Here is a 176,706-nt window from a genome sequence, read left to right on the forward strand (position 1 = left end):
TACCTACCGCTATGTGACGGATAATGGAACTGTAAAAGAGGGACAAGGAAATATTAAACTGTTGACAGGAGAGTAGCAGTGAATGTGGAGTTGAACACTTCGCGTTAGGGATTGAAGCAATTGTTTGAGCTCTCCGTCTTAGACGGACGGAAGCGAGTGCGAAAAGCCCGCCACCCACAGTTGCAAACTGTTGGGGTGGAACGCCCAAAAAAATGAATATATTGTTAAAATTGAATGCAAAAATTACCCACTTTAAGGGATAAGCAAATTATTGACAAACCTGTTATTTGTTTTGATTCAGTCGATCGAATGATAAATTAAATTCAATGCGTTTAATCAATCACTAAATTACACCTCTGGCTTTGAGCTCTAAGTATTTATTAATTGTGTTTACGGTTAAATTTTCCGGTTTAGTTAAAACTGTTTGAATTCCATTTTTTCGTAGCTCTAGTGCTATCTTCTTTTTATCCATTCCATACTTCTCTGCAAAGGTTTTTTGATAGATGTCTTGGACATAAACAGTTTCCATTTGCGCGGCTTTGGCAACTTCCGTGTTTTCGAAAAACACCACAACCAAAACGTGGAGTTGATTGATTCGTTTTAACAAAGGCAAAATTCGCTTTAATGCATATTCAGACTCAATATTAGTGTAGAGCATCACTAAACTTCGACCTTTAATATGATTTCTAACACCTTGGTAGAGCGTTTCAAAATTACCTTCTAAAAACCTTGTTTTTTGCTTGTACAACAATTCTATTATGCGCTGCAGTTGCTTTGAAGACCGTTCGGCGGCTAATTTACTCCCTAATTTATCTGAAAAGGTCATTAAACCAGCTCTATCTCCTTTTCTAAGGCAAATGTTTGAAAACGCCAGAGTAGAATTTATGGCATAGTCCAATAATGTCAAGTCATTAAAAGGCATTCGCATACTTCTACTTTTATCGATAATAGAATATATATGTTGAGCGCGTTCATCCTGGTATTGATTCACCATTAATTCATTTCTACGACTAGTAGCTTTCCAATTAACAGTTCTGAAATCATCGCCTTGTACATAATTTTTGATTTGTTCAAATTCATTATTATGGCCTAAACGTCTTATTTTTTTAATCCCTGAAAGTGCAGTTTTAGCGAATACTTTCAACTCATATTGCTTCATTTGAAGTATTGAGGGATAAGTTGCGACACTTTCTTCTTGTTTGACAACAAGTTTACGTTGGACAAAGTGAGTAAACGTTGAGGCGTACACATACAAATCTCCAAATTGAAAAGCACCCCGTTCTGTAGGACGAATATTGTAGGTAAAGGAAACTGATTTATCAGGCTGTAAGGTTGATTTAAAATGTAGATCACGTAATTGTAATTGAACCGGTGGATTATCGAAAACGGTGATACTAACATTAAATGCATAATTATTTAAAACTTCTAACCGAACAGGATTATCATCTCCAAGAGATAAAGGGTTGGGTACTTTACGCTTGGCTTTAATCGGCTTTTTAGGCGCAAATAGAATCACTATTTCGAGAACGCAGATTGCAGTAAGTAGCATTAATAATACTTGACCAACTAGAAAAAAAACATTAATAGCAAATCCCACTACAAAAATCACAGCTATTAAAATTAATGCTGCAAAAAAGCGATACGATAGAAATAAGTCTCTTATATACCTCATTCGAATAAATTATCTCGGAACTTCTATTTCGTGGACAATTTCTTTTATCAATTCTTCGACTGACATTCCTTCCATTTCAGCTTCAGGTGTCATTATTAAACGATGATTCAAAACATGAGGCGCGACAAATTGCACATCATCTGGAATCACAAAATCGCGTCCACGTATTGCTGCAAAAGCCTTGGCTGTTTTTAACATAGACAATGAAGCTCTAGGAGACCCCCCTAGGTACAATTTTGCATGATTACGGGTAGCATTTGTGATGCTTGCAATATATTTTAAAATTTGATCCTCAATTTTTACTTGTTCAATCAAATCTTGAATTTGTTTCAAGTCTGTTGCTGTAAAAACATTCATCACTGTATTTAAATCAGGTGATTTTATATTGTTTTTATAGCGTTTTAATATTTCGTGTTCATCATTTAAATCAGGATAATCAATTTTGATTTTAAACAAAAATCGGTCGAGTTGAGCCTCTGGTAAATTGTAGGTTCCTTCCTGTTCTACGGGGTTTTGGGTAGCCAATACTAAGAAAGGAAAATCCATTTTATACACCTTAGAATCGTAGGATATTTGCCGCTCTTCCATTACCTCAAACAATGCTGCCTGCGTTTTTGCTGGTGCTCTGTTTATTTCATCAATTAAAACTATATTTGAAAAAACGGGTCCTTTTTGAAAGCTGAAACTCGCGTCTTTCATGTTGTACACTGATGTTCCAATAACATCTGAAGGCATCAAATCAGGCGTAAACTGTATTCTCGAAAAATCAACATCCAAGGTTTTTGAAAGAACTTTAGCGGTCAGTGTTTTTGCGACACCAGGAACACCTTCCAAAAGAACATGTCCATTTGCAAAAATGGCAATCAATAATAGATCAACCATCTCCGTTTGTCCAATCACAAAATTTCCTAATTCGCGGCGTGTCGCATTTACTTTGTCATGAATAAATCCGAGATTCAAAGTCGATTTAAAAATATCGTCTTGATTTGATTGAGGCTGCTCATTTACCGGTGTTTCCTGTGGATTTTCATCCGATTGATTCGTATCCTCGTTCGATTGATTTAAGTTGTTTTGATCTTCCATCATCTACAATTTTTATAAAATTTTTCGATTTTTTGGTGCAGATTAATCAATTCTTGATCTGTCACCGATGATGCATTTTCCAACGCATCAAAAGTTGAAAAAATATCCGTTATTTCTTCTTTTGAAATATGAGATTTAAAGGATAATTTTTCAATAAATTTTTCATCAGGTTGATTGCTGATGATAAAATAATGATTTGCAATAAAGTTTAAGAATGTACGCTCTTTTAACTTAACCAGCTTATTATGTTTTTTCTCTTGCAGATAAAGCGAAGAAAGCGAATTAATATATTGCAGTGACATATTTTCTTTTGACTCTGCTGCAGGAATTACATCTTGTTGTCGTTTACCTTTAAAAAGCGCGTATAAAATTGCTCCGATAAGCAAGATTAGCATTGCCCAATATAAAGGAGGGTTCTCCATAATAAATTGGAGCATACTTTGACGTTTTTCACCGCCCTTTTCACGGTCTTTATTCTCCGAATGATACTCCGTATAGAATTTATCCCATTGCATTCTGCCTGGAGGAATGTGTTTTAGGACGTTTTCTACATACTGAAAACCATCCCGTTTCATCATTGACACATTTGTAAATACATAAGGGTTAGAATGTAAATAAATTGTCCCAGATTCACAGATGATTTTCAAGAAGTTTATTTCATCTTTCGTATTGCCCCCTAACGATTCAATTGAATCTCTGATATCATACAATAAACCTTCATAATTAAAGTAAGCCCAGTCTACCTCAATTAACCTGTTTTCAAAGATATAATCAAATTGATAGCGCTTTGATGCTAAATTTTGATGATAAAATTTGAAATATTGCGTTGAATCTTTCACTTCTTTGTTTAAAACAGCAGTACGATTCTCAAAATAATTTTTTAAGAGATCCCAAGGAAAGGTTTCTGCAGCAATAAATGCAGTATTCCCTTCTGAAACGAAATTCATCAAATAAGTAACGGCAGAATCTTTCAAGAAGTTTCTACGACCTACAAAAAAATAAATATCATTCAGCGCTGGGTCATCAACTAACGTTTCTTCTAATGGTTTATCAATCTCTATGAAATTCCCAAAAAACCCAGTTGTATCCAGCAATTCTTTCATCATATAAGTTCCGTAAGGACCTTTATCCTCTGGCTCATAAGTTAACGTCCAACTATCTGTTACATAGTCATCGGTATTTACAGAACTGGCCCAATACATAACAAGTATCAGCAGCAAGACTACTCCCCCAACAATTCCTATTTTTGTGTACTTACTCAATTTTATTTAACTCCTAATTTGTTTAAAAAACGGGTGAATTTTGGTTGAATTAATTCAAATTTTTCCTTGTCAATTTCTCGTTTACCATACCAGATTATCTCAAAGTAATTTACAGAAGTATTGAAATCCTCAAATTCTTCGCGATTTGCCATTTCTCTTAAGTACTGAAAATTTGTTTTTTCCTTTTCCCAGCGAATCCAATTCTTTTGCGTTAAGTCTCTGACAATAAAAATAAAGTACACCCTTACTGCTCCTCTATAATCTTGTTTATCCAAGGCTTCTTTTAATAATCTTTGTAATTCAGTTAGGGGTATTTCAGTTGGATTTACTTCTTCAAACGTATTGACTAAAGGCTTAATTTTTTTTCCTTTAGACTGACTGTTGATAAAGAGATAATAAAGTAAAAATATGAGACCAAGAATAAATATACCGATAATGATGTATCCAAACACACCCATTCCACTAAAATTTGGCAAGGTAAAAGAAGGTGGAGCACTTTGATTAGGAGGGCTTTTCCGATAATTTGAACGTTCGATTCTTTTATTTTTTCCACTTCCCGAGCCTCCTGATCCACCTGACCCACCTGAACCCCCAGAACTTTTTTCATATTTTCGTTGCTCACGTTCAAACTCTTCGCGATTCTCATAAGTCCATTCGCGCCCAGGGCTATTCTCTCGCCCTTCATATCGAATACCATCCCTAATGTCTTGCCATTTATTTTGGTCTAAACCATGATCGTATAAATCATCCTGTCCAAAAAGAACAAGAGACCCTAAAAACAATATGGAAATAATCACTTTACTCAAAATCTAGATCTGTTTCAAAATGACGACTTCTTTTACCAAAACTTGTTAACCGATCAAACATACCTTTGGCTGTTTTTCTTTCTTGAACGCTATAATAGGACAAGCTAAAAGAAAATGAAGCAAGAGTAACTATAAGAAAAAGGAAAAAAATGTAGGCGACTGAATTTACGACAGCAATTACAACACGATATTCATCCAAAACAGTTATCAAGGTATCCTTGACAAAATCATTTATAATGGTTAGGATACCCAATTCAAATGGGTTATGCAATACGAAAAAGAAAATAATTGTAATTGCGATTAAGGAGATATTAGAGAGAAGAATATCTCCATAACCACCTTTACCTAAATCAAATGATCGACTTATAGCAGTAAAAAAATTAACATTTTCTAAGACAATTATAGAAGGAATAACAGTTAAGAATGGGGCAATTAAAATCAATAAAAACAACAATACCCCAGGAGAAAACAGAAATATTGAATATACCATCAACATGTACAAATACAACCATACAAAGTGTTTTAAAGCAAACTTAATGTAGAGCTGCATAAATTTTCCAGTCTTATTTTCCGACAATACAAAGAAGCCTGCAGCCATCAAAAATGTTAAGGGAACAGGCCACCCCAATAACTTGTAAAAATTAAAATCATTTCCAGTTCCAAACAGTGATCCAAACGTTTGATGCCAATCTAAATTATAATCAAATCGAAACCATTCTAGGGCAAAAACAAGAATCAACATTCCTGCAAATAAAGGAAAAACTAGATTAAAGAAGAGTTTAGACAATTTTGCTGAATGACTAATAAACAGTGTAAATGTATCTGTAAAAATTTCACCTGGTTTGCGAATTTTGTACCATACGATTTCCTTTTTTGGAATGAAACGAGGAATTTCTTGGACTTTAATTTTTTCCGGGAACTTTTTGGCTACCTGAACGGGATAATATACATAGTAAAAGAGAATGATTGCGAATGACCCAAAAATGATGAGCAATTTTAAAACAGTTGGTATAACTTGATAATGTCTGGTTACATAACTTTCTAAAGCTCCTGCCATTATAAATACAGGAACCAGACTTAACATAATTATCATTCCTCGTTTTGCCGAAAAAATCAATGACTGCATTCGACTATATGATTTTGGAAATATTAAACCATTTCCAACGGTTAAGCCGGCGGCACCAGCTATCACAATGGCTGAAATTTCGAAGGCTCCATGAATCCAAATTGTCAAGAAGGTAGTAAACAACAACCCTTTTGCTTTAAACCACCATTGGAAAGCGCCTAACATAATTCCGTTTTGCAACATTACCCAATACGTTCCTAAAGTAAATAAAATTCCACCGGTAAAAGCTAAAAAAGCAACACGAATATTATTGATGGTAATCGCAAAAAACATGGCCCCTTGTGAAGACTCTCCATAGACTCCCATTGGATTTCCGTTAGCAATACGTTCTTCCGTCGATTCGACGTAATAATCACCAAAAATCACGCGAACAAAGTCGACATCATAATGTTGAGATATAACACCTACAAGAATTGCCAAAACAAAAAAGCAAAAAGTTGCGACTAAATTTCTTCGTGCACGATACATTTCCAAAGGAACCACTTCCTTCCAAAACTTCATAAAATTACCGATAGGCTGTTTTCGTTGTTTATACAAGCTAGTAAATACACCTTGAGACAATTGATTAAGATAAACTCTAACGGATCGTCTTGGATAGAAAGTTTTGGCGTATGATAAGTCTTCGGTTATTTCCGTAAACAATTCAGAAACTTCATCTGGGTCGTTATTACTATTGTTGGACAATTTTTCAAAACGCGCCCACTTTTTTTTATTTTGTTTTATGAAATCGGTTTCTTTCATGTCATAAGTCGGATGCTAAAAATAACACTTTTTTCTTTTCACATCTTTTAAAAAAGTGTTAGTCTTTATTTAAAAAGTCAAATTCAAACGTTTCGTCGATTTGAATGGGTCACTTAACGATAATATAAAGCGAGTTATGACTTTAAAAATGTATTTTTGACGCTTAAACCTATAAAAAATTGAATATGTTAAAAGAGTTCAGAGATTTTATAATGACTGGTAATGTTTTAGAGTTATCAATTGCTGTAATCTTAGCCGGAGTTGTTAAGGAAGTTGTAACGGGCTTTACCAATTTAATTATGATGCCTTTTATTGGTCATTTCACAGGCGGAATGGATTTTTCAGACTTCAAAATTGTTCTTTCTGAAGCTATTATGGATGCAGAAGGAACAATTACTACTCCTGAAAACGCTATTTTATATGGACAATGGATCAATACAATTATTAACTTAATTATTGTTGGTTTTGTACTTTTTATGGTTGTAAAAGGATATAACAAACTTAAAAAGAAAAAAGAAGAAGCACCTGCCGCTCCTCCAGCACCTTCTAAAGAAGAGGTATTGTTAACTGAAATCAGAGACTTACTTAAAAAATAATAAGTAGCGTAAAAATTAAGAAAAAATGAAAAAAATATTTTTACTAAGCCTTGGACTTACAACTGTCTTATCATTTGCACAAGTTACTGAAGGTGAAAAAGAATTGACAACAGTTAACACCGATACAGTTGATGGCTGGAGCAAAGGCGGTTATTTTTCATTAAATGGTTCGCAAACCAGTTTAACTAACTGGGTAGCTGGTGGTCAAAACTCCGTGACTGTAAACGGTTTATTTGGTGTTTATGCTGATTTAAAAAGAGGTTCGATGACTTGGGAAAATTCATTGGACTTGGGTTATGGAATTTTGAAGCAGAGCAATGAACTATTTCAATCTACGGGTTCAAAATGGATTAAAACTGATGACCGAATAGATTTAACTTCTAAATTCGGTCAAAAAGCATCGGATAACTGGTACTATGCAGCCCTAACTAACTTTAGAACTCAATCTACTGCTGGTTATGCTTACCCGAATGACACCATCGAAATTTCTGGTTTTCTAGCACCTGCATATTGGTTAACAGCAATAGGTATGGATTATAAGCCAAATAAAAAGTTTAGTTTATTTGTTGCACCAATTACCTCTAAATTCACTTTTGTTAATGATCAAACTTTAGCAGATGCAGGATCATTTGGAGTGACTGCGGCCGAAGAAGATGCAAATGGAATGGCCATTGTTGGTACAGGTAAAAGAATGCGTACAGAATTTGGGGGTTACCTTAGAATGAAGTATAAAACAAATCTTGCTGAAAATATCACTTTCACCACCAAACTGGATTTATTCTCTAACTACTTAAACAATCCTTCTCGAGTAGATGTTAACTGGGAAAATTTAGTTGAAATTAAATTATGGAAGTTTTTATCTGCAACAATTTCAACTCATCTCATTTATGATGATGATGTAAACATCGCCATTGTTGATGCTGATGGTAATCAAACAGCTTTTGGTCCTCGTGTTCAATTCAAAGAGGTCTTAGGCGTTGGATTAGCATGGAAAATTGATCAAAAACCATAAACAACTAAAGATTTTATAACGAAAAAGGCGTCATTCTTTAAAGAAAAACGCCTTTTTTAATGGGAAAATGGGAAGGTTGAACTGTGCTGTCGTTAAATGGTATATGTTAGACTTAGTTTAGTTTTTAAGCTTCCCAATTTTTTCCGATGTTTTTTCGCTGAATCGGTCAACGTTATGACTCGGTTCAGTGAAGAAGTTGGTTCTAGCCCACCCTGAGCGTCGAGCGCAACTTTTTGCTTATATCACTTTATATATGTTTGTCGAAAAAAAAGGTAACCTACTATTCTAAAAAAAAAATCAACTATTCACTAACGAATAATTACAAACTACTGTTTTTACGGCAGTTAAAGGCGTAAACTCCAATTATAGCTTTTTTAAATTCTTTTCTTGAATTAAAACTAAACTCTTGTAATTCGGCACTTTTTACTTTTGGATTATCCACCCAGATTTTTACTGTTTCCCCGACAATATCAATTCTTTTAATAAGTACATAATGCTGCTCTAAGATTTTAAATTTGCCCCCAGGATTCCTCATTTGATTCCATGATGTCCATGCCAGCACTTTTACTCCAAGCCTTAAAACGTCGCTTAAATATTCTGGGGTAAAACTAAAATTACGAATCGGAACTTCTTCGATTTTAAAATAACGCGTTAAAAATTTTCTAATTTGATAAGGAAAGGTAATTCCTTGCCAATCATTGAATTTTGTACCAGGTTTATTATTATATCCGCTGATTGGATTCATAAAAGCTTTCAACGAAAGTTGAAGAACATGATCAGCTGGAGTTAGACCACCCGACGGTTCCATTTGTAATATATTTTTGTTAACCTTAACCCTTTTCAACAAAAAAGAAGGAGGTTGATAGCGCCCATTCACGATAAAATGAGCGCTCATCTTCACCAAAGTTATTGGATCTAAAGCTGCCGCTATTTTTACTAAGCAAGCAATACCACATAATGGATGAGCCCCTTGAGTAATCAGCAACGGATTATCAATGATGCTTTTTAAGGAATGCAAAAATTCTTTTAAATTAATGTTGCTGAAAGCAATCGAATACTTTAATTCATCACGATCTAATCGGTCAATTAGCATTAATGCTTTTGTCTGTTCATGTCTTATTAAATCTCCCATATTGAGCTAAGAACAAAAACAATGCTAAATTTTAAAATGGACTAGTTTTTTAATTTATTTAAGAAAAAAAGAAAAATTTTACCACGGCAAAAACAACTACGATTACCAAAATTCGGTGAGCTACAAGTGTTGCTTTAGGGTTTTGACTAGCGAACTTAGAACTTGTAATAGCCCCTAACATCTGACCCAGTGCTATTAATCCTCCGGCCCACCAATCAATCCATCCTTGCCAAACGAAAATCCCAAATACAGCTGCTGTATATGCACCAACGGAAACAATTTTAAGCGCGTTAGATTTAACCAAATCAATCTTTGCTACTAACACTGAAAAAGCGAGAAAAAGTACACCCATTCCCATCTGAATAAACCCTCCATAAATACCGAGTAAAAAATAACCAATCCATAAAAAAGGTGCTGGTATTCTACTTTTATTTTCAGGTGGATTAATCCACCTACTGGGCTTAAACAGAACGACGAAAAGCAGCAGTAACATCAAATAACCATAAACACTTCTAAAACTCTCATTATCCACAGTAAGCGCAAAATACAACCCAAGCATGGCTCCTAAGAAAACTGCCAGAATAATAGGGTAACCAATACGCCAATCAATTTTTTTATTTTTATGAAAAACACGCGTAGAGACTATAGATTGCGCTAAAATACCGACACGGTTAGAGGCATTTGCAACATTAGGTGGTAACCCCATAAATTCCATTAAAATTGTAAGGGTAATAGCCGACCCATTACCAGCCAATGTGTTAATAAATCCTGCAGCAAAACCGCCGAGAATTGCGATAGGATAAATCCAATACTCCATGCAATGGTCATTTTGATTCTGCAAAATTACAAAAGAATAAAGAGAGCAAATACATCTCAACCCAAGAATTCATTATTGTGAATTGAATCATTTAGAATAGAATTGAAGGACAGGTTAAGTCAACTCACTTTCAGTAATTTTCAAAAAATCTAAATTCCGCACATATCTAATTTATTTTAATTAGCTTCGCGGACTTTTTTTTAGAACGAATGTCATTTTACAAAGAAGATGTTTATGTTGACTGGATAGATCAACTCGCTTCAAAAGATTATGTTGTCATCGACAATTACTTAAGTAGTTCATTATTAAACGCTGTAGTCCATTTTTTTACCGATCGTTTAGCTGAAGATGATTTAAAAAAAGCCGGTATTGGCTCATTAGGCGATCACACGATTAATAAAAATGTCAGAGGTGATTACGTGTATTGGTTATCAAAGGAAAATGATGACAGTTTATCTGAATTTTTTGAGCAATCACAAGAATTTATTCAAAAAATTAAACGGTATTGCTTTCTCAGTATTTCTGATTTTGAATGTCATTTAGCCTATTACCCTATTGGAACGGGCTATAAAAAACACCTCGACCAATTTAAAGGTAGAGACAATCGAATTCTCTCTTTTGTTCTTTACCTCAACGAAAATTGGAAAATGGGTGATGGCGGTGAATTAATTATTCATGAAGCGCATAAAGAAATAAAGATAGCACCTTTAAACAACCGATTAATTCTGTTTAATAGTGCTACTGTTGTCCACGAAGTTGCCCAAACCAATCAACCTCGTAAAAGCATCACAGGTTGGATGCTAAACAATCCTGTTGGTTTAGGGTTTTTAGGATAAAAAAGCCTCAGATTTTGGAATCTGAGGCAGCCTTTCGATTTTAGGTTATTGTATGAATTGATAATCGAATTTTATTTAAACACCGGTTTTGCACAACCTTTACCATTCCAAGTCATAAAACCAACAGGCAAACCTTCGTCCAGCTCTAATTTATGCAAAAATATTTCTGCATTAGTTGATACCGAATTACCTTGTAAATTTAATCCAAGCATACTTCTAAGTTGGTTTGCTCCTGAATTACTTGCACTTACTGAAGCATCAACTTCCTCCCTAGACAAAATTTGACGTTCAGCATATAGGTTTGCCCAACGTTCTGCAATATTTAGTTGAATAAGCGCCGATTCATTTCCTTCACTATACTGACTTAAATGAACAGATTCGTCCAATATTTCGTCAACGTTCATCATCGTATTTCGCTCTTTGAAATCGTATTTAAGATTCCCTGTAAATAGGTTATTATTCATCACCATTGGAGTACTCTGGCTGTAAACCCCACCCATATGACCAAATCCAAACACATTCTTTTCTAAAGTCACTTTTAAGTTTTGATCCGTCTTTAGAGCATTTCCGCCATAACTTGCAATAGGATCATGTTTCCAATTGAAAAGACTCGTATTATTTTGAACATAAAATGTTGGTATTAAAGCATCATCTGATCCTACATATCCTGTTTTTAACTGGATACCATTACCCGTATTATTAATGCATAAATTATTAAATACAATGCCTTTCCCTCCTTGATAAACCATTACAGATAAAGCCCCTTGAGTTGGTGCGGTATTCATGACCACACAATTCTGAACAGTAATATTCGTGTATTTACTACCGGCTATCACAATACCTCCCGACTCGGGCGATGGATTATGATTTGAGGGGCCATGAGCAGTTCTTCGGATTGCTAACCCCTTATCTTCGTGATAACGGTTTCGCGGACCATTGTCAATGATTAAACCATCAACAATTATTTCGGAACCCGTTGCATACTGTCCATTTTCTTCGCGTTGTTTCGTGGTTGAGATATACAAACGAGGTTGAGTTGATTTCATATAATCATTAGTTCCCGTCAAGATTGTTTTATACTCTCCCCAAGGATCTCTTTTTGAAAAACTCTCATCAAAACCCCCGTAAATTTTTACCGGAACATTGATTTCATCCGAGCCCATCTCGCCCTTACTTAAATATGTACCTGCTGCAATATATATTACGTCATTCGGATTGAGCTTATGTATAATGTTTCCAAGGTCTTTTGCAGGTCTTTCTTTAGTGCCTAACTGACCTGAACCTCGACTTTTACTAATATACCATTCTCTCCCCTCATTCTTAAATTTAGGAGAAGTATTGGAAGTTACAGAAGCATCATTATAAGCCTCTTTCGTATAGTCAGATTTTGACGAACTAGATTCACTGTTTGTCAGTGAATTTTTAAACCTATTCAGGTTGATTTGACTCGCAGATATGAAACTAAAAAGAACTAATGCGGCGAATAAGAAAATTTGTTTTTTCATTCTTAATTGGTTTATTTGATTGAATGCTCAAACCTAATTTAAACCCCTAAAAAAACATTCACCCGTTTGGGTGAAATCAGCAATTTCACTCGTTTTTTTGAATTCTTAGAAGACTTCCCTTAACAGCCGCTTGCGTCCGATTATTAACATCTAACTTTGTATAAAGACTGAGAATATGCGTCTTAATTGTATTTACTGATAGAAATAATTTTTCCGCGATTTCTTTATTACTTAACCCTAAAACGAGTGCGTCAAGAATTTCCTCTTCTCTACTTGTCAACTTGTCCTGTAAAACAAGATTTAAATTTTCAAATGGTGACTGAACACTTTTCGTTTCTTCGAGTTGACTTTTCAGTTTTAATGTTTCATTCAACCTTAATTTCACTTCAGCACGCAAATTCTCCATTCGTACAGCCGAATTTTTCCGAATTGCGAGTAGGAGTATAATTAGCATAACGATTGATAAAACTGCAATTGTCAGCCATAGTCTCTGAACTGAAATTCGGCCTTCTTTTACTTTGTTTTCCTTATCCAGTAATTGATTTTCAATAATAATCTTATCTTTTTCTAAACTATCCAATATGTGTTTTTGATTATATTCAAATTGATATTTACTTCGTATTAGAGCCCGTTGATTTTCGATACTATTAATACTGTCATGCAATTCCGTATAAATTTCATGATAGAAAAGAGCCTGATCAAGCTTATTTTTCGCTTTGTATATGGCGTATAACACTTTAGCCGACTCCTTATTTTCGTACGTGTACTCCCATGTTTTAGCAATTTCATTTGACTCTTTTGCGAATTTTTCGGCAAGGTTCAATTGATTTTTAATCAAATAAATTTTGGCTATTTTAAATAAGGAAGCAGCGGTACCTCTGTGCAGATTTAAATCGCGTCTTATTTTTAATCCTTTTTGATAGTAATAAAGGGCGGTATCAATTTCATCCATGCGTTCAAAAACTGTTCCCATATTACTATAGGTATAAGATTGACCATATTTGTCATCGATTTTGGTTCGGATGGATAAAGATTTCCTAAAATATTCAAGTGCACGCTCGAAATTTCCTGCCTGACGATAGAACGAGCCAATATTATTATAATTTGTTGCTAGACTTTTTTCATTACCAAGCTCTTTATTGATCGTTACACATTCTAAGAAATACTGTAATGCTTGTTCGTCATTGTCTAAATCAACATGTAAATTAGCGAGGTTATTCAGAATGATAGGATATTCTGCCTTTAAATTTAGTTTTTGGGCAACTTCTAAGCTTTTTAAATTATAGGCCAAAGCTCCAGATATATCTCCCTTTTCAGCTTTTAGATACCCCATCCATCCATAAGCTTGTCCCATTCCATCTAGGTCATTGATCTTTTCAGAAATTTCCATGCCATCACTCACTAGAATTTCAGCGGAATCAGGATTACGATAAACCACTAAACCAGCAAGATGATAATAAGCATCCATTTTAATCGTATCCTCAATTCCTTGAAGATTTATCAATCGCAATAAAGAATCTTCTGCGGTTGTATTTGGATTTTGCGCAATCGAATAAGATAATTGAAAACAATATCCCAAAACGAATAAAACAGGAAATACGAGCCTAAGTCTATACATTTTACAAATCAATTGACCGTAAAAGTATAAGAATTAATAAATCAATCGATACACATATTAGATTGTGACTCAAGTTATATTTTGGCTAATGCAATAAAGGTATCACCTTCATCTAAGTCTGCAAGATAAGTCTCTTTTGTGTTCAAAGATTTAAAATCAATCCCTTCAGCTAAAACTTCTGTCTTGATGTAATCCTGATTAGATTCAATAGCTGCTTGAACAATTTCATTCGCATCAAAAGTTAAGGCTATTCGATCCATCACCTCTAAACCACTTTCTTTTCTTAGATTTTGAATTCTTGAGATGAGCTCACGAGCAATTCCTTCAGATTTTAATTCATCAGTAATTGTAACATCCAACGCAACAGTTATTCTTCCCTCTGAAGCAACCAACCATCCCGGAATATCATCAGTTACAATGTCAAAATCAGCACGATCTAATACAATTTCTTCCCCGTTCACTTCACCTTTCCAACCATCATTGACCTCAACCAACGTAATTTCAACACCCGACCAACCGGCTACCATTGCCGCAATCGCCTTCATGTGTTTTCCATACTTAGGTCCAATCGTTTTAAAATTAGGCTTTATTTTCTTTACCAACACACCTTCGGTATCCTCCAAAAGTTCAATTTCTTTAATATTTGTTTCAGAAAGGATAATGTCTTTTACGTCATTAATTCTTCTTGTAAAATCCTCATCTAAAACGGGAACCATAATTTTCTGTAATGGCTGTCTTACCTTAATTTGTGACCCCTGTCTTAAACTAAGCACCATCGAAGACACTTTTTGCGCAATGCTCATTTTCTCTTCTAAGTCCAAATCAATCTCTGATTGCTCAACCATCGGAAAATCAGCTAAATGCACAGAAATTGCATTATAACGATTACTGACCGAGTTTAAGTCTTTAAATAATTGATCCATAAAAAATGGTGCAATAGGTGCGCCTAGAATTGCAACCGCTTCTAAACATCTATATAAGGTTTGATAAGCCGAAATTTTATCTTTTGAGTAATCCCCTTTCCAAAATCGTCTTCTGCATAACCTTACATACCAATTTGATAGTTCATCATTTACAAAGGCTTGAATCAATCGCCCAGCTCGAGTTGGCTCATAACCATTATAAGCCTGATCAACTTCAGTAATTAGTGTATTTAATTTAGATAAGATCCAACGATCAATTTCCGGTCGTTCATCTTGTGATACTGGCTCTTCAGCGAAGCTAAATTTATCAATATTTGCGTAGAGTGCAAAGAATGAATAAGTATTGTATAGGGTGCCAAAAAACTTACGTTGAACTTCTGTAATACCTTCTTCGTCAAATTTTAAATTATCCCAAGGTTGGGCATTTGTAACCATATACCAACGCGTCGCATCTGGTCCATATTTGGATAATGTTTCAAATGGTTCAACAGCGTTGCCTTTGCTTTTAGACATCTTTTGACCATGCTTGTCCTGAACCAATCCATTAGACATTACATTTTTATAGGCAACCGAATCAAAAACTAAAGCTGCTATGACATGTTGTGTGTAAAACCACCCTCTTGTTTGATCAACACCTTCCGCGATAAAGTCAGAAGGAAACCCTTTGCGTTCATCAATTAAATCCTTATTTTCAAAAGGATAATGATGTTGTGCATAAGGAACAGAACCCGAATCAAACCAAACGTCAATCAAGTCTGCCTCTCGTTTCATCGGTTTACCCGTTGGAGAAACCAACGTAATCTGGTCAACATAATTTTTATGTAAATCTACTTTTTCGTAGTTTTCTTTTGACATATCTCCCACCACGAATTCGGACAGTGGATTAGCATCCATTAATCCTGCCGCCACTGCTTTATCTGCTTCCTCTTTTAATTCTTGGATAGACGAAATACAAATTTGTTCTGTTTTATCCTCTGATGTCCAAACAGGAATAGGTATTCCCCAATAACGGGAACGTGATAAATTCCAATCATTTGCCGTAGCTAACCAATTTCCAAAACGCCCTTCTCCTGTAGCAGCTGGATACCAATTAATGGTTTTATTTAGTGCAACTAATTGCTCTCTTTTTTCCGTTACTTTTATAAACCAAGAGTCCAAAGGATAATATAAAATAGGTTTATCAGTTCTCCAACAATGTGGATACGAGTGCTCATATTTCTCAATATGAAATGCCTTATTTTCGATCTTAAGTTTTAGTGTTAATCGTTCATCTACACTTAAATATGACTTTAAATCTGCAATGATATCTTTTAGGTTAGCTCGCTGTTTTTCTAATTCGACTTCCTTTTCTCCATCTTCTAAATACTCGGCTTTAACATACTCACCTGAAAAACCAAATACCGCATCCTTAACTTCTTTTCTGAATCGTCCTTGCAAGTCAACCAAAGGCACTGGATTTCCATTTTCATCCAAAATTAACATTCCTGGAACACCAGCTGCTTTCGCCACCAATGCGTCATCCGCTCCAAAAGTTGGTGCAGTATGAACAATTCCCGTTCCATCTTCTGTTGTTACAAAATCCCCAGAAATAACTCTAAAAGCCCGGTCTGCATTTTCATACGGTAAACAAAAATCCAACAATTGCTCATATTTGATGTCCACCAAATCTTGCCCCAAACAAGAACCTAATACATAATACGGAATTTTTTTAGCTCCCTTTTCATAAGTCAAGTCTTCCAATGAATCAACGCTCTTGTACTTTTTACCAAATTGTTTATTCACCAAATTCTTCGCGAGAATAACATCCATTTCTTCACCTGTATATTGATTCCACGTTCGAACAGCTACATATTCAATCTTTGGGCCAACCGTTAAGGCTGTATTCGATGGTAACGTCCATGGTGTAGTGGTCCATGCTAAGAAATAAGTATTTGGCAAATGAGCCAATTGAAACGGCAATTTTTCTAAATCTTTCACCTTAAATTGGGCCACACAGGTGGTATCTTTTACATCCCTGTAACAACCAGGTTGATTTATTTCGTGCGAACTCAACCCTGTTCCTGCTTTTGGAGAATACGGTTGAATAGTATACCCCTTGTACATCAGATCCTTTTTGTAAATCTGACCCAATAACCACCATACCGATTCCATGTATTTGCTCTCATAAGTGATATAAGGCTCGTCCATATTCACCCAATATCCCATTTCCTCGGTCAGTTTTGCCCATTCATCTGTGTATCGCATGACAGATTCACGACAAGCTTTATTATAATCTTCAATTGAGATTTTTATTCCAATATCTTCTTTAGTAATACCTAGTTCTTTCTCCACTTTTAATTCTACAGGCAAACCATGCGTATCCCACCCTGCCTTACGTTGAACTTGATATCCTTTTAGTGTTTTATAACGACAGAAAATATCTTTAATTGATCGCGCCATTACATGATGAATACCCGGCATTCCATTTGCTGATGGAGGACCTTCAGTAAAAATATAAGGAGTATGACCTTCCCTATTATCTATACTCTTTTGGAAAATTTGCTCTCTTTTCCAATTTTCCAACACCTGTTGAGCAACATTTGGTAGGTTTAAACCATTGTATTCAGCATATTTCTGACTCATAATTCTCTCTGTAATTTGAAGCTGTAAAATTAGACATTTTTTATGAGTTAAGAGAATAACCATTTATCGGATAAAATCATTTAACCATAGAATAATAACCTAAAACACAACCTTTATTTAGATATTTGCGTACTTACACTTAGAAAACTTAAAAATGAATACTGAAAATCAAAAACTTACGACTTTACACCTAGGTATAAGTGTTTAGTTTTCAGTAAAATAGAAAAAACAAAAAAATTGTTCTCTACGACATAACACTTAAGACCCATGAAAAAAAACACACTATTAACTCTAATAATCAGCTTAATAAGCTTTTATTCGCATGCAGCAGATCGCTATTGGATAGCGTCAACCTCAGCAAATTGGAATGATGTTTCAAACTGGTCTTCAACTAGTGGTGGCGCTGGCGGCGCTAGTGTACCAACAACTGGTGATTTTGTATTTTTTGATGCAAACGGTTTAGGGGACTGTAATTTGGATATTGATGTTGCTTTTGATGGAATAAATACTACGGGGTATACGGGAACAATTGATTTGTTAGGCTATAATTTCAATCCTACAATTTCAGGAACAGAGAATTGTCGCTTTCAAGATGGTGTAATCAATGATACACCAGGTACTGCTGAAATAGCTTTGACAACAATTGGATATATTTATTTCTATGGAACCGATTTTGGTGCAGCCATAGATATAGTTGCGTCAAGAATTTACCTAGATGCTGGAACATTTAATAGTACTGTAGAATTAGAACAAAACGGAGCTTCAAACACAGCCAGTGATGGTGGCTGTACTTTTAATAGTACTCTATCAATTACCAATTCAGGCGCTGGGCAATTGACTTTATCCAATATAAATCCAGATATTTATAATGGGGAGCTTACAATTAACAATACCGGTACTTCAAATATTCAAATTGCAAGAAACGGTATTGGAAATGAATTTAATGATAATGTTTTTCTTAACTCAACGAATGGAAGTGGAATTCGTATATCAAGTGGCACGGGTACCGCAAATTTAGCAATTGGTAAGACAATAAGTACAGGAGTTCTTGGTTTTACAAATGGCGAGTTAAGCTTCAACAAATTTACTCAGTTGGGAACAAGTGTTCAGTCAATTGTTTTAACAGGAGATGCAATTTTTAGATCCGAAAACAACACTATTTTTAATGCAGATTTAAATGTAGAGGCGCCACGCATTATTATAAGTGGGACAACTTTTAACGGCGTAACTACGATTGAAAAAACAGGAGCTCACACGGATTACTCTAATGGACTAAATGAATTTTCTGAAGATGTAACAATTATAAATTCGGGATCAGCACCAATCATATTTGGAAATTCTAATCCAGATAATTTCTATGCTGACTTAACACTTATAAATAATGGTACTGACGATATCCATATCGCTTACGCTAGTCTTGGAAACAACATTAATGGTGATTTAAATGTTACAAATACTGGTTTAGCTGAAAACATTTATCTAGCATCTCAAGCAACTAGTAGTTTAACAGTTTCAGGAAACTTAAACCTATTGAACGAAACAACTACTGATTATAGCAACATATTTATTGGAAATGCAGGAGATCTTTCCGTTCTTGGTCGATTGGATGTAGTACAGAACGGAACTGGTCTTAATAGTACAATCTATACAGCATATCATTCATCTTCTCAGGTTACAATCGGTGATGTTGCTCATTTTATAAACAATGGAACAGGTACTACAAAAAGGTTCTACATGGCCGTTTCTGGAGACATAGTATTTGACGATTCATTAATCATTGAGAACAATTCAACCGCTAACAATAACCACACCTATGCCAATCATTCCGCTGCAAGTTCAAACCTTTATAATGGATCAATTGTAGTTACAAGTACTACTGTAAATGGTGATGGGGTTCATTTTGGTAGAAACGGAGGACTTGGAGAATTAGCAAGTGGACAAACGATTTCAATTGGAGCAGCAGGATTTATTGCCGGGGAGCTCTATTTTAATAGCTTCATACAAACAGGTGCAACCGCTCAATCAATTACCTTAAATGATGACGCTCGCTTAAATCTAATAGATAGTGATTGGGGCGGAAATATATCTTTTACTGCTCCACGAATAACAACGAGAAATACGCATTATGCAGCTCCAGTTTATTTTGAAAAAACAGCCAATGGGGATGACAATTCTTATGGTGGAAATACTTTTGATGACAACGTCGAGATTAAAAGCACTGGTCTTAATAGCTTCACTTTTGCCAATAACGCTCCCGATACATTTGCATCCAATTTAACAATTAATAACGAAGGGAATGGAAGTATTACAATTGCTTCACAAACACCAGGGAACTACATTGGTGGCAATGTTGAAGTAAACAATTTAGGGACCGGAGCATACAATTGCTACGTTACTTTAGGAGAAAGTCCGAGTTCATCACTGACTATTGATGGAGATGTTAATGTTGATAACCTTGGCGATGCTAACAATGTTCGATTCTTGCTAGGATCAAGAGGAGAAGTTGTACTAAATGGAAACCTTACAATTGACCATAGTCCAACTGGAAATGCAGGCTATATATACATTGCAAATAGCGCTGATGCAGATGTAACAATTAACGGAGATACACACCTCAACTTATCACCGAGCGGTGGTTCAACTAAAAGGGTTTATATCGCACAATCAGGTGATATCACATTTAATGGAGACTTAACGATCAATAATGAATCTGATGCTCCCAATTCTGAAGTAGATATTTGTAGAAATAAAATAGCAAACACCATTGTAAACGGAAATATTGTACTAACAAACACGAGTTCTGATGGAATATTTTTTGGTAATAATCAAGGAACAACACTACTCGCTGATCCATATACAATTTCAATTGGAGCGGGTGGATATTCGGATGGAAAACTTTTCTTATATCAGTTCACCCAAGATGGTAGTACTCCTCAATCACTTCATTTAACAGGAACTGGATATTTGAGACAAGACAGCTGTAACTGGGGTGGTGACGTAAATTTCGTTGCTCCAAGACAGTACGTAAGAGATTCTCGTTTTCAAGGTACGGCATATATCGAAAAAACAGGGCTTTCTGAAGACCGTTCCTATGGCGGAAATATTTTTGAATTGAGCACAACCTTAAAGAACATCGGAGATGAAAACTTTATCATGGGATATAATGAACCTGATTCTTGTTTACTTGATTTAGAATTATACAATGAAGGGAGTGCCTCTTTACATTTTGCTACGCGAAGTATGGGTAATTATGTTGATGGAAATATAACGGCAGAAAACACTGCGATAGGTGCAGGAACATCTGCCTTAACTTTAGCAAATAATGAAGCATCTTCTTTAGTTGTGAATGGTAATATCACAATAGACAATATCGGGTCAGCTGACCGAGTTGATGCTAGACTCGCATACAGTGGTTTGCTTACAATTAACGGAGATTTAAATATAGACCATTCTCCAACCGGAAATGAAGGTTACATTTACATGGCTAATGGCAGCTTATCAAATGTTGAGATTAATGGTTCAACTGAGGTTAACATAGCAACAACTGGAGGAAATATTAGAAGAGCGTATTTTGGGTATGCTGGATCTATACAGTTTAATGGTGGTGTTACAGTGAATAATAATTCTAATGCAAATAATAATCAAGTGTATTTTAATCACCGAGCTACCAGTCATAACTCGTATAATGGCAATATTACACTTACCAATACTCATTCGGCTGGGGATGGTTTTTTATTTGGTAGCGATGGTGGTTCAGGAGAATTAGCAGCAACATATACTGTAAGCATAGGGCCAGGTGGTTTTGTTGCTGGTGATCTTTATTTTAGAAATTTCACCCAAATTGGTTCGACAGCGCAAACTTTAACAGGTACAGGAACTTCTTACTTTAGGAATTATGATAGTAATTGGGGGGGGAATGTGACTTTTACAGCTCCTCGTATGTATACCAATGGAACCCGCTATCAGGGAACGGCGACGCTAGAAAAAACGGGTGCTACAGATGACGCTTCACCCGGTGGTAATATTTTCGAACTGGATGCTACACTCATCAACTCTGGTTCTGGTTATTTTCTAATGGGTAATGGAAATTTTGATTTATGGCAAGCTGATTTAACTTTAGAAAGCCAAGGATCGGACCACATGTATATTGCTCACAATAGTGCGGGAAATATTATTGATGGAGACTTAACCATTAATGCTACGTCAACAGGTGCGACAAGCCAAAATATTTACGTTTCAACTTCATCGGCTTCCACGTTAGAAATTGGTGGTAACACTTCCATAAATAACACTGCAAATACAACTACAAGCAATATTTATTTTGGAGATGAGGGTGACATCGAATTAGCGGGTAACTTATCTATAATTAACAATGCTTATTCAACAAATTCTGATGTTTATATCGCAAGTGGAACAAACTCTCAAGTAACAATTAACGGTACCACTAACCTTCAAAATGAAAAAACCAGCGGAACCTCAAAACAAATTTTTGTTGGTTACAATGGAGATGTAGTTTTGAATGGAGAATTAATAATGCACAATTCGGCTGACGCAACTTATTCTGATATTAGTTTAAATGAAAGAGGAAACAGCTTAAATTTATACAACGAAAATATTGTCATAAATTCTGATGAAGCAGGGAATGAGGGTATTTATTTTGGACGTTACGACGGAGCCGGTACATTGGCTGCTGGTAAAACAATCAGTATAGGAGCAGATGATTTTATTGGACAAAATTTATTGTTCCGAAATTTCACTCAATTAGGTGGTACAGCACAAACTTTGGAACCAACTTCAGGTTTAACACGATTTGAAACGAGAGAGTCAATTTGGAATGGTGAAGTTACATTTTCTAGTCCACGAATTTACCTAAACAATACAACATTCAACGCGAATGCAACACTTGAAAAGACTGGAGCTCAAAATGACCACAGTGCTGGAGGTAATACTTTTAATGGCGTTGCAGATTTAATTACATCGGGTAGCAACAATTTTATTCCTTCTTACGGAACGCCTAATGATTTCAACGACGATGTTTATTACAGAGACTTGAACACAGGGGTTATTTTACCTACTTATAATTGTGAAAGCACATATGCTGGCTCTATATTTATTGAAGCAAATCAAGAAACAACGTTAGGTGGAGGTTCAATTGGACGTGTAATCTTTGATGGTGTTGGCCCACAATCTATTAATGTGATTGGTGCGACACCTTCTCCAAGAATTAGAGATGTACAAACTTTGAACGCGGTTGATGACATTACTGTAAACACTCCTTTTGAAATTATAAGTGTCCTTGACTTGGATCAAGGTAACCTTATTACCACCACAACAAATGTTATTAGCATGCGAGATAATTCCACAGTAAGCTCCGTTTCAGATAATGCCTATGTTGATGGCCCAATTATCAAAGTAGGTAATGATATTTTTACTTTCCCTGTTGGAAAAGCTGGTAAATACCGACCTATTGAATTAGTAACTGCACCTTCTAGTGGTTCTGCTCAATTTAGAGCTGAATATTTTCCAAATGACGTTGTTGACGACGGTATTTCCGACACACCAGTGGAGCCAACAATTCACCACATTAGTGATTGCGAATACTGGATGCTCGATCGTTTAGCATCGGCTAGTTCGGCAGTTGTTGGTATTTACTATGAAGATTTTGGAGCTGAAAATTGTAGTGGCGTAGAGGAACAAGCCGATCTTATCGTAAGTAGATGGACCGGTTCAATTTGGCAAGATTTAGGTAATGGAGGGTTTACCGGAACACCAGAAGATGGTTGGGTGCGCTCTTTAGGTGCGGTTACCGACTTCAGTCCTTTTACTTTAGGAACTATTTCTGCCCTTAACCCTCTCCCTGTTGAACTTGTGAATTTTGAAGCTAAAAAACAAGAAACTTCTACACTCGTACAATGGGAAACCGCCTCTGAGGTAAATAATGATTTCTTTTTTGTAGAGAGATCATCAAATGGTATCGACTTTGAGGTAATTGCTCAAGTTGATGGAGCTGGAAACAGTAATAAAACAATCTACTACGACTATATAGACGAAAATCCTCATTTAGGTATGAATTATTATCGATTGAAGCAAGTTGATTTTGATGGTGCTTTTGAATATAGCAAGACGAAATCGGTATTATTCGATGCAAATGTATCCATCAAGCTATTCCCAAATCCAATTCAGCAAGGGAATGAACTAATGGTTGAAGCTGACGCCAACATCTTAAACATTGAGATTTGGAATGAAGCCGGTAAGCAAATCAACGTAATGAATATTGATAAAAATCAGAATAGAATAAACTACGCTACATCTGAATTAGCTACAGGAATCTACTATATAAAAATAACAACAGAGAATGCTGTTGAGGTGAAAAAACTAATGGTACATTAAATTGAAATACACGGAGGTTTAAAGGTTATTGTTCAATAATCTTTAAACTTCCTTCATTTCCATAAGGGCCACGCTTTTGGCCATCAACTTTAGGTCTCCATAGTTCGCCTCCTTCTCCACCATAATTGAGTATAAAAACTTGATCAAAATAAGGTTTGGCACGTGGTGACAAATAAACGGTTACATCTCCTCCATCTCCACCTTTCCCTCCGCTTCTACTTATCCCTCCTTTTCCTCCAATACTTTCAATCTCTAATTGACCTATTTCAGGGATTAATGTTTTAGTAACTCTCCCACCAAATTCATCTATAATTTTTACTCGAATAAATGCCTTACTCATCGTGTCTATTACTGAAACAAACACCTCCAAATCTGGTCCTTTTCCACCAATTATTGCAGGATCACTGTTATTCGTTAACGTTTGTTCATTATCGATGAATTCAACATTTACTCTACCTGCTATAGGTATTTTCCGATATCCATTTTCTGTGGTCGAACGTGGATCAAATCCGTCTTCTCCTTGATAAACTACACGTTGCGTTAAATCATACCTAATTGGAATTCGTAAGAAATGTTTAATTTCTCCTTTACGTCGCAACTTAATTTTTAACTCTACAAAGGGGTTCAGATATGAGTTTTCTGAGACCCTTAAGCTCATCACTGTTCTGGACTTTTGAATCAACTCAACTCCATTCAACATCTCAAATTCATAATCCGAAAAATTAATGGTAAAATTCGAAGTTTGCGAATGAAGTTTAGTAGAATCACGTAAAGTTGTTGTAATGCCAACATTAAATTCTTGACCTGGTAAAAGTTCCTCTACTTCCAATGTAATCTTACCGTCAATTATTTTCTTTAATTGTCCCGGCTTAATTAACGAAAGTGCACTGAGCCCCACTATGCATGTGAAGAAAAGTTTTTTCAACATATTATTTTATAAGCGACGCACAGTTTTAATCAAAAATTATACCCAAATTACGCTGCGTTTTTATTTTTCTTTTCCTCCCTTTTTGATTTATAATATGGGCGAATGATCAAGCGTAATCCGTTATTATATTTAAAGTAGTTCCACATCCAATTCACAAAAACCACAACTCTATTTCTAAAGCCGACCAACAGCATTAAGTGCACGAACATCCAAACAAACCATGCAAATATTCCCTGAAATTTAAATCCTTTTGTTTCAACCACCGCTCTATTTTTTCCGACAGTTGCCATTGAGCCTTTATCATTATATTCAAATGGTTGAACGGACTTGTTTTTGAGTTTTCGATTAAAAAAATGCGCTAAATAAGCTCCTTGTTGCATGGCAACTGAACCCATCATTGGATGCCCATTTGGGTATGCTTCTGATTCAACTAAAGCTACATCTCCCACTACAAAAACAGATTCATCACCCGGTAATTGACAATAACCATTTACTTTTACCCGATTACCACGACCAATATTTGAAGCATCAATCCCTTTAGGAATTTGACCCTTAACACCAGCAGCCCAGATTAAGTTATCAGAATAGAAATCCTCGTTACTGGTATGCACCGTACCTTCAATGTAGTCCTCTACTTTTGTATTTTCCCAAATATGAACTCCTAAATTCTTCAAATAAGTCTTCGCCTTCGAAGACGACTTTTCATTCATTGCTGATAAAATTCTCGGAGCGGCCTCAATGAGATGAATTTTCATCATTCTCAAATCTAAATCAGGAAAATCCTTTGGTAATATTTTATTTTTCAACTCCGCCAATGCCCCAGCCAATTCAACTCCTGTAGGTCCAGCACCAACAATAACGAAATTTGTTAAGCGTTCACGCTCTTTTAAATCGTGCGTATTTAATGCGATCTCAAAATTCTGTAAAATCTTACTTCGTAAATCCAAGGCTTCAACCAATGATTTCATCGGCACCGCATTCTCCTCAATCGTCTTATTGCCAAAAAAATTATTCCCCGCACCAGTTGCAATAACCAAATAATCATATTTTATTTTCCCAATATTTGTATTGACAAGCTTTTGATTCAGTTCAACACCTTCAACCTCTGCCATTCGATAATAAGTATTGGGTTTCCGCCTAAGAATTTTTCGAATTGGATAAGCGATTGAATCGGGCTCCAAACCAGCTGAAGCAACTTGATACAATAAGGGTTGAAAAGTATGATAATTATTCTTGTCGACAAGAACGACTTGGTAATGGTTGGAATTGATTTGTCTGGCTAACTTTAGTCCGGCAAATCCCGCGCCAATTACCACTACTCGCGGTAAATCTATCGTTGGGATATTCATAAAAGCCTTTTTGTCAAAATTACAAAAAATAGTGTGACTTAAGGACTTAATTTTAGGAAAATCGCACCGTTATAGTAGAGGATAAAAAGCATCCTCCATATGGTCAATTTCACAGAGCTCATCCGTAAGTAATATAGAAACAATATCAAATCGAACCTCTTTATCGACCTCATGTTCTATAACATAGTGATTGGTCACTTTAATAATCGCTCGTTGTTTTTTTTTAGTAACAGTCTCTTCAGGTCCAGCCATAAATCGATTTGCACGCGTTTTCACTTCTACAACAACAAGCATATTTTCGTGCTCGCAAATTATATCCACCTCTTGATGTTTAAATCGAAAATTTCTTTCTTTTATTTGATAGCCTTTATTAACAAGATAATCTAATGCGATTGCCTCTCCTTTTTGGCCTAATTTATTATGCTCCGCCATTTTCTCGTTTTGGGTTTTCTCAAATTTACAATTTATTTTTTGTGATTTAAAATAGCATTCAAATGCTTACTTTTGGTAACCAATTTCATTAATTGAATTATTACAACACATGAATTTCAAGCTAACAATAGCCGTTTTAATCATAATTTTTGGCAATCAATTTTCTTTTGGACAAAATTATTCGTTCAAAAAAAAGTTCGGCACACAAAAAAATACAGTCTATTTTTATTGGGGATATAATAGAGGGATCTATTCGAAAAGCGACGTCCGTTTTTACAGTCCTGAATTCGACTTTACGGCTCACGACCTTAGCGCTTCTGATCGACCAGCACGAAATTTTTCTACTTATGTTGACCCATCCACACTAACCGTACCGCAATTCAATATTCGTTTAGGTTGGTACTATAAACACAGATGGGATATTTCTATCGGTTATGACCACATGAAATACGTTATGGATAAAAATCAAAGTCTTTATTTGGATGGAGATGCCGGAAACACTTCTACGAGTCAACTGAACGGAACATATAAAACCACTGACGGTTTAATTCCTATTCGTTATGAAGATTTACATTACGAGAATACCAATGGGCTGAACTACGTTTCTGTTCAATTAAACAATACAGTTCCCCTTTATAAAACGAAAAGAAGAAAGTTCGCCGTTCAAAGAAGAGTAGGTGTTGGTTTAGGACCAGTAATAACTCAAACCGATTTTAATTGGGACGGAGAAGAGTACCATTCGTTATACAAACAGTTTTTTTCAGGATATGGTATCTCATTGCACACCGGTTTAAGGTTTGATTTTTTTAATCATTTTTTCTTTCAATCGAATTGGTCTGGAGGTTTTATCCACTTACCAAAAAACCCAATTGCAACCAGTCAATCTGCCTATGCGCAGCACAAGTTTGTATATGGTCAATGGGAGTTGTTGGGTGGATTTTTATTCTATATAAAGACAAAAAATGGCTGTGATTCATGTCCTGATTGGAATTAAATTATCCTACAATTTCGACAAGGTTCATCGTTTTTTAACAAGATCTCAATTATCTTCGCTGCATGATATTTATAGATACACATACTCATCTTTATTCAGATCAATTTGACGAAGACCGTGATGAAGTTGTCAATCGTGCAATTGAAAGCGGTGTTCAAAAATTTTTCCTTCCCAATATCGATTCTAACTCCGTTCATGGAATGCATAAGTTGGTCGATGAATATCCTGAGAATTGTTTTCCCATGATGGGCTTACACCCCTGTTCTGTGAATGAAAACTGGAAGTCCCAATTAGACGAACTTAAACCATGGTTATCCAAACGAAAATACATTGCCATTGGAGAAATAGGCATCGATTTATATTGGGATAAGACGACCTTAAAATATCAAAAAGCCGCTTTTGCAGAGCAAATTAAATGGGCGAAAGAAATGAAACTACCCATTGCCATTCATGTAAGAGACGCTTTTAACGAAACTTTTGAAGTATTAGACGAATTAAATGATGACAATCTAAACGGTGTATTCCACTGCTTCACAGGAACTCTAGAGCAAGCTAAAAAAATTATTAATTATGGAGGCTTTAAGCTTGGTGTTGGCGGAGTTTTAACATTTAAGAATAGTGGATTAGATCAAACAATTAAAGAAATTGATTTATCCCATTTAATACTGGAAACTGACTCCCCCTACTTGGCTCCAACGCCCAAACGCGGGAAAAGAAACGAAAGCGACTACACCACATTGATAGCAAGTAAGTTAGCAGAAGTTAAATCGTGTAGTATTGAAGATATTGCAGATTCAACCACGAAAAACGCCTTGGAATTGTTTGATACGGTAAAATAAATAACTCGACCCGTTGACTCAATTTCCGAGCGACTATTAAAGTATAAATTGTTTATTTGTCAATAGCAACAGGCGAATGTGAGTTTCGAATTTTTTCGGCTTGCAAACGGTTCATCTGACAGATAAAAAAATTAAAGATAGATGAACAACCCTAAGGTTCTAATTATATACACTGGAGGCACAATTGGAATGATAAATGATTCCGAAACCGGCGCTCTAAAACCGTTTGATTTTGAGCATTTATATCAAAGCGTACCAGAATTAAAACAGTTTGACTATCAATTAGAAGCGTATTCAATGGGAGATCCGATTGATTCATCGGATATGAACCCAACGAATTGGGCAGAAATTGCTAAAACGGTCTTTGATAATTATGTTAACTACGACGGATTTGTAATTTTACACGGTTCGGACACTATGGCTTATACAGCATCTGCACTTAGTTTTATGCTACAAGGCCTTAAGAAACCAGTTATATTAACGGGTTCGCAACTTCCAATTGGACAAATACGAACTGATGGCAAAGAAAATATTATCACCGCCATCGAAATAGCTGGACTTAAAGATTATAGAGGAGAAGCAATAGTACAAGAAGTTGCACTATATTTCGAATATTCTTTATACCGAGGAAATAGAGCTCAAAAAATAAGTGCCGAAAATTTTGAAGCATTTAGCAGCTCAAATTACCCCAACCTGGCAGAAGCGGGAGTACATATTGATTTTAATGAAAATGCCTTATTCCGAACCCAGAAAAATGACTTGGAAATCAACACTAACTTTTTAACAGATATTGGATTGATTAAACTGTTTCCAGGAATGCCAATCAACACCATAAGCAGTTTCTTTAACCCTTCTGAAACAAAAGGAATTGTAATAGAAACTTTTGGTGCAGGAAATTCTTTTTCTAATGTTAAATTCGAGAATCTCATACGAAACTACATTGAAAATGGGGGGATTGTTTTAAACATTACGCAATGTGTTACCGGCGAAGTTGCTCATGGAAAATATCAAACCAGTGAACAATTTGCAAAAATGGGAGTAATAAGTGGAGGAGATATGACAACTGAAGCCGCTATCACTAAAATGATGTATGTTTTAGGTTCAAACTTATCTTTGGAGGAAAAAAAGAATAAACTCATGACCAATATCTGTGGTGAACGTTCTCCGGCCCGAATTCGAAGTTAACAAAATGTTAAGTTTAGTGGTGGAATTAATCCAAAGCTAAGCAACGATATTCTTCATTGCAACTTACAATGAATTTGAGCAATAGGACAATACAATGTGCTGGTCACAAATCATTGCGCGAAGAATACCGTGAAAAGGCTAAAAAAATATGGCTAGATTAAATTAAATTATAAATTTTTGTACTTTAGCACCTTGCTTTTGAAAACTAAAAAAAGAAGCAGAACTTTTAAATAATTTTTATTAAACAAAAAACAATGAAAAAAGTATTAGCATTAGTCGCTTTTGCAGGTTTTTTAACCTTTGGAATGTCTAATTCAGTTTTAGCTCAAGATGAAGTTACAGATTCAGCTGCAACTGAAACAACAGCAATGGAAACTGAGCAAGTTGAAGAAGCTGAAGGTGACGCATCTGAGCAACTTGCAAACGCAGGAGAAGAAGAAGAAGTTGGAACGTACTCACTTACAACTGAATTGAAAACAAGATTCATTGAAGGTGGTGCAGGTTTCATGGGAATTGTATTGTTATGTTTGATTCTAGGTTTAGCCTTAATCATCGAGCGTATCGTGTACCTTAACTTAGCTACGACAAATACAAAATCTTTACTTGAAAAAATTGAAAACGCATTAGCATCAGGTGGTGTTGAAGCTGCAAAAGAAGTTTGTAGAAATACAAGAGGTCCAGTTGCATCAATTTTCTACCAAGGATTAGATCGTTCAGATGAAGGAATTGAAATGGTTGAAAAATCAGTTGTTGCTTACGGTGGCGTTCAAATGGGACTAATGGAAAAAGGAATGTCTTGGATTGGATTATTTATTGCTTTGGCTCCGATGTTAGGATTCATGGGAACAGTAATCGGTATGATTCAAGCATTCGATGATATCGCAAATGCAGGTACAATTTCAGCAACGGTTGTTGCATCAGGTATTAAAGTTGCCTTATTGACAACTGTATTTGGATTGATTGTAGCAATTATCTTACAAATCTTTTACAACTATTTATTGGCGAAAATCGATAGCCTTGTAAATGACATGGAAGATGCTTCAATTTCAATGATTGATATTTTGATTAAGCACAAAGTAGCAGCGTAGTTAAAACCTACGATAAGACTTATTTTGTAACAATCAAAAAAATTAAAGAACTATGAATAATAAAGTAACATCACTTATTACTGGCGCAGTTGTCGTAATTCTAGCCGTAGTTGGTATCTTCTTAATTGTTTCGGCAATGGGGTACACGCACGAAATTGATGAAGTGACTGGTCAAGTTTTATCCGATCCTTCAGCAGTTTCAAATTCAGTGAGTTTTTCATTGTTTATTCTAGTCTTAGCTCTTGCAGCAATTGCAATCTTTACAATTATAGCCATCGCTATTAATCCTAAGAAATTTATTCCAACAGCCATTGGAATAATCGTATTTGGAGTTTTAGTTTTAGTTGGTTATTCAATGGTAAATATTGAAACAACAGGTCACATTGTGACATTAGAAGACGCTACAGAACAGAATTTACTTTGGGGTGGTATTGGAATTAAAACAACTTATGTATTGGTAACCGTTGCCATCGCCTTAATCATTGTGCAAAGTGTTCGAAACTTAATCGGATACTTCACTAAATAAAATTTAACTATGGCAAAAAGAGAAGTAGGAGAAATTAATGCAGGATCAATGGCGGATATCGCCTTCTTGCTCCTCATTTTCTTCTTGGTAACCACAACTATGGAGGTTGATGCGGGTATTGGTCGCCAATTGCCGCTGAAAATTGATTATGTTGGACCGCCTCCTCCACCAATTAATAAAAGAAATGTATTGGAAATTTTAGCCAATTCAAAAGATGAACTTTTAGTGGAAGGGAAACCAACGCAAGTTGATGAATTGTATGATATTGTCATGGACTTCTATACGGTGAATAAAAATCGTCCAGACGTTGATAAAAACATGCCGAACTATCAACAGGTAACCATCCCTAAATGTGAAACTGAAATCGCTGCTTTGCAAAAATTAGTTGAACAGTATCCGGACAACAAACAATATGCAAGTGAATTAGAAAAATGGAAAGAAAAGTTAAAGCTATGCCAAAGCTTTCCAACTAATTCATATAGCGAAATTCATAAATCAGCCGTTATTCAGCTTAAAAATCAAGCCGGTACGACCTACGGTTTATACATGGAAGTACAGAACATTTTGAAACAAGTTGTAAACGAATTACGAGTTGAAGCTTGTGAACAAATGGATTATCCTGATTACTTTGAATTAAGAGAAGACCGCGAAGAGGATCAATTGTATATTTCTAATTTGAGAATCTTGGTTCCAGAACGTATTATTGAATCTAAAATTGATCGTTAATTATGTCTAAGTTTAAAAAAGGAGGAAAAAAATCAATACCAGGGGTAAATACATCTGCCTTGCCAGATATTATCTTCATGCTCCTATTCTTTTTCATGGTTGCTACGACAATGAAAGAGGTTGATTTAAAAGTTGATATCACTAAACCAGTGGCAGATCAAGCTTTGCCAATTGAGAATAAAGATCAAGTAGACTTTATTTATATTGGTTATCCAATTGATGCTGAAGAAGGTACAGAACCACGTATTCAGCTTGATGACCGCTTGGCAACAGACGCTACTCAAGTTGGAGACTGGAAAGAATCAAAAGGACGTGAAGGCGTAAGTCCCTTAGACATCGTTACTTCACTAAAAGTTGATAAAGAAGTTGGTATGCGAATTGTTTCTGATGTAAAAGAAGAACTAAGAGATATTGATGCTTTAAAAATCAATTACTCTGCAGACCAAACTAAATAAATTTATTTAAAAGTTTTAAACCCATCGGTCGTTCGACTGATGGGTTTTTTTATACCTGTGAAATTTCATTTATTCATTATTAGTGCAGTATTTATTTTTGGATGCCAACCCAAATCTACTGAGGATGAAGAAAAAACACCTCCGTTTAATTCGTTCAAAAATTACCCGAAAAACTATTTTTTGGATTTAAACTTTAATAAAACGAACAAGGATTATGTAGCATTATGCAATAAATTGCCAAGCACACTTCTTCATTTCGATTATAACTATCATTATTTCTTAACGGATGATTCAACTGAAATTATATTTCCAAACGAAGCCCAACCTAACTGGTGTAAAATTTATCTTAAATCAAAAAAATATTTAAATAACCCTAGTAGACTTAAAGACTATCTTAAGAAATCTGCTGATATTATTCAAGAGCACCCCATCTTACCGATTTACATTTATAAAAAAGATTCAATAGCCTACAAACTATCATTTTTTGAACAAGAAACTTATCTTCGTTTAAAATTTACTAAACTTTAAAAATGGCCTTGATTAAATCTTGTCGTGGAAATACTCCACGAATTCCTAGCTCCTGTTGGTTAGCAGAAAATGCAACTCTTATTGGCTCAATTTCAATGGGGGAAAATTGCTCTGTATGGTTTAACGCCGTTGTTCGCGGAGATGTTAACGACATCATATTGGGTGATAATGTGAACATTCAAGATGGAGCTGTCATCCATTGTACCTATGAAAAAACCAAAACGGTTCTTGGTAACAACGTTTCTGTTGGTCATAATGCCTTAGTTCATGGATGCACAGTAGAGGACAATGTCCTCATTGGCATGGGTTCTATTGTCATGGACAATTGCCATATTGAATCGAACTCTATTGTTGCCGCTGGAGCTGTGCTTTTGGAAGGAACTAGAGTAGGAAAAGGAAGCGTATGGGCAGGAGTACCTGCTAAAAAAGTGAAAGATATATCTCCCGAACTTTTTAAAGGTGAAGTTCAAAGAATTGCGAAAAACTATCGCATGTATGCTAGTTGGTTTGAAGATAAATAATCAAAAAAAGAACGACATCATACAATAAATAGACTATTGATTCTGATTTATTAATACCTTTAAGGTGTACAAGGATTTTCACTATGAATATATTATTAACTACTGACTTTTCATACGGATCATTAAAAGCTGCCCGATATATTATTAACTTGTTTGGAACAGAAACAGTAGAATACACTCTTATAAATTCGGCTAATGTAAAATTCGCTGGTGCCACTTTTTATCAAGATTTTTTAGATGAAATTGACGCACACCATGAAAAAGAACTCATAAAAGTAGCACAAGAACTTCAGGCAGAATTCCCTTTAGTGAAAATCAAAACAAGTGCAGAAGAAGGAACGCTATTAGCAACCTTGGAGAAATATAAGGTGAATGAAAAAATGGATCTTATTGGACTTGGTGCTAACGGTTCCTCAAATCTCTATGAAAAACTCATTGGTAGCACTGCTTTAGATCTTATAGATTACGCTGAGATACCTGTATGCGTTGTTCCTGTCGTTGCCAAGATTGTAAATCCTAAACGCATTATGATTGCTATATCCAATCCTGAGCAAGGCCTAAAAGGGTTTGAAACACTAATTAAGGAAATGAAAGAGCAACCAAGCGAAATTCACCTCTATCATATTTCAACAAACGGGGAACAGTCTTTAGATCCCATTAAACAAAATCTCCAAACTTTATTTAACGCAACCATAGTTTTAACTCATCAAGCTGAAGATTCTGGTGCGGCTATTGAAAATCAAATATTAGAATTTGCAACTGCAAAAGGAGTGGATTTATTTGTGACGAGCCCTAAAAATCATAACCTCATCCAACGAATTTTTAAGCATAGCGTAACAAGACAATTGGTTGAACGAACTCATTTACCTATGATTGCTCTCAAAGACTGAGCTCAATAATATTATTCAGCCTTCCATAAGCTTCTACAAACCTCGTTTATCAAAAATACTTTTGTATAATTGGCTAGTTTCCACACTTATTCTTAACTTGTATACCATAAGCAACAAGTTTTAATATGGAAGAGTTAAATGTTTTTCTAGATACCAATAAATTCATATTCTTATATACTGTAATTCGTTTAATTTTAGGAATCTTGTTGTTCTTTCAAGCCTATGATAAAATTTTTAAGATTAAACTAAATCATGTTATAAGTGAAATTACCCATGGAGATAAATCCAGTCATGTCCACCCTACAATAACTAAGCTATCTGTTTATACCTCGTCCTACATAGAATTAATCGGGGGAATAGGTTTAATATTAGGAATATTTACAACACCCTTACTTTATCTTATTGGTTTACATTTAATGGTAGTTTGTTTCGCATTTTCCTTTTTAGATCCAGTATGGGATACCAAATTGGTTTTTTCACGATTAATCTTGCTCGCCTATCTCATTTTAAACCCAATACATTTTAATATCGTATCATTGGATTACCTAATTTTTTAACTGGAAATTTTTCCAATAGCACAACTCACAAAAGATTTTGCCTTCTTCCCAAAAGTGTTTTCTTCATTTATAGCTGGATATCCCAAATTTGATAACAGCCCAAGAAGGTCATTTTCTTTGTCCGAATTATCCATAGTAACCTGAACGGTGGACAAATCTTTGTCCACCGATACTGCTTTTACATACTGTAAATCTTGTAATCTTTGCTCTATCGTATGAGCGCAACCTCCGCATTTGAGGTTTTGTACTTGAATGGTTGTTTTAAACATCGTTTTAGATTAAATTAAAGAACGCCACGAACCTGCGTTATGCGCAATAAAACCAGAACGTGACAAAACCTGTTTCGCTTGCTCTGCTCTAGCACCAGAACGGCAAACTAAAATAATCTCCTTTCCTTTAAATGCTTTCTTTTTTTCATTTAATAAGTGTAAAGGAATGTTCTTACTTCCGGGCACATGTCCTGCATTAAATTCTTGTGCCGTGCGGACATCAATTACTAAGGCCCCTTTTTCTATTAATTCTTGATAATTATTTTGTGTACTTGTACCCGATTTAAACATACTAAATAGTCCCATTTTTATAAATTTTAAAGTGTTGTTGGACATACATAATCTGTTACAGGAACAGTTGTGCCTTTAATTGCACCAAATCCTCCTTGCACATCTATTATGTTATGAATTCCTCTTGATTTTAATATAGAAACAGCAATCATAGATCGATATCCGCCAGCACAATGAACAAAATTGTTTTGATCATCTGCAAATTCATTCAAATACGAATTTAGTTCACTTAGCGGGAAATTTTTTGCCCCTTCTACATGCTCTGAAAGAAATTCAGACGACTTTCTTACATCTACCACGCGATTATTTCCTTGCCCTATTTGTTGTGCAAATTCACTTGCTGAAATTGAAGTTACCTTTCCAATTTCTTTATTCGCCTTCTTCCATGCATCCATTCCCCCCTCTAAATAACCAATGACGTGATCGAATCCCACACGGGACAAACGCGTTATTGTCTCCTCTATGAATTCCTCCTCAACAATTAATAGAATGGGTTGTTTAACATCTGCAATTAATGCTCCCACCCAAGGGGCAAAATCACCATTTAAGCCAATAAAAATAGAATTTGGAACGTGTCCTTTCGCAAATTCTTCTTGTTGACGAACATCTAACATTACCGCTTCCGTTGCATTTGCAGCTTCCTCAAACGCTTGTGGACTTAATCCATTTTTTCCATTCTTAATAACTTCGTCGATATCCTCATATCCCAATTTATTCATCATTACATTCATCGGAAAATAGGCCGGTGGACTTGTTAAACCGTCTAGCACCTCAGAAACAAATTCTTTTTCCGTCATATCTTCACGCAGTGCGTAGTTATTTTTCTTCTCAAAACCGATACTTCCAACAGTTTCCTTACTCATGTTTTTACCACAAGCACTGCCTGCTCCATGTCCAGGATAAACAATTACATCATCCGGCAACGTCATAATCTTTGTCCGCAGACTTTCGTATAAAGTAGCGGCCAACTCTTCCTGCGTCATATTAGCTGCTTTTTGCGCCAAATCTGGCCGTCCAACATCACCAAGGAATAAGGTGTCACCGCTAAATATTGCATGTGCCTTTCCCGATTCATCCAACAATAAAAATGTAGCACTTTCCATGGTATGACCAGGCGTATGTAACACTCTAATTTTTACTTTTCCCAATTCAAATTCCTGGTTATCCTCCGCAATTATTGCATTGAAATCAGGTTTTGCCGTTGGGCCATAAATTATTGGAGCACCCGTCTGTTTTGATAAGGTCAAATGACCTGACACAAAATCGGCGTGGAAATGCGTTTCAAAAATGTATTTGATTTTTGCTCCTTCTTTCTTTGCCAACTCTAAATAGGGATTCACCTCCCTCAGTGGATCAATGATAGCCACTTCTCCCTCACTTTCTATATAATAAGCACCGTGTGCCAAACAACCCGTATAAATTTGTTCGATTTTCATAATTTCAATTTTTAATCAAAATTAAGTGAGATCAATATTTTTTACAGTAACATTTGTTACCTCTTAGGCTGATAAAAAGCAAGATTACATCACCATAACAACTTAAAAATCTAATAAATCAATTTTATTTCTTCCTAATTGCACGCGCCCTTCTTTCTCTAATTTTTTGAGTAAACGCGAAATTACAACACGAGAAGTATTCATCTCATAAGCTATTTCCTGATGACTTAGCTCCAGCTTGGTTGATTTGGTGATCATGACTTTATCCTTTAAATATTTATACAATCGTTCATTTAAGTCATTAAATGCCAAATTATCAATCGACTCAAGTAATTCATTAAAACGGTTGTTATAACTTTCAAAGACAAATGCCATCCATGAATCATATTTCTTTGTCCAAACTTTCATACGATCAGTAGGAACGAATAAAAACATGGTATCTCGTTCTGCAACCGCCTTTATTTCCGATTGTTTTTGTCCTAAACAACAGGTCATAGTCATCGTGCAAACATCACCACTTTCTAAATAGTATAAAACCAATTCATCACCATCCGGATCTTGACGCATAATTTTTATGGCACCATCCAACATCAGGGGCATTCCTTTTATATTTTGACCATAATCAATGATTATTTCGCCTTCCCTCACTTCTTTTAATATTGCCACTTCTGACATCTCGTCAATTAGTTCATCTTCGAATAAAAATCCGTATCGTTCTTCTAATAATGGTTTAATATGATGTTTCATAAACGAATTGTTAATTACTTACAAAAATAACACCCCTTTTTATAATTCTAAGTGACAATTATCACATCAAATATTTTAAGTTACCACTCCATAAAAACAAGGATTAATCGTAACTTGTAATCCATTTTATCCTTTAAAATTATGGCTGCATTAAAGACTAAGTACAGAGAACGAAAAGCGTATCGATTAGCCAATAAAATTGTGTTTTCTTATTTGTGGCTTTTTGCAAAAAAGTGGCTTTTTGGCCAAGCATACTTCGACAAAAGAATTGAGCAACTCAATTTAAAAAATGCACAACGTATAAAAAAGGCCATCATAGAATTAAAGGGCTTATTCACTAAAATAGGTCAATTACTTTCGGTGATGTCCAATATTTTACCTGAAGCTTATGCTACCGTATTAGAATCTTTGCAAGATAATGCTCCAGCAAGTTCCTTTGAATCGACACAAAAAACCATTCGTACCGAACTTGGTGAAGACCTGTCTACCATTTTTAACGAATTTGACCACAAACCACTTGCATCAGCTTCCATTGGGCAAGTTTATAGAGCGAGGCTTAAAACTGGGGAGGTAGTAGCCGTCAAAATTCAACATCCCGATATAGAACAATTAGCGCAAGTCGACCTCACCATCATACAAAATCTTATCCGTAGAATTTCGTTCGTGCTTAAAATCAAAGGAATAGATTATGTCTATCAACAGGTAAGGCAGATGATTGAGGCCGAACTGGATTACCAAAAAGAAGCGGAATCAATGATTCGTATTTCTGACAATATTGAGGAGTTTGAACGTATCATTGTACCTAAAGTTTACACGGCTTATTCATCTTCAAAAATTTTAGTGACAAACTTTCATCACGGTGTTAAAATCACCCAGTTAGAACAACTGAGAGAATGGAATATAAATACACAGGAATTGGCGGAGCAACTCATCACTGTTTTTTGCAAAATGGTCCTCGTGGACGGTTTCTATCATGCTGACCCTCATCCCGGAAATGTCCTTGTAAATAAAGAGGGTAAAATAATTCTTTTGGATTTTGGAGCAACAGCAGAGCTAAATGACGAGATGAGAAAAGAAATTCCTATTATCATTCAACATATTATTCGAAAAGATACGCCAAATATTATTCGATCACTGCAAAAAATGGGCTTTCTAGGGAATGATTATGAATCGCAAGAAGTAGCTGAGAAGTTGGTTGATGCCCTTACAACCTTCGTTCAAAACGAAATTAAAATTGATAATCTAAACATCAAAGATGTAAAATTTGATGATATAAAAGGAAGTAGTGTCGATCGCCTAAGAAAAGAAATAGGGATTCGAAACTTAACACACACCATTCAAGTACCAAAAGATTGGATTTTATTGGACCGCACAATGATTCTAATTCATGGAATAAGTGCAAGTATAGCGCCAAACTATAACCCACTGGAAACAATAAAACCTTATTTAAAGAAAATTGTCTTAAGCGATGGAGGCTTAAAGAACTTAATTCTTGACACCATTAAACAAGAATTCTCAGCACTAATCCAATTGCCATCCAGCTTAAATACATTTTTAGACAAAGCCAATACTGGAAAACTGGTGGTTGAAACCAGAAATAAAGATTTAAAACGATTGTATGCTCTGGGCCATCAAATGATGCTCTTCATAGCAATGATTGTCTTACTTATCTTATTTGAAAGCCCCTATTCTTTATGGTTAGACTTCTGGTTTTTCCCCCTTTTTATAGCGTTGGGCATATTCCTTTTTCTTTCTGTGCGCAGACAAAAGCGGAAAATGTAATTTTTAACAAGACCAAAACAAACGTGCATCAAAACAATTAATTCCCTATTTTCGCTCGTATGGAATTAGGTTATCTCGATTTAGGTATCATTTTTGGATTTTTTATTATCACTTTAGGGATTGGTGTTTTAGTTTCTAAAAAAGCGGGCAAAAATTCATCGGAGTTCTTTTTATCCGGTAGAAATATGCCTTGGTGGCTACTGGGTGTTTCAATGGTAGCTACAACTTTTGCGGCAGATACTCCAAATTTAGTTGCAGGTATTGTGCGGAAAGATGGAATTGCAGGAAATTGGGCTTGGTGGGCCTTTTTACTCACAGGAATGCTAACGGTGTTTATTTATGCCCGTTTATGGAGAAAGCTTGGAATAAGCACTGACTTAGAATTTTACGAAATTCGTTATAAAGGTAAGGCGGCCGCGTTTCTAAGAGGATTTAGAGCAATTTATTTAGGCGTATTTTTCAATATCGTAATCATGGCAACTGTTTGTTTAGCGGGAGTTAAAATTGGACATACGATGCTTGGATTATCGGCCTTTGAAACATTAGGTATTGCAAGTGTTGTCACCGTTTTATATTCATTATTGGGTGGATTAAAAGGCGTTATTCTAACTGATTTTTTTCAGTTTATAATTGCAATGGTGGGATCAATTTGGGCGGCCTATTTTATAATTGATCTGCCTGAAATTGGAGGGATGGAAGGATTGCTTAGCCACCCTCAAGTTCAAGAAAAATTAAATTTCGTTCCCCGTTCAAACGACAGCTCTGAAGTTTGGCTGAATCTTTTAATTATTCCTTTAGCTGTTCAATGGTGGAGTGTTTGGTATCCGGGAGCTGAACCTGGCGGTGGTGGATATATTGCACAAAGGATGTTGGCTGCAAAAGACGAAAAGCATGCTACTGCCGCAACTTTGTTTTTCAACTTTGCGCATTATGCTTTACGTCCTTGGCCGTGGATAATCATTGCTTTGGCTTCTTTAGTTCTTTTTCCTACCCTTGCCGATATAAAGGCACAATTTCCAGGATTGAATGAAGATTTATACCAACATGATTTAGCTTATCCCGCCATGTTAACCTATTTACCAGCAGGTTTATTAGGATTGGTTTTAGCATCCCTAATTTCGGCATTTATGTCAACCATATCAACTCACTTAAATTGGGGTTCGTCGTATGTGGTAAATGATTTCTACAAGCGATTCATCCAACCAAAGGCATCTGAAAAAACTTTAGTCCTTGTTGGGCGGATATCAACTGCTGTAATGATGGTTCTCGCTGCACTTCTTTCGGTCGTTTTGGAAGAAGCAAAATTTGCCTTCGATTTAATTTTGACAATTGGTGCAGGAACTGGTTTATTATTTATTTTGAGATGGTTTTGGAAAGCAATTAATCCCTACAGTGAAATTACCGCTATGTCCGTTTCTTTTCTTGTTGCCTTGTATTTTTTTATTGCAGATCGTGCATATCATATTACTTATTCAGAATCAACCAAACTATTAGCAGGCGTCACTATTACTACATTGTCTTGGGTTTTGGTTACTCTTCTAACCAAAAGTAATCGATTTATGAACCCAGAATTTCAAAATCGAGCTTTTAACCATACAAACAATAATTCACTTACCGATATTTCGAAAACTGACGGTCAAATTTCTACAGATGGACTTGAAACGAGATTTAAAAACATGGGAATTAAAGTTTTATGCATTTTCCTTGGTTCAATTGGGATTTATTCAGCCTTATTTTCCCTCGGCGAATATCTTGTAGGAGACCCTACCAAAAGTTTATACCTCGGGCTAGTATTTTTAATTTGTCTTGGGTTGATTGCTAAATTCTGGAAAAAACTATTCGATTAAATGTCGCTGAATGCGTTCGAGATTTTGAGGATATTTTTTTTCATATCCTTTGATTCCCTTCAACCATTCCATGGCAGCTCGGTAATTCCCTGTATTAAATGCTAATACGGATTGATTTAATAATGTTGGTTCGTAATTTGAATTGATACGATAAGCTTCATCTAAAACAAGCCTTGCCCGATTCATTTGGCCAAGACGAATTAATGAATACCCGTAATTACTCAAAACTTTATAATCAAATGGACTTAATTCAAAAGCTTTTGCATTGACCTCAACTAAGGCTTCTAAATCTGTTTTTTGATGATATCCCCATCCAATAAATGAATATATTGGTGTCCCTGAAGGGTCATTCGTATACCAAATACTTAGCGCTTTTTCTCCGTATTCAATGGACGCATTTGCTTGTAGGTTATTTTGGGCTTCAATCGCTAAATTTGTGTAATATTCCCCTTTTACGCGCTGTATTCCAATCCAAACATTAACACTTAGCAGAACGATATTTAAAGCAATAAAACCTCGGGGAAACCAATTAATTTTTTTCAAATCTACTTTCCATCCTTCGGTTAAGTAAGCTAAATAGGTTACACTTATGACAATGTGCAAAATCCGTTCTTTCGGAAAACTAAAAAACGCGATGATCATTAAGCCAATACTTGCCGCTAGAATAATTAATTTCGACTCGTTTTTATGTTGATAGATTTCCCTTAACGATTTTAAACCTACCCCGATCACAAGAACTAAAATGATAACTAAACCAATCCACCCGTTTTCCGACAATACCCATAAAAAATCATTATGTGGCCGTTTAAAAAAAGTGTTGTAATAACTAGCCTTTTCAATGTTGTTGACTGAAAATTTTGAATAATTATACTGCCAGTTTCCAGTGCCAACCCCAACTAAAGGATTCTCATGAATTAAGGCTTTGGTTTTATCCCAAAGTTGAAAGCGCTCTATTAATGAGGCTGTAAATTTATTTTGCTGAATTTTAGATGATCCGGATAAGAGTAATGAACCAATTGAAATCATCATTCCAAAAAAAACACTCATTACAGCTATTTTTTGCCACTTTTTCCAACCGAATGATCGTTTTACAATAAAATAAAAGGAGGTAAAAACAATTATCGCAACTATGACTTGACGAGTTTGAAGTAGGAAAATAATTGTCAAACCAATTGCTAAGATTAAACCATGAATTATTTTAAATCTTAACGATAAAGACTTAAAGCCGATTAAAGCGAACGGCAATCCCAAAAACAGAAAAGAACAAAACAAATTTTTATGACCAAACAACGTGTCAATTAAGTTTTGATTCATAACAAAACCTAGTCCAAAAATTAAATAGGTACAAATCAATATAAAAAGAACAATTTCTTGGAGAACGGTATGACCAAATTGTGTGCTTATATCTTTCAAACAAACTAGGGCTCCAATTGCAAGAATAATTTTTTGAGATTCATATATTAGATCTGCGCGATTAAAGGCCCAAAACCATCCACTCAAACTAATAAGGTAAAACAAGAAGAGTATTAAAATCAAAAATAAAGCAGGAAGAGAAACTTCTTTTTTGCGAAAAAAAATAACTAAAAGATACCACCCTATTATGAAATTTCCGAACGTAAATCGTGGTGTTTGAGAAGGCTCGATCAAGCTATCTTGGGCGACTAATGGGCATAAAAGGAAAGCTGCGAACAACCATCCTTTTTTTAAAATACTATTGGATTTCGTTTTTATAATTACTGTTTAATGTGATTAATTGTGCAGTCATATGTCATTCCTCCATCCATGGTCACATTCAAAATAAAATCGTTGTCAATGATTGTTCCTGAACCCGATACCGTATGATCTCCAATTTCTTGAGAAGGAATTATAATATCATTCCCACTAATTTTACCGATTACCGGCTCATCTTCAACCGTAAACAAAACTCGACGAATGATAATTTCATTGTTTTGAGTCAATGAAGTACGGATTGATGTGTGATATTGACCAGCCGTCATGGTACCGGTACAAGTTGGTGTTGCCTCATATGTCCCAATCATAAAGTCTGCGTCGTTAACAACGTTTACAAAACGTATAGCTGTTGCCGCTTGATTACCTTCCTGATCTTCAACATCGTAAAAAACACGGTATTCGCCAACTTTGTTTTTATTGACCACGCCCGAAATTAGAATATCATCCGAAATATCTCCGTCCCTATTATCCATTGCACTTGCTCCTGCTTCAACATATGATTCTCCCAAAGAAAGTGTTACCTCTTTGGCTCCATTTAACTTAATTACCGGCTGAATGTCTTTTTTTCGACAAGCCATCATTACCAATGCGATTACTGCAAATGCTAATCCTGTTTTCAATTTCATTTTAAAAATTTTAGGTCAATTATTAATTATTAAACGACAAAACTAAACTAAAAGTGTTTATCATCATCTATTTTCATTAAGACGAATGAATTATTTAAAAGGTTTGAATAAACCTGAAATTCCTTAAATACCCAATCTATATTTAAGCGGTGAAATGCTGCTTTTTATTTAAATTTGCCTTTTTTCAAATCAAACGGAATGAAACGAATAGAAATTAAACAATTATTAGCAGCCTCAAACTTTGGAGACAAAGTTCAAGTGAAGGGATGGGTAAAGGCATTTCGCCAAAATAGATTTATTCAGATCAATGATGGATCAACACTTAATAATATTCAAGCTGTTATTGATTTTGAAAATGAAGAAGAGGCATTAATTAAACGTATCACCACTGGCGCAGCGGTTGCTGTAACTGGTGTCTTAGAGGAGTCCCAAGGAAAGGGGCAAAAGTTTGATTTAATTGTATCAAAAATTGAAATACTTGGTGATGCTGATCCCGATGAAGTGAGTAAAACGGTCATGCAGCCCAAAAAACATAGTTTAGAGTTTTTGCGAGAGCAAGCTCATTTACGTTTTAGAACGAATTTGTTTGGAGCCATTTTCAGAATTAGACATGCGACATCTTTCGCTATTCATAATTATTTTAATGAAAGAGGATATTATCACATAGCAACCCCAATTATTACAGGTTCTGACGCTGAAGGGGCAGGTGAAATGTTTCGAGTTTCTACTTTAGATCCACAAAATCCACCATTAACAGAAGACCATAAAATTGATTGGTCCGAAGACTTTTTTGGTAAAGAAACGAACCTTACTGTTTCTGGTCAGCTAGAAGCAGAATTGGCGGCGATGGCATTAGGAAAGGTTTATACTTTTGGACCTACTTTTAGAGCTGAAAATTCGAACACCGCACGGCATTTAGCAGAGTTTTGGATGGTTGAACCAGAAGTTGCCTTTAATGATTTAACGGATAATATGGATTTAGCTGAAGATTTTTTAAGTTATATCTGTAAGTACGTGATGGAGAATTGTGCTGATGATATTCAATTCCTTAACGACAGAGAACTTAAAGAAGATCAGTCAAAACCGCAAGCTGAGAGAAATGAAATGAGCTTAATCGAACGATTAAACTTTGTAATTAACAACGATTTTGAGCGAATTACTTATACTGAAGCAATTGATCTACTACGAAACTCTAAACCGTATAAAAAGAAAAAATTCAAATACCCGGTTGAGTGGGGAACAGATTTACAAAGCGAACACGAACGATATTTAGTTGAAAAGCACTTTAAGAAACCTGTTATTATTTCTGATTACCCAGCTTCATTTAAGGCTTTTTATATGCGTTTGAATGACGACGGTAAAACAGTTGCAGCCATGGACATCCTATTCCCTGGTATTGGCGAAATTATTGGAGGTTCGCAACGTGAAGAAAGATATGATACCTTAGTTGAAAAATGCAAAGCATTTAACATTCCGGAAGAAGAGATGTGGTGGTATTTGGACACTCGTAAATTTGGAACAGCACCGCATGCCGGTTTTGGTTTAGGTTTTGAACGTATGGTGATGTTTACAACTGGAATGTCAAATATAAGAGACGTCATACCATTTCCAAGAACTCCAAAAAAAGCCGAATTTTAAGCCATGAAAAAAGTTTATTACCTCTCCACTTGCTCTACTTGTAGCCGAATTTTAAAAGAATGGGATTTGGATGAATCCTACACGTTGCAGGATATTAAAAAAGATCTAATAACAGCTGATCAAGTAGATCAAATGATTAAAATGGCTGGAAGTGCTTCGGCAATCTTTTCAAAAAGATCAATGAAATATCGGGCAATGGGGCTACACGAAAAAGAGCTAAGTGAAAACGAAATGCGCAATTTAATTCTTGAAGAATACACCTTTTTAAAACGTCCTGTTTTAATTATAGATGATGCAATTTTTGTTGGTAATTCGAAAAAAACGGTAGCTGCTGCAAAAGCAGAAATTGATGCAAAACGTTAACTTTAGTAGCCTAAATGCCAGTTAACTTTAAATCGCACTTAGCACTTTTGGTGCTCAACTTAATGTATGGCGCTAATTACGTTGTTGCTAAAGGCTTAATGCCAAACGTTATCGGTGCAAATGGTTTTATTTTGTTACGTGTTTTAGGTGCAACAATTTTATTCTGGATTATCTACGCTTTTCAGTATCAAAAAATCGCCCCTAAAGACTTCTTGAGACTAGCGGCCTGTGGTTTATTTGGGGTGGCAATTAATCAGTTGTTTTTCTTTAATGGAATTATGATTACCTCGCCAATAAACGCCCCGATAATCATGACTACAACACCGATTATTGTGCTGGTATTATCCATGCTAATTTTAAAAGAATCAACCACAAAACTTAAAGTAGTAGGAATAGTATTGGGTACTATCGGCTCTGTACTTTTTACTATCCTAAGTAAAAACGTTGGATTTAGCACTGGTTTAGGTGATGTATTTATATTAATTAATGCCATTTCCTATTCCTTATACCTCGTATTGGTTAAACCATTAATGGCAAAATACAAACCTTTTACAGTGATCACATGGGTGTTTACTTTTGGGCTGATTTATGTTAGCATTTGGCCTTTTAGTTGGCCTGAATTAAGTAGTGTACAATTTGATAACCTTAGCATTGATTCGGGTTTAAGATTAGTTTTTGTAGTGCTTGGTGTTACATTTATACCTTATCTACTTACCGTATTCGCTATGAAAAAACTCAGCCCTTCAACCAGTAGTACTTATATTTATTTTCAACCTATTTTTGCGGCTTCTTTCATCTACTTATTTTATTTGGTTGGATTAGAAGACTATACCCAAGACTTTACGATTGCCAAAGTTTTATGCGCTTTACTTATTTTTGCTGGAGTCTATTTAGTTATACGACCGGCCAATAAAAAGTCGAGATTAATTCCCCCTAAATAGCCGAATCGTACAAATAATTGTTTAGATTTGAATTAGAAATTTAGGACTATGTTGAATACGATAAATACCATTGAATTAGAAAAGAAAATTGCCGATTATAACATTAAGCAATTGAATGGGGATGTTTATCAAATAGAAAAACTCGGGGAAAAGGCAGAGATCATTGAAGTTTTAAATGTAGATATCGCTTTAAAAACAATGACCATTCGACACAATCATTCCGTTCACGATCTTGTTTTCAAAAACAACTTAGACTTCGTTCTTGACAAGATGGGAATTAAACGTGCAACCGATAATATCAGCACTTCCATAAATGCTCCAATGCCAGGTAAAGTTATTGGGATATTAGTTAAGGAGGGAGATCAAGTGGCTAAAGGTGATGGCATTTTAATATTGGAAGCCATGAAAATGGAAAATGTATTAAAAGCAGAGCACGATTGCAGCATTAAAAAGATTGTTGTTGAAGAAGCTGTTAGTGTTGAAAAGAATCAAGTTTTAATTGAACTTGCTTAATTTTTAATAAGTACTTTCTTTGATATCTAATATCCGACGCACACTTTTTACAAAATAAGTGAAAATTGGATGTGGAATGTCTTTACTGGAAATTATTTGAGGACAGAACATCGTGAACACAAAAAAATTATGTGTTTTCAACTTTAAAATTTCCGGATCAAAGTATTGATTTCGTGCACCAATTTCAAAATCTTCAGTTAATAACTCCGAATAATGTGGTAATATTGAATAGCGAGAAGAACTGTATTCGGTAACTCCTCTGTTCAAATAAATTTTACCAAATTCGGCTGAAAATCGATCAAGCGTAACACTCGTAAACTGATTACCTGTTACTAAATTATCCGAAATTATTTTTTCAGATTTAGGATCAAATCCTTTGTTCTCAAAGTGGGTCTGAACAAGGGTTTTAAAACAGTCACCCGTTCCTAACACCGGAATATCTTGCTGTATTAATTTAGAAATAATGGATTGAAAGAAAAAGGGATGTTGGTACGGACCGGGGGCAATAATTATTCCGTCAAAAGAGGTGTGAAAATTGTCTATTTCTTCAGAACATTCACGTTCGTTTAACCAATAATAATTTATGTCTTGATCTAAAACTTGTTGCGCATGCTGCAACGCTTGATTAGTTGCATTATGCGAATGATATGCGAAATTGTAATCACCTAATATAGCAATTCGAAGTATTCCATCCATAGTTTTGCTAATGCTTCCTGTTAAAATTAGAAAAAAAAAAGGGAGATTCAAAGAACCTCCCGTTTAATTAATATATTCTTAATACGTTTTATTCTAATTTAAATGCCGATCGAACATGCGCATTTTCGATACACTTTAAACTATCAATTACACCGTAATCTGAATTGAATAAGGAACAGTTGAATGTCGCATCAAATTGCATGTATGTACCTGTAGTATCTGATTCGTGAATCATGGTGTTGAAAACAAAATCTTTTACACAAATGGTTGATGTTGAATCACTTTCCCAAACTCTTCCATTTGGATCAGTCCATCTTACCACAACTCCGTTATGATCATATCCACCTGAATATACTGGTGTCGGATTATCTTCTAAAAATGCTTTCCAAGCATCTAAAGGCGGGTTATTTGATCCATCATCCACCCAATCAATTGATCGAACTTCAATTTCCAATCCACCGATAACCCCTGCGTCTTTGATAAACGTTCTGTATCTAGCGTTTGATGTACCATCACCAGTAGAAATTACTTTATCTGAGTAGTATTTACATGAATCTGAATAAGTCACCTTATTTACTGAATCAGCTACATCCATTTCGCATTCACAATTTAGGTCCACCAACGGAACTGGTGGTGGAATTACCTCATGATCGGTACACGAATGTGCAAGTGCAAGACCTGCAAACGCGAATAGAAAATATAGTTTTCTCATAACAATGCTTTTTGTAAAGATAAATCTTTTTTTCACAATACGCCCGTCGTTTGATTTTGGTTGCTTACAAAAATGAGAATTTAATACTGTTTAAGTTTTAACCAACAAAAACTGCAGGTTTAAACCAACGACTTCGAACATAACTCCTATAAACAAATCAAATTTACCCTGGTCAAATATTCTACAAAATCATTTCATACACCAGAAAACAAAATTACTGCACGAGATTAAGCCCTCAATTCTTGTACTTTTTGGTTAAAATAGAAGTCCTCCAATACAATACCTTCGCCAAATACATTTTCAAACGAATAGTCAATAATTTCAGAACCGTCCTCCATTGGAATGTGATTGACTTGATTCACTTGAAACTCTATTCCAAGTGCTGTTATTTTAGCTATTATACGATTGAGGTCAGATTGAGAAATCATCATTTCTGTTGCAAACTTGCGCCCTTTCACAATCACATCACAAAAAGCTTTCACAACGCTATCCCCTGATTCATAAGTAACTTGTTTAACTATCAGTTGCTCGTAAATTGAAATAATATTTTCCATAACATTTAATTTTGATACAATATTATTGGGGTAGATCGTAAAGTAATTACGTTCATCTTTTATCGTTTTAAAAAGACTTTTTTGTCACTTTTGAATGATGAAATACGTTAACCATAACGAAACCAACTATTTTATGTGATTTGTGAATTTATTTTCAAAAAATAATTGTCTAGTGTTTTTTTTAACGATAGAAAAATGTTAGATTTGAAATACCCAAGAAAGACTAAAACAAAGACAAACATGAAAAAAATATTGGTTATCGGTGCAGGGCTCTCCACATCATCTTTGCTTCGATATTTTACTCAAAATGCTGAAAAAGAAGGTTGGTTAATAAGGGTTGGTGATCAAGATGGAGCATTGGCTGCGTCCAAGGTTGCAAATTGTAAAAATGCTGAAGGATTTGAACTTGATGGTTTGGATGAAGAGCAACGTTCCCCGCTTATAGAATGGGCCGACTTGGTTATTTCCATGCTTCCTGCACGTTTTCACGTTGAAGTTGCAAAAGACTGCATTAAGCACAAAACCAATTTAATTACACCTTCTTATATTTCTGACGAAATGAAAGCACTTAACCAAGCGGCAATTGACGCTGGAATAGTCATTATGAACGAAATTGGTGTAGACCCAGGCATCGACCACATGAGTGCGAAAAAAATCTTGGATGAAATAGAAGAAGCTGGTGGTAAGATGCATATTTTTGAATCTTTTACAGGTGGTTTAGTCGCCCCAGAAAGTGATGACAACCCATGGAACTATAAATTTTCCTGGAATCCTAGAAACGTTGTTCTAGCTGGACAAGGAGGAGCTGCTAAGTTTATTCAAGAAGGGCAATACAAATACATTCCTTATCACCGATTATTCCGCCGGACTGAGTTTATTGAAATACCTGGTTACGGTAAATTTGAAGGGTATGCAAACAGAGATTCTTTGAAATATAGAGACGTTTATAACCTCCAAGATATCCCAACAATTTATAGGGGAACATTTAGACGAAAAGGGTTCTCCAAAGCTTGGGATTGTTTTGTACAATTAGGTGCAACCGATGATTCGTATATACTTGAAGGTAGTAAAAACATGACGCGTCGTGATTTTATAAATTCATTTCTACCGTATAATGTCAATGATTCTGTTGAATTAAAACTAAGGCATTATTTGAAAATTGATCAAGATGATCCGATGTTCATGAAACTTGAATGGTTAGGTATTTTTGACAAAGTAAAATATGATTTTGAGACGGACGTAACACCTGCACAATTTTTACAACGAATTTTAGCAGATAAATGGAAACTCGGCCCCGATGACAAAGATATGATTGTTATGTGGCATAAGTTCGTTTACAAAATCAATGGAGAATTTAAAGAAATTAATTCCCACATGGTGGTAAAAGGAGAAAAACAACCTTACACTGCCATGAGTACTACTGTTGGATTACCTGCAGGAATTTGTGCTAAAATGATACTAAACGATACTATTCAAATAAAAGGTGTACAACTTCCAATACACAAAGAAATATACGAACCTATTTTAGAAGAATTGGAAAAATTCGGTATCGTATTTCACGAGCAGGAAGTTGTGGAGCCAGTACTTTATATTTAATTACTGGCTCAACGCAACCACTTCTTTAACTTCTTTCAAGTTAGATTTTAGTAATTGTTCTATTCCTCCTTTTAACGTTGCAGTGGATGATGGGCATCCAGCACACGAACCTTTAAGTTCAACTGTAACAATACCATCTTCGTATCCCACATAATCAATCGCTCCACCATCATTTTCAACAGCTGGACGAACGTATTCATTAAGTAAATGCATAATTGGCTCATCAAATTCTGATGGCTCAAAAACTTTTCTTGGTGCCTTATCTTGTTCCTCTTCTCCGTTCGACTTAGGCTGGGTTGATGGCATCATAATTAAAACTTCTTTCCCATCCGCTAACCATTCACGAATAAAGTCTCTCAATTCCATCACTATAAAATCCCAATCAACGTTATCCGTTCGCGTGATCGTTACAAAGTTTCCTGAAATAAAAACACCATCAACAAAAGGAAAATTGAATAATGCTTCTGCTAATGGCGAATAACCTTTGGCTTCTGCCCCACTTTCAAACTGCACTGTTTGATCATTAATTAGTAAATATTTATTCGCCACAAACTTCATCGTAAGTGGATTAGGCGTCATTTCAGCATATAATGTAATCGGAACTCTTTTCTCCTCCATAATTCTTCATTTTATTGTACAAAGTTAAGGCTTATTTAGATGCATTCTATGCAAATAATAATTCGATTATTAAAAAAAACGGATAGCTCAGATAATCGGTCTTAAAAACTGTATATTTAGTATTAATGAAAAGAAAAGATTTTATTCGCGCCGCAACAGGAATTATGGCTGGTGTAAGTGGATTAGGATTGTCTAGTTTTAGTGAACTCAAGGAGTCTAATCCTCTTAAATTAGCACATAACCTGAAGCCGGGTTCAACAATTGCCTTAACTGCTCCAGCTGGCGCTATTTGGAATGCCAAACAGATTGATAAAATCAGAACAATTCTGAACGATGAAGGATTTAATATTGTTATTGGAGAAACAAATTACCAACAAGAAGGTTATCTCGCTGGAAGTGATAAAGAACGTGCACATGAGTTAATGTCATTTTTTGAAAACGATAAAATTGATGCTATTCTAACCATGCGTGGTGGTTGGGGATGTGCCAGAATTTTAGATTTATTGGATTACGATATCATCGCCAAACACCCCAAAATAATTATGGGATTTAGTGACATTACTTCATTAATCAACGCAATATATCTCAAAACAAACCTCGTCACTTTTCACGGACCAAGTGGTTATTCTTCGTGGGGAAAGTTCACATTGAACCACGTAAAAAAAGCTTTAGTAAGCACATTACCGTTTCAACTAAAAAATCCCCCAGAAAACAAGAAAGAACTTAAAACTTGGTCAACCGGAAAAGCAAAGGGACGACTTATTGGAGGTAATTTAACAGTTATTGTCTCCATGATTGGAACGGGCTATGAACCAAACTGGAAGGGTAAACTCCTTTTTTTAGAAGAAATTGGAGAGGAACCTTATCGAATAGATAGAATGCTTTGGCAATTAAAGCAAGCCGGTGTGTTTAAAAAAATAAATGGTTTAATTTTAGGCTCTTTTAAAAACTGTACCCCTGAAGAACCCGCCAAATCTTATGAATTAGCCGAAGTCTTTGAACAACACTTTCGTTCATCGCCAACACCAGTTTACCAGGGTGCATCTTTTGGACATATAGCACCTAAGTTTACAATACCAATTGGTGTTTTGGCTGAAATGGATGCCGATAAAAAAATCATTAATACCTTGGAAAAGGCGGTGAAAATTTAGTTTGCGAAAATCTAGTAAAAGCTTAATTTAGCGATTTAATTCATGCATACATGCACAAAATCAGTCGCGATAAGTTTATTTATCTAACATTTCTTGCAGCCTCAGCGGTTTTATTCTTTTTTTATTCGACCGTTCTTCTTGCGCCTAATGACTTTTTATTTGATGATGGCGGCGACGGCATAAAGAATTATTACACCTATCTCTATCATGCAAAATACGGTGAAAATTTTACCGAATTTACGGGGATGAATTATCCATATTTTGAACATATCGTATATACCGATGCTCACCCTTTTTTATCTTGGACAATTCATCTTTTAGGGTTAGAAAATTATGGGATTGGCATTATGAATATACTGATGCTTCTTTCTTATCCAATAGGTGCTATTTTTCTTTTTAAACTATTGCGTCATTTTGGTGTTTCAAATTGGTGGAGTTTAGGAGCTGCTGTGACCATTATATTTCTCAGCCCCCAAGTGTACAGAATGCTTGGACATTACTCAATGGCCTATGTGTTTGCGGTACCTATTATGTGGTGGCTATTGGTTAAATGTCAAACCATAAAAAAATTTAATTATTGGAATTTTATAATTGCGGGTTACATTCTCATCTTCTTTTTCACACACCCCTACCTTGGTATGATTTTAACCTCTTTTGGATTTGCATACTGGATTGTGCGTGCCATCATCAATCGAAATGAGATTAAATCCTCTCTATTAAAAATTTTAGCACAAGCAATTTTACCAATTGTTTTGTTTCAAGGTTTGGTATTTCTGACTGACACTCATGAAAATAGATTGTCAAATCCAGCTGGTTTTTTTGACTATTATGCCAGTTGGAAATCCTTATTAGTTGCTCATGATGGCCCTTTAGCTCATTTGGCTATACGTATGAAAATTAATATTGGGAACTGGGAATCTTGGTCATATATTGGTTTTTCTACTATTATTTTTCTGATAGTGATTGGTGTGTATCAATTTAAAAATCGAAAAGAGTTCAACCTAAAAGCTGTTATAGCGAACGAAATTATAATTTATTTAATTGCGGCTTATTTAATCTTAATGTTTGCTTTTTGTTTTCCATTAAAGTTTGATTGGATGAGATGGGTGACAGATTTGTTTGGCCCGTTGAAGCAGTTTCGCGTACTTGGCCGTTTTACATGGATTTTTTACTATGTCATTACGATTTCTGCTGTAGTTGGATTATATAGGCTCAGTCTTAAACACAAAAGAATAAACCTACTATTCATCCTTGGGTTAATTTTTACAACCTTAGAGTTTGCCCCAGTTCACTCAATGCTCTCTCGCGATATTATCCGCGGTAAAAATGCTTTCAAAACTGAATATGTAGCACCCGAATTAAAGGAGGTTATTGATTACGTCGAGGCGGCCAAATTTGATGCAATTATCTTTTTACCTTTTCAACACATGTCAAGTGAAAATATTATGTTATTGGGCGATGAAGAGGCCAATAAAGATGCATTTCTTTTAAGCTATCACACAGGTATTCCGCTTTTAAACTCTGTGTCTTCACGGATGTCTCTTACAGAATCCATTGATTTTAACAATTATTTTTCACCTGGTTTTATGGAAAAGATGTTGACCTATGACCTTCCAAAAGATGCAAAAATCGGTATTGTTAAACGCAATGGTGTACTCGATCCTCAAGAAATGAAAATGATCTGGGAAATGACCGATTTATACGAAAACGATCAATATCTCATCGTAGATTTTGACCAAAACCATTGGAATAGTCCACGCCGTTTTAATGAAATAGTAGAAAAAAATAAAAATGCAACAATACAGTTAAAAGAAGAATGGAGAAGTGACACATCGGACGTCTGGTTTTACACCGCCAACTATGACACCTGCAGTCCTCCGCCAAGTGAGTACCCATCATTCTATGGACAAAGTTCTTACTACGGTAAAAAGAATGGGTGGAACAGTATACTTACCTTAAACTCACATCAAATTCAACCCGGTAATTATGTGGTTCGTTTTTGGTATGACTTATTGGTCGATAGGCCTGATGTTTCGGCAGTTGTACAAGAAACACAAAATGACACCACCGTATGGCTGAATAATTTCCTGGTCTCGCAATCAACGGTTATTGTGGATAAATGGTGCATGGTTGAATTAGAATTTGAAGTTTCTGACAAAATGCAGACTTTGGATATTTTACTTACTGGTAATGGAAATATGCAGCCCTTTCATATTGATGAATTAATGATAAAAGAAAGTCCTGGTCCAGCTATTTTCAAAACAGTTAGGCGTGATAAAAGGGAGTTTATAGTTTACGACAACTACTGGATAGACGCCAATTCCTTCAAATCACAAGAATCAAGAGCGAAATAAAACGCGAAAAAAGTTAACCGATTCTCGTGCCAATATTTTCAGATTCACTTTACTAAATACCACACCAGGTTTCAATTCGACTTTCGCCGTTGCAATAGACACTTTTTGTTTAGCTGCTAATTTTATGAATTCAAGATCAAACAGAAAACGATCGATTTCAGTTTGCATGAAAATCTTTGCTCCTCGTTGGTTAAATCCTTTAATACCACATTGCGTATCATCAGTAGGCAGGTTTAAAAAAGACTTAAGTGTCCATCTCAAAAATTTGGAAATTACTTTCCTTAAAAAAGGTGTATTCTGATAATAACCTGCACCACGGTGTCCGGGCACAACATCATGACCTAACTGTAATTTCTGATAAACTTTAATAAAGCTATCTTGCGTGTATGGAAAATCAATGTCGGTATAGATTATATATGAATTTTCCGTAGACTTTACCCCTTCCCTTAATGCGAAACCCTTCCCTCTATTGTTTTCATATGTGATGATTTTAATCGTAGGTATTTCTTTATTGAGAATCATCAAGTCATCTTTCGTTACATTTTTGGTGGATCCGTCATTAACTAAAATAATTTCAATTTCGTGCGCTACAGAGCGTTGTAAATTACGATAAGAGTCAATAATGGTTCTTGTCCAATCACCTGTAGGATTATAACAGGGCAGTATTAATGCTATTTTATCTGTAGGATTGATGCTTAAAAAAATCGTTTTAAAAACAAAAGTGCAATTTAAGGTAAATTCTGTGAATTCAATCAAAAATACAATCAGATAAAACAAGCCGATTGAAAACAGTATTCATTTTAACTTCCAAAATATTTATTGCATTTTTGTGCTACTAAATTTACAATAAAACTATGGTTCGATATATTGTTGGTATCACTGGAGGAAGTGGTGTTGGTAAAACGACGTTAATCAATCAATTGTATGAAGAATTTGACGGGCGAGTATCTACTTTATCCCTCGACAATTATTATTTCCCAATTGAACAACAAGCAAAAGATGAAAATGGCATTGTTAATTTTGATCTGCCAACTGCTTTAGATGCCAAACAACTAGAACGTGATATTCACCATATAAAATCAGGTAAAACCTTACGCCAAAAAGTTTATGGTTTCAACAATCCTGCTAATGAACAAGAGTTTCAAGAGATTTATCCGAATGAATTATTAATCGTTGAAGGTTTGTATGTGATGTATTATCCTTTTATGCGAGAATTGCTGGATTATTCTGTTTATTTAACTGTTGATAAAAAGTTACAGTTAGAAAGAAGATTAAAAAGGGATATGGAAGAGCGAAACTATAAAAAAGAGGATATAATTTATCAATGGGAGAATCATGTAATACCATCTTATGCGAATCATGTTGAGCCTTTTAAAGATAAATCAGACTTGATTATTACTAACAACCAAAAATTTGACGATAATATTCATATCTTAATGGCTAAAATACATGAAAAATTAGACCTATAGAAAGGGTATAATTCTTGTTGAGAAAAGATAATGAATTTGAAAACAAAAAGGCGCTTTATTTGGACAGCTGGAATAGGATTTCTATTCTGGATTTTAGGCTCCTATTTGTTTCATTATCATCTTAACGTCAACATAGGAGAAGGTGGGATTTCAGATTTCGAAGCTGCTTATCAGGAGAAATCTACCGAATTATATAAAGAGTTGAATCAATTTTCATCTCGATTTCCTTCACAAAAAACTGTAGACGCTCGATTTGCACTTGCGCAAAAACTCGAAAAAGAGACGGGATTTTCATTTTACTCGTTCAATGGGGATACCCTCGATTTATGGTCCAGCAATCGAATAGCTGTTCCACACCCCAGTGACTCTTATTGGGAGCATAACGAGATCGTTCTCCTCCAAAATGGTTGGTATAAATTAGCCACTTACAGAGACGAAGAACGACTATTCGTTGCTGCTTTTTTGGTTAAAAATGAATATTACTATGAAAATGAAGATTTGGTAAATGAGTTCTCTCCAGAACTAGCACCAAACCTCAGTGGCGATATTTCATTTTCCGAAAAAGGATTTCCGGTTCACAACATAAACGGAGAACATATTTTTTCAATTATTCCAAGTGATGAAACAGAAAAAAATCTCACATTAGAATTAATCGTCTTTAGCTTGTATTTGGTTGGATTTCTTATTCTTCTTCAACTATTAATCAACGCTTTTCAACGTCTATTAATTACAAAACCAATTTTATTAATTCTATTTCCTCTTGGGATAGTCTTATTGCGCTATTTGTGGTTAACCTCCGAATTCACAGGCTTATTTTCTGATTTCGAATTATTTAACCCTGAGCTATTCGCCTCCTCCAACCTTGCACCTTCTTTGGGAGACTTGATTATCAATATTTCCATCTTTTATTTTATCGTTCATTTTTTACTAAAGCGCACAAGAAATTGGTTTGCTACTGGAAACCTTAAATTGAAACTCGTTGTATTTGTCGTTCCTCTTTTTCTCTCCAGTTTTTACATCGCTTTCCAAATCAATGAAATTATCCACTCCCTAGTCTACAACTCTAAAATTCCCTTTGATTTAGAGCGCCTTTTTGATCTGAACCAATACACTTTTGTGAGTATTGCATTAATAGGTGCGAGTTTCTATGCCTATTTTAAACTGGTTCAATACATTATTATTCAATTAAAAGCCAGCAAATTTGAATGGAATAAATTGGCCTTTATGTGGGTAATATCCTCGGGCGTTTATATTGTAACCGATCAATATTATTTCGATCAAAGTTTGCTCACCTCTCTTTGGCCAATATTTTTGAGTGGTTCGTTATTATGGTTTCATTTTACCGAGAGTGATTATAAATTTGCGCATGTAATCAGCATGCTTGCTTTTATTGCATTTTATGCCTCTTATATTTTGCAAGGTTACAGCGCCGATAAAGAAAGGGAAATTCGAAAATTTCAAGCCGACAAAATTGCTAAAGACCGGGATCCTTTGACTGAAATTGATTTTGCAGAATTAGCAAAAAAAATGGAAGCTGATGAATTTTTAGCTCCCTATTTTATTGGTAATTTTGACCACTCTATATTCAGTGAAACTATAGAAGAGCGGTATTTCGATCGGTTAAAGGATAAATTTCAATTTAAGTTTTTCCTATTCGATTCGAATGAAAAGTTGCTATATGACCCTCGTAATTATGACTTAAAATCTTTTGAGCGCTTTGAAGAAATCATCAAGACTTCAGGAATTTCAACGGCAGCTTCGCCCGATTTGTATTTTATAAACAACTACACTGATAAACTCAATTACCTATCAAAAATAGATATCATACATAAAGATTCATTGTATGGTCATTTATTCACAGAATTTCGTTCCACAAAATTTCCAGATGAAATAGGTTTACCATCCCTACTACTAGACGATAGAACCGCAAACATCAATCACTTAAAAAACTACTCCATTGCAAAATATGTGAACAATAACCTTGTCACGCGGCGTGGTGATTATAATTATCCAACTTCCGCATTTTATTGGGTGAACAAGGTTGGAACGTTTACTGAAAAAGGAAATTACAATCATTTTGTTTACTTGAGTGAGGAAGGTGATTACACGGTTGTATCGAAAGAATCTTCTACGGGAATAGCCTTGTTTACTTCTTTCTCCTACCTCCTTATAATATTTGGCGTATTGCTTTTAATCCCTTTAATTTACGTACAACTCCAACGAAAGGTCAATTTTAACAATATCAAACTTAATGTAAAAATTCAGGCTGTATTAATTAGTCTCATCTTTATAACACTTGTCGCATTTGCTGTTGGTGCTGGGGCCTATGTTGCAGATATCAACCTAGAAACCAATAAAGATTTATTAAAAGAGAAAATTGGCGCCGTAAAAATTGAAATTGAAGATCGATTAAAACAAGAAGAGGAGGTAGACGAAACCGAAGCAGAATATTTAGAATTCTTGCTAACAAAATTCTCCCGTGTGTTTGTAACGGACATCAACATCTTTGATCATAAGGGTGATCTTCTCGCTTCAAGTCAACCAAAAATATATTCTCAGGGCTTAGTATCAAAGAAAATGAATACGTCAGCATATCGCGGAATTTATTTAAATAATCAAAGTGAGTATATCCACAAAGAAAGAATCGGTAAACTGGAATATTTATCTGGATATCGTCCGATATATAATGACCAAGGGAACTTTTTGGCATTTTTAAATGTTCAATACATTTCTCGACAACAAGAAATGGAAAATCAAATCTCGGGGTTTCTTTTGGCTATTATTAATATAATGGTATTCATGTTGGCCTTTTCAACGATACTTTCTATTACAGTTTCCAATCGATTAATTCGACCTTTAAAATATATTCAAGAAAGCATTAAAAACGTACAAATTGGGTCTGGATCTCAGTCTATTGCTTATCATAGAACCGATGAAATTGGTGATTTAGTGAAAGAATATAATAAAAAAGTGGACGAACTACAGAAAAATGCAGAGATGTTAGCGAAAAGTGAACGTGAAAGCGCTTGGCGTGAGATGGCTAAACAAGTGGCGCATGAAATAAAAAATCCATTAACGCCGATGAAACTATCCATTCAACATTTATCGCGTTCGGTTCAATTAGCGAATGAAGAATCAGAAGAGAAATTACAGCGGGTCACAAAATCTTTAATCGAACAAATTGATGCATTAACCACGATTGCTAACGAATTTTCGAACTTCGCAAAAATGCCAAAGCCAAGTGAAACAGAAGTGGATTTGACCGAAATTCTACAGAGCACAATCTCCGTATTTGCTGAATATGATCAGCATCAAATTAACCTTCATATTGAGCCAAAAACGCCAACCTTAGTTTGGGCAGATAAAGATTTATTATTGCGTGTTTTTAATAACCTCACAAAAAACGCCATTCAAGCTATTCCTGTAGGTGAACAAGGCCTTATTTCGGTCACACTAACCGAATCCGAAAACTATTACAAAATTGAAGTTAAGGATAATGGAGTAGGAATTAAACAAACCGAAAAAGAACGTATTTTTGTTCCCTATTTCACGACTAAATCTAAAGGTACTGGTTTAGGGTTAGCAATGTCAAAACAAATTGTTGAAAGTATGCAGGGAAAAATTTGGTTTGAATCAGAAATAAACGTTGGAACATCATTTTTCATTAACTTCCCAAAATTAAATCATTAACATGGAAACGTACACCCTAATTATAGGCATATCACTGGTCATTATTATTTCTTTTTTCTTCAATATTTTTGCTAAAAAAACAAATATTCCTAGTGTTTTAATGCTCATAGGTTTGGGAATTTTGATTAAAGAATTTTTACCTGGAAAATACAATACTGAGGATGTAGCCTCATTAAGTACACTAGAAATCATTGGAAATGTAGGATTAGTGATGATTGTGTTAGAAGCAGCACTCGATCTGAAGCTTACGCGTGAAAAAAAGAGTTTAATTATTAATTCTTTTATTGTGGCTTTAACTGCTTTAGTCATTTCCTCATTGGCGATAGCCTCCATTATTTATTATTTTATTCCTGCTCCCGAAATGATCGATCCAAATGGTTGGAATTACTTTTACAAATGTATGATTTACGCCATTCCATTATCTATCATGAGTTCAGCGATAATCATTCCAAGCGTTGGCGGATTAACCGGAGTGAAGAAGGAGTTTATGGTTTATGAAAGTACTTTTTCAGATATTTTAGGTATTATGTTTTTCTACTTTATGTTAGGAGCCGACAAAGAAGCTAGTTTTCAAGCCGTCTCTTTAAATATTGGGATGAACATTGGTGTTACTCTCATCGTTTCAATTTTATTGGCTTACGCTTTAGTTTTTATTTTTCAACGTCTCACTTCACAAGTCAAACTATTTTTGGTGATTTCTGTTCTTATGCTGATGTATGCTTTAGGTAAAAAATTTCACTTATCTTCTTTATTAATCATTCTCGCTTTTGGTTTAGTTTTAAACAACACAGGCATTTTCTTTAGAGGAAAGGTGATGGGAAATTGGGTCAACGAAGAAAAAGTGAAGCCAATTTTACATGATTTTCATTTGTTAACATTAGAATCAGCTTTTGTTATTCGAACCTTCTTTTTTGTGATTTTCGGAATGTTTATCACACTAAATTCCATTTTTGACCCTAATGTTGCGCTGATTAGCTTGGGAGTAATATTAACACTTTATATTGTTCGATTTATTATTTTGAAAATTGTAGTTAGACGAGATATTACGCCTCAATTATATATTGCGCCTAGAGGCTTAATAACCATTTTATTATTTTTTGTAATTGGTGGACATCCAGAATTTGCAATTGAGGCTTTTGATGCTGGTATTTTATTATTTGTTATCCTAATTTCAAGTATCATTATGACCGTTGCGTTAATCACTTATCGCGGTGAAAATGTTCGGGAAGTTTTATTAGGGCAATTGCCAAAAATTAAAGTCGATAAAAACAATGATGGAAAAGATGATCATCAGGAAACCATTGACAACAATGTTGAAAAGCAAGATTTTAATCAGTTTTAGTATTTTTATCTGCCTTTTTCCCTGTTACTGATTTTGGGATAAATTGGTAAACTATTTTTGGTTGATGATGTTCTCCTAACGACTCTTCTTTATGGGGAGGTACAAAATCCTCTTTCCAATATTCTAGCTCTGGTTCAATTCCTAATTCCTCTTCAATTTCGTAGCGCATTTTTTTAGGTTGCGGTCCTTTTTGTTTAAAAATAACAGCCGCAATAATTCCGGCGAATAATCCAGACAAATGACCCTCCCAAGAAACACCTACTTTAATAGGGAAAATACCCCAAATCATACTCCCATAAATGAAAATCACAAATAAAGAGATTGCGGCAACACGCATGTTTTTTCGAAAAAAACCACTGATTACGAGAAAAGAAGTCAAACCATAAATTACACCACTCATACCAATGTGATAATTTGGATTGCCCAAAACCCAGGTACCTATACCTGATAAGAAAAAGATTAATAAGTAGGTTTTAGTAGCGATTTGACGATAATGATAGAATAATAACCATGTTAGAATAAACGCCGGAAGCGAATTATTCAAAATGTGTCCGAAATCACGTGTGCTGTGTAAAAATGGAGAAGTGAAAATTCCTATTAATCCAGACCATTCACCTGGCCTGACACCATACTTGTACCAATTGAGGTCAAACGTATAATCCATTATAAAAACGAGCCACATTAACAGCACGATAGTAAACGAAATTGCAAATGATATACGTGTTACTTTTCGATTCATTAAAATAGGAATATCAAATACACTGCCCAAACCTATCTTATGCCAAAAAGGCGTGAACGAATTAACTTTCACGCCAAATATGGTAAAATCAATTGGTTAAAACGTCAAAATTAACGTGTAGCCGTTTTTAATGTTTATTCTACAGTAACAGACTTAGCCAGATTACGAGGTTGATCAACATTACAACCTCTCATTACGGCAATATGGTAAGATATCAATTGAAGGGGAATTGTCGCTAAAATTGGAACAATAAATTCATCCGATTTAGGGATTTCAATAATGTGGTCCGCAATGTCCTTAACCGCAGTATCTCCTTTGCTTACAATTCCTATAATTTTACCTTTACGCGCTTTTACTTCTTGGATATTACTCACCACCTTCTCATAGTGCTCACCATGTGCAGCAACTACAAAAACTGGCATATTTTCATCGATCAAGGCTATTGGCCCATGTTTCATCTCAGCTGCAGGGTATCCTTCTGCATGAATATAACTGATTTCCTTCAACTTTAAGGCACCTTCTAAAGCAATTGGATAAGACGTTCCTCGACCTAAATAAAGTGCATTCTGCGCATCTTTATATATTTCAGCAACACCGCGTATATAATCATCACTTTTTAATAGTTCCTCAATTTTTTCCGGTAAAGACTCCAATTCATCTAATAACAACTGGAATTTTTTGTCGGCAATAGTTCCTTTTCGTTTTCCTATTGCCAATGCCATTAAAGCTAAGACCACTAATTGAGTGGTAAATGCTTTAGTTGAAGCAACACCAATCTCAGGGCCAGCGTGTGTGTAGGAACCAGCGTCAGTTACTCTAGAAATTGTCGATCCTACCACATTAACAATACCTAACAAAGTCGCTCCTTGTTCCTTCGCCATTTTTAAAGCCGCAAGTGTATCTGCTGTCTCACCAGATTGTGAGATTGCAATCACCACATCATTTTTATTGATAATCGGATTTCTATATCTAAACTCACTAGCATACTCAACTTCGACCGGAATACGCGCTAAATCTTCAAAATAATATTCTGCAACCAATGCAGCGTGCCATGATGTACCACAAGCAATTATAATAATTCGATCCGCTTTGGCTATCTGCTCTTCATAATCTTTAATCCCGCCTAAAGAAACACGTCCAGATTTGGCATCTAAACGCCCTCTAAAACTATCGTGAATTGCACGTGGCTGCTCATAAATTTCTTTTAGCATAAAATGCTCATACCCCCCCTTTTCTAATTCCTCCAGCTGCATCTCTAACTCCTGTACATAAGGAGAAATTTCTTTATTACTTATGCTAATTATTCTTAATCCATTTTTTCGATCAATAATTGCAATTTGCTCATCCTCCAAATAAACTACATTTTTTGTGTACTCAACAATTGGAGTCGCATCTGACGCTAAATAATATTCATCCTCGCCCATTCCAATTACCAATGGACTACTTTTTTTAGCGGCAATTATTTTATCAGGATCTTCAGTAGAAACGACTACAATAGCATAAGCCCCATGCACCTCGTTTAACGCGATTCGAACAGCTTCGACTAACGAAACTCCGCTTTTCTCTTTGATATCCTCAATAAGGTGAACAAGGACTTCAGTATCCGTCTCACTCTTAAATTCGTGCCCTCTTTTTATGAGTTCCTTCTTGAGAATATCATAATTCTCAATAATTCCATTATGCACTAGCGCTATAGAACCATCTCCAGAGCAATGGGGGTGAGCATTCACATCATTTGGCAAACCGTGAGTTGCCCAACGCGTATGACCAATGCCAACTGTCCCTTCAGTTGAATGTCCATCTACAAATTCAGTTAAGTCGATGACTTTACCTTGACGTTTGTAAACATTTAAATTCGTTCCATTTTCCAATAATGCGATGCCCGCACTATCATATCCTCTATATTCTAATCGACTTAGGCCTTTAATTAAAATAGGGTATGCCTTTTTATCCCCTATGTATCCAACAATTCCACACATATTGGTCTAATATTCTGTATAAGTAATTTCTAATCGCGGTTTATTTTTCAGAGTCGTTCTTTGGCCATTAAAAATAATGCGCTCTACCGTTGAAGCGAAAAAAGCGGGTGAGTACACTCGATAACCCACATTCTCAAAATCGCCATTTAACAATCCTTGAATTTCTTGTGTCATGATAAAACGGTATTCTTTCGCGTCTTCATCGTAAGTAACGGAATTGTCCGTTGTTGTCGATCCAAAACCATAATCTTCAGTAAAGGTAGATAATTTACTATCTACAATTCGTGCAATGAATAATCGTGCTGAAGGGTCAAATACATCCGAAGCATAATCTTGAATTGGTAGCACCAATACTGCTCGATTTATTATTCTTGGATTAGGATTTCCTAAACTATCTTTATAAAACTCCTCAATGTGCGGAAATTTTATCACTCCTCTAATTGCTCCCCCTTGCACATAAAAAGTTTCTTCACCCATTGAAGGATTGTCCTCTGCTAATTCCACTTGCGTTCCTGTGCGGTCATATTCTATTTTATTATAGCGTGCTGTAGAACTATTAATGTCAAAATCGAAGCTATCGTATTCATCCGAAACAGTATGATAGTAAAGGGTAACCTTTGATACGGCATCCTCGAGCGAGAAGTATAACACTGTTCCATCACCACTTGATAATCCAAACTTTGGTGCGTCTGGAACATTGACTTTTATGTACAATCCTTTAAACGTATTTGTTGCAAAATTTTCGTTCAATAAACCTGCATTGGCATCAGCTATAAAATCCATACCTAACTCCGTTTTAAGCGGAATTCGCAGGTGCGGCACGATTGTATCTTCTCCAACAATTTGATTAGCGACAAAATCTGGCGAAAATACAGCGGGATCATCAAAAGTTAAATTTGAGCCTATTGTTGTCGGCTCCTCAAAAGTATAGTAAACCTGACTCGTTCTTTCAAGGATATCATCTATTTCATAAACCTCAATTGAGATATCTTGAAAATTTGCGTAATAATTTATCGAAGTATATCGTAAAGAAAGTATAACCGAGTCCATAATCACTTCACCGGCATCTGGAAAATCATTGGTGATATTATCAGGAACAATTTGTGTTACAATTCCACAATTTACTGCTCCAAATATTGGGTCATGATAAGCTCCTAATAGACCCACAGAGGTCTCATCACTTTCCATACTATCAACAAATTCGGACTCTGTATAAACAGTAAATGTATCCGTTATTTGAAAATTCAAATTTTGATTATCCAAATTACTACCTACCGCGGACTCATCCTTTTTACACGCAGTGAATAAAATTACTAAGCCAAAAAAAGTGGCGGAAAGTGTTAAAACTTTCCGCCTTAAAATTATTTCTTTTCTGTTTGTCATCTGTGTACAATTCCTTTAAATTGTCTAATACGTTTGTTTGTCAACAGATGAAACGCAGTTATCAAATTTGATCCTACTTCGTTTCGCGCATTAAACTACGATCTCTTCTACTATTTGGTCGTAAAATTCATTTACCGGTTTAACGCAAGATTCTTCCGAATAGTATTCCAAGAATGGAGTGTCAGATTCTTTTATTGCTTTTACAACATCCGGATCAATTGATTCACTTCCCTGAATTACACCATCAGAAACCTGCATTGCTTTTTTCGTCAATGTTACAAAATCAACTTCTTTTAATTCGCTGATATCTGCTTCATCAAAGCCGTCAAATTTAAGCTTTTCGTAAAAGTTTGAATCCCAATTTTTGTTAAATCCATTGTCGTATACCGAATAAACCACTTTTGCATCAGCAAAATGTGGGTCGTTTTGATACAATTTCTTTATATAGAGTGGAGTTAAAGCAGTCATCCAACCATGACAGTGAATGATATCTGGTTTCCATCCTAATTTTTTTACAGTTTCCAATACTCCTCTTCCAAAGAACATTGCACGTTCGTCATTATCTTCAAAGTACTCCCCGTTTGAATCTGTAACAGTTGCTTTTCGTGTAAAAAAGTCTTCGTTATCAATAAAATAAACTTGAATTTTAGCTTGTGGTACAGAAGCCACTTTTATTATTAATGGATGATCAACATCGTTAATTATAAGGTTCATCCCAGACAAACGAATTACTTCGTGTAATTGATGCCTTCTTTCATTAATACAGCCGTAACGCGGCATAAATGCTCTAATCTCTTTTCCTCCCTCTTGAATTCCCTGTGGCAATTTTCTTGCTGCCGATGCAATATCTGATTGTGGTAAAAAAGGTGAAATTTCTTGCGAAATGTATAGTACTCTTTTCTTCTCCATAAAGTTAATAAGCTATAATTTGAGTACAAAATTACTAAAAAAAAGGCAGAAATTCAATTGTAAAGCATAGATTTGTAGGCTTGTTCAAGAATTTTGATGTGATAATTGCAAAGAATCAAAGTGAATTAAGTGCTGCAATTGCGGCATTAAAAAATGAAAATCCATCGGCAAAAGTTGGATTTGTTCCAACCATGGGTGCCCTGCATCCCGGTCATATGACCCTTATAGCAAACGCAAGGCAACAAACTGATATTGTTGTGTGTAGTATTTTCGTTAACCCCACCCAATTTAACAATCCCAAAGATCTTGAAACTTATCCTCGCACGATAGACGCCGACAAAGAGCTTCTATTAAGAAATGGCTGTAATATTTTACTTCTACCGGATTTTGATTCCGTTTACCCAAACGGTGTTTTAAATTATGAAATTGATTTAGGCGGAATTGATAAGCACATGGAGGGAGCGTTTAGACCCGGTCATTTTAAAGGCGTTTGCATGGTCGTGGAACGATTTTTTGAAATGGTTAAACCCGAAATTGCATTTTTCGGACTGAAAGACTTTCAGCAATTGGCTGTCATCAAAAAGATGGTTCAAGTTAAAAGATTACCTGTAACTATTGTTGGTGTTCCCATTGCAAGAGCAGAAAGCGGATTAGCATTGAGCTCGAGAAACGCTTTGCTATCAGACACTGAAAAAGAAGAAGCCGCATTAATTCACAAAGCACTCTTGAGTGGAATGAATCGCTATAAAGAAACGGTTGATGCTATGGCTATTCGATCTAAGATAGAATCAGAATTTCTAAACTCTAGTCTCACAGTAGAATATATCTCATTCGTTGACAATAACACCCTTCAAGAAGTGAACAAAGTAGACGCAAATACCACAGTTTGTATAGTTGTCTATTGTGGAAATGTAAGATTAATTGACAATATGCAGTTTTCTGAGGCGAAGTAAAATAAGTCTTTTTGTTCCGAATTACGCTTTTATTCAAATTAATGCTGACGGTATAGTCAAATTAACTATTTTTGCCCTTCATTTAAATCGTATTTAATACTATGTCATATCTATTTACATCTGAATCCGTTTCAGAAGGTCATCCAGATAAAGTGGCAGATCAAATATCTGATGCACTTATCGACCATTTTATGGCATTTGATCCTCAATCAAAAGTAGCGTGTGAAACGCTAGTTACAACCGGCTTGGTGACATTAGCAGGTGAGGTAAAATCAAATGCTTACCTAGACGTACAACAAATTGCTCGTGATACTATCGCGAAAATTGGTTATACAAAATCTGAATATCAATTTGACGCCAAATCGTGTGCTGTTATCTCTGCTATTCATGAACAATCCGATGATATCAATCGTGGTGTTGATCGTGAAGACCCGATGCAGCAAGGAGCTGGTGACCAAGGAATGATGTTTGGTTACGCGACTAAAGAAACTGCTAACTTCATGCCTTTGGCATTAGACTTATCGCATAAAATTTTGCAAGTTCTTGCTGAATTAAGACGAGAAAACGATTCTATTACATATTTACGTCCAGATGCAAAAGCACAAGTAACGATAGAATATTCTGACGATAATGTCCCTCAACGTATTGATTCAATAGTTGTTTCTACTCAACACGATGATTTTGATTCGAATGATGAGGTTATGCTTAAGAAGATTAAAGAAGATATCGTTTCTATTTTAATTCCTCGAGTAAAAGAGCAATTGGCGCCAAATCTTCAAGCATTATTTACCGAAGATATTACTTATCACATCAATCCTACTGGTAAATTCGTAATTGGTGGTCCGCATGGTGATGCTGGTCTAACTGGACGAAAAATCATTGTAGACACCTATGGTGGAAAAGGAGCACATGGAGGAGGAGCATTTTCAGGAAAAGATCCATCTAAAGTTGATCGTTCTGGTGCATATGCTACTAGACATATTGCTAAAAACCTTGTTGCTGCGGGTGTAGCAGATGAAATTCTTGTACAAGTATCATACGCCATTGGTGTAGTCGAACCTACTGGAATTTTCGTTGATACCTATGGAACAGCAAAAGTTGATAAAACGGATGGTGAAATTGCAAAAATTGTACGGGAGATATTCGATATGCGTCCGTATGCAATAGAAACACGTTTAAAATTAAGAAATCCTATCTATTCAGACACTGCAGCCTACGGTCACATGGGCAGAACTTCTGAAAAGAAACAAGTAACGTTTAGCAATGCTGGACGTCAAGAAACTGTTGAAGTTGAAACTTTCACATGGGAAAAATTAGATTACGTTGACAAAGTAAAAGCTGCTTTTAACATCTAATCAATCAAAAACTATAAAACATCCGCGTCATTTTTTGGCGCGGATTTTTTGTGTCATGAATTTTATTAACTGGGGGTTAATTGGACTATTTAGCGGAACCTTCTTATCTGCCACGCTTCTCCCATTCCCGTCAGAAGCGCTTGTCATTGCGTTTAACAATCTCAACTATTCTTTTTGGACAGTTTTATTCACGGCGAGTCTAGGTAATTTTATCGGCGGCTTAACAAACTATTTCATCGGATACAAATCAAATGTTACACTTTTAAAAAAACGTTTCCAACTTAACGAAAATCGAATAATAAGATGGGAAAGGCGCTTAGCTAAGTGGGGGATGTGGTTGGGGCTTTTATCCTGGATCCCAATTATTGGCGATCCAATGGTGGCTGTTATGGGCTTTTACAAAGTAAAGCTCTTACCTTTTGCTCTTATGATGCTAATTGGCAAGTTTTTTAGATACTATATAATCCTGTCCTTACTCTGATTGTAGACTTTATCAATGGAGTCCTAAGAGTGTCATTGTTTCATTGGATGCATTCTGTTCAGCCTCCTTTTTCGCTGTACCTTTACCCATTCCCCATTCCTTATTATTGATGATGACACGTGCTGTGTAAATAAAATCATTCTCTTTTGTTGCTTCATCAATGATTTCAAAAGAAATATTGAACTTATTCTTTTGACCCCAAATTAGCAACAGACTTTTAAAATCCATCTCTTGAGAAAGCACTTCCTTAAAATTGATGAATTTTTTGATGACATATTTTTCAAAGACAGCCCTAGTTGTATCATAATCAGAATCTAAATACATCGCACCAATTAAGGCCTCCATGGCATTTCCTTCAAGTGTCGCAACTTTTATAGAGCGTCCTTTTCGGTAACGCATATATGATTCTAGCTCTAATTCACCACCAATATAAGCTAACATCTTCCGATTTACAATCTTCGCTTTAACTTTTGTTAGGTAACCTTCATCTTCATTTGGGAATCGGTCATACAGATAATGCGCAACGATGAGATCAATAACGGTATCACCCAGATATTCTAAACGCTCGTTGCTCTCACATTCTTCCCGCGTATTACTAAAGGATTTATGCGTTAGTGCATCAATAAATAAATCTAAATCTATAGGACGATAATTAAACTTTTTTTCAAGGAAGTCCACCAACCGCTGCTCGGAAGGGTCTCTTTTTTTAGCAAAAAGCTTCGGGACACGTGAAAGTTTAGTCCTCATAAGATTTGAAAATCACAGATGTATTGTGACCTCCGAATCCAAACGTATTACTTAACGCGTACTTTACTTCTCGTTCCTGTGCTTTATTGAACGTAAAATTGAGTTTGTTATCGATTTCCGGATCATCCGTGAAATGATTAATTGTTGGAGGTACTATATTATTTTGAATTGCCTTAATACATGCAATTGCCTCAATAGCTCCAGCAGCACCAAGTAAATGACCTGTCATTGATTTAGTTGAGGAGATATTCAAGTCATAGGCATGTTCACCAAATACATTTTTTATCGCCTTCGTTTCAGCGATATCCCCAAGCGGAGTTGAAGTACCGTGAACGTTAATATAATCAATATCTTCTGGTGAAAGATTTGCTTCTGCAAGCGCTTGTTTCATCACACTAATTGCGCCTAAACCTTCCGGATGCGGTGCAGTGATATGGTGTGCATCAGCAGATAGGCCGCTTCCCACAATTTCTGCGTAAATTTTAGCACCACGCGCTTTTGCATGTTCCAGTTCTTCAAGAATAAGTGCTCCTGAACCTTCGCCAAGAACAAAACCTTCTCGATCTACATCGAAAGGTCGTGAAGCCGTTTTAGGATCATCATTCCGAGTAGACAATGCTTTCAACGCATTAAATCCGCCAACCCCAGGTTCATTAACACATGCTTCAGAACCTCCCGAAATAATGACATCTGCTTTGTTCAACCTTATCAAATTGAAGGCATCAATCATCGCATTGTTGGATGAAGCACATGCTGACACAGTAACATAGTTTGGTCCTCTAAAACCGTATTTCATTGAAATATGGCCGGCAGCAATATCAACAATCATTTTTGGAATAAAAAATGGGTTGAATCGAGGTGTACCATCACCAGAAGCAAAAGAACTTGCTTCTTCTTGGAAGGTTGTCAATCCACCTATTCCAGAGCCCCAGATAACACCAGCTCTATCGAGGTTAAGATTTTCCACATTTAAACCCGAGTCCACCATAGCTTCAGCGGTAGAAACTATGGCGTACTGAGAAAATGGGTCTAATCTTCTCGCTTCCCTACGATCTATATGATCTTCAACATTGAAGTTCTTCAGCTCGCAAGCAAACTGAGTTTTAAATTTTTCAGCATCAAACTTTGTGATTTTTGCAGCACCACTCACCCCAGAAACTAAACCTTGCCAATATTCATCTGTAGTGTTTCCTATTGGTGTTAACGCTCCTAGTCCAGTTATTACTACTCTTTTCAACTCCATTCCTTTGCTTTAAATTAAACTCTAATGATTTTTAGAAATTATTTTGCGTTTCCTTCGATATAAGAAATCGCATCTCCAACAGTTTGGATCTTTTCAGCTTGATCGTCAGGAATTGCAATATTGAACTCTTTTTCAAATTCCATGATCAATTCTACAGTATCCAAAGAATCTGCACCTAGATCGTTTGTGAAGCTTGCTTCTGCATTTACTTCATCTTCTGCTACTCCTAATTTGTCTACGATAATAGACATTACTTTTGATTTTACATCAGACATATTATCTGTTTTAAATGGTTTATTCAGTCTGCAAAGAAAATACTAAAAAGGCAGAAAATCAAAATTTACATGTAATAAATTGATATTTCTTCCAAGTTTTTTCTCTCTAAGTCAGGCACAGTACAGGTTTCCTTAGCATAACCTACTGGCAAAAGTAGGTAAGGTTTCTCGTTTTTTGGTCGGTCAAGTGCCTCAGCTATAAAATTCATTGGACTTGGTGTATGCGTTAAAGTTACCAAGCCGGCTTGATGGATGGCCCCAATCAAAAATCCACTAGCTATACCGACCGATTCGTTTACATAATAGTTATTTATTTTCTTTTGATCATCATTAAAATCAAAAGATTTTTTCATCACGACAATTATCCAAGGCGCAATGTCAATGAATTCTTTAACTGCATTTGTACCCAAAGGCTCAAGATCTTTTAGCCAACGTTCACTCATTCTTCCACTGTAATTCTTTCGCTCTTCTTCCTCCGCTAACTTTCTTATTCGATGCTTTAGATCGGAATTACGTATAACACAAAATGTCCATGGTTGTTTGTGCGCACCTGAAGGAGCAGTCCCCGCCGTTCTGATGATATATTGAATGACTTCTTCAGGCACATCTCTGTCGGAAAACGCTCTAACAGATCTTCGTTTATTCATGAATTCATAATGCATTTTCGAACGTTCAATCATCTCCTCTTCTTCAAAGAGCACTTGTTGATAAGGAATCATCTTTTGATTTTCTTCTTCCATAATTAGCCTTATATTGAGGGACTAAAAATAACGAAAACTAAGCAGAACTTTATAATACTCTTACCTTTGGGTCGTATTTTAAATAAATTATGAAACATCGAATAGCTATATTTGCTTCTGGTGGTGGTAGTAACGCTGAAGCCATCATGAATTATTTTCAAAATCATTCAACAATAAGTGTTGCATTAATCGTTTCCAATAAATTTGAAGCTTACATTCATGAACGCGCTGCGAAACACAAGATTCCTTCGTACACACACACTGCTAAAGGAATTGAAAATGGAGAAATTGAAGCTGTTTTAAAAGCACATGAGATCAACTTCGTTGTTTTAGCTGGTTACCTTAAAAAAATAAGTCTGTCATTAGTGAATAACTATCCCAATCGAATCGTTAACATACATCCAGCACTCCTTCCAAAATATGGAGGAAAAGGTATGTACGGAATGAATGTACACAAGGCCGTTGTTGCAAATGGTGAACGGGAGTCTGGTATAACCATACATTACGTTAACGAAAATTACGATGAAGGTAATATAATTGAGCAACATAGTTGTGCAATAAGCCCCGATATGACCGTTGAGAATGTTCAACAAGCTGTATTGAAGTTAGAGCATACTTTTTTTGCTCCTTGCATAGAAAGAATAATAAACAAATAAAGGTCAAAGAATTAAAAAGATTATCTTTGCCGACTTTTTTAAAACCGCCTTGTTATGAATTACGACGATTTACTAGAAATAGGAAAAGCATTTATGGTTCTTTTCGCTGTGATTGACATTTTAGGATCAATTCCAGTCATTATAAAAATAAAGAAGAAATCAGGTGATATTCACCCGCTAAAAGCTTCGCTTGTTGCGCTTGGAATTATGCTAGGCTTCTTGTTCATAGGAGAAAGTTTACTCGGTTTTTTTGGTGTTGACACAAAAGCGTTTGCTGTTGTCGGATCATTTATCATTTTTGCTTTGGGAGTAGAAATGATTTTTGGTGTTCAACTTTTTAGAGATGAAGATGAAAGTTCAAAAAAAATAGTTTCAATAGTCCCTATTGCATTTCCAATAATTGCAGGTGCAGGAACGATGACTACTATTGTATCACTTCAAGCAGAATACGAAGTTTATAATATTGCCATTGCCATCATCCTCAATATACTTTTAGTTTTCTTCGTACTAAAACTAACTAAACGAATAGAAAAGTTTTTAGGTAAAGGAGGCATCGCCATCCTGCAAAAAGTGTTTGGAATTATTCTTTTAGCAATTGCTATTAAATTATTTGCGGACAACGTTACGGATTTATTTTAGGCATAAATTTTGACTTTAATTATTAAAAAGTAATCAATGAAATACCTCTTTCTATTATTATCAGTTTCTTTTAGTATCGTTGGAACGAGTCAAGTTTATAATTTCGGAACGGATGAAGTAGCCTTTAAAAACTTTATGAAACATGGTTTAACCTACCGAAAATGCGGTGATGACTACATGGATAGCTTGATGATATCCCATTTAGAGAAATACTGGACTTGTACTTCATTTACTGTTTTAGAAAAAATGGTTAAACCCGGTGAAGAAGAAACCTTAATCTTTATTACGGAGAAAGAGTGGATGAAAAAACACATGATTGACCGAAAAAATCAACATGTATTAGTTGTATTACCCGCTGAAGGTTATCGAGTGCATCAACAAGTGACAATGGAAAGTACACTTGGCTATATGTACCTGAATGGTTTTTATGATTTGGTAAAAGAGGAAGATGAGCATCGTTTTTTATATATGGCAATAAAAGCAATTAACGACGGCCTATCAAGTATAATGAGTCAAGCTATAAATGGAGAGCCAATTGAACTAAACGAAAAAGTAGCGGAAGATATTCGTGGTAAAGAAGGTCCAATTGTTGGAAATACACTGATTTTAAACAGAGAACAAACAAGGCATGTTATTCAAAAAGAAGAACTTGATAAACTAGGAATTAAATACCGATTGTTTGCTGAAGAAGAATATTACGAGGCGATTGAAAAAAAAGACCCAAGTCACCTTATTTTGTATTTTGCTGTAAATCGTTTTACTGAGGTGGCTCTACTCAGATTGTCCGATGGTGAACTACTATACTCCAAACACTATCGTGACGCTGTTAAAAGCATAGACAAAAAGACTTTAAAATATATTGCAGAATACTTCAAATAAAATAGTCTTCCTAACCAATTTACAACCCGATTAAATTCTCGTACCTTTGTAATGATGAATCAGAAAAGAAGACCTGTATCCGATTGGTTACCAATCACAAAAAAAGAGCTTGAAGCGCATGGATGGGAAGAGTTAGATGTTGTTCTCGTTTCAGGTGATGCTTATGTAGATCATCCTTCATTTGGTCCGGCAGTTATTGGTCGTATTATTGAAAGCGAAGGTTTTAAAGTAGGGATCATTCCCCAACCGAATTGGCAGGATGATTTGCGCGACTTCAAAAAATTTGGAGCTCCCAAATATTTCTTTGGAGTAACTTCTGGTTGCATGGATTCAATGGTAAATCACTATACCGCAGGAAAAAGAAAAAGGTCAACCGATTCTTACACCCCAGGTGGTCAAGCAGGTTTTCGACCGGATTATGCGACCTCGGTATACACAAAAATTTTAAAGGAATTATATCCAGACACCCCAGTAATTTTGGGTGGTATTGAAGCTTCACTTCGGCGAGTAACACATTACGATTATTGGTCGGATAAACTAATGCCCAGTATTCTAGAAACAAGTGGAGCTGATTTATTGGTTTACGGAATGGGTGAACAACCTTTGCGTGACATCCTTAAACTTCTTAAAAAAGGAGTCCCGCTAGATTCTTTAAAAACAATTCCTCAAACAGCAATTCTTCAACCGAAAGAAGAATCTCTACCAAAAAATAAAAATTGGGAAGATGTTGACCTTAACTCTCATGAGAATTGCCTGGATGATAAAATTTCGTACGCAAAGAACTTTAAAATTGTTGAAGTTGAATCCAACAAATTAATTGCAAGACGAATACTACAGGATATTGGGGAAAAACGGCTCATAATAAATCCGCCATATAAAACTATGACGGAAAATGAAATTGACCAATCATTTGATTTACCATATACACGGTTACCACATCCGAAATATCACAAAAGAGGCGATATACCGGCATATGAGATGATTAAGTTCTCCATCAATATGCACAGAGGTTGTTTTGGAGGATGTAGCTTCTGTACGATTTCTGCTCACCAAGGAAAATTTATTGCTTCTCGAAGTGAAAAATCAATTATGCGTGAGGTTGAACAAGTGGTAGAGGATCCCGATTTTAAAGGCTATTTATCTGATTTAGGAGGGCCTTCTGCAAATATGTATCGAATGAAAGGCATTGACGAAGCAATTTGCGAAAAATGTGTCAGTCCTTCTTGTATTCACCCTGTAGTATGTTCTAACCTGGACACCAATCATAAGCCACTTACTAATTTGTACAAAAAAGTTGATCAACACCCAAAGATTAAAAAAGCATTCGTAGGGTCAGGTATTCGATATGATTTATTAGTTAAAGATTATAATAAGAATTTAGACGAAGAATCGGCTGAAGAATATCTCGAACAAGTTGTTACGCGCCATGTTTCTGGTCGATTAAAAGTTGCCCCAGAGCACACTGCTGATGATACCTTGAGGATTATGAGAAAACCCTCATTTAAACATTTTCACAAATTCAAAGAGTCCTACGACCGTATCCAAAAGCGAAACGGATTGAACCAGCCCCTAATTCCTTATTTTATTTCATCTCATCCTGGATGCAAAGAAGAAGATATGGCAAATTTAGCGGCGGAAACAAAAGAAATGGGATTTCAATTGGAACAAGTTCAAGATTTTACACCGACTCCAATGACTGTTGCCACCGTAATTTATTATGCTGGCGTGCATCCCTATACGTTAAAACCCACTTTTGCTCCTAAAACGAAACAAGAAAAAAAAGATCAACATCGCTTTTTCTTTTGGTACAAACCTGAAAATCGTCAATGGGTGAAAGACAAACTTCTTCATGCTGGAAAACCTGAGCTGTTAGAACGCCTTGTTGGTCCTAAAACCAATAAATCTTCCAAAAAAGAAATGCCAAAATGGTTAAAAGAAAAAAGAACCAAACAAAGTCAATTTAAAAGTAAAAAACGGCGGAAACACTAAATATTTCAGATGCCATACCTTACTTCGTGATTGTTAATTTTGGGAACTCCAGCAAGAACTGGGTAAATATTGCGTTTTTTGTTAAATAATTCGATGTTTAAATTGTTTGTGTGTTATTTGTAACGAATTCAATCAATTACATAAAAACCCATAGGGGATAATCGAACTTCACCTGTATCTAGTTTGAATTAACACCAAAATACATTAACATGAGAAAAATTTTACTCCTAGCTGGTCTTATGCCTGCCCTGTTTTCATATGCTCAGGGTACGACTGAAAATAGATTAATTGGATCTACTCGGGATGCAGAAATTACCTTTTACACTGCCGATTTCGCCGATTTTGAAACCAACACCCTTGATTATCACGCCCATGCGATAGCTCTTAACCCAGCCGACAGCTTATTATACGGACTAATAAACGAAGACGAAGGTGGAACAAGAAATTTGTATAAAATAAATCCATTTACTGGTGAATTAGAATTAATTTTCGAATTTGAAGTTTCTTATTTTAATAGCGCAGACATAGGATCGGATGGTAAAGTGTATATGATAACAGGAAATGGTGATGGTACACCTGGATTGATTTATTCCTTAGATGCAGTAAGTGGTGATTTCGAATTAGTTTATGATACGGAACTTGAAGGACCATTCGGTTTGGAATACAACACACTAAATAATTCACTTTACATTTTCCAAGCCAATGCGCTTGATGTATCCATGGTACACCGGTATGATTTAGCTACGGGTGATTTCACTGGCACAAGTTTGGCTGGTGGTGAAGATCTAGAAATTCATGGTGCTTATTTCATTGAAGAAGAAAACCAGTTTGTGATCTCAGAATATTACGGGGAAATTACTACAACTACCACCGAAGAATACGATAATTTAGAGCCATATTTCACCTCTACCTATGCTCCTTTGGATCATTGCCATATTCAATTACTACGCGCTGAAGCATTATCAATTGACATGGAAGCTTGCCCAGGAGATGATAGCACAAGAATCGAGCTATTATATGATGTAAATGATGTAGAATGGTACTTAAACGGCGAAATCATAGATGGAGAAGAAGATGATTTTATCTATGCAAAAAACACAGGATATTATCAAGCGCGCGTACAAATTGGTGAGAGTGATAACTATATGCTTTCAGAAAGTATCGTTGTTGAGTTTTACACTGCACCATCTGTTGAATTGTCACAAGAAATGGATGATCATTTAATTTGCCCTGGTGAAACAATAATTATCGATGGTGCTGCTCCAGGTGGTGGAGAAGTACAATGGTATTTGAATGGCGATCCAATTGTAGATGCGACATCATCTTCATATGATGCAACATCTCCAGGTGTATATAATCAAATTAAAACTAATTTAAGTGGGTGTTCCGATTCTGCTGCTGTGTCTTTCGTAATTGAACCCGATGCTGGTCCAGAAGTTGAATTAAGTTTAGATGGTGATGAATATTTATGTCCTGATGAAATTATTACGCTTACTGGAATCGATGACGGAGAAATCCAGTGGTATTTAAACGGAGAATTGATTGATGATGAAACGGATATTTCTATTGACATAACAGAAAGCGGTGTTTACAATCAGTTCGTAATTAATGAGCTTGGTTGCGCTGATTCTGCAGCGGTAGGAATTACAATACTATCAGCTGATAACCCAACTGTTGAAATTACCACCCCAGCCGAAGATTTAATTTTATGCCCTGATGAGACTATACTACTGGAAGGAACCACAGGCGAGTCATATCAATGGTTTTTAAACGGTGATGAACTCGCAGGTGAAACAGACAGCGATCACGAGGCAACAATATTTGGTCATTATAATTTAGTTGTTACCAATGAATTTGGATGTTCTGATTCTACTGAAACAGGCGTGACTATTGAAGCAGGTGAAACTCCTTTTGTAGAAATTTCAAATGAGTTCGATGACCATTTGATCTGTTCAGGTGAAACTATCGTTCTTGAAGGTATTGCGGGTGCCGAGCTGCAATGGTATAAAGATGGTGATATAATTGCTGGCGAGACAGGGACAACCTATAATGCAACTGAAATTGGATCTTATAACTTAATGATCACTAACGAAGGTGGATGTTCTAATTTTTCTGACGACGATTATGTCATTGAAGAAGACACCGACTGCGGATTAAGTATAATCGAGGATGAGGAGTTGACAATTAATGTTTACCCTAACCCCGTAAAAGATATACTTTCAATAGAAAACGTAAACAACCTAAAAGGTATTTCAATTTATGATATAACAGGACATGTTGTTTATGAAAACAGAGCAGTCAACACAACAAATACAACAGTAAATTTTTCAGAACTAGCAGGTGGTATCTATTTGGTGCATTTGTTAACCGAGAAAGGAACTAAAATTGTAAAGGTTAAACATTAACAAATCTTCATAACCAAAAAAAGGCCGTTGTCACGCTATGTGATGATGGCTTTTTTATTACTTAAATCTTATGTAGTTTCGGTCAAGGTAAATTTGAATCCCACCCGATAAATTTGGTAGAATAGTTTGTCGGTCCACAAGATGATATGCTGACCTGTATTGAATTCCAACGGCTAACTCAACACCAAAATGCCTAATAAACCTATATCGGTCGGAAGGAAAACGTAACGATCCACCAATATTTAAAAAATATTCAGCATACGGATGTGTTTCTTCCGAAAGTTTCATATTTCCAAACAATGAAGCACCTTCAATAAAAAAGAAATTTTCCGCTAATAACCCCGACTTCGTAAAAACGATTGTTGAATTTAATGCTTTAATTGTTGGATGAAATCTCAAAACTGGACCTACGGTAAAAACTCCAAATGTACTTTCTTTGCTCCCTATGTGATGAAGTTTCGCTCCAAGTAAAAAATGATCTGTAACAGCGAAATTATAACCAAAAAACAAATTACCGCTTGAATTAACTGCAGACTTTTCTAAAGGATTTCCTAATGAATCAACTGGAATTGGATAATCCTCAAAAATCGCGTCAGAATCATTTGGAGCATAATTGGTTAACGTAAAAAAATTATTCCCTTTGGTAAGTTGCGCAGTGGCAGAATACAGTCCAAATAATGAACTTAAAATCAATATAAATCGCATAATGTTTAGGTTAATGACTTACTAAACCTATGCATTTTGAATTAAGATTCCAAATCTATATTACAATCTTGTTCAAAAATCGATTCGTTTCTCCCAATCTTAATCTTAGCACTTTTCCCAATCAAAACAGCACGATTGTCTTGTATATGACCTGCGGGGAAATTAAATCCCAAAGGAATATTTAATGGTTTAACATGATCATAAATAATTTCCTCAACAGATTTTCCATATGGAATTTCAGAATCCTTTAGGTTTGTCATCCCTCCTATAACCACCCCTTTCAAACACTTTAATTTATTCGCCTTTTTTAAACTGTAAAACATTCTGTCAACCGAATAAAGTGCTTCACCAACCTCTTCAAGAAACAAAATTTTATTGTCAAAATCCACATCAGAATTAGTTCCAATTAACGAATAAACAATTGCCAAATTACCGCCTACGACAACCCCTTCAGCATTACCTTGAATATTATATTTTTGGGGATCAAACGAATAAGAATTAACACCTCCATTCAACGCATTAATCAACGAATCAAGTGAATCAGCCGTATTCTCTTTAAAATTTAGCGGAGCCGTAGCATGCAAGGATGGATTATTAAATTGACCAAAAATATGATGATGAAATACGGTTATGTCACTGTATCCAACTATTAATTTTGGCTTTTTTACAAATTCAGTAAAATCTAATTCATCAATTATTTGTACCGAACCATACCCTCCTCTAGCGCACAAAATGACATCAACCGAAGAATCGTCTAAGGCGTTTTGAAAGTCCTTAAATCGCTCATCTTTTGTTCCAGAAAAATAATGGTATTGGCCTCCTGCAAAATTTCCTACATCAACTTTAAACCCTTTTTCTTTTAGGTATGAAACAGCAAAATTAATAGCCTCTTCATCAATTTGTTTAGCGGGAGATAGAATTCGAATGTGCTTCATGGGTTAAAATTACACAAAGTAAAGAATGAAACCTGTCCATGTATGAAAAAAATAACCCGAACTCATAGATTTTCGATTCAAGTCTTTATCCATTAAAATATCTCATGATTCACCGTATATTTGTATTTTAATTCATCGTTTTAACGATGGGAAGAAATACTTGATGGAAGAAAATAAATATACTGTTACTGCCGCATTACCCTATGCAAACGGACCACTTCACCTAGGACATATCGCAGGAGTTTATCTCCCTGCAGACATTTTTGTGCGTTTTCTAAGAATGAAAAAAGAAGATGTTGTATTCGTTTGTGCAAGTGATGAACATGGAGCAGCAATAACGCTTCGTGCGAAAAAGGAAAAAACTACACCGCAAGAAATTGTGGATAAATACCACGAAATCAATAAAAAGGCTTTTGAAGATTTTGGGATAGAATTTGACATTTATTCGAGAACCTCAAATGAGATACATCACCAAACAGCGAGTGATTATTTTAAAGTATTGAATGAAAAAGGAAGTTTTATTAAAAAAACAACCGAGCAGTATTATGACGAGGAATTCAAGCAATTCTTAGCCGATCGATACATTACAGGAGAATGTCCGAATTGTCACAATGAAAATGCCTATGGAGACCAATGTGAAAAATGTGGTTCCGCATTAAGTCCTGAAGATTTAATAAATCCAATTTCTACTTTAAGCGGTAAAACTCCAATCCTAAAAGAAACTTCTCACTGGTTTTTGCCGATGGATCAGCATGAAGATTGGTTACGAACGTGGATTACAGAAGGAAAATTAGACGGTGTTCAACAACATGACCCTAAACTATGGAGAAACCAAGTAAATGGGCAATGTATGAGTTGGATTGATGGCGGTTTGCATCCAAGAGCAATGACAAGAGATTTGGACTGGGGTGTAAAAGTACCTGTGGAGGGAGCCGATGGAAAAGTTTTATACGTATGGTTGGATGCTCCAATTGGTTATATCTCTGCAACCAAAGAATGGGCTGCAACACAAAATAAAAAATGGGAAGACTATTGGACAGGAGATGCTAAATTGGTGCACTTTATCGGGAAAGACAATATTGTGTTTCACGCTATAATTTTTCCGATTTTATTAAAAGAACACGGCGGATTAATTTTGCCTGACAATGTTCCTGCCTATGAATTTTTAAACTTAGAAGGCGACAAATTTTCGACCTCAAGAAATTGGGCAGTATGGCTACATGAATACCTTCATGAAAATCCAGATAAAATTGATGAATTAAAGTATGTGCTAACCGCAATTGCTCCAGAAAGCAAGGATGCCGAATTTACATGGAAAGAATATCAAGCAAGGATAAACAATGAATTAGCCGATGTTTTAGGTAATTTTGTTAATCGTGCAATTGTTCTTACCCATAAATACTTTGAAGCAAAAGTCCCTTCGCGAAATGAACTTCTAGCTATAGACCTCGAAGTGATTAATCAACTAAAATCATTTCCTGAAAAAATAGAAGACCTTTTGCGCAGATACAAAATTAGGGAAGCACAAAGTGAAGCGCTGAATTTAGCAAGGTTAGGCAATAAATATTTAGCTGAAACGGAACCGTGGAAATTAGCAAAAACAGACATGAATCGCGTAGAAACGATTCTAAATATTGCGCTTCAAATAACTGCAAACTTAACCCTAATTCTTGCACCATTTTTACCTCAAAAAGCAAAAAAAATCGCTAGTTTTCTTAATTACAATGAATCTGATTGGAATCAAGCTGGTAGTATAGATCTATTGCCAGATAATCACGCCTTAGACAAAAATAAACCAAGTATCTTAATCAGTAAAATTGAAGATGAATTTGTTGCCAAACAAATTGAAAAATTAGAAGCTAGTAAAATGGAAAATCAAACAACTACTTTCCCTCCACAAAAAGAACTTACACAATTTGATGACTTTATGAAAATGGACATTCGTGTAGGTGAAATTTTAACCGCTGAGAAAGTTAAAAAAGCAGATAAACTTCTAAAACTTACTGTTGATACTGGCGTAGATAAAAGAACTGTTGTATCAGGAATTGCAGAACATTATTCGCCTGAAGATGTTATAGGTAAAAAAGTAAGTATTCTTATGAATTTAGCTCCTCGAAAAATTAGAGGTGTAGAGTCACAAGGAATGATTCTCATGGCAGAGAATTCTGAAGGAAAATTAAGCTTTGTATCTCCAGAAGAGGGATTTGAAACTGGAGCAGAAATAAGGTAATAGTGTTTAAGACAAACTAGGATGAATCAGGACCAAAAATATTGCAATAGTCTCACAGAGTTTTCGCGACTAAAGTCACTTGAAGTTAAAGTAGGAGATATTGCTTTTGGTGGAGACAACCCAATTCGTCTTCAGTCGATGACAACCACTGACACCATGGAGACTGAGGCTTCTGTTGAACAAGCCATTCGCATGATTGATGCGGGTTGCGAACTCGTTCGATACACTGCTCCATCCAAAAAGGAAGCTGAGAACCTAAAAAACATTAGACAAGCTCTAAATGAACGCGGTTATACCACGCCAATTGTTGCCGATATTCATTTTACACCGAATGCGGCAGAAGTTGCAGCCTTACATATTGAAAAAATAAGGGTCAATCCCGGAAATTACGCCGATAAAAAGAAATTTGAAGAGATTGAATACACCGACGAATCCTACCAAGAAGAATTAATTCGAATTCGTAAAAAATTCACTCCCTTAGTTTTACTCTGCAAAGACCTTAATCGTGCCATGCGCATTGGGACAAATCACGGGTCTCTTTCTGATCGAATTACGAGTCGATATGGAGATACACCTCATGGAATGGTTCAATCTGCGTTGGAATTTATTGAGATTTGTGAAGATAATGAATTTTACAATCTTGTAATTTCAATGAAATCAAGCAATACGGAGGTTATGGTTCAAGCTTACCGTATACTTGCACAAAAAATGATTCAAAAAGGGCGAGTTTATCCTTTGCATTTAGGAGTAACCGAAGCTGGAGAAGGAGAAGACGGTCGAATTAAATCTGCAGTAGGAATAGGGACATTATTAGCCGATGGATTAGGAGATACGATCAGGGTATCATTAACCGAAGCACCTGAAAATGAAATTCCTGTTGCTCGTATTCTTGCAAAACGTTTTGAAAACTTACCGAAAGACCATCATTTAATAACACCGATTACAGGCGCACTCCCTTACGATCCATTCACCCATACACGAAGAGAAAGTCATGAAGTAAGAAATATTGGCGGACATCAGGTCCCTGTAGTTGTTTCAGATTTAAGTCAAATTTCTGACATTAAACCCGCGCACTTTTTCGCAAGCGGTTATAATTATAATGTCCCAGATGATAAATGGCATTTAAAAGAACTTTGTGCAGATTATATCTATACCGGTAAATCAATTCCGAATTTTGAACTCCCTGGTTCACTTGGTATTATTTGTGACGCCCAAGTTTGGGAGAAGAAAAATCAAGTTTATCCGTTATTTAAATGGCATGAATTTTTGGTGAGTTCACAACAATCTGAGGAATTAAATTTTGTGAAAATTGATGCTGATCAATTGGATGACCTCCACACAATTAAAGCAAATTCTCAATTTACAAATGTTGTTTTAGTCTTAGACACCGACCATCCTCATCGTGTCATGGCGAATCGACGTTTTATGATTGAATTAATGAATTTGGGGATTACCAATCCTGTCATAATAAAATCAAAATATAACGATTTAGATAACGAAACTTTTCAATTATACAGTGCAGCAGATTTAGGGTCTTTATTACTCGATGGATTTGGTGACGGTATACAAATCGTCACTGAAAATACTGGCACACCACAATTGGTTACAGCAACCAGCTTTGGTATTCTGCAAGCTTCCCGAAAACGGATCTCAAAGACAGAATATATTTCATGTCCTTCTTGTGGAAGAACGCTATTTGATCTTCAAGAGACAACGGCCAAAATTCGCGCTAAAACAAATCATTTAAAAGGATTGAAAATCGGCATTATGGGTTGCATTGTTAACGGTCCAGGTGAAATGGCAGATGCCGATTATGGTTATGTTGGCGTGGGAAAAGGAAAAATAAACTTGTACAAAGAAAAAGAAGTTGTCAAACGAAATATTCCTGAAGGAGATGCCCTGGATGAATTAGTTAACTTGATTCGTGAATATGGTGATTGGGTTGAACCAAAATATTCTGAAGCAGAAGAATAGCCTTCATAGATTAAAAAAAACATGCTTTTTAAGTTCACTTCATTCTTTGTATATTTTCTAAAAATTATGCACAATGAAGATATCTCTTACACTTTTAACACTTAGTTTTTCTTTCGTAATATTTTCGCAAGATTGGGAAGAAAAGGCAAGTCTACCTGCAGCAGCTATTGAACGTCATCATCCTATTACTTTTACAATTGGAGGTGTTGCATATCTTGTAACTGGCGCAAAACCCGGTGCAGGCGTACTTAAAGATTTTTATTCATACGACATGGACACGGATACCTGGTCAACATTACCAGATTTCCCCGGTCAAGCTAGAGGTTTTTCATACGGCGTAAGCACCAATGAAAAAGGGTACCTTGGATTTGGATTATATGAAAACGAAGATACTTTTGAATATTTTTCTTTAAATGATTTCTGGTCTTATGAACCAATATCAGGAGAATGGACCGAACTTACACCTTGTCCATGCATTTCAAGATGGCACCCCGCAATGGTTCAAGTAAACAATAAAATATATGTGGGATTAGGTGGAAGCGAGTTTGGTGATTTAAAGGACTGGTGGGAATATGATATTGAAACAGACACTTGGACCGAAAAGGAGGAGTTTCCTGGGACAGAAAGACACCATCCCTATTACTTCGGAATCGGAGACGACGTATATGTAGGATTTGGTCATCATAACTCATTCATTTTTAATGATTTTTATCGTTATAATCCCGCTACAGATTCATGGACCGAATTAGGCACTTTTCCAGAACAAGGTCGTGTTGCAGGAACCCAGTTTTCTTACGATGGTAAAGGGTATATTTTAAGTGGCCAAGGAGAAACACATACTAATTTACCCACTGGTGAATTTTGGGAATATGATCCAAGTGACGACAGTTGGACTGAATTATTGGCTCATCCCGGAGCTGGCAGATGGGCACCCGGTTCATTTGTGATTGATGGATTTGCTTTTTTTACATGTGGAGAAGCGAATGCCGGCGAACAAAAAGATTTAATTTCCTTTGCATTAACACCATCTGCAAATATTGAAGAAATTACTTCAGAACTAGAAATTTACCCTAATCCGACGCATGGGAAAATTTACTTTAAGTCTGATGAAAAGTGGAACAATGCCACAGTGGAAATATTGGATGCCACTGGCAAATTAGTCGACCAAACAACTATTCTTAATCAAACCATCAATTTAGAAAAATTGCAAAAAGGAGTTTATTTACTTCGGATTAAAGGGAATAATACAGTTCGTGTTGAACGCGTTACCGTACATTAAATAATACTAATGAAAGGATTCTTTATAGTATTTTCATTCTTCATTGTCAGTCTATTTTCATCTTGTGATTCACCATCAACAGTATTGCAAAAACCGATAGAAAAGAAAGCGCAAGACCCTGAAAAATTTGTCCTCACCGGTGAACTAATTCGAAAAGGGTTGATCAAAAAGAACGGGATGGAAACCGGATATACCGATCTTTACATTCGCGCATCTGTTCAAGATTATTACATCAAATTTTGCGAAAGTGAAGTGGATCGAGGTGTGCTTGAACCACTAATAGGACAAGTTGTTTCAATTCATGTCGTCATTAAATCAGGGCTTTGGGATGATTGCGACGAATCGGAAACAGAAGAGCAAAGCAGAACTGGAAACTATGTTGTGGTGAAGGAGTTAATGAATTAATCCTCATCATCTTGGTCATAATACCCTTGGCGAAGAAATTTTTCTAAATGCCTACGTTCTTTTGTTGTCGGTTTTCCCATTCCATTATGACGATATGATTTTTGTGATGCCTGAAATAATTTATATTTCTCTATCTCTTCTGTTGGTGTGATATCGCGGATATATTGTTCGACCAACTTTGCTCCAACTCGCTTTTCCAATAATTCTAAAACCTTGTACGAAAAAACTGCTCCGCTTTTTTTAACGGACACAATATCGCCAACTTTCACTTCTTTCGATGCCTTCACGGGCTCATCATTCACTAAAATTTTATTCGTTTTACACTGATTCGCCGCTAAACTCCTCGTCTTAAACAAACGTACTGCCCAAACAAATTTATCAATCCTCGCCATTATAATTCAGCTAATTCCGCCTGTAATTTTTTAGTTAAACTTTTCACTACCAAAGTGTATGAGTCATCAATCCATTCGAATACTAAACGGTCGCTCGCATCTGCATTTACCGTCACCGTATTCCAATGTTTTTTACTCATATGATAACCCGGTTCAACAGCATGGAATTGTTCTCTCAATTCAACAGCCTTATCTGGTTCACATTTCAAATTCATACTTCCAAAACCTTCGATATTTGCCAATGCAAACATTTTACCCATCACCTTAAAAACAAGGGTGTTTTCATCAAAAGGAAAACTTTCAGTAACGCCTTTTTTCGCGATGCAGTAATTTCGAAATTCTTCAATATTCATCTTTCTACACTTTGACTCAAAGTTAATCAATTTTAAGCGAAAGTTAAGCGTCCTATTATTGACAATCGACTTCCTAAAATAAATTTTTGCCCTAATCGTTAAAACCTTATATTTGCAGTCTAAAATTGAAATTAATGAGTTTATTGACAGTAGGAAGTGTGGCCTTTGATGCCATTGAAACACCGTTTGGAAAAACGGATAAAATTATTGGTGGTGCAGGTACTTACATTGCCTTATCTTCATCTTATTTTACAAAAGATCAAAAAATTGTTTCAGTTGTTGGAGAAGATTTTCCAAATGAAACCTTAGAAGATTTGCAAAAAAGAGGCATTGATATTGAAGGAATTCAAGTCAAAAAAGGAGAGAAAACTTTCTTCTGGTCAGGTAAATATCATAACGATATGAACACGCGTGATACATTGGTTACAGAATTGAATGTTTTAGGAGAGTTTGACCCTGTTATTCCGGCCGCTTATCAAGGCGTTGAATATTTAATGCTTGGAAATTTAACACCAGCTGTTCAAAAACAAGTTATTGAACGTTTAGATGATCGACCAAAATTAATTGCAATGGATACCATGAACTTTTGGATGGACGTTGCTTGGGATGATTTAATGGAAACGATTAAAATGGTAGATGTTTTAATCATCAATGATGAGGAAGCTCGTCAATTGTCAAAAGAATATTCTTTAAAAAAGGCGGCCAGCGTTATTATGGGCATGGGGCCAAAATATTTAATCATTAAAAAAGGGGAGCACGGCGCTCTTTTGTTTGGTGAGAATGAAAATGTATTTTTTGCACCAGCATTACCGTTAGAAGAAGTGTTTGACCCAACTGGAGCAGGAGATACCTTTGCTGGAGGATTTATAGGATATTTAGCTAAAACTGATGATATTTCATTTGAAAACATGAAAAGAGCGGTTATCACAGGTTCTGCCATGGCTTCATTTTGCGTTGAAAAATTTGGTACTGAACGTATCGAAAATTTAAGTCAAGATGAAATCTACAATCGTATCATGGAATTTGTTGATTTAGCTTCTTTCGAAATTAAAAAAGAACTTGTTTAATCTTATCAATAACAACTACTGCACGTTTTGATTAAAGTCAAAACTTCTACCCTAACATCGTTTAAAAAATGAAAGCTGAAATTGTAGCGAAAATTAAAGAATTGGCCGAACAAGAATTGGTCATGCCTTCTTTAAATGAATTCAATGATTTAGTTACTGAATTCTATAAAATTCAAGACGAAGAAGAGCGCCAATGGGAAATTAAAAAATTGGAACGAATTGAAGCTGGTGAAAAACCAGAAGCAATCGAAAAACCAATCTATCCTTTGCTCGCTGAATTTAAAGTCTTTTCTAACCTTTTTAAAGAGAAAAAGAAAGTAGAAATTCAAGCAAAAAAAGATTCTGAAAAAGCCAACCTTCAAAAGAAAAAAGCACTTATCGCTGCATTTTCTGATTTAGTGCAAAACGAAGAAAATATTGGGCGTGCTATTGGACGTTTTAAAGATATCCAAGAAAGTTGGAAAGAAGTAGGACCTATTCCACGTGATAAGCGTCAAGCCATTCAACAAGAGTTTTCGCAATTGGTAGACACTTTTCAATACAACATTAATATCTATAAAGAAATTAAGGATCACGATTTAACGCGTAACTTAAAACTTAAAGAGGATGTTATTGAAGCCTTGAAGGCCTTGCTTGAAATGGACAAAATTAAAACAATCGAAAAAGAATTGCATCGACTGCAAGATGAGTGGAACGCCATTGGTGGAACCCACCAAGACGATTGGGAAAAAATTAAAGAAAGTTATTGGGAAATTGTCAATAAAGTTTACGAAAAAATTCATGCGTTCTATGATCAAAGAAGAGCAGAGCAAGCTGAAAATATCGTAAAAAAGAAAGCCTTGATTGAGCAAGCAAAAGAAGTCATTTCTGGAGAACTTAAATCGCATGCACAATTCAAAAAAACAACTGACGAATTATTAGCATTACAAGCAGAGTGGAAAACAATAGGATACGGACCAAAAGAGGAAAACGATCAGGTTTGGGAAGATTTTAGAGCTGTTTGTAACTCATTTTTTGACCAAAAGAAAGCGTTTTATGCTGAGCGTGACCAAAAGTTTGACGGCATTAAGAAACGTAAAGGAGCTTTGATTGAAGCAGCACATGAAATTAAAGATTCTACTGATTGGAAAACGGGAACACAAAAAATTATCGCGCTTCAAAAACAATGGAAAGAAATTGGTTCTGCTGGTCCAAAATTTGAAAATAAATTGTGGAAGAAATTCCGTGAACCAATCGATTATTTCTTTGCGGCAAAAGAAGGTCATTTTGCAGAAAAAGATGAAGCTAACAAAGAAAATTTAACTAAAAAAGAAGCTTTAATTGAAAATATTAAAGCGTATGAATTGAACGAAGACCCTAAAAAGTCTATCGAAGATTTGAGAGCTTTTTCGGCTGAGTTTGCTGAAATAGGTAATGTTCCTTTTAAAGATAAAGACAAAATCTACAAAGCCTATAAAGATGCACTTGATGCAAAGTATGATGCCATAAAAATGGAGAAAAATGAAAAAGATAAAATTCTTTTCCAAGCTAAAATCGACTCCATAAAAGGAAATGCGAATAGTGATAACCTCATCGAAAAAGAACAACGTGCTATTCGAACTAAAATAGATCATTTGAAAAAAGATTTACTACAGTTTGAAAATAACTTGTCGTTTTTTGCTAATGCAGATGAATCAAACCCATTATTTAAAAACGTAATGGATAATATTGACAAAACAAAAGCCGAAATAGAAGCTCAAAAAGCAAAACTCAAAATGTTTAGAAAGGCCAAATAATGAATAAAGTAGTAAACGTATTTTCAGGTATTATTCTCGTACTTTTCTGTGCGTTTGCTATGGGGATTGTATATGACCTTTCATTAACGTCAAATTTAGCGCTAAAAAACCTTCCTTACCGCTATGAAATTGCTTATGCTGTAACCTTGGTTATAGCACTTTTAGGAAGTTTGCGAATAGTGAGAAGATGGCAAGGGGCAAAAGACATGGTTCGTTTTACAAAATTTACCTTCGAACGACCAATTGGTGATGCTGCAAAGCGTTTATCAATCGTCTATTCGGTAGCAGAGTATACATTCACCCTTCTTTTACTCTATGTTTTCTATCAAATGTCTAGCCTAGATGCAAAACTTGTATTTCCAATAATGGTTGTACTCGCTTTATTGTTTGCAGAAGGATTGGTTTTTTTAATGCGTGTAGTGCGAGGTGGTAAGGCATTCAGAATTGGTATTAATAAATCTGTTATTGCTTATTTTGATCGTGAAATTCACCTCATTTATTTTACGGGATTAACGCGGGTAGAAATGCACCAAGACATGATAAATTTTCAGTACAAGAAAGATTTAAATATACTAATGCCATTAGACGTCATTCCGACAAATGAACGGGTTGCCTTTCGAGATGCCGTTATTGAAACATTGGAAACTGAATTGAAAGAGAAAAAAGGAAAAATTATCTATATTGACGATGCCTTTAGAAATTTAAAATGATCCAACGATATCCTTTTATTAAAATTCCTCTTTTACTTACGTTTTCTTTATTCTTGTTTCATCTTGCCCAAAAGGATTTTGACAACCCCTATGAGCGTCCAATAGCCGGAGACGCCCAAGCATATTACGCTTATTTACCCGCCATTTTTATCTACAGTGATCTATCATACGACTTTTTAAAAGAAACGAATCAGAAGTATTACCCAACAGAAATTCAAAAAGACTTTTTAAAAGAGGCAGGCGAAGGAGTGGTCAACAAAACCTTTCCCGGGGTTGCGGTACTTTATTTGCCCTTTTTTCTAATCGCTCACGTACTTTCCTTACTGTTTGGTTTACCTGCGGATGGTTATTCCTTTTTATACCAACTCCTTTTTGATATTGGTTTATGGACATATCTTTTTCTTGGACTTGTTATACTCAATAAAATACTGTCCTTTTTAAACTTCAATAATCGTGTCCGCAATTACACCCTTTTAGCGCTAGTGCTTGGAACGAACATCTTTTTTTATTCAGTTTATGACCAGTCTGTTACGCATATTTATAATTTTTTTATGGTAAACATGTGTGTGTATACCTTGTTTAAGTTTAAAGAAGATGGTCAGTTTAAATGGGTTGGTATTTTAATGTTTTTTTTAGCATTAATGGCAATTACAAGACCGACAAATGGTTTAGCATTAGGATTGCTCGTATTTTTCTTTCCGTCTTGGAAGTTTTTCCGCTCAATTTTTCAATCTGCATTCAAACCGCTTAACTTTCTCAAAATTGTACTCATCATCGTGCCTATTATGGCTTTGCCTTTCTTGTTATGGAAAGCTCAGGTGAATTCTTGGATTGTTTATTCATACGGTGAAGAAGTTTTTGTGTTTTCTCAACCTCATCTGCCCGAGTTTCTATTCTCCTATTTTAAAGGTTGGTTTACCTATACGCCTCTTGCACTTGTTATGCTCATTTTAGGATTTTATTTTCTTTACCATAAAAACAAGACGCAAGTATGGATTGGCATTATGTTTTATGCTATTTGTGTTTACATATTTAGCTGTTGGTGGTGCTGGTATTACGGAGCAGGAATGAGTCAACGCGTAATGATTGACCATTATATTTTATTAGCGTTCTTAATGGCCTTAACTTTTCAAAAAATTGCAGCGCATAACTGGCTTAAATATAGTGTTTCGATTATTACCATTTTAACCATTGGCTTAAATATTGTTCAAGCCTATCAAATTAGACATGGTATCATCAGCGGAGGTTCTGCTACGAAGGAAAAATATTGGGATACTTTCTTGGATTTAGATAAAAAAGCAAGGGTATATCCTTTTGATCATTGGAAGCTTGAACAAACTATTTCAATTGATCTAAATCCTGAAAGTAAAAACACAGACAAATCAACTCCACGGTTTATTGAGGATGCTTGGACCACTGAAGTGAACGAATTTCAACCGTATTCAAGCTCGGTTTTATTAAAAAACTTAAATTTAAGAAGAGGAGCAAGAATGAGACTTAGTTTTGAAGCTCGAGCAAGACATGATATTAAAGAAACGCGAATGGTGTTTGTCAACAACAAAGAATTGATTGTTTTTGGTTTAGATCAATACCTGAAGAAAGATGAATGGGTACGCGTTGAATGGCTTTATGAGCCTCTCGATTCGATTAACCATGTTCCAAGTGTATATTTTTGGAATGGAAACTCGCATGAAAAGGTAGAATTTAAATCGTTTAAAATTGATTTATTTTTTGCTGAAAAGTTTCTCTAAAATGATTGATTAATGAATAAAGATACAGCGCAAAAATTATCAGTTGTTATCATTACCTATAATGAAGAAAAGAATATTGTACGTTGTTTAGAATCTGTCCAGGCAGTAGCGGATGAAATTATAATCGTTGACAGTTATTCTAAAGACAATACCGAATCCCTTGCTAGCGCATTTGATGTTCGCTTTATCCCGCATTCATTTGAAGGTCATATAGAACAAAAAAATTGGGCAAAAGATCAAGCCAAGCACCCCCTAATTCTCTCGTTAGACGCTGATGAAGCATTAGATGAAAAGCTCACAGAATCCATCCTTTCGATCAAAAATAATCCTACTGCTGATGGTTATAAAATGAACAGATTGACCAATTATTGCGGAAAATGGATTCATCACACCGGTTGGTATCCCGATACCAAATTAAGACTTTGGAAAAAAGGCAAAGGAGAATGGACAGGGGAAAACCCGCATGATGAATTTAAACTCTTTGACCAGTCTACAACCATAAATCATTTAAAAGGAGATATATTACATTATAGTTATCATCATCCCGAAGATCATGATAAACAAATCGCTTATTTTACAGATATTGCCGCCAATGCTTTTGTAAAAAAAGGCAAGAAACCTTTCATATTTCAGGAATATCTGAGCGCGTTTTTAAAGTTCGTTAAATGCTATTTTATCAAATTTGGCTTTTTGGATGGTAAAGAAGGGTGGATAATTAGTAAAAAATCAAGTTATGCAGCTTACCTGAAATACAAAAAAATCAAACAGCTCTTAAAGTCGTGATAAAAGATCCAAAAAAAATTGTCATCAGCCGAACAGATAGTATTGGTGATGTTGTTTTAACCTTGCCATTGGCAGGAATTCTAAAAACAGCTTTTCCCAATACTAAAATTATCTTTTTAGGTAACACTTATACAAAACCAATCATCCAATGTTCGTCTCATATTGATGAAGTTTGGGAGTGGGCGGAATTGGAGAAAAAAGATGAAAAACACCTTGTTGATTGGTTGAAATCTCAAGAAATAGACGTTTTCTTGCATATTTTTCCACGTAAAAAACTAGCACAACTCGTTAAGAAAGCAGGAATAAAACATCGTGTGGGTACATCGCATCGCTTATACCACTTGTTAACTTGTAATCATCGCCCAAATTTTACCCGAAAAAAATCAGATCTTCACGAGGCACAGCTGAATACCAAACTTCTTATTCCTCTTGGAATTCAGAAGGAATACTCCTTAGATCAATTAGGGGAATTTGTAGGTTTTCACAAAATCCCTAGTTTACCTGAAAAATTCAAAAATCTAATTGATCCCACTAAAATCAATTTAGTATTGCACGCAAAATCACAAGGTAGTGCCATTGAATGGGGTGTTACCAAATTTATACAACTGGCATCAACCTTAGATGCTCATAAATTTAATCTCTTCTTTACTGGAACAGAGAAAGAAAGTGAATCATTTCGATCACAACTGCCATCCAAAGAAAATATTCATGACTTATCTGGTCAAATGACCTTGGATGAGCTGATTGCTTTTATTGCTAATATCGACGGACTTGTTGCTGCCAGTACTGGTCCTTTGCACATAGCCGGTCTAGCCAACCGTTATGCCATCGGTCTATTTTCTTCTATCCGTCCTATTCATCCTGGTAGATGGAGACCATTAGGAGAAAATGTAATCGTCCTCGTAGATGAAAAAAATACTGACTTTTCCCAACCATTAGCAATAGATACACGTGATGTTGTTGAAGCCCTAAACTGTTTAGAAAAGAAATAAGCCCGGAACCTCTCCTGAACCGGACTTATTAAACTTTGAAATGAAAAAAACTACTTACTCTGTTTCTAAATATAAGTACTATTCCCCTGTAAAACAAATTTTTCCCGTAAAATAGAAGCAATTTATCTCGAATCAATCCGAAAACCTCTGTATTTCTGTAATTGTTAATCTAAACGTTTAAGGTCATTTTATTATTATTGCTTAACTCTTGCGTATTTTTTAAAACCACCTCAATAGGTGCACAAATCCAATTGCCATTTTTTGGCAAGGAATTTGTTTTACCTAGAATATTAAACCAATAAAATTAAAGTGATGAAGAAATTAAGTATGGTAGTTTTTGCAATTGCTACTATCTTGGTGAGTCACGGAATGGAGAACTTGCCAGGAGATGAAATTGCAGCAGGAACCTTTAAAAAGGTAGAGAACAAAGCTTTTAAACCGGGCGAAAAACTAATTTATCGCCTTACCTATGGAATATTCGATGCGGGAGAAGCAACCTTAACAGTTGATGAAACAAAAAAAGAAGTGAACGGACGCAAGTTATGGCGTGTAAGAGGAATTGGAAAAACCATTTCTGCCTTTGAATGGTTTTACAAAGTAAACGATCGCTACGAGTCTTATATGGATGCAGAAGGTATGTTTCCATGGTTATTTATTCGTCGTGTGAATGAAGGAGGGTATAAAATAGAGCAAGACTATACTTTTTTTCAGCACCAAAACACCGTTGATAACGGAGCAGGTAAAAAATTTAACGTGCCCAATATGGTACAAGATATGATTTCTAGTTTCTATTACGCACGTACTTTAGATTTTAGCAAAGCCAAAAAAGGAGACAAATACCTTGTAAATATTTTTTTAGATGACGAATTATACCCAACTCAAATCAAATTCTTAGGGAAAGAGGTCATCAAAACAAGGACAGGGAAATATCGTTGTTTAAAGTTTGCTCCTGTTGTTCAAGAAGGTCGAGTTTTTAATAGTGAAGATGATCTTACAGTATGGATTACTGATGACGGAAACAAAATTCCAATTATGGCGAAAGCTAATATTAAAGTAGGATCAATGAAAATGCATTTGGTTGATTGGGATGGCCTATCTAATCCCATGGCTAAAGTAGAAAAATAAATTGTTTTTAGATTTAATAATTGATAGGTGGATGAACCACACCACTAAAAAGCTGGTTTAATAGTAAGACTCATCAAAATCTGTTTTAATGGATTGGGGTGAGTCTTTTTTATAGTGCGATAAGAACTTCTTTATCACAAAAAACAGACATCAATCTTTTATAGGTTTTCCTGTACTCTAATGGTAAGACTTAAACGACTATTTCATCTTAGCCATTTCTCCCTTTAAATGTGAAATTACATCCACCTCAACGGGATCAATATTCTTAATTTCAGAAATAAAGTACGAAACCCAATCACCAAGATGTATAAGGAAAAAAGTATGCTCCAATTTAGTTGTTCCCCTAGCCTCAACTTCTAAAATAGTGTCCGTATAGTTTTGAATTACTTCTTTACAAATTTCCCAACGTCGATTCGTCCTAGGATGATTCAAACTTGATTTCAAAAAAATAGGTGCAATATTTTTGTTGCCGCCTGCCCATCCCACAAGTTCGTTATGGGTCATTTCTGGTAATACATGGTGCCAACAAAGTTCTTTCCCATTTTCATTGATTTGTTGTCTCCATCGCACAGCTACACCTTCAAAATCATTTCCTGCATAAATAATGGAGCGTTTTCCTTGAAACGCCTGTGCAATCCGCATGGCTTCTTCTTGTATTGCATGCTCTTGATCATCCAATAAGTCAATCACCTTATCCAAATCTGATTTGAGATTGTATTCAATCAAACCATACTTAGACAAAAGATATAATTGCTGAACTAAAGAATAAGCTAACATCGCACGAGGTTGCTCTCCTCCTGGAACTTGACAATAATTCCAATTATTCGTTTTAGCCGAATCTAAAATCTCACCGCCGGATGTAATAACCGCAATTTCTGAACCTCTTTGATTACATTCTGCCACTGCACTTAACGTTTCTTCCGTGTTTCCAGAATATGAAGATGCAATCACCAATGTGTTTTCATTTACCCAAGCAGGAACTTCATAATCGTTAATACATAGAAAAGGAACTTTCAAATCGTTCTTCAAGAGCAAAGCGATTATCTTACCACCAATTCCCGAACCTCCTAGACCACACACCAAAATTGTATGAATCTCTTTTGAAGCTGGTTGAAAATGTGCTTTTTCGCCGATTTGTATGGCTTCTTTTATTTGCTTCGATAAATTGGCAATCAGTTCTTTCATCTTTGTAAAATTCAATTAATTGAGTTGCGAAATGGGGTTAAATTACATGCGTAATCTTCTATTTAACACCATGAATGTACAAAACAATTTTCAAACCCTCAAACATAGTACTTTTCAACGTGAAAAAAGGGCTAAACTTAAAGTAATTTCGTTAAATTTCGGTTTCAAATATCACATCCCACCGTATTAACAATTATCTTTGCAATCTTAAATTGCTGAAATTATGAGTATGATCGAGCTATCCGACCAAGAAATTCAACGAAGAGCTTCTGCTGAAAAATTGCGTGAATTGGGCATTGACCCTTTTCCAGCAGCTTTATATCCTGTTGATCATTTATCAAAGACCATTAAAGCCAATTATGAAGAAGGTAAAAAGGTGGTAATTGCAGGGCGTTTAATGCGAAAGAAAATTCAAGGAAAAGCCTCTTTTGGTGAATTGCAAGATAGCGCAGGTCGTATTCAAATCTACATCAATCGGGATGAAATTTGCCCCGGTGAAGACAAAACATTGTACAATGATGTTTTTAAAAAATTATTGGATCATGGCGATTTTATCGGAGTTGAGGGCCGTGTTTTTAAAACACAAGTAGGTGAAATTTCTGTTAAAGTGGAAAAATTTACGGTACTCAGTAAATCATTAAAACCATTGCCACAACCTAAAACGGATGAAGATGGTAAAGTGCACGATGCATTTACAAACCCTGAACTAAGGTACCGCCAACGCTATGTTGATTTAGTGGTGAACCCACAGGTAAAAGAAGTTTTTGTAAAACGAACAAAGTTGATGGCTGCTATGCGCCAATTCTTCAACGATAAAGGTTATTTTGAGGTTGAAACCCCAATCCTACAACCAATACCTGGAGGTGCAGCCGCACGACCATTCGTAACTCATCACAATGCATTGGATATCCCTTTGTACATGCGTATTGCTAACGAATTGTATTTAAAACGTTTAATTGTAGGAGGTTTTGATGGCGTATATGAGTTTTCAAAAAACTTCCGAAACGAAGGTATGGATCGCACACATAATCCTGAATTTACCGCAATGGAAATTTATGTTTCCTACAAGGATTATAATTGGATGATGGATTTCACCGAAAAATTATTGGAACATTGCGCAATTGCCGTTAACGGAACTTCGGAAGTTGTATTTGGTGAGCACAAAGTAGATTTCAAAGCGCCTTATAAACGTGTAACCATGCGCCAGTCAATCATTGATTTTACAGGTTTTGATATTAAAGATAAATCCGAGGACGAATTGCGGCAATGGTGTTTATCGAACAATATTGAAGCGGACGAAACAATGGGACGAGGCAAACTTATTGACGAAATTTTTGGAGAAAAATGTGAAGGAAATTATATCCAACCTACCTTTATTACGGATTATCCTAAAGAAATGTCCCCATTGTGTAAAGCCCACCGCGACGACCCTAGTTTAACTGAACGATTTGAATTAATGGTGTGCGGAAAAGAAATTGCCAATGCATACTCCGAATTAAATGATCCTATTGACCAACGCGAACGATTCGAAGAACAGTTGCGACTCGCTGCTAAAGGAGACGATGAAGCTGGAGAATTTATCGATCAGGATTTTTTAAGAGCTTTGGAGTATGGAATGCCACCAACATCTGGTCTCGGTATTGGAATTGATCGTTTAGTAATGTACTTAACCAATAACCAATCCATTCAAGAGGTTCTATTCTTCCCGCAAATGAAACCTGAGAAGTTTTCTGAGAAAAAATCACTTGATTTAAACGAAAACGAAAAGGCTATTTTCGATATTATTTCAGAGCGTAAATCAATGAATTTGAATGATTTAAAAGAAGCTACTGGATTATCAAATAAGCAATGGGATAAAGGAATTAAGGCACTCGGCAAGCTTGGAGTCACAAAAGTGACGAAAACAGACGATGATTTGATCGTTGATTACACGGGCGAGTGATAAGCCTAATAAAGACAACACTTTCAAAGTAAAATAATAGAAACACACAGTAAAAAATACTGTGTGTTTTTTTGTTATAAGTTTGTTACATTTTTGTTACTTTCGTAAATAATGCCGAATGTTCATCTAAGAGAAAGAAAATTAAAAGACGGAGTAGTTGGATTCTACTTGGACTACTATGTGAGTGGAACTCGCTACTATGAAACATTGGATATTAAAATTCGACCTGAGTACGATAAGAAAACTCAAAAAGCACTTAGAAACAAAGCAGAATCAATTCTTTTAAGTAAACGATCTGCGATTCTAGTCAATCAACACCCAGAAGTTTTTAAGAGAGATTTAGAACGTGGCAGAGGTAATTTCTTCATTTTGTTTGAAGAAATGAAAGAATTGCGTAAACAGACGTCTCCAAACACTTATAGCGTATGGGATAATGTAGAGAAATTACTTGAAAAGTTTCATGGTTCAAAACAGTTAGAATATCGACATGTGAATCTAAATTTCTGTCAACGATTTCTTGCGTTTTTAAGAAAGTACAAACACCCTACCAAAGGAACGTTCGCGAATAGCTCTATTCTTACCTATTACAGGAAGTTTCAAAGTGTAGTAAAAGAAGCTCATAAAATGGGCCTTATTAGAGAGGATTACTCTTCAATGGTTAAGCGTCCACCAAAGGATAAACGAGACGAGATAACACGAGATACTTTAACTATTAATGAGATAAAAGCTATCAAAGAAACGCCATTCTTTAACCCAGATATAAAAAATGCTTTTCTATTTGCTTGTTTTACAGGTTTAAGAGTTTCGGATTTACGCAGGTTAACGTGGAAAGATATTTCACTCATAAATAGTGCTGAAGGTGATAAAGATACTATTTACATTATAGAATTACAACAAAAGAAAACAAGAAAGCCAGTAGTGATCCCATTCACTCAGGATACGTTTGATTTGATAGGTAAGAAACGAGGATTAGACGAAGACAATGTTTTCACTATTCCTGATACAAGTGGATCAGCTAGTAGAACTGTACGTAGGTTGTTAGAACGTGTTGACTGTGACTCTCTAAAAAAGAAGAAAATCACTTTCCATTCGGCTCGACATACTTTTGCTACACTATGTGTAAATTCTTTTGGGGATATGTATGCTACCCAACGATTGATGGGACATCGATCAAGCAAGTCAACGGAAGGTTATGCACAAAAAGAAGTTTCCTCATTAGTCAAAGCGATCAAACAATTACCCTCATTATAAAACATTAAAACTATGACATTAGAACAAATTCAAGAACAAGCGGATGCACTATTTCAGGAGTTGAATCAACTTAAGGCCGTAGAAGAAATTCAAGACCATTTCAATGAATCATTTCGCGCAACTTGTATTAATAAACTCAACAACTTTTTTCAAAAAGCATCGCGTATTAATACTGGGGTTCAATACCATATCGTTGGTGTAAACAAAGGAAATACATATAAAAAAAGTATTGTAGTTTTTGACAAAGCCCCTTCCCCTATTGATGTCGAATTAGTGTGTACACATGAACATATTCATATCCCAAATTGGTTTAAACAGGTTTGTGAAAAGTATCTTGGAATCCATTTTTCACAAACAAATAACGACACAGCCTATTATGAATATTATTGGGTAATAAAGGAGGTTCAAGAGCTTAAGAGTCTAATGAAAAACTACCAAAGCGACAATGATGACATTTATCAAGTTCTAGAGCGTTATATTTTCTCATCTCAAAAAATGAATTTATTCGGAGAAGATATGAAAAGTCAATTCGCAGATATTGAATTAAAAGGACTTTTGATGATTTTGCTTGAAGATTTTGAATTGTACGGTTGGGACATTTCTAGCAATATTGGTACAGATAACAATGATCCTCGTTTTTTAAAAGTTTACATTGAAAAGAAAATTTACATAAATGTTCTTGAGGTTTTGAATGAACTACTTGAAAAACAAAATCTTGCGAAAGTTTATGAAATAATTCGTAATTCGATTCATAAAGCGAATCAAGAGTACCTAGGAGCAATCATTATAGGTGAAAAACCAAAAGTTCACTGGAATTTCACTGATGTTTACTAGTGTTGATTCAGTTTTTTATACCATTCAACTTGTATTAAATTTAAAACAAGTCGCTTTTCAAAATCTTCGTTTTTTCTTTTATAGAAGTGTGACTTAACACCTTGAATTTCCCTACCTATAAGAATATATGATAGGCTTGTATAAAACTCATTAGAGTTTCCCAAAATCACATCGACACTTAATTGACTGACTCAAATGTAAATAGATTACGTAGTGAGCATTTAAACTTGTACAAGTTTAAATAAAAACATCTGATATTATCCTATATTTTATCCTTATGCATTACTATATTTATCGACATGTTCATCAAAACTGAACATTATGAACCGTATAAAAGAAGTTTTAGAGGAAAAAGGAATCAAGCAAGTTTGGCTTTCTAAAAAGCTTAATAAAAGCTTTAGCATGGTGAACGACTATTGCAACAACAGGAGGCAACCAAGCCTTGAATTATTGTTCGATATCGCAAAGCTATTGGATGTGGAAGTAAAAGATTTGATAAAAGACAAAAAGTAATGGAATTTAAAGAATATCAGAAAAAAGCGAGTAAAACAATTCAGGATTATGCAAAAGCAAAAGAAGCAAGTGCACTGATTCCTTTCTTAGGATTAATTGGTGAAGCTGGATCTGTAATTTCTGAATTAAAGAAAAGTTTACGTGATGGTGAGTCCTATACTAATTACAACAATAAACTGAAAGAAGAGCTTGGTGATGTACTTTGGTATATAGCTACAATTGCCACACAATATGATATAAACCTTGAAGATGTTGCTTCGAGTAATTTGGATAAAATTATCGATCGCTTTGATAATTCCTCAACTTCAAATTTCATTACATATGATGAGTCATATCCAAAAGATGAACAATTTCCTAGAGAGTTTGAAGTTGTTTTTGAAGTGATTAATGATAATGGAAGAGAAAAGGTTCATATCATAGAAAAAAAGACGGGCAACCAATTAGGTGATGAAATAACTGACAATTCCCATCAAGATGATGGGTATCGCTTTCATGACATTTTTCACTTTGGCTATGTTGCTTTTTTAGGTTGGTCACCTGTTGTTCGCAAATTGATGGGGTTAAAGCGAAAAAGTGATGATAATATTGACGAGGTAGAAGACGGTGCTAGAGCAACAATTACTGAAGAACTTGTTAGCTTATACATCTATAACCACTCTTTAGATCATCAGTTGTTTAAATACAGTAGTAGTGTTGACACCGAGGTTCTAAAAACGATTCAAAAGCTAGTAAGTGGTATTGAAGTTAGTAGTTGCACTCAAAAGCAATGGGAAACGGCTATTATTAATTCTTATAAAGTCTATGATGAATTAAGGCAAAATAATGGAGGTAGGGTTTTGGTAAGTATTAAAAATAGAAAATTAATCTACCTAGGAAAAAATTAATTATGGAAGGGAGAAATAGAGCAGACAAAATCGATAAGTTATTTAGACTAATTTCTGAAGAGAAAGAGGATGACGTACCTTGTGTTTTCATAAGCTATCAAAGAAATGATGAGGATTTCGCAAAATCTGTAGCAAAATATATTAATGACCATCAAATCGATGTATTCTTTGATTTAGAAGATATTCATTTAAAGAAAAGCAATTCTCCAGAGGATGTTACTGATTCTATCAAAGCTGGTTTAAAGAAATCAAATTATATGATTGTAATAGTTTCTTCAACAACTGCTTCATCGCCATGGGTGCCTTTTGAAATTGGTTACGCATATGATCAAATGGCTGAAAAAATGAAAATTTTGAGAAACCGAAACTTACCAATTAAAAGTTTACCAGATTATTTAAAAACTAAAGAAATTTTGAATGGGTATTATTCTCTTAATACTTTTTTAAAAAATGTTCGTAATAGCTACAAGTTGTATGAGTCCAAGATTCAAAAAGGACAAAATATTAAAACCTTCAGTTCACTAACAAATCCTCTAAATAAATACCTAGAAAACTTATGAGTTACAAAAGTCCTTTAGCAATTTTTATTATTTGGCACCCTAGTTTCGAAGATGGGCAGAAGATAGCTGACTACTTGTACTCTGTTTTTTGCCGTGATTCTGATAAACCGTTAAATCGGACAATTGGAATACCTGTTTATTTCAGAAAGGTTAATTTTAAAGATACAAAATCTCCAAGAACAATCAACTATAGTGAATCAACTTTTAATGCCATAGTTCCATTAATAGATGATGATTTTGTGAACGATAAGAATTACAAAACTTATATTGAAGAGGTTCTTTCTTACTCATTAATAAGTAAAGGAAAGACTAAAGTATATCCTGTTGCAATTTCAAAAAACGCCTATGGCTTTTCAAAGAACCTAGGTCAAATAAATTTTTTACGGGCTGATAAAATCACGGGGGAAAAGGAGTGTCAAACACAAGATGAAAACAGTGTGTTTCGCTATTTAAGGCTCAATATAACACATGAGTTATGTCGATTAATGCTCAACATGAAGAAGGCGGTTGATGAGCAAGAATCCTTTGAACATTTACCCCCTCCAATAAAGCTGTTTATTAGTCACTCCAAACACGATGACTCTAAGTATGAGGCTATGAAGTTTAAGGATTTTATAAATTCTGAAACACAATTAAAAACTTTTTTTGACGCAAATGATATTTCATTTGGTTCAAATTTCGGAGATGAGATTAAAAGGGCTGTTGAAAATTCAGCCCTTGTTGCCTTCCAATCTGATAGTTATGCTGAGCGAGAGTGGTGTAGAATTGAAGTATTGACAGCCAAAAAACATGGGTGTCCAGTTGTAATCGTAAACGCAATTAAAAATGGTGAGAAAAGAACCTTCCCATATATGGGAAACTATCCCTCAATTCGATTAAAAGATAATTTCGAAGACATTATATGCTTGACTCTTGAACAAGTTCTCTACAATAAGTATACAGGGATGTTATTAGATGAAATTACCACTCTTTATGGTTTAAAGGCTGATTCTATACTTTCTACAACACCAGAACTTTATAGCTTTTTGCAATTGAAAGACCGCAAATTAGATGTTAGTAATAATTCAGAGTACAAATTAATTGTTTACCCTGACCCTCCTTTGGGAACAGAAGAAACAGAACTATTAATGAAAATGGATGAGTCTTATCATTTTGTAACTCCAACGACTATCCCGTCCTTAATATTGAAACAATGAAAGAACAAATTAACATATCTAATCGATCGGATGACAGCGGCTCAAAGAATGACATTGTTCTAAAAAATCAAGATCGACTAGCAAGACGATTTCTACTTAAAGATAAACGCATAGGCATATCAATTTCAGAATGTGAGGACTTGGAAGAATTAGGATTTGACATAAACCATCTTCGAGACGCAATGATTGAAACTGCAAAGTATGTATTATCGTTGGGTGGTTCTTTGGCTTATGGTGGAGATCTTAGGAATGGCGGATTTACAGAATTATTCTTTGATCTATTAAATTACTACAACATACCTGAATCAAATGAAGAGAGATTTTATAGTTATTTAGCTTGGCCTTTGAGTCTCAATTTAACTAAAAAACAACGTGCGGAATTAGCCTCAAAAGTGACATTTATTCCTGTTGATCCCCCAGCTGATATTGAAATAAAAGATTTGAATGAATTTTTACCTCCATCAAAGGGAAAGAACCAATATATCTGGACACGTTGCTTAACTGAGATGAGAGATAAAATGAATCTTTCGTGTGATGCAAGAATATTTATCGGAGGAAAAACATCTGGATTCAAAGGGAAATATCCAGGAGTTCTAGAAGAGTTTGTTCTCTCGTTGAAAAAGAAACAGCCAATTTTTTTGATAGGTGCATTTGGTGGAGTGACAATGCAAATAATTGAATCATTAGAAAATCGAGAGACCTCCATATTTAACCAGGATTATATGGCTGATAATGAAGATTATCAAGAATTAATTACATTATTCGAACAAAACTTTTCAGAGAATACTGTTAGTTATTCGAAGATCAAGGAAGAAATTAATAATCTTGGTTGGGATGGAATATCTAGTCTCAATGGTCTGACAGTATCTCAGAATAAACGATTAGCGACTACTCCACATATAAGTGAAATCATTTACCTAATCCTTCTAGGACTAACTCAAAAGTTTAGTTAGAACATTTATGCTTTTAATGGAGAGAAGAAATATAAAAAAAGATAGTGATGTCCTCGGTATTGGACTAAAGCCAACAATTGTATTTGATACATATTGGAAGTTCGCATTTGAACGACAAAACATATTCTTTAATAGACTTCAAAACAAACCAACATTAACTAATGATGTCATTCTGAAAGAATACAAGTTTACCAATGCATATAGGGTATTAGACCGAGTTAGTCAATATTTAATTTCTAATGTGATTTATTCATGTGACAATGACCCTAGAAATATTCTTTTCAGAATACTTGTGTACAAGGTTTTTAATAAAATAGAAACATGGGATTATTTAGAAAGTGAATTATGTCAAATCAGTTATCAATCTTTCGATTTTGACAAGTACGACAAAATTCTAACTAAGTTGTTAGACAATAAGGTTTCCATTTATTCGGCAGCATATATCATGGCTTCGGCAAAGTCAAAGTACGGTCAAGGGAGAAAACACCAAAATCATTTATTGATGATAAAAGAAATGATTGAGGATGGGTTAGCTGAAAAATTGATGAGAAGTAAAAACATGAAAGAGGGGTATGAGCTTTTGCTACGCTATCCTTCAATTGGAACATTTCTCGCTTATCAACTTATAACAGATGTTAATTATAGCGAACTCACAAATTATAATGAAATGGAATTTGTGAAAGCAGGCCCAGGAGCAATCGAAGGTATTCAAAAGTGTTTCAGTGACATTGGAGATAAGAGTTACGAAGATGTAATTAAGTACGTTACCAATACGCAAGAATATCATTTTGAGAGGTTAGGCTTAAATTTCCGCTATTTAAACGAAAGAAAATTACAACTTATTGATTGCCAAAACATTTTTTGTGAAGTTGCAAAATATTCAAGAGTTGCACACCCTGAATTTTCCGGATTAAATGGACGCAGAAGAATAAAGCAAAAGTATAAACCAAAAAGTAAGGAAATTCAGTATTGTTTCCCAAACAAATGGAATTTGGATATCTAATAATTTACATATGGCAGATACCAGTAATATATTTATAAGCCATTATGGCAAAGATGATCATCATGTCCAATCATTGAAAGAAAGATTAAAAGGTGGTGGATTTAATGTTAGAAACTTTTCTATTGATAGTACAAAGCATAAAGATGGTCGTAAACCTTCAGATGCCGTTGTAAAAAGACTATTAAATATAAGGATAAAGCAATCAAGTACCGTTATCTGTTTAATTGGTCCAGAAACGCATAATAGAAAGTGGGTTAATTATGAGATTCGAAAAGCCTACGCTGAAGGGAAAAGAATAGTAGGGGTATACACCCATGGGAATAAGGATAATGTCGAACTTCCAACAACTTTTAAAAGGTACGGATCAGCATTATTAGGTTGGAATTCGATTGATAAATTGGGAGATATAGTCAGTGGAAATAATTCCGATTTTGAAAATGAATCAGGAGGAGTAGCTTCTCCATTGTATAACATTAAAAGAATATCTTGCTGATGAAAATTTATAGTTACGTAGTCCATCATGATTTTGGTTTAGCTCCAAATCCTTTCGGTAAATACTGTACTTTAACCGTTTGTAAACCAAAGATTCGTAAAAGTAGCAATCTTGAAATTGGTGACTGGATAATTGGAACAGGTTCAAAGAATATAGAAGACACAACGGGTTTTAAGTGCTTAAATAGATTAATATATGCTATGAAAGTATCCGAAAAAATTCCAATGGAGGACTATTGGAATGCCCCAAGGTTTCAATATAAAAAACCTGTTGTCAACGGTAGTTTGGTAGCAATGTATGGTGATAATATTTACTATAAGAACTCAGACAACGATTGGTGTCAAGTAAATTCAGCACATTCACTTGATCATGGACAAAGAAATGAAGGCCATTTGGATACAGATGTAGGTGGAAAATATGCCTTAGTTTCGGAAGAGTTCTTTTATTTTGGTGATTCAGCTCCGATAATTCCTGAGGAATTTTCTGATTTTATTAAACCGGGTGTTGGTGAAAAAAAGATAACTGATGAAAAGGAAACATTAAAGTTTGTCCAATGGCTTGAATCCAATTTTGACACAGGGATTAACGGTGATCCAATAAATTGGCGGGAATATCAACAAACTGAAATTATTATTGAATAGTTGATTTGAAATGTAAATCGCTTCTAATTTCGAAATCTAATTTTCTTTTCAACTTGTTTCAGATCTGATACAAGTGTAACTAAATACACTATTTTACACTGGGTCAATTGATTAGAAAACTGATGTGGGAATTCATGTTTTATTTATGATTGAATCGGTATAAAAGTGAAACAAATTAATCAAATTTTGTACAACTAAACTATGTTTATACTTTTGTAGTAAAAATGACGTACGAGGGCGAAACTGGAGAATTCTTTGAGTTACAGAAGCTTGACAGCTTTGGCTTTGAAGGGCTCATCACTCAAAGGGATGAAACTTTAAAGATTATTTGGTTCAAAGAAAAGAGTCAATTGCTAATTGACAAAATCGAGTACAACTTTTCTGAAAATCAAATAATTTTTTTAACACAGTTTCATAATATAGAAGTGATTTCGCTCCAAAAAGCTGAGATTTTAAGCTTCAATAGACCATTTTATTGCGTTGTCGATCATGATAGTGAAGTGGGATGTAAGGGTGTGTTATTCTATGGTTCAGCTTCGGAAATTCCAATAATTAACTTGAGAAATGAAGACTTAGAAATCATGCAGACTGTATGGAAGTTGAGCAACTTGGAGTTTGAAATGAGAGATAGTCTACAACTTGAAATGCTCCAGATGATGCTCAAGCGTATTTTAATATTGTCTACCCGAATTTTAAAAAGAGATAGTTGTTTGCAAAAAATCACGAATGAACAAAACAACATAATCAGAGAGTTTAACTATCTAGTGGAAAAACACTTCCGTACAAAGCATAGTGTATCAGAATATGCTGAATTGCTTTACAAGTCTCCTAAAACCATTGCCAACACGTTTAAAAAATTGGGAGAAAAAAGCCCATTGCAGTTTATTCAGGAGAGGATTCTACTAGAAGCACGAAGAATGCTCTTTTACACAGATAAAGATGTGTCAGAAATCGGTTATGAACTAGGCTTTCAGGATGTGCAGAGTTTTAGTCGCTTTTTCAAAAAACAAGAAGGGAAATCTCCTACTGACTATAGAAGTAATTGCTAAATCAATAACGAAATATCATTTGAGGAAAAATTGCCAAGTTGAAGGGAATTCTCCCCTAACCTCATTCTGTTAGTATGCTTGATATTTGCATTGTAATTAATTATTAACATAAAAAACAAGCAATTATGACAACTACAGAAAACACATTCAGCGTACCAACAAAAGCAGAAGTTTCAGAAAAAAATCAGGCAACTTTTGATCAGCTAGAAAAGCAAATCGGCTTTGTACCCAACCTTTATGCCTACTACGCAAAAAACAACACGGCATTAAACGACTATCTAGCACTTCAAGGAAGAAAATCAACCCTACGAGCCAAAGAAAAAGAAGTGGTTAATCTTGTAACAAGCCAAATTAATGGTTGTCGTTATTGTCAATCTGCTCATACCGCTATTGGGAAAATGAACGGATTTAATGATGAGCAAATTCTTGAAATTAGAGGCGGAAAAGCAAGTTTCGATTCTAAGTTGGATGCTTTGGCAAAATTTACTGCTGCTGTAGTTAACAACAAGGCAAAAATCAGCAATGAAGCTAAAGAAGCATTTTTCAATGCAGGTTATAGTGAAGTCAATATGATTGATGTAGTAATTTTAATTGGAGATAAAATTATGAGCAACTATATCCACAACCTAACAGGCTTCGAAATTGACTTTCCAATTGCACCAGAATTATAATAATTACAAACAAAAAGTAAATCGGTAGAGTTTCTATCGGTTTACTTTTACTTAAACCATATAAATATGAGTGATATAAAATTCAAAAACACCCGATTCAATCCCGAGCAAACCCCATTTTTAGACTTAGCCAAACAAATGGCACAAGCATTTGGTTACACAGCTAATCTTGATACAGATCAAAAATTAGCACAGTTACTTCGTTTAAGAGTAGCTCAAAAAAATGAGTGTGCCTATTGTGTAATTCTGCATGCTAAAACAGCAAGAGAAGTTGGAATTAATGAAGGAAAAGTAGACAATATTTCTTCTTATTGGAATAGTGAGTTATACACGGATAAAGAAAAATCAGCATTACGATATACAGATGCTTTGTCGGTTGGTACACATCCTAATTTTCAAGAGGTACATGACGATTTAGCAAAACATTTTTCTGAAAAAGAAATAGCAGAAATAGCAGCCATTGTTATTAATATGAATTTATGGACTAGACTAAAATTGGCTCAAGGCGAAACACCTTATATCGGTTAATATGGATTGGTATATCCCCATTACAATAGTTCCGGGTATTGGAATGTTTGTGCTTTCAACAACATCTCAAATGATGAGTTTGAGTACAGAAATAGGTCAGCTGATTAAAGAATGTAAAAGTGATTTTCAACACCATATTGCTGACCTAAAAATTCTGCAACTTACTCGACTTACTCGTGCAGCCACACTTTTATACGTAGCTGCAGCACTATTTGTTCTGTCAGGAATTTGGGGAGCCATTAATCAAAACAGCGAATGGAGTGAGTGGATTCTGTTTGGGGGTGTTGCCTTAACCTTTATAGCTCTTGGTTTTTTAATTAGCTACAGCTACCACACTATAATTATTAGAAGAAAACAGCATAATCATACGCATGAAACAATGCTAAACAATAAAAAATAAACCTATGGAAGAAATTAAATTGTATGGAGCCGATTGGTGTCCAGATTGTAGAAGAGCTAAAGCATTCTTAAAAGAAAACAACGTTGAATATACTTTTATTGATGTAGATTTAGATGAATCCGCAACCAAAAAAGTAGAGTCCATCAATAACGGAAAACGAATTATCCCAACTTTAATCATTAATGGAAAAACGTATACAAATCCAGATAATGCGACGCTAGGTTCGGTATTGGGTGTAAACGAAGAAGGACGTGTTCAGTTATATGGTGCTGATTGGTGTCCTGATTGTAGAAGAGCAAAAAGATACTTGCAAGACAACGGTGTAAACTATCAATTTATTGATGTAGACGAACACGATTGGGCTACAAAAAAGGTAGAAGAAATTAATAAGGGTAAGCGCATAATCCCTACAGTTTTAATTGATAATCAACCCTACACCAACCCCGACAATGCAAAGCTTAAAGAATTACTAAAAATTGATGCGACTAAAGAAACCAAAATTTTTGACAGTATTATTATTGGAGGTGGAGCAGCTGGGCTAACTACTTCTATTTATGCCCAAAGAGATCGTTTTGATACGCTTATTTTGGAGAAAAAAACCATTGGAGGAAACGCTTTTTTAACTGAGAAAATTGAAAATTATCCTGGCTTTACCTCAATTTCAGGGCCAGCTTTGATGGATAAAATGGAAGAACAAGCCAAAACTTATGGCGCTACCATTAAAACAGGTCAAGAAGTAAGTAAAATTGAAAAAGAGGGCGAACTGTTTAAAATCACAACCAAAACAGACGCGTTTTTTGGAAAAACAGTGGTGCTTTCTACGGGTTCAACGTACAGAAGATTAGATATTCCTGGAGAAGAAGAATTAATTGGTGGAGGTGTACATTTTTGTGCTACTTGTGATGGTGCGTTTTACCGAGATCAAGAAATTATTGTTGTAGGTGGCGGTAATTCTGCATTAGAAGAAGGTATTTTCTTGTCAGGATTTACTAAAAAAGTAAAAATCATTAATAGGAACGATAGTTTTTCTGCATCCGAAACTTATGTAGAGAAACTGAAAACCATTGATAATATTGAACCTTATTATAATAAAGAATCTATTGAGTTCTTGGTTAACTCCGAAGGAAAATTTGATGGACTAAAGGTGAAAGACAAAAACTCAAATAAAGAAGAAGTAATCAAAGCAGATGGTGTGTTTATTTTCATTGGATTAATTCCAAATAATCAACCATTTAAAGGACTTGTAGAACTAAATGAACGAGGTTTTATAAAGTCAAGTGGATTAGCAGAAACATCTGTGCCTGGAATATTTGCAGCAGGAGATAATCGTGAAGGAGCAATTGCTCAAGTGGCGGCAGCAACAGGAGAAGGAGTTTTGGCAAGTTATGGCATCAGAGAATATTTAAAAAATTGATTTTTTAAACTCTCACAATATATAAAACAGCCCTATGGGGCTGCTTTTTTTGCTCTTTATTTTCTAAAAAATTACCCAATTAAACCACCAATTATAATTTCAAGACTTCAATTTTTCAAATAAAATATTTACAAATTTCCAAAAATTTTATTAGAAAAAACTACACTATCTTTTGTTTCATATTTTACTCTAAATACAGTTGGAGTTATCCCAAAATTTTGCCTTAATGTTGTTATTGCATATTGATTAGGAGGGAGGAAAATATCATTTTTTTTAGTCCCACAGTATAAGACAATTGGTTTCTCCAGTTCTATCCAATTGCCTAACGAGTCTTGAGCCTCAGTAACCATTGGCAAAAGTTCTCCATAACCAATTTTTAACGTGTCGAGGCTTAAGTTTTTTATAAAAATAGGATATGATTTTTTCTTTATTCGATATTCTGGGGTCTTATAGTATTCTCCGATAGGCATTGGAAAGCCAATCGTTTTTGATGTATCAATGAAAATACTAATATCGTTTTCATTAGGTATTCTATAGGGGCTGTACTCAAGTTGTTGTGGAATGTTTGAAATTTTGTAGGTAACCCTAATTGAATCTTTTAATGGTCCAATGTAAATCGGAGTGAACTGGGCTACTATACGGTTTATTAGTGTATCTAAAAAAAGTTGATTATCAAACCTATCTATTAGTACTATTTCTGGAAGAGATAAAGAAGAGTCCGTAGTAAGATTTCCATTAGATAATTTCTGCTTTTGCGAAATATCTTGACAGCTAGTTACAAAAAAAAATATTAATACACCTAAAAAAACCTTTTTAATACCCATAATGTTAAAATTATTCTACTCCCATTTTTTTTACTATATCCTGTAAGAAAAACTATACTTGGCCATGCGTTCAAATATATACAAATTCAGATTATACTCAAAATTCGGAACATATTACCTGCAACCAGCTAATATACAGTTGTTTGGTTGTAAACATAAAGCTAAAGAGGGTGTTGTTATTACAAATTGAAAAAGGAGTTTATTTGTCATTTTTTTTGAGGTTTTAACTCAAAAAAGATAAAGAAACGATATAATTAACTCAAAATTTGTGTTAGGTGAAATAAGTAGAACTCTAACTGGGAAAAATTGCCAATCGAGTGGGAAACTCGACCTAACAGCTACACACTAAACCAACTTAAATTTGTAGCATACAATTAACGAAATAAAAAAAGATAGGAAACAATATGAAACAAGAACAAGCTTCAATAAAAGCACCAGAATTACGAATAACCCAATGGATAGATGAAAGTGGAAAGGAATTAAAGAACCCTGTAAAGCTAGCAGACTACAGAGGTAAATTTAAGGTGATTTATGCTTTTCAACATTGGTGTCCGGGGTGTCACAAAGTAGGCCTGCCTTCTTTACAGAAAATGGTAAATGCTTTAGCGGGAAACGAAAACGTTAAGTTTTTAGCCATACAAACCGTTTTTGAAGGAGCGTCAAAAAACACTTTCGATAAAATTATTGAAACCCAAAAAGAATACGGTTTAAATATTCCATTTGGGCATGATGATGGCAGCCAGAACAATGAAAGCAGAAGCTCTACCATGACGGATTATCAAACAGGTGGTACACCATGGTTTATTTTTATTGATGAAAGTGACAATATAGTTTTCGCTGATTTTCATGTAAATACAGAAGCGGCAATTAATTTTTTAAAAACCAGATAATTATGAACACTGAAAAAATACAAATAGTAAATAGAAACGGAATTAAACTGAATACTTCAATTGATTTTCCCAATCATCAAAAACCAAAGCAATTTGCTCTTTTTGCACATTGTTTTACATGTACAAGTCAATTAAATGCTGTGCGAAATATTAGTCAAGCACTCAACAAAAAAGGCATTGCTGTTGTACGTTTTGATTTTACTGGTTTAGGGAAAAGTGAAGGGGAATTTACCGAAAGCCATTTTGAAGCCAATGTTGAAGATTTATTGGATGTAAATCAATTTCTAATTGAGAATTATCAAACTCCACAACTCATAATTGGTCATTCTTTAGGTGGGTCTGCGGCTATTGTTGCAGCGTCAAAGCTAGATAACATTAAAGCTGTAGTAACTATTGGTTCTCCCGCTGACATTCAGCATACAGCTCGCCATTTTGCAAGTCAAGCCGAGGATTTAAAAATAGGGGAACATACAGATGTTATTATTGCTGGACGTAAGTTTACCATTAGTGGTGAGTTTGTAGAAGGCTTTAAAAAACACAAATTATCGGAGACAATTAAATCTTTGAGAAAGCCAATTTTGGTAATGCATGCACCTTTTGATGAAATTGTAGGTATAAAAAATGCGCATGAAATTTATCACAATGCTTTACATCCAAAAAGCTTTGTGTCTTTAGATAGTGCGGATCATTTGCTTACCAAAAAAGAAGATAGTTTGTATGCCGGTGAAATGATAGCTTCTTGGTCAACAAGGTATATTGATTTGAAAGCTTTTGAAACACCCAATCCAGATACTCATCAATTGGTAGCACACCTCAATTTGGTGGAGGACAATTTTACGACAAGCATTAACACTAAAAACCATGGAATTATCGCTGATGAACCCAAAAAAGTTGGCGGTAATGATTTTGGAATGGCACCATTTGAGTTGGTTTCCGCTGGCTTGGCAGCTTGTACAGTTATGACCTTGAAATTGTATGCACAGCGTAAAGGCTGGGATCTTAATGAAGTTTACACCTATGTCAACCACAGCAAAGAAGTGATAGATGGCGAAAAGAAAGATGTTTTCTCTAAAACACTTGATTTTGTTGGCGATTTAGATGAAAAACAAAAAGAACGATTAAGACAAATTGCAGGTAAATGCCCTGTGCATAAAACCCTTCAGCAGTCATCAGAAATAAAAACAGAAATAAAAAATGGATAATAAGTTAACACATAACAAATTTGACAGACATTTTGAATTGTGTCTGAATAATAACGAAAAAGCCTATGTGAGCTATACAAAAAGTGGAAATCATCTCAACCTTGTTCATTCAGAAGTGCCTAGTCATTTAAGAGGTCAAGGAATAGGCAGAGAATTAGTATTAAAAACCTTTGATGCTATTCGGAATGAGAAATTGACCGCTACTGCTCACTGTTCGTATATCAGAGCGGTACGGCAACGAAATCCGCTATATGCAGATGTGATTAGCCTCTAACCAAAAAGGAATAAATGCCACTTTAAGAGGAGTAATAGCCTACAAGAAAGCACTTATAAGCGGGTAATTTTGTAATGTAAAATTAGTAAGTATTAAAAAGGAGAAATATTATGAAAAATGTAAAAAAAGCATACGTCGCAGGAGGTTGTTTCTGGGGTATGGAAGAATTATTCAGAGTAAGACCTGGAGTTATTGATACTGAAGTAGGTTATATCGGTGGTCAAAATGACAACCCTACTTATAGAAACCACCCCGGACATGCAGAGGGTATAGAAATCACTTATGACCCGAAAGTTACCAATTTTAAAGAAATATTAGATTACTTCTTTAGAATGCACGATCCAACAACTGTTGACAGACAAGGTAATGATAGAGGTTCAAGTTATAGATCGGCTATTTTCTTCCAAAATGAAGATGAAAAAAATGATGCCTTTGAGGTAATTGATTTGGTAAATAAATCGAACAAATGGCCAAATAAAGTAGCAACTACTTTAGAACCCTACTCAACTTTTTGGGCCGCAGAGCCTGAGCATCAGGATTATTTGCAAAAACACCCGAATGGATACACTTGTCATTTTGAAAGATTTAGTGATAGTTTCTTAAGTGACGCTGCATAAATTTAACAAACTCTGAAAGCTAGCTTAACCAGCTTTCAGAGTTATTAAAACCAATAAACATGACAACAATTCAAAAATTACAACCCTGGAACTTAGAAACTATAAACACCGATTTTGTTCCAAAGATTGAAGACTTTATAGGAAAACCATTATTGATACTCTTTTTCAACTTGAACTGTCCGGGATGCGTGGGAAGAGCAATTCCGTTTGCAAATAGAGTAGCTTTAGAGTACAAAGACAAAGTAAATGTTGTTGGTATACACAGCAATTTTGAAGGGCCAGAATTGTCGGATGAAGAGATTACGGATAAAATGAAATCATTATATGCCCGATTTCCCTTTTATAGAGATGCTGGATTAGCGAGCACCTTTTACACATACCAAGCAGGAGGAACACCACATTGGATTCTCTTAGATTCAGACGGGGCTATTGTACAAAATATTTTTGGGTCTGACCCCAATAGGGCTTTGCTTAGATTAGATTTAACCTTAAAAGAATTATTATGACACACAAAATATTACATTTAATTAGCTCGCTATTAATGTTTTTTTTCGGCATTATGAAAGTTATAGGAAGTGAAGCTAGCCGAAAAGGATTTGAACAGTTTAGTCCTAAAATTGGGATCGACCCTGAGTTTTTTATGTATTTTACTGGAACGCTTGAAGTTTTAGTAGCCGTTCTTCTTTTGGTATCAATTTTTGAGCTTAAGAAAAAAGTTGTTGTAGGCGTTTTTGCTCACCTGATGCTGTTTGGGACAATGTTTGGTGCCTTAATTACCGAAATATTTTTTAGAGACCAAGCTAAACTTGCACTCGTTATAATTGCAATTGTACTAGCTTGCATAGCATTGTATTATCTACGGTATAACATTTTAAAGTTTTCTAAAAATGAAAGAACTGGGTAAAGTAGGGTTTGGTGGCGGGTGTCATTGGTGTACTGAAGCAGTTTTTTCAGTTCTTAAAGGAGTTGAGAAAGTAGAACAAGGTTGGATAAAATCAACGCCACCTTATGATACGTTTTCAGAAGGAGTTATTGTTCACTATGATAACAAAATAATTTCACTCGAAGAGCTAATTGAAATTCATTTAAGTACACATTCTAGCACCTCTAATCATAGTATGCGTGCTAAGTATCGATCGGCAATTTATGTTTTTAATGATACCGATAGAAAACTAAGTGAAATAATATTGAACTCTGCTTGCATTAGTAACGAGAAGAATTACATCACTAAGGTATTTTCGCTCAAAGAGTTTAAAGTTAACCATGAACAATATTTGCAATACTATACAAAAAATAAAAATGCTCCATTTTGTAAAAATTACATAGAACCAAAATTAGGCTTAGTCAAATCGAAATTTCCATCGAACGTGTCAATTATATATGATGGGAAATTTTGATAATTCGAAATGTGGTTTGGCAAACTGCAATACGAATTGATTACACGATATTTGTATTATTCTTAATAAAAATGGAGCACATAGATAAAAATACTTACTTAAGCGATCCAAAACGATATGAAATAGTTTCTGGAGAAGTAAATGGAGCGCCACTTTGTCCTTATGGAAACAAATATAGGTGGGTTGTCATTGATAATAAAACTAAAGAATTTGTACGGTTGTCTCATACAGCCTTTAAAATTGCTAAAAATAAAAGTTATGAATAAAATTATTAATTGGATTAAAACTAAACTTACAAGTAAAACTGAAGAACAAATTACGCCAGAAGGTTATTGCCCAGCGTGTTGGGGGCGTCAGGAGTATGGTGGAGAGTTTTATGAAGCTGTGAAAAGAGAAGGTATTAATACCAACAATATTGACAGCAGAAAAGGTTGGATACAAGGCTATGTATCTAAAAATTTGACTGGAATTCAACTAAAAAAGAGTGATGACGGATATGTTTGTCCTAATTGCAATTTGAGTTATAAAAAATAAAAAGGAAATTATGTTAAACTGGAACGATGTTATAAAGTATACTAATCATGGTAATCCTACTCCACCTCGAAGAGTTGAAAAATCTGAAGATGAGTGGAGAAAGGTTTTAACAGCAGAGGAATTTCGTATAACACGAAATAAAGGTACAGAACCCGCCCACAGTTCTGAAATGTGCAGCTTGTTTGAACCAGGAAAATATAATTGCAAATGCTGCAATACTGCGTTATTTGATTCTAAAGGAAAATTTGAAAGTGGTACAGGTTGGCCAAGTTTTTCTGAACCCATAAATATTAATCACATAGCTTATCATAAAGATAGCAGTTTTGGTATGATTCGAGTAGAAACTACATGTAACATTTGTGACGCACATCTTGGTCATGTTTTTCCTGATGGCCCAGCACCAAGTGGTTTACGCTACTGTATTAATGCCCTAGCAATAAAAAAGGAGAACTAAGCACCTGGATAAAAATATTCAACAGTAGTTTATTTCTGATTACAAAAGTGAAACAAGGGATCACGGTTTTTATTACTTTAACATAAACACACATGAGCGTTAAAGGAAGTAAAACTGCCTGTTCTGGGCTAGATTGGAATGTCATGTTGGGTCTTTTGGCCCAACTTAAAAAAGACAAGAAGTGGCAAGATTATCTCTTGATTTGTATTGGTTCATACCTCGGATTAAGAGCATCCGACTTACTTAATTTAAAATGGGATGACATCTTGGGTAAATCAACCTTGGAGCTAAAGGAAGGTAAAACTGGAAAGTCAAGATCAATTCGAATAAATCCGAATTGCTTAAATGCAGTTGAATTCGTCTGGAATCATCAACCTAAAAAACACTTTCATACAATAGATCACTTCATTTTTGTAAATCGAAGAGGTAAGAAGATTTCCCTCCAATACATTAATAGAAGGCTCAAAACCATCTTTGAAGAATACAAAGTGAAAACGGACAATCCAAGTACACACACCTTAAGAAAGACATTCGGAAGACGGGTTTACGAAATGGACGATCAAAGCGAAAGAAGCTTGATCATGTTGTCAATGATCTTCTCGCATTCCAATATTGCAATTACAAAGCGATATTTAGGAATAACACAAGAAGAGATTCAGGACGTTTATTTGAGCCTTTAATGCCTCCCCAATATTGGTTGTAGTTCCCTTGCTAGATTTGATTCTATAACCTGCATTAGCAAAGCCATGTCTTGACTAAAGGGAATGTAATTTAATCTCACTTTTAACCCAATTTGTTTAGCCCAATGATATAACTGCAAACCTTGAGTATTGTGGTTGTGATAGTAACCTAGATGTACATAAAACCGTCCTCTCATATTACTTTTTACTTTCCCAACATATAGCACTTTTGAAGTGTTTGAATACGACTTCTTTATAGCGGGTGTAGCCTTCTTTTTAAGGTCTTTATATTGCTTGTGTGAATTATAAACATCAATTGTTGTATTCTCGGATATCACTTCAAACCAATACAATACAGGAGTTTTATTTATTTCGCTCAATGTGGTGAAGAATGGTTCTAGTTGCCCAAAATCCTCAGCTCTTTTACCACATGAATCTGGAAGATTTTTACAATCAATTTCTAAAGAATCAACTTGTAAGTCGGCTTTTATTGTACTCTCAAGGGAATTAGAAAGAACTTGACAAAAACGTTTTATAGAATCGACACTCATTTGAATTGTAATTTGACCACAAAATAATTAATCACATTGTTTTACAAAGTCTTCAATCTCACTATTTTCCTATTGGAAACAAGTTTAGGGTTATCTCTTAGCCTTTGATACACTCCAAACTGACAAAGTCCAACTTCTAAACCATAAACTTTGAGGTCGTTCTGATCATCTTTAAAGATTCTCTTTTCGTTAACTATTATATTATGCATTGATTCATCAACTTCAAATTCTCCGAAGAGTTCTTTTTGATGATGTCTTAACCAAACCACTCTATCGCCATAGTTAAATTCTCGAGGAGAAATATTCGGAAACAATAATTGTAAAACCTTCTTTGCTCCTGGTCCAGGTACGCAAAATGGTTCATCATGATTTACATTTATTTTCGGATTGATACTGTTGGAAATTGCACAATGATATCCATAATACTGCCCAACACCTTTGGTTGAAGAGACATTCTTATATAGCTCTTGCAAACTTTGAGCGTTGATGATTTTATAAATTAATCCACTTTCAATAAAACTAGCTACCCATAGCATTATGTTTATGGGATACAAGTTTCGTTTTTTACCTTCTTTTATAGATACAAATGTATTTGCAGCTTCAAGTAAACTTGTTCTTAATTCTGTTCTACCATAGATATGATTACCTTTCCTTCTTGCATCATTTAAATTCTCATTAATCCAATCTTTGTATTTCTGATCAACAAGCAACCTTTTAAAATCAATTAGAGCATTTTTCGGATTACCTTCTTTAGTGGCTATTTGATGAATACCCCTCGCACCATAAAAGTGTGAGATAATTGTATTACAAACAATGTTTTCAATATCAATATCTGACAAAACAATATTCTCAGCGATATATCTTGTTCGATCATCATAAGTGATAAACAAAGGGAAGTACTCTGTTGACAAACTTAAAGCAACAACACCATGATCGTTATAGCTATTTTTTATCCCAAGCTTGAATAATGCTTGGTTGTTTATTTGATGAAAAAAGAACTTAATTTCAGAAAGAGTTTCTTTGTCAATTATGTCAAATGGTAGTAAGTTGTCCTTTAAATTGGTGAATTTCATTATGCTTATCTTTTGATAAAGATATGCATTAAACTCACCCCTGATTCCATCTCAAGCAACTGAAATATAACGCTTTAACTCCTTCGGCACTCCTATCACTTTTATAGGAGAAAATAAAAATCAACTTTCTATTTCTGACTCAATAATTCGAATTGTCTCATCATACGGACGAAGCAGATCATCTACAGATCTTTCAAGAGCCAATGCTATTCGATAAGCACTTGAAATGGAAGTATTCACACCTGCAGTTTCAATACGCTTGATTTGAGCCAAACCGATATCTGCCTCATTTGCTAAATCTAATTGCGTATATCCTTTGACTTTTCTATACTCGGCAACATTCCGAGCCATTCTTCGGATCAACTCTTCGTTATGGGCGTATTTTAAACCTTCATTACTCACTCGGTAAAAATGTCCACCCAGATTTTCTTTTTAGCATCAAATTTGATACTTTAGTATCAAAAAAGTAAATCGGCAAAGTTTGTCGTTTTCGTCATTTAACTTTAAAATCCATATAACATGAGAAAACTATTCATTGCTGGAAGTGCATTATTTTTTAATTCATTTCTATTTAGTCAAGTTACATTAAACAAAACAGTACTAACTTCAAATGTTGAACAGATACAAGCAGCCGGTTCAGGAGCTTATTTCTCAACATCTTCAGATTTTTATTCTTATGCATGTGGAGATGTCGCTGAAACTCACCTTGCTAGTTCTTCAGTAAACGAGATCTTCCAAGGAGATGCGTATAGTAATGACACTTTAAGTGTTAATGAAGCTAGCTCTATTCTTTATTATGGTATTAGCAACGTCTTAACAGACGGAACAAATTCTCATAACATGTATACACCCGTAAACGCAATTACAACTGATGGTGATTCCGTTTATACCATCGTTGTAAACCATTGCGCCCAAAACACCCCACTGTAAACGGAACTTATTCGGCGGAAGTTTAACTTGAACAAGATCGTTCACAAAACCTAAGCGGAACTTGACAAATAAATTACTGACATTTATGGCAACCAATTTTTGTGGTTTGGGTAGGAACCAAAACGTAGAATATGTCCCAAGAATTGGAATGTCGAATAAAAAATTTAAGTGTCTCACTATTCAAGCTTCGGTTTTGACTCGGGAAGTGTTTCGTGTGTAGTGCAATTAGAACGGAACAAAGCGCAACAAAAACGGTTCACAACAACAACTAAAAATCACTGCCTCGCTTATCCCACCCGCGGGAAGCGCCCGTTGAGTGCCCAGTAGTCGGGTAGCCAACGCACAAAGTTGCCTGCGCACGTCGCGACGCAAATAAAATTTGCTATTTTTAGTCAAACGTTGGGTACAATACGAAAACAAATAGATGAGCGAAAATACTTTTGGAAAATATTTAGATAATTATGCCTCAAAAACGATAATTACCTTATTCGGTTTAGTGGCTGCTTTTGTAACAATATACGCATTTTGGCAAGAGAAAACTGTTGACTTGAGATATGAAATCATAGCTAATACCAATGTACTTGACTTTAATGCCGACATCAATAAACTTGAAGTACTCTACGATAGTACAAGTCTTAAGAAAACTGGAGAAAACTTAAGGATATATACAGTAAAAATAGTCAACAATGGACAAGAAAATATAATTAAAGAATTTTACGATGAAAATGAGCCTGTTGGAATAAAAATAACTTCTGGTAAAATAATTGAAAAACCAGAAATCATCCAATCGAGTAACGACTATTTAAAAAGAAATGTAAAATTCACTGAAACAGAAAACGAAGGCTTCTTATTTTCAAATGTAATAATTGAATCAGGCGAATATTTTACTATCAAACTTCTTGTATTACACAAAAACAGTAATATTCCACAGATTAAATCTTATGGAAAAATAGCAGGACAACAAAAAATTGATGTTGTTAATGCTGTTGATGTTAAAGAGGAAATGACTTTTTTAAAAAAAGTATATTATGGCAGTTTTTGGACTCAACTACTTCGATTGGTTTCATATTTCATAATAGGTATATTAATCATTGCGATTTTTGCATTAACATCTCAAAAAATTGACTCTTCAAGAGAAAAGAAACGTAAAAAGAAAAATTTAAGTGAGTTTAAAAATTTAAAAACATATCAATATACTCGAATGGATGACGCCATTTTTGACAGGTATTTAGACAATGGTGGTTACGAACTTAAGAGAATGTCAAAACTGATTGAAAACGAGAAAGAGTTAAATGACACATACAGAGAACTTTCAGAACAAGTAAAAAGTAAAGAATACAGAAGATACAGAATTGGTGGAGAGGATTGGTCCGTAATCAACGAAATGTTGAATGACGGAATTGTTTTCAAGGAAAATGAAAAATTAAGTATTAATCAAGCTATGAAGGATACTTTAGAGAAGTTTTTAAACTTTTTAACTGATAAAGGAGAGTTCAAGAGAAAGCATAAATACTATCCTTATGACATCGAAAGGAGAGTTGTAATTGAAAAAGACGAATAAAAAGTACTGTACCCAACAATGGCTATAAGTAATTGCTTGTTCTCGCCTACTTCTGAAAATCCTCGCGGATTTTCAGTTTGGTGTGTACTTGCAAAGTTAAGTGCTAAACCACGCAACTACTCATAGCCGATACCGTTAGCTGTAATTTAAACCAACCAATGAACAAAGAACCAAAACCGAAAACGTTATTACTATCTATCGGATTTATAATCCTGTTTGTGGTAATATTTGTAGTACTTTCCCAAATAAAACAATTTTTACCAGAAAATCTTGAACGATATTCTCACGGAATATTAGGCACAATCTCTGCTTTTGCAACGATTGGGTTGTTTTTAAAGTTCGAAAAGAAAAAGCTGAAAGATTACGGATTAGTTTGGGAAAAGAATACACCAAAAAAAATTATAATCGGAATTGCAATTGGAATGATTCTCGCACTCATAATGATTTTCTCGCAAGTGCTTATAAGCGGTTTGGAAATAACGGTTTCCGAAAACCAAAACTTCCAAACCATTTTAATCTCAATACCGGCGATTTTGATTTTAGCCTTTATGGAAGAGCTTGCATTTAGGTCGTATCCGTTTATTAAATTGAATAAACAATTCGGATTAAGAACAACCCAATTTTTAATTGCAATCTTGTTTGCTCTTTACCACGTTGCAAATGGATGGTCAATCGGATTATCCTTTCTCGGACCTGGAATTTGGTCATTGGCTTATGGTCTGTCAGCTGTTGCATCGAAAGGAATTTCTGTGCCAACTGGCTTACACAGCGGAGTGAATATAATTCTCGCATTATTTATCGGGAAAAAAAATATTGAAAGTCTTTGGGTAATCGATTTTCCAACGGAAGTTTCGGAAAATGTAATCATAGCCAATCAAAATGTTGGAATAATAATTCACGTCAGTCTATTAGTGCTGTGTATAATTACAACTGAAATATATTTACGGAAGAAAAAAACTACAGCTAACAATGTATAACCGCAATTACGGCGGATTCGACTACGTCCGAATCCACTCGGAATTGCTAAAGTCAGTGCCAAACCGAAAATTAACGCATATAAACCCGTAACTGACGGTTATACGAGACCGTTGTAAACTATTACGTGAATGAAATTTAAACTCAGGAAAAAAGAAGCAAAAAAAAACTTGTTAGCTGGTTTAGTTAATCTACTTGTGCTTATATATTTTTCTCGTCAAATTTTAAAAAATAAAGCTGTCTCAGAGGAGTTTTCGTACATTATACAATCAGTAGTTGCTGTTCTTGTGATTATACTTTTGGTTAACACTTATATAAAAATGAAGAAATTGATAATTCTTGATTTGACGGAGGAAAATTTAAAATATCAATATATCCGGAATAAAATTGAAAAAAATTCCATTAGGAAGATTGATTTAATACATGGCCATGTTAATTCTTTTGCTCTTGTTTTCATGAAAAATCAACCAGAATCGAAAATTTATCAATTGCGAAATAAGTATTTTAATTATAAATACGGAACCCCATATTTAATTAATTTGGATAAAATAGAAGGAGAAGTAACGGAAACCTATCAAAAATTATTAGAATGGAAGAAAACAGTTTATAACAACAAATAAAATTTACCGCTAAAGCGGTTCGGCATAAAATGCCTAATTTTATTTAACCGTTGTAAACCATTGCGCCCAAAACACCCCACTGTAAACGGAACTTATTCGGCGGAAGATTAACGTGAACAAGATCGTTCATAAAACCTAAGCGGAACTTCACAAATAAATTACTGACATTTATCGCAACTAATTTTTGTGGTTTGGGTAGGAACCAAAACGTAGAATATGTCTCGTGAATTGGAATGTCGAATAAGAAATTTAAGTGTCTCACTATTCAAACTTCGGTTTTGACTCGGGGAAGTGTTTCGTGTGTAGAGCAATTAGAACGGAACAAAGCGCGACAAAAACGGTTCACAACAACAACTAAAAATCACTCCCTCGCTTATCCCACCCGCGGGAAGCGCCCGTTGCGTGCCCAGAAGTCGGGTAGCCAACGCACAAAGTTGCCAGCGCACGTCGCGACGCAAATAAAATTTGCTATTTTTAGTCAAACGTTGGCGGTAATTAAATATGCAATATTCTATCGATAATAATACACTAAGCTTAACTGTAAAAAAGTCGCATTTTATCCTAAGATTTTTATTATACTTTATGTCTTGTGTAATCTTACTCGGCCCCATTATTGGTTTTATTATTTCGATTAAAAGCGGACAACCTTTTCACTTCAAATTTCTCATTGGAATGGCTATATCTTCAATTATAGGGTTTTATATCTTAAGATTCGCTTTATGGAATTCATTTGGTAAAGAAATAATTGAATTAAGCCCTGAATCAATTTCCTATACTACTGACTACAAAATTTATCGTGACAAAAAAAATCATAAAAGAGAAGGAAACCTTACTTTCTCATACAATCCAATAGGATACATCGAAGACCAAATGGGTTGTCTAACTATCAATACTGGGACGGGTACAATCCAATCTGTTGTGAAAATGCCCATTATTGATATTAACACTTTAATAAAAGAGTTAAATACAATCAACAATCTGTAATAATTAAAGGTTGGAAAAATCTTATTTGACAAAATAACTTATATTTACACCAACTATCTGTTAATCCTTTTAAAAACAAGGACTTCTTATTTGATAGCTACTTGACAAATGGAAGAAAAAGAATTAAAATCACTTATTAAAGAACTAGTTACTTACTCTAACGAAACAGAATGGGTAGAATTCAAATTAAACTACCATTCTAATGAAGAAATAGGTGAAAGGATTTCCGCCTTAGCAAATGGAGCTTGCTTAAATAAAAAACAATACGGATTTTTAATTTTCGGAGTAGAAGATAAAACACACAACATCAAAGGAACAACCTTCAAAGTAAAATCAGCGAAGAAAGGAAAAGAGGAATTAGAAAATTGGCTAATACAACGCTTAGACCCAAGAATAGATTTTAAAACATATGAATTTTTCTATTCCGAAGACATTAGAATTAGTATGTATGTTATTCCTGCCGCTGTAAATAGACCTGTTAAGTTTACTAATCAAGCATATATAAGAATCGGCAGTTATACCCGATTACTTAAAGATTTCCCTGACAAAGAAGCTAAGATTTGGAACAGAAAAAACAATATAAAGTTTGAACTTCAATTAGCAAAAGAAAACTTGGATTCTGATTCTGTAGTTTCTTTATTAGACACCCATACATATTTCGATTTACTTAAACTTCCTTATCCTTCAAATCGTCAGGGAGTTATAGACAAATTTATTTCTGAAAATTTAGTAGAGAAAAAGACCACTAAATATTCAATAACCAATCTTGGAGCAATTCTATTTGCAAAAAACTTAGATGATTTTCCCGACTTAAAAAGAAAAGCAATTAGAGTAATTGTGTACAAACACAATAATAAAATAGAAACCATTAGGGAGCAAATCGGAGGGAAAGGTTATGTTTCTGGCTATCAGGGTTTAATTGATTGGGTAAATAGTCAGCTACCTGCCAATGAAGAAATTGGAAAAGCATTTAGAGATGATAAAAGAATGTACCCCGAAATTGCTGTTCGTGAATTACTAGCCAATGCAATCATACACCAAGATTTCGAAGAAAAAGGATTTCCTATGGTTGAAATATTCTCTGATAGAATTGAAATCACCAACCCAGGAATTCCTCTAATCACCCCCGAAAGATTTATTGACGAATACCAATCCCGAAATGATACACTAGCTGATTTAATGAGAAGGCTTGGAATATGTGAAGAAAAAGGAAGTGGTATTGATAAAGTAATATTTTATAACGAAGTCTATCAACTTCCTGCTCCCGAAATTCTAATCCAAGAAAAACATACAAAAGTTATTATGTACTCATACAAGACTCTTAATCAAATGGACAAAAAAGATAAGATTAGAGCTTGCTATCAACATTGCTGTTTAAGATATGTTTCAAACGATAAAATGACAAATCAATCATTAAGAGACCGTTTTCAAATTGAAAGTAAAAATGCTGCTATTGCATCAAGAATAATAAAGGAAGCTTTGACTGCTAAAGTTATAAAAGAAGATGACCCTGAAAGTAATTCAAGAAAATACAAAAAATATATTCCGATATGGGCTTAATTTTTATTTGATGGTTATTTGATGCATCATGTGTAAACATAACTTAAAGCACTGAAAAACAAAGAAATGTTATTTGATAAAATAAAAACTACCGCCAACAAAACCTAAACTGCATTAAAACGCAGTTTAGCCAAACCGTTAGCTACAATTTACAAGACAAAAAATTCCATATTAATAAATGAAAAAAATAGAAGTTGTTGCAGCAATAATTAAACTCAAAGACGAAATTCTTAGTGTACAGCGACCTCCTCATAAACTAGATTATATTTCTGAAAAATTTGAGTTTCCTGGTGGTAAAATAGAAGCCGGTGAGACAAAAGAGCAGTCACTAAGACGTGAGTTGAAAGAAGAGCTAAAGTTGAATGCTGATATAGGGAAACACCTTATAACGGTTGAGCATAGTTATCCTGATTTTGAATTAACAATGCATGCATATATTGTAAATGTAAATTCAAAAGATATTTCCCTAACAGAGCACATATCCCAATTATGGTTGATTAAAGAAGAGATCTACTCTGTAGATTGGGCAGCAGCTGATATCCCGATAGTTGATAAATTAAATTCTATTGAATGGAAGACTTTATAAGTCAATTTAAAAAGAGTCTCGAAACAGGATTTATCGACAAGAATATAGGGTCAGAATTTCTGTATCAACCCAAGTTGTTGGTGAACAGTAAAAACCCTAAAAAGAAAATCCTGTCTTCCTTACTTTGGGAATTACAAACATGCGAGAGTTTTTTCATCTCTGTTGCGTTCTTAACCACAGGTGGCGTTGCGACAATAATTAATGTACTCCACGAATTGGAGCAAAAAGGAGTTCAAGGCAAAATAGTTGTCTCCCAATATTTAAATTTCACTCAGCCGGAAGCACTTAGAAGGTTACTACAGTTTAAAAACATTGAATTAAAGATAGCAACCAATGTAGATGCACATTCAAAAGGTTATCTGTTTAGAAAGAAGAATCATTATAGTTTAATTGTCGGTAGTAGTAATCTCACTCAAAATGCACTAGCTAGTAATAAGGAATGGAATCTTCAAGTATCTGCGATAGAGGATAGTAAGATTATACATAAGGTGCAACAAGAATTTGAAAGTGATTTTAATGCGGCCTTACCAGTTACACCTGAGTTTATAGATGAATATGAAAAGATTTACGAAAGAAAGCGAATAACTTTATTAGCGACAGATGAAGAAAAGTTTTTTGAGAATAGGGTCGAGCCCAATGCTATGCAAACTACAGCTTTGTCGAATTTAGCCAACATACGTTCTGAAGGAAAGAACAAAGCATTGATTATTTCTGCAACAGGAACAGGAAAAACTTTCTTAGCGGCTTTCGATGCTCAATCCCAACAACCCAAGAAATTACTATTTGTTGTACATCGATTAAACATTGCTAAAAAGGCGATGAAGACTTTCGAGAAAGTGTTTTCAGGGGAAAAGTCCATGGGAATTTATTCAGGCAGTACAAAAGAAATAGAAAATGACTTTCTATTCGCAACTGTACAGACGATTTCAAAACTTGAGCACTTAAAAGTATTCCATCCGAATCATTTCGATTATATCATAATTGATGAGTCACATAGAGCTGGAGCACAATCTTACAAAAATCTTATAGATTACTTTACGCCTAGGTTCTTACTTGGCATGACGGCTACACCTGAAAGAACTGACGGTGCTGATATATTCAAATTGTTTGATCATAACATCGCTTACGAAATTAGATTAAATGATGCAATGGAGGAGCAGATGCTTTGTCCTTTTCATTATTATGGTGTCTCGGATTTATACATCGATGAAGAGGAGCAAAATGACACTACACTATTCAATAAACTCACTTCGAACGAAAGAGTTAAAAGGATAGTTGAAAAATCTAAATATTACGGTACTGATAATGGTATTTGTCGAGGACTGGTGTTTGTTTCAAAAGTTTCTGAAGCCCATGCATTATCAGAGAAGTTCAACGATTTAGGTTTTAATACAGTTGCTTTAAGTGGAAGTAATTCAAATGAAGAAAGAGAGCTTGCCATAGAACGCCTAGAATCTGATAATGAAGCCGAAAGATTAGATTACATTTTTACAGTAGATATATTCAATGAAGGAATTGACATACCTAAAGTCAACCAAATCATTATGCTTCGCCCAACGGAGTCAGCTATTATTTTTGTTCAGCAATTGGGTAGAGGTCTTAGGAAACTTGATTCTAAGTCGTATTTGACAGTTATTGATTTTATAGGTAATCATAACAACAACTATTTGATTCCAATTGCTTTGTATGGTGATACATCATTTAATAAGGACAAATTACGTAAGCTCTTGTCAGATGGTAGTACTGATTTGCCCGGTGTTTCTACGATAAACTTTGATAGAATTTCAAAAGAGAAAATTTTTGAATCTATCGACTCAGCAAACATGCGTTTGCTAAAGGACCTAAAAAATGATTATTCTTTACTAAAATTTAGATTAGGCAGATTCCCGTTGATGATGGATTTTATTGATTCTAATTCGCGAGACCCCTATCATTTTGTCAAATATTCAAAGTCATACTATGACTTTATTAGAAGAGTAGATGGTGATTATGAAGTTGACTTAGGAAATAGTCACAGTGAAATCCTTCGTTTATTTTCTTTAGAGATTAACAATGGAAAACGTATTGAAGAGTCACTTCTTTTAAAAGAACTTTTAAAGAAAGAAAGTCTATCCATTGAGGGTTTTAGGTTGTCTGTCAAAGAAAAATTTAACTTCAATGTTTCTGATGAAACAATAGAATCGATAATTAGGAATTTGAATTTTGAATTTGTAAAGAAGGAAAAGGAAATTGTAATCTTAGAAAATGGAAGGATTAGGCGCCATGCTAACTTTACAGCGTTGCTTGAGGATGCGAATTTCACTCTATTTTTAAAAGACAGTATTGAATACTCAATCTATACATTTAGAAAAAATTATTCCAAAAGTTCCTTTACTGCAGGATTTATACTTTATCATAAATACAGCAGGAAAGATGTTTGTCGGATACTTAATTGGGATAAAGATATCAGTAGTACTGTATATGGTTATCGTACAAATAAAAGTTCTACACCTTGTTTTGTCACATACCATAAAGGAGATGACATTGAGGGATCAATTGATTACAATGATCATTTTGTTTCGCCTTCTGTCTTTGCTTGGGAGTCAAGATCAAATAGAAAAATTGAAAGTCCCGAAATTCAAAATGTAATTAAATCTGAACGCATATTGCTCTTTATAAAGAAAGCGGACTCTGAAGGAGCCGAATTTTATTACATGGGTGATGTGGGAATCATTCCGGAATCTATTGAACAAGGTGAGATGGAGGATACTGCTCAACCGGTAGTTCATTTCAAATTTAAATTGCAAAACCCGGTGCCTGAAAATCTTTATGACTATATCACTGATAGAAATTTGGAAAGTTTAGAGGCTCAAAATGATATAGAAAGCCTTGACATGGAGGAAACTAATAATCAGGATGAGACAATAGATAGCGCTCCTGATTTTAAAATTCCTTTGTTCGATTTTTATGCGGCAGCAGGCTCTTTTAGCGATATTCAAACTGCAGAAGATTACACTATGATTGAAGTTCCAGAGTTTTATCATAAGGAAGGATACTTTGCATGTAAAGTGATCGGGGAGTCTATGAACAGAAGAATCCCTAATGGTTCAATATGCATATTTAAACATCCAGTAGTAGGTGGGAGAACAGGCAAAATATTACTTGTTGAATATTACAACAAACAAGATCCTGAAATGCAATCGCATTTTACTATAAAAACTTATAGCAGCATAAAAGCCATTACGGAAGAAGGATGGAAACATGAAAAAATTATATTAAAACCCAACTCTTATGATGCTAGTTATGAGGACATAATAATAAGTGAGGAAGATATAAGGGACAACAAACTTAATGTAGTTGGAGAATTTGTAGGTATATTAAATAAAAAACTGTAGCTAACAATGGCTAAAAAAACTATATCTTCATTCAAAACAACGGTAAACTCGCTCAAGCTGATATTTACCTTTGTACGTTACAAGCCATTATATAGACGGATCGTACATAAATGAAAGAATACTTTGACTTGCAATTAGTAATGACTAACCGAAAGATTAAAGAATCGGGAATTAATCCTGCTTTGGGATATCTTTTGGGGTTACTTACATTAGTCTTGCTCTCGGAATACATTTTTCATAAGACCGAATTTGCTAAATATGTGGTCATCTTAACTTGTCTTAGTTTTCAATTCAGACTTTCTGAAAAACACAGAATGGATTTCTTGTTGTCCACTTTTGGTGATAAATCAAAGTATAAAATAAGGGTTTTAGAAAACATAATCGTATGTCTTCCATTTGCTTCAATCTTAACATTCAAATTTTTATTTCTTGAAGCCATCATTTTGTTTTTATGTTCGATTTCTATTGCCCTATTCTCTTTTCGCACTAGCCTAAATTTTACAATCCCAACACCCTTTTCTAAAAATCCATTTGAATTTACCACAGGCTTTAGAAAGACCTTTTTAATATTCCTTTTGGCTTATGCATTGTCTGTTATTGCAATCAATGTAGGCAATTTTAACTTAGGGATATTCTCAATGTTACTTATATTTCTAATCACTTTGAGCTATTACTCAAAACCTGAAGAAGAGTTTTATGTATGGGTTCATGCCGATACTCCAAAATCATTTTTGATGAAAAAAATGATGATTGCAACAAAAAATTCTATCCTATTGACAATTCCAATTTCCCTTGGGTTATTGGTTTTTTATCCAACCTATTATGATTTGATACTACTCTTTTTACTCATTGGTTTTTTATTTTTATGGACAATGATTTTGGCTAAGTACTCGGCATTCCCGTCTGAGATTAATTTGCCAGAAGGAATTATAATCGCTTTTGCTCTATCTTTTCCTCCATTGATTTTATTGATAATTCCATATTTCTACACAAAATCTATTAAGAACCTTAGAAGGATATTAAATGATTAAAATTAAAGAACTTAATAAGTACTATGGAAATAATGAAGTGTTAAAAGAAATTAACATGGATTTTTTAAGAGGCAAGGTTTATGGCATTGTTGGAGAGAATGGTGCAGGGAAAACCACCTTATTTAGATGCATTGCAGGTTTAGAAAATTATAGCGGAGAAATAATTTCCCAAATTACACCTTTAAAAAATCATTTAGGATTGCTTTTTACAGACCCTTTCTTTTTCTCAAAGATAACAGGCAAAGAGTATATAAGGCTTTTGTGTAATGCACGGAATAAGAAAAATGTCAATATCGATCAAAAGAATATTTTTGACTTGCCACTAAATCAATATGCTTCCTCCTACTCAACAGGGATGAAAAAGAAGTTAGCAATAACGGCAATTCTACTTCAAGAAAATGAGTGCTTTATTCTTGATGAACCTTTCAATGGTGTTGACATTCAGAGCAATATTGTTTTGACTGAAATAATTTTGAAGCTTAAAGAATTGAACAAAACAGTTCTAATTTCATCCCATATTTTTTCAACTTTAAGTGATACATGTGATGAAATATATCTTTTAAGAAAGGGGGAGCAAATCAAATCAGTTCAAAAGGAGGACTTTAAATTATTAGAGCAAGAAATGAAAGATTTTACCATTGGAAACCGAATTGAAAAACTTGAACTTAAATAAGAAAAACGGCTTATAACAAAGAACTGTGCTAAAAAACAATTAATTTTTCAATTAAATTACTTTTGAAACAGGTTGCGTACTTCTATAGGTCTGGTCATATTTAACTCCTGATTTAGCAATTGCAAAGGCTTGTTTTATCAATTTATCAGCCACTGCAATTAAAGCGAGCTTCTTACTCTTTCCTTTTGATACTATTCAAACAAATACCTCACAGCATGCTTTGTTTGATTTATATGTGGGTGCTATGAACAATTAATGGACATAAACCTGTCATTTAGAGGGATTAACCTCGGAATCTAATTTTAGTGAAGGATAATGTCTACCGAACTGAAGGAATATAAAACGCCACACAACATAATAGCTAAAGCTAATGTCCGAACCTGGGTTGGTACACTTTCGCCCATTAAATGTCCATAATCAGGGCTGCCATCACTCGGTCGGACCAACCAGAATCCAGGATTTTTTGCCAGCACACTTCACTTCAGCATCTGAAAACAAATTACAATCGGTAAAATAAACACTTTGATTTACAATATTTAACAACTTTCATAGTTTGTTTTTGTAAAAGATCATAATATGAAAAATTCACTTTTTTACTTAGTATTTGCAGTGGCTTTGATGTCGTGCAAAAAAGAAGCTGTTGAAGTTGAAGAAAGCGGTTGCGAAATTCCCTCAACCTTTGGTTTAGCTGATACACCAGGCAGCTACTGGGTTTATGATTGGTATGAGATTGATAATTTTGACAATGAAACTTCCCTTCATATAAGAGATAGCATTTATGTTGTAGGAGACACTATTATTAATGATAATATCTACACTTTTTACTCAGGAACGCACATGGGCGTTCCAACGAAGAGGTTTGTACGAGATTCTAGTGGTTATATTGTCAATTCCACTGGATTCATTTTATATAGCACCACTACTGATAACGATACTACACATTTCTTTGAAAATGTAGGAAGTAACTCAAAAACATACTGGATTTCTAAGAAAGCAACCGAATCAGTTATCACACCATCTGGTGTATATGAAGTATTTGGTCGCGAAGGTCATTTTTACAAGACCAATGGTACTCCTTTTACTAATTGTGATTCCGTATGGGTTCAACAAAATTTCTATGATGAAAAAAGTGGTTTTGAAGTTTTAAGTCAAACAGCAATTATATCTCAATTACAAAATGATTGTATATTCAGAGAAAAAAGATTAGTTGTTCAATATACCCCTTAAGAAGAACCACACTAAAATCCTATTAAAACCTCTAAATTTAGTTAAGGTATTATCACATCTAATAAACTAAAAAATTGAATTTTCTGATTGGAAAGATGTTCCTAATAAAGTTTTTGTTCGAAAAGATGGAATCAAACAGGTTTATTTTCAAGACCCGGATGGATATTGGATTGAGTTAAATGATGATGTTTGAAAAAAATTATCAACTGGATTTTTTTATCTATTGCCTCTTGTTCCTTTTCTAAAAAAAGAATTTATATGGTTTTACTTTAGGCAAGAGTCTTTATTTGCGTAGAGAAATGTTCTATGGAACAAAAAATAAATTCATTCCGCGTATTTTAGGATTCACGATAAATCCCTAAATTTACTCTACCCATATGCTGTTACGAATAGCAACAACTATATGAAGAATAGATTAATAAATTATTTGCAAAAAATAACAAGTTTAACGACTGACGAGAGCACTATACTTTCGGAAAGTATGGTTATTAAAAATTTCAAAAAAGGAGACTTTTTGATCAAAGAGGGACAGTATGAAAAGGATAGTTTTTTTGTTTCTGAAGGACTTGTAAGACAGTATAAAATTGTTGATGGAAATGAAATTACAACGAATTTTTTCACAGAAGAGCAGTGGATTATTTCTTTCGAAAATATTGACGGAAAATCTTTATCAAACTACAACCTGGTTTGCGTCGAGGACACAACTGTTGTCATAGGGGATGAAGAGAAAGCACAAAATTTATTTAAACAATTTCCTCGATTTGAAAAGATTTCCCGTCAGATAATGGAAACAGTATTCAAAGAGCAGCAAGAACAAATGATATTACATTTAACCGATAAACCCGAAGAACGCTACCTAAAATTATTGGCGTCAAGACCGGACATCTTTCAACGCGTAACGCAATACGATATAGCTTCTTATATTGGTGTAAAACCTGAATCATTGAGCAGAATTCGAAAGAAACTAAGCCAAAAAGGACAAATTATTTAATAATCTCCCTTTAACCTTAACCATCGAATAGCATATGCAACTATAAAAGTTGTTGTTGCAATTTCAATCACTGCAAAGAATAAGTAATAAGCTGTTGCATCTCCCACAAACAAAGTCGCAATCATTGCCAAAGTTTTAACACCTCCAGCAAAAATATTGGCCCAACAATTGACTTTTTTATTTAGCAACTTTGAAAGCAAAACCATTGCTATCGGTATCTCCATCAAAAGACTAGCGTAGAATAAAAAACTTTCATTAATCGCTAACCCTTCTACATTTCCTGCTAAATATTGATTCAACTGGCTTGAATCCATCAATCCAATTAAATCACAGTACAAATAATTCAACGTGACAAATATCCAAAGAATACTCAATACTTCTTTTTTCTGACTCATATCGTTCGTTTTTTAGCTTTTGGCTTCCATCTAATTGCGTCAATAGTTATATATGTTGTTGCCGCAATTTCAAAAGCAGAAAAGAGTGCATAATGAGGTGTTGGTTTTCCTACAAACAAAGTTCCTGTTTGTACTAAAGTCATAACTGTTCCCGAAGCAATCTGTATCCAACGTAAGGTTTTTTCATTTTTGATTATATGTGGTAAAAACACATTAGCTATAGGAATTTGCATAAACCCCGCCGCTACGGTTAAAAAATTAGGCGTTATTTTAGTTCCCTCTACTACTCCCGCTTCATACTGTGCATGAATATTTGCATCCATCAATCCAACAAGGTCAGCATACAGGTAATTTAATGAAGCGAAAGCCCACATACTCGAATATAAATTCCGCCTATTTTTTAGAAACGGTAATGTTTCGTCTTGCGGTAGCCTGAAGTTTAGATCAGGATGATTAGAAATAGGAATAGAAAATTCTTGAGATTCTTTTTCTTCAATTAATATATTTTTATTCTTGTTTTTTAAAGGTGATAAAATGGTTTTTTCTTCTGAAAAAACGCTCAATTTACTAGATGGAACAAGGGGGTTGAACTTTAGGATATTATCAGGTTTATCGTGATTCAAACTTTTCTTCAAATCAACTTTCAAGACATCAACTTGTCCAAAACTCGCTATATTTAGGAGAGTTAAACTCAATCCTATTGCAATACTTTTTTTAAATTTCATTTGACTATTGTTTAATTATACTGCAAAAGTATTTGCGCAAGATTTCACTTTCATTGACTTTGGTTAAGAAATGAAATCAATAGATTTAAATTGATTAAACCAAGTTGATCATAAAAGAATTAGTTAAATTTTGGTTCAAACCATCAATCGTAAATAATAGCTATTTAAAAATTTTTAGATCGTTAAAAACATGAAAAAAACTATATCTCTTGAATTTTCTCATTTTATTCGGGTGTAAGAGCGACCCTATTTGCATGGTGAATAAAAACAATGCTAACAAACAAGTATATGATCTAGAGGAAGCTACTTGCTTCATCGCTTTACAGTTAAATGCCAAAAAATCAGAATTGAAGATAATTAATAGGGCTTTAATTGCTGAAGATAATTACATGAATAATATTGGACTTATACAGCAAAATCCGAATATACTAAATGAATCAGAATCGAACTTGGAAATGGATGTAGATGAACTCATAGAATATACTCTTAATATTGAAAAAGTGAATATAAGACGGGAGAAGTTAGTAGAAATCTACGATGCAGAAGTAGCATATTTAAAATTTATTGGAGTAGTAGACTAAAAACCATTTCCGCTTTATCACAAGTAACAATTAATAGATTGGCCAAATGGATAACAATTAAAAAATCGATGTGTTGGCCTATTAATTTAGTTTTGATTCAATGTTGGGTATACTACTTACAATGAACGATGCAATTTTGAATCTTTGCGGTAATCTTTGAATTGATTTCTAGTCTTTTTGTATATTTTGTGATCAAATTCATGTGTGAAAGGAGCTATAAAAACATTAAATGCCCTATTATTAAAAAATTGAAATATGACTAGAATAATGGTAGTACTCCTACTTTTGATTTTATCCTTGAATGCATTTAATCAAAAGGGGCAAACCTCATTGGTTTTTCAAACACCTCAGATTATCTCGCCCAACAAAGTTATTTCATCTCCAAACTGCGAGTATTTTGTATTGACAGATGACATTTCTGCTGGTAATTTATCTTTTGCACTTTTCAAAGTAAAAAATCACACACTTATTTCGTCCAAGGTAATATCACTTGATGCTGAAGACAACTGTTTTAGCATAGATGTTCGAGCCGTTAGTAATGACGGAAAACACTTATTATTGGAAAAGGAATGTAGTGTTTTTGGAGATGAATCAGCATTCTTTATTTATGCTGTTCAAAACGATAGCATCATTGAAGAGTCGGATTTTGAGATTGATTGGAATGCGTCTAGTTATGAAAATCAACACTATGAAATCTCAGGTAATTTTAATTTTGGTTCTAACTTCTCAAGTCAATCAACTAATTCAAATTTCCTTGTAGAGCATTATAAGTCTGTTAGAATAATTGACGAAGATACTGATGAGTTGGTCTGGAGTTCTCAAAAGCAAAAATCTTCTATCTATAACAATAGATATCCTATCTATTTAAAATCTAATCAAGTTGTTCTAAGCTCGAAAAATATGAAAGACAGAAAAGAACACTTCTATTGGTATGATTTTGTTAAAAAAGATACCGTTTTCACAACCAAAAACCCTTTCAGAACAATAAGTGTTTACACTTCTTATTTAATTGATGGAAAGTTGATATTGAATACTAGAAGCTATCCTTTTTTCAAGATGGACTCGCAAATTGAAATTGATTTGAGTTCAGGAAAGTTTTCGGATATTGATTGCCAGAAATGTAAAGAAATAATCAAGTCATCTAGACTGCTAATTAAAGATAGTTTGGCAATGGGCGGCCCTCAATTCAAAGATGCACATACTAGTTTATGGACTATTTTTAGAAAATACTACAACAAAGATGGGTCTCTTAAAGACCCGAATAATTCGGGGCCAATTAAAAAAGATTTTTATCCCGCAAATTTTTGGAATAGAAATGCTTTGGTTGATTCGCTTGCCTATAACTTTTATGTGTTATCGAGCTATAACAACAAGGTGGTTTATGCTGACATAACTTCTGCCGGATTATACACAATAAGACAGGAGACAAATCTTCAATTTTGGAATGGAGATAAAGAGAAACCCGAAGAACGAAAGGTGAATATGATGTATATTTCAGATCATGGTCCATTTTTTTACACAGACGATTTATATTACATGACTTTCGGAAACCCAAATGGCATTATAAGCATCAATTATGATGGTAAAGTATACCCCTTCGAACAATTCGACCTCAAATACAACCGCCCGGACATCATTTTAGACAGACTAGGCTATGCCGATTCATCCCTCATTTCCGCCTACCACGCCGCCTATCAAAAACGTCTCAAAAAAATGGGTTTTACAGAAGAGATGCTGGAGGATGACTTTCACTTGCCAGAGATTAAAATCGAGAACTTTGAAGAAATGCCAAAATTGCATGATCAAGGAAGTATCAATTTAAAACTAAATATCAAAGACAGCAAATACAAACTTGACCGAATCAATGTCTGGGTAAATGATGTGGCTATTTACGGAACCAACGGCATCTCTCTAAGAGATAAAAATGTACAAGAATACACAACTAACCTGGAAGTTTTATTGGCAAAGGGCAACAACAAGGTACAAGTATCAGTGCTCAACCAAGCGGGTGCTGAGAGCTACAAAGAAACTTTTGAAATAGAATGTACGGTAGGTAAAGCCCAGCCAGACTTGTACCTCATCACCATTGGAGAAAGCGAATTCCAACAGTCAGACTATAACCTCACTTATGCGGCCAAAGACGCCAAAGATATGGCCGCTCTTTTTGAGAAAAGTAAAGTCTACAGAAATGTTTACACTAAGACTTTGGTCAATGAACAAGTCACCACGGCCAATGTAAAAGCACTCAAATCATTTTTAGAACAAGCAGACATCAATGATGAAGTGATGATCTTCATTGCCGGTCACGGCGTGCTCGATGCTAACCTTGATTACTACTTTGCTACTTATGACATGGACTTTCAACAACCACAAAATAAAGGCTTGGCCTATGAGGCTTTAGAAGGATTGATAGATGGTATTAAACCACTTAAGAAAACGCTTCTCATTGATGCTTGTCATTCAGGTGAGATTGACAAAGAAGAAGTTGAACTAGCTGAAGCTGATTCAAATGAAGATGGTGATGTCCAGTTCAGAGCAGTTGGTAAAACAGCAACTCCAAAACTTGGAACTCAAAATACATCTGAATTAACTAAATCATTGTTTACAGATTTAAGAAAAGGAACCGGAGCCACTGTAATTTCTTCTGCCGGCGGAATGGAATTTGCAATGGAGGGCGAGGATTGGAAGAATGGACTCTTTACTTATTGCTTTATCAAAGGCATTAAATCAAAAGAAGCAGACCTGAACAAAGATGGAGAAATTTGGCTATCTGAAACCCAACAGTATGTCTCAGATCAAGTAAGCCTTTTATCAGGAGGTAAACAACAACCAACTTCAAGAATAGAGAACCAAACAATCGATTTTAGAATATGGTAAGATTAAAAACGTAATGACGGAAAATACTTATTATTAGAAAACACAATTGTAATAGCAACCCCGACACTCTAAAAATCTCTGAAATTTAAACACTTATATAACATATCGTTAACAACCTCAACCGAAATCAAAGAAAATGAAAAACAAATACTTCGGACGATTAAAACTTTAAACAAATTATTAATATAGACTATGCAGGACTATAGAGACTTTGCTGCTAAAAATGGCGTTGAGCTTTTAGAGAAAGGTCCGTGTCAATTCTGTGGTGCAAATTTAAGTGAAGGAATAGCTGCGTGTGTTGAAGCGTTTAATACCGGTTTAGATTCCAAAATTGATTTTAATAATCCAGCAAATCTCATGTATAAAATAATGAGTGTGGATGCTCACACTTTACAACACCCTGAAATTCACGGCCGATGGAATAATCACTTACACTTAACACGTTTGCATTTAGTTTTTAAACACGAATTAATCTGGACACATAATTCAACCGTAAAACTTAGCCGTCAACTCAATAAGTATAAACGTTTTAACCGTGATGAATATCTCCTTCCACCTAAAAAACTTGAAAGAGGAGAAGTTACAATTGATCAATTAGTGCAAAAAACGCTCGACGAAGAAGCGTGTAAAAAAATGATTGAGAAATGGGCGAAAAGCGTATATGATAGCTGGAAAATTCATCATTCCACAGTTGAAATAGTGGCTAAAATGTTTATTTCAGAATGAGTAGGAATGACCGGTCTACCGTTGATGACTTTATTGCAGACATATAATTTTTAAATTAAAATACGAATTAGAAATGATCAGAATTCATTGCTTATTGTTCGGTTTAATTCTTGTTTCAGTTAGTTTTTCGCAAACTAATAACAGCATACCAAACAATCCTTTTGATTACAAATGGTTGGATCAACAATTTCCCATCGACACATTAATTTCATTTGATAATGATACCCTGGTACTTTCTGAAAACCAAAAATATTATGTCATCAACTTTTGGTTCAGTAGCTGTATGCCCTGTATAGCAGAAATAAAGTGGTTAAATAAACTAAAAGAGGAATATCAATCTTCCGAACTTGAATTTTTAGCCGTTACTTTTGAAAAAAAAGAACTGGTAGATACATTTTTAAAAAATAATCAATTTGAATTTCAACAATTTTATATCGAAGAAGAAAAAATTAATGAAAATGCTCTTGCCATTGGCTATCCAACAACTCTTATTTTAGATAAATCAGGAACGGTTTTTTTCCATAAAACTGGTGGATACCCAGACGAGGAAGAAGCTGAAGCGATTTATAAGATCCTTTCATTAGAAATAGAAAAACTTTAGTTTGTTTTTGAGGTAATCCCCCTATTCGATAGATGAATTTAAAAATAATTTTTTATACTAATAAAATCCATTTTATTCAGTGAATCTTTGATTATCTAGGCATTTTTAGTATTAAAATTGAAAATAGGCCAACATATAGTCTGAAATCCTCAAAACAAACTTAAAGTCGTAATTTCTTACGTGGAACTAACGGAATTGATTAGTAAACGAATTGATATTTGTTATTTTTACCGTAAACTGAGCGAATTTTTTTCGGAATTATGACTGAAATCATTTTTAAGATACTGGGGATATTACTCGCTATATTTAGTTTTCTTCCTTTTTTTAGTTCTAAACATTGGTTTTTTAGAATATTTGATTTTTTAAGAATTCAATTAGCTGCGCTGTTAATTGTCACATTGGGCATTACGTCGTTATTCATATCATTCACTTCAATAATAGACCTAATTGTTATACTTTTCATAATCGCAGGAATATGTTGTAATTTAATTATTATTGTTCCATATATATCTTTAAACAAAAATATCCAGCCAGCCGAAAAACAAAGTGAAATTGTAGTTTTATCGGTCAATGTTAAACAAGAAAATAGCAACTACAAACATTTAATACAGCTCGCAAAAAAAATTCAACCTGACATACTACTCACAATCGAGACAAACAAAGACTGGGAAAATAATCTGAAGGAGATTGAAAGCAATTTTAAAACTGTTATTCGCGCTCCAAAAGAGAATAGATACGGAATGCACCTCTATTCAAAATTGGATATTCAAGAATATAAGATTAATTATTTGATTGCTAACGAATACCCCTCTATTAAAGCAAAAATGCGTTTTAATAATTTTGCTTTTGATTTTTGGGGAATTCATCCACCACCTCCCAGTCCAACTGAAAAAACCACTTCAAAACAAAAAGATGCCGAGCTCATGAAATTGGCGAAAATCATCAGTGAAAGCGAAAATCAAACCATCGTAGCTGGAGATTTCAACAACGTCACATGGTCAAAAACTTCCAAATTATTTGGCAAAATATCTAACCTAAAAGACGCAAGAAAAAAAAGAGGTATACACCCAACATTTCCAGCAAATTACCCTTTATTTCGATTTCCAATCGATTTGATTTTTCATTCAAATGACATACAAATTGGTCACTTGAAAACCGTTCAACTGATAGGTTCAGATCATTTACCCTTACATTTTTCTTTTACGATACACAGCGAAACAAAGAAAAAAAATAATGTTGATAGAGAAGTTGAAAATCTTGCTGACAAAACGATACAACAAGGTAAAAAAGCAGCAATTTTTGAAAACTGAAGGCTATCCAAAACGCTATTGGTCTAGTTGGGAGAATTTAACCCAAGTTTATTTCCTTCACTGTCAATAAATAAAGCAAAAAAACCACTTTCATCAGCATGAGCGGTTTTGGGTAATATTATTTTTCCTCCATTTAATTCTACTTTGTCTAAAACAATCTGTAGATCGTCTCCTGCGTTTAAATAAATCGTTGGACCGGTTGGACCTGGTTCGTATCCTTCTCCTTGAACTAAAATCCCTGTTGCTACTTGTTCTTCGTATGGAAAAATGCCCATATCCATCCCTGGAATTGCCATTTTTTCTATCTGAATATTCAAAATAGCTTCATAAAATTTAATGGCCCTAGATAAATCATTGGCCGGTATCTCAAAAAGGGAAATATAACTTTTCATTATCTGGTTTTTTTCATTATTCAACAATTCTTGATTTTCTGTAGATTCAGTATTTTGTCCAAACCCTGCAAAATTTCCTATTGCGCATAGCATAGAAACACTCAATATTAATCCTTTCATTTAAAATAATAATTAGTCAGGCAAACTTACGGTTGATTCAAGCAATGAAATTGTAAAAATGCGACATGGTTAGTCTTTATAAAAAAGTGAGGATAATTGCATATGCTTATCACCCAAAAATTCTTTTGGCGTTGTGCCGATGAATTCCTTAAAGTCTTTTATAAAATGGGCTTGATCAAAGTATTCACTTTCATAAGCAATATGGGTCAAATTTTCATGATCGGACAAAAGAAATTTTAATGCAGTTTGTAAGCGTAAAACTTTACCAAGTTGTTTTGGGCTAATCCCGATTTGTTTTCTAAAATTTCTTTCCAGTTGTCTTCTTTTTGATTGTTGATTCTCCAAAATACGACCAATTGATTGACGACCCTTTGACACCAGTAAAGCATCAACTGTTGTTTTAACCAAATTCTCAATGGCATCTTGTCGGTTTAACCGTGAAAATAAAAAGTTTTCAATAATTTTAATTCGCTCGTGAGTTGAAGAGGCGCTAAACATATCCTTTTCAAGTTGAAAAGCTGTTTCAGCTTTAAAAACATCGGTTAATGGAACTTCAAGATCGAGTAATTCTGCCAAGGGTGTATTTACAAAATGTGTAAAACCGTAAGGATAAAAACAGACAGCAAACGAATCTACATCTCCCAATGGCTCAATAAAAAAGGATTTTGTTCTTTGACCCATCACCATCGATTTGGGGTGTACAACAAAATCAGTAGCTGAGATATAACGCTTAATGCCCTCCTTTAAGTTAAATGTCATCTCAATACAACCATCCGGAATTATTTTTTGTCGATAATTCTTCGGATCGTAAGGCACTTCTAATGTCCAATAATATTTGACGAACGCACTAAGATCGGTATGAGGTTGGTAGGTTTGATAGTTCATCATTAACTTAAACTAAGTATTCGGTTAATTTATAACTTAAGTGCAAATTGCTTTCAATGTTTCCATGATTTTTTTTTCTCGAATGGATAAATCAACAAAAATTTCTGATGCTAGGTCTAAGCAACTAGCATCTTCTGTTTCACCAATTTTAACAAATAATTCCGCAATTTGCTTCCATAATGCCGCTATCTCACGATAATTCATACTTGCCGCTATCAAATCTTCAGAATTAAGCAGCTCTCCGCATTCTTCGATAAAATCACCGTATATGTTTCTAAATAAGGAGCCTCCTGTTCCTCCATTCTCCATTAAAGAAGCAGAGGTTCCAAAGTCTTTTTTATGGTCTACGCTGGTTTTAAACCATTTTTTTATTTCAATACTGGTTTTAAATATTCCCTTATAACCAATATTCTTAATTGGAGGATTCAAAAAATCGTTCGCATTGTTCCAAATTGCCTGCTTAACTACTCTTTTTAGATCAAATCCTTCTTGGTTTTTATCAATTGTATACGACAAGTTTTTAGAAGACATCGGCCCTTTTTCATTTCGAGCTAACGCGAGATTTTTTAACAATGTTTTCGCATTTCTGCCTTGTTGATTAGTATCATTTAAGTATGCAAATTCATCATCAAATCCATAGATTGAAGCATAGTGTCCAGCGAAATGAATTTTTTTTTCGAAATAGTCTAAATGATAACAGTCTAACTTTAAGCCTACCGCTTTTCCCTTTTCAAGTTCCAGTTTTACATTTTCCCATGCCTTTTTTGTTGAAGATGTTTCTTTTACATTAAGCGTTAAATTTAAATTTTTACAAATATTTTTAGTTAGTTCATCAGGCTTTATTCTCCCACCAATAAAGGGAAAATCCATGATTTTCATGTTCCAAAAAATATACCCTAAACCTTCTCCTAAACCAAACAACATGGGTTCAGAAAGATCAATCCCTAATTGGTACAGTAAACTACCGGTTGTCGTCGTTTCGCAATGCTGTCCATTAAAGGGTTTAAAATTTTCTATTATCATAATATCATATTAGTTCAGCACAAATTTGAGAATGAACCATGACAGCCCTATGTCAACTTCTATTATTTTTTTCAATGAAATAGGATGTTAAATCAAATTTTGGACGATTAGTAAAATGTGAATTTGTTATTTCGTAATTTAATATGCGGTCAAGTCTAAACTCACGATAGGCTTTTTTAATCGTACAGAATGATATCAAAATCCAAGCGCTACTAGAGAAATATAGACCCAATGGTTGAATTTTCCTGTTGGAGATTTCATCGGTATGAAGTGCATGATACTCGATTTCAACAAGCAAATTTTTTAGAATTGCTTTTTTTAAATCTGAAAGTGAATTACTTCGATAAAAGGTTTTTAAATGGGATGGTGCAATCCTTTCTGCGAGTTTTTCAAAATAATCTTTTTGATCCGTTTTTAAAGTTGACTTAATTTTGATCAAAAGGGAGTCAAAATCTTTTTTTAAAGATGTATCACCTTGATTTTGTATGAATTTTTGGGCAGAAACCAACGTACTAACCTCTTTTTCATTGAGCATAATAGGAGGTAAATGATAGCCCTCTACTAAAAAATAACCCTTCCCGTTTTCCGACCCAATTGGTACGCCGGCATCTTGTAAGGTATTAATATCACGATATACCGTTCTCAGACTAATTTCAAATCGTTCCGCTATTTCTTTAGCAACGATAATTTTTTTTGATTGTAGTTGTATCAAAATAAGTGTTAATCTTGAGAGCCTTTGCATTTATACGTACAGTTAAGGTGTGAATCAACTTTTAGCTTCTAATTTTATTCTACAAAAGTAAAAATATATCACCACTCTATTCCTAAGACTTAAACCATCATCTATTGATTGTTGTTCAATATTTTAAGATGCAAAATATAGTATTCGAAAGAGCTAGTTATAGCATTTATTTTAGGGTTATTAATCAATTTGAGTCTATAAAAGATAATCAAAAACACTACTATGATATAACTTATTCAAATTCATATACCTGACTTTTTGATTGAACAAAACACAATGCCGATTAATCAATAAAAACGACCCTTGAATCAACAAAACTGAAAAACATCAAACGCTTACCGAACACTTAACGTTAAGAGATTAACAAAACCTTCGCTACATGGTTAAAAACTACCACATTTATCAATTTTTCTTGACAGTTATCATAATATTCAGTTGTTTATGTTTAACAGCTCAAGAAGAGCATATGAACTGGCATTTTGGCAATGGTGCAGGATTAAATTTTAGTTCTGGAGATCCGGATACATTCGTTGGCAGCGAAATTGAAACTACTGAATCTTGTTACACTGTTAATGATAATGAAGGCAATGTTTTATTCTATACAAATGGATTAAAAGTGTGGGACGCTACAAATACCGTAATGCCTAATGGTTCGGATTTACTTGGTAACACAAGCGCACAATGTATAGTGTTACCTAGACCAGATAACCCAAATCGATATTTCATCTTATCAACTGATGCCATTCGTTTTGATGGATTAACACCAAACGGCTTGGTTTATTCAGAAGTTGACATGACACTTAATGGAGGCTTGGGAGATATCATTCCGTCTGAAAAAAACGTTGTTTTAAGCGCTAGTGCTGGAGAATGGTTAACAGCTATTCCTCATGCCAATTGCACCGATACTTGGATTTTAACTCATGGTAAAAGTTTTAATAGTGTGTTGATGGCATTTGAACTTACTAGTGAGGGAATTAATCCTGTTCCTATTAATTCAGATTTGGGAATCGTTTATGAACCTGGTTATGAAGCATTAGGAATTATGCGACCTCATCCTGACGGGACAAAAGTAGTCATGACCCGACCAAAATTTTGGGCTGTTGTTGATTTATTTGATTTTGATAAAAGTACCGGAATTGCATCTGGATTAACAAATCTATATACTGAAGAAGGCTTAAACCGGTCTTATGGTATTGAATTTTCTCGAAGCGGAAACGTTTTATACATCGGTCAGTTTGCGGAGAGCAAAATATTTCAATATGATATGCTTGCTGCTGACATTCCATCAACTCGAACGTTTATTGGAGAACTCACATCTGATGGCGAGATTGGTCAATTACAAATCGCTCCAAATGATAAAATTTATGTGAATTACAATATCTTTCCTTTTGGAGGAAATTTTCTAGGTGTTATTAATTCTCCTGAAACCATAGGGCTAGGATGCGATTTTATTCAAAATGCAGTCAGTTTAGGTGCTGTCACTACAATTTATGGACTCCCTTGGTATTATTCGCCCGAATCCAACACAGAGTATTCGATAGATTTAGGAGCAGATACTGTTTTATGCGATGGCGAAGAATTGATGTTAACGCCGTCCTTAAGTATTGATGTTGAAGCGACGTTTGAATGGTCTGATGGCAGCACAGGAGAAACACTAAATACATCTGAACCCGGAACATATTGGGTAAATACACAAGCCGGGTCTTGTGCTGTTGTTTCCGACACAATCAATATAGAAATCAGTGATGCCAGTATTGAATCGCTGGTAATTGACACAATTGGTTGCAGTCCCCTTGAAGTTAAATTAGAAGCATTGGTAAGCGGAGATATTGCCATGTGGAATTGGGAGACGGGAGATGGAACTATCGTTAACTCTCCTTCATCAATTTACACCTATAGCGAACCTGGCACATATACAATAGAACTCTCTGCCATTTCCGAGGAGAACTGCTTTCTTGTTGATCCAGACCCTATTGTTATCACTGTTCTGGAAAGTCCAGATGCTGACTTTACGCTTGAACCATCTGCTGTAGTCTTGGATGAATTAGTTCATATAACGGATAATTCTACCGGAAGTATTCTCACATGGGAATGGTTTTATCGTGATGAACTTATTAGCAATGATAACTCTTTTGATTGGGTTTTTGAAACCATTGAAAGGGATGTAATCAAGTTAGTCGTGACAAATTCAAACGGTTGTTCCGATAGTATTATTAAAAAGATCAATTTTGAAACGCAAGACATTATTTATATTCCAAATACATTTACTCCTAATGGAGATGGAAACAATGATTTGTTTCAAGTTGTCGATTATTATGGGATTGTCGATCGATTTGATATTTACAATCGATGGGGTGAGCTCGTTTGGACATCAACCAGTAACACGAATGGTTGGGATGGTTCGTACAATGGAGTTTTAGCCCAAGATGGCGTTTATACCTGGAGAGTGATAACCACTGTTGATGAAACTGCAAAAAAAGAGTTGTTTGGACATGTTTTATTGTTGCGCTAGCACATAATATCATTTTATACACACACATTTCTGAAAGAATTCATCTTTCGATTCGATGCTATCAATTATTTAAAATTTAGACGAACTATAACCGTGCAACCTTTAATCAGCTACAGAACTAAAATGTCTTGATTAGTTCTAACGTCGAGATATTGAATAAATTATTCAATATTTTATCCTTATTTTTGAATAATTCAAGCGGATGAAACATGAATGATCCTATCGATCAAATCAAAAAGGCAATTTCAAATTACATTGATGTAGACGATTTAGAGTGGGCCGATTATGCGCAAGATTTTAGCTTAAAATCTGTGAAAAAGAAAGAACTAATTCTTCAGCAAGGTCGCATCTGTAATACCGTTTTTTTTGTTAGAAAAGGTCTTTTACGTGTGTTCTTTGTAGATGCTAATGGTGAAGAAAAAACGTTTCATTTTTCGATGGAAAACACCTTTTCAGCCGACTATGAAAGCTTTTTGAAGAAAAAACCGTCTAATTATTCTATTCAAACACTCGAAGATTCAGAATTGATTTTAATGCCTTTTGAAATGTTACATCGAGGTTATGAGATTCTGAAAAACGGGGAAAAACTTGGGAGGTTACTAGCCGAGGAATACTTTTTCTTATTCAGTAGTAAAATACATGCTATTTACACCCAGTCCCCCATGGATCGTTACAATCAGCTTAATAAAGCCTATCCTAACTTATTACAGCGCGTACCTCAACATTATATCGCCTCATTCTTAAACATTAGTCCGGTACATCTTAGTCGACTAAAAAATCAATCCGCTTAAATCATTAACATTTGTTATTGTCCTTACTTTGAATCACAAGTAATTTCGTATTTAAGTTCATTAAAACCAAATGAAAAACTTAAAAGACAAAACAGCTTTAATCACTGGAGGTGCATCAGGCATTGGTAAAATAATGGCCAGATTACTCTTAAAAAAGGGAATGAAAGTGATTATTTGGGATATCGATAATCAGAAAATAAATGAGACCGTTAACGAACTTTCTACACATGGTCAAATAAGCGGAAACTGTGTTGATGTCTCTAATAAATCACAAATTGAAGACACCTCAAAAGAGTTATCTAATAAAGGATTACAAGTCGACCTCTTGATCAATAACGCCGGTATTGTAGTTGGTGAATATTTTCATCAACACAGTTCAAGCGATATAGAGAAAACAATAGCGATAAATACCATTGCACCGATGAATCTATCGTTAACATTTTTAGAAGGAATGATGGAACGAAACGAGGGTCATATTTGTAATATTGCTTCTTCGGCGAGTTTGGTTTCTAATCCTAAAATGGCGGTATACGCAGCCAGTAAATGGGCCGTATTTGGATGGTCTGATAGTCTAAGGTTAGAGATGAAGCAACTCAAAAAAAACATAAAAGTAACCACAATATTACCTTATTATATAGACACGGGGATGTTTAGCGGTGTACAATCTAAAATTCCTATCTTAAAACCTGAATCAGCCGCACTTTCCATTATTAAAGCCATTGAAAAAAATCGAAAAATTCTTTCGCTTCCTGGCTATATCTACCGAACAACTCGCATAGCTCAAGCGTTATTCCCTATACATTTCTTCGATTGGTTTGTCGGACAAGTTTTGGGAATATATAAGACAATGACAACCTTCACAGGACATAAAAAATAACATCATGCAAGAAACTTCCAAGCACACGATTGATACCTTATTACAGAAACAAAAATCTTTTTTTTCATCGGATCAAACCAAGTCTATTCCTTTTCGAATTGCTCAGCTGAAAAAATTAAAAAAGATGGTTTTATCCAATCAAAATTTAATCGAAGAAGCCTTGTGGAACGATTTACATAAATCGCCTGAGGAAGCTTATTTAACGGAAATTAGTTTGGTAACAGGTGAAATTGATTATCACCTAAAACGACTCAAAAAATGGGCTCGCCCAACTCGAGTTAAAACACCGATTCATTTATTTCCGTCGAGCAGTAAAATTATTCATGAACCGCTAGGAACAGCATTAATACTTGCCCCATGGAACTATCCTTTTCAATTGTTAATCAATCCATTAATAGGCTCAATTTCCGCAGGCTGTACAAGTATCATTAAACCTTCGCCTGACACACCAAACGTAGCGAGGGTTATCGAAAAAATCATAGAAAAAACTTTTGAAGATTCTTACATTGCCGTTGTACAAGGCGGAAAAGAAACAAATACAATATTATTTCATGAAGCTTTTGATATTATCTTCTTTACCGGAAGTCCAAGAGTAGGAAAAGTTGTGATGGAAGCCGCTTCAAAAAAATTAACTCCTGTAGTCCTAGAATTAGGAGGGAAAAGTCCGTGCATTGTTGACGCCGATGCCAATATAAAAGTAGCAGCTAAACGAATTGCGTGGGGAAAATTAATCAATGCTGGGCAAACGTGCATTGCGCCAGATTATCTGTTTGCGCATCAAGACATCAAAGATGAATTATTGGATGAAATTGCCAAAAATTTCGTAGAAATGTATGGAAATGATGTAAAAAACAGTCGCTTTTATCCAAGAATTGTGAATAATAGAGCAGTTGACCGTTTAAGCAAACTTATGAATGAAGGTAAAATTCACACGGGTGGAGAAATTGATGAGAAACAAAAATATATTGCTCCAACCATTATTGATAATGTTCTTCCTGAACATCCAATCATGCAAGAAGAAATCTTTGGTCCCATATTACCCGTGCTCACTTTTAGTAAGATTAATCAAGTGACTGATTATGTTAATTCGCATGAAAAACCCTTGGCATTTTATTACTTCGGAACCAATAATCAAGCTAAAAATGTACTCAAAAAAACATCCTCTGGAGGAGCTTGTATCAATGACACATTAATGCACATTGTTAACCATAATCTTCCTTTTGGAGGAGTTGGTAATAGTGGAATGGGAAAATATCATGGGAAAGAAAGTTTTGAAGTATTTAGTAATAGACGAAGTATCATTACTACACCAACTTGGTTAGATCTTCCTGTAAGATATGCACCATTCAAATACTTTAAATGGGTGAAGAAAATTATTTAAATTTTTGACCTCTTATAAAACAGTCCAGCAAAAGATAAACTGACCCAAACCTTTAATCTTCAATATAGTACTGTTTCCTTCAACAATTTGTTAAAAAGAACTTACACTTCCTTAACTTCTCAAAACTGTTGTGAAGATTATACATAGCTTCGTTCTTACGAATTAGTAATTACATATTCTTTTATTAAAAGTCAGAATATTGCTGAACAAGACTTAAAATTTGAAGTAAGCGTAACATATTTGTAATAGAATGAAAATAATTTTAAAATTTATCGTTGGCTTGATGCTTTCTACATCAACAGCTTTGATTGCTCAGGACCAAAAATCTAAACTTAAAGAATGGGGTGATACAGAACTTACTTGTTTTGGAAACAATTGTAATTCAACTGAAAACTATAAATTATCTCTCCATGAAATTGACGATCCTTATATGTGGTATGCGCAAATAAGTAGTCAATATCGCACGGCTAATTATTATGCCGTACCAGAACAACAGCCCTATCCAATTTTTTTGACGAAAGGAACAGATTGGGGAGATGATAAAATGATCTACTTTCTAAATTTTACAAGTCAAGGAGGTAATTATTATAATAAATCAATCCTTATAATTGATGATTTACTTTATGTGATTGAAGAAGAACAAAATCATTCATGGAAAGCGCATCAAATTTTTTCAAAAGACAATTACAAAGGGGTCAAAGGAATGATTGCCAAGGAAAAAAAGATCAAGGAGTTGGCGCAAATTGACCACGATAAAATTGTAAATGATTACATCAATAGTCAAAAAGAAATATTATCCGCTAAAACACCCGAATATAAAGCTAAAAACCAGGAGTATTACGATAGATTTAAGCTTGAAAAAGGGTGGGCAAATCAAGATATTTCTGATAGTTATGAAATTCTTAAAGAACAACGAATTACCAATGTTGTACGTGTAAAAAACAACAAAGCTAATACCGTTTTTATTGGGTTTGATGGTCCGGGTTCTATTCCAAATAGCAAATTAAAACCAGGTGATGAAATAACAATTGAATGTAATTTAGCTGATATTTATTTGTTTTTATCTAATGATAGTAATAGAGAACCAGTTAAATTTTTGTTTACTCCTGAAGATTGGTGTGGTAAGCAATATATTATTAACTAGAAGGTAAGCCACAATAGGTTAATCAAAAAGTAACCTATTTTTTTCATAATAAGGGGAGTCGAAAATTCGACTTCCTTTTTTTATTTGACGGATGCACTAATTCTTCGTTCAATTGAATAAATTAATGCTTCTCTTTAATCAATAAATCAACTAACAAACCGAGTTTTGTTTTGTAGTGCCCATTTAATTCGCCTCTTTCATCAAATAGATCTGCATATTGCATGGGAACGCTGAAAGGGAGCGTCCAAGCACGAAGGGCTTTAGCCACTTGATCCATTGCATTAATACCGTTTACCCCGTGCATTCCACCTGCCCAGCAAACAAATCCAACTAAACTTCCTTCTAAATAAGTGTTAGGCAAATCATTTCCGTATTCAAGCCAATCTAAACAGTTTTTCATCACCCCTGTCATGCTCCCATGATACAAAGGCGTTAACCATAATTGTAGATCTGAACTCCGAAATAAATGGTTCATTTCATTAACTGATTGGGGAATTTCCGCCGGGTTTAATTCAAATAATGGAATGTCTGCATCTCCAATATTAAATTGAATAACTTCAACATTTTTTGCAGCTAATGCTGCTGTTATAAAACCACTTACCTTACCAGAAGCTGACTTTGAACTGTACTCTGGTGAACCATTAAAAATTAAAACCTTCATTTTCTTTTCCAAATTACTTTCGGTAAACCAACCTCTCCATACATTAGCGTTTTTACAATCGGTTGTAGTGTTTTGCTAATTTGCAAATAAATTGCTGGCGGTATTCCTGGTCGAGCGATGATAACAACCTTCTTATCTTTATAAGCGTCAAAATTAAGTTTTTGCAATTGGTTTTCCCAGTCTTTTATTATGGAATCATGTTTACGAGCAAAAGAAAGTTCTTTTACAACACCATTTAATTCACAAGTCATAAACATATACACCCATGAAGGAATTATTGCGTCAGTCGAACAAAAAAGGGCGAGTTTTTTATTTTTAAATTGGTTCCAATCGAATTTTGCAACCTTCGATTTGAATTCTTTTTCTCTAACTACCAGCCCTTGAAATAAAAAACTAGCAAAATCGAACTCTTCCCATTCATTCCCCTTTAAAATTTCAGCTAAATCAATAGAGACTATTCCTGTTTTAGCAAGTTTGGTATTTACATTTAGTGTATTCATTCGATTCTAAAATAAAAGAAGAAGCACTGACCTGTACTCCTTCTTTTGAACTAATCATTATTTATTATTTGCCTATCTTTCCCAAAGCCTCTTCATATCGTTTTTCTACGGCCTCCCAATCTAAAACATTCCAAAATGCTTCTAAATAATCTGGTCTTCGGTTTTGATACTTTAAATAATATGCATGCTCCCATACATCAACTCCAAGAATTGGATATCCTTGACTTGTAGGGTTAGTGTCCATTAATGGATTGTCCTGATTCGCTGTTGATGTAACTCCAATAGCACCGTTATAATTGACAAATAACCAGGCCCATCCGGATCCAAATCGGGAACTTCCAGCTTTATTCAAAACTGCTTTAAAAGATTCTAAACTTCCAAACTGATTATTGATTTCCGCAGCTAACTTACCTGTTGGCTCCTTTTTTGGATTAGGCGATAAAATCGACCAGAACAATGAATGATTATAATGCCCACCACCGTTGTTACGGACAGCTACTCCATGGTTGCTAATTGCTTTTAAAATATCCTCTAATGACTCATTCTCAAATGCAGTACCTTCCAATGCATTATTCAAATTATTCACATAGCCTTGATGGTGCTTTTGGTGGTGAATCGTCATTGTTTCTTTATCAAAATGTGGCTCCAATGCATCAACGGCATAAGGTAGCGCTGGTAGTGTATATTTCATATTTGAATTATTTATAGTGTTAATTTGAGAACAAAATTAATCGAGAATTTTTAATAAAACAAGTAAAAACTTGTTTTATTTAGATTTTGCTTTTTCAACTTCTATCATGCCAAACGCTAGTAAAGCGTAATAAAAACAATATTATAAGCTGTTAACAGAAAGATTTCGTAAATTTGTTATTGGATAATAAAACAAGTATTTTGAAGCAAAAAGAAATCCGTCAGCAAATATTACACTTCATTAAAACTGAGCATGAAGTGACTGCCGGTTTATTGTCCGAAAAATTAGGGGTCACGAAAGAAGGCGCTCGTTTACATTTGGTCAAGCTTGTCAAATTAGGATATATCGAAAAGTCTGCCATTAGTCAAGGAGTTGGTCGACCAAAAACAATTTATAATTTAACTGAAAAAGGTGAACAAGAATTTCCTGACGCTCATGCGCAAATTACTGTTGAATTATTAAATTCTGTCAAACGACTATTAGGTGACAATGCGCTTGAATTGCTAATATCTGACAAAGAAAAAGAAACTTTCAATCGGTATCAAAAACATTTGGCAACATGCGACACGTTAGAGTCTAAACTAGAAATGTTAGCGAAATTACGGACTCAAGAAGGTTATATGGCCCAATGGGAAAAACAAGAAGATGAGTTCTACCTTATCGAAAATCATTGTCCTATTTGTGCTGCTGCAACCACATGCCAAGGGTTTTGTCGTGCCGAACTCAAAAACTTCAAGCAATTAATCGGCAACAGCTATCAAGTTGAACGGATCAAACATATTGTTTCTGGGGGTCAACGTTGTGTTTATCGCATTACGGAAAAAGTCTAAGCTCTTTTACATAAAGAAGACGAAAACAACGTAAAATTACTCGTAAAATGCTTTACCTAATCGTCTAGCCAAGTACAAATAAGGATGGTGGAAATGGTGAGAGAAAATTGCTTCCGGATTATTCGGAAATTTATCATAATAGTTTTGGTCAGGAGTTAACACAATTGTAATTCCGGTCCGGACATAATTATTACTTTCAACATAATCTGGCACACTCAACCCTTCTAATTTATTTGCAACTAATTTGTTGGCCATTTTCCCGAGATATTTCTCATAATTTTTCTGTGCTTTTTTTGTAGGCTTATCTAGCTTTTTATAAATTCTTTTCATCACAACACGTGCAGGCAATTTCTGTTTTTTTATAATTTGATCAACATTCACAAAAGGATTTACAGTATTAAAATCATTCAACGTTTGAATTGACATTGGGACTTCTGGAACCCAATCTGCACTGTTCACTACGTTGAATCCCCAACCGTTTTGGGTCATAGCCTCATAAGTATAAGCAAAGTATAAATTTCCGGGTTTTGGAGCAGCACTACAATACGTCTTAAACTTAAGGTCACTCGGTAGATTTCCTAATAATTGTTGCCGTCGGAGATGTGCAGTTAATAAATAGGCAATCGCTCCACCTTGGCTATGTCCCGTAATCAAAAAATCCTTAGTTCCTTTTTCATAAAGTGAGTCAATTTTTGGCTGAATATCACGAATTAAATACGCTAATCCAACAGCCCAACCAACATGCACAGCTGCTTTTGGATCAGCTGATAAATCATACTCAAATTCTTTATTGCCTTCTATTATTATGGTTCCTTTAGCCGGAATCATAGCAGCATAAAAATTCTCTAACCAACTTTCAGGTTTTTCTGTAGTTCCTCTTAAACTTATAGAAGCAATATTTTCTGAATTCAACCAAAGATCCCATGAATTGTCTAAACCTATATTCTCAGATTGATAAATCATTTCAAAAGATTTAGGACGGTCAAATTCTGATGCATAAGAGCTGTCTTTCACTGACTGAACTGATATTAACATTTGTTCTATATACTCATTGCGATCAAAACCTGGTTTTAGACCTTGCGTAAACCCTACTAAACCAGCTGCAATAAGATATAAAAATCCGAAATATTTCATGTGTACTAATGTTTATCTTTCTATACGATAAACATTAGCATTATGTTCCAGTGGTTGATTCTTAAATAAGAAAGATCTTCTTACCCGTATGTGTTCAAAAGATTGTTTTCGTAAATGATTAAATCATCACTAAAACTTGTTTTACTCAAACCTCAAATTTGTACTGATTGCGATTCTATTCCAAGCGTTAATTGTGGTAATAGCCATAATAATTGCAATAAGATGTTCTTCATCAAATAGCTTTTGAGCACGGCTATATGTTTCATCGCTCAAACCGGCCAAACTAATCATCGTAATTTCTTCTGTCATTTGTAACAAGACTGCCTCTTCATCAGAAAATAACTCTGATTCTTTCCATGCGTTCAGTAACAATAATCTTAAATGAGTTTCGCCACTTTTCAGAGCCTCATGTGTATGCATATTAATGCAATACGCACATCCATTAATCTGAGAAGCTCTCATTTTGATGAGTGATATTTGCCGTTTATCTAATGGCGAATTATTTAGAAATTGTTCCAATTGAAATAAACCTTCATAGGCTGCAGGTTTTACTTGATAAATGTTAATTCGATTTGTCATTTTGTTTTCATTTTTAGTGATAACAAAAGTGAAAACATCTGCCTTTAATTTTCTTAAGCTAGTTTAAGAAAGCTTTTTCGAACGAATTTCACTCACATATTCCGGACTTAACCCAAGGTACGACGCTATTAAATACTGAGGTATTCGTTGAGCAAACTCCGGGTAATATTGCACAAAATGAAAATAACGTTCTGCCTTAGAGGCTTCATAAATATACTTTATGCGATAAAGAGCTGCGCCATATGCAATTTGATAAAGGGTTCTAAAATAACGTTCTATTTTAGGATTAAATGCCAATAATTTTTCTTGGTTCTGTTTAGTAATACCCAAAATAGTACATCCTTCAATTGCCTGAAAATAAAATTCCGTTTTATGACTGTGATAAAAACTCAAAGGGTCATTCATCCACCAATTTTCAATTGCAAACTGAACGGTTTGATTATCTCCCTTTTCATTTATAAAATACATGTGTAAACACCCGCTAACTACAAAAAAAAGATACTCAGAACTGTTCTTATACTGCTGAAGATGATCTTTTTTACTCAGCTTAATAACGTCAAAATAATGCTCAATTTCCAAAAACTCCTCGCGCGAAATAGAAATATAGCGTTGTATGTGATGAAATAGTTCTTCCAAACCTAATTTGTTGTTGTAAAATCAAAAATACATTGCATTTCTGTGCGATACAAAAAACTAGTATTTATTCTTTCCATAAAACTGCTATTTTCAACACCATTCTCAATCTTGTATCTTCTCTTCTTCATAGAAATTTAGAACTCCCTTTTAAAAACAAACAGTTTGATAGTTAGTTAATTTAAACCAAATCAATATATTCAACTTATTTTACAGCATTCAATCAGCAAATCATTAATTCATGAAAGCGTGGTTTCAACATAAATACGGCTATATAAATATTGACGCTGAAAATATCTACATAACAAAATCTGGAAATTGGTCTGAAGTAACTGAACTCCATGAGAAAAATTACAAACCGTATCGATTTACAGACCTTAAAACTAAATTGAAAATAGGTATTTATCTCGTTTTTTTATTTAGTGTGGTTTTTTACGCCCTACTTGAGAATATTTTGTCCGGTAATTTAAAGTTAGTTCTCCTAGTCGGACTGCCGCTATTAGTCTATAGTGCTTATCATTATATCATACCCGAATTTGGAAGCCATTTTAAAATTCCATTCTCAAAAATCATAGAGATACGAGTTGAAAAATCAGTGGTGTTTTTTGAATTTTATGATGCAAATAACCGTAAAACAACAAATACCTTTAAAAGAATCAATACTGAAGGATTAAACCTGCTAAATGAAATTAAGAACGCAAGGAAGTCAATAAACAAAACATAGAAACACCTATAATTAAGCCTTGATTTATCAACAATGACTTCAATACTCTTCTTAACGTTTGCCTGAAAATAACCAATTTTTTCAATTGGCGTCGCGAGGTGTGTGGGCCAAATCCCGGACTGTGGGAGCGTCCGCCGTGATGGCAAAACCAAAACCCTGAACACACAATGGGCACAAGTGCGTTGGCAAAAAAGGGCGAACGTGATTTTTAGGTATTATGTTACCAACTGTTTTTCAATTCGTCAAGGTCTTGCCTTCCGACAATAACAATTATTTGAACCACTTCATTTTCTAGTCGGAAGAACACTGAATCTACTCCGAAAACACATCTTCTATAGCCTTTTCTGATGTAGTCCACAGATTCAAAAGCGAAAGGGTTTTTAGCTATGGAATCGAAGCAGTCAAAAAAATCATTGAAGTATTTGTCCGCCTGCTTTACACCAAACTTCTTGGTTCCATACTGGTGAATTCTAATCAAGTCTTCTTTTGCAGATTCACTAAGCAGATATTTAGCCATTTAGTCGCTTTTTTGATTCCGCAAGAATTTGTTCTTTAGAATCATTGGTGAAGCCACTTTTTTCCGCTTTTTCCAGTTTTACAGCTAACCAATCAATTTTTGCTTGCTGATTGCGAGCTTGACGAATAAGATCATTTACTAATTCGCTCTTACTAGAGTATTCTTGTGATTCCACTTGAGCTTTTAGCCATTCATCATTAGGCTTGGTAAATGAGATACTTTGTCGTGACATAACTAATGTTTGATGTAAAAGTACACCTTATTCGCACCAAAATCAAGTTTTCTCGAGTTAAATTGTAACAGTTGGTAACAATAAGATAAAATTCATAATACTCAGGCAAAATATTAAACAACGACATTTGCCAATTATGAGAAACTTTTCTGAATTATTATTGATAATCGCAATAGGCATTGTTTTGTTGGCATGTAACAACAAAAACGAAGATTACGATAATACCGAGCAGCTGACACAGGAGGAAATCAATTTTGAATTAAGTCAACGATATTGCACAATGTGTCACCAATATCCTTCGCCAGAACTATTGGATAAAAAAAGTTGGAAAAACCATGTTATACCAAGAATGGGTTATATGTTAGGAATTTATCCAGATTCTACCTACAGAGATTCATTATTAGAACCGGGAATTGCAGGTCAACGCGTTAACAACGCCAATATTTTCCCAAAACAACCGCTAATCAACGAAAAAGATTGGGAAAGAATAAAATCCTATTACTTGACAAATTCCCCAGAAAAATTAGCTCCAGCAATAGCTAAAACAATTCCAGAAAACCTAACTCAATTCACTCCAGAAATCCCTTCATTTAAGGTCTCTCCACCAAGCGCTACAATGATTCATTTTTCAAATGATCAAACCCTCTATGTTGGGGATGCAATTAGTCAAACTTTTTTAGAATTTGATAAAGAATATTCCTTAATAAAATCAGGAAACGTTAAAGAAGGTGCTGTGAGTTTATACACGGATGAAAAAAATATTTGGCTCACAATTATGGGCTCATTTTCGCCTACCGATAACCCATTAGGTTTTTTATTAACGATTCCAAAAAAAGGAGGGGCAATGGCTCGTGTTCCGATTAAAAATTTATGCCGCCCCGTGCATAGTTCTTACGCAGATTTTAATGGGGATGGCGCTACGGACATTGTCATTTGCGAATTTGGAAAATGGACAGGGGAACTGAGCTTATGGATAAATGATGGCAATGATAATTTTACCAAAACGACCCTGCTAAATCAAACAGGAGCCTTGAAAAGTGAAATTCGTGATTTTGATGGGAATGGAACACTGGATATTATCGCACTTTTTGGTCAAGGTAATGAAGGTGTTTCAATTTTTTATAACGATGGAAGAGGAAACTTTAACCGTGACCAAGTTTTACAATTTAGTCCGTCAAACGGATCTAGTTCATTCGACCTGTTTGATTATAACAATGACGGATTTATTGATATAATTTATACCGCTGGTGATAACGCAGACTTCGACCCAATAATGAAACCCTATCATGGTATTTATATTTATGTTAATGATGGCAACAATCAATTTAAACAGGAATATTTTTTCCAATTAAACGGAGCTTATCGCGCAATCCCTGCTGATTTTGATCAAGATGGTGATTGGGATATTGCAGCAATTTCTTTCTTTCCTGACTATGTGAATTCACCGAATGAGAGCTTTGTCTACCTCGAAAATAAGGGGCAAAATCAATTTTCAGCTTCAACATTTGACAATCATTCGTTAGGACGATGGATTGTGATGGAAAAAGGAGATATCGATCAAGATGGAGACTTAGATCTTTTTTTAGGATCCTTGGTGTTCGAAGTTATTCCTAAAAATGATGATTTAATGAATGGATGGATAGAAGGAGGAATTCCTTTTATTGTGCTGAAAAACAACTTTTCAAAACAATGAAATCAATGATTCTTTTTAGTTATAATCACACTTAACTAATGCCTTCCATTATTGTTGAAAAACCAACGGCAAAATTGCCTAAGCGAATGATATAAACTTATCTATTCTTAAATTTTATACCGCAGCATTCTATCAACTTTAGTCTCGAGTTCCTTTTCAACTCCCTTTTTATTACATTTACAAATTGTAATAACAGTAAATATGGAACTTCCTGAATCAACACTAAAAAAAATCAAAATTCTAAAAGAAAAATACGCCTCGATCGGACAAGATTTAGACTCGTATTTAGATGGACTGATTTATGCCAACCCATTAACTTACTGGGATTATATTGAAGTAGACGCACTATTAAGTTTACAAAAACCAAAAACAGATTTCCCCGACGAAAAAATCTTTATCGTTTATCATCAAATAACTGAATTGTATTTTTCGCTCATTTCACATGAGATAGAACAGATTTGCAAAAACGGAAAAAACATTTCCGAACACGGAGAAGATTTAGGTTGGAATTCTTCGCTTGACTTAGCGTTTTTCATCGAGCGATTAAAACGTGTAAACAAATACTTTGAAGCACTTACCAACTCTTTCGATATTATGCGTTTTGGCATGGAAAAAGAGCAATTCACAAAATTTAGAATGTCACTACTATCGGCAAGTGGATTTCAAACAGCAAGTTATCGTTACATCGAAATAGCATGTACCGATTTAAAGTATTTGGTATTCGAAGATCAGAGAGAAAGCCTATTTGATAGTGATATTCATACCCAATTGGATAATATTTATTGGCGAAGAGGTGCAATAGTAGAAGATACAGGAGAAAAAACACTCACCCTTAGAGATTTTGAAAATAAATATTTGGAGGATTTTCATGAATTTGCGGATAAGTATCAGCCTATCAACCTTTGGAAAAAATACAAGGCGCTTGATGCTAATGATCAAAAAAATGAACAGTTGGTTAAAGAACTGCGCGAACTCGATGTCAATGTAAACATCAATTGGCCATTGGTCCATTTTAGAACGGCCGCTCGTTATTTAGCAACTGGAAAAGGTGATGAAAAAGGGACTGGTGGAACGAATTGGCAAAAATACTTGCCTCCCCATTTTCAACGTCGAATATTTTATCCCGAACTTTGGTCAGAACAGGAACGTGAAGAGTGGGGTAAACACTGGGTTGATGCCGTATTCGCCGATCATTTAAAAAAGGAAAATCACCTGCCAAAATAATTCATCGTTTATAAATCGCGCTGATGGTTACTCTTCGACAAGCTAAAACTCAAGATCTAGAAGCTATACGTTCGATTTTTAATCATGCCATCCTAAACACAACTGCTGTTTACACCTACAACCCATTTTCAACCAACGATATGGACGTATGGTTTCAAACTAAAAAAGAAGGTAATTATCCTGTAGTTATAGCCGTTAATATGGCTGATAATGTAATTGGTTTTGCTACCTACGGAGCTTTTCGACCGCACGCAGCTTTTCAGTTTACCGCAGAACATTCGGTCTATGTTCATCCAAATCACCAAAATAAAGGAGTTGCAAGCTCATTATTAACCAAACTCATTGAGCTCGCCAAAGCGAATAATATTCATAGCCTGGTGGCAGGAATTGATGCGAATAACACCTCGAGCATAAGCTTACACCAAAAATTTGGTTTTGAAAAAGCAGGTATCATAAAACAATCAGGGTTTAAGTTTAACCAATGGCTTGACTTACAATTCATGCAAAAAATCCTTTAATTCACTCCATTTTTAAAGTTTTAACTCCTTTTCTTGCGATTTTCATCAATTATTTGCAGATTATAATCAATCCCATTTTTTTATTACTATTTATTGTCACAAAATTATGAATTTAGACTACCTGGATATTCTCTTGGAAAAACTCACTGATTGGGGAACAAAAGTCGTTTCCATGTTGCCAAATATTGGATTGGCTTTACTGGTACTTTTAGTTTTTGTGTTCCTCGGAAAACTGACAAGAAGACTTATACGAAAAATTCTTACTAGAGCTTACAACAATGAAGAACTCACGAGTATTCTTGCTCGCATAGGGTACATCGCGGTTGTATTAGGCGGTGCAATGGCTTCATTGTCCATCCTCCACTTGGACAAAACTGTTACATCCCTTTTGGCAGGTGCTGGTATCATCGGTCTTGCATTAAGTTTTGCTTTTCAAGACCTCGCTGCCAACTTCGTTTCAGGCTTTTTCATGGCGCTTAAAAAACCCTTTGAAATTGGCGATGTAATTGAAGTTGAAGGTTATACTGGAACAGTTTTAGCAATTTCTTTGCGAAGCACCGAAATAATGACTTTTGATGGCAATGAGGTCGTGATCCCAAACCGTAAATTATTTGAAAACCCACTCACAAACTATTACCGAACGAAAACGCGAAGGGTTGACCTTAACATAGGGGTTTCATACGCCGAAGATCTTGATCAAGTTCAACAAATTACAAAAAACGCAATCGAGCAAATACCTTCACTCGTTGAAGATAAAGAAGTACTTGTTATTTTTCAGGAATTCGGAGATAGTTCAATTAACCTACAAGTTCAATATTGGGTCCCATACGATAATTATTCGCAATATCTCGTTGGCATAAGTGAAGGGATTAAAGCCGTGAAAAAAGCTTATGATAAACATAACATCCTCATTCCATTCCCTATTCGTACAATGGACTTTGGCATTAAAGGAGGCGAAAAATTAGACTCCATGCTCAATTCCTCAACAAACAATTCTCCAAAACTTGACGAATTTTAACATTCATTTAAAATCAAATTCGGAACGGTATTTGTAATTTAAACCGTAAAGAATGAAAAAGATGAAAACAAAAAAAAGAATCGGGATTGCACTTACCCTCGGGATATTAGCAATCAACTTCAATACTGCTCAAGCACAAATACTGAAAGATTTAAAGAATAAAGTCGAAGAAAACGTTTCAACCTCTTCCTCCAACCTAACAGAAGAAGAGGTTGCAAAAGGGTTAAAAGAGGCCTTAACGCGTGGCGTTGAAAAAGGTGTGGATCAATTGTCAAAGCCTGACGGCTATTTCAAAGATTTAGCGATAAAAATTCCACTTCCACCAGAAGCTCAAAACGTGGAGGAAAAGCTACGTAAAATGGGACAAGGTCAAAAAGTGGACGATGCAATTGAATCCATAAACCGAGCAGCAGAAGATGCAGCCAACGGCGCCAAAGATATCTTTGTAACTGCCATTACATCTATGAGTTTAACCGACGCTATGGGAATTTTAAAAGGTGAAAAAAACGCAGCAACAGCCTACCTCGAAAAAACAACCCGAAGTTCGTTATTTGAAAAGTTTAAACCGGTAATAAAATCATCCCTTGAAAAAGTTGGTGCAACCAAACATTGGAACACCTTGTTTACCACTTACAATAAAATTCCAATGGTACAAAAAGTCAATCCTGACTTGGAAGAGTATGCCACCAATAAAGCTATTGATGGACTATTTGTTCAAATTGCAAAACAAGAAAAAGAAATTAGAGACAATCCAGCTGCCCGTGTCAGTGATCTCTTAAAAAAGGTTTTCGGATAATAAATTAACACAGAATTTATTAAGGGCCTCAGCATGATTGTTGAGGCTTTTTTGGGCGTTACCCTTCTGCCTTTCCTGTCGAAAGCCTGAAGGGTCGGGCTATCCACACTCGCTTTCGTCCGTCTGAGCCGGACGAAGAGCTCAAACACTCGTTCCTATCCCTAACGCAATTATAAGACAACACTTACGTTTATTAAGGCATGAACTTTAACCTGATTCTTTTATTTTGGATTAATTTAATTGGCTATAACCCTTTATTTTCGCAAAACTTTAATTGGTCTTCAATCACCACAACACCTGGGTTGGGCAGAGACGATGCCGTTTCATTTGCCATTAATGAAACAATTTATTTTGGCACTGGTAACCATGGAGGATTTGCTGAAAGTAATCAGTTTTATGCATTTAACATCAATACAAATAGTTGGAAGGCAATCGCATTTTTCCCCGGTGAACCACGCCAATATGCTTTTGCAGCTGTTTCAAATAACAAAGCATATGTTATTGGTGGTATTGACTGGAACAATATACCATTAAACGAAGTTTGGGAATATAATCCCGTAACGAATAAATGGACTGAGAAAAACATTTTCCCTGGTGCAAATAGATGGAAAGCAACAGGTTTTGTAATAGAAGGTGAAATTTATTATGGCACCGGTCGAAACTGGTCGACATCATTTAATGATTTTTGGAAATATGACCCAATTGAAAATAATTGGCAAAAACTTAATAACCTGCCCATCAACCCACGAGATGAAGCAATATCTTTTGCACTTTATAATAAGGGTTACCTCGGACTCGGCAGAGATTGTACGGATGTTTTAAAGGAAGATGTTTGGGAATACAACCCATCTAGTGATCAATGGAAATTTGCTAGTTTATTCCCCGGAGGACCAAGGTGGTATGCTACTTCAGAAACTTTAAATGGCAAAGGTTACATTGGTACTGGTGAAGATGAAAGCGGTACCATGTTTAACGATTGGTGGCAATTTAACCCCATCGGTTTTTCATGGAAAAAAATGCAAAACCTTCCCGGTCCTGAACGACGAGGTGTGACTGCTTGTGCTATTCATTCAAATGCCCTATTTTTATGTGGCGGGCTTTCCTCTTCATTTGAGCGATTAAAACGTATTGATCAATATTCGGAAATCAATAATAATGAGCAAACATTTAGAGCATGGTCCACTAATGACTATATTTATGTGTCACAATTGAAAGTTAATGGCATAATTCAAGTGTTTAATATAAATGGTCAATTGGTTTATTCGAAGTATACAGATAACGACCATTTGATTATTTCAACAGCAAATTGGACCAACGGCATGTACGTGATCCATTATCAAGAGAAATCAATCAAACTTATCTTATTATAGATACCACCATAATATTAACCCAAATTTCACCTTCAAACAATTGGTAATAAATAGATTATTTTGTAACTTGTTTAACCTACGACCCAACTTAACCTACTCAAAATAGTATCATATGAAGCAACTATAATTATCGGTTAACATGACCAAGAACTATCTCCCGCCACAAATAGTGAACCTGCTATTGTTTTCAATGGCCCTATTTTCTATTCTAACAATTGTAGGCTGGATAGCAGATGTCCCAAAACTGATTTTTCTCTTTTCTGAAAAATCAACGATGAAAGTCAATACAGCATTGTGTTTTTTAGTGATTGCCTTCGCAGCAAAAGTTAATCATTCGGCTTCATCATTACTGCAGTTCATAAAATATACCGGCGTGTTGATTGTCTTGTTTATTTCGAGCAGTGTACTCATCGCATATTTATTCGACACTTCTCTATTTATGGACAATCTTTTTGTTAATGACATATATTCGGCAGAAAACCCTGGTCGCATGTCTCGAGCTTCAGCGTTATGTTTTTTATTTTTTTCAATGGGTCTCGTGGGGACAGCTTTGAATAATCAAATCATCAGGAAAGGATTTCATTTTTTTTACGTAGCTGTGCTTATCATTAGTTTTGTTTCTTCCGTTTCTCACTTATTGGCTGTACCTATGGAGCATAAACTGCCTTTTTTTCAAACCATGTCGGTTCAAACTTCCTTATTTTTAGTGTTTTTATCCTTGATATTACTGTTAAGACGTTCTGTTTTTTCATTCGGAGAGTTTTTTTTAAGTAGCATGACCGGTAGTAGGCTGGTGAGAGTAATGATGCCATTTGTAGTAATCACACCTGTTATTCTTAACTATTTACTCATTTATTTTTCGAATAAACATTGGGTTGAAATTGATTTTGCGATTGCGATTGGTGCTGTTATCTATATCATTGTTAGCATCATTTACGTTGCGTATTTTGGAAATCGTTTAAATAAAATAAACCAGCGAAGTAAAAAATTACAGCGAGAATTGAACCAATCTAAACAAATTGCATTAAAAATAAATTTGTTGCGAGAAACACATCATAGGGTCAAAAATAATTTTCAGCTTGTAAATAGCTTATTGCGTATCCAATCGATGAAATTGACGGATGAGAAACTTATTTCTGTTTTAGAAGATTGCCAAGACCGCATTCGAGCGATGGCTTTATTGCATGAACAATTATACCGAGAGGGAAATTATGAAAAGGTACAAATTAACGCCTTTATTGAGGCCATTACTAAACCTTTAATCGATGCATATAAGCATGAAAAACTTATAAATTTAGAATTTAAAGTAAGTCCTAAACTAATGGATATGAATATTGCCATTCCACTTGGTTTAATCATAAATGAAATCATAACAAATTCATTAAAACACGCATTTGTAGGTAGAGCTGAAGGAAAAATAATAATAGAACTGAACGAAACAAATGAGGAGTTGTACGAATTAATAATTGGTGATGATGGAATCGGGTTGTCCACAGAGCTGGTTTCTGAAACCATTACGGAAAAATCAATGGGCCGTGAATTAATTTCAATATTTAGTGAACAAATTCGGGCTAAAGTTGAACGTCTTAATCGGCCAGGTACGTTACACCGGTTCACTTTTTCAAAACAGTTAATGCACTAATTTTACTTTGCGTTAGGGATTGCAATGGATAGCCCGCAAGCAATCTGCCTGTCTATGCTATGCATGAGATGGAAAGGCAGATAGCGAGGACTACGAATGGAAAGCCCGCCACTTTTACGCTGACTAAAGCGTAGAAGGGGAACGCCCTAAAAACAAAAACTACCGCAATATATTGGTTTCTTTTCCAAACTGCTTAAAGGATATAAATACGGCAACGGCAGACAATAAAATTAACGAGGTAAATGTAATGATCAAGGGAATGAGAGGTGCTGTTCCTGCAATCATTGCTTTTGTAGCCAATACAATATTGACAATGGGAATAAACGCGGTAACATAATCTAACTCAAAACCTGGTAAAAAACCGATCATGGCGGGTAGAATAACTGCCATATTTAGTGGGGTAAGAATACTCTGAGCTTCTTTAAATGAACGTGCATAAACTGACACGGGTATCATAATTCCTGCAAAAAAGATGGCAACAGGAATTAATAATAGATACAAAGTGATGATTAATTGAGGACTAAGAATTTTATTAACCTCTACCATTAACCCATTTCCATCAGCCATAAAGTTTAAACTTACAAAAAGGCCTATTAATACAACTGAAGCACTTATTAAACCAAAGGCAGCAACAACAATCATTTTACCAACCAAGAGATGAACCCGATTAACCGGAGAAGCTAGCAAGGTTTCAATAGTACCTCGTTCTTTTTCTCCAGCAAATAAGTCAATAGCCGGCAACATGCAACCCATAAAACAAAATGCTAAAAATATATAAGGTAAAATTCCACCAGCATATTTGCCAATCACCTCTTTAACCTCACTTTGATTATGTAAATTACGTTGAACCGGTTGTGCATAGTTAACAGGTAAGTTTTGACTTTTTAGGCGTTCTTGGACCAAATCTTCGTCACGTAAATCTAGCAATTTCTGAAATCGATCAAACTCTTCGTTGTCAGCTTGTCGATAATATAAGCTGTACGCAGCCTGCTTTCCACTTTGATAATTTGAATCAAAATTAGCAGAAAAAAGAATCGCCAAATTGATTGAGTCTGATTTTACATCTTTTTGCATTTGAACTGAATCCGAGTAAAGCGTAAAGGTATAATTGGCAGCAGTGTCCATTTTTTCAATGTATTTTTCAGACTGTCCGTTTAAATAATACCCTATTTCAAGTGTTTTCTCCGCTTCTTTTTTGGATTGGGCTAATTGCAATGTTGTAATCAAATACATGATTAAAGGAAAGGCTAATAAAGGAATAAGAATCATTCGCATTAATGTCCGTTTATCTCGAAACATGTCAAGAAACTCCTTTTTTGCTATTATAATGATCTTTTTCATGCTTAAATATTTATGGGAGAATTATGGTTTACTATTCGAATAAACTCCTCTGTTAACGAACTTGTTTTCATATTCGCACGGAATTGTTCCATTGTATCGCGGAATAACAATTTTCCTTTGTTAATTATTGCCAAATCATCACAAAGTAAATCAACCTCTGACATGATATGAGAAGAGAAAATGACAGTTTTACCTTGACTTTTACAATCTCGAATTAGTTTTATGATATTTTCAGCGGTTATAACATCTAATCCGGAGGTTGGTTCATCAAATACCACAACTTCTGGATCATGTATCATCGTCCGTGTAATCGAAACCTTTTGTTTCATCCCAGTAGAGAGTTGACCAATTCTTTTTTTTGCAAAATCATGCATATCTAATAGGTCGTAATAATGTTGTTTTCTTTGTTCAAAATCTGCTGGGTTTACATCGTTTAAATCAGCAAAATACTTCAAAACTTCATCAGGTGTTAATCGCTCATACAGTCCGGTTGATCCAGTTAGAAATCCAATTTTTTTACGAACTTCATTTGGTTGCACGGCCGCATCAATACCTGCCACTTCAATTTTCCCTGATGTGGGACGAATGATTGTTGAAATCATTCTTAAAGTTGTGGTTTTACCTGCCCCATTGGGTCCCAAAAGTGAAAAAATTCTGCCGGGCTTACAAGAAAAAGAAATGCCATCAACTGCAATTGCTTCTTTAGCTTGAGTATTAAATTCCTTTTGCTGCTTCTTATTCAGTATATAGGATTTCCTCAAATTTTCAACTTGAATCATAGTACAAAGATTAATTGGTTTAAAACTAACATTCCTGTATTAATAAACAATGAAAGAGAATTATAATTTAATACTTCTTAACCTTTACTTTTGTCAAAATTCAAAAAACTGAAACCAAACTACATGCGAATAACAAAATATATTGGCGTTTTATTGATTCAACTGATCTTTTTAAGCTGTGAAAATGGTAATCAACCTAAAACCGAGTCAAAAAAAGATAGTGTATATCTTGCACCACCAGTTGTCGAATTTGGGTTTGTTTTAGATTCTTTCCAAGTCTTCAGGGATACTGTTCGTCCGGATTGGACCATGAGTCATATGTTTGCACCACATAGTATTTCGCAATGGGATATTAATCGTGCAGCGGAAAAAGCGGCGGATTCACTAATTGGTTTACGTTATGTAAAAGAAGGCACGCCTTTTTTAGTTTTATCTAAACTCGGTGACACCAGTCGTACAGCACAATATTGTATATATCCAAAAAACATTGTCGATTACATTGTTTTTGATTTTACAGATTCTGTTCACGTTGAAAAAAGATCAAAACCAAATGAAGTTCATGAGCGAATACTTTCTGGAGAAATCATTCAAAACTCAAATTTAACTTTTGCTTTGGACCAACAAATGCAAGATTTAAATATGACTGGTGAAATGGCGGAATATATAGCTGGAGTTTTTGCGTGGACAATAGATTTTTTCAGATTACATCCAGGCGATGAATTTAAAGTTATCTATGAAGAAAAGTCAGTGGAAGGCGTTCCTTATGCTGTTGGAGGTATTTCATCGGCTTGGTTCAAGCATCAAGGTCATGAATTCTATGCCTTTGAGTATACATTGGATTCGGCAACAAATAAAGTTGGTTTTTTCAATGAAGAAGGAAAAGAAATGCGTCGTCCATTTTTAATGGCTCCTGTTAAATATTCGCGAATCAGCTCTGGATTTTCTAGTAGGCGATTTCATCCCGTTCAACGACGGTGGAAAGCTCATTTAGGAACCGATTATGCCGCGCCTAAAGGCACCCCGATTATGGCAACTGCTAATGGTGTTGTAATTAAAGCTTCTTACAGCGGTGGGAATGGTAATTATGTTAAAATTAAACACGACGAAACGTATAGCACGCAATACTTACACATGTCAGGCTTTGCAGAAGGTATTAGAAAAGGAGTTTTTGTAAAACAGGGTCAAGTCATTGGCTATGTAGGAAGTACAGGCTTAGCAACCGGTCCTCATGTTTGCTATCGTTTCTGGAAAAACGGTAAACAAATCAATCATCGCGCAGAAAAATTTCCTTCATCTGTTCCTATGGTCGACTCACTTTTACCTGATTATCTTGAATACATTAAACCGATAAAAGCAAAGATTGACGATATGCCAATTACTCCTTATTTACAACAAGAAATGCTAGATACAGATTTAAACGAAATTAAGAATCCAGCATAGTGAATTCGGTTTATATAAGTTGGACAGTTAACATGACCTAATAAATAATAAGAGCTATTTTTTTTTGCTCTCAAGCTCTTAAATACCATAGTCCGACACCATTAAGCTCTAAAACCTCTTGTCTTAATGTAAACGATTTTAATTTTTGCTTTAAAAAATGATTTAGTGTTTTCAATAAAAATCTAATTAGCTAAATCTGTACTTTATTTTATGCGTTGTTCTTTGCGAGCCTTAAATATTTTTATTTAAACGCTAAAATTCAAAAATGTTTTTTACATTTGGACAATATTTGTCTAAAACAATTTTGAACAATGAAAACTTTAGGTGAAACATTGAAATGTGCAAGAGAGGAAAAAGCAATGATTCTACGAAAGGTTGCTGCTGAAGTAGATATTGACCAATCTCTTATAAGCAAATTCGAGAAAAACGAAAGAAAACCGACAATGGAACAAATCGTAAGACTTGCAAAGTTTTACGAACTTCCCGAAAATGAACTTATCATAAATTGGTATTCGGAAAAAATTGCAGACGAACTAAAATACACGGAATCGACTTCCGAAATATTGAAAGTAGCAGAAGAAAAAATTAACTATTATAAAGCTCAAGAAAATGGAAAATAAGAAAATGAGAGTTGCAGAATTATTTGCAGGAGTTGGAGGGTTTCGTCTTGGACTTGAAAAAAGCAATTACGAAGTTGTTTGGAGTAATCAATGGGAACCTTCAACCAAAACGCAACACGCATCAATGCGTTTATGAAGCTCGTTTTGGAAATGAAAATCATTCTAACGAAGATATAAACGAAGTAGTAACAAGAAATGTTGAAGAAATTCCAGATCACGATTTATTAGTTGGCGGTTTTCCTTGTCAAGATTATTCTGTTGCGACTACATTGCATAATTCAAAAGGCTTAAAAGGTAAAAAAGGTGTTCTTTGGTGGTCAATTCATAAAATTTTAGAGAATAAAAAGAACAAGCCGAAATATCTTTTTTTAGAAAATGTTGATAGACTTTTAAAATCACCAGCAAAACAAAGAGGACGTGATTTTGCTGTTATGTTACAAAGTTTAAATGATTTGGGCGTTACCTAAAGGTCGGGCTTTACGCACTCGCTTTTTTGTTCCTATCGTCTCAAAAAGAGCTCAAACAATTGCTTCAAACCCTAACGCAGATTAGAACTAAAATTAAACAAATGAATAATTATCAAAATTGGATAATAGATGAACTTGAAAGTTGGAAACAAACTTTTAACAATCAATATCCTGACCATATGGAAGAAGTGATTTCTGAAGAGAAAAAAGGCTATGATGAAATTCAAAAATTAATAGAAAGAATTTCTAATAATGAATGCTCAAAAGATGATTACGAATCCATTTTATTTCATCTTTGGCAAATTAAATATGAATCATAAATTAATTTGAAACTGTATTCTTTTATTCCTAATTATTTTTTCTAATTCCTCAATTGTTAGCATTGCATAGGAAGGTGATTTTTCGTTTAAACAAACGAAACAAAACCTAAATCTATTGCCTAATAATTTTCCAAAATTAAATTCATTTTCTGTTGCACCAAAAAAGAACCCTTTTGGATTTTCAGGAAGGTATTTTTTAGTAGTTTTTAATTCGACAAATAAAATCTCGTCAAGATGCGTTTCAATGTAATCTTTTTCAAATTTAATTCCTTTAAGTTTTGGTATGTAAACCATATCAAAAGATTGCAAGAAATTATGAGGAATATCAACTTTATCTAAAAGCTCTTTCTTCATATCCTTATCAATCTTAAAAAAACCTGTCTGTTCTTCAATAAGATAATTTATTCCTTGCTTTTCAGTAACATTATTAGATAATGTCAATTTAAATGAATGTTTTCTTGACATTAATCTTGAATTTTTAATTCGTATTTTTTTAGTAACTCTTTCGCATTATCAAATTTTAAAAGCTCATCAAGAGTTAAATTGAATGATTTAGCAAAAATTGCCATATTGGTAAGTGAGATATTGCGTTCTGCTCTTTCTATCATTCCAATATAAGTTCTGTGAAATCCAGTTTTGTGTGATAATTGCTCTTGACTCAAGTTTTCTTGAGTTCTCAAATAGCGAATTCTATCACCAAATTCTTTTAAAAGAAATTTATTAATCATAAGCCGAAACTATACTAATTGTATGTTTTGATCAACCGACAATATGTATCATTAAGAAATTGCATTGCGTTAGGGATTGCAGTGGAAATCCTTTTTGAGAGACACGAACAAAAAGATTGAAACGAAAAGCCCGACCGAAGGGAACGCCCAAATAAATGGAAAAGGAAATTTCGGTCAGATTTTAGAGAAATTCTATTTTGGTTACGAACCAAATTCTGATGCAGAACCAGATTTTAAAGAAGCAGGTCTTGAACTAAAATCAAGTCCATTAAAAACTTTAAAAAATGGAGAATATCGTTCAAAAGAAAGACTTGTTTTAAATATCATTAATTATTTAGAAGTTCACAAAGAAGAGTTTGAAACTAGTTCATTTTGGAAGAAAAATGCACATTTACTCTTAGTATTCTATCTACACGATAGAGAATTAAATTTACTTGACTACTTAATAAAGTTAGTTGACGGTTGGCAATATCCGAACGAAGATTTAAAAATTATTAAGCAAGATTGGGAATTTATCAATCAAAAAATAAAAGACGGAAAAGCTCACGAATTATCAGAAGGAGATACATTTTATCTTGGAGCTTGTACAAAAGGCTCAACAGCTCTAAAATCATATAGAGACCAGCCATTTAATAATGAAAAAGCAAAACAAAGAGCATATTCTTTAAAACAAGGTTATGTCAATCATATAATCGCAAATATTGCTCAGGAAGAAACAGCTGTTTATGGAAAAATAATTGAGCAACCAGAAATTTTAGAAAAAGTACGTTCAATAGAAGAAATAGTAATTCTAAAATTCCACCCATTTTATGGAAAATCCGCTGAACAAATTGCACAAGAATTAGGTTTAGAATTAAACCAAAAAGCTAAAAGTTATTTTGCAAATCTTACAAATGCTATTCTTGGACTTGAACTCGGTCAAAAGATAGAAGAATTTGAAAAAGCCGATATACAAGTAAAAACAATTCGACTTAAAGAGAGTAATTTACCAAAAGAAGATATTTCGTTTCCTACATTTGAATATCAAGAACTTGTAGAAAAAGATTGGGAAGATTCAGAATTTAAGAGCATTTTGGAAAGTAAATTTTTCTTTGTGTTTTATCAATTTGAGGGAGAAAATTTGATTTTAAGAAAGGTAAAGTTTTGGAATATGCCCTACTCTGATATTGTTGAAGCCAAAATTGTTTGGCAAGAAATGGTAAAGACAGTTGCCAGCGGAAAAATCGTAAGAGAAGTAACTGAAAAAGGTGTGAGAAAAACTTATTTTCCAAAGAAAACTGAAAATAGAATAAGCCACGTTAGACCACACGCAAGAAATGCAGCAGATACTTATGAATTACCTGTAGCAGATAAATTAACAGGATTGACTGAATATACAAAACATTGTTTTTGGCTAAACGCAAGTTATGTGCAAAACGAAATATATTTGAAATGACTCAATGCTCGTAAGCTATCGATAACAACACTTAGAAACAACAATGTAAACAAAACATTTAAAATTGTTCTTTTTCGCGGCTCATAGGATATCTTGATAAATAATAAAATTGCATACCAAAATTAAGATTTAAACTAATTAAAAAACAAACCTGATTGTTTTTGAATTTTAAGGCGGAGTCTCTATTTTGTTTTTTAAATTATAAATCCAAACATTCTTGTAATGCCAATTTTTCAAGCACTGTTACTTACATTATATATTTCATTACAAACTTATAACAATACTACAACTACCGCTTAAACAAAAGTCTATTTAGAAAAATCAATAATATTGCTCCAAAAGTGGCAGTTAAAATTGAACCAAGCCATCCTGGTGAGCCATCCGAAATTCCGATTAGCTGAAATACCCATGCTCCAAAAAATCCGCCAGCCAAACCAAGAATGATATTCCAAACTACCCCCTCAGATTTCGACTTCATTATTCCACCGGCCAACCAGCCAGCTACTCCTCCAATTATTAATGCGACAATTAATTCCATAGTTTTACATTTATGATTCACTATAAATTAATCAAAACAATTGAATTAACGGATACTTATTCGCTCAGTAACGAAGTATATCGATGAATGAAAGACAACCATTATCGGAGGAGGGTCACATGTCCGCTTACTTCATGTTTTTTATCGCTCATGGTCTCTCCAAACTTAATGAAATAGGTATACACTCCATCTTCAACTATTTCACCGTTACCGTAAGTACCATCCCATCCTACTGCAACATTGTACGATTCAAATACAATTTCACCCCAGCGGTTATAAATCACCAGATGATAATCATAAACATCTAATCCCAAATCAAAAATGGGTTTAAACGACTCGTTAAAAGAGTCCCCGTCTGGGGTAAATGCGTTAGGAATGAAATAAAAAAGTGCATCCTCAATATAGACCTTATCAGTAACTTCATCAAAGCAACCAAAATTATTTTCAGCACGAAGGGTTATCGTATAAGATTTATTCCCAACCACTGGATAACTGTGCGTTGGATGCTCCAGATTAGATCCAGAACCATCACCGAACCACCAATCATATGTGGTTGCGTAATCAGATTCATTGATAAATTCAACTTCTGTATTTGTGATATTACTCGATTCTGGACTAAAGCTAAATGCAGCCACTGGCGTATGAATTACTTTAATAAAATTCAGTTTTGTTTCAGTGTCTACACAACCGTTTATATCTACAACCGTTACATTGACATCAAATTCTCCCACTGTCGAATAGGTATGGTTAACTGGACTTCCAATACCTGAACCACCATCACCAAATGTCCAGTTATAAGATACAGCTGGTGTTGAACTTGTAAATGTGGTTTCAAAAGGCTCACAGCCTGTAGAATCACTTGCCGCGAAATCAGCAACTGGTAAACCGTGAACTGTAATCGTAATTGCATCAGTTCCCGAACAACCTCCAGTTATTGTTCCCACCATATTGTAAGTATAAACACCTGCGGAAGGAGGCGTAAAGGGAACTCCATTAGTAACACCGCCATCCCAAACGTAAGTATCTGCACCACTACCTGATAAAGTTACTGATTCACCCAAACATAGTTCAATATCGGAAGCATTTGCGGTTACGGGTATATCAGTTAGAACCGTAAGCGTAACCGTTGCGGTGTTCACACATCCAGTAGATGTATTTGTTCCAGTAACGGTATAATTAAACGTTCCTGCTGCAGCCGGTGTATAACTTATTCCATCAACTACTCCACCATCCCAAGAATATGTATCAGCTCCTGAACCTGTAAATATTACCGATTCTCCTAAACAAATTTCAGTGTCATCCACCGTTCCAGAAACAGCGGGTAAATCATGAACTGTAAGATCAACCATTGCTGTATTTTCACACCCTTCATCTGTTTCCCCAACAACGGTATAAGTCTCTGTTCCTACATCTTCAGGAGTAAAACCTACCCCGTCCGTTACTCCCATATCCCAAACATAACTATCCGCACCACCACCGGTAAACACAACAGATTCACCAATACAAATTTCGGCATCATCCACAATGGCTGTTACTGTTGGCACTTCATTGACTGTAATCTCTACTGAAAAATCGCAATCATCATCATTGTCACTCGTTGCTGTGTAGGTAGTTACTCCAACCGGCGGTACAAAGGCAACCCCATTCGTTACTCCTCCATCCCAAGAAATTGTTCCTCCATTTGTCGAAATGGCCTCTAATGTTATTTCTTCTCCTTCACAAATTTCAGTAGTCGAAACTGTAGTTTCAAGATCATCACAAGGCGGATCAAATGGAGTTCCTTCCAACACAATAACACCGTGAGGATCTGGTCGTCCTGCACCATCTGAAAATGGCTCAAAAACAATTCCAATTACCCCCACTCCAGGAGGAATTGCAAAATCAGCGAAATCTAACACTTGAGATGGACGCTCATAATTAAAACCAAAAACCATAGCACCACAAGTTGCGAGTGAACCTACTGCATTTGTCGTAACTAATGTTAAATCGTAATCTGCAAAAGCAGTAGTAGTTCCATCTGATAGACGCAAAGCAACATGCCACGACTCTGTATACGTATGTAAAGAAACTAATAACACCTCATCTCCAACTCCATCATAATAGGTAACACCCGAATTCCATGTCCCTGAAAATGACCAACCCAAAGGAACTTCAGCTGCACCATTTTCAAAATCGGCATCGCCTATTTCTGCGTTGATAACAGCAATACTACCACATGGCGCACCCTCGTCTGGATTTGTATAATCTGTTGCATAATCAATACCTGTGTATGGACCGACAACTTGGCTATAGAGAAAGCTTGTTGAACATATAAATACTGTTATGATTATCGTACGAAAGTTAAATTTGTTCCTGTTTAAGGTCATTAGTTTGAGTTATGATGGGTGAGTTAAATTATTTCACTCTCCTGACGTAAACAATCGACGAAGAGTTGCTTTTTCATGTTTAAACAGGTTCTTTTTTAAGATTAATTTAAAACAGCCTATCTCATAAGGTTCACAAAACCACTTTCATAATGCTTTTTATCCGTCATTGTTTCTCCAAATTCCATTTTCCAAACATAAACACCATCCGGAACGATGTCTCCATTTCCGTAGGTTCCATCCCATGCTCCTGTAGCGTCGTAAGATTCAAATACCATTTCTCCCCAACGGTTAAATATCATTAAGTGAAAATCGTAGATATCTAACCCGGAAGCAAACTGAGGTCTAAATTTATCGTTGAACGAATCTCCATCAGGCGTAAAGGTATTTGGAATAAAATAAATCAAAACATCGTTTATTTTAACTCGTTTTGTGATGGTATCTGCACATCCAAAATCATTAGCAGCAATTAATGTCACAGGGTAGGTTACGTTACCTACTTCGGGGTAAAAATGTACAGGCTCAAATGTCGATGAGTTCGCTGTTCCATCTCCAAAACTCCATTCATACGTTGTCGCATAGTCCGCATGATTGATAAAGTTAACTTCTGTATCCATGATATCGATTGCTTGTGGAGTATATGAAAAATCTGCCACGGGTTGCTCAAATATTTCCACAGCATTGGGTTGAACAAAACTCGCAACACATCCTTCGATAGAAGTTATTGTTAATGTTACATCATAAATTCCTGCCGAATTATATTGGTAAGATGGTGCGCTTGCTGAACTTACTCCGCCGTCTCCAAAATCCCAGAAATAAGATGCTCCTGGAGTTAAGGTCGTGAAATTAATCGTATGCGGATTACACCCTTTCATCTCATCCCCCATAAAAGAAACGTTTGGTAAAGGGTGAACTGTTACTGTTACTGCGTCG

171 protein-coding genes and 2 pseudogenes are annotated in these 176,706 nt (G+C 34.8%); 109 read left to right on the plus strand and 64 right to left on the minus strand.

Features of this window, described 5'->3' with window-relative positions:
- Window positions 1-343: 343 nt before the first annotated feature.
- Genes A8143_RS10675 through A8143_RS10695 form a run of 5 tightly spaced genes read right to left on the minus strand, consistent with a single transcriptional unit; the run spans window position 344 to window position 6,690 of the window.
- Window positions 344-1,672 carry a DUF58 domain-containing protein gene (locus A8143_RS10675; protein WP_070138050.1) on the minus strand — a complete coding sequence of 443 codons (1,329 nt, stop codon included), beginning with the start codon at window positions 1,670-1,672 and terminating at the stop codon, window positions 344-346.
- A 9-nt stretch (window positions 1,673-1,681) separates the two neighbouring features.
- On the minus strand, window positions 1,682-2,758 hold the full coding sequence (locus tag A8143_RS10680; RefSeq protein WP_394332112.1) for an AAA family ATPase: 1,077 nt from the start codon (window positions 2,756-2,758) through the stop codon (window positions 1,682-1,684).
- Complete coding sequence (locus A8143_RS10685; protein ID WP_139134336.1) at window positions 2,755-4,017, minus strand: hypothetical protein; 1,263 nt, start codon at window positions 4,015-4,017, stop codon at window positions 2,755-2,757. Before A8143_RS10685 ends, A8143_RS10680 begins: the two co-directional genes overlap by 4 nt.
- 2 nt (window positions 4,018-4,019) lie before the next feature.
- A complete protein-coding gene (locus tag A8143_RS10690) occupies window positions 4,020-4,823 on the minus strand; it encodes a hypothetical protein (protein ID WP_139134337.1) in 804 nt (267 codons plus the stop codon).
- Window positions 4,816-6,690 carry a stage II sporulation protein M gene (locus tag A8143_RS10695; RefSeq protein ID WP_070138054.1) on the minus strand — a complete coding sequence of 625 codons (1,875 nt, stop codon included), beginning with the start codon at window positions 6,688-6,690 and terminating at the stop codon, window positions 4,816-4,818. The genes A8143_RS10690 and A8143_RS10695 overlap by 8 nt, the downstream gene beginning before the upstream one ends.
- 185 nt (window positions 6,691-6,875) lie before the next feature.
- Between A8143_RS10695 and mscL the strand changes: the two genes are divergently transcribed.
- Both mscL and A8143_RS10705 read left to right on the plus strand, forming a co-directional pair.
- Window positions 6,876-7,286, plus strand: a complete 411-nt coding sequence (gene mscL, locus A8143_RS10700; RefSeq protein ID WP_070138055.1) for a large conductance mechanosensitive channel protein MscL — start codon at window positions 6,876-6,878, stop codon at window positions 7,284-7,286.
- A gap of 25 nt (window positions 7,287-7,311) precedes the next feature.
- Window positions 7,312-8,298 (plus strand): DUF3078 domain-containing protein, encoded by a 987-nt coding sequence (locus A8143_RS10705; protein WP_070138056.1) that lies wholly within the window; start codon window positions 7,312-7,314, stop codon window positions 8,296-8,298.
- Between the two features lie 319 nt (window positions 8,299-8,617).
- On the opposite strand, the gene A8143_RS10710 is transcribed toward A8143_RS10705, so the two are convergent.
- Both A8143_RS10710 and A8143_RS10715 read right to left on the minus strand, forming a co-directional pair.
- Entirely contained in the window at window positions 8,618-9,430 is an 813-nt protein-coding gene (locus tag A8143_RS10710) for a hypothetical protein (protein WP_070138057.1), read from the minus strand.
- Window positions 9,431-9,488: 58 nt separating this feature from the next.
- Window positions 9,489-10,247 (minus strand): sulfite exporter TauE/SafE family protein, encoded by a 759-nt coding sequence (locus tag A8143_RS10715; protein WP_070138058.1) that lies wholly within the window; start codon window positions 10,245-10,247, stop codon window positions 9,489-9,491.
- A gap of 209 nt (window positions 10,248-10,456) precedes the next feature.
- Between A8143_RS10715 and A8143_RS10720 the strand changes: the two genes are divergently transcribed.
- Window positions 10,457-11,083, plus strand: a complete 627-nt coding sequence (locus A8143_RS10720; RefSeq protein WP_070138059.1) for a 2OG-Fe(II) oxygenase — start codon at window positions 10,457-10,459, stop codon at window positions 11,081-11,083.
- Between the two features lie 71 nt (window positions 11,084-11,154).
- Here the strand turns inward: A8143_RS10720 and A8143_RS10725 are convergent, their stop codons facing one another.
- The 3 genes from A8143_RS10725 to ileS form a co-directional block, all read right to left on the minus strand.
- Window positions 11,155-12,588: a glycoside hydrolase family protein gene (locus tag A8143_RS10725; RefSeq protein WP_070138060.1), complete on the minus strand. Its 1,434-nt coding sequence runs from the start codon at window positions 12,586-12,588 to the stop codon at window positions 11,155-11,157.
- 85 nt (window positions 12,589-12,673) lie between these two features.
- Entirely contained in the window at window positions 12,674-14,206 is a 1,533-nt protein-coding gene (locus A8143_RS10730) for a tetratricopeptide repeat protein (RefSeq protein ID WP_070138061.1), read from the minus strand.
- Window positions 14,207-14,280: 74 nt separating this feature from the next.
- The gene (gene ileS, locus A8143_RS10735; protein ID WP_070138062.1) at window positions 14,281-17,751 is read right to left on the minus strand and encodes an isoleucine--tRNA ligase; all 3,471 of its coding nucleotides are present in this window, start codon (window positions 17,749-17,751) and stop codon (window positions 14,281-14,283) included.
- A 267-nt stretch (window positions 17,752-18,018) separates the two neighbouring features.
- On the opposite strand from ileS, the gene A8143_RS10740 reads away from it, so the two are divergent.
- The gene (locus A8143_RS10740; RefSeq protein ID WP_070138063.1) at window positions 18,019-24,141 is read left to right on the plus strand and encodes a T9SS type A sorting domain-containing protein; all 6,123 of its coding nucleotides are present in this window, start codon (window positions 18,019-18,021) and stop codon (window positions 24,139-24,141) included.
- 25 nt (window positions 24,142-24,166) lie between these two features.
- On the opposite strand, the gene A8143_RS10745 is transcribed toward A8143_RS10740, so the two are convergent.
- From A8143_RS10745 to A8143_RS10755, 3 genes are all read right to left on the minus strand, one after another.
- Window positions 24,167-25,069 (minus strand): hypothetical protein, encoded by a 903-nt coding sequence (locus A8143_RS10745; protein WP_070138064.1) that lies wholly within the window; start codon window positions 25,067-25,069, stop codon window positions 24,167-24,169.
- Between the two features lie 47 nt (window positions 25,070-25,116).
- Window positions 25,117-26,418, minus strand: coding sequence for an NAD(P)/FAD-dependent oxidoreductase (locus tag A8143_RS10750; protein ID WP_070138065.1), 1,302 nt, complete (start codon window positions 26,416-26,418; stop codon window positions 25,117-25,119).
- 69 nt (window positions 26,419-26,487) lie between these two features.
- A complete protein-coding gene (locus tag A8143_RS10755) occupies window positions 26,488-26,850 on the minus strand; it encodes a YraN family protein (protein WP_070138066.1) in 363 nt (120 codons plus the stop codon).
- A gap of 109 nt (window positions 26,851-26,959) precedes the next feature.
- Here A8143_RS10755 and A8143_RS10760 point away from each other — a divergent pair, with 109 nt between their 5' ends.
- The 11 genes from A8143_RS10760 to A8143_RS10810 all read left to right on the plus strand — a co-directional run bounded on the left by A8143_RS10760 (window position 26,960) and on the right by A8143_RS10810 (window position 35,159).
- Window positions 26,960-27,844 (plus strand): hypothetical protein, encoded by an 885-nt coding sequence (locus tag A8143_RS10760; RefSeq protein ID WP_070138067.1) that lies wholly within the window; start codon window positions 26,960-26,962, stop codon window positions 27,842-27,844.
- Between the two features lie 62 nt (window positions 27,845-27,906).
- Window positions 27,907-28,683: a TatD family hydrolase gene (locus A8143_RS10765; protein WP_070138068.1), complete on the plus strand. Its 777-nt coding sequence runs from the start codon at window positions 27,907-27,909 to the stop codon at window positions 28,681-28,683.
- 141 nt (window positions 28,684-28,824) lie between these two features.
- Window positions 28,825-29,868: an asparaginase gene (locus tag A8143_RS10770; RefSeq protein ID WP_070138069.1), complete on the plus strand. Its 1,044-nt coding sequence runs from the start codon at window positions 28,825-28,827 to the stop codon at window positions 29,866-29,868.
- Between the two features lie 254 nt (window positions 29,869-30,122).
- Window positions 30,123-30,956, plus strand: coding sequence for a MotA/TolQ/ExbB proton channel family protein (locus A8143_RS10775; protein ID WP_070138070.1), 834 nt, complete (start codon window positions 30,123-30,125; stop codon window positions 30,954-30,956).
- A gap of 52 nt (window positions 30,957-31,008) precedes the next feature.
- A complete protein-coding gene (locus tag A8143_RS10780; RefSeq protein WP_070138071.1) occupies window positions 31,009-31,482 on the plus strand; it encodes a hypothetical protein in 474 nt (157 codons plus the stop codon).
- Window positions 31,483-31,491: 9 nt separating this feature from the next.
- On the plus strand, window positions 31,492-32,208 hold the full coding sequence (locus A8143_RS10785; RefSeq protein WP_070138072.1) for an ExbD/TolR family protein: 717 nt from the start codon (window positions 31,492-31,494) through the stop codon (window positions 32,206-32,208).
- A 2-nt stretch (window positions 32,209-32,210) separates the two neighbouring features.
- A complete protein-coding gene (locus A8143_RS10790; protein ID WP_070138073.1) occupies window positions 32,211-32,663 on the plus strand; it encodes an ExbD/TolR family protein in 453 nt (150 codons plus the stop codon).
- A 57-nt stretch (window positions 32,664-32,720) separates the two neighbouring features.
- Window positions 32,721-33,191 carry a hypothetical protein gene (locus A8143_RS10795; protein ID WP_139134338.1) on the plus strand — a complete coding sequence of 157 codons (471 nt, stop codon included), beginning with the start codon at window positions 32,721-32,723 and terminating at the stop codon, window positions 33,189-33,191.
- A gap of 2 nt (window positions 33,192-33,193) precedes the next feature.
- Entirely contained in the window at window positions 33,194-33,712 is a 519-nt protein-coding gene (locus A8143_RS10800) for a gamma carbonic anhydrase family protein (RefSeq protein WP_070138075.1), read from the plus strand.
- A gap of 83 nt (window positions 33,713-33,795) precedes the next feature.
- Complete coding sequence (locus A8143_RS10805; RefSeq protein ID WP_070138076.1) at window positions 33,796-34,602, plus strand: universal stress protein; 807 nt, start codon at window positions 33,796-33,798, stop codon at window positions 34,600-34,602.
- Between the two features lie 125 nt (window positions 34,603-34,727).
- Window positions 34,728-35,159 carry a DoxX family membrane protein gene (locus A8143_RS10810; protein WP_070138077.1) on the plus strand — a complete coding sequence of 144 codons (432 nt, stop codon included), beginning with the start codon at window positions 34,728-34,730 and terminating at the stop codon, window positions 35,157-35,159.
- Here the strand turns inward: A8143_RS10810 and A8143_RS10815 are convergent.
- The 4 genes from A8143_RS10815 to A8143_RS10830 form a co-directional block, all read right to left on the minus strand.
- The gene (locus A8143_RS10815; RefSeq protein WP_070138078.1) at window positions 35,156-35,428 is read right to left on the minus strand and encodes a heavy-metal-associated domain-containing protein; all 273 of its coding nucleotides are present in this window, start codon (window positions 35,426-35,428) and stop codon (window positions 35,156-35,158) included. The two genes, A8143_RS10810 and A8143_RS10815, sit on opposite strands and share 4 nt — an antisense overlap.
- Window positions 35,429-35,437: 9 nt before the next feature.
- Window positions 35,438-35,734 carry a rhodanese-like domain-containing protein gene (locus A8143_RS10820; protein ID WP_175437531.1) on the minus strand — a complete coding sequence of 99 codons (297 nt, stop codon included), beginning with the start codon at window positions 35,732-35,734 and terminating at the stop codon, window positions 35,438-35,440.
- 11 nt (window positions 35,735-35,745) lie between these two features.
- Window positions 35,746-37,155: an MBL fold metallo-hydrolase gene (locus A8143_RS10825; protein ID WP_070138080.1), complete on the minus strand. Its 1,410-nt coding sequence runs from the start codon at window positions 37,153-37,155 to the stop codon at window positions 35,746-35,748.
- 102 nt (window positions 37,156-37,257) lie between these two features.
- Window positions 37,258-37,902, minus strand: a complete 645-nt coding sequence (locus tag A8143_RS10830) for a Crp/Fnr family transcriptional regulator (protein WP_070138081.1) — start codon at window positions 37,900-37,902, stop codon at window positions 37,258-37,260.
- Between the two features lie 141 nt (window positions 37,903-38,043).
- On the opposite strand from A8143_RS10830, the gene A8143_RS10835 reads away from it, so the two are divergent.
- Together A8143_RS10835 and A8143_RS10840 are read left to right on the plus strand one after the other, a co-directional pair.
- Window positions 38,044-39,684, plus strand: coding sequence for an ABC1 kinase family protein (locus A8143_RS10835; RefSeq protein ID WP_070138082.1), 1,641 nt, complete (start codon window positions 38,044-38,046; stop codon window positions 39,682-39,684).
- Between the two features lie 59 nt (window positions 39,685-39,743).
- Window positions 39,744-41,531: a sodium:solute symporter family protein gene (locus A8143_RS10840; protein ID WP_070138083.1), complete on the plus strand. Its 1,788-nt coding sequence runs from the start codon at window positions 39,744-39,746 to the stop codon at window positions 41,529-41,531.
- Here the strand turns inward: A8143_RS10840 and A8143_RS10845 are convergent.
- Both A8143_RS10845 and A8143_RS10850 read right to left on the minus strand, forming a co-directional pair.
- On the minus strand, window positions 41,520-43,031 hold the full coding sequence (locus A8143_RS10845) for an O-antigen ligase family protein (RefSeq protein ID WP_139134339.1): 1,512 nt from the start codon (window positions 43,029-43,031) through the stop codon (window positions 41,520-41,522). The two genes, A8143_RS10840 and A8143_RS10845, sit on opposite strands and share 12 nt — an antisense overlap.
- A gap of 233 nt (window positions 43,032-43,264) precedes the next feature.
- Window positions 43,265-43,888 (minus strand): DUF5011 domain-containing protein, encoded by a 624-nt coding sequence (locus tag A8143_RS10850; RefSeq protein ID WP_070138085.1) that lies wholly within the window; start codon window positions 43,886-43,888, stop codon window positions 43,265-43,267.
- A gap of 198 nt (window positions 43,889-44,086) precedes the next feature.
- Between A8143_RS10850 and asnS the strand changes: the two genes are divergently transcribed.
- From asnS to A8143_RS10870, 4 genes are read left to right on the plus strand one after another with little or no spacing between them, the layout of a single operon-like run.
- Entirely contained in the window at window positions 44,087-45,526 is a 1,440-nt protein-coding gene (asnS, locus tag A8143_RS10855; RefSeq protein WP_070138086.1) for an asparagine--tRNA ligase, read from the plus strand.
- A 3-nt stretch (window positions 45,527-45,529) separates the two neighbouring features.
- Complete coding sequence (locus tag A8143_RS10860) at window positions 45,530-45,889, plus strand: arsenate reductase family protein (protein ID WP_070138087.1); 360 nt, start codon at window positions 45,530-45,532, stop codon at window positions 45,887-45,889.
- Window positions 45,890-45,903: 14 nt separating this feature from the next.
- The gene (locus A8143_RS10865) at window positions 45,904-46,830 is read left to right on the plus strand and encodes a DMT family transporter (protein WP_070138088.1); all 927 of its coding nucleotides are present in this window, start codon (window positions 45,904-45,906) and stop codon (window positions 46,828-46,830) included.
- A 48-nt stretch (window positions 46,831-46,878) separates the two neighbouring features.
- Entirely contained in the window at window positions 46,879-47,343 is a 465-nt protein-coding gene (locus tag A8143_RS10870) for an acetyl-CoA carboxylase biotin carboxyl carrier protein subunit (RefSeq protein ID WP_070138089.1), read from the plus strand.
- A 3-nt stretch (window positions 47,344-47,346) separates the two neighbouring features.
- Here the strand turns inward: A8143_RS10870 and A8143_RS10875 are convergent, their stop codons facing one another.
- From A8143_RS10875 to A8143_RS10885, 3 genes are all read right to left on the minus strand, one after another.
- Entirely contained in the window at window positions 47,347-48,039 is a 693-nt protein-coding gene (locus A8143_RS10875) for a CTP synthase (protein ID WP_070138090.1), read from the minus strand.
- An 88-nt stretch (window positions 48,040-48,127) separates the two neighbouring features.
- The gene (locus A8143_RS10880; protein WP_139134340.1) at window positions 48,128-48,751 is read right to left on the minus strand and encodes a hypothetical protein; all 624 of its coding nucleotides are present in this window, start codon (window positions 48,749-48,751) and stop codon (window positions 48,128-48,130) included.
- A 227-nt stretch (window positions 48,752-48,978) separates the two neighbouring features.
- Window positions 48,979-49,305, minus strand: coding sequence for a hypothetical protein (locus A8143_RS10885; protein ID WP_070138092.1), 327 nt, complete (start codon window positions 49,303-49,305; stop codon window positions 48,979-48,981).
- Between the two features lie 240 nt (window positions 49,306-49,545).
- On the opposite strand from A8143_RS10885, the gene A8143_RS10890 reads away from it, so the two are divergent.
- The gene (locus tag A8143_RS10890; protein ID WP_070138093.1) at window positions 49,546-50,901 is read left to right on the plus strand and encodes a saccharopine dehydrogenase family protein; all 1,356 of its coding nucleotides are present in this window, start codon (window positions 49,546-49,548) and stop codon (window positions 50,899-50,901) included.
- Here the strand turns inward: A8143_RS10890 and A8143_RS10895 are convergent, their stop codons facing one another.
- On the minus strand, window positions 50,902-51,519 hold the full coding sequence (locus A8143_RS10895) for a NifU family protein (protein WP_070138094.1): 618 nt from the start codon (window positions 51,517-51,519) through the stop codon (window positions 50,902-50,904).
- A gap of 125 nt (window positions 51,520-51,644) precedes the next feature.
- Here A8143_RS10895 and A8143_RS10900 point away from each other — a divergent pair, with 125 nt between their 5' ends.
- Both A8143_RS10900 and A8143_RS10905 read left to right on the plus strand, forming a co-directional pair.
- The gene (locus A8143_RS10900) at window positions 51,645-52,670 is read left to right on the plus strand and encodes a S66 peptidase family protein (protein ID WP_083261336.1); all 1,026 of its coding nucleotides are present in this window, start codon (window positions 51,645-51,647) and stop codon (window positions 52,668-52,670) included.
- A gap of 50 nt (window positions 52,671-52,720) precedes the next feature.
- Window positions 52,721-55,024 (plus strand): hypothetical protein, encoded by a 2,304-nt coding sequence (locus tag A8143_RS10905; protein ID WP_070138095.1) that lies wholly within the window; start codon window positions 52,721-52,723, stop codon window positions 55,022-55,024.
- On the opposite strand, the gene A8143_RS10910 is transcribed toward A8143_RS10905, so the two are convergent.
- Window positions 55,010-55,780, minus strand: coding sequence for a glycosyltransferase (locus tag A8143_RS10910; RefSeq protein WP_175437532.1), 771 nt, complete (start codon window positions 55,778-55,780; stop codon window positions 55,010-55,012). The two genes, A8143_RS10905 and A8143_RS10910, sit on opposite strands and share 15 nt — an antisense overlap.
- Window positions 55,781-55,878: 98 nt before the next feature.
- Between A8143_RS10910 and A8143_RS10915 the strand changes: the two genes are divergently transcribed.
- From A8143_RS10915 to A8143_RS10925, 3 genes are read left to right on the plus strand one after another with little or no spacing between them, the layout of a single operon-like run.
- Window positions 55,879-56,493, plus strand: coding sequence for a uridine kinase family protein (locus A8143_RS10915; protein ID WP_070138096.1), 615 nt, complete (start codon window positions 55,879-55,881; stop codon window positions 56,491-56,493).
- A 30-nt stretch (window positions 56,494-56,523) separates the two neighbouring features.
- Window positions 56,524-60,183 carry a sensor histidine kinase gene (locus tag A8143_RS10920; protein ID WP_070138097.1) on the plus strand — a complete coding sequence of 1,220 codons (3,660 nt, stop codon included), beginning with the start codon at window positions 56,524-56,526 and terminating at the stop codon, window positions 60,181-60,183.
- 1 nt (window position 60,184) lies between these two features.
- Window positions 60,185-61,525 (plus strand): cation:proton antiporter domain-containing protein, encoded by a 1,341-nt coding sequence (locus A8143_RS10925; protein ID WP_070138098.1) that lies wholly within the window; start codon window positions 60,185-60,187, stop codon window positions 61,523-61,525.
- Here A8143_RS10925 and A8143_RS10930 read toward each other — a convergent pair.
- The 4 genes from A8143_RS10930 to A8143_RS10945 all read right to left on the minus strand — a co-directional run bounded on the left by A8143_RS10930 (window position 61,512) and on the right by A8143_RS10945 (window position 66,535).
- Window positions 61,512-62,264, minus strand: coding sequence for a rhomboid family intramembrane serine protease (locus tag A8143_RS10930; protein WP_070138211.1), 753 nt, complete (start codon window positions 62,262-62,264; stop codon window positions 61,512-61,514). The two genes, A8143_RS10925 and A8143_RS10930, sit on opposite strands and share 14 nt — an antisense overlap.
- A gap of 134 nt (window positions 62,265-62,398) precedes the next feature.
- On the minus strand, window positions 62,399-64,243 hold the full coding sequence (glmS, locus tag A8143_RS10935; protein ID WP_070138099.1) for a glutamine--fructose-6-phosphate transaminase (isomerizing): 1,845 nt from the start codon (window positions 64,241-64,243) through the stop codon (window positions 62,399-62,401).
- Between the two features lie 6 nt (window positions 64,244-64,249).
- The gene (locus A8143_RS10940; RefSeq protein ID WP_070138100.1) at window positions 64,250-65,626 is read right to left on the minus strand and encodes a DUF4270 family protein; all 1,377 of its coding nucleotides are present in this window, start codon (window positions 65,624-65,626) and stop codon (window positions 64,250-64,252) included.
- Between the two features lie 90 nt (window positions 65,627-65,716).
- Window positions 65,717-66,535, minus strand: coding sequence for a glycogen/starch synthase (locus A8143_RS10945; protein ID WP_070138101.1), 819 nt, complete (start codon window positions 66,533-66,535; stop codon window positions 65,717-65,719).
- Between the two features lie 98 nt (window positions 66,536-66,633).
- Here A8143_RS10945 and panC point away from each other — a divergent pair, with 98 nt between their 5' ends.
- The 3 genes from panC (at window position 66,634) to A8143_RS10960 (ending at window position 69,324) form a co-directional block, all read left to right on the plus strand.
- On the plus strand, window positions 66,634-67,488 hold the full coding sequence (gene panC / locus A8143_RS10950; protein WP_070138212.1) for a pantoate--beta-alanine ligase: 855 nt from the start codon (window positions 66,634-66,636) through the stop codon (window positions 67,486-67,488).
- Between the two features lie 101 nt (window positions 67,489-67,589).
- Window positions 67,590-68,843, plus strand: coding sequence for a methionine adenosyltransferase (gene metK, locus A8143_RS10955; RefSeq protein ID WP_070138102.1), 1,254 nt, complete (start codon window positions 67,590-67,592; stop codon window positions 68,841-68,843).
- A 55-nt stretch (window positions 68,844-68,898) separates the two neighbouring features.
- Window positions 68,899-69,324 (plus strand): YqaA family protein, encoded by a 426-nt coding sequence (locus tag A8143_RS10960; protein ID WP_070138103.1) that lies wholly within the window; start codon window positions 68,899-68,901, stop codon window positions 69,322-69,324.
- 12 nt (window positions 69,325-69,336) lie between these two features.
- Here A8143_RS10960 and rnc read toward each other — a convergent pair whose 3' ends face one another.
- From rnc to A8143_RS10980, 4 genes are all read right to left on the minus strand, one after another.
- A complete protein-coding gene (rnc, locus tag A8143_RS10965) occupies window positions 69,337-70,071 on the minus strand; it encodes a ribonuclease III (protein ID WP_083261340.1) in 735 nt (244 codons plus the stop codon).
- Window positions 70,061-71,314 carry a beta-ketoacyl-ACP synthase II gene (fabF, locus tag A8143_RS10970; RefSeq protein ID WP_070138104.1) on the minus strand — a complete coding sequence of 418 codons (1,254 nt, stop codon included), beginning with the start codon at window positions 71,312-71,314 and terminating at the stop codon, window positions 70,061-70,063. Before fabF ends, rnc begins: the two co-directional genes overlap by 11 nt.
- A 38-nt stretch (window positions 71,315-71,352) precedes the next feature.
- Window positions 71,353-71,589, minus strand: coding sequence for an acyl carrier protein (locus A8143_RS10975; protein ID WP_070138105.1), 237 nt, complete (start codon window positions 71,587-71,589; stop codon window positions 71,353-71,355).
- Window positions 71,590-71,654: 65 nt separating this feature from the next.
- The gene (locus A8143_RS10980) at window positions 71,655-72,329 is read right to left on the minus strand and encodes a nitroreductase family protein (RefSeq protein ID WP_070138106.1); all 675 of its coding nucleotides are present in this window, start codon (window positions 72,327-72,329) and stop codon (window positions 71,655-71,657) included.
- A gap of 89 nt (window positions 72,330-72,418) precedes the next feature.
- Here A8143_RS10980 and purN point away from each other — a divergent pair, with 89 nt between their 5' ends.
- The 5 genes from purN to A8143_RS11005 all read left to right on the plus strand — a co-directional run bounded on the left by purN (window position 72,419) and on the right by A8143_RS11005 (window position 78,897).
- Entirely contained in the window at window positions 72,419-72,985 is a 567-nt protein-coding gene (gene purN / locus A8143_RS10985) for a phosphoribosylglycinamide formyltransferase (RefSeq protein ID WP_070138107.1), read from the plus strand.
- Between the two features lie 54 nt (window positions 72,986-73,039).
- Window positions 73,040-73,624 (plus strand): MarC family protein, encoded by a 585-nt coding sequence (locus A8143_RS10990; protein ID WP_070138108.1) that lies wholly within the window; start codon window positions 73,040-73,042, stop codon window positions 73,622-73,624.
- 36 nt (window positions 73,625-73,660) lie between these two features.
- Window positions 73,661-74,503 (plus strand): hypothetical protein, encoded by an 843-nt coding sequence (locus A8143_RS10995; RefSeq protein ID WP_070138109.1) that lies wholly within the window; start codon window positions 73,661-73,663, stop codon window positions 74,501-74,503.
- Between the two features lie 54 nt (window positions 74,504-74,557).
- Window positions 74,558-76,492 carry a YgiQ family radical SAM protein gene (locus tag A8143_RS11000; protein WP_070138110.1) on the plus strand — a complete coding sequence of 645 codons (1,935 nt, stop codon included), beginning with the start codon at window positions 74,558-74,560 and terminating at the stop codon, window positions 76,490-76,492.
- A 209-nt stretch (window positions 76,493-76,701) separates the two neighbouring features.
- Window positions 76,702-78,897, plus strand: coding sequence for a T9SS type A sorting domain-containing protein (locus tag A8143_RS11005; protein WP_070138111.1), 2,196 nt, complete (start codon window positions 76,702-76,704; stop codon window positions 78,895-78,897).
- Window positions 78,898-78,954: 57 nt separating this feature from the next.
- Here the strand turns inward: A8143_RS11005 and A8143_RS11010 are convergent, their stop codons facing one another.
- Together A8143_RS11010 and A8143_RS11015 are read right to left on the minus strand one after the other, a co-directional pair.
- The gene (locus A8143_RS11010; RefSeq protein WP_070138112.1) at window positions 78,955-79,602 is read right to left on the minus strand and encodes a hypothetical protein; all 648 of its coding nucleotides are present in this window, start codon (window positions 79,600-79,602) and stop codon (window positions 78,955-78,957) included.
- Between the two features lie 41 nt (window positions 79,603-79,643).
- Window positions 79,644-80,537, minus strand: a complete 894-nt coding sequence (locus A8143_RS11015; protein WP_070138113.1) for a S66 peptidase family protein — start codon at window positions 80,535-80,537, stop codon at window positions 79,644-79,646.
- 160 nt (window positions 80,538-80,697) lie between these two features.
- On the opposite strand from A8143_RS11015, the gene metG reads away from it, so the two are divergent.
- From metG to A8143_RS11035, 4 genes are all read left to right on the plus strand, one after another.
- Complete coding sequence (gene metG, locus A8143_RS11020; RefSeq protein WP_394332113.1) at window positions 80,698-82,767, plus strand: methionine--tRNA ligase; 2,070 nt, start codon at window positions 80,698-80,700, stop codon at window positions 82,765-82,767.
- A 21-nt stretch (window positions 82,768-82,788) separates the two neighbouring features.
- On the plus strand, window positions 82,789-84,741 hold the full coding sequence (gene ispG, locus A8143_RS11025; RefSeq protein WP_070138115.1) for a (E)-4-hydroxy-3-methylbut-2-enyl-diphosphate synthase: 1,953 nt from the start codon (window positions 82,789-82,791) through the stop codon (window positions 84,739-84,741).
- Window positions 84,742-84,814: 73 nt separating this feature from the next.
- The gene (locus A8143_RS11030) at window positions 84,815-86,020 is read left to right on the plus strand and encodes a kelch repeat-containing protein (protein WP_070138116.1); all 1,206 of its coding nucleotides are present in this window, start codon (window positions 84,815-84,817) and stop codon (window positions 86,018-86,020) included.
- 9 nt (window positions 86,021-86,029) lie between these two features.
- A complete protein-coding gene (locus tag A8143_RS11035; protein WP_070138117.1) occupies window positions 86,030-86,425 on the plus strand; it encodes a hypothetical protein in 396 nt (131 codons plus the stop codon).
- Here A8143_RS11035 and A8143_RS11040 read toward each other — a convergent pair.
- Window positions 86,422-86,817, minus strand: coding sequence for an RNA-binding S4 domain-containing protein (locus A8143_RS11040; protein ID WP_070138118.1), 396 nt, complete (start codon window positions 86,815-86,817; stop codon window positions 86,422-86,424). The genes A8143_RS11035 and A8143_RS11040 overlap by 4 nt on opposite strands.
- The gene (locus tag A8143_RS11045) at window positions 86,817-87,170 is read right to left on the minus strand and encodes an MmcQ/YjbR family DNA-binding protein (RefSeq protein ID WP_070138119.1); all 354 of its coding nucleotides are present in this window, start codon (window positions 87,168-87,170) and stop codon (window positions 86,817-86,819) included. The genes A8143_RS11040 and A8143_RS11045 overlap by 1 nt, the downstream gene beginning before the upstream one ends.
- Window positions 87,171-87,304: 134 nt before the next feature.
- Between A8143_RS11045 and A8143_RS11050 the strand changes: the two genes are divergently transcribed.
- From A8143_RS11050 to A8143_RS11080, 7 genes are all read left to right on the plus strand, one after another.
- The gene (locus A8143_RS11050) at window positions 87,305-88,237 is read left to right on the plus strand and encodes a PfkB family carbohydrate kinase (RefSeq protein ID WP_070138120.1); all 933 of its coding nucleotides are present in this window, start codon (window positions 87,305-87,307) and stop codon (window positions 88,235-88,237) included.
- 68 nt (window positions 88,238-88,305) lie between these two features.
- Window positions 88,306-90,012, plus strand: coding sequence for a DUF349 domain-containing protein (locus A8143_RS11055; RefSeq protein WP_070138121.1), 1,707 nt, complete (start codon window positions 88,306-88,308; stop codon window positions 90,010-90,012).
- A complete protein-coding gene (locus A8143_RS11060; protein ID WP_070138122.1) occupies window positions 90,012-90,722 on the plus strand; it encodes a hypothetical protein in 711 nt (236 codons plus the stop codon). Before A8143_RS11055 ends, A8143_RS11060 begins: the two co-directional genes overlap by 1 nt.
- Window positions 90,719-92,473, plus strand: a complete 1,755-nt coding sequence (locus tag A8143_RS11065) for a hypothetical protein (protein WP_070138123.1) — start codon at window positions 90,719-90,721, stop codon at window positions 92,471-92,473. Before A8143_RS11060 ends, A8143_RS11065 begins: the two co-directional genes overlap by 4 nt.
- A gap of 12 nt (window positions 92,474-92,485) precedes the next feature.
- On the plus strand, window positions 92,486-93,256 hold the full coding sequence (locus A8143_RS11070; protein WP_070138124.1) for a glycosyltransferase family 2 protein: 771 nt from the start codon (window positions 92,486-92,488) through the stop codon (window positions 93,254-93,256).
- Window positions 93,253-94,248 (plus strand): glycosyltransferase family 9 protein, encoded by a 996-nt coding sequence (locus tag A8143_RS11075; RefSeq protein WP_070138125.1) that lies wholly within the window; start codon window positions 93,253-93,255, stop codon window positions 94,246-94,248. The genes A8143_RS11070 and A8143_RS11075 overlap by 4 nt, the downstream gene beginning before the upstream one ends.
- 312 nt (window positions 94,249-94,560) lie before the next feature.
- Window positions 94,561-95,373, plus strand: coding sequence for a DUF3108 domain-containing protein (locus A8143_RS11080; RefSeq protein WP_083261342.1), 813 nt, complete (start codon window positions 94,561-94,563; stop codon window positions 95,371-95,373).
- 198 nt (window positions 95,374-95,571) lie between these two features.
- Here the strand turns inward: A8143_RS11080 and A8143_RS11085 are convergent, their stop codons facing one another.
- Complete coding sequence (locus A8143_RS11085) at window positions 95,572-96,558, minus strand: bifunctional phosphoglucose/phosphomannose isomerase (RefSeq protein ID WP_070138126.1); 987 nt, start codon at window positions 96,556-96,558, stop codon at window positions 95,572-95,574.
- A 229-nt stretch (window positions 96,559-96,787) separates the two neighbouring features.
- Between A8143_RS11085 and lysS the strand changes: the two genes are divergently transcribed.
- The 16 genes from lysS (at window position 96,788) to A8143_RS11165 (ending at window position 110,890) form a co-directional block, all read left to right on the plus strand.
- Complete coding sequence (lysS, locus tag A8143_RS11090; protein WP_070138127.1) at window positions 96,788-98,500, plus strand: lysine--tRNA ligase; 1,713 nt, start codon at window positions 96,788-96,790, stop codon at window positions 98,498-98,500.
- A 111-nt stretch (window positions 98,501-98,611) separates the two neighbouring features.
- Complete coding sequence (locus A8143_RS11095) at window positions 98,612-99,751, plus strand: site-specific integrase (RefSeq protein ID WP_070138128.1); 1,140 nt, start codon at window positions 98,612-98,614, stop codon at window positions 99,749-99,751.
- A 12-nt stretch (window positions 99,752-99,763) separates the two neighbouring features.
- A complete protein-coding gene (locus A8143_RS11100; protein WP_070138129.1) occupies window positions 99,764-100,585 on the plus strand; it encodes a hypothetical protein in 822 nt (273 codons plus the stop codon).
- A 321-nt stretch (window positions 100,586-100,906) separates the two neighbouring features.
- Window positions 100,907-101,098, plus strand: coding sequence for a helix-turn-helix transcriptional regulator (locus A8143_RS11105; RefSeq protein ID WP_070138130.1), 192 nt, complete (start codon window positions 100,907-100,909; stop codon window positions 101,096-101,098).
- Window positions 101,098-101,982 (plus strand): nucleoside triphosphate pyrophosphohydrolase family protein, encoded by an 885-nt coding sequence (locus tag A8143_RS11110; RefSeq protein WP_070138131.1) that lies wholly within the window; start codon window positions 101,098-101,100, stop codon window positions 101,980-101,982. Before A8143_RS11105 ends, A8143_RS11110 begins: the two co-directional genes overlap by 1 nt.
- Before the next feature lie 2 nt (window positions 101,983-101,984).
- Entirely contained in the window at window positions 101,985-102,542 is a 558-nt protein-coding gene (locus A8143_RS11115) for a toll/interleukin-1 receptor domain-containing protein (RefSeq protein WP_070138132.1), read from the plus strand.
- Window positions 102,539-103,738 (plus strand): toll/interleukin-1 receptor domain-containing protein, encoded by a 1,200-nt coding sequence (locus tag A8143_RS11120; protein ID WP_070138133.1) that lies wholly within the window; start codon window positions 102,539-102,541, stop codon window positions 103,736-103,738. Before A8143_RS11115 ends, A8143_RS11120 begins: the two co-directional genes overlap by 4 nt.
- Window positions 103,735-104,691, plus strand: coding sequence for a hypothetical protein (locus tag A8143_RS11125; protein ID WP_070138134.1), 957 nt, complete (start codon window positions 103,735-103,737; stop codon window positions 104,689-104,691). The genes A8143_RS11120 and A8143_RS11125 overlap by 4 nt, the downstream gene beginning before the upstream one ends.
- A gap of 16 nt (window positions 104,692-104,707) precedes the next feature.
- A complete protein-coding gene (locus A8143_RS11130; RefSeq protein WP_096348999.1) occupies window positions 104,708-105,694 on the plus strand; it encodes a nucleotide kinase domain-containing protein in 987 nt (328 codons plus the stop codon).
- 10 nt (window positions 105,695-105,704) lie between these two features.
- Window positions 105,705-106,187: a TIR domain-containing protein gene (locus tag A8143_RS11135; RefSeq protein ID WP_070138136.1), complete on the plus strand. Its 483-nt coding sequence runs from the start codon at window positions 105,705-105,707 to the stop codon at window positions 106,185-106,187.
- Entirely contained in the window at window positions 106,187-106,828 is a 642-nt protein-coding gene (locus tag A8143_RS11140) for an Nmad2 family putative nucleotide modification protein (RefSeq protein WP_070138137.1), read from the plus strand. Before A8143_RS11135 ends, A8143_RS11140 begins: the two co-directional genes overlap by 1 nt.
- A gap of 224 nt (window positions 106,829-107,052) precedes the next feature.
- Entirely contained in the window at window positions 107,053-107,877 is an 825-nt protein-coding gene (locus A8143_RS11145; RefSeq protein ID WP_070138138.1) for a helix-turn-helix domain-containing protein, read from the plus strand.
- 125 nt (window positions 107,878-108,002) lie between these two features.
- A complete protein-coding gene (locus A8143_RS11150; RefSeq protein WP_070138139.1) occupies window positions 108,003-108,548 on the plus strand; it encodes a carboxymuconolactone decarboxylase family protein in 546 nt (181 codons plus the stop codon).
- A 66-nt stretch (window positions 108,549-108,614) separates the two neighbouring features.
- Complete coding sequence (locus A8143_RS11155; RefSeq protein WP_070138140.1) at window positions 108,615-109,076, plus strand: carboxymuconolactone decarboxylase family protein; 462 nt, start codon at window positions 108,615-108,617, stop codon at window positions 109,074-109,076.
- Window position 109,077: 1 nt separating this feature from the next.
- Window positions 109,078-109,476, plus strand: coding sequence for a hypothetical protein (locus tag A8143_RS11160; RefSeq protein WP_070138141.1), 399 nt, complete (start codon window positions 109,078-109,080; stop codon window positions 109,474-109,476).
- A 4-nt stretch (window positions 109,477-109,480) separates the two neighbouring features.
- Window positions 109,481-110,890 carry an FAD-dependent oxidoreductase gene (locus tag A8143_RS11165; protein WP_083261343.1) on the plus strand — a complete coding sequence of 470 codons (1,410 nt, stop codon included), beginning with the start codon at window positions 109,481-109,483 and terminating at the stop codon, window positions 110,888-110,890.
- A 128-nt stretch (window positions 110,891-111,018) separates the two neighbouring features.
- Here A8143_RS11165 and A8143_RS11170 read toward each other — a convergent pair whose 3' ends face one another.
- The gene (locus A8143_RS11170; RefSeq protein ID WP_070138142.1) at window positions 111,019-111,714 is read right to left on the minus strand and encodes a hypothetical protein; all 696 of its coding nucleotides are present in this window, start codon (window positions 111,712-111,714) and stop codon (window positions 111,019-111,021) included.
- Between the two features lie 404 nt (window positions 111,715-112,118).
- Here A8143_RS11170 and A8143_RS11175 point away from each other — a divergent pair, with 404 nt between their 5' ends.
- From A8143_RS11175 to A8143_RS11225, 11 genes are all read left to right on the plus strand, one after another.
- Window positions 112,119-112,604 carry a peroxiredoxin family protein gene (locus tag A8143_RS11175; RefSeq protein WP_070138143.1) on the plus strand — a complete coding sequence of 162 codons (486 nt, stop codon included), beginning with the start codon at window positions 112,119-112,121 and terminating at the stop codon, window positions 112,602-112,604.
- A gap of 2 nt (window positions 112,605-112,606) precedes the next feature.
- Window positions 112,607-113,806, plus strand: coding sequence for a bifunctional alpha/beta hydrolase/OsmC family protein (locus A8143_RS11180; protein WP_070138144.1), 1,200 nt, complete (start codon window positions 112,607-112,609; stop codon window positions 113,804-113,806).
- Window positions 113,799-114,080 (plus strand): GNAT family N-acetyltransferase, encoded by a 282-nt coding sequence (locus A8143_RS11185; RefSeq protein WP_070138145.1) that lies wholly within the window; start codon window positions 113,799-113,801, stop codon window positions 114,078-114,080. Before A8143_RS11180 ends, A8143_RS11185 begins: the two co-directional genes overlap by 8 nt.
- A gap of 110 nt (window positions 114,081-114,190) precedes the next feature.
- Window positions 114,191-114,697: a peptide-methionine (S)-S-oxide reductase MsrA gene (msrA, locus tag A8143_RS11190; protein ID WP_070138146.1), complete on the plus strand. Its 507-nt coding sequence runs from the start codon at window positions 114,191-114,193 to the stop codon at window positions 114,695-114,697.
- A gap of 59 nt (window positions 114,698-114,756) precedes the next feature.
- Entirely contained in the window at window positions 114,757-115,203 is a 447-nt protein-coding gene (locus A8143_RS11195) for a TlpA family protein disulfide reductase (protein ID WP_070138147.1), read from the plus strand.
- A complete protein-coding gene (locus A8143_RS11200; RefSeq protein ID WP_070138148.1) occupies window positions 115,200-115,601 on the plus strand; it encodes a DoxX family protein in 402 nt (133 codons plus the stop codon). The genes A8143_RS11195 and A8143_RS11200 overlap by 4 nt, the downstream gene beginning before the upstream one ends.
- A complete protein-coding gene (locus A8143_RS11205) occupies window positions 115,585-116,094 on the plus strand; it encodes a peptide-methionine (S)-S-oxide reductase (protein ID WP_070138149.1) in 510 nt (169 codons plus the stop codon). Before A8143_RS11200 ends, A8143_RS11205 begins: the two co-directional genes overlap by 17 nt.
- A gap of 71 nt (window positions 116,095-116,165) precedes the next feature.
- A complete protein-coding gene (locus tag A8143_RS11210) occupies window positions 116,166-116,360 on the plus strand; it encodes a hypothetical protein (protein WP_070138150.1) in 195 nt (64 codons plus the stop codon).
- Window positions 116,353-116,628 (plus strand): hypothetical protein, encoded by a 276-nt coding sequence (locus A8143_RS11215; protein ID WP_070138151.1) that lies wholly within the window; start codon window positions 116,353-116,355, stop codon window positions 116,626-116,628. The genes A8143_RS11210 and A8143_RS11215 overlap by 8 nt, the downstream gene beginning before the upstream one ends.
- A gap of 10 nt (window positions 116,629-116,638) precedes the next feature.
- Window positions 116,639-117,082, plus strand: coding sequence for a peptide-methionine (R)-S-oxide reductase MsrB (msrB, locus tag A8143_RS11220; protein ID WP_070138152.1), 444 nt, complete (start codon window positions 116,639-116,641; stop codon window positions 117,080-117,082).
- A 92-nt stretch (window positions 117,083-117,174) separates the two neighbouring features.
- Window positions 117,175-117,762 carry a tyrosine-type recombinase/integrase gene (locus tag A8143_RS11225; protein ID WP_070138153.1) on the plus strand — a complete coding sequence of 196 codons (588 nt, stop codon included), beginning with the start codon at window positions 117,175-117,177 and terminating at the stop codon, window positions 117,760-117,762.
- Here the strand turns inward: A8143_RS11225 and A8143_RS11230 are convergent.
- The 3 genes from A8143_RS11230 to A8143_RS11240 all read right to left on the minus strand — a co-directional run bounded on the left by A8143_RS11230 (window position 117,759) and on the right by A8143_RS11240 (window position 119,788).
- The gene (locus A8143_RS11230) at window positions 117,759-118,313 is read right to left on the minus strand and encodes a hypothetical protein (protein WP_070138154.1); all 555 of its coding nucleotides are present in this window, start codon (window positions 118,311-118,313) and stop codon (window positions 117,759-117,761) included. The two genes, A8143_RS11225 and A8143_RS11230, sit on opposite strands and share 4 nt — an antisense overlap.
- 41 nt (window positions 118,314-118,354) lie before the next feature.
- Window positions 118,355-119,386, minus strand: coding sequence for a nucleotide kinase domain-containing protein (locus tag A8143_RS11235; RefSeq protein WP_070138155.1), 1,032 nt, complete (start codon window positions 119,384-119,386; stop codon window positions 118,355-118,357).
- Between the two features lie 120 nt (window positions 119,387-119,506).
- Window positions 119,507-119,788, minus strand: coding sequence for a helix-turn-helix transcriptional regulator (locus tag A8143_RS11240; protein WP_070138156.1), 282 nt, complete (start codon window positions 119,786-119,788; stop codon window positions 119,507-119,509).
- Window positions 119,789-119,905: 117 nt separating this feature from the next.
- Here A8143_RS11240 and A8143_RS11245 point away from each other — a divergent pair, with 117 nt between their 5' ends.
- The 10 genes from A8143_RS11245 (at window position 119,906) to A8143_RS11290 (ending at window position 131,680) form a co-directional block, all read left to right on the plus strand.
- Window positions 119,906-120,316: a hypothetical protein gene (locus A8143_RS11245; protein ID WP_070138157.1), complete on the plus strand. Its 411-nt coding sequence runs from the start codon at window positions 119,906-119,908 to the stop codon at window positions 120,314-120,316.
- Between the two features lie 424 nt (window positions 120,317-120,740).
- Window positions 120,741-121,877, plus strand: coding sequence for a hypothetical protein (locus A8143_RS11250; protein ID WP_070138158.1), 1,137 nt, complete (start codon window positions 120,741-120,743; stop codon window positions 121,875-121,877).
- 158 nt (window positions 121,878-122,035) lie between these two features.
- Window positions 122,036-122,854, plus strand: a complete 819-nt coding sequence (locus A8143_RS11255; RefSeq protein ID WP_070138159.1) for a CPBP family intramembrane glutamic endopeptidase — start codon at window positions 122,036-122,038, stop codon at window positions 122,852-122,854.
- A gap of 129 nt (window positions 122,855-122,983) precedes the next feature.
- Entirely contained in the window at window positions 122,984-123,472 is a 489-nt protein-coding gene (locus tag A8143_RS11260; protein WP_070138160.1) for a hypothetical protein, read from the plus strand.
- Window positions 123,473-123,973: 501 nt separating this feature from the next.
- Window positions 123,974-124,456, plus strand: a complete 483-nt coding sequence (locus A8143_RS11265; protein ID WP_070138161.1) for a hypothetical protein — start codon at window positions 123,974-123,976, stop codon at window positions 124,454-124,456.
- 108 nt (window positions 124,457-124,564) lie between these two features.
- Window positions 124,565-126,016, plus strand: a complete 1,452-nt coding sequence (locus tag A8143_RS11270; protein ID WP_070138162.1) for an ATP-binding protein — start codon at window positions 124,565-124,567, stop codon at window positions 126,014-126,016.
- Between the two features lie 178 nt (window positions 126,017-126,194).
- Window positions 126,195-126,602, plus strand: coding sequence for a (deoxy)nucleoside triphosphate pyrophosphohydrolase (locus A8143_RS11275; RefSeq protein ID WP_070138163.1), 408 nt, complete (start codon window positions 126,195-126,197; stop codon window positions 126,600-126,602).
- Window positions 126,587-129,976 carry a DUF3427 domain-containing protein gene (locus A8143_RS11280; protein ID WP_070138164.1) on the plus strand — a complete coding sequence of 1,130 codons (3,390 nt, stop codon included), beginning with the start codon at window positions 126,587-126,589 and terminating at the stop codon, window positions 129,974-129,976. The genes A8143_RS11275 and A8143_RS11280 overlap by 16 nt, the downstream gene beginning before the upstream one ends.
- Window positions 129,977-130,086: 110 nt before the next feature.
- Complete coding sequence (locus A8143_RS11285; RefSeq protein ID WP_070138165.1) at window positions 130,087-131,007, plus strand: hypothetical protein; 921 nt, start codon at window positions 130,087-130,089, stop codon at window positions 131,005-131,007.
- Window positions 131,000-131,680: an ABC transporter ATP-binding protein gene (locus tag A8143_RS11290; protein ID WP_070138166.1), complete on the plus strand. Its 681-nt coding sequence runs from the start codon at window positions 131,000-131,002 to the stop codon at window positions 131,678-131,680. The genes A8143_RS11285 and A8143_RS11290 overlap by 8 nt, the downstream gene beginning before the upstream one ends.
- Before the next feature lie 51 nt (window positions 131,681-131,731).
- Here the strand turns inward: A8143_RS11290 and A8143_RS17250 are convergent.
- A pseudogene (locus A8143_RS17250) lies at window positions 131,732-131,911 on the minus strand (IS110 family transposase); the annotation flags it as partial.
- A gap of 345 nt (window positions 131,912-132,256) precedes the next feature.
- Here A8143_RS17250 and A8143_RS11295 point away from each other — a divergent pair.
- Both A8143_RS11295 and A8143_RS11300 read left to right on the plus strand, forming a co-directional pair.
- Window positions 132,257-132,907, plus strand: coding sequence for a hypothetical protein (locus tag A8143_RS11295; RefSeq protein WP_070138167.1), 651 nt, complete (start codon window positions 132,257-132,259; stop codon window positions 132,905-132,907).
- A gap of 403 nt (window positions 132,908-133,310) precedes the next feature.
- Window positions 133,311-133,898 (plus strand): Crp/Fnr family transcriptional regulator, encoded by a 588-nt coding sequence (locus A8143_RS11300; protein ID WP_070138168.1) that lies wholly within the window; start codon window positions 133,311-133,313, stop codon window positions 133,896-133,898.
- Here A8143_RS11300 and A8143_RS11305 read toward each other — a convergent pair.
- Window positions 133,895-134,293: a DUF6326 family protein gene (locus A8143_RS11305; RefSeq protein ID WP_070138169.1), complete on the minus strand. Its 399-nt coding sequence runs from the start codon at window positions 134,291-134,293 to the stop codon at window positions 133,895-133,897. The genes A8143_RS11300 and A8143_RS11305 overlap by 4 nt on opposite strands.
- Entirely contained in the window at window positions 134,290-135,018 is a 729-nt protein-coding gene (locus tag A8143_RS16695) for a DUF6326 family protein (RefSeq protein ID WP_083261345.1), read from the minus strand. Before A8143_RS16695 ends, A8143_RS11305 begins: the two co-directional genes overlap by 4 nt.
- A gap of 209 nt (window positions 135,019-135,227) precedes the next feature.
- Here A8143_RS16695 and A8143_RS11315 point away from each other — a divergent pair, with 209 nt between their 5' ends.
- From A8143_RS11315 to A8143_RS11335, 5 genes are all read left to right on the plus strand, one after another.
- Window positions 135,228-135,599, plus strand: coding sequence for a hypothetical protein (locus A8143_RS11315; RefSeq protein WP_070138170.1), 372 nt, complete (start codon window positions 135,228-135,230; stop codon window positions 135,597-135,599).
- Between the two features lie 255 nt (window positions 135,600-135,854).
- Window positions 135,855-138,476 (plus strand): caspase family protein, encoded by a 2,622-nt coding sequence (locus tag A8143_RS11320; protein ID WP_083261346.1) that lies wholly within the window; start codon window positions 135,855-135,857, stop codon window positions 138,474-138,476.
- A 192-nt stretch (window positions 138,477-138,668) separates the two neighbouring features.
- A complete protein-coding gene (locus tag A8143_RS11325) occupies window positions 138,669-139,202 on the plus strand; it encodes a DUF5946 family protein (RefSeq protein WP_070138172.1) in 534 nt (177 codons plus the stop codon).
- 94 nt (window positions 139,203-139,296) lie between these two features.
- The gene (locus A8143_RS11330) at window positions 139,297-139,803 is read left to right on the plus strand and encodes a TlpA family protein disulfide reductase (RefSeq protein ID WP_217494807.1); all 507 of its coding nucleotides are present in this window, start codon (window positions 139,297-139,299) and stop codon (window positions 139,801-139,803) included.
- A gap of 260 nt (window positions 139,804-140,063) precedes the next feature.
- Window positions 140,064-141,113 (plus strand): endonuclease/exonuclease/phosphatase family protein, encoded by a 1,050-nt coding sequence (locus A8143_RS11335; protein ID WP_070138174.1) that lies wholly within the window; start codon window positions 140,064-140,066, stop codon window positions 141,111-141,113.
- 23 nt (window positions 141,114-141,136) lie between these two features.
- Here A8143_RS11335 and A8143_RS11340 read toward each other — a convergent pair whose 3' ends face one another.
- From A8143_RS11340 to A8143_RS11355, 4 genes are all read right to left on the minus strand, one after another.
- Entirely contained in the window at window positions 141,137-141,625 is a 489-nt protein-coding gene (locus A8143_RS11340) for a VOC family protein (protein WP_070138175.1), read from the minus strand.
- A 69-nt stretch (window positions 141,626-141,694) separates the two neighbouring features.
- A complete protein-coding gene (locus A8143_RS11345) occupies window positions 141,695-142,513 on the minus strand; it encodes a helix-turn-helix transcriptional regulator (RefSeq protein WP_245676500.1) in 819 nt (272 codons plus the stop codon).
- A gap of 33 nt (window positions 142,514-142,546) precedes the next feature.
- Window positions 142,547-143,533 (minus strand): BtrH N-terminal domain-containing protein, encoded by a 987-nt coding sequence (locus A8143_RS11350; protein ID WP_070138176.1) that lies wholly within the window; start codon window positions 143,531-143,533, stop codon window positions 142,547-142,549.
- A 52-nt stretch (window positions 143,534-143,585) separates the two neighbouring features.
- Window positions 143,586-144,275, minus strand: a complete 690-nt coding sequence (locus A8143_RS11355) for a helix-turn-helix transcriptional regulator (RefSeq protein ID WP_070138177.1) — start codon at window positions 144,273-144,275, stop codon at window positions 143,586-143,588.
- 379 nt (window positions 144,276-144,654) lie between these two features.
- Between A8143_RS11355 and A8143_RS11360 the strand changes: the two genes are divergently transcribed.
- The 5 genes from A8143_RS11360 (at window position 144,655) to A8143_RS11380 (ending at window position 150,980) form a co-directional block, all read left to right on the plus strand.
- Entirely contained in the window at window positions 144,655-146,787 is a 2,133-nt protein-coding gene (locus A8143_RS11360; RefSeq protein ID WP_083261347.1) for a T9SS type B sorting domain-containing protein, read from the plus strand.
- Window positions 146,788-146,996: 209 nt separating this feature from the next.
- The gene (locus A8143_RS11365) at window positions 146,997-147,578 is read left to right on the plus strand and encodes a Crp/Fnr family transcriptional regulator (protein ID WP_070138179.1); all 582 of its coding nucleotides are present in this window, start codon (window positions 146,997-146,999) and stop codon (window positions 147,576-147,578) included.
- 70 nt (window positions 147,579-147,648) lie between these two features.
- The gene (locus tag A8143_RS11370) at window positions 147,649-148,455 is read left to right on the plus strand and encodes an SDR family oxidoreductase (protein ID WP_070138180.1); all 807 of its coding nucleotides are present in this window, start codon (window positions 147,649-147,651) and stop codon (window positions 148,453-148,455) included.
- A gap of 4 nt (window positions 148,456-148,459) precedes the next feature.
- The gene (locus tag A8143_RS11375; protein ID WP_070138181.1) at window positions 148,460-149,836 is read left to right on the plus strand and encodes an aldehyde dehydrogenase; all 1,377 of its coding nucleotides are present in this window, start codon (window positions 148,460-148,462) and stop codon (window positions 149,834-149,836) included.
- A gap of 250 nt (window positions 149,837-150,086) precedes the next feature.
- Window positions 150,087-150,980: a hypothetical protein gene (locus A8143_RS11380; protein ID WP_070138182.1), complete on the plus strand. Its 894-nt coding sequence runs from the start codon at window positions 150,087-150,089 to the stop codon at window positions 150,978-150,980.
- A gap of 121 nt (window positions 150,981-151,101) precedes the next feature.
- Here the strand turns inward: A8143_RS11380 and A8143_RS11385 are convergent, their stop codons facing one another.
- From A8143_RS11385 to A8143_RS11395, 3 genes are all read right to left on the minus strand, one after another.
- A complete protein-coding gene (locus A8143_RS11385; protein ID WP_070138183.1) occupies window positions 151,102-151,641 on the minus strand; it encodes an NADPH-dependent FMN reductase in 540 nt (179 codons plus the stop codon).
- Window positions 151,638-152,141: a DUF2480 family protein gene (locus A8143_RS11390; protein WP_070138184.1), complete on the minus strand. Its 504-nt coding sequence runs from the start codon at window positions 152,139-152,141 to the stop codon at window positions 151,638-151,640. The genes A8143_RS11385 and A8143_RS11390 overlap by 4 nt, the downstream gene beginning before the upstream one ends.
- A gap of 64 nt (window positions 152,142-152,205) precedes the next feature.
- Window positions 152,206-152,832: a superoxide dismutase gene (locus A8143_RS11395; protein ID WP_070138185.1), complete on the minus strand. Its 627-nt coding sequence runs from the start codon at window positions 152,830-152,832 to the stop codon at window positions 152,206-152,208.
- Window positions 152,833-153,032: 200 nt separating this feature from the next.
- Here A8143_RS11395 and A8143_RS11400 point away from each other — a divergent pair, with 200 nt between their 5' ends.
- The gene (locus A8143_RS11400; RefSeq protein ID WP_175437534.1) at window positions 153,033-153,662 is read left to right on the plus strand and encodes a helix-turn-helix transcriptional regulator; all 630 of its coding nucleotides are present in this window, start codon (window positions 153,033-153,035) and stop codon (window positions 153,660-153,662) included.
- A 36-nt stretch (window positions 153,663-153,698) separates the two neighbouring features.
- Here A8143_RS11400 and A8143_RS11405 read toward each other — a convergent pair whose 3' ends face one another.
- From A8143_RS11405 to A8143_RS17320, 4 genes are all read right to left on the minus strand, one after another.
- On the minus strand, window positions 153,699-154,796 hold the full coding sequence (locus A8143_RS11405) for a lipase family protein (RefSeq protein WP_070138187.1): 1,098 nt from the start codon (window positions 154,794-154,796) through the stop codon (window positions 153,699-153,701).
- Between the two features lie 141 nt (window positions 154,797-154,937).
- Window positions 154,938-155,375 carry a carboxymuconolactone decarboxylase family protein gene (locus tag A8143_RS11410; protein ID WP_070138188.1) on the minus strand — a complete coding sequence of 146 codons (438 nt, stop codon included), beginning with the start codon at window positions 155,373-155,375 and terminating at the stop codon, window positions 154,938-154,940.
- A gap of 63 nt (window positions 155,376-155,438) precedes the next feature.
- A complete protein-coding gene (locus A8143_RS11415) occupies window positions 155,439-156,011 on the minus strand; it encodes a Crp/Fnr family transcriptional regulator (RefSeq protein ID WP_070138189.1) in 573 nt (190 codons plus the stop codon).
- Window positions 156,012-156,013: 2 nt separating this feature from the next.
- The gene (locus A8143_RS17320; RefSeq protein ID WP_262485622.1) at window positions 156,014-156,139 is read right to left on the minus strand and encodes a hypothetical protein; all 126 of its coding nucleotides are present in this window, start codon (window positions 156,137-156,139) and stop codon (window positions 156,014-156,016) included.
- 110 nt (window positions 156,140-156,249) lie between these two features.
- Between A8143_RS17320 and A8143_RS11420 the strand changes: the two genes are divergently transcribed.
- Window positions 156,250-156,732: a hypothetical protein gene (locus A8143_RS11420; RefSeq protein WP_070138190.1), complete on the plus strand. Its 483-nt coding sequence runs from the start codon at window positions 156,250-156,252 to the stop codon at window positions 156,730-156,732.
- Window positions 156,733-156,952: 220 nt separating this feature from the next.
- On the opposite strand, the gene A8143_RS11425 is transcribed toward A8143_RS11420, so the two are convergent.
- Both A8143_RS11425 and A8143_RS11430 read right to left on the minus strand, forming a co-directional pair.
- The gene (locus A8143_RS11425) at window positions 156,953-157,249 is read right to left on the minus strand and encodes a type II toxin-antitoxin system RelE/ParE family toxin (protein ID WP_070138191.1); all 297 of its coding nucleotides are present in this window, start codon (window positions 157,247-157,249) and stop codon (window positions 156,953-156,955) included.
- Window positions 157,242-157,481 (minus strand): ribbon-helix-helix domain-containing protein, encoded by a 240-nt coding sequence (locus A8143_RS11430; RefSeq protein WP_070138192.1) that lies wholly within the window; start codon window positions 157,479-157,481, stop codon window positions 157,242-157,244. Before A8143_RS11430 ends, A8143_RS11425 begins: the two co-directional genes overlap by 8 nt.
- A 136-nt stretch (window positions 157,482-157,617) precedes the next feature.
- Here A8143_RS11430 and A8143_RS11435 point away from each other — a divergent pair, with 136 nt between their 5' ends.
- The 7 genes from A8143_RS11435 to A8143_RS11465 all read left to right on the plus strand — a co-directional run bounded on the left by A8143_RS11435 (window position 157,618) and on the right by A8143_RS11465 (window position 165,742).
- Window positions 157,618-159,174 carry an FG-GAP repeat domain-containing protein gene (locus A8143_RS11435; protein ID WP_070138193.1) on the plus strand — a complete coding sequence of 519 codons (1,557 nt, stop codon included), beginning with the start codon at window positions 157,618-157,620 and terminating at the stop codon, window positions 159,172-159,174.
- Window positions 159,175-159,375: 201 nt separating this feature from the next.
- A complete protein-coding gene (locus tag A8143_RS11440; protein ID WP_070138194.1) occupies window positions 159,376-160,398 on the plus strand; it encodes a tryptophan 2,3-dioxygenase family protein in 1,023 nt (340 codons plus the stop codon).
- A gap of 23 nt (window positions 160,399-160,421) precedes the next feature.
- Window positions 160,422-160,916 carry a GNAT family N-acetyltransferase gene (locus tag A8143_RS11445; RefSeq protein WP_070138195.1) on the plus strand — a complete coding sequence of 165 codons (495 nt, stop codon included), beginning with the start codon at window positions 160,422-160,424 and terminating at the stop codon, window positions 160,914-160,916.
- 106 nt (window positions 160,917-161,022) lie between these two features.
- Complete coding sequence (locus A8143_RS11450; protein ID WP_070138196.1) at window positions 161,023-161,934, plus strand: mechanosensitive ion channel family protein; 912 nt, start codon at window positions 161,023-161,025, stop codon at window positions 161,932-161,934.
- A 52-nt stretch (window positions 161,935-161,986) separates the two neighbouring features.
- On the plus strand, window positions 161,987-162,730 hold the full coding sequence (locus tag A8143_RS11455; protein ID WP_245676501.1) for a DUF4197 domain-containing protein: 744 nt from the start codon (window positions 161,987-161,989) through the stop codon (window positions 162,728-162,730).
- A 200-nt stretch (window positions 162,731-162,930) separates the two neighbouring features.
- Entirely contained in the window at window positions 162,931-164,100 is a 1,170-nt protein-coding gene (locus A8143_RS11460) for a Kelch repeat-containing protein (RefSeq protein ID WP_070138197.1), read from the plus strand.
- Window positions 164,101-164,239: 139 nt separating this feature from the next.
- Complete coding sequence (locus tag A8143_RS11465; protein WP_083261348.1) at window positions 164,240-165,742, plus strand: sensor histidine kinase; 1,503 nt, start codon at window positions 164,240-164,242, stop codon at window positions 165,740-165,742.
- A gap of 159 nt (window positions 165,743-165,901) precedes the next feature.
- On the opposite strand, the gene A8143_RS11470 is transcribed toward A8143_RS11465, so the two are convergent.
- On the minus strand, window positions 165,902-167,083 hold the full coding sequence (locus A8143_RS11470; protein WP_070138199.1) for an ABC transporter permease: 1,182 nt from the start codon (window positions 167,081-167,083) through the stop codon (window positions 165,902-165,904).
- A 2-nt stretch (window positions 167,084-167,085) separates the two neighbouring features.
- Window positions 167,086-167,862, minus strand: a complete 777-nt coding sequence (locus tag A8143_RS11475; protein WP_070138200.1) for an ABC transporter ATP-binding protein — start codon at window positions 167,860-167,862, stop codon at window positions 167,086-167,088.
- Between the two features lie 123 nt (window positions 167,863-167,985).
- Here A8143_RS11475 and A8143_RS11480 point away from each other — a divergent pair, with 123 nt between their 5' ends.
- The 4 genes and pseudogenes from A8143_RS11480 (at window position 167,986) to A8143_RS11495 (ending at window position 170,709) form a co-directional block, all read left to right on the plus strand.
- Window positions 167,986-169,302: a M23 family metallopeptidase gene (locus tag A8143_RS11480; RefSeq protein WP_083261349.1), complete on the plus strand. Its 1,317-nt coding sequence runs from the start codon at window positions 167,986-167,988 to the stop codon at window positions 169,300-169,302.
- Window positions 169,303-169,613: 311 nt separating this feature from the next.
- The gene (locus A8143_RS11485; RefSeq protein WP_070138201.1) at window positions 169,614-169,922 is read left to right on the plus strand and encodes a helix-turn-helix domain-containing protein; all 309 of its coding nucleotides are present in this window, start codon (window positions 169,614-169,616) and stop codon (window positions 169,920-169,922) included.
- Window positions 169,912-170,380: pseudogene (locus tag A8143_RS11490) on the plus strand (DNA cytosine methyltransferase); the annotation flags it as partial. The gene A8143_RS11485 and the pseudogene A8143_RS11490, both read left to right, overlap by 11 nt.
- Before the next feature lie 110 nt (window positions 170,381-170,490).
- Window positions 170,491-170,709 carry a hypothetical protein gene (locus tag A8143_RS11495; RefSeq protein WP_139134341.1) on the plus strand — a complete coding sequence of 73 codons (219 nt, stop codon included), beginning with the start codon at window positions 170,491-170,493 and terminating at the stop codon, window positions 170,707-170,709.
- Here the strand turns inward: A8143_RS11495 and A8143_RS11500 are convergent.
- Window positions 170,704-171,174 (minus strand): hypothetical protein, encoded by a 471-nt coding sequence (locus tag A8143_RS11500; RefSeq protein ID WP_070138203.1) that lies wholly within the window; start codon window positions 171,172-171,174, stop codon window positions 170,704-170,706. The genes A8143_RS11495 and A8143_RS11500 overlap by 6 nt on opposite strands.
- Window positions 171,174-171,437, minus strand: coding sequence for a helix-turn-helix domain-containing protein (locus A8143_RS11505; RefSeq protein ID WP_070138204.1), 264 nt, complete (start codon window positions 171,435-171,437; stop codon window positions 171,174-171,176). Before A8143_RS11505 ends, A8143_RS11500 begins: the two co-directional genes overlap by 1 nt.
- Window positions 171,438-171,531: 94 nt before the next feature.
- On the opposite strand from A8143_RS11505, the gene A8143_RS11510 reads away from it, so the two are divergent.
- Window positions 171,532-172,872 carry a Sau3AI family type II restriction endonuclease gene (locus A8143_RS11510; protein ID WP_245676502.1) on the plus strand — a complete coding sequence of 447 codons (1,341 nt, stop codon included), beginning with the start codon at window positions 171,532-171,534 and terminating at the stop codon, window positions 172,870-172,872.
- A 289-nt stretch (window positions 172,873-173,161) separates the two neighbouring features.
- Here the strand turns inward: A8143_RS11510 and A8143_RS11515 are convergent, their stop codons facing one another.
- The 3 genes from A8143_RS11515 to A8143_RS11525 all read right to left on the minus strand — a co-directional run.
- Complete coding sequence (locus A8143_RS11515) at window positions 173,162-173,410, minus strand: GlsB/YeaQ/YmgE family stress response membrane protein (protein ID WP_070138206.1); 249 nt, start codon at window positions 173,408-173,410, stop codon at window positions 173,162-173,164.
- Window positions 173,411-173,511: 101 nt separating this feature from the next.
- Window positions 173,512-175,776, minus strand: a complete 2,265-nt coding sequence (locus tag A8143_RS11520; protein ID WP_070138207.1) for a PKD domain-containing protein — start codon at window positions 175,774-175,776, stop codon at window positions 173,512-173,514.
- A gap of 116 nt (window positions 175,777-175,892) precedes the next feature.
- Window positions 175,893-176,706: PKD domain-containing protein (locus A8143_RS11525; RefSeq protein ID WP_139134342.1), on the minus strand; the 814-nt coding region annotated here is incomplete at its 5' end.

It is taken from the genome of Crocinitomix algicola (assembly GCF_001661595.2).
GTDB classification, from domain to species: Bacteria; Bacteroidota; Bacteroidia; order Flavobacteriales_D; family Crocinitomicaceae; genus Crocinitomix; species Crocinitomix algicola.

Coding starts and splice junctions, on each gene's coding strand:
- A8143_RS10675 (WP_070138050.1), bottom strand. CDS start 1,672: ATGAGGTATATAAGAGACTTATTTCTATCGTATCGCTTTTTTGCAGCA.
- A8143_RS10680 (WP_394332112.1), bottom strand. CDS start 2,758: ATGATGGAAGATCAAAACAACTTAAATCAATCGAACGAGGATACGAAT.
- A8143_RS10695 (WP_070138054.1), bottom strand. CDS start 6,690: ATGAAAGAAACCGATTTCATAAAACAAAATAAAAAAAAGTGGGCGCGT.
- mscL (WP_070138055.1), top strand. CDS start 6,876: ATGTTAAAAGAGTTCAGAGATTTTATAATGACTGGTAATGTTTTAGAG.
- A8143_RS10705 (WP_070138056.1), top strand. CDS start 7,312: ATGAAAAAAATATTTTTACTAAGCCTTGGACTTACAACTGTCTTATCA.
- A8143_RS10710 (WP_070138057.1), bottom strand. CDS start 9,430: ATGGGAGATTTAATAAGACATGAACAGACAAAAGCATTAATGCTAATT.
- A8143_RS10715 (WP_070138058.1), bottom strand. CDS start 10,247: ATGGAGTATTGGATTTATCCTATCGCAATTCTCGGCGGTTTTGCTGCA.
- A8143_RS10720 (WP_070138059.1), top strand. CDS start 10,457: ATGTCATTTTACAAAGAAGATGTTTATGTTGACTGGATAGATCAACTC.
- A8143_RS10725 (WP_070138060.1), bottom strand. CDS start 12,588: ATGAAAAAACAAATTTTCTTATTCGCCGCATTAGTTCTTTTTAGTTTC.
- A8143_RS10730 (WP_070138061.1), bottom strand. CDS start 14,206: ATGTATAGACTTAGGCTCGTATTTCCTGTTTTATTCGTTTTGGGATAT.
- ileS (WP_070138062.1), bottom strand. CDS start 17,751: ATGAGTCAGAAATATGCTGAATACAATGGTTTAAACCTACCAAATGTT.
- A8143_RS10740 (WP_070138063.1), top strand. CDS start 18,019: ATGAAAAAAAACACACTATTAACTCTAATAATCAGCTTAATAAGCTTT.
- A8143_RS10745 (WP_070138064.1), bottom strand. CDS start 25,069: ATGTTGAAAAAACTTTTCTTCACATGCATAGTGGGGCTCAGTGCACTT.
- A8143_RS10750 (WP_070138065.1), bottom strand. CDS start 26,418: ATGAATATCCCAACGATAGATTTACCGCGAGTAGTGGTAATTGGCGCG.
- A8143_RS10755 (WP_070138066.1), bottom strand. CDS start 26,850: ATGGCGGAGCATAATAAATTAGGCCAAAAAGGAGAGGCAATCGCATTA.
- A8143_RS10760 (WP_070138067.1), top strand. CDS start 26,960: ATGAATTTCAAGCTAACAATAGCCGTTTTAATCATAATTTTTGGCAAT.
- A8143_RS10765 (WP_070138068.1), top strand. CDS start 27,907: ATGATATTTATAGATACACATACTCATCTTTATTCAGATCAATTTGAC.
- A8143_RS10770 (WP_070138069.1), top strand. CDS start 28,825: ATGAACAACCCTAAGGTTCTAATTATATACACTGGAGGCACAATTGGA.
- A8143_RS10775 (WP_070138070.1), top strand. CDS start 30,123: ATGAAAAAAGTATTAGCATTAGTCGCTTTTGCAGGTTTTTTAACCTTT.
- A8143_RS10780 (WP_070138071.1), top strand. CDS start 31,009: ATGAATAATAAAGTAACATCACTTATTACTGGCGCAGTTGTCGTAATT.
- A8143_RS10785 (WP_070138072.1), top strand. CDS start 31,492: ATGGCAAAAAGAGAAGTAGGAGAAATTAATGCAGGATCAATGGCGGAT.
- A8143_RS10790 (WP_070138073.1), top strand. CDS start 32,211: ATGTCTAAGTTTAAAAAAGGAGGAAAAAAATCAATACCAGGGGTAAAT.
- A8143_RS10800 (WP_070138075.1), top strand. CDS start 33,194: ATGGCCTTGATTAAATCTTGTCGTGGAAATACTCCACGAATTCCTAGC.
- A8143_RS10805 (WP_070138076.1), top strand. CDS start 33,796: ATGAATATATTATTAACTACTGACTTTTCATACGGATCATTAAAAGCT.
- A8143_RS10810 (WP_070138077.1), top strand. CDS start 34,728: ATGGAAGAGTTAAATGTTTTTCTAGATACCAATAAATTCATATTCTTA.
- A8143_RS10815 (WP_070138078.1), bottom strand. CDS start 35,428: ATGTTTAAAACAACCATTCAAGTACAAAACCTCAAATGCGGAGGTTGC.
- A8143_RS10820 (WP_175437531.1), bottom strand. CDS start 35,734: ATGGGACTATTTAGTATGTTTAAATCGGGTACAAGTACACAAAATAAT.
- A8143_RS10825 (WP_070138080.1), bottom strand. CDS start 37,155: ATGAAAATCGAACAAATTTATACGGGTTGTTTGGCACACGGTGCTTAT.
- A8143_RS10830 (WP_070138081.1), bottom strand. CDS start 37,902: ATGAAACATCATATTAAACCATTATTAGAAGAACGATACGGATTTTTA.
- A8143_RS10835 (WP_070138082.1), top strand. CDS start 38,044: ATGGCTGCATTAAAGACTAAGTACAGAGAACGAAAAGCGTATCGATTA.
- A8143_RS10840 (WP_070138083.1), top strand. CDS start 39,744: ATGGAATTAGGTTATCTCGATTTAGGTATCATTTTTGGATTTTTTATT.
- A8143_RS10850 (WP_070138085.1), bottom strand. CDS start 43,888: ATGAAATTGAAAACAGGATTAGCATTTGCAGTAATCGCATTGGTAATG.
- asnS (WP_070138086.1), top strand. CDS start 44,087: ATGAAACGAATAGAAATTAAACAATTATTAGCAGCCTCAAACTTTGGA.
- A8143_RS10860 (WP_070138087.1), top strand. CDS start 45,530: ATGAAAAAAGTTTATTACCTCTCCACTTGCTCTACTTGTAGCCGAATT.
- A8143_RS10865 (WP_070138088.1), top strand. CDS start 45,904: ATGCCAGTTAACTTTAAATCGCACTTAGCACTTTTGGTGCTCAACTTA.
- A8143_RS10870 (WP_070138089.1), top strand. CDS start 46,879: ATGTTGAATACGATAAATACCATTGAATTAGAAAAGAAAATTGCCGAT.
- A8143_RS10875 (WP_070138090.1), bottom strand. CDS start 48,039: ATGGATGGAATACTTCGAATTGCTATATTAGGTGATTACAATTTCGCA.
- A8143_RS10880 (WP_139134340.1), bottom strand. CDS start 48,751: ATGAGAAAACTATATTTTCTATTCGCGTTTGCAGGTCTTGCACTTGCA.
- A8143_RS10885 (WP_070138092.1), bottom strand. CDS start 49,305: ATGGAAAATATTATTTCAATTTACGAGCAACTGATAGTTAAACAAGTT.
- A8143_RS10890 (WP_070138093.1), top strand. CDS start 49,546: ATGAAAAAAATATTGGTTATCGGTGCAGGGCTCTCCACATCATCTTTG.
- A8143_RS10895 (WP_070138094.1), bottom strand. CDS start 51,519: ATGGAGGAGAAAAGAGTTCCGATTACATTATATGCTGAAATGACGCCT.
- A8143_RS10900 (WP_083261336.1), top strand. CDS start 51,645: ATGAAAAGAAAAGATTTTATTCGCGCCGCAACAGGAATTATGGCTGGT.
- A8143_RS10905 (WP_070138095.1), top strand. CDS start 52,721: ATGCACAAAATCAGTCGCGATAAGTTTATTTATCTAACATTTCTTGCA.
- A8143_RS10915 (WP_070138096.1), top strand. CDS start 55,879: ATGGTTCGATATATTGTTGGTATCACTGGAGGAAGTGGTGTTGGTAAA.
- A8143_RS10920 (WP_070138097.1), top strand. CDS start 56,524: ATGAATTTGAAAACAAAAAGGCGCTTTATTTGGACAGCTGGAATAGGA.
- A8143_RS10925 (WP_070138098.1), top strand. CDS start 60,185: ATGGAAACGTACACCCTAATTATAGGCATATCACTGGTCATTATTATT.
- A8143_RS10930 (WP_070138211.1), bottom strand. CDS start 62,264: ATGAATCGAAAAGTAACACGTATATCATTTGCAATTTCGTTTACTATC.
- glmS (WP_070138099.1), bottom strand. CDS start 64,243: ATGTGTGGAATTGTTGGATACATAGGGGATAAAAAGGCATACCCTATT.
- A8143_RS10940 (WP_070138100.1), bottom strand. CDS start 65,626: ATGACAAACAGAAAAGAAATAATTTTAAGGCGGAAAGTTTTAACACTT.
- A8143_RS10945 (WP_070138101.1), bottom strand. CDS start 66,535: ATGGAGAAGAAAAGAGTACTATACATTTCGCAAGAAATTTCACCTTTT.
- metK (WP_070138102.1), top strand. CDS start 67,590: ATGTCATATCTATTTACATCTGAATCCGTTTCAGAAGGTCATCCAGAT.
- A8143_RS10960 (WP_070138103.1), top strand. CDS start 68,899: ATGAATTTTATTAACTGGGGGTTAATTGGACTATTTAGCGGAACCTTC.
- rnc (WP_083261340.1), bottom strand. CDS start 70,071: ATGAGGACTAAACTTTCACGTGTCCCGAAGCTTTTTGCTAAAAAAAGA.
- fabF (WP_070138104.1), bottom strand. CDS start 71,314: ATGGAGTTGAAAAGAGTAGTAATAACTGGACTAGGAGCGTTAACACCA.
- A8143_RS10975 (WP_070138105.1), bottom strand. CDS start 71,589: ATGTCTGATGTAAAATCAAAAGTAATGTCTATTATCGTAGACAAATTA.
- A8143_RS10980 (WP_070138106.1), bottom strand. CDS start 72,329: ATGGAAGAAGAAAATCAAAAGATGATTCCTTATCAACAAGTGCTCTTT.
- purN (WP_070138107.1), top strand. CDS start 72,419: ATGAAACATCGAATAGCTATATTTGCTTCTGGTGGTGGTAGTAACGCT.
- A8143_RS10990 (WP_070138108.1), top strand. CDS start 73,040: ATGAATTACGACGATTTACTAGAAATAGGAAAAGCATTTATGGTTCTT.
- A8143_RS10995 (WP_070138109.1), top strand. CDS start 73,661: ATGAAATACCTCTTTCTATTATTATCAGTTTCTTTTAGTATCGTTGGA.
- A8143_RS11000 (WP_070138110.1), top strand. CDS start 74,558: ATGAATCAGAAAAGAAGACCTGTATCCGATTGGTTACCAATCACAAAA.
- A8143_RS11005 (WP_070138111.1), top strand. CDS start 76,702: ATGAGAAAAATTTTACTCCTAGCTGGTCTTATGCCTGCCCTGTTTTCA.
- A8143_RS11010 (WP_070138112.1), bottom strand. CDS start 79,602: ATGCGATTTATATTGATTTTAAGTTCATTATTTGGACTGTATTCTGCC.
- A8143_RS11015 (WP_070138113.1), bottom strand. CDS start 80,537: ATGAAGCACATTCGAATTCTATCTCCCGCTAAACAAATTGATGAAGAG.
- ispG (WP_070138115.1), top strand. CDS start 82,789: ATGAATCAGGACCAAAAATATTGCAATAGTCTCACAGAGTTTTCGCGA.
- A8143_RS11030 (WP_070138116.1), top strand. CDS start 84,815: ATGAAGATATCTCTTACACTTTTAACACTTAGTTTTTCTTTCGTAATA.
- A8143_RS11035 (WP_070138117.1), top strand. CDS start 86,030: ATGAAAGGATTCTTTATAGTATTTTCATTCTTCATTGTCAGTCTATTT.
- A8143_RS11040 (WP_070138118.1), bottom strand. CDS start 86,817: ATGGCGAGGATTGATAAATTTGTTTGGGCAGTACGTTTGTTTAAGACG.
- A8143_RS11045 (WP_070138119.1), bottom strand. CDS start 87,170: ATGAATATTGAAGAATTTCGAAATTACTGCATCGCGAAAAAAGGCGTT.
- A8143_RS11050 (WP_070138120.1), top strand. CDS start 87,305: ATGAGTTTATTGACAGTAGGAAGTGTGGCCTTTGATGCCATTGAAACA.
- A8143_RS11055 (WP_070138121.1), top strand. CDS start 88,306: ATGAAAGCTGAAATTGTAGCGAAAATTAAAGAATTGGCCGAACAAGAA.
- A8143_RS11060 (WP_070138122.1), top strand. CDS start 90,012: ATGAATAAAGTAGTAAACGTATTTTCAGGTATTATTCTCGTACTTTTC.
- A8143_RS11065 (WP_070138123.1), top strand. CDS start 90,719: ATGATCCAACGATATCCTTTTATTAAAATTCCTCTTTTACTTACGTTT.
- A8143_RS11070 (WP_070138124.1), top strand. CDS start 92,486: ATGAATAAAGATACAGCGCAAAAATTATCAGTTGTTATCATTACCTAT.
- A8143_RS11080 (WP_083261342.1), top strand. CDS start 94,561: ATGAAGAAATTAAGTATGGTAGTTTTTGCAATTGCTACTATCTTGGTG.
- A8143_RS11085 (WP_070138126.1), bottom strand. CDS start 96,558: ATGAAAGAACTGATTGCCAATTTATCGAAGCAAATAAAAGAAGCCATA.
- lysS (WP_070138127.1), top strand. CDS start 96,788: ATGATCGAGCTATCCGACCAAGAAATTCAACGAAGAGCTTCTGCTGAA.
- A8143_RS11095 (WP_070138128.1), top strand. CDS start 98,612: ATGCCGAATGTTCATCTAAGAGAAAGAAAATTAAAAGACGGAGTAGTT.
- A8143_RS11100 (WP_070138129.1), top strand. CDS start 99,764: ATGACATTAGAACAAATTCAAGAACAAGCGGATGCACTATTTCAGGAG.
- A8143_RS11105 (WP_070138130.1), top strand. CDS start 100,907: ATGAACCGTATAAAAGAAGTTTTAGAGGAAAAAGGAATCAAGCAAGTT.
- A8143_RS11110 (WP_070138131.1), top strand. CDS start 101,098: ATGGAATTTAAAGAATATCAGAAAAAAGCGAGTAAAACAATTCAGGAT.
- A8143_RS11115 (WP_070138132.1), top strand. CDS start 101,985: ATGGAAGGGAGAAATAGAGCAGACAAAATCGATAAGTTATTTAGACTA.
- A8143_RS11120 (WP_070138133.1), top strand. CDS start 102,539: ATGAGTTACAAAAGTCCTTTAGCAATTTTTATTATTTGGCACCCTAGT.
- A8143_RS11125 (WP_070138134.1), top strand. CDS start 103,735: ATGAAAGAACAAATTAACATATCTAATCGATCGGATGACAGCGGCTCA.
- A8143_RS11130 (WP_096348999.1), top strand. CDS start 104,708: ATGGAGAGAAGAAATATAAAAAAAGATAGTGATGTCCTCGGTATTGGA.
- A8143_RS11135 (WP_070138136.1), top strand. CDS start 105,705: ATGGCAGATACCAGTAATATATTTATAAGCCATTATGGCAAAGATGAT.
- A8143_RS11140 (WP_070138137.1), top strand. CDS start 106,187: ATGAAAATTTATAGTTACGTAGTCCATCATGATTTTGGTTTAGCTCCA.
- A8143_RS11145 (WP_070138138.1), top strand. CDS start 107,053: ATGACGTACGAGGGCGAAACTGGAGAATTCTTTGAGTTACAGAAGCTT.
- A8143_RS11150 (WP_070138139.1), top strand. CDS start 108,003: ATGACAACTACAGAAAACACATTCAGCGTACCAACAAAAGCAGAAGTT.
- A8143_RS11155 (WP_070138140.1), top strand. CDS start 108,615: ATGAGTGATATAAAATTCAAAAACACCCGATTCAATCCCGAGCAAACC.
- A8143_RS11160 (WP_070138141.1), top strand. CDS start 109,078: ATGGATTGGTATATCCCCATTACAATAGTTCCGGGTATTGGAATGTTT.
- A8143_RS11165 (WP_083261343.1), top strand. CDS start 109,481: ATGGAAGAAATTAAATTGTATGGAGCCGATTGGTGTCCAGATTGTAGA.
- A8143_RS11170 (WP_070138142.1), bottom strand. CDS start 111,714: ATGGGTATTAAAAAGGTTTTTTTAGGTGTATTAATATTTTTTTTTGTA.
- A8143_RS11175 (WP_070138143.1), top strand. CDS start 112,119: ATGAAACAAGAACAAGCTTCAATAAAAGCACCAGAATTACGAATAACC.
- A8143_RS11180 (WP_070138144.1), top strand. CDS start 112,607: ATGAACACTGAAAAAATACAAATAGTAAATAGAAACGGAATTAAACTG.
- A8143_RS11185 (WP_070138145.1), top strand. CDS start 113,799: ATGGATAATAAGTTAACACATAACAAATTTGACAGACATTTTGAATTG.
- msrA (WP_070138146.1), top strand. CDS start 114,191: ATGAAAAATGTAAAAAAAGCATACGTCGCAGGAGGTTGTTTCTGGGGT.
- A8143_RS11195 (WP_070138147.1), top strand. CDS start 114,757: ATGACAACAATTCAAAAATTACAACCCTGGAACTTAGAAACTATAAAC.
- A8143_RS11200 (WP_070138148.1), top strand. CDS start 115,200: ATGACACACAAAATATTACATTTAATTAGCTCGCTATTAATGTTTTTT.
- A8143_RS11205 (WP_070138149.1), top strand. CDS start 115,585: ATGAAAGAACTGGGTAAAGTAGGGTTTGGTGGCGGGTGTCATTGGTGT.
- A8143_RS11210 (WP_070138150.1), top strand. CDS start 116,166: ATGGAGCACATAGATAAAAATACTTACTTAAGCGATCCAAAACGATAT.
- A8143_RS11215 (WP_070138151.1), top strand. CDS start 116,353: ATGAATAAAATTATTAATTGGATTAAAACTAAACTTACAAGTAAAACT.
- msrB (WP_070138152.1), top strand. CDS start 116,639: ATGTTAAACTGGAACGATGTTATAAAGTATACTAATCATGGTAATCCT.
- A8143_RS11225 (WP_070138153.1), top strand. CDS start 117,175: ATGAGCGTTAAAGGAAGTAAAACTGCCTGTTCTGGGCTAGATTGGAAT.
- A8143_RS11230 (WP_070138154.1), bottom strand. CDS start 118,313: ATGAGTGTCGATTCTATAAAACGTTTTTGTCAAGTTCTTTCTAATTCC.
- A8143_RS11235 (WP_070138155.1), bottom strand. CDS start 119,386: ATGAAATTCACCAATTTAAAGGACAACTTACTACCATTTGACATAATT.
- A8143_RS11245 (WP_070138157.1), top strand. CDS start 119,906: ATGAGAAAACTATTCATTGCTGGAAGTGCATTATTTTTTAATTCATTT.
- A8143_RS11250 (WP_070138158.1), top strand. CDS start 120,741: ATGAGCGAAAATACTTTTGGAAAATATTTAGATAATTATGCCTCAAAA.
- A8143_RS11255 (WP_070138159.1), top strand. CDS start 122,036: ATGAACAAAGAACCAAAACCGAAAACGTTATTACTATCTATCGGATTT.
- A8143_RS11260 (WP_070138160.1), top strand. CDS start 122,984: ATGAAATTTAAACTCAGGAAAAAAGAAGCAAAAAAAAACTTGTTAGCT.
- A8143_RS11265 (WP_070138161.1), top strand. CDS start 123,974: ATGCAATATTCTATCGATAATAATACACTAAGCTTAACTGTAAAAAAG.
- A8143_RS11270 (WP_070138162.1), top strand. CDS start 124,565: ATGGAAGAAAAAGAATTAAAATCACTTATTAAAGAACTAGTTACTTAC.
- A8143_RS11275 (WP_070138163.1), top strand. CDS start 126,195: ATGAAAAAAATAGAAGTTGTTGCAGCAATAATTAAACTCAAAGACGAA.
- A8143_RS11280 (WP_070138164.1), top strand. CDS start 126,587: ATGGAAGACTTTATAAGTCAATTTAAAAAGAGTCTCGAAACAGGATTT.
- A8143_RS11285 (WP_070138165.1), top strand. CDS start 130,087: ATGAAAGAATACTTTGACTTGCAATTAGTAATGACTAACCGAAAGATT.
- A8143_RS11290 (WP_070138166.1), top strand. CDS start 131,000: ATGATTAAAATTAAAGAACTTAATAAGTACTATGGAAATAATGAAGTG.
- A8143_RS11295 (WP_070138167.1), top strand. CDS start 132,257: ATGAAAAATTCACTTTTTTACTTAGTATTTGCAGTGGCTTTGATGTCG.
- A8143_RS11300 (WP_070138168.1), top strand. CDS start 133,311: ATGAAGAATAGATTAATAAATTATTTGCAAAAAATAACAAGTTTAACG.
- A8143_RS11305 (WP_070138169.1), bottom strand. CDS start 134,293: ATGAGTCAGAAAAAAGAAGTATTGAGTATTCTTTGGATATTTGTCACG.
- A8143_RS16695 (WP_083261345.1), bottom strand. CDS start 135,018: ATGAAATTTAAAAAAAGTATTGCAATAGGATTGAGTTTAACTCTCCTA.
- A8143_RS11320 (WP_083261346.1), top strand. CDS start 135,855: ATGACTAGAATAATGGTAGTACTCCTACTTTTGATTTTATCCTTGAAT.
- A8143_RS11325 (WP_070138172.1), top strand. CDS start 138,669: ATGCAGGACTATAGAGACTTTGCTGCTAAAAATGGCGTTGAGCTTTTA.
- A8143_RS11335 (WP_070138174.1), top strand. CDS start 140,064: ATGACTGAAATCATTTTTAAGATACTGGGGATATTACTCGCTATATTT.
- A8143_RS11340 (WP_070138175.1), bottom strand. CDS start 141,625: ATGAAAGGATTAATATTGAGTGTTTCTATGCTATGCGCAATAGGAAAT.
- A8143_RS11345 (WP_245676500.1), bottom strand. CDS start 142,513: ATGATGAACTATCAAACCTACCAACCTCATACCGATCTTAGTGCGTTC.
- A8143_RS11350 (WP_070138176.1), bottom strand. CDS start 143,533: ATGATAATAGAAAATTTTAAACCCTTTAATGGACAGCATTGCGAAACG.
- A8143_RS11355 (WP_070138177.1), bottom strand. CDS start 144,275: ATGCAAAGGCTCTCAAGATTAACACTTATTTTGATACAACTACAATCA.
- A8143_RS11360 (WP_083261347.1), top strand. CDS start 144,655: ATGGTTAAAAACTACCACATTTATCAATTTTTCTTGACAGTTATCATA.
- A8143_RS11365 (WP_070138179.1), top strand. CDS start 146,997: ATGAATGATCCTATCGATCAAATCAAAAAGGCAATTTCAAATTACATT.
- A8143_RS11370 (WP_070138180.1), top strand. CDS start 147,649: ATGAAAAACTTAAAAGACAAAACAGCTTTAATCACTGGAGGTGCATCA.
- A8143_RS11375 (WP_070138181.1), top strand. CDS start 148,460: ATGCAAGAAACTTCCAAGCACACGATTGATACCTTATTACAGAAACAA.
- A8143_RS11380 (WP_070138182.1), top strand. CDS start 150,087: ATGAAAATAATTTTAAAATTTATCGTTGGCTTGATGCTTTCTACATCA.
- A8143_RS11385 (WP_070138183.1), bottom strand. CDS start 151,641: ATGAAGGTTTTAATTTTTAATGGTTCACCAGAGTACAGTTCAAAGTCA.
- A8143_RS11390 (WP_070138184.1), bottom strand. CDS start 152,141: ATGAATACACTAAATGTAAATACCAAACTTGCTAAAACAGGAATAGTC.
- A8143_RS11395 (WP_070138185.1), bottom strand. CDS start 152,832: ATGAAATATACACTACCAGCGCTACCTTATGCCGTTGATGCATTGGAG.
- A8143_RS11405 (WP_070138187.1), bottom strand. CDS start 154,796: ATGAAATATTTCGGATTTTTATATCTTATTGCAGCTGGTTTAGTAGGG.
- A8143_RS11410 (WP_070138188.1), bottom strand. CDS start 155,375: ATGACAAATCGAATTAACATTTATCAAGTAAAACCTGCAGCCTATGAA.
- A8143_RS17320 (WP_262485622.1), bottom strand. CDS start 156,139: ATGAAGAAGAGAAGATACAAGATTGAGAATGGTGTTGAAAATAGCAGT.
- A8143_RS11420 (WP_070138190.1), top strand. CDS start 156,250: ATGAAAGCGTGGTTTCAACATAAATACGGCTATATAAATATTGACGCT.
- A8143_RS11425 (WP_070138191.1), bottom strand. CDS start 157,249: ATGGCTAAATATCTGCTTAGTGAATCTGCAAAAGAAGACTTGATTAGA.
- A8143_RS11430 (WP_070138192.1), bottom strand. CDS start 157,481: ATGTCACGACAAAGTATCTCATTTACCAAGCCTAATGATGAATGGCTA.
- A8143_RS11435 (WP_070138193.1), top strand. CDS start 157,618: ATGAGAAACTTTTCTGAATTATTATTGATAATCGCAATAGGCATTGTT.
- A8143_RS11440 (WP_070138194.1), top strand. CDS start 159,376: ATGGAACTTCCTGAATCAACACTAAAAAAAATCAAAATTCTAAAAGAA.
- A8143_RS11445 (WP_070138195.1), top strand. CDS start 160,422: ATGGTTACTCTTCGACAAGCTAAAACTCAAGATCTAGAAGCTATACGT.
- A8143_RS11450 (WP_070138196.1), top strand. CDS start 161,023: ATGAATTTAGACTACCTGGATATTCTCTTGGAAAAACTCACTGATTGG.
- A8143_RS11455 (WP_245676501.1), top strand. CDS start 161,987: ATGAAAAAGATGAAAACAAAAAAAAGAATCGGGATTGCACTTACCCTC.
- A8143_RS11460 (WP_070138197.1), top strand. CDS start 162,931: ATGAACTTTAACCTGATTCTTTTATTTTGGATTAATTTAATTGGCTAT.
- A8143_RS11465 (WP_083261348.1), top strand. CDS start 164,240: ATGACCAAGAACTATCTCCCGCCACAAATAGTGAACCTGCTATTGTTT.
- A8143_RS11470 (WP_070138199.1), bottom strand. CDS start 167,083: ATGAAAAAGATCATTATAATAGCAAAAAAGGAGTTTCTTGACATGTTT.
- A8143_RS11475 (WP_070138200.1), bottom strand. CDS start 167,862: ATGATTCAAGTTGAAAATTTGAGGAAATCCTATATACTGAATAAGAAG.
- A8143_RS11480 (WP_083261349.1), top strand. CDS start 167,986: ATGCGAATAACAAAATATATTGGCGTTTTATTGATTCAACTGATCTTT.
- A8143_RS11485 (WP_070138201.1), top strand. CDS start 169,614: ATGAAAACTTTAGGTGAAACATTGAAATGTGCAAGAGAGGAAAAAGCA.
- A8143_RS11495 (WP_139134341.1), top strand. CDS start 170,491: ATGAATAATTATCAAAATTGGATAATAGATGAACTTGAAAGTTGGAAA.
- A8143_RS11500 (WP_070138203.1), bottom strand. CDS start 171,174: ATGTCAAGAAAACATTCATTTAAATTGACATTATCTAATAATGTTACT.
- A8143_RS11505 (WP_070138204.1), bottom strand. CDS start 171,437: ATGATTAATAAATTTCTTTTAAAAGAATTTGGTGATAGAATTCGCTAT.
- A8143_RS11515 (WP_070138206.1), bottom strand. CDS start 173,410: ATGGAATTAATTGTCGCATTAATAATTGGAGGAGTAGCTGGCTGGTTG.
- A8143_RS11520 (WP_070138207.1), bottom strand. CDS start 175,776: ATGACCTTAAACAGGAACAAATTTAACTTTCGTACGATAATCATAACA.